The 228443-nt window shown below is 66.3% G+C and carries 209 protein-coding genes, 1 tRNA gene and 2 riboswitches (2 of these 212 only partly in view); of the genes, 98 read left to right on the plus strand and 112 right to left on the minus strand.

All coding sequences use genetic code 11. The features are described 5' to 3' along the window. The 3 genes from C3B78_RS16240 to C3B78_RS16250 all read left to right on the plus strand — a co-directional run. Positions 1-1024, plus strand: partial view of a spore photoproduct lyase family protein gene (locus C3B78_RS16240; protein ID WP_104998973.1) — the 3' portion only. It extends 41 nt beyond the left edge of the window; only the last 1024 of its 1065 coding nucleotides appear in the window; the start codon falls outside the window, past its left edge; its stop codon occupies positions 1022-1024. Between the two features lie 83 nt (positions 1025-1107). Then, positions 1108-1905, plus strand: a complete 798-nt coding sequence (locus tag C3B78_RS16245; RefSeq protein ID WP_104998974.1) for a hypothetical protein — start codon at positions 1108-1110, stop codon at positions 1903-1905. A gap of 162 nt (positions 1906-2067) precedes the next feature. Further along, positions 2068-3090: a DUF808 domain-containing protein gene (locus C3B78_RS16250; protein WP_104998975.1), complete on the plus strand. Its 1023-nt coding sequence runs from the start codon at positions 2068-2070 to the stop codon at positions 3088-3090. Here the strand turns inward: C3B78_RS16250 and C3B78_RS16255 are convergent, their stop codons facing one another. The 6 genes from C3B78_RS16255 to C3B78_RS16280 form a co-directional block, all read right to left on the minus strand. Beyond that, complete coding sequence (locus tag C3B78_RS16255) at positions 3091-3735, minus strand: DUF1961 family protein (protein ID WP_234005436.1); 645 nt, start codon at positions 3733-3735, stop codon at positions 3091-3093. It lies immediately after the preceding gene. Between the two features lie 42 nt (positions 3736-3777). Continuing rightward, complete coding sequence (locus C3B78_RS16260; protein WP_104998977.1) at positions 3778-4479, minus strand: rhamnogalacturonan acetylesterase; 702 nt, start codon at positions 4477-4479, stop codon at positions 3778-3780. A gap of 30 nt (positions 4480-4509) precedes the next feature. Next, positions 4510-5382 carry a carbohydrate ABC transporter permease gene (locus tag C3B78_RS16265; RefSeq protein WP_104998978.1) on the minus strand — a complete coding sequence of 291 codons (873 nt, stop codon included), beginning with the start codon at positions 5380-5382 and terminating at the stop codon, positions 4510-4512. Beyond that, positions 5382-6353 carry an ABC transporter permease gene (locus C3B78_RS16270; RefSeq protein WP_104998979.1) on the minus strand — a complete coding sequence of 324 codons (972 nt, stop codon included), beginning with the start codon at positions 6351-6353 and terminating at the stop codon, positions 5382-5384. The genes C3B78_RS16265 and C3B78_RS16270 overlap by 1 nt, the downstream gene beginning before the upstream one ends. After that, positions 6354-7883 (minus strand): extracellular solute-binding protein, encoded by a 1530-nt coding sequence (locus tag C3B78_RS16275; RefSeq protein WP_104998980.1) that lies wholly within the window; start codon positions 7881-7883, stop codon positions 6354-6356. A gap of 143 nt (positions 7884-8026) precedes the next feature. Continuing rightward, complete coding sequence (locus tag C3B78_RS16280; RefSeq protein ID WP_104999847.1) at positions 8027-8743, minus strand: YesL family protein; 717 nt, start codon at positions 8741-8743, stop codon at positions 8027-8029. 336 nt (positions 8744-9079) lie between these two features. Here C3B78_RS16280 and C3B78_RS16285 point away from each other — a divergent pair, with 336 nt between their 5' ends. Continuing rightward, entirely contained in the window at positions 9080-10339 is a 1260-nt protein-coding gene (locus C3B78_RS16285; protein WP_104998981.1) for a Gfo/Idh/MocA family protein, read from the plus strand. Continuing rightward, positions 10339-13770 (plus strand): family 78 glycoside hydrolase catalytic domain, encoded by a 3432-nt coding sequence (locus C3B78_RS16290; RefSeq protein WP_234005437.1) that lies wholly within the window; start codon positions 10339-10341, stop codon positions 13768-13770. Before C3B78_RS16285 ends, C3B78_RS16290 begins: the two co-directional genes overlap by 1 nt. Positions 13771-14099: 329 nt before the next feature. Here the strand turns inward: C3B78_RS16290 and C3B78_RS16300 are convergent, their stop codons facing one another. From C3B78_RS16300 to C3B78_RS16320, 5 genes are read right to left on the minus strand one after another with little or no spacing between them, the layout of a single operon-like run. Continuing rightward, the gene (locus tag C3B78_RS16300) at positions 14100-15383 is read right to left on the minus strand and encodes an MFS transporter (RefSeq protein WP_104998983.1); all 1284 of its coding nucleotides are present in this window, start codon (positions 15381-15383) and stop codon (positions 14100-14102) included. 44 nt (positions 15384-15427) lie between these two features. After that, positions 15428-16054: a Poxvirus protein I5 gene (locus C3B78_RS16305; RefSeq protein WP_104998984.1), complete on the minus strand. Its 627-nt coding sequence runs from the start codon at positions 16052-16054 to the stop codon at positions 15428-15430. 23 nt (positions 16055-16077) lie between these two features. Next, entirely contained in the window at positions 16078-16995 is a 918-nt protein-coding gene (locus C3B78_RS16310) for a carbohydrate ABC transporter permease (RefSeq protein ID WP_104998985.1), read from the minus strand. Next, positions 16992-17945 carry a carbohydrate ABC transporter permease gene (locus C3B78_RS16315; protein ID WP_104998986.1) on the minus strand — a complete coding sequence of 318 codons (954 nt, stop codon included), beginning with the start codon at positions 17943-17945 and terminating at the stop codon, positions 16992-16994. Before C3B78_RS16315 ends, C3B78_RS16310 begins: the two co-directional genes overlap by 4 nt. 48 nt (positions 17946-17993) lie before the next feature. Then, positions 17994-19283, minus strand: a complete 1290-nt coding sequence (locus C3B78_RS16320) for an ABC transporter substrate-binding protein (RefSeq protein WP_104998987.1) — start codon at positions 19281-19283, stop codon at positions 17994-17996. A gap of 197 nt (positions 19284-19480) precedes the next feature. Between C3B78_RS16320 and C3B78_RS16325 the strand changes: the two genes are divergently transcribed. Then, a complete protein-coding gene (locus C3B78_RS16325; RefSeq protein ID WP_104998988.1) occupies positions 19481-21493 on the plus strand; it encodes a beta-galactosidase in 2013 nt (670 codons plus the stop codon). Between the two features lie 289 nt (positions 21494-21782). Next, positions 21783-23501, plus strand: coding sequence for an HNH endonuclease (locus C3B78_RS16330; RefSeq protein ID WP_442778278.1), 1719 nt, complete (start codon positions 21783-21785; stop codon positions 23499-23501). Positions 23502-23624: 123 nt separating this feature from the next. On the opposite strand, the gene C3B78_RS16335 is transcribed toward C3B78_RS16330, so the two are convergent. The 3 genes from C3B78_RS16335 to C3B78_RS16345 all read right to left on the minus strand — a co-directional run bounded on the left by C3B78_RS16335 (position 23625) and on the right by C3B78_RS16345 (position 27108). Further along, on the minus strand, positions 23625-24992 hold the full coding sequence (locus C3B78_RS16335) for an ABC transporter substrate-binding protein (RefSeq protein ID WP_104998989.1): 1368 nt from the start codon (positions 24990-24992) through the stop codon (positions 23625-23627). 240 nt (positions 24993-25232) lie between these two features. Beyond that, complete coding sequence (locus tag C3B78_RS16340) at positions 25233-26174, minus strand: carbohydrate ABC transporter permease (RefSeq protein ID WP_104998990.1); 942 nt, start codon at positions 26172-26174, stop codon at positions 25233-25235. Continuing rightward, on the minus strand, positions 26164-27108 hold the full coding sequence (locus tag C3B78_RS16345; protein ID WP_104998991.1) for a carbohydrate ABC transporter permease: 945 nt from the start codon (positions 27106-27108) through the stop codon (positions 26164-26166). Before C3B78_RS16345 ends, C3B78_RS16340 begins: the two co-directional genes overlap by 11 nt. Before the next feature lie 510 nt (positions 27109-27618). Here C3B78_RS16345 and C3B78_RS16350 point away from each other — a divergent pair. From C3B78_RS16350 to C3B78_RS16360, 3 genes are read left to right on the plus strand one after another with little or no spacing between them, the layout of a single operon-like run. Next, positions 27619-28794, plus strand: coding sequence for an acetylxylan esterase (locus tag C3B78_RS16350; RefSeq protein WP_104998992.1), 1176 nt, complete (start codon positions 27619-27621; stop codon positions 28792-28794). Beyond that, positions 28791-30908 (plus strand): DUF6807 family protein, encoded by a 2118-nt coding sequence (locus tag C3B78_RS16355; protein ID WP_104998993.1) that lies wholly within the window; start codon positions 28791-28793, stop codon positions 30906-30908. Before C3B78_RS16350 ends, C3B78_RS16355 begins: the two co-directional genes overlap by 4 nt. After that, positions 30905-32059 (plus strand): M24 family metallopeptidase, encoded by a 1155-nt coding sequence (locus tag C3B78_RS16360; RefSeq protein WP_104998994.1) that lies wholly within the window; start codon positions 30905-30907, stop codon positions 32057-32059. The genes C3B78_RS16355 and C3B78_RS16360 overlap by 4 nt, the downstream gene beginning before the upstream one ends. A gap of 183 nt (positions 32060-32242) precedes the next feature. Here the strand turns inward: C3B78_RS16360 and C3B78_RS16365 are convergent, their stop codons facing one another. The 5 genes from C3B78_RS16365 to C3B78_RS16385 are packed head-to-tail and all read right to left on the minus strand — an operon-like array spanning position 32243 to position 38192. Then, complete coding sequence (locus C3B78_RS16365) at positions 32243-33694, minus strand: aldehyde dehydrogenase (NADP(+)) (protein ID WP_104998995.1); 1452 nt, start codon at positions 33692-33694, stop codon at positions 32243-32245. Positions 33695-33715: 21 nt separating this feature from the next. Further along, positions 33716-34825 (minus strand): mandelate racemase/muconate lactonizing enzyme family protein, encoded by a 1110-nt coding sequence (locus C3B78_RS16370; RefSeq protein ID WP_104998996.1) that lies wholly within the window; start codon positions 34823-34825, stop codon positions 33716-33718. Then, complete coding sequence (locus C3B78_RS16375; protein WP_104998997.1) at positions 34825-35730, minus strand: 5-dehydro-4-deoxyglucarate dehydratase; 906 nt, start codon at positions 35728-35730, stop codon at positions 34825-34827. Before C3B78_RS16375 ends, C3B78_RS16370 begins: the two co-directional genes overlap by 1 nt. Continuing rightward, a complete protein-coding gene (locus tag C3B78_RS16380; RefSeq protein WP_104998998.1) occupies positions 35727-36692 on the minus strand; it encodes an NAD-dependent epimerase/dehydratase family protein in 966 nt (321 codons plus the stop codon). The genes C3B78_RS16375 and C3B78_RS16380 overlap by 4 nt, the downstream gene beginning before the upstream one ends. A gap of 27 nt (positions 36693-36719) precedes the next feature. Next, on the minus strand, positions 36720-38192 hold the full coding sequence (locus C3B78_RS16385; RefSeq protein WP_104998999.1) for a Gfo/Idh/MocA family protein: 1473 nt from the start codon (positions 38190-38192) through the stop codon (positions 36720-36722). Positions 38193-38568: 376 nt separating this feature from the next. On the opposite strand from C3B78_RS16385, the gene C3B78_RS16390 reads away from it, so the two are divergent. After that, positions 38569-39603: a LacI family DNA-binding transcriptional regulator gene (locus C3B78_RS16390; RefSeq protein ID WP_104999000.1), complete on the plus strand. Its 1035-nt coding sequence runs from the start codon at positions 38569-38571 to the stop codon at positions 39601-39603. A 7-nt stretch (positions 39604-39610) separates the two neighbouring features. Here the strand turns inward: C3B78_RS16390 and C3B78_RS16395 are convergent, their stop codons facing one another. Next, positions 39611-40318, minus strand: a complete 708-nt coding sequence (locus C3B78_RS16395) for a FadR/GntR family transcriptional regulator (RefSeq protein ID WP_104999001.1) — start codon at positions 40316-40318, stop codon at positions 39611-39613. Positions 40319-40417: 99 nt separating this feature from the next. Between C3B78_RS16395 and C3B78_RS16400 the strand changes: the two genes are divergently transcribed. Next, the gene (locus C3B78_RS16400; RefSeq protein ID WP_104999848.1) at positions 40418-41779 is read left to right on the plus strand and encodes an alpha-hydroxy acid oxidase; all 1362 of its coding nucleotides are present in this window, start codon (positions 40418-40420) and stop codon (positions 41777-41779) included. Positions 41780-41860: 81 nt separating this feature from the next. On the opposite strand, the gene C3B78_RS16405 is transcribed toward C3B78_RS16400, so the two are convergent. Together C3B78_RS16405 and C3B78_RS20160 are read right to left on the minus strand one after the other, a co-directional pair. After that, on the minus strand, positions 41861-42436 hold the full coding sequence (locus tag C3B78_RS16405) for an ArsR/SmtB family transcription factor (RefSeq protein WP_104999002.1): 576 nt from the start codon (positions 42434-42436) through the stop codon (positions 41861-41863). Between the two features lie 35 nt (positions 42437-42471). Beyond that, complete coding sequence (locus C3B78_RS20160) at positions 42472-42792, minus strand: hypothetical protein (protein WP_234005438.1); 321 nt, start codon at positions 42790-42792, stop codon at positions 42472-42474. Between C3B78_RS20160 and C3B78_RS20165 the strand changes: the two genes are divergently transcribed. Further along, the gene (locus tag C3B78_RS20165) at positions 42791-42958 is read left to right on the plus strand and encodes a hypothetical protein (RefSeq protein ID WP_234005439.1); all 168 of its coding nucleotides are present in this window, start codon (positions 42791-42793) and stop codon (positions 42956-42958) included. The genes C3B78_RS20160 and C3B78_RS20165 overlap by 2 nt on opposite strands. A 12-nt stretch (positions 42959-42970) precedes the next feature. Here the strand turns inward: C3B78_RS20165 and C3B78_RS16415 are convergent, their stop codons facing one another. After that, on the minus strand, positions 42971-44182 hold the full coding sequence (locus tag C3B78_RS16415; protein ID WP_104999003.1) for an acetoin utilization protein AcuC: 1212 nt from the start codon (positions 44180-44182) through the stop codon (positions 42971-42973). A 104-nt stretch (positions 44183-44286) separates the two neighbouring features. On the opposite strand from C3B78_RS16415, the gene C3B78_RS16420 reads away from it, so the two are divergent. Further along, complete coding sequence (locus tag C3B78_RS16420) at positions 44287-45720, plus strand: TrkH family potassium uptake protein (RefSeq protein WP_104999004.1); 1434 nt, start codon at positions 44287-44289, stop codon at positions 45718-45720. A 40-nt stretch (positions 45721-45760) separates the two neighbouring features. Next, positions 45761-46399, plus strand: coding sequence for a potassium channel family protein (locus C3B78_RS16425; RefSeq protein WP_171059109.1), 639 nt, complete (start codon positions 45761-45763; stop codon positions 46397-46399). A 72-nt stretch (positions 46400-46471) separates the two neighbouring features. Here the strand turns inward: C3B78_RS16425 and proC are convergent, their stop codons facing one another. The 5 genes from proC to C3B78_RS16450 all read right to left on the minus strand — a co-directional run bounded on the left by proC (position 46472) and on the right by C3B78_RS16450 (position 53573). Further along, a complete protein-coding gene (gene proC / locus C3B78_RS16430) occupies positions 46472-47305 on the minus strand; it encodes a pyrroline-5-carboxylate reductase (RefSeq protein WP_104999006.1) in 834 nt (277 codons plus the stop codon). A gap of 301 nt (positions 47306-47606) precedes the next feature. After that, the gene (locus C3B78_RS16435; protein ID WP_104999007.1) at positions 47607-48596 is read right to left on the minus strand and encodes a Ppx/GppA phosphatase family protein; all 990 of its coding nucleotides are present in this window, start codon (positions 48594-48596) and stop codon (positions 47607-47609) included. 7 nt (positions 48597-48603) lie between these two features. After that, a complete protein-coding gene (locus tag C3B78_RS16440; protein WP_104999008.1) occupies positions 48604-49023 on the minus strand; it encodes an SseB family protein in 420 nt (139 codons plus the stop codon). A gap of 43 nt (positions 49024-49066) precedes the next feature. After that, positions 49067-51793, minus strand: coding sequence for a type I DNA topoisomerase (topA, locus tag C3B78_RS16445; protein ID WP_104999009.1), 2727 nt, complete (start codon positions 51791-51793; stop codon positions 49067-49069). A 124-nt stretch (positions 51794-51917) separates the two neighbouring features. Beyond that, the gene (locus C3B78_RS16450; protein WP_104999010.1) at positions 51918-53573 is read right to left on the minus strand and encodes a DUF7059 domain-containing protein; all 1656 of its coding nucleotides are present in this window, start codon (positions 53571-53573) and stop codon (positions 51918-51920) included. Positions 53574-53638: 65 nt separating this feature from the next. Here C3B78_RS16450 and C3B78_RS16455 point away from each other — a divergent pair, with 65 nt between their 5' ends. Beyond that, positions 53639-54115 carry a hypothetical protein gene (locus tag C3B78_RS16455; protein ID WP_104999011.1) on the plus strand — a complete coding sequence of 159 codons (477 nt, stop codon included), beginning with the start codon at positions 53639-53641 and terminating at the stop codon, positions 54113-54115. 101 nt (positions 54116-54216) lie between these two features. Beyond that, the gene (locus C3B78_RS16460) at positions 54217-54753 is read left to right on the plus strand and encodes a hypothetical protein (RefSeq protein ID WP_234005440.1); all 537 of its coding nucleotides are present in this window, start codon (positions 54217-54219) and stop codon (positions 54751-54753) included. A gap of 8 nt (positions 54754-54761) precedes the next feature. On the opposite strand, the gene trhO is transcribed toward C3B78_RS16460, so the two are convergent. After that, positions 54762-55655, minus strand: coding sequence for an oxygen-dependent tRNA uridine(34) hydroxylase TrhO (trhO, locus tag C3B78_RS16465; RefSeq protein ID WP_104999013.1), 894 nt, complete (start codon positions 55653-55655; stop codon positions 54762-54764). 153 nt (positions 55656-55808) lie between these two features. On the opposite strand from trhO, the gene C3B78_RS16470 reads away from it, so the two are divergent. Together C3B78_RS16470 and C3B78_RS16475 are read left to right on the plus strand one after the other, a co-directional pair. Then, positions 55809-56501, plus strand: a complete 693-nt coding sequence (locus C3B78_RS16470; RefSeq protein WP_104999014.1) for a GNAT family N-acetyltransferase — start codon at positions 55809-55811, stop codon at positions 56499-56501. Between the two features lie 81 nt (positions 56502-56582). Next, on the plus strand, positions 56583-58958 hold the full coding sequence (locus tag C3B78_RS16475; protein WP_104999015.1) for a DEAD/DEAH box helicase: 2376 nt from the start codon (positions 56583-56585) through the stop codon (positions 58956-58958). Positions 58959-59050: 92 nt separating this feature from the next. Here the strand turns inward: C3B78_RS16475 and C3B78_RS16480 are convergent, their stop codons facing one another. The 7 genes from C3B78_RS16480 to ssd form a co-directional block, all read right to left on the minus strand. After that, the gene (locus C3B78_RS16480) at positions 59051-59428 is read right to left on the minus strand and encodes an Rv3654c family TadE-like protein (RefSeq protein ID WP_267895233.1); all 378 of its coding nucleotides are present in this window, start codon (positions 59426-59428) and stop codon (positions 59051-59053) included. 53 nt (positions 59429-59481) lie between these two features. Beyond that, positions 59482-59928: a TadE family type IV pilus minor pilin gene (locus C3B78_RS16485; protein WP_104999016.1), complete on the minus strand. Its 447-nt coding sequence runs from the start codon at positions 59926-59928 to the stop codon at positions 59482-59484. Beyond that, on the minus strand, positions 59925-60269 hold the full coding sequence (locus C3B78_RS16490; protein WP_104999017.1) for a DUF4244 domain-containing protein: 345 nt from the start codon (positions 60267-60269) through the stop codon (positions 59925-59927). The genes C3B78_RS16485 and C3B78_RS16490 overlap by 4 nt, the downstream gene beginning before the upstream one ends. A gap of 163 nt (positions 60270-60432) precedes the next feature. Then, a complete protein-coding gene (locus tag C3B78_RS16495) occupies positions 60433-61041 on the minus strand; it encodes a type II secretion system F family protein (protein ID WP_104999850.1) in 609 nt (202 codons plus the stop codon). Further along, positions 61038-61829, minus strand: a complete 792-nt coding sequence (locus C3B78_RS16500; protein WP_104999018.1) for a hypothetical protein — start codon at positions 61827-61829, stop codon at positions 61038-61040. The genes C3B78_RS16495 and C3B78_RS16500 overlap by 4 nt, the downstream gene beginning before the upstream one ends. Further along, on the minus strand, positions 61826-63037 hold the full coding sequence (locus tag C3B78_RS16505) for a TadA family conjugal transfer-associated ATPase (protein WP_104999019.1): 1212 nt from the start codon (positions 63035-63037) through the stop codon (positions 61826-61828). The genes C3B78_RS16500 and C3B78_RS16505 overlap by 4 nt, the downstream gene beginning before the upstream one ends. A gap of 65 nt (positions 63038-63102) precedes the next feature. Beyond that, entirely contained in the window at positions 63103-64302 is a 1200-nt protein-coding gene (ssd, locus tag C3B78_RS16510; RefSeq protein ID WP_104999020.1) for a septum site-determining protein Ssd, read from the minus strand. Positions 64303-64435: 133 nt separating this feature from the next. Between ssd and C3B78_RS16515 the strand changes: the two genes are divergently transcribed. Together C3B78_RS16515 and C3B78_RS16520 are read left to right on the plus strand one after the other, a co-directional pair. Continuing rightward, positions 64436-66154 (plus strand): bifunctional 3'-5' exonuclease/DNA polymerase, encoded by a 1719-nt coding sequence (locus tag C3B78_RS16515; protein WP_104999021.1) that lies wholly within the window; start codon positions 64436-64438, stop codon positions 66152-66154. Between the two features lie 171 nt (positions 66155-66325). Next, a complete protein-coding gene (locus C3B78_RS16520; protein ID WP_104999022.1) occupies positions 66326-66517 on the plus strand; it encodes a YegP family protein in 192 nt (63 codons plus the stop codon). Positions 66518-66519: 2 nt separating this feature from the next. Here C3B78_RS16520 and C3B78_RS16525 read toward each other — a convergent pair whose 3' ends face one another. The 3 genes from C3B78_RS16525 to C3B78_RS16535 all read right to left on the minus strand — a co-directional run bounded on the left by C3B78_RS16525 (position 66520) and on the right by C3B78_RS16535 (position 69460). After that, positions 66520-67197, minus strand: a complete 678-nt coding sequence (locus C3B78_RS16525) for an NUDIX hydrolase (RefSeq protein WP_104999023.1) — start codon at positions 67195-67197, stop codon at positions 66520-66522. Then, the gene (gene nth, locus C3B78_RS16530) at positions 67194-67988 is read right to left on the minus strand and encodes an endonuclease III (protein WP_104999851.1); all 795 of its coding nucleotides are present in this window, start codon (positions 67986-67988) and stop codon (positions 67194-67196) included. Before nth ends, C3B78_RS16525 begins: the two co-directional genes overlap by 4 nt. 68 nt (positions 67989-68056) lie before the next feature. Next, positions 68057-69460, minus strand: coding sequence for a hypothetical protein (locus tag C3B78_RS16535; RefSeq protein WP_104999024.1), 1404 nt, complete (start codon positions 69458-69460; stop codon positions 68057-68059). Positions 69461-69871: 411 nt separating this feature from the next. On the opposite strand from C3B78_RS16535, the gene acs reads away from it, so the two are divergent. After that, positions 69872-71896, plus strand: a complete 2025-nt coding sequence (gene acs / locus C3B78_RS16540) for an acetate--CoA ligase (protein WP_104999025.1) — start codon at positions 69872-69874, stop codon at positions 71894-71896. A gap of 103 nt (positions 71897-71999) precedes the next feature. Further along, positions 72000-72788, plus strand: coding sequence for a DeoR/GlpR family DNA-binding transcription regulator (locus tag C3B78_RS16545; protein ID WP_104999026.1), 789 nt, complete (start codon positions 72000-72002; stop codon positions 72786-72788). Between the two features lie 25 nt (positions 72789-72813). On the opposite strand, the gene C3B78_RS16550 is transcribed toward C3B78_RS16545, so the two are convergent. Then, positions 72814-73836, minus strand: a complete 1023-nt coding sequence (locus C3B78_RS16550; RefSeq protein ID WP_104999852.1) for a LacI family DNA-binding transcriptional regulator — start codon at positions 73834-73836, stop codon at positions 72814-72816. A 10-nt stretch (positions 73837-73846) separates the two neighbouring features. Continuing rightward, positions 73847-75052: a Gfo/Idh/MocA family protein gene (locus C3B78_RS16555; protein ID WP_104999027.1), complete on the minus strand. Its 1206-nt coding sequence runs from the start codon at positions 75050-75052 to the stop codon at positions 73847-73849. Positions 75053-75258: 206 nt separating this feature from the next. Between C3B78_RS16555 and C3B78_RS16560 the strand changes: the two genes are divergently transcribed. The 5 genes from C3B78_RS16560 to aroQ all read left to right on the plus strand — a co-directional run bounded on the left by C3B78_RS16560 (position 75259) and on the right by aroQ (position 81444). Then, on the plus strand, positions 75259-76203 hold the full coding sequence (locus C3B78_RS16560; protein ID WP_104999028.1) for a carbohydrate ABC transporter permease: 945 nt from the start codon (positions 75259-75261) through the stop codon (positions 76201-76203). 12 nt (positions 76204-76215) lie between these two features. Further along, complete coding sequence (locus tag C3B78_RS16565; RefSeq protein ID WP_104999029.1) at positions 76216-77142, plus strand: carbohydrate ABC transporter permease; 927 nt, start codon at positions 76216-76218, stop codon at positions 77140-77142. 48 nt (positions 77143-77190) lie between these two features. Further along, positions 77191-78531, plus strand: a complete 1341-nt coding sequence (locus C3B78_RS16570) for an ABC transporter substrate-binding protein (protein ID WP_104999030.1) — start codon at positions 77191-77193, stop codon at positions 78529-78531. A 138-nt stretch (positions 78532-78669) separates the two neighbouring features. Next, entirely contained in the window at positions 78670-80865 is a 2196-nt protein-coding gene (locus C3B78_RS16575; RefSeq protein WP_104999031.1) for an alpha-galactosidase, read from the plus strand. 117 nt (positions 80866-80982) lie between these two features. Further along, positions 80983-81444, plus strand: coding sequence for a type II 3-dehydroquinate dehydratase (gene aroQ, locus C3B78_RS16580; RefSeq protein WP_104999032.1), 462 nt, complete (start codon positions 80983-80985; stop codon positions 81442-81444). 3 nt (positions 81445-81447) lie between these two features. On the opposite strand, the gene C3B78_RS16585 is transcribed toward aroQ, so the two are convergent. Beyond that, a complete protein-coding gene (locus C3B78_RS16585) occupies positions 81448-82632 on the minus strand; it encodes a MarP family serine protease (RefSeq protein ID WP_104999033.1) in 1185 nt (394 codons plus the stop codon). 253 nt (positions 82633-82885) lie between these two features. Here C3B78_RS16585 and C3B78_RS16590 point away from each other — a divergent pair, with 253 nt between their 5' ends. Continuing rightward, positions 82886-83563 carry a Crp/Fnr family transcriptional regulator gene (locus tag C3B78_RS16590; protein ID WP_050684013.1) on the plus strand — a complete coding sequence of 226 codons (678 nt, stop codon included), beginning with the start codon at positions 82886-82888 and terminating at the stop codon, positions 83561-83563. A gap of 226 nt (positions 83564-83789) precedes the next feature. Here C3B78_RS16590 and C3B78_RS16595 read toward each other — a convergent pair whose 3' ends face one another. Genes C3B78_RS16595 through C3B78_RS16605 form a run of 3 tightly spaced genes read right to left on the minus strand, consistent with a single transcriptional unit; the run spans position 83790 to position 85408 of the window. After that, positions 83790-84701 carry an NUDIX hydrolase gene (locus C3B78_RS16595; protein ID WP_104999034.1) on the minus strand — a complete coding sequence of 304 codons (912 nt, stop codon included), beginning with the start codon at positions 84699-84701 and terminating at the stop codon, positions 83790-83792. A gap of 16 nt (positions 84702-84717) precedes the next feature. After that, complete coding sequence (locus tag C3B78_RS16600) at positions 84718-85251, minus strand: RidA family protein (RefSeq protein WP_104999035.1); 534 nt, start codon at positions 85249-85251, stop codon at positions 84718-84720. 1 nt (position 85252) lies between these two features. Next, entirely contained in the window at positions 85253-85408 is a 156-nt protein-coding gene (locus C3B78_RS16605) for a DUF4177 domain-containing protein (protein ID WP_003797879.1), read from the minus strand. 37 nt (positions 85409-85445) lie between these two features. On the opposite strand from C3B78_RS16605, the gene C3B78_RS16610 reads away from it, so the two are divergent. From C3B78_RS16610 to C3B78_RS16630, 5 genes are all read left to right on the plus strand, one after another. Beyond that, on the plus strand, positions 85446-87728 hold the full coding sequence (locus C3B78_RS16610) for a transglycosylase domain-containing protein (RefSeq protein WP_104999853.1): 2283 nt from the start codon (positions 85446-85448) through the stop codon (positions 87726-87728). A 6-nt stretch (positions 87729-87734) separates the two neighbouring features. Next, the gene (locus C3B78_RS16615) at positions 87735-88682 is read left to right on the plus strand and encodes a metallophosphoesterase (RefSeq protein ID WP_104999036.1); all 948 of its coding nucleotides are present in this window, start codon (positions 87735-87737) and stop codon (positions 88680-88682) included. A gap of 141 nt (positions 88683-88823) precedes the next feature. Next, complete coding sequence (locus C3B78_RS16620; RefSeq protein WP_104999037.1) at positions 88824-90644, plus strand: ABC transporter ATP-binding protein; 1821 nt, start codon at positions 88824-88826, stop codon at positions 90642-90644. After that, positions 90641-92467, plus strand: coding sequence for an ABC transporter ATP-binding protein (locus C3B78_RS16625; RefSeq protein WP_104999038.1), 1827 nt, complete (start codon positions 90641-90643; stop codon positions 92465-92467). Before C3B78_RS16620 ends, C3B78_RS16625 begins: the two co-directional genes overlap by 4 nt. A gap of 103 nt (positions 92468-92570) precedes the next feature. Further along, positions 92571-92647, plus strand: a tRNA-Pro gene (locus tag C3B78_RS16630). A gap of 138 nt (positions 92648-92785) precedes the next feature. Here C3B78_RS16630 and C3B78_RS16635 read toward each other — a convergent pair. Continuing rightward, entirely contained in the window at positions 92786-93007 is a 222-nt protein-coding gene (locus C3B78_RS16635; protein ID WP_104999039.1) for a hypothetical protein, read from the minus strand. Positions 93008-93135: 128 nt separating this feature from the next. Here C3B78_RS16635 and C3B78_RS16640 point away from each other — a divergent pair, with 128 nt between their 5' ends. Further along, positions 93136-94401: a helix-turn-helix domain-containing protein gene (locus C3B78_RS16640; RefSeq protein WP_104999040.1), complete on the plus strand. Its 1266-nt coding sequence runs from the start codon at positions 93136-93138 to the stop codon at positions 94399-94401. Positions 94402-94437: 36 nt separating this feature from the next. Here C3B78_RS16640 and C3B78_RS16645 read toward each other — a convergent pair whose 3' ends face one another. Together C3B78_RS16645 and purD are read right to left on the minus strand one after the other, a co-directional pair. Next, positions 94438-95376: a phosphoribosylaminoimidazolesuccinocarboxamide synthase gene (locus tag C3B78_RS16645; protein ID WP_104999041.1), complete on the minus strand. Its 939-nt coding sequence runs from the start codon at positions 95374-95376 to the stop codon at positions 94438-94440. A 1-nt stretch (position 95377) separates the two neighbouring features. Next, the gene (purD, locus tag C3B78_RS16650; protein WP_104999042.1) at positions 95378-96694 is read right to left on the minus strand and encodes a phosphoribosylamine--glycine ligase; all 1317 of its coding nucleotides are present in this window, start codon (positions 96692-96694) and stop codon (positions 95378-95380) included. 113 nt (positions 96695-96807) lie between these two features. Here purD and C3B78_RS16655 point away from each other — a divergent pair, with 113 nt between their 5' ends. The 3 genes from C3B78_RS16655 to C3B78_RS16665 are packed head-to-tail and all read left to right on the plus strand — an operon-like array spanning position 96808 to position 99884. Then, positions 96808-98385, plus strand: coding sequence for a molybdopterin-dependent oxidoreductase (locus C3B78_RS16655; protein WP_104999043.1), 1578 nt, complete (start codon positions 96808-96810; stop codon positions 98383-98385). Positions 98386-98431: 46 nt separating this feature from the next. Further along, the gene (locus C3B78_RS16660) at positions 98432-99448 is read left to right on the plus strand and encodes an asparaginase (RefSeq protein ID WP_104999044.1); all 1017 of its coding nucleotides are present in this window, start codon (positions 98432-98434) and stop codon (positions 99446-99448) included. Between the two features lie 58 nt (positions 99449-99506). Continuing rightward, on the plus strand, positions 99507-99884 hold the full coding sequence (locus C3B78_RS16665) for a sterol carrier family protein (RefSeq protein ID WP_104999854.1): 378 nt from the start codon (positions 99507-99509) through the stop codon (positions 99882-99884). Positions 99885-99890: 6 nt separating this feature from the next. On the opposite strand, the gene C3B78_RS16670 is transcribed toward C3B78_RS16665, so the two are convergent. After that, positions 99891-100652 (minus strand): SDR family oxidoreductase, encoded by a 762-nt coding sequence (locus tag C3B78_RS16670; RefSeq protein ID WP_104999855.1) that lies wholly within the window; start codon positions 100650-100652, stop codon positions 99891-99893. 227 nt (positions 100653-100879) lie between these two features. On the opposite strand from C3B78_RS16670, the gene nboR reads away from it, so the two are divergent. Beyond that, positions 100880-101506 carry a nicotine blue oxidoreductase gene (gene nboR / locus C3B78_RS16675; RefSeq protein ID WP_104999045.1) on the plus strand — a complete coding sequence of 209 codons (627 nt, stop codon included), beginning with the start codon at positions 100880-100882 and terminating at the stop codon, positions 101504-101506. 39 nt (positions 101507-101545) lie between these two features. Here the strand turns inward: nboR and C3B78_RS16680 are convergent, their stop codons facing one another. The 8 genes from C3B78_RS16680 to C3B78_RS16715 form a co-directional block, all read right to left on the minus strand. Beyond that, on the minus strand, positions 101546-101992 hold the full coding sequence (locus tag C3B78_RS16680) for a hypothetical protein (protein ID WP_104999856.1): 447 nt from the start codon (positions 101990-101992) through the stop codon (positions 101546-101548). Continuing rightward, positions 101979-102959 carry an aldo/keto reductase gene (locus C3B78_RS16685; RefSeq protein WP_104999046.1) on the minus strand — a complete coding sequence of 327 codons (981 nt, stop codon included), beginning with the start codon at positions 102957-102959 and terminating at the stop codon, positions 101979-101981. Before C3B78_RS16685 ends, C3B78_RS16680 begins: the two co-directional genes overlap by 14 nt. A gap of 64 nt (positions 102960-103023) precedes the next feature. Continuing rightward, positions 103024-105855 carry a molybdopterin-dependent oxidoreductase gene (locus tag C3B78_RS16690; RefSeq protein WP_104999047.1) on the minus strand — a complete coding sequence of 944 codons (2832 nt, stop codon included), beginning with the start codon at positions 105853-105855 and terminating at the stop codon, positions 103024-103026. A gap of 2 nt (positions 105856-105857) precedes the next feature. Beyond that, complete coding sequence (locus tag C3B78_RS16695) at positions 105858-106778, minus strand: FAD binding domain-containing protein (RefSeq protein ID WP_104999048.1); 921 nt, start codon at positions 106776-106778, stop codon at positions 105858-105860. Next, entirely contained in the window at positions 106769-108001 is a 1233-nt protein-coding gene (locus C3B78_RS16700) for an XdhC family protein (protein WP_104999049.1), read from the minus strand. Before C3B78_RS16700 ends, C3B78_RS16695 begins: the two co-directional genes overlap by 10 nt. 162 nt (positions 108002-108163) lie before the next feature. Further along, the gene (locus C3B78_RS16705; RefSeq protein WP_104999050.1) at positions 108164-109684 is read right to left on the minus strand and encodes an NCS2 family permease; all 1521 of its coding nucleotides are present in this window, start codon (positions 109682-109684) and stop codon (positions 108164-108166) included. 15 nt (positions 109685-109699) lie between these two features. Continuing rightward, complete coding sequence (locus C3B78_RS16710) at positions 109700-110194, minus strand: nucleoside deaminase (protein WP_104999051.1); 495 nt, start codon at positions 110192-110194, stop codon at positions 109700-109702. 496 nt (positions 110195-110690) lie between these two features. Further along, on the minus strand, positions 110691-110876 hold the full coding sequence (locus C3B78_RS16715) for a hypothetical protein (RefSeq protein ID WP_104999052.1): 186 nt from the start codon (positions 110874-110876) through the stop codon (positions 110691-110693). 352 nt (positions 110877-111228) lie between these two features. Between C3B78_RS16715 and pucL the strand changes: the two genes are divergently transcribed. Further along, on the plus strand, positions 111229-112137 hold the full coding sequence (pucL, locus tag C3B78_RS16720; RefSeq protein ID WP_104999053.1) for a factor-independent urate hydroxylase: 909 nt from the start codon (positions 111229-111231) through the stop codon (positions 112135-112137). A gap of 181 nt (positions 112138-112318) precedes the next feature. Then, positions 112319-113830, plus strand: coding sequence for a nucleobase:cation symporter-2 family protein (locus C3B78_RS16725; RefSeq protein ID WP_234005442.1), 1512 nt, complete (start codon positions 112319-112321; stop codon positions 113828-113830). Between the two features lie 103 nt (positions 113831-113933). Here the strand turns inward: C3B78_RS16725 and C3B78_RS16730 are convergent, their stop codons facing one another. Beyond that, complete coding sequence (locus tag C3B78_RS16730) at positions 113934-114689, minus strand: IclR family transcriptional regulator (protein WP_104999054.1); 756 nt, start codon at positions 114687-114689, stop codon at positions 113934-113936. 234 nt (positions 114690-114923) lie between these two features. Here C3B78_RS16730 and C3B78_RS16735 point away from each other — a divergent pair, with 234 nt between their 5' ends. The 4 genes from C3B78_RS16735 to C3B78_RS16750 are packed head-to-tail and all read left to right on the plus strand — an operon-like array spanning position 114924 to position 120115. Further along, positions 114924-116369: an NAD-dependent malic enzyme gene (locus C3B78_RS16735; RefSeq protein WP_104999055.1), complete on the plus strand. Its 1446-nt coding sequence runs from the start codon at positions 114924-114926 to the stop codon at positions 116367-116369. Positions 116370-116406: 37 nt separating this feature from the next. Next, positions 116407-118005, plus strand: coding sequence for a malate synthase A (gene aceB / locus C3B78_RS16740; protein ID WP_104999056.1), 1599 nt, complete (start codon positions 116407-116409; stop codon positions 118003-118005). A gap of 3 nt (positions 118006-118008) precedes the next feature. Continuing rightward, positions 118009-119286, plus strand: a complete 1278-nt coding sequence (locus C3B78_RS16745; RefSeq protein WP_104999057.1) for a DUF6986 family protein — start codon at positions 118009-118011, stop codon at positions 119284-119286. A gap of 16 nt (positions 119287-119302) precedes the next feature. Beyond that, a complete protein-coding gene (locus C3B78_RS16750) occupies positions 119303-120115 on the plus strand; it encodes a bifunctional allantoicase/(S)-ureidoglycine aminohydrolase (protein ID WP_104999058.1) in 813 nt (270 codons plus the stop codon). Positions 120116-120148: 33 nt separating this feature from the next. On the opposite strand, the gene C3B78_RS16755 is transcribed toward C3B78_RS16750, so the two are convergent. Further along, a complete protein-coding gene (locus C3B78_RS16755) occupies positions 120149-121330 on the minus strand; it encodes a zinc-dependent alcohol dehydrogenase (RefSeq protein ID WP_104999059.1) in 1182 nt (393 codons plus the stop codon). A gap of 170 nt (positions 121331-121500) precedes the next feature. Here C3B78_RS16755 and C3B78_RS16760 point away from each other — a divergent pair, with 170 nt between their 5' ends. Beyond that, entirely contained in the window at positions 121501-121749 is a 249-nt protein-coding gene (locus tag C3B78_RS16760) for a hypothetical protein (RefSeq protein ID WP_104999060.1), read from the plus strand. Between the two features lie 33 nt (positions 121750-121782). Here the strand turns inward: C3B78_RS16760 and C3B78_RS16765 are convergent, their stop codons facing one another. The 3 genes from C3B78_RS16765 to C3B78_RS16775 form a co-directional block, all read right to left on the minus strand. Further along, positions 121783-122490 carry an HAD family hydrolase gene (locus C3B78_RS16765; RefSeq protein WP_104999061.1) on the minus strand — a complete coding sequence of 236 codons (708 nt, stop codon included), beginning with the start codon at positions 122488-122490 and terminating at the stop codon, positions 121783-121785. Further along, the gene (locus C3B78_RS16770) at positions 122490-122780 is read right to left on the minus strand and encodes a hypothetical protein (protein WP_104999062.1); all 291 of its coding nucleotides are present in this window, start codon (positions 122778-122780) and stop codon (positions 122490-122492) included. Before C3B78_RS16770 ends, C3B78_RS16765 begins: the two co-directional genes overlap by 1 nt. 114 nt (positions 122781-122894) lie before the next feature. Beyond that, positions 122895-124703, minus strand: a complete 1809-nt coding sequence (locus tag C3B78_RS16775) for a glycoside hydrolase family 15 protein (protein WP_104999063.1) — start codon at positions 124701-124703, stop codon at positions 122895-122897. Between the two features lie 89 nt (positions 124704-124792). On the opposite strand from C3B78_RS16775, the gene C3B78_RS16780 reads away from it, so the two are divergent. Beyond that, complete coding sequence (locus tag C3B78_RS16780; RefSeq protein WP_104999064.1) at positions 124793-125524, plus strand: DUF72 domain-containing protein; 732 nt, start codon at positions 124793-124795, stop codon at positions 125522-125524. 66 nt (positions 125525-125590) lie between these two features. Continuing rightward, positions 125591-126697 (plus strand): App1 family protein, encoded by a 1107-nt coding sequence (locus C3B78_RS16785; protein WP_104999065.1) that lies wholly within the window; start codon positions 125591-125593, stop codon positions 126695-126697. Positions 126698-126739: 42 nt separating this feature from the next. Here the strand turns inward: C3B78_RS16785 and C3B78_RS16790 are convergent, their stop codons facing one another. The 4 genes from C3B78_RS16790 to C3B78_RS16805 all read right to left on the minus strand — a co-directional run bounded on the left by C3B78_RS16790 (position 126740) and on the right by C3B78_RS16805 (position 129649). After that, positions 126740-128320: a glycoside hydrolase family 1 protein gene (locus C3B78_RS16790; protein WP_104999066.1), complete on the minus strand. Its 1581-nt coding sequence runs from the start codon at positions 128318-128320 to the stop codon at positions 126740-126742. Positions 128321-128403: 83 nt separating this feature from the next. Next, the gene (locus tag C3B78_RS16795; protein ID WP_104999067.1) at positions 128404-128781 is read right to left on the minus strand and encodes a hypothetical protein; all 378 of its coding nucleotides are present in this window, start codon (positions 128779-128781) and stop codon (positions 128404-128406) included. A gap of 58 nt (positions 128782-128839) precedes the next feature. Further along, on the minus strand, positions 128840-129163 hold the full coding sequence (locus tag C3B78_RS16800) for a J domain-containing protein (RefSeq protein ID WP_104999068.1): 324 nt from the start codon (positions 129161-129163) through the stop codon (positions 128840-128842). 60 nt (positions 129164-129223) lie between these two features. After that, positions 129224-129649, minus strand: coding sequence for an Hsp20/alpha crystallin family protein (locus C3B78_RS16805; protein ID WP_104999858.1), 426 nt, complete (start codon positions 129647-129649; stop codon positions 129224-129226). A 135-nt stretch (positions 129650-129784) separates the two neighbouring features. Here C3B78_RS16805 and C3B78_RS16810 point away from each other — a divergent pair, with 135 nt between their 5' ends. Next, entirely contained in the window at positions 129785-130108 is a 324-nt protein-coding gene (locus C3B78_RS16810; RefSeq protein WP_104999069.1) for a MerR family transcriptional regulator, read from the plus strand. 12 nt (positions 130109-130120) lie between these two features. Here the strand turns inward: C3B78_RS16810 and C3B78_RS16815 are convergent, their stop codons facing one another. Next, positions 130121-130924, minus strand: a complete 804-nt coding sequence (locus C3B78_RS16815) for a phosphatase PAP2 family protein (protein ID WP_104999070.1) — start codon at positions 130922-130924, stop codon at positions 130121-130123. Between the two features lie 171 nt (positions 130925-131095). Between C3B78_RS16815 and C3B78_RS16820 the strand changes: the two genes are divergently transcribed. Further along, on the plus strand, positions 131096-131665 hold the full coding sequence (locus tag C3B78_RS16820) for a hypothetical protein (protein ID WP_234005443.1): 570 nt from the start codon (positions 131096-131098) through the stop codon (positions 131663-131665). A gap of 91 nt (positions 131666-131756) precedes the next feature. Here the strand turns inward: C3B78_RS16820 and C3B78_RS16825 are convergent, their stop codons facing one another. The 3 genes from C3B78_RS16825 to C3B78_RS16835 all read right to left on the minus strand — a co-directional run bounded on the left by C3B78_RS16825 (position 131757) and on the right by C3B78_RS16835 (position 135267). After that, the gene (locus tag C3B78_RS16825) at positions 131757-133559 is read right to left on the minus strand and encodes a S8 family serine peptidase (protein ID WP_234005444.1); all 1803 of its coding nucleotides are present in this window, start codon (positions 133557-133559) and stop codon (positions 131757-131759) included. A 182-nt stretch (positions 133560-133741) separates the two neighbouring features. After that, positions 133742-134617, minus strand: coding sequence for an NAD-dependent epimerase/dehydratase family protein (locus tag C3B78_RS16830; RefSeq protein ID WP_104999072.1), 876 nt, complete (start codon positions 134615-134617; stop codon positions 133742-133744). Positions 134618-134673: 56 nt separating this feature from the next. After that, the gene (locus tag C3B78_RS16835; RefSeq protein ID WP_104999073.1) at positions 134674-135267 is read right to left on the minus strand and encodes an adenylate kinase; all 594 of its coding nucleotides are present in this window, start codon (positions 135265-135267) and stop codon (positions 134674-134676) included. Between the two features lie 299 nt (positions 135268-135566). On the opposite strand from C3B78_RS16835, the gene C3B78_RS16840 reads away from it, so the two are divergent. Next, positions 135567-136310 (plus strand): GAF and ANTAR domain-containing protein, encoded by a 744-nt coding sequence (locus C3B78_RS16840; RefSeq protein ID WP_104999074.1) that lies wholly within the window; start codon positions 135567-135569, stop codon positions 136308-136310. 160 nt (positions 136311-136470) lie between these two features. On the opposite strand, the gene C3B78_RS16845 is transcribed toward C3B78_RS16840, so the two are convergent. From C3B78_RS16845 to C3B78_RS16865, 5 genes are all read right to left on the minus strand, one after another. Continuing rightward, the gene (locus C3B78_RS16845) at positions 136471-137307 is read right to left on the minus strand and encodes an alpha/beta fold hydrolase (RefSeq protein ID WP_104999075.1); all 837 of its coding nucleotides are present in this window, start codon (positions 137305-137307) and stop codon (positions 136471-136473) included. A gap of 145 nt (positions 137308-137452) precedes the next feature. Next, the gene (locus C3B78_RS16850) at positions 137453-137650 is read right to left on the minus strand and encodes a hypothetical protein (RefSeq protein WP_104999076.1); all 198 of its coding nucleotides are present in this window, start codon (positions 137648-137650) and stop codon (positions 137453-137455) included. Between the two features lie 151 nt (positions 137651-137801). Continuing rightward, on the minus strand, positions 137802-138998 hold the full coding sequence (locus C3B78_RS16855; RefSeq protein ID WP_104999077.1) for a fatty acid desaturase family protein: 1197 nt from the start codon (positions 138996-138998) through the stop codon (positions 137802-137804). A gap of 13 nt (positions 138999-139011) precedes the next feature. Further along, a complete protein-coding gene (locus C3B78_RS16860; protein WP_104999078.1) occupies positions 139012-140109 on the minus strand; it encodes a ferredoxin reductase in 1098 nt (365 codons plus the stop codon). A 234-nt stretch (positions 140110-140343) separates the two neighbouring features. Then, positions 140344-141378, minus strand: coding sequence for an LLM class flavin-dependent oxidoreductase (locus C3B78_RS16865; protein WP_104999079.1), 1035 nt, complete (start codon positions 141376-141378; stop codon positions 140344-140346). Positions 141379-141452: 74 nt separating this feature from the next. Here C3B78_RS16865 and C3B78_RS16870 point away from each other — a divergent pair, with 74 nt between their 5' ends. Then, a complete protein-coding gene (locus C3B78_RS16870; RefSeq protein WP_104999080.1) occupies positions 141453-141857 on the plus strand; it encodes a YidH family protein in 405 nt (134 codons plus the stop codon). Between the two features lie 4 nt (positions 141858-141861). Next, positions 141862-142197 (plus strand): DUF202 domain-containing protein, encoded by a 336-nt coding sequence (locus C3B78_RS16875; RefSeq protein WP_104999081.1) that lies wholly within the window; start codon positions 141862-141864, stop codon positions 142195-142197. A gap of 16 nt (positions 142198-142213) precedes the next feature. Here C3B78_RS16875 and C3B78_RS16880 read toward each other — a convergent pair whose 3' ends face one another. Continuing rightward, positions 142214-142612 carry a hypothetical protein gene (locus tag C3B78_RS16880; RefSeq protein WP_104999082.1) on the minus strand — a complete coding sequence of 133 codons (399 nt, stop codon included), beginning with the start codon at positions 142610-142612 and terminating at the stop codon, positions 142214-142216. Positions 142613-142669: 57 nt separating this feature from the next. On the opposite strand from C3B78_RS16880, the gene C3B78_RS16885 reads away from it, so the two are divergent. The 3 genes from C3B78_RS16885 (at position 142670) to C3B78_RS16895 (ending at position 145454) form a co-directional block, all read left to right on the plus strand. Then, positions 142670-142906: a DUF2630 family protein gene (locus tag C3B78_RS16885; RefSeq protein ID WP_104999083.1), complete on the plus strand. Its 237-nt coding sequence runs from the start codon at positions 142670-142672 to the stop codon at positions 142904-142906. 55 nt (positions 142907-142961) lie between these two features. Beyond that, a complete protein-coding gene (locus tag C3B78_RS16890; protein WP_104999084.1) occupies positions 142962-143756 on the plus strand; it encodes a carbon-nitrogen hydrolase family protein in 795 nt (264 codons plus the stop codon). A 345-nt stretch (positions 143757-144101) separates the two neighbouring features. Further along, positions 144102-145454, plus strand: a complete 1353-nt coding sequence (locus C3B78_RS16895; RefSeq protein ID WP_234005445.1) for an ammonium transporter — start codon at positions 144102-144104, stop codon at positions 145452-145454. Here the strand turns inward: C3B78_RS16895 and C3B78_RS16900 are convergent, their stop codons facing one another. After that, positions 145455-146069 carry a PadR family transcriptional regulator gene (locus tag C3B78_RS16900; protein WP_104999859.1) on the minus strand — a complete coding sequence of 205 codons (615 nt, stop codon included), beginning with the start codon at positions 146067-146069 and terminating at the stop codon, positions 145455-145457. It abuts the gene before it with no gap. Positions 146070-146248: 179 nt separating this feature from the next. Between C3B78_RS16900 and C3B78_RS16905 the strand changes: the two genes are divergently transcribed. Further along, positions 146249-148426, plus strand: coding sequence for a transglycosylase domain-containing protein (locus C3B78_RS16905; protein WP_104999085.1), 2178 nt, complete (start codon positions 146249-146251; stop codon positions 148424-148426). Between the two features lie 30 nt (positions 148427-148456). Here the strand turns inward: C3B78_RS16905 and C3B78_RS16910 are convergent, their stop codons facing one another. From C3B78_RS16910 to C3B78_RS16920, 3 genes are all read right to left on the minus strand, one after another. Beyond that, positions 148457-149050, minus strand: a complete 594-nt coding sequence (locus C3B78_RS16910; RefSeq protein ID WP_104999860.1) for a J-domain-containing protein — start codon at positions 149048-149050, stop codon at positions 148457-148459. 166 nt (positions 149051-149216) lie between these two features. Beyond that, positions 149217-149714, minus strand: coding sequence for an SRPBCC family protein (locus C3B78_RS16915; protein ID WP_104999086.1), 498 nt, complete (start codon positions 149712-149714; stop codon positions 149217-149219). A gap of 12 nt (positions 149715-149726) precedes the next feature. Further along, complete coding sequence (locus C3B78_RS16920) at positions 149727-150059, minus strand: ArsR/SmtB family transcription factor (RefSeq protein WP_104999087.1); 333 nt, start codon at positions 150057-150059, stop codon at positions 149727-149729. Positions 150060-150160: 101 nt separating this feature from the next. Between C3B78_RS16920 and C3B78_RS16925 the strand changes: the two genes are divergently transcribed. Next, entirely contained in the window at positions 150161-150889 is a 729-nt protein-coding gene (locus C3B78_RS16925) for a hypothetical protein (protein ID WP_104999088.1), read from the plus strand. A 27-nt stretch (positions 150890-150916) separates the two neighbouring features. Here the strand turns inward: C3B78_RS16925 and C3B78_RS16930 are convergent, their stop codons facing one another. After that, positions 150917-151651, minus strand: coding sequence for an ANTAR domain-containing protein (locus tag C3B78_RS16930; RefSeq protein WP_104999089.1), 735 nt, complete (start codon positions 151649-151651; stop codon positions 150917-150919). Between the two features lie 165 nt (positions 151652-151816). Here C3B78_RS16930 and C3B78_RS16935 point away from each other — a divergent pair, with 165 nt between their 5' ends. From C3B78_RS16935 to C3B78_RS16965, 7 genes are all read left to right on the plus strand, one after another. Continuing rightward, complete coding sequence (locus tag C3B78_RS16935; protein ID WP_104999090.1) at positions 151817-152536, plus strand: GAF and ANTAR domain-containing protein; 720 nt, start codon at positions 151817-151819, stop codon at positions 152534-152536. Positions 152537-152544: 8 nt separating this feature from the next. Beyond that, complete coding sequence (locus C3B78_RS16940) at positions 152545-152892, plus strand: hypothetical protein (RefSeq protein ID WP_234005446.1); 348 nt, start codon at positions 152545-152547, stop codon at positions 152890-152892. Positions 152893-153064: 172 nt separating this feature from the next. After that, positions 153065-153790, plus strand: coding sequence for a GAF and ANTAR domain-containing protein (locus tag C3B78_RS16945; RefSeq protein ID WP_104999091.1), 726 nt, complete (start codon positions 153065-153067; stop codon positions 153788-153790). Positions 153791-153915: 125 nt separating this feature from the next. After that, positions 153916-154683: a GAF and ANTAR domain-containing protein gene (locus tag C3B78_RS16950; protein WP_104999092.1), complete on the plus strand. Its 768-nt coding sequence runs from the start codon at positions 153916-153918 to the stop codon at positions 154681-154683. 319 nt (positions 154684-155002) lie between these two features. Then, positions 155003-155200: a hypothetical protein gene (locus tag C3B78_RS16955; protein WP_104999093.1), complete on the plus strand. Its 198-nt coding sequence runs from the start codon at positions 155003-155005 to the stop codon at positions 155198-155200. A gap of 170 nt (positions 155201-155370) precedes the next feature. After that, positions 155371-156216: a CPBP family glutamic-type intramembrane protease gene (locus C3B78_RS16960; RefSeq protein WP_442778248.1), complete on the plus strand. Its 846-nt coding sequence runs from the start codon at positions 155371-155373 to the stop codon at positions 156214-156216. Between the two features lie 27 nt (positions 156217-156243). Further along, complete coding sequence (locus C3B78_RS16965) at positions 156244-157281, plus strand: nitronate monooxygenase (protein WP_104999094.1); 1038 nt, start codon at positions 156244-156246, stop codon at positions 157279-157281. 12 nt (positions 157282-157293) lie between these two features. Here the strand turns inward: C3B78_RS16965 and C3B78_RS16970 are convergent, their stop codons facing one another. The 3 genes from C3B78_RS16970 to C3B78_RS16980 all read right to left on the minus strand — a co-directional run bounded on the left by C3B78_RS16970 (position 157294) and on the right by C3B78_RS16980 (position 159958). Continuing rightward, positions 157294-157473 (minus strand): hypothetical protein, encoded by a 180-nt coding sequence (locus C3B78_RS16970; RefSeq protein ID WP_104999095.1) that lies wholly within the window; start codon positions 157471-157473, stop codon positions 157294-157296. Positions 157474-157582: 109 nt separating this feature from the next. Continuing rightward, positions 157583-158623 carry an NAD(P)-dependent alcohol dehydrogenase gene (locus tag C3B78_RS16975; protein WP_104999096.1) on the minus strand — a complete coding sequence of 347 codons (1041 nt, stop codon included), beginning with the start codon at positions 158621-158623 and terminating at the stop codon, positions 157583-157585. 120 nt (positions 158624-158743) lie between these two features. Further along, positions 158744-159958, minus strand: a complete 1215-nt coding sequence (locus C3B78_RS16980) for a multidrug effflux MFS transporter (RefSeq protein WP_104999097.1) — start codon at positions 159956-159958, stop codon at positions 158744-158746. 141 nt (positions 159959-160099) lie between these two features. On the opposite strand from C3B78_RS16980, the gene C3B78_RS16985 reads away from it, so the two are divergent. Beyond that, the gene (locus C3B78_RS16985) at positions 160100-160984 is read left to right on the plus strand and encodes a helix-turn-helix transcriptional regulator (RefSeq protein WP_104999862.1); all 885 of its coding nucleotides are present in this window, start codon (positions 160100-160102) and stop codon (positions 160982-160984) included. A 12-nt stretch (positions 160985-160996) separates the two neighbouring features. Here the strand turns inward: C3B78_RS16985 and C3B78_RS16990 are convergent, their stop codons facing one another. Continuing rightward, a complete protein-coding gene (locus tag C3B78_RS16990; RefSeq protein WP_104999098.1) occupies positions 160997-162139 on the minus strand; it encodes a PQQ-dependent sugar dehydrogenase in 1143 nt (380 codons plus the stop codon). 500 nt (positions 162140-162639) lie between these two features. Between C3B78_RS16990 and C3B78_RS16995 the strand changes: the two genes are divergently transcribed. Genes C3B78_RS16995 through C3B78_RS17015 form a run of 5 tightly spaced genes read left to right on the plus strand, consistent with a single transcriptional unit; the run spans position 162640 to position 168118 of the window. Then, positions 162640-163755, plus strand: a complete 1116-nt coding sequence (locus C3B78_RS16995) for an ABC transporter substrate-binding protein (protein WP_104999099.1) — start codon at positions 162640-162642, stop codon at positions 163753-163755. Beyond that, positions 163752-164615 (plus strand): ABC transporter permease, encoded by an 864-nt coding sequence (locus tag C3B78_RS17000; protein ID WP_104999100.1) that lies wholly within the window; start codon positions 163752-163754, stop codon positions 164613-164615. The genes C3B78_RS16995 and C3B78_RS17000 overlap by 4 nt, the downstream gene beginning before the upstream one ends. Further along, positions 164591-165346: an ABC transporter ATP-binding protein gene (locus C3B78_RS17005; protein ID WP_104999101.1), complete on the plus strand. Its 756-nt coding sequence runs from the start codon at positions 164591-164593 to the stop codon at positions 165344-165346. The genes C3B78_RS17000 and C3B78_RS17005 overlap by 25 nt, the downstream gene beginning before the upstream one ends. Positions 165347-165371: 25 nt before the next feature. Beyond that, entirely contained in the window at positions 165372-166751 is a 1380-nt protein-coding gene (locus tag C3B78_RS17010; RefSeq protein WP_104999102.1) for an LLM class flavin-dependent oxidoreductase, read from the plus strand. Continuing rightward, on the plus strand, positions 166751-168118 hold the full coding sequence (locus tag C3B78_RS17015; protein ID WP_199775276.1) for an LLM class flavin-dependent oxidoreductase: 1368 nt from the start codon (positions 166751-166753) through the stop codon (positions 168116-168118). The genes C3B78_RS17010 and C3B78_RS17015 overlap by 1 nt, the downstream gene beginning before the upstream one ends. Before the next feature lie 51 nt (positions 168119-168169). Here C3B78_RS17015 and C3B78_RS17020 read toward each other — a convergent pair whose 3' ends face one another. Further along, positions 168170-168964: an oxygenase MpaB family protein gene (locus C3B78_RS17020; protein ID WP_104999103.1), complete on the minus strand. Its 795-nt coding sequence runs from the start codon at positions 168962-168964 to the stop codon at positions 168170-168172. Between the two features lie 193 nt (positions 168965-169157). Between C3B78_RS17020 and C3B78_RS17025 the strand changes: the two genes are divergently transcribed. Then, positions 169158-169562 carry an Hpt domain-containing protein gene (locus tag C3B78_RS17025; RefSeq protein ID WP_104999104.1) on the plus strand — a complete coding sequence of 135 codons (405 nt, stop codon included), beginning with the start codon at positions 169158-169160 and terminating at the stop codon, positions 169560-169562. Positions 169563-169666: 104 nt separating this feature from the next. Here the strand turns inward: C3B78_RS17025 and C3B78_RS17030 are convergent, their stop codons facing one another. Together C3B78_RS17030 and C3B78_RS17035 are read right to left on the minus strand one after the other, a co-directional pair. Beyond that, positions 169667-170719 (minus strand): metallophosphoesterase, encoded by a 1053-nt coding sequence (locus C3B78_RS17030; protein ID WP_104999105.1) that lies wholly within the window; start codon positions 170717-170719, stop codon positions 169667-169669. Between the two features lie 29 nt (positions 170720-170748). Beyond that, positions 170749-171609: a phosphatidylinositol-specific phospholipase C/glycerophosphodiester phosphodiesterase family protein gene (locus tag C3B78_RS17035; protein ID WP_104999106.1), complete on the minus strand. Its 861-nt coding sequence runs from the start codon at positions 171607-171609 to the stop codon at positions 170749-170751. A gap of 183 nt (positions 171610-171792) precedes the next feature. Here C3B78_RS17035 and C3B78_RS17040 point away from each other — a divergent pair, with 183 nt between their 5' ends. The 5 genes from C3B78_RS17040 to C3B78_RS19770 all read left to right on the plus strand — a co-directional run bounded on the left by C3B78_RS17040 (position 171793) and on the right by C3B78_RS19770 (position 176851). Then, complete coding sequence (locus C3B78_RS17040) at positions 171793-172257, plus strand: hypothetical protein (RefSeq protein WP_104999107.1); 465 nt, start codon at positions 171793-171795, stop codon at positions 172255-172257. After that, the gene (locus C3B78_RS17045; protein WP_104999108.1) at positions 172254-174050 is read left to right on the plus strand and encodes a DUF5671 domain-containing protein; all 1797 of its coding nucleotides are present in this window, start codon (positions 172254-172256) and stop codon (positions 174048-174050) included. The genes C3B78_RS17040 and C3B78_RS17045 overlap by 4 nt, the downstream gene beginning before the upstream one ends. Positions 174051-174148: 98 nt before the next feature. Then, a complete protein-coding gene (locus tag C3B78_RS17050; RefSeq protein ID WP_104999109.1) occupies positions 174149-175759 on the plus strand; it encodes an HNH endonuclease signature motif containing protein in 1611 nt (536 codons plus the stop codon). A 305-nt stretch (positions 175760-176064) separates the two neighbouring features. Further along, complete coding sequence (locus C3B78_RS17055) at positions 176065-176487, plus strand: universal stress protein (RefSeq protein WP_104999110.1); 423 nt, start codon at positions 176065-176067, stop codon at positions 176485-176487. A 196-nt stretch (positions 176488-176683) separates the two neighbouring features. Continuing rightward, complete coding sequence (locus C3B78_RS19770; protein ID WP_158677279.1) at positions 176684-176851, plus strand: hypothetical protein; 168 nt, start codon at positions 176684-176686, stop codon at positions 176849-176851. 228 nt (positions 176852-177079) lie between these two features. Here C3B78_RS19770 and purU read toward each other — a convergent pair whose 3' ends face one another. The 11 genes from purU to C3B78_RS17110 all read right to left on the minus strand — a co-directional run bounded on the left by purU (position 177080) and on the right by C3B78_RS17110 (position 189949). Further along, positions 177080-178024 (minus strand): formyltetrahydrofolate deformylase, encoded by a 945-nt coding sequence (purU, locus tag C3B78_RS17060; protein ID WP_104999111.1) that lies wholly within the window; start codon positions 178022-178024, stop codon positions 177080-177082. Beyond that, positions 178021-179487 carry a D-serine/D-alanine/glycine transporter gene (gene cycA, locus C3B78_RS17065; protein ID WP_104999112.1) on the minus strand — a complete coding sequence of 489 codons (1467 nt, stop codon included), beginning with the start codon at positions 179485-179487 and terminating at the stop codon, positions 178021-178023. Before cycA ends, purU begins: the two co-directional genes overlap by 4 nt. Then, positions 179477-180328, minus strand: a complete 852-nt coding sequence (locus C3B78_RS17070; RefSeq protein WP_104999113.1) for a methylenetetrahydrofolate reductase — start codon at positions 180326-180328, stop codon at positions 179477-179479. The genes cycA and C3B78_RS17070 overlap by 11 nt, the downstream gene beginning before the upstream one ends. Before the next feature lie 113 nt (positions 180329-180441). Then, entirely contained in the window at positions 180442-181458 is a 1017-nt protein-coding gene (lipA, locus tag C3B78_RS17075) for a lipoyl synthase (RefSeq protein WP_104999114.1), read from the minus strand. 24 nt (positions 181459-181482) lie between these two features. Continuing rightward, on the minus strand, positions 181483-182919 hold the full coding sequence (locus C3B78_RS17080) for an L-serine ammonia-lyase (protein WP_104999115.1): 1437 nt from the start codon (positions 182917-182919) through the stop codon (positions 181483-181485). Positions 182920-182972: 53 nt separating this feature from the next. After that, the gene (gene glyA, locus C3B78_RS17085) at positions 182973-184277 is read right to left on the minus strand and encodes a serine hydroxymethyltransferase (protein WP_324778229.1); all 1305 of its coding nucleotides are present in this window, start codon (positions 184275-184277) and stop codon (positions 182973-182975) included. A gap of 20 nt (positions 184278-184297) precedes the next feature. After that, positions 184298-184681 carry a glycine cleavage system protein GcvH gene (gene gcvH / locus C3B78_RS17090; protein WP_104999117.1) on the minus strand — a complete coding sequence of 128 codons (384 nt, stop codon included), beginning with the start codon at positions 184679-184681 and terminating at the stop codon, positions 184298-184300. A 142-nt stretch (positions 184682-184823) separates the two neighbouring features. After that, positions 184824-185945, minus strand: a complete 1122-nt coding sequence (gene gcvT, locus C3B78_RS17095) for a glycine cleavage system aminomethyltransferase GcvT (RefSeq protein WP_104999118.1) — start codon at positions 185943-185945, stop codon at positions 184824-184826. Positions 185946-185955: 10 nt separating this feature from the next. Beyond that, the gene (gene gcvP / locus C3B78_RS17100) at positions 185956-188808 is read right to left on the minus strand and encodes an aminomethyl-transferring glycine dehydrogenase (protein ID WP_104999119.1); all 2853 of its coding nucleotides are present in this window, start codon (positions 188806-188808) and stop codon (positions 185956-185958) included. 51 nt (positions 188809-188859) lie between these two features. Continuing rightward, positions 188860-188967: riboswitch (glycine riboswitch) on the minus strand. Position 188968: 1 nt separating this feature from the next. Further along, a riboswitch (glycine riboswitch) is annotated at positions 188969-189066 on the minus strand. 125 nt (positions 189067-189191) lie between these two features. After that, positions 189192-189605: an SRPBCC family protein gene (locus C3B78_RS17105; RefSeq protein ID WP_104999120.1), complete on the minus strand. Its 414-nt coding sequence runs from the start codon at positions 189603-189605 to the stop codon at positions 189192-189194. Next, a complete protein-coding gene (locus C3B78_RS17110; protein ID WP_104999121.1) occupies positions 189602-189949 on the minus strand; it encodes an ArsR/SmtB family transcription factor in 348 nt (115 codons plus the stop codon). The genes C3B78_RS17105 and C3B78_RS17110 overlap by 4 nt, the downstream gene beginning before the upstream one ends. A gap of 45 nt (positions 189950-189994) precedes the next feature. On the opposite strand from C3B78_RS17110, the gene C3B78_RS17115 reads away from it, so the two are divergent. Beyond that, positions 189995-190354, plus strand: a complete 360-nt coding sequence (locus C3B78_RS17115) for a VOC family protein (RefSeq protein WP_104999122.1) — start codon at positions 189995-189997, stop codon at positions 190352-190354. Positions 190355-190386: 32 nt separating this feature from the next. Here the strand turns inward: C3B78_RS17115 and C3B78_RS17120 are convergent, their stop codons facing one another. From C3B78_RS17120 to C3B78_RS17135, 4 genes are all read right to left on the minus strand, one after another. Next, positions 190387-191055: a GntR family transcriptional regulator gene (locus tag C3B78_RS17120; RefSeq protein WP_104999123.1), complete on the minus strand. Its 669-nt coding sequence runs from the start codon at positions 191053-191055 to the stop codon at positions 190387-190389. A gap of 42 nt (positions 191056-191097) precedes the next feature. Further along, positions 191098-192084: an ornithine cyclodeaminase family protein gene (locus C3B78_RS17125; protein WP_104999124.1), complete on the minus strand. Its 987-nt coding sequence runs from the start codon at positions 192082-192084 to the stop codon at positions 191098-191100. 76 nt (positions 192085-192160) lie between these two features. Then, positions 192161-193498 carry an amidohydrolase family protein gene (locus tag C3B78_RS17130; RefSeq protein ID WP_104999125.1) on the minus strand — a complete coding sequence of 446 codons (1338 nt, stop codon included), beginning with the start codon at positions 193496-193498 and terminating at the stop codon, positions 192161-192163. A gap of 184 nt (positions 193499-193682) precedes the next feature. Then, positions 193683-195170, minus strand: coding sequence for a chlorohydrolase family protein (locus C3B78_RS17135; RefSeq protein WP_104999126.1), 1488 nt, complete (start codon positions 195168-195170; stop codon positions 193683-193685). A gap of 171 nt (positions 195171-195341) precedes the next feature. Between C3B78_RS17135 and C3B78_RS17140 the strand changes: the two genes are divergently transcribed. Next, positions 195342-196790 carry a DUF3100 domain-containing protein gene (locus tag C3B78_RS17140; RefSeq protein WP_234005447.1) on the plus strand — a complete coding sequence of 483 codons (1449 nt, stop codon included), beginning with the start codon at positions 195342-195344 and terminating at the stop codon, positions 196788-196790. 102 nt (positions 196791-196892) lie between these two features. Then, positions 196893-198125, plus strand: a complete 1233-nt coding sequence (locus C3B78_RS17145) for an amidohydrolase family protein (protein WP_104999127.1) — start codon at positions 196893-196895, stop codon at positions 198123-198125. A 101-nt stretch (positions 198126-198226) separates the two neighbouring features. Here the strand turns inward: C3B78_RS17145 and C3B78_RS17150 are convergent, their stop codons facing one another. Next, positions 198227-199564: an MFS transporter gene (locus tag C3B78_RS17150; protein ID WP_104999128.1), complete on the minus strand. Its 1338-nt coding sequence runs from the start codon at positions 199562-199564 to the stop codon at positions 198227-198229. Between the two features lie 222 nt (positions 199565-199786). On the opposite strand from C3B78_RS17150, the gene C3B78_RS17155 reads away from it, so the two are divergent. From C3B78_RS17155 to C3B78_RS17170, 4 genes are all read left to right on the plus strand, one after another. Next, a complete protein-coding gene (locus C3B78_RS17155; RefSeq protein ID WP_234005448.1) occupies positions 199787-200512 on the plus strand; it encodes a GntR family transcriptional regulator in 726 nt (241 codons plus the stop codon). Between the two features lie 163 nt (positions 200513-200675). Next, a complete protein-coding gene (locus tag C3B78_RS17160; RefSeq protein ID WP_104999129.1) occupies positions 200676-202022 on the plus strand; it encodes an enolase C-terminal domain-like protein in 1347 nt (448 codons plus the stop codon). Further along, on the plus strand, positions 202019-203500 hold the full coding sequence (locus C3B78_RS17165) for an aldehyde dehydrogenase (NADP(+)) (RefSeq protein ID WP_104999130.1): 1482 nt from the start codon (positions 202019-202021) through the stop codon (positions 203498-203500). The genes C3B78_RS17160 and C3B78_RS17165 overlap by 4 nt, the downstream gene beginning before the upstream one ends. Further along, positions 203497-204696, plus strand: coding sequence for a fumarylacetoacetate hydrolase family protein (locus C3B78_RS17170; protein ID WP_442778279.1), 1200 nt, complete (start codon positions 203497-203499; stop codon positions 204694-204696). The genes C3B78_RS17165 and C3B78_RS17170 overlap by 4 nt, the downstream gene beginning before the upstream one ends. A gap of 84 nt (positions 204697-204780) precedes the next feature. On the opposite strand, the gene arfA is transcribed toward C3B78_RS17170, so the two are convergent. From arfA to C3B78_RS17195, 5 genes are all read right to left on the minus strand, one after another. Further along, positions 204781-206319, minus strand: a complete 1539-nt coding sequence (gene arfA / locus C3B78_RS17175; RefSeq protein ID WP_104999131.1) for an arabinosylfuranosidase ArfA — start codon at positions 206317-206319, stop codon at positions 204781-204783. A gap of 70 nt (positions 206320-206389) precedes the next feature. Next, positions 206390-207286: a carbohydrate ABC transporter permease gene (locus C3B78_RS17180; RefSeq protein WP_104999132.1), complete on the minus strand. Its 897-nt coding sequence runs from the start codon at positions 207284-207286 to the stop codon at positions 206390-206392. 2 nt (positions 207287-207288) lie between these two features. Further along, positions 207289-208191, minus strand: a complete 903-nt coding sequence (locus tag C3B78_RS17185) for a carbohydrate ABC transporter permease (RefSeq protein ID WP_104999133.1) — start codon at positions 208189-208191, stop codon at positions 207289-207291. 27 nt (positions 208192-208218) lie between these two features. After that, a complete protein-coding gene (locus tag C3B78_RS17190) occupies positions 208219-209553 on the minus strand; it encodes an extracellular solute-binding protein (protein WP_104999134.1) in 1335 nt (444 codons plus the stop codon). A 185-nt stretch (positions 209554-209738) separates the two neighbouring features. Beyond that, on the minus strand, positions 209739-210740 hold the full coding sequence (locus C3B78_RS17195) for a LacI family DNA-binding transcriptional regulator (protein ID WP_104999135.1): 1002 nt from the start codon (positions 210738-210740) through the stop codon (positions 209739-209741). 217 nt (positions 210741-210957) lie between these two features. Between C3B78_RS17195 and C3B78_RS17200 the strand changes: the two genes are divergently transcribed. From C3B78_RS17200 to C3B78_RS17235, 8 genes are all read left to right on the plus strand, one after another. Continuing rightward, on the plus strand, positions 210958-212304 hold the full coding sequence (locus C3B78_RS17200; RefSeq protein ID WP_104999136.1) for an MBL fold metallo-hydrolase: 1347 nt from the start codon (positions 210958-210960) through the stop codon (positions 212302-212304). 209 nt (positions 212305-212513) lie between these two features. Further along, on the plus strand, positions 212514-214049 hold the full coding sequence (locus C3B78_RS17205; protein ID WP_104999137.1) for a sodium:solute symporter family protein: 1536 nt from the start codon (positions 212514-212516) through the stop codon (positions 214047-214049). 29 nt (positions 214050-214078) lie between these two features. Further along, the gene (locus C3B78_RS17210) at positions 214079-215359 is read left to right on the plus strand and encodes an AGE family epimerase/isomerase (protein WP_158677280.1); all 1281 of its coding nucleotides are present in this window, start codon (positions 214079-214081) and stop codon (positions 215357-215359) included. Then, positions 215346-216116 carry a 6-phosphogluconolactonase gene (locus C3B78_RS17215; RefSeq protein ID WP_104999139.1) on the plus strand — a complete coding sequence of 257 codons (771 nt, stop codon included), beginning with the start codon at positions 215346-215348 and terminating at the stop codon, positions 216114-216116. Before C3B78_RS17210 ends, C3B78_RS17215 begins: the two co-directional genes overlap by 14 nt. After that, complete coding sequence (locus C3B78_RS17220; RefSeq protein WP_104999140.1) at positions 216113-216877, plus strand: sugar isomerase domain-containing protein; 765 nt, start codon at positions 216113-216115, stop codon at positions 216875-216877. Before C3B78_RS17215 ends, C3B78_RS17220 begins: the two co-directional genes overlap by 4 nt. After that, positions 216874-218028, plus strand: coding sequence for an N-acetylglucosamine-6-phosphate deacetylase (locus C3B78_RS17225; protein ID WP_104999141.1), 1155 nt, complete (start codon positions 216874-216876; stop codon positions 218026-218028). The genes C3B78_RS17220 and C3B78_RS17225 overlap by 4 nt, the downstream gene beginning before the upstream one ends. Beyond that, positions 218025-219317: an alkaline ceramidase gene (locus C3B78_RS17230; RefSeq protein WP_104999142.1), complete on the plus strand. Its 1293-nt coding sequence runs from the start codon at positions 218025-218027 to the stop codon at positions 219315-219317. Before C3B78_RS17225 ends, C3B78_RS17230 begins: the two co-directional genes overlap by 4 nt. Continuing rightward, positions 219314-220288, plus strand: a complete 975-nt coding sequence (locus C3B78_RS17235) for a LacI family DNA-binding transcriptional regulator (protein WP_104999143.1) — start codon at positions 219314-219316, stop codon at positions 220286-220288. The genes C3B78_RS17230 and C3B78_RS17235 overlap by 4 nt, the downstream gene beginning before the upstream one ends. 40 nt (positions 220289-220328) lie before the next feature. On the opposite strand, the gene C3B78_RS17240 is transcribed toward C3B78_RS17235, so the two are convergent. Then, a complete protein-coding gene (locus C3B78_RS17240; RefSeq protein WP_104999144.1) occupies positions 220329-221081 on the minus strand; it encodes a GOLPH3/VPS74 family protein in 753 nt (250 codons plus the stop codon). Positions 221082-221269: 188 nt separating this feature from the next. Between C3B78_RS17240 and C3B78_RS17245 the strand changes: the two genes are divergently transcribed. From C3B78_RS17245 to C3B78_RS17255, 3 genes are all read left to right on the plus strand, one after another. Next, positions 221270-222505: an NYN domain-containing protein gene (locus C3B78_RS17245; protein ID WP_104999145.1), complete on the plus strand. Its 1236-nt coding sequence runs from the start codon at positions 221270-221272 to the stop codon at positions 222503-222505. Positions 222506-222606: 101 nt separating this feature from the next. After that, complete coding sequence (locus C3B78_RS17250; protein WP_104999146.1) at positions 222607-222930, plus strand: hypothetical protein; 324 nt, start codon at positions 222607-222609, stop codon at positions 222928-222930. Between the two features lie 176 nt (positions 222931-223106). Then, on the plus strand, positions 223107-224093 hold the full coding sequence (locus tag C3B78_RS17255) for an aldo/keto reductase (RefSeq protein ID WP_104999147.1): 987 nt from the start codon (positions 223107-223109) through the stop codon (positions 224091-224093). A gap of 135 nt (positions 224094-224228) precedes the next feature. Here C3B78_RS17255 and C3B78_RS17260 read toward each other — a convergent pair whose 3' ends face one another. Continuing rightward, a complete protein-coding gene (locus C3B78_RS17260; protein ID WP_104999867.1) occupies positions 224229-224702 on the minus strand; it encodes an SRPBCC family protein in 474 nt (157 codons plus the stop codon). Between the two features lie 226 nt (positions 224703-224928). Here C3B78_RS17260 and C3B78_RS17265 point away from each other — a divergent pair, with 226 nt between their 5' ends. Next, positions 224929-226566, plus strand: coding sequence for a phospholipase D family protein (locus C3B78_RS17265; RefSeq protein ID WP_104999148.1), 1638 nt, complete (start codon positions 224929-224931; stop codon positions 226564-226566). A 105-nt stretch (positions 226567-226671) separates the two neighbouring features. After that, positions 226672-227211 (plus strand): hypothetical protein, encoded by a 540-nt coding sequence (locus C3B78_RS17270; RefSeq protein WP_158677281.1) that lies wholly within the window; start codon positions 226672-226674, stop codon positions 227209-227211. Between the two features lie 122 nt (positions 227212-227333). Here C3B78_RS17270 and C3B78_RS17275 read toward each other — a convergent pair whose 3' ends face one another. Continuing rightward, entirely contained in the window at positions 227334-227846 is a 513-nt protein-coding gene (locus C3B78_RS17275) for an OsmC family protein (RefSeq protein ID WP_104999150.1), read from the minus strand. A gap of 243 nt (positions 227847-228089) precedes the next feature. On the opposite strand from C3B78_RS17275, the gene C3B78_RS17280 reads away from it, so the two are divergent. Beyond that, positions 228090-228443, plus strand: the 5' portion of a protein-coding gene (locus tag C3B78_RS17280) for a hypothetical protein (protein ID WP_234005449.1). Its footprint extends 198 nt past the window's final position; 354 of the gene's 552 nt are visible here — the first part of the coding sequence; the start codon lies at positions 228090-228092; the stop codon falls past the right edge of the window.

Genomic DNA, 228443 nt, shown 5'->3' on the forward strand with positions numbered 1-228443 from the left:
GCAGCCTGCCGCGCTGGAACTGCCTAGGGGCAGGGACATCGTGGAACGGTGGCCGGACGCCGACATCATTCCTGTCGAGAACCACTGGAACATCCCGGATGTGCACGGTGATGAGACGAACGTGCCGCGCTGGTCCCGGATCAAAACGGAGGCGTTGGTCCTCGGCGTCAAAAAGGGGTTGACCGTCAAACCGAACGGCCGGTCCGCGGACTTCATTGCGCCTTCAACCGCGAACGGCTGCGCCATGGCGTGTGCCTACTGCTACGTACCCCGGCACAAGGGGTACAGCAATCCCGTCACCGTGTTCGCGAACATTGACCAGATTGCGGGGTCGCTGGAGCGCCACGTTACGCGCCAGGGCATCAAGCTCGAGCCCAACCAGTGCGATCCGGAGCTCTGGGTCTACGACATCGGTGAGAACAGTGACTGCTCCGTGGACGCCCTTGTCAGCGACAACGTGGAGGATCTGGTCACACTCTTCCGCGACCTGCCTACCGCCAAGCTGTCCTTTGCCACCAAGTACGTCAACCCGGCGATGCTGGGCTGGAACCACGGCGGCCACACCCGGATCCGTTTCTCCCTTATGCCTGCGGCTTTGGCGAAATCGATCGACGTCCGCACCTCGCCGGTGGCTGAACGCATGGCAGCCATCAACGACTTCGTCGACGCCGGCTATGAGGTGCACGTGAACTTCTCCCCCGTCATTATCACGGACACCTGGCTCAGCGACTGGGAGGAGCTGCTGCGCCAACTCGACGCGACGCTGAGTGACGCTGCGAAGTCCCAGCTGGCTGCGGAAATCATCTTCCTGACGCACAATGAACGGCTCCATGAGGTTAACCTCGGCTGGCATCCGCAGGCTGAGAGCGTGCTGTGGCGCCCGGACCTCCAGGAGGCGAAGGTCTCATCCAACGGCTTCACCAACGTCCGCTACCGCTCCGGAACCAAGGCCGGCTACGTACGGCAACTGACCGCCCTGATTGGGAAAATCGCTCCTTACTGCCGCATCCGGTACGCCTTTTGAGGGCACGGATTCCCGGGCCGGCGTCGGGCACGAAACCGGCCTCGCGCCAGGGCCTGCCGCGCCGCGCGGCGCTAGACTGAAGCATGGCCGGCGCCCGTCTCCGTCTCTTGGCCTGGCTCCTCGTCCTGGCCGCCTTCCTCGGGGCCTGCACGCCCGCCGTCGGCATTAACGCCGCCGTAACCGGGCAAGCGGCCCCGGCTTCCCCGCCGCCGGCAACAGCGGCCCCGACCGCCCCGCCCCCGGCATCAGCCGCTCCGCCCGCCCCGCCGCCGGCACCCCAGCCGTTCGCCCTCAACCTTTACCAGGAGGGCGACTTCGTGCCGCAGTACACCTTTGACTGGTGTGTGGCAGCGAGCATCCAAATGGCCCACAACCTCGTGGACGACACGGGCGGCGGCACGTGGACAGGCTCTACCCAGCAGGGCGAACTGTGGGAGATGGCCCGGGCCAGGTCGTCCAACTCGTTCAACGGCGCCAACCCCCTCGGGTGGGCGCAGGTGCTGACGGAAGTTGGCATGGGGCCATACACGGTAGTCAGCATCGCCGACTACGGGACCGCGCTCCAGACGGCGGCACGCGCCATCGCCGCCACGGGCCGGCCAGTGGGGCTGGTCATGTGGCGCGGCCGCCACGCGTGGGTGATGAGCGGCTTCGAGTCGACCGGCGACCCCGCACGGTTCCAGGAGTTCTCCGTCACCGGCGTCCGCGTCCAGGATCCGCTCTACCCGCACGGCAGCGCGCAGTGGGGCCTGTCACCCGCGCCCAACAGCCTGCTCACTCCGGAGGAGCTGGCCACGCAATTCGTGGTCCGCGAGCCGCGGCGCTGGAGCAGCGAACTGCCGGCCGGTTACCTGATGGTGCTCCCGGTCGCCGGGGCCTGACCGGCTGCGGTAGGGGCGAAGTTCGAAGGAATACTGGCCGCCCGCTGCGGCGCAGCCCGGGCCCGGCTGCCCGCCACCGTATAATCTCAGCATGCCGATCACGCGCCTGCATCCAGGCAGCCACGCCCAGCCGACGGAACGCCAACTCTGCGGGAGCGGTCTGTGAGCGGCGGCCTCGTCGCCCTGCTGGACGACGTCGCAGCCCTGGCCCGCATCGCGGCCGCCTCTGTGGACGACGTCGCAGCCGGAGCCGCCAAGGCAGGAGCCAAGGCCGCCGGCGTGGTCATCGACGACGCCGCTGTCACCCCGCAGTACGTCTCCGGGGCGGACCCGTCCCGCGAACTGCCCATGATCAAGCGGATCTTCTGGGGCTCGCTCCGGAACAAGCTGCTCATCATCCTGCCGGCCCTGCTGCTCATCAGCGCCTTCCTCCCGTGGGCCATCCCGTTCATTCTCATGCTGGGCGGCACGTACCTGTGCTTCGAAGGTGCCGAGAAGGTCTGGCACAAGCTCCGCCGGGACCACGCGGACGAAAAAGCACCGGCCGTCCAGCGGGGTCCGGAGGCGGAGGCGAAGGTGGTCAAGGGCGCCATCACCACAGACTTCATCCTGTCCTGCGAGATCATGGTCATCTCGATGAACGAGGTGGCCGCCGAATCCATCTGGGCCCGGGCTGTCATTCTCGTGGTCGTGGCCCTCGCCATCACGGTGCTTGTGTATGGTGCGGTGGCACTGATCGTCAAGATGGATGACATTGGCCTGCACCTGGCCGCCAAGGAATCTGCGGGCTCGCAACGCTTCGGCGAGCTGCTCGTCAAGGGGATGCCTGCCGTGCTGTCCGCAATCACCCTGATCGGGACAGTCGCCATGCTGTGGGTTGGCGGCCACATCATGCTGCAGGGGGCCTACGACCTCGGCTGGCATCTGCCGTACGATCTGGTGCATGCCCTCGAGGCCCCGGTGGCCGGAATCGCGGGCATTGGCGGCCTCCTGGCCTGGCTCGTGAACACCCTGTGCTCAGCCGTCCTGGGACTCGTGTGGGGCCTCGCCGTGATGGCCGTCCTGCACCCGCTGCTGAAGGCCCTGCCGTTCGGCAAGGAGAAGGGCCAGCATGAGGAGGGTGACGTCCGCGCCGAACTCGCGGGCTACCGGCCGACGAAACACAAGGCGGATCCCGCTCCCTAGCTAGAGTTCCTCCACCACCAGGTGCCGGTAGGCCGCCCGGAGCGGCGCCATGTGCCGGAAGCCCAGGTAGCCGGCGCCAAGCACTTTGCCGGACGGATCCTGCCACTCAAGCAGCGGCAACCCGTTGATGGAAAAGGCCACGCGCGGCCCGTCCTTCACCACCTCCAGGCGGTAGAAGTCCACCGCGTCCCCGGCCGGCGGCAACGGATCGGCACCCTGTGCCACCAGCTCAAAACCCGCGCTCTTGCGCAGGTTGCAGGTCCGAAAGGCCCGCTCTGACTCGTACTTGTGCCGAAAGTAGGAGATGTGCAGGGCATCGATGTCCCCGGAATGGTATTGCGGGTAGTACCCCGTCCGCGGTGCGAGCCCGGGCGAAAACAGGTCCCGCCCGCCGTGCCCCCGGGCAGCGAAGAAGATCATGGCCAGGCCCGGCTCCTCCAGCGGAAGGAACTCCCAGCTGATCCGGATTCCATCCGGGAACTCCACCGGGCACCAGAACGTCCAGTGCGCGTGGTCGCCGAATTCCGCGTCGTCAAGCGAACCGGAAAGTTCCAGCGCACCGCCGTAGCCGGCCCTGGCAAGCGGTCCTTCCGCCACCCAGTCCGCAACATCCCCCGGCCCGGTCAGTGCGTTGCTGTAGAGCACCTTCGTCCCCGGGCCAGGCGTTCCCCAGCCAGTCGCGCCCACTTAGCTGCGCCCCGCCGTCGTACTCAATACACCGTCCGCGGCCAGCCCCAGCTCGTGGAGCTGCGCGGCAACATACTCCGCCACCAGGGCGGCTCCCCGCTGGGAAAAGTGGGTGTTGTCCGCCAGCCCGTCCGGCCAGTATGCGTGCGTGCCCGGCGCAAAGTGGCAGAAGAGGGACGCGGATTCCTCCCGGCCCAGGCGAAGGTAAAGCCCGCGCGTCCACGCGTTCAGGTCAACCACCGGAAGTCCCAGCTCCAGGCCGATTTCCCTGACCACCTCCGGGTAGTCCTCCAGGCTCGGCTCCAGGATCCTTTCCGAAGCAGTGTCCGACGGCGGCGCGTCCGGGAAGTGCCGCCGCTCCACCGGGGTGCACAGGACGGGAAGAGCCCCGCGGCTCCGCACGTCCCCGGCCATGGTGCGCAGGTTCGCCGCGTAACCTGTGCGGGCCGCAAGGTGCTGCCTCTTCTGGTCGTTGTGGCCGAACTGGATCAGCACCAGGTCCCCTTCCGCCGCTTCCGAGAGCAGCCGGCCCCACAGCCCCTCCTCCCGGAAGGACTCCGTGCTTGCCCCGCCTTTGGCGAAGTTGTGCACAGCCGCCCGCCTGTGGACGTGCGGCGCAAGCTGCGCTCCCCAGCCGCTCATGGGGTACTCATGCGTGGGGCAGTTGGCCACCGTCGAATCTCCGGCGAGCAGGATTTTCATGCTGTGCTTTCTGGTAGTCCGGCTCCCCCATCAGCCCTTGACGGAGCCGATGAGCATGCCCTTGGCGAAGTGTTTTTGCAGGAACGGGTAGAAGACCAGGATGGGCAGGGTTGCCACCACGATGACCGCGAATTTGATGCCCTGTTCCGGCGGGATGTAATTGGGGTCCACGTTGCCGGTGCCGAGCAGGTCCGAGGAAGCCGTGACCTGGCGCAGGTACATCTGCAGCGTCCATTTGGTGTTGTCGCTCAGGTAGAGCAGGGGTGACATGAAGTCGTTCCAGATGCCGACGGCGTAGAACAGGGCGAACGTGGCCAGGACGGGTTTGGACAGCGGCAGCAGGATGCGCCAGAGGATCCCGACCTCGGTAGCGCCGTCCATCTTCGCGGACTCCTCGAGTTCAGCGGGAAGTTCCTGGAAGAAGTTCTTGATAATGATGAGGCTGAACGGGTTGATGGCCGCCGGCAGGACCAGGGCCCAGTAGCTGTTCAGCAGGCCGAGGTCCTTGACCAGCAGGAAGGTGGGAATCATGCCGCCGGAGAAGACCATGGCGAAGACCACCAGGGACAGGATGAGCTTGCGGCCGCGGAGGTTCCGTTTGGCCAGCGGGTAGGCCATGGTCACTGTCAGGATCAGCTGGACCCCGGTGCCCACGGCTGTGACCAGGACGGTGGTGACCAATGCGCGGATGAACGCCGGGGTGGAGAAGATGTACTCGTAGGAGCCGAAGGAAAACTGTTCGGGCCAGACGAAGAAGGCCCGCCGGGTGATTTCGGCTTCGGTGGCGAAGGAGCCGGCGAAGACATAAATGAACGGCAGCAGGGTGATGATGCCGACCAGGGTCAGGAAGGCGTAGTTCGCGGCGTCGAAGATCCGGCCGCCGGGGGTGTTGTGAATCTTCATTAGAACAGTCCGCTCTGGTTGAACCGCTTGGCCAGGGCGTTGGTGCCGAAGATCAACACGATGCCCACCAGGGATTTGAACAGGCCCACCGCGGTGGAGTAGGAGTAGGCGCCCTGGGTGATGCCCACGAAGTAGACGTAGGTGTCGAAGACGTCAGCGACGTCGCGGTTCAGGGCGTTGGTCATCAGGTAGATCTGCTCGAAGCCGGTGTTGAGCATCTGCCCGATCGCGAGGATGAGCATCACGATGATGGTGGAGCGGATCCCGGGCAGGGTGATGTGCCAGACCCGGCGGAACCGGCCGGCGCCGTCAATGATGGCGGCCTCGTACTGGTCCTGGTCCACGGTGGCCAGGGCGGCGAGGAAGATGATGGTGCCCCAGCCGGTGTTCTTCCAGATCTCCTGGAGCACGATCAGCGGCCGGAACCAGGCCGGGTCGGAGAGGAAGTCGATGTCCGTGCCCAGCACGTTGTTGACGAACAGGAACAGCGGGCCGAAGTCCAGGGCGAACAGCAGGAAGCTCAGCGACGCCACGATGGTCCACGACAAAAAGTGCGGGATATAGACCAGGGTCTGCACGGTGCGCTTGAGGATGGAGAGGCGGACCTCATTCAGCAGCAGCGCCAGGACGATGGTCAGCGGAAAGGCGATCCCCAGGTTCAGGAACGCCAGGATCAGCGTGTTGCCCAGCAGCCTGGGGAAGTCCGGGTTGGCGAAGAAGTCCTGGAAATGCTGGAACCCCACCCACGGGCTGCCGTTCACGCCGAGGAACGGGACATAGTCCTTGAACGCAATCGACACCCCGTACATCGGGGCGTAGCGGAACACGGCGAAATAGAGCACGCCGGGCAACAGCAGGAGGTACAGCCACTTGTAGTGCGCGAAATGGACGGAAAACCTGCCCCGCGGCCGGGGAGCGGACACGGACTGCGCCCGCTCCCCGGCCTGGGTGTCAATGACAGGGGCTGCCATTTACTTGTTGTCCTGCCAGAGCTTGTTGATCTCTTCCTGGACCTTGTCGCCGCCGCTGGTCTTCCACAGCTTGATGGCATCCTTCAGGCCCTGCTCATCAATCTGGCCGGCCAGGTACTTGATCCGGGCGTCCGCCACGATGTTGTCCAGTTGCGCACCCTTGGCCACGTAGGTGGGTGAGACGAAGGCGGCTGCCGGGTTGTAGACCGCGCTCTTGAGGTCCTCTGCCATGACTTCAACCCGCTTATCGAAGACTTCCTGCTCGTAGTCCGAGGCCTGCTTGACCGGGTAGAAGTTGTTGCCCGTGACGTTCATTCCCAGCTGGGCGTAGCTCTTGATGTCGGTGTTGACCACCTTGCCTTCAGGGGTCTCAGGCTTGATGGTGGCGGCCTTGCCGTCCTCAACCGTGAAGTTCACGCCCTCGATGCCGTTGTTCAGCAGGACGGCCGTTTCTTTGGAGTTCATCTTGTTCAGGAACTCGAGGACGGTCTTCAGCTCTGCCTCGGTGCGGACGCTGGTCTTGGGGATGGCCAGGAAGCCTGAGTACCCGTCCGTGGGATGTGTGTGCAGTTCACCGTCCGGGCCTTCGAGCCCACCGACAAAGCCGACCTTGTTTTCGAAGTCGTTGGGGTTGGCCTGCTTGAACAGGTTGATCAGCACGCTGACGCGGGAGTCGACGTCGACAATGATGCCGCCCTTGCCATTGAAGAAGGGCTCGTTCCACTTGGTGCCGTCGAAGGTGGCGAAGTCCGGGTTGATGAGCTTCTCATCCACCATTTTCTTGACGAAGCGGTTGGCTTCGATGAACTCTTCAGTCTCGAAGCTCGGGATCAGTTTCCCGTCCCGTTCGGTCCAGCGGTTGCCGGCGCCGTACCAGGTTTCGATCATGTCGTAGGGGCTGTTGGACCCCAATGCGCCCCACTTCGGGATGGTGATGCCCCAGGTATCGTTCTGGCCGTTGCCGTCCGGGTCCTTTTCCGTGAAGGCCTTGGCCACCCTGTAGAGGTCCTCGGTGGTTTTGGGCGCCTGCAGCCCCAGTTTGTCCAGCCAGTCCTGGCGGAACATGACAGCCGAGCGGATCGGATTGCGGGCGCGGTAGACGCCGTAAACCTTGCCATTGATGCTGGCGTTCTGCTCCACCGCCGGGGAAGTGGATTTCAGGTTGGGGTAGTCCTTGAGCTTATCCGTGAGGTCCCAGAAGGCACCCGCTTCGGCATTCTTGACGAAGCCCGGCGATTTGCTTTGGACCACCAGGACGTGGGGAATCTCGGATGAGGCAAGGGTGATGTTCATCTTGTCCTCGTAGGAGGCGTTAGGCGTCCAGGTGATATTGACGTCCTTCCCCGTGAGTTCCTCCAGCTTCTGCTGCACGGCGCCGTCAGCAGTGGGCGGCTGCGCCTCGAGGAACGGGGCCATCACGTTGATGGTGGCCATGTCCGCGGACGGGGTTTCACCGCCTCCGCAGGCTGTGAGCGTCAGGGCCGTGGCGGTCACGACGGCGGCGGCCAGGCCGAGTTTTCTGGTAAACATGTTGTTCCTTTTCCACTTCTTCGGGGTTGGATCCGGGGCTTATCCGCCGGGGTCAGTTGGTGCAAGTCATTGAATTGGGGCTACCGGGATTCGGTCAGACTCGTTGATACGTTTCACCGCGGTCCGCGCAGACAGGGAGCGGCTCATCCAACGGGCGCCCCCTGCGGGGTGGAGCGTCCGACGGCGGTGCTGGCGCCGCCCGTGATGGCCACGGCCCCGCTGCATTCCTGGCTCGCCGCGAGGGCGGCGACGGACTCGTCGTTCGCGGCAAAGAACCTGTCGCACAACCAGCCGGTGACGTACAGCCAGGCACCGATGCTGAAGAACGGAATGAGTCCCGGCAGCGCCCGGCTTGCATAGGCAGTTGCGGCCGTGATGAAGAGCAGGATTACGGTCCCCGCAAGGTGGCGGACAGCGAACCGGGAGCAGGTCATCAGGTAGCGCCCCAGGGGCAGTTCGTAGCGGGCGTACATGGGGAAGAGGTAGCAGACCACGCCCGCAAGGAAGATAGCCGCCACGAAGGTGCCGGCCGCGACGAGCTGGGACACCAGGTCCCCTGCGCCGGATGAGTAGTTCCAGTTCATGGCCAGGGCAACACCCACCGCCATGACAGGCAGTGCCAGGGCGTTGGCCCGGATGAAGTTCGCGAAGTATTCCCTGGTAAAGGACCGGAGCAGCGGAGCCGCTTCTCCGCGGGCCCTCCGCCGGACCAGGATCTGCGCCGCGGCTGTTGCAGGACCGGCGCCCAGGACACCAAGGCCGAGCAGGGTGAAAAGGATCCACAGCAAGTTGAGGCAGGCTATCCACAGCAGCGTGTCAAAGAACGAGTAGGCCCGTGCATTGAAATTTCCGGCCAGCATGGCCAAGCTCCCTTCGGTTCTCCGTCGTTGCAGAAACGCTTCCATGAGTGGCGGGCGTCACGTGAGTAATCGGTTTCTCGAAATCTAGACCCCGGATGGCGGGCGGGTCAAGCCAATTTTTGAATCGTTACATTACTGGACGTGCCACCCCGGCGTGCCGCACACTGGACCTTGGAAAGCGCTTGCTGGACAATCTTCCGGCGAGAGCACAGGGCATTTAGCCCCGTCCCGGCCTGCCGCTGCCGGTGTGAAAGGGACGCCGCAATGACTTCTCCGGGGCCGTCCCAACGCTGCCGCGGAGCCTGGTTTGGTGCCTGCGGGCAGAAACGGAGACCAATGGGAACGCCAGCCGGCACCGACGCCGCGTCACAGCCCCGGAATGAAGAGCCTGTCCGGGCCCGGGTTCCAGGCCAGGGCCATCGACAGGGCCCCGGAACTGTGGCCCAGCCAGTCCGTCCGGCCCGCGTGGCGCTCGTCGGCGTCCACGGCTTCGGCGCCCACCACCTGGGCAACCTTGAGCGCCTTCAGGCTGCCGGCGTCGTCCACCTCGTCGCAGTGGCAGATCCGCAGCCACCGGGACCGGGGTCCGTGCCGGCAACGGCTGCTGTTTTCCCCGGCCTGGGCGAACTGCTGGCAGCGACGGAAGACCTGGAACTGATCATTGTGGCCACCCCCATCCAGACCCATGCCCCGCTGGCGCTCGCCGCCCTCGCCACCAGCGCCGACCTCTACCTGGAGAAGCCGCCGGTGGCGTCGCTTGCCGACTTCAACACGCTGTGCGACGCGGCCCGGGCATCCGGCCGGAGCGTGCAGATCGGCTTCCAGAGCCTGGGCTCACACGCGCTTCAGGCCATCGAGGAACTGCTGGCCAGCGGAGCCATCGGCACGCTGGAGGGCATCTCTGCCACCGGCCGCTGGGTGCGCGACAGGGCGTACTACAAACGTTCGCGTTGGGCGGGGAAGCGAAGCATTGGCGGCGTCGACGTGGTGGACGGTGTCGCCACCAATCCCTTGGCCCATGCGGTGGCCACGGCGCTGCGCATCGCCGGCGCCCGCACGGTCGAGGACGTTGCTTCCGTGGAAACGGACCTCTACCATGCCAACGACATCGAATCCGACGACACCTCCGTTATCCGGATCCGCACCAACACGGGACTGCCCGTCACGTGTGCGCTCACGATCTGCGCCACGGAATCCGTGGAACCGTATGTGACGTTGCAGGGCTCCCGGGGCCAGGCCGTTTTCCACTACACCGAAGACCGCCTCACCGTGCACACCGCAAAAGGGGTGACCAGGCAGGTCTTCGGCCGGGACGACCTCACGGAGAACCTGCTGGCCCACCGGCGCGAAGGCGCGGAACTAATCAGCCCCCTCCCGGACAGCGGTGCCTTCATGCTGGTGCTGGAAGCCATCCGGACAGCACCGCCGCCGGCCGCGATCGGCGCCGACTACGTCCACTGGGAAGGTGACGGCGACGCTGCACACGCGGTGGTCGTCGGGATCGAGGATGCACTGGAGCAAGCCGCAAAGGAGCATGCCACGTTCAGCGAACTGGGCCTTCCCTGGGCGCTCCCGGCACGCGGTACCGCATCATGATGGCAGTCTCCCCCAGTCCCGAAGTCACCCCCGCCCTGGTCCGACGCGGCGAGCTGCAGGCTACCGGTTTGGTGACCGATGGCCTCGCCGGCTCCCTCACGGCGTCGCTGCGCCCGGTGTTCGGATGGAGGCTGACCCGGCCGGACGAAGCGGATCCCGCCGCTGCCCAACAGACCGGCTACGAAATCGCGGTCGAGGATGCGGCCGGAGCGGAGGTCTGGTTTTCAGGCCCCGTTCCGTCAGCCCGCCAATCCGGGATCCCCTATGGCGGTCCGGAGCTGGCCGAGGACGCCGATTACAGCTGGCGGGTCCGGGTGAGCGACGCCGGCGGCCGTCACGGGGCCTGGTCCGAACCCGAGCCGTTCAGCACCGGGCTTTCGGACACCGGGTGGGGCGCCGACTGGATCCACCGTGCCCCGGGCGGCCGGGCGCCGCTGGACATCCTCGACGGCGCCCTCCGGGTTGCCGGCTCGCCGTTCCTGCCCGTCCCCTGCCCTGTTCTGCGCCACTTCACCCTGGAGGCGCGGCTTCGGCCGGTCATGGGGCGGGCCGGCGTGCTTCTCCGCAGCACCGGCGCGGGCACTGGATTGCTGCTGGAACTGGACACTGCAGGCCATGTGGTGCTGCGCCGCGCGCCGGAATGGGAAATCCCTGCCCCCGCCATGCCGGAGACCGACGTGCTGGCCAGCGCCCGGCTTGAACGCAACGCCGTCGCCGGCCAGGAACGGCTCCCCGGCAACGACCTGGCAAGCGGCGCCTGGCAGGATCTGGCTGTGTCCGACGACGGCACCACCATTACCGTCACCCTCGACGGCGTTGAACTGCTCAGGGTAAATGACCCGCTCCCCGCGGGCTTCGAGGGCCACCTCGCTTTGCACCAGGGTCCGCGCAGCCAGGCCGAGTACGCCTCGCTGCGGATCACCGGCCGGGCGCGCACAGCTGCTGCCGGCGGCACAATCCGCCGCGGCGCGGCTCCTGAAGATGCAGTGCTCCTGGAGCACCGGTTCGACGAAAGTCCGGAGGAGGCGCGGGCGTTCCTGGGGCATTGGGCGGGCACCACGTCGCACCGGCAGCCGGACGAGTGGACGCTCTTCCGCAGCACGGTCCGGCTCACCGGGACTGTTGCCCGGGCGCGGCTTTTCGTCGCGGCAAGCCACCATGCACAGGTGGCCCTGAACGGCACGGCCTGCCTCAGCACGACCTCCTTCGGTTACCCCGGCGAGGGATATTACGACGCCGCCGACGTCACCGGCCTGCTCGCGGCGCACTCACCCAGCCAGCCGGCGGGGCCGGGCCGGAGGGGGAAGTCCGCGCTGCTGGACGAGCCGGTCCAGGTCCCCTTGACCGCCCTGCTGCACTGGTACGGTCCGGGCCAGGGCAGGGCCGCCAGCGTCCCCGGCCTGCTGGTCCGGCTCAGCGTGGACTACACGGACGGGCGCCGGGAGACTTTGGGCTCGGGGCCGGACTGGACTGCCGCCGAGGCCCCGTACCGGCAGGCCGGTTACCGCAACGATGAGGGCGACCCCGTGGAGCACCTCGACGGACAGGCCGCCGCAGCGCTCCACGCGAGCCAGGATATGCCGCCCGCGTTGAGCTACGGTCCCCACCCCGTCGCCGAGTTCCCGGCCCTGCACCCACGAAGGACTGCCCTGTCCGAGACTTTTGCCGCCCCGGAATCCTTCCTGGCCGCCGCGGACGGCACGCTCGTGGCGGACTTTGGCAAGGTCGTCCCGGCCCGCCCGGAAGTGGACTTCCGCACGGGCGTGGCCGGACGGACGCTGGCGATCCGCGCCGGCTACACCCTGGACGCCGACGGTCGGGTGGATCGGGGCAAAACGGCCAGCCAGAACACGGACATGTCCTTCCCCTACACGCAGGCGGATGGCCCGCAGCAGTTCCGGGCCACCGTGCACCTGGCTTTCCGATACCTGGAGATCCCCGGGGTGGAGGCGACTGACCTCTCCCGGGTGGGTGCCGTCGTCGTCCACGGCCGCCACCCGGCCGAAGGCAGCTTCAGCAGCTCCGACCCAACCCTGGACGCGGTTTTTGGGCTGCTGCGCGACTCCGCGCTGTACGGGATCCAGGAGCAGTTCGTGGACACGCCCACCAGGGAGAAGGGGCAGTTCCTGGCCGACGCGGTCAACATCTCCTACGCCACCATGGCACTGTTCGGCGAGCACGCCTACACCGCCCAGGCGCTGCGGGAATTCGGCTGGTCAGCGGGGCGGTACTGGACCACCGGCGAGGACCGGGGCCGCTACAACGCGGTCTATCCCAACGGCGACGGCAAACGGGACATCCCCGACTTTTCGCTCATGATGCCGGAGTGGGTCCAGGAATACCACCTCCGCACGGGCGACCTCGCCCTGGTAACCGAACTGTTGCCGCACCTTCGGGACACGGCAGACTACGCGTTGCGGTACCTCGCCACGGACGGCCCGACGGCGGGACTGGTCACCGGGCTCGGCGGCGGCTCCGGGCCCTACCTGCACGGCATTGTCGACTGGCCCGCCCCCGGCCGGTTCGGTTACGACATGGAGTGTGCCGCCAAGACCACCGTCAATGCCCAGGCCTACTCCGCCCTGCTGTCAACGGCCACGCTCAGCAGCCTCGCGGGGCAGGAGGACGCGGCCGTGCGGTACGCCGCCCAAGCCCGCGCCCTGGCCGAGACCATCCGCACACGCCTGCGGGTAGACGGCGTGATGGTGGACGGGTTGCACGCCGACGGCACTCCCAGCACCCACGCGTCCCAGCACGCCACGTCCTTCCCGCTGTCCCTTGGAATCACCGATCCCGCCCACGTGGCAGCCGACGCGCAACGGATCGCGGACCAAGGCATGCGGCAGGGGCCCATGACCGTGCACCGGCTGGTGCGGGCGCTGCTTTCCCAAGGACTGGCGGACGCGGCGCTGGACCTTCTCACGAACAAGGACCAGCCCGGATGGGCACGTCTTTTGGACCGCGGCGCCACGTTCACTTGGGAGGCCTGGGAGCTGGTGGCGGGCACGGACTACAGCCAATCCCATGCCTGGTCCGCATCTGTGCTGAAGGAGATCCTTGAATTCCTGCTCGGCGTGCGGACCGTTGTTCCGGGCGGCAGCGAGTTGCTGATCGAGCCGCCCGTGTGCAGGCTCGAACACGCCTCGGGACGCGTCCCGCTGCCCAACGGGCCTGCCGCGGTCAGCTGGCAGCGGACGTCCCAGGGCATGTGGCTGGAGTGCACGGTTCCCGCCGGCGTCACCGCCACGGTCCGGCTGCCGGCCGGTGCCTACGGGGTTGAAGGGCCGACGGCGGCCGGGCCCGCCGTCGAGCGTTCCCGCCAGGACACGGCGGCTCAGCGCGACGGCGGCGGCACCGGCGTGGCGGGCGCGAAAGCCGTGCGCGACTTCCGGATCCATCCGGGATCCTGGACCTTTACGCCAGCCAACTGATCCCCGCCCTGCCCAACCAGGTAGCGGCCCAACAGGGTGGGCGCGCGGGATCAGGGGAGGGCGCTCTTAGCCTCGTCCAGGGCCTTCTTGGCGGCACCGGGACTGCGGCGCCGAGCTCGTCGGCGATGTCGTCGATGAAGGCGCGGTGGCGGCATCGGCAGGACTTAGTTTGCTGGTGATGGCCGCCCGTACTTCCGAGTTGGAGGGGGATGCCGCGGTCCGCCAGACCGATGTCGCCGGCCTTGGTGCTGTTGACGAGGAAATCGATGAACTTCTGGGCTTCATTGATCCGCACTACACATCAAGAACTTACAGAAAGAAACTTTTATTCAGAGGGATTGTGGCCGTGGCCTCTGTGACCCGTGGCTTCGGGAGTTCAGCCAGAGCAGTAGTCCGATTACGGCGGCCGACAGCATCCCTCCGGCGCCGGTGGCCACCAAGCCGAGCCGCACCCCGAGCTGCTCCGTCAACCAGCCGGCCAGGAGGCCGCCCAGGGCATGACCGCCGAGCAGGAGCGGAAGGTAGAGGGCCATTACGCGGCCGCGGATCTCCGGGCCGGCGTCAAGCTGGACCACGGTGGCGGCGCTGGTCAGGAACAAGAGGGTCATGAGGCCCACCACCACAAGCATCACAGTGAAGAGGATGAGGTTGGGCATCAGGGCAGCCACCAGCTGGGAGAGCCCGAACAGCCCGGCGGCGGCCACGATCCCCTTCCGGCCCAGGCTTCTCAGCCGGGCTGCCAGGAGCGCCCCGGCCAGGGCACCGACGGCACTGACGGTGTTGAAGAGGCCGAACCCTTCAACACCGTTGTGCCACACCCGCTCGGCGAACGCTGCCAAAACCACCGGCCCGTTCATGCCGAACATTCCCAACAGCCCGGCCAGGGCAATGACCAGCAGCATCTGGGGCCGTTCCCGGACGTAGCGGAACCCGGCCAGGAGCTGGCCCCGCCCGCGGACCACCGGAACGCTTGGATGCAGCTCGGCAGGACGGATGGCCGCAATCAGGCCGAGGACCAGCAGGCACAGCAGCGAGTTCGCCGCGAACGCCGCAGCCGATCCTGCCTGCGCAATGACAACTCCTGCCAGGGCGGGCCCCGCCATGGCGCCCAGCTGGCCAATGGCGTTGTTGAGGCCGATGGCGGGCCGGAGGTTGGTGTCACCTACTACTTCGTTGACGAACACCTGGATGGCAGGCTGGTTGATCGCGGACGTCACGCCGAGGGCAGCGCAGCTGGCATAAACGGCCCACACGGTGATGGTCCCGCTCGCCGCCCACGCCGCCAGGCCTAGGGCCAGGACAGCAATGACGGCCTGGCAGATCAGCATGATGCGCCGCTTGGGAAACATGTCCACCAGCAGCCCGCTCAGGGGACCAACAACCAGCATGGGAAGGAACTGCAAGGCAACGGCCACACCCACGGCGGCAGGGCTGCCCGTTAGCTGCAGCACCAGCCAGTCCTGGGCGAGCCGCTGCATCCACACACCAACGCTCCCCGTAAACACCATGGCCAGGAAGAGCCGGTAGTTCCGCTGCTTCAGGGGCTGGTACCACCGGGGCTGGTTCTGCGACGAATGGACGGACTGTTCGGAACGCTGGCGGTCGGAAGACACGTCGGACTCAACTCAATAGTGGCGGGCAGGACCGGGAAAAATGTTCAGCGGGCGGAACGCAGTTTGACCGCCGCGGCGGCGAGGATGAGGGTGCCGGGGACCACTACGAAGAGCGCGGCGAGCATCCAGACGAAAACCACCGCCCCGAAGAGTGCGGCAGCCAGCAGGAGCGATCCGGTCCAGTCCCTGACGGACAGCGATTGGGCATTCTCGAGGGCCGAGCGCCAGGCACTTTTTCCATCTGTTGAAGACACTGCGGCGTCGGACCACTCCGCCGCGGTGCGCAGCAGCAGGATGGCCGCGCCGGCGGCCAGGATCAGGGTGGCCGGCAGGACCACTTCGCGGCCGGGCAGCTGCCCCACCCACGCGAGCAGCAGGTTGAGGACAATCACGACGGCGGCTGCCGCCGTTGTGATTCCCAGCTTCCAGCTGCCAGGCAGGGCAGCTTTGAACGTGCCCCAGAGGCCGCGGACGGAATCGTCGCGGCCGGAGAGGTGCCGTTCCAGGTGGGCGATCCCCGCCGCATACGCGGCGGGGATCGTCACCAGCGGGATGGAGAGCACCAGGACCAGGACACCGGCCAGGAGGGTCTCGGAGAACAGCGCGAAGCGGTTCACCGGGACGGGTTCGTGATGGTTGGGTGCTGGTGTGGTGCTGTCCATGACGCTCATTTTTCTGTCTCGGGTTTCCGGCACTAGCCCTTGAGGCCCTGGGTGGAGACGCCTTCGACGATGTAGCGCTGGAAGACCAGGAAGAAGACCAGCACAGGGAGCAGGGCCAGGACGGACATGGCGATCATGGCGCCGTAGTCCGAGGACTGGGTCTGGTCCACGAAGAGGCGCAGCGCCAGGGGCAGCGGGTACTTTTCCGGGGTGTTCAAGTAGAGCAGCGGGCCCAGGAAGTCGTTCCAGCTCCAGATGAAGGAGAAGATCGAGGTGGAGATCAGGGCCGGCTTCATCAGCGGCAGCATGATGGACGTGAAGATCCGGACGTGCCCGGCGCCGTCGATCCTGGCTGCCTCGTCCAGCTCACCGGGCAGGTTGCGCATGAACTGGACCATCAGGAACACGAAGAACGCGTCGGCGGCGAGGAACTTGCCGATCAGCAGCGGCACGTAGGTGTCCACCAGGCCCAGCTGCTGGAACACGATGTACTGCGGGATGATCACCACGTGGAACGGCAGGAGCAGGGTGGCGATCATCATGCCGAAGAACACGCTGCGGCCGGGGAACTTGATCCGGGCGAACGCATACGCCGAGACCGACGCGGAGAGGACGGTTCCCACCACGGCGCCGACGGCCAGGATCAGGGAGTTGGTGAAGAACTGCAGGGTGGACACCCCGCCGATGCCGTCCATCGCGGTGACGAAGTTGTCGAAGCTGAAGTTGCTGGACCACAGCGACGTGTTCGCGCCGCCGATTTCTGCGTTCGGCTTGAACGAGGAGGCGATCATCCACAGGCCCGGGTACAGGACCACGGCCGTGAGCGCCAACGCCACGATGTGGAAAATGGTGCTCTTGGCGCGCCTGGCACCCGCTGATTCGGATTTCGGGTTGTAGTGCGGCACCTGTGCGTCCGTGGCGGACTGGGTGGGGGTTGCCATGGTTGTCATTTTGCATCACCGCTGTAATGGACCCAGGACTTGGACGTGCGGAAGATGATCAGGGTCAGGATGCCAACCACGATCAGGAGCAGCCAGGCCATGGCCGAGGCGTAGCCCATCCGGAAGTCGCTGAAGCCCCGCAGGTAGAGGTAGAGGGTGTAGAAGAGGGTGGACCCGGCCGGGCCGCCTTCACCGTTGGAGATGATGTAGGCCGAGTTGAAGATCTGGAACGCGTGGATGGTTTCCATCAGCAGGTTGAAGAAGATCACCGGGGAAAGCATGGGCCAGGTGATGTTGAAGAACTTCCGCACCGGCCCGGCACCATCCATGGACGCCGCCTCGTAGAGGTCATTAGGGATCTGCTTCAGGCCGGCCAGGAAGATCACCATCGGGGCGCCGAACTGCCAGACGGTCAGCAGGATGAACATGGGCATGGTCATGGCCGGGTTGCCCACCCAGCCGCCCAGGTTGATCCCGAAGAGAGACAGTCCTTGGTCCACCGGGCCGGAATCGCCGAACATGGCCTTCCAGACAATCGCGATGGACACGGACGCGCCGATCAGCGACGGAGCATAGAACGCTGACCGGTAGAACCCCTGGCCGCGGCGCTTGCTGTTCAGGAGCATCGCCACTGCCAGTGCGGCGGCGAGCTTGAGCGGGGTACCGAACACAACGTAGCTGACGGTCACGCCCACCGACTGCAGGAACCGCTCGTCCTGGAAGAGGGTGGTGTAGTTGTCGAAACCGATCCATTTGGGCGGATCAAACAAGTTGTAGTTGGTGAAGGACAGATACAGCGAGGAAATCATCGGCCCAATGGTGAGGACGATGAATCCCAGCAGCCAGGGCAGCAGGAAGGTGTATCCGGCGCGGGCGTCCACCCCCCGCTGCCGCGACTTGCGCGGCAGCGGGGCGGCGGACGACGTCGAACGCCTGCTCAGGGTTGGGCTTTGAGTCACGAGTTCATTCCGTCAGTTGTGGACGTCTTGGCCAGGCAGTCTGCCTGGTCAGGCGTTCTGCTTGATGAGGTCTTCGGCTTCCTTGAACCAGGAATCGGCTGCACCGTCGATGGTCAGCTTGCCGTAGTTCAGGTCCGAGCTGACCCGCTTGAAGGATGTCTCGAGGGTGCCGAAACCGACGATTGGCGGCTCGGGAGCGTCCTTGAGGTACTGCTCTATCGACTTTTCGTAATCGACGACGAGCTTGTCAGTACCTTCGAAGGTGGTGCCGTCCCGCTGGGTCTTCGACGCCGGAACGCCGCGGGAGGTCTTGAAGATGTTGCCCACCTCGGGGTCGTTGACCATGAAGTCGATGAAGCGGGCAGCAGCATCCTTGTACTTGGTCTTGGCGCTGGCCACCATGAGCATGGACGGCTTGAGGAACAGGCCCAGGTTGTCCGGGTCATCCGAGGGCACCGGCACAAGCTTGAGTTCCTTGGCGCCGCTGTCCCCGAGGTAGGCAGCCATGAAGTTGTCCCAGGTGACTTCGCTGGCGGTGACATTCGAGCCAAACGGGGACTTGGGGGCGAGCTGGGTGACGCGCTCTTCGGAGACGAGGGCAGGGGTGCCGCGAAGGGCGGCGGTCTGGTTCCACCACTTCTTCAGGTCATCCTTGGTGAAGCCGAGCTTGCCGTCCTCAGTGAACGCCTGGATGTTGTTCTGGCGCAGCCAGATGTTGAACATCCACCAGACGCCGGTGTAGTCGGTTGAGCCAAAAAGCGCACCGTTGCTCTTGGTGCCTATTTCGGCGAGGAAGGCGTTGTACTCCTTGTAGGTCCAGGTGCCATTCGGCTCGGCAATGCCCAGGGAGGCCAGCTTGGCGGGATCGTAGTAGACGGCGAAAGCGTTGGTGCTGGTGGGGATGCCGTAGGTCTTGCCCCGGATCTGGCCGGACGGCAGGAGGGACTTGTCGAAGGCGTCCGTATTGATTTTCAGGGTGCCCAGGTCCAGGAGCTGGTTGCGCTGGCCGTAATCGCGCAAGTAGGAGAGGTCCCACTGCATAACGTCGGGCAGGCCGCCGCCGGCGGCCTCGGTGGCACGCTTCTGCCAGTAGCCGGCGAAGTCGGTGAAGTTGCCGTTGACCTTGATATCCGGGTTCTTCGACTCGAACAGGGCAATGGCCTTGCGGGTGCGCTCCGCACGGTCATCGTTGCCCCACCAGGTGTAATTGATGGTCACGGGCTTCTCGGCGGTGCCGGTCTCCCCGGAAGAGCTGGAGCCCGTTCCGCACGCCGCGAGCGCCGCAGCAGATGCGGTGCCGACAGCCACGGTGGTGAGGAAATGCCTTCTGTTGATCATGGGAGCCTCCTTGCTCGATCTGTGCAATGCTGTCGCCCACTGCCACGAGTGTGGTGAGCTGGCTTACACGGCTTCTGAATCGATACAATATCGGGATTACCGGTTGTGGGCAAGCGTTTTCCAAGAATTCGGGCAAGCGTTTTCCAAGAACACGTTTTATTCAGGTATCGCAGCCACCCACTAGATGAAGGAGTCCCATGGATTCGCAGGACATCCCCCGGCCGGCAAGCGTCTGGAACCATGTCGAAGGCATCGCTTACGGCGGTGACTACAATCCCGAGCAGTGGCCGGTCAGCGTCCGCCTGGAGGACCTGGAGCTGATGCAGGAAGCGGGCGTGAACTTCCTCAGTGTGGGAATTTTCTCCTGGGCACTGCTGGAACCCGCCGAAGGGAAGTACAACTTTGGCTGGCTCGACGAGGTGCTGGACAACCTCCATGGCATCGGCGTCAAGGTGGCCCTGGCCACCGCCACCGCTGCTCCCCCGGCATGGCTGGTACGGAAGCATCCGGAAATCCTGCCGGTCACGGCTGACGGAACCGTGCTGGGACCGGGGTCACGGCGGCACTACACGCCGTCGTCGGCCGTTTACCGCCGCTACGCCAGCGGCATCACCCGTGCAGTGGCCGAGCGCTACAAGGACCACCCCGCCCTGGCGCTCTGGCACGTGGACAACGAGCTGGGCTGCCATGTCTACGAGTTCTACGGCGAGGAGGACGCCGCGGCCTTCCGGGCGTGGCTGGAGCGGCGGTACGGGAACATCGATGCACTCAACGCAGCGTGGGGCACGGCGTTCTGGTCGCAGAACTACGGCTCGTTCGAGGAGATCCTGCCGCCCGCCATTGCGCCTTCCACCCTGAACCCGGGCCAGCAGCTGGACTTCCAGCGGTTCAACTCCCGGGCCCTGATGGACTATTATCGCGAACTCGTTGCGGTCCTGCGGGAGGTCACCCCGGGCGTTCCGTGCACCACCAACCTGATGGCCTCCAGCGCCACCAAGTCCATGGACTACTTCGACTGGGCCAAGGACCTGGACGTCATCGCCAACGACCACTACCTCGTGGCCGCCGACCCCGAACGGCACATCGAACTCGCATTCAGCGCGGACCTCACCCGCGGCATCGCGGGAGGTGACCCGTGGATCCTGATGGAACATTCGACGTCGGCCGTCAACTGGCAGCCGCGCAACCAGCCCAAAATGCCCGGAGAAATGCTGCGCAACTCGCTCGCCCACGTGGCCCGCGGTGCCGACGCCGTCATGTTTTTCCAGTGGCGGCAGAGCTTCGCCGGCTCGGAGAAGTTCCACTCGGCCATGGTGCCGCACGGCGGCCGGGACACCCGGGTGTGGCGCGAGGTGGTGGAGCTGGGGGCGGACCTGAAGCGGTTGGCTCCGGTGCGCGGTTCGCGAGTGGAATCCCGGGTTGCGATCGTGTTCGACTACGAGGCCTGGTGGGCCAGTGAGATCGACTCCAAGCCGAGCATTGACGTGCGGTACCTTGACCTGCAGCGGGCGTTCCACCGCTCGCTGTTCCTCCGGGGCGTGTCCGTGGATTTCGTGCACCCTTCCGCTTCCCTTGATGGATACGGCCTCGTGCTGGTGTGCACCCTGTACACCGTCACTGACGAGGCCGCGGCCAACATTTCCGCTGCAGCCTCCGCCGGCGCCACTGTGCTGGTGAGCTACTTCAGCGGGATCGTGGACGGGAAGGACCATGTCCGGCTGGGCGGCTATCCGGGCGCGTTCCGGGAGCTGCTGGGCGTTCGGGTGGAGGAATTCCATCCGCTGCTGGCCGGGACCCAACTGAAGCTGAGCGACGGGACCGTGTCTTCCATCTGGAGCGAGCACGTCCACCTGGCCGGCGCCGAAGCCATGCAGGCGTTTACCGAGTATCCGCTGGAAGGCGTTCCGTCCCTCACGCGACGGGCCGTGGGTTCGGGCGCGGCCTGGTACCTGGCCACGTTCCCCGGCCCGGACGGCATTGATTCCGTGGTGGACCGGCTTCTGGAAGAGTCCGGCGTAGCCCCCGCTGCGGCCGGTCCCGGTGTGGAGCTGGTGCGGCGGCGCTCTGCCGACGGGCAGGGCTTCCTTTTCGCGATCAACCACACGCGTTCGGATGCCGCCGTGGAGGCATCCGGCCAGGATTTGCTGACCGGCGAAGCGTTTCCGGGGCTGGTCCCGGCGGGCGGCGTGGCGGTAGTTGCGGAGGGCTAGTCACCCGCGCCTCAGAACGTGCGACGGCGGCGCCTCCTTTGGCGTCCCCGTTCCGCTTTGCACAGGGCGCCTGGAGGCGGGGCGGCCTGGAGGCGGGGCGGCTTGGGGCGGAGCGGCACAGGGCGGAGCGGCTTTCCCGTTTTCCACATAGGGCTTTTGGGTGGCTGTCGTTGTCACACCCTGGTGGAAGACTTTGGTCATGGAAGCGGTATTGGGGACGGTTGCAGTGCTGGGGGCGGAGCCTCGGGTGCCCCTTGCTGCCAGCGTGCCGCAGCCCTCGCCTGTGATTATGGAAGCGGAAAAGCCGGACTCCTCCCCTGCCGCTCCGACCGTTGCCGATACACCCCACCCAACGCCTGTTGTTCCGGCTTCCGGAGGCGCGCCTGCGTCCTCGCCTGCCGCGCCGACCCTCGCTGATGCATTGGCCGTTCTGGCTGGTGTTCCTGTGGCCCGCGACAGTGCGGGGATGGTTGAGCAGATGCGGCAGTGGGAGGACATGAAATGCCTGGCCGGCGCGCAGCAGGCCCGGCTTGCTGTGGCCTTCGATCTATTGCAGCGGCAGGAGCAGGCTGACGCCGGCGTGCCCGTGGATGAGCAGGGCGCCGGTGTCGCGGCGCAGATCGCACTGGCACGGCGGGAATCCCCGGCCAGGGGGTCCCGGTTACTGGGCTTGGCCAAAGCCCTCACGGGCATGCCCCGCACCTTCGCCGCCTTTCGGAGCGGCCAGCTGAACGAGTGGCGCGCCACCCTGATCGTGAAGGAAACCATCTGCCTCACGGTGGAGGATCGTGCCGGCGTGGATGAGGAACTCGCCGCCGACACCGGCACGCTCGACGGCGCCGGCGACCGCGCCATCGTCACCGCAGTCCGCGCCGCGGCGTACCGTAGGGACCCCCGCTCCATCGCAAAGCGGGCCGCACGAGCGGTTACCGAACGGACCGTGAACCTTCGCCCGGCCCCTGACACCATGACCTACCTGACCGCGCTGCTCCCCGTTGCCCAAGGCGTTGCGGCCTACGCCGCCCTGGCCAGGGCCGCCGATACCGCCCGCTCTGCAGGAGACGAACGGTCCCGGGGGCAAGTTATGGCCGACACCCTCGTCGAGAGGGTTACCGGTACCCCAGCCGGCATCAGCGGGGTGGAGATTCAGCTCGTTATGACCGACCGCGCCCTGCTCCATGCCGACGCAGAGCCCGCCCGGCTTCCCGGGTACGGCACCATTCCCGCATGCTGGGCCAGAAACATCGCCCTCACCAATACATCAGCCGCGGGAATGCCGGCAACAGACCCAAGCACCGGCAGCGCTGGTTCTCCTGCCGCTGACGGAACCGCCGGTGACGGTGCCGGAGGCGAGGGTGCCGCAAGCGACCACGCCGCTGCTGTTCGCCGCGAGCTTGATGTGTGGATCCGGCGGCTTTACACCGCTCCCGGCAACGGGGACCTGCTGGCCATGGATTCCAAAGCCCGGCTCTTTCCGGCTGGGCTGAAACGCTTCCTTCAAGTCCGGGACGACACCTGCCGCACCCCGTACTGCGACGCCCCCATCAGGCATCACGACCACATCGCTTCCTGGCATAACGGCGGAGCCACCAGCGCCGGCAACGGCCAAGGCCTCTGCGAAGCCTGCAACCACCTCAAGGAAACGGGCGGCTGGGCGGCTGAACGCGTCCCAGGCCCGCGGCATACCGTGGCAACCACCACCCCAACCGGCCACACCTACTTTTCCACCGCACCACCCCTCCCCGGAACATTTTCGGTACCTCAAGAGGACCGTAGGGGGCCACACCATGTGGACCAGGGAGCGGAGCCGTTCACTCTTGCGCATCAGGCCCGTCCCACCGTGGCCCCGGCAGTCGCACAGTCACCACCCCACCAGGCCGTCCACGTCCCGGGAAGGGTGATGCCGCCGCGCGTCTATGGGCCGGGAGAACGCGTCTATTCGCAAGGAGCAGGTGTCCGACGGCCAAGGCCCAGGGAAAGCACCCTTCCCTGGCCGCCACAAGCTTAAACAGTTTTGCCCCGGCTGGAACCTGGTGGTTCCCTCCGGGGCGAAGCTGCCACCCGCCGTCGGACGTGGTGGGCGGAGATGCGTCCACCCACGGTGTCCCAAGCCGTGTTGGCGGCGTGAAGACTAGCTGCTGATTGCGGATTTCATTTCAGAGTGGGCCTTCTTGCCGGCTTCCTCAGCGGACAGCCTCTCAAAGAGAACCTCGGAAGTGTAGCGCTTGATGATTTCCTGGATTGCGCCGGCGCCCTTCGGCGGCGGCGCGGGGGCCTCGCCCAGTTCGTCCTTGATCTGGTCGATGAACTTGACCACCTTGACGTCCGCCGGCGTCAGTTTGGACTCGATGGCCGCGCGGACCTCGGAGTTCGGGTAGACACCGCGGTCCGCCAGCAGGGTCTCGCCGGCCTTGACGTCGTTGGCCAGGAAGTTGATGAACTTGGCGGTCTCCTCAGGGTGCTTGGTGCGTGAGGACGCGGACCAGAACTGGGAGGCCTTGTACCAAAGTTTCGCGTCGGCGGATGACCCGGTCTTGCTGGGGAACCGCAGGATCTTCAAGTCGCTGCCGGATGCCTTCTCCAAGGCCGGGGCCTGGTTGGACCACCAGAACGCCAGGGCGTTCTTGCCCGTGGCCAGTCCGGACTGGTCAAGCGGAGCAGCTTCAGCTTCGACGACCTCGGATGCCGTGGGAACGGCTTTGTTCTCGCTGAGCTGCTTCAGGAACGCCCACCACTTGGCGATGTCGCCCGGTTCGAAGCCCAGCTTGCCGTCGGAGGTATACAGGGACTTGCCGTTCTGGCGGAGCCAGACCCCGAGTGACGCCTCATCAGTCCCGTAAGCGGCAGCGCCATAGGTGCCCTTCGGGGACTTGGCGGTGATCTCGGAGGCGATCCGCTCGAAGTCCTCCCAGGTCCACTTTGAATCGTCAGGAAGCGGAACGCCGGCAGCCTCAAAAACCTTCGGATTCGCAAGGATGGTGGCGGCATTGATGCCAGCGGGGATGCCAGTCAGGCCGTCCTCGCCTTTGCCTGCGTTAAGTGCCGCTTCGTCGAGCTTGGAGGTGTCGATGTCGTACTTGGACAGGTCAAGAAGGGCCCCGCGGCTGGAGTACTCGGTGATGTACTTTTCGTCCATCTGGATAATGTCCGGAGCATCATTCGCCGCCACCTGGGTGGCGAGCTTGTCCCAGTAACCGCTCCAGTCACCAAACTCGGGCTTGATCTTGATGTTGGGGTTTTCAGCCTCAAACTTCTTGATGGCTTCCTGGGTCAGCTGGGCCCGCTTGTCGCCGCCCCACCAGGAGAACCGGAGTTCGACGGGGCCATCAGCGCTTTGCTGGCCGGAGCCCCCGCCGCAGGCACTGAGGCTCAAGGCCATGACGACGGCGGCAGCAACTGCTGCAACGCCAGTCTTACGAAGGGGGCGTCGTCCGCCCGTGGAGGATGTTGCTGCCGGCTGCTTGGCTTTAGCAGAGGCAGAGCGGGAAAAAAGCGGCACTGGTTCTCCGATCTTCTTTGATCTTGGTGCTGGGGATGGAGTTCGGGGATGGAATCAAACTGGGTGGAACCGAAACGGGAAACCGTTTTCTACGTCCGATGTTACAAGTAGCAAACTTGTAATACAAGACGGTGTCGGGAATGTTTTGGACTTCAGGAGCGGCCCGTCGGCGGACGGGCAGCTCCGTGCAGCGGAGGTCATGCCGTGGCCAACAGGGCGGGGCGGAATAGCGGGAACCCGCTATTTGATGCCCGTGGTGGCGATGCCCTTGATGAGGAACCGCTGGCCAAAGAGGAAGACCAGGAAGACCGGCAGGAGGGACACGATGGACATCGCGAACAGCGATCCCCAGCTCGTAGCCGACTGCGAATCCACGAAGGCCCGCAGTGCGACAGGAACCGTGAACATGTCGGGGTCCGTCAGGTAGATCAGGGCGCCGAAAAAGTCGTTCCACGTCCAGATGAACGTGAAGATTGTGGTGGTGGCCAGGGCCGGGACCATCAGCGGGAGAATGACCCGCAGGAAGATGCGGGGGTGGCCTGCGCCGTCGATCCTCGCAGCCTCATCAAGCTCCCGTGGAATGCCGCGGATGAACTGGACCATCAGGAAGACGAAGAACGCTTCGGTGGCCAGCAGCTTGGGCACAATCAGCGGCCAGAAGGTATTCACCCAGCCGATCTGCGAGAAAAGGATGTACTGGGGAACGATCACCACATGGAACGGCAGCATGATGGTCAGGAGCATAATGCCGAACAACAATTTCTTGGCGGTGAACTGCAGCCGGGCGAAGGCGTACGCGGCCATGGAGCAGGAGATCAGGTTGCCGAGGATGGAACCGATCACCACAATCGCGGAGTTGATCATGTAGTGGCCGAAGGGGTGCGTCAGGGCCGACCAGCCTGAGGTGTAGTTGCTCATTTCCAGGCTGTTGAGCCAGAGTCCGGGCTCGCGGAAGATCAGCTCGTTGGGCCGAAGCGATGAAACCACCATCCACAGCAGGGGGTAGATCATCAACGCGCCGGCAAGGATCAGGACAGCGTGCTTCATGAAGGCCTTGCCGCGCTGGGCCTTGCTGAAGGCCAGTGTTCCGCGGGACTCACGGGGCTTGCGATGGTTCGTAGGCTTACCGGCACCTCCGGACTTCTTGTCCGAGGCGGGCAGCGTCTCCAGCTTAGTCGTCATAGAAAACCCAATACTTAGAAGCGATGAAGTTGATGGCAGTGAACACGCCGATGATCACCAGCAGGATCCATGCCATGGCGGAGGCATAGCCCATGTCGAACTGGCCGAAACCCTTTTGGTAGAGGTACAGGGTGAAGAACATCGTGGAGTCCGACGGGCCGCCGTTGCCGCCCGAGACGATGAACGCCTGGGTGAACGACTGGAAGGACCCGATGATCTGCAACACGAGGTTGAAGAAGATGATCGGACTCAGCATGGGGAGGGTAATCCGCCAGAACTGCTGGAGGGTGGTGGCGCCGTCAACCTTGGCTGCCTCGTAGTACATGTTCGGTATTTGCCGCAGGCCGGCCAGGAAGATGATCATGGGGGCGCCAAAGGTCCAGACGTGCAGCAGGATGATCGACCCCAGTGCCGTGCTCGGGTCAGATATCCAGCCGGGCCCCTGGATGCCGAACATGGCGAGGACCTGGTTCACCAGGCCGGTGGTGCCGAAAATCTGCTTCCAGAGGATAGCGACGGCAACAGAGCCGCCCAGGAGGGACGGCAGGTAAAACACCGAGCGGTAGAACGGCAGGCCACGCAGGCCTTTGTCCAGGACGAGGGCAATCAGCAGCGCCACCGCGAGCTGGAGCGGGACCCCGATAAACACGTATGCGAAGGTCACGCCAAGCGAGTTGTGCAGCCGTGCGTCCGTGAGCATGCGGGTGAAGTTGTCCAGGCCCACCCATTCCGGAGGCTGGAGCAGGTTGTAGTCCGTGAAGGACAGATACAGGGACATCAGCATGGGGCCGATGGTGATTGCCACCAGGCCCACCAGCCAGGGCAGCAGGAAGATATAGGCGGCCTTGTTGTCCCGGCCGTTGGCCTTCTTTTCCGCGGCGGTGGGCTTGCCCTTCCGCCGGGTAATGGAGCTGAGTTCGCTGATGGCGCTCACTGGTGCCGCCCCGTTCCTGTCAATAGGCCCCCTGCGGCCGGCATTCCTGCCGGGCGCAGTGCCCTGGGTATGTGCTTAGCGGCCATGTGGTCTCCTTTGGTCATCGTGGCCTCCACGTTTCCGGTGTCCGCGCGAGGCGGTTGTGCGCTCCCACTGCGGCCCGGCTTCCCCGTCGAGGCACTGGCAGTCGGCGGCCTTGCGCCGCCGGGAAATGGGGGGTTGAAAAAGCGGTTCCGTACCAAAGTAAACGTTTTCTTGACTCGTGTATAGCCCTTTGTTAGTTTTTGAGAAAACGCTTTCCGCTTGACCCGCCACTACGAAGAAGCACAAGGCCTTAGGGGGCAGCACAGTGCGGTTACGCCTCAAGAAACCCTTTCAGCCCGGATGTACTGTTCGGGAAGATGCCGGCCCATGACGGCGCCAACGGGCCCCATCCCAGGGTCGACCCCAACCGGGCCTGGGCCACTATCGATCCCGCCATCAGAAAACGTCCGAACAGGAGGCATGCCCATGACTGATACGGGCCAGCCGACCCGGCCCAGCGCCATCGCCGGCTACGGAGACTGGCCTGCCTATGTTCAGCAGCACGCCCGTTACCACGCTGCCACCGCTGCAGCCCAGGAACTTGCGGACGCCCTCGGCGTGCCGGGGGCGCTTCCCTCCCCTGACGTGACCGTCCATTGGGAGGAGACGCACGACGGCGTCACCACCTCCCAGCTCGGCTGGCAGCTGGGCTTCGGCCCCCGCAGTACGGGCTGGCTGATCCGCCCGGCGGGCGCGTCCGGGCCGGTGCCCGGCATCCTGGCGCTGCACTGCCACGGCGGCAACAAGTTCGGCGGCGCGGACCGGCTGGTGGAACTCCCCGAGTCCCATCCCTCCGCAGAAAACGCCCGGGCCGGCCACTACGACGGCCGCGCCCTGGCCACGGACCTGGCCCGCGCCGGTTTCGCCGTCCTGGCCCACGACACGTTCGGCTGGGGCAGCCGCCGTTTTGACTTATCGGTTCCGCCCCGGCGGACGGCCGCCGCGCTGGAGGCGCGGCAGGCACAGTGGCGGCAGGACGGCGTCGTACCTTCCGGGGCCGACGTGTACAACGCCGCCGCCGGATTCCACGAGGAAACGCTGGCCAGGACCGCCGGCCTGCTGGGCACCAGCCTCGCCGGGATGGTGGCCCACGACGACCTCGCAGCCCTGGAGATCCTCGCCGCGCTGCCGGACGTGGACCAGGAACGGCTCGGCTGCATCGGTTTCTCCGGCGGCGGGGGCCGTTCCCTTGCCCTCGCCGTGCTGAGCCACCGCATCAAGAGCTACGTGGTGACGTGCATGATGACCACCTTCCAGGCGCTTCTGCCCGCCTTCCTCGACGCCCATTCATGGCTGCTGCAGACTCCGGGGCTCTGGAGGCTGGGTGACTGGCCGGAACTCACCGCGAGGGCCGGGGCCAGCCGCCTGCTGGTGCAGTACGCGCTTGCGGACCAGCTCTTCCCCGAAGACGGAATGCGCAACGCACACCGCATACTGGAGTCCCTGCACAGCCCCGAAAGCTACACCGGGAGCTTCTGGCCGGGGGGCCACATCTTCACCGCCGGCATGCAGCGGGAAGCGATCGATTTCCTGTCTGCCTCGCTCGGCGCCAATGATCTTAATACCCTTCCTCCCTTCAGCTACCAAGGACCCTGCTCATGATCGATCAATCCGCAACAGCGGAACCCGGCCGCATCGCCAAGGGAGGTACCGTCCCCGCAAGCGTCCAGCGCATCGCCCTGGTGGGCGTGCACGGCTTCGGCGAACAACACCTTGCCAATCTCGCCAGGCTCGAACAGGCCGGCACCGTGGAACTCGTCGCCGTCGCGGACCCCAACCCGCCCGCCCCTGGACGGCTTGCGGAATCCGTAGCTGTCTTCGACGACCTGGCCCAGCTGCTGGCAGCAGACCCCGGCATCGACGTCGTCATCCTCGCCACCCCCATCCAGACCCATGCTCCCCTGGCCCTGGCAGCCCTGTCAGCGGGCAAGGACGTCTATGTGGAAAAGCCGCCGGTGGCCTCGCTGGCCCAGTTCCGGGAAGTGCTGGCAGCAGCCAAAACTGCGGGACGACTGGTCCAGGTGGGGTTCCAGAGCCTCGGCTCCCACGCGCTTCCCGCCATCCGGGCGCACGTCGAATCAGGGGGGATCGGTGACGTCCTCGGCGTGAGCGCAAGGGGCGAATGGGTGCGCAGCAAGGCGTATTTCAAGCGCTCCCGCTGGGCCGGAAAGCGCAGCCTGGACGGCATCGACGTGGTGGACGGGGTGGCAACCAACGCCCTGGCCCACGCCGTGGCCACTGCGCTCCACATGGCCGGAGCGCACATCCTGGCGGACGTGGAATCAGTGGAGACGGACCTGTACCGGGCACACGATACCGAGAGCGATGACACCTCCGTCCTCCGCGTGCGAACGGCCACCGGAACCACCCTCATCTGCGGATTGACGCTGTGCGCGCCGGAGCAGCGGAACCCGTCCGTGACGGTGCACGGCACCCGGGGCGAGATCACCTTCTTCTACACCGAGGACGAGGTGGTCACCAGCACCGCGGACGGCGAGCGCCGGGAGACGTTCGGCCGCACGGACCTGCTGGAGAACCTGTTGGCTGCGCGCTCCACGGGTGCTCCCCTGCTGTGTTCGCTGGCGGACACCGGCGCCTTCACCACAGTGCTGGAAGCCATCCGGACAGCCCCCTTGCCACAGCCCATCCCGCCGGAACATGTCACCTGGGAGGGCGAAGGCGACGACGCCCACCCCGTGGTTCACCGCATCGCGGCCGTCATCGAACGGGCGCTCGCGGCGCAGGCCACCTTCGCCGAGCTGGGTGTTCCCTGGGCCCGGGACCTGCCGCCGGCCCGCACACTCACTGTGGACCACCAGGCCGTTGCCGGGTACCAGGACGGGAGCCGGATCCGGGCGGTGTCCTCGCCGCGCCCCTACCTGCATCCCGTCCGGACCCTGGCGGGCACGGTGGTGACGGACCACCAGCCGCTGGACCACGTGTGGCATCTCGGCGTCGGGGTGGCGCTGCAGGACGTGGACGGCATCAACTTCTGGGGCGGCCGCACCTACACCCGTGAAGCCGGCCAGTACGTCTGGCGCCCGGACCACGGCAGCATCACGGTCCGGGACACCCTCGTTGAAGAAACAGCTGCCCTCACGGGAGCCCGGGGCGGCAGGCTGCAGGAAATCCTGGCCTGGAACGGTCCCGACGGTGCGCCGGTGCTTGTCGAAGACCGCACCTGGACCTGGTCCGGCGTCAGCCCGTCCATCTGGCAGATATCCCTGGACTTCGCCCTCTCCCCTGCGGGCGGCCAGCCCGTCAGCCTCGGCAGCCCCGGCTCCAACGGCCGCCCCGAAGGCGGTTACGGCGGGTTCTTCTGGCGGCTGCCCGCCTGCGAAGGCGCCACCGTATGGACATCCGGTGGCTCCGGCGAGTCCGGGGCGCACGGTTCAGTCACGCCGTGGCTCGCCTGGGCCGGAAAGTTCGACGGCGGCACACCAGTTGGCGGAGGACCAGCCGCCGGAGGCCCGGCCGCCGGGGCGCCCGCCGGCAGCGCCACGCTCGTCTTCGTGGCCGCTGAGGGCTCCACCGACCCGTGGTTCGTCCGCGTGGACGGCTACCCGGGCGTTGGCCGGTCCCTTGCCTGGGACACCCCGGTCATCCCCGAACCGGGCCGTCCGGTCCAGCGCAGCATCACCGTTTTCGTAGCAGACGGGATCCTGGACACCACCGACATCGAAGCACTCATCAACCAGCAGGGGAACCGTTCATGAGCCAGACCACAGCCGACAGGACGCTGCATCCGGGCAGGACGGCCCCGGCCTCCGCGACTGACCGCGCCATTAAACGCCGGCGCGTGCTGGACATCCTTGAAGCCAAGGGGCAGGAGTCACTGCTTCTGACCACCAACACCGCGCTGACGTGGTACCTGGACGGCAGCCGGGTGCACATCAGCCTGGCCGGCGATCCGATCGCCGCCCTCCTGGTGGACCGCGGAGGCGACCACCTCGTCACCTTCAACAATGAGGCCGGCCGGATCGCCGCCGAGGAGCTGCCTGCCGGCGTCGCTCTGCACTCCGTGCCCTGGTACGGCAACCTGCACGAGGCCGCCGCCGCCGTCGGACGTACTGGCTCGGCTGGAACTGCCGCCCAAGGCGGCACAGCCGGGCGTGGCACAGCACCGCTGGCCGAAGCGGAGGTGGCGGCGGAGCTGCGCGCGGCCCGCCAGCAGCTGCTCCCGGCCGAGAGCGCACGTTACGCACGGCTTAGCGCCGAGGTTGCGGTGATCATGACGGACGTCCTCTCCACGGCCCGGCCGGAGACCACGGAGTTCGAGCTGGTGTCCGCCCTGGCCGGCCGGGTTGTCGCCGCCGGCGCGGAGCCCCTGGTCCTGCTGTGCAACGGCAGCAGCCGCAGCGGGTTCCGGCACCCGCTGGCCACGCACTCACCGCTGGGCCGCCGCGCAATGGCCGTCGTGTGCGCCCGTCGGGACGGCCTGGTTGCCAACATCACCCGCTGGGTAAGGTTCGACGCCGGCACGGCGGAAGAGCACGACGCCGAGGCACGCATCGCCGCAGTGGAAGCAGACATCTTCGACGCCACGGTCCCCGGCGCCCGGCTGGACCGGATTTTCACCGAGATCCAGGCCGCCTACGCCCGGCACGGCTTCGGCGCCGACCAATGGGAGCAGCACCACCAGGGCGGTCCCGCCGGCTACGCCGGCCGTGACCCGCGGGTTACCGCCGCCGCAACGGACACAGTGGTCCTGGACCAGGCTTTTACCTGGAACCCGTCCGGGCCCGGCGTCAAGATCGAGGACACGGTCCAGCTCACCGGAACGGGCTTGCAGGTCCTGACGGTCGACCCCCGCTGGCCCTCGACGGCGGTCAACGGACTAGGGCGGCCGGCCACCCTCCAGCTCTAGCCACAACGCTCTATCAGTTCCTGCAGCAAAACCCACAACGCTCGATCAGTTCCTGCAGCAAAACCCAAAACGCTCTATCAGTTGAAGCCGTAGTACCGGCAACAACTGATAGAGCGTTTTGGTTAAAGCGACATCAAGTGGAAGAGCGTGTTGGATAAGCCCACATTAAGTGAGAGAGGGTTGTCAGGGTAGTACGAGTTCGCCGTCCACCCGGCGCGGGATGCCCAGCGGGTTGCTCTCGAGCAGCGCCGGGTGCAGGACCGCTTCAGGCGCATCCTGGTAGGCAACCGGACGCTGGAACCGGCGGACCGCCGTCGCGCCCACCGAGGTGAACAGCGAGGTGGTGGCCGGGTAGGGGCCGCCGTGCTGCTGCGCCCAGTTGACGGCCACTCCGGTAGGCCAGCCGTCGAAGAGGACGCGGCCTGCGAGTCCGGACAGCTGCTCCACAAGCGCGGAGATGTCCTCATTCGGTTGGGCGTGCACCGTGGCGGTCAGGCTGCCCGGCACTTTGGCCAGGGCTGCGGACAGCTCCTCCTGGTCCGCGTATTCGATCAGCATGGTGGTGGGGCCGAAGCACTCCTCCAGCAGTTCCCCGGGACTCTCCAGGACCCTGGCAGCGGTGGTGGAAAAGACCACCGGCGCTGCCCCGTTGGCCACAGCATCCTGGTCCACGCTGCCGCTGACCACCTCAACGCCCTCCACGGACGCGAAGCCGCGCAGGCCGTCCGGATAAGCCTCGGCGATCCTGCTGGTGAGCATGCCCAGGGCCGGCTTGTCCTTGCTGGCCTCCGCCACCCTGGCTGCGAAATCCGTGCCGGCCGGTATGAACACCAGTCCGGGCTTGGTGCAGAACTGTCCGGCGCCCAGGGTGAAGGAGCCTGCAAGCCCGGCAGCGAGCTGGTCCGGGCGTTCGGCCAGCGCCCCCTCCGTGACCACTACAGGGTTGAGGCTGCCCAGTTCGCCGTAGAACGGGATGGGTTCGGGACGGGACGTGGCAAGGTCGAACAGCGCCCGGCCGCCGGGGATGGAGCCCGTGAAGCCGACGGCCTTGATGGCAGGATCCTGGACCAGGGCTGTTCCCACTTCACGGCCGCTGACCAGGGCGAACAGGCCGTCCGGGGCGCCCGCGCCGCGAAGCGCGTCCGCCACGATCTCCGCCGTCCGCTCGGACAGCCGCAGGTGGCCTGAGTGCGCCTTGACGATCACAGGGCAGCCGACCGCGAGGGCGGATGCGGTGTCGCCGCCGGCCACCGAAAAGGCGAACGGGAAGTTCGACGCCGAGAAGACCGCCACGGGGCCGATGGGCTTGAGGATCCTGCGCAGGTCCGGCCTGGGCGGGGTGGCAGCCGGATCCGCGTGGTCGATGACCGCTTCGAGGTAGGAGCCCTCGGTGACCACGCGGGCGAAGAGGCGCAACTGCCCGGTGGTGCGTGCCACTTCGCCGGTGAGGCGGGCTGCGCCCAGGCTGGTCTCGGAATCGGCGATCGCCACGAGCTCGGCGGCGTTGGCGTCCAAAGCGTCGGCCACAGCGTTGAGCCAGCCAGCGCGCTGGGCGTCGGAGGCAGCCGCCGAGATCCTGGCCGCATCCGTGGCCGCGGCTGTCAGCTCGTTAAGGGAAAGGGTTGCAGTAGTCACTGGGATCCTGTTCGTCGTGATTTAGGTCTGCGGGTTGTCAGTGAACCTGAAGCCGAGCCCCGGCTGGCCCGTAAGCGTCACCCGGCTGCTGCTGAACCGGACCGGCGACGGGCCGGCCAGGATCCCCAACTGTTCGAAGGATGCCTCCTCCACGTCCTCCACCATGGTGGGCTCCGCCAGGGTCAGGGCCAGCTGCCCGGACAGTTCGGGCAACAGATGCGGCATGACCCTGATGCTGTTGGTCCGTGCCAGCTCAACGATCCGCCGGAACGGGGTGATGCCTCCCACCCGGATGATGTTGGGCTGGATGATGTCCACCGCTTCCGCCTCAATGAAATCGCGGAACCGGTAGATGGTGTGCAGGTTTTCGCCAAGGGCAATCGGCACCGGTGAATGCTTGCGGAGCCGCCGGTAAGCCCAGAGATCGTCCGCCCGGAGGGGTTCCTCGAGCCACTCCAGCCCGAATTCGGACAGGACGTCGAGGGCGCGGAAGGTGGCGGGCAGGTCCCAGCGCTGGTTCGCGTCGATCATGAGCTTCCGGTCCGGCCCCAGCACCGAGCGGACCGCGGCAACACGTTCGGCGTCCTCGCGGAGATCAGGCTTGCCAACCTTGATCTTCACCGCCCGGTGCCCTGCCGCGACCCACCGTTCGGTCTGGGCTACGAGATCCTCAAGGGTGTAGTGCAGGTTCACCCCGGAGCCGTAAACCTCGGCAGACTCCTGCCGCTGGCCAAGGTGTCCGGTGACGGACGTTCCGGCGCGGGAGGCCTGCAGGTCCCAGAGGGCAAGGTCCACTCCGGCCATCGCGATGGTGGTCAGTCCCCCGCCGCCGGCCTCGTGCAGCCTTTTCCACAGCGCGTCCCAAACCACCTCCGGATTAGCCGGCAACCCTGCGACGAAAGGCGCGATGTCGTAGTCCAGCAGTGCCTTAACCGCCTGGGGTCCGATGGTGGGCGTCCAGGAAAAACCATGCCCCGCACCGCCGTCGTCCGTATGGATCTCCGTAACGATTACGTGGTTCTCCGGCGCCTCCACGCCCCAGCTGCGACGCAGCGGAACTGTGATGAGCCGGGTGGAGATGCCCGTGATGCGCGGTGCGGTACGCACTGCCGCGGCGGCCGGGGCGCCCATCAGCGGCCGGCCAGCTCGTAGCCCTTGGCGAGGATGGCCTTGAGCTGGACCAACTGTTCCTCGGTGGGGTCAACCAGCGGCGGGCGGACGGAACCCACCGCCAGGCCGCCCAGGCGCAGGCCTGCCTTGATCAGCGAAACGCCGAAGCCCGGAGTCTGGTCGCGGAGCCGGACCAGCGGCGCGTAGAAGCCTTCCAGCAGGGCGTTCCGGCGGTCCTCGTCGCCAGAGATGTATGCGTCGTAATAGGCCGTGGCGATCTCCGGCGCCATGGCGAAGACGGCCGAGGAGTACAGCGGGATCCCCATCCCGCGGTAGGCGCCCTGGGTCAGTTCGGCGGTCAGCAGGCCGTTGAAGAACGCAAAGTCCTGGCGTCCCGTGGCACGGACCGCGGACACGATTTCCTGGGCCAGGCCAACGTCGCCGAGCCCGTCCTTGAAGCCGATGACCTTGGGGTTGGCGGCCAGCCGAGCCATGGAAGCTGCCGTGAACCTGGCGTTGCCGCGGTGGTACACGATCACCGGCAGGCTGCTGGCGTTGGCCACGGCCTCGATATAGGCAACCAGACCGTCGGCGGGTCCGGTGACCAGGTACGGCGGCAGCACCAGGAGGGCGTCCGCGCCGGATTCTTCCGCGGCACGGGCGGCGGCAAGGGCATGGCCCAGCGGACCGCCGGCTCCTGCGACTACGGGCACCTTTCCGGCAACAACCTCGACGGCGGCTGCCACCACGGTGCGGACCTCGTCGATGCTGAGGGCGTGGAATTCGCCGGTGCCGCAGGCGGGGAAAACACCGCCCGGCCCGAACGGAAGCCGCGAGCTGATGTGTTCCTTGAGCAGTTCCACGTCAACGGCGCCAACGGCTGTGAACGGGGTGACGGGGAAGAACAGTACGCCGTCGAATTTCATGGTGTCTCCTTGGCTCCGCCGCCGGTTCTGACCAGCGCGGAGTTCTCGTCGTTGAGGGTGGAACGGGACTTGAGTTCCGTGCGCCAGCTGCGCGCGGGGTGCCAGCCCAGGAGTTCCTGCGCTTTGGCGATGGAGAAGGCCGGGCTGGTGCCGGTGAGCCCAGCGCTGAGGACTTCGCTTCCGGGCAGGAATTTTGGCATCAGTTCGGCCAGGGGCGCGGTGGCGAGGGCGTCAGCGGCTCCGACGAAGAAGGTTTCCCCGTTGGGGATGGACGGCATCTTTTCCAGCAGCAGGTCGAGGAAGTCCGCCACGTCCCGGGCGTCCACGTAGTTGAACAGGGCGGGGGCGGAGAGGGCGGGGTCGGCCAGCCGTTCTGCAAGGGTGTGGCCCTGCTGGGTGGGTGCGCCGTTCCACTCCTCCGGGGAGATCACGTAGCAGGGGCGGAACGCCGCATAGCGGATCTTTCCCCCCTGGGCTGCCGCGAAGGCCTGGACGGTTTGCTCCGCGATGAGCTTGGACAGCGCGTACGCGTTCCAAGGCTTCGGCGGCGTCCGCTCATCCAGCGGGAATGACGGCGGCAGCCAGCCCGCAGGTGAGCCGTAGCCCAGCACGGTGGGACTGCTGGCGGTGACGATCTTCGGTACGCCCACTTCCGTCGCGGCGCTGACCACGGCGAAGGCGAGGCGTGTGTTCGTAGCGAAGATGACGTCCTCGGGCGCGCTGAAAGGCACCGCGATCGCCGCAAGGTGGATGACGGCGTCGGGCGTGGCTTCCCGGAGGAGGCGCAGAGCCTCACCCGGCACAAGAAGGTCGGCGGTTTCCTGTACCACCCCGGCGGGAAGCTGGTCCGCCGGGACGGCGTCGCGGTCCACGGAGATGACGTGGTGGCCTTTCCCGGCGAGCCCGGCCACCACGCTGCGTCCCAGCCGGCCGGAGCCGCCGGTGACAAAGATCCTGCTCATGGTTGTTCCTTCAGGTTCTCAGGCCGGTCACTTGCCGCGGCGAAGGTCGACGCCGAGGTCCAGGTCCTCGATGCGCACGGGCAGGGAGGTCTCGAGGGAGCGGTTGCCGGCGATGCCGACTGACACCGACCTCAGCCCGTCCAGGTAGCCGGAGGGGCGTCCCAGCGGGTCCTCGCCCGGGCCGTTGAACAGGTCCGAGAGGAGAAGCTCGTCCCCGCCGCCGTGGCCGCCCTCGCCGTTGACGATGGGCACCTCGTAGGCTGCTTCCCAGTGGCGCTGGACCACCAGGCGTTCCCCGTTGCGGCGGATGGCGTCTTCTTCCTCCACCGGGGTGGCGCTGGGATCCACGACGGTCTTTTTGTCCGTGCTGTGAAGCACGGCGGCGCGTTCCACGACCTCAAGCTCGGCTCGGCCTTCCGTGCCGTTGACAGCGACGCGGTAGCCCTCCCACGGGCTGTGGGCGTTCAGCGAGTAGCTCAGGCGGGGGCCGCCCTGGTACTCCACCACCAGCGCGAGGTTGTCCTCGATGGTGATGCCGCCGGTGAAGACGTCCTGGTCGCGGCGGTAGCCGTCGTAGTGCTCGTTGTCCAGGAACAGTGCCTTGAGCCGCTCGTCCTCCCGCAGGTCCAGCGCGAAGGGGTCCTTTGCGCCGGTGCTTGTTCGGGCGGCGGAAGCATCGGCGTCGGGCGTTCCACGCTCCGGACGGGGGCCCAGGCCGCGCTCGGCGGCGTTCCTGTCACCGTAGAACTTCAGACCGCCGGACGCGAAGACCCGCTCCGGGACGTCGTCGATCCACCAGTTGACCAGGTCGAAGTGGTGGGACGCCTTGTGGATCAGCAGGCCGCCGGAGTTCTTCTTTTCGCGGTGCCAGCGGCGGAAGTAGTCCGCACCGTGGACCGTGTCCAGGACCCAGCTGAAGTCGATGGACGTTACCTTGCCGATCACGCCGCTCTGGATGACCTCCTTCAACGCGCTGTTGCGCGGCGAGTAGCGGTAGTTGAACGTGACCACAACGTTCCGGCCGGTCTCATGCACGGCCTGGGTGATGCGGCGGCAGCCCTCAGCGTCAATAGTGAGGGGTTTTTCGACGACGACGTCCGCCCCGGCGCGCAGGCCCTCCACGATGTAATCCGCGTGCGTGTAGTCCGGCGTGGTGACAATGACGCGGTCAATGTTGTTGGCCTGGATGAAGGCCGTGAGGTCCGCCGGGTCAAAGGACGCAACGGGTCCCGGAGCTCCCAGTTCCTGGATGAGCTTCTGGTAGAACTCCACCCTGCCCGGGTTGACGTCGGACAACGCCACGAGCTCCGCAGTGCCCGCATGCTTGCCGAAGATCGCGCGGATGTACATCTCGGAGCGGCCCCCGGTGCCGATCAGGGCGATGCGGGCCTTGCCGCCCTGGCGGGCGGGAGCGGCCGGGGCGCCGGGAACAGCGTGCAGGCCGTCCGTGGACCCGGGCCGGGCCTCTGAAGCAGAAGTCGACTCGGCTGTGTTGACCATGAGGGTCCCTTTCGAAGGCTTAGGTCCGGCCCGCTGGGCCGTTGTTGCGTGTAGATCCGGTTCATGCTGAAGGGCGTGTGAGAAAACGCTTTCCCGGTTTGCTATAAGATTTGTATCAACCGGACCGTCCATCCGTCAACCATTGACAGCACTGGCAGAAAACGCTTTCCGCCAGAGTGCAGCCCCAGCACTGGAAAACCCGGGAAAACCGGGTGGGAAATTTCGGGAAACCAAGAGAAATCGTTTTCCCCCTCCCGTTATATGCTTTCACTCACGATGTGCTTTGACCAGGACGTCGACAAGGAGTTGGCCGGGTCCCCCTGCCAGCGGACTGCGCCCGGCCCTGCCGGCTCCGGCGCGAAGGAAGGGGCCACTTATGGTCAGGAAATCGGCTTCCGGCCGGATCGGCATCGCGGATGTTGCCCTCAAGGCGGGCGTCTCGCACGCCACGGTTTCGCGCGTCATGAACGGCAATTTCACTGTTGACCCTGAGATCGCCGCCCGGGTGAGGGCCGCTGCTGCTGAACTGAAGTACCAGCCCAACCCGGTGGGACGAAGCCTGGCGCTCGGCAAGACCGACACCATCGGCATCGTGGTGCCGGACCTGGCCAACCCCACCTTCCAGGCCATCCTCCGCGGCCTGAGCCGGGCGGCCGCCCAGGACGGCTACCGCGTCCTCATCGCCGACTCCTTTGAAGTCTCCAGCGAGGAGTCCATCCTTGCGGGTGAGGCTCGCCGGCGCTGCGATGGCCTGGTCCTGTGCGCTCCACGCATGAGCGACGCCGAGCTGGAAGAGCTTGCCCCGTCGCTGCGCCCGCTGGTGCTGATAAACCGCACCACAGCAGCGGCGGATGTTCCCAGCCTGGTGGTGGACTACAGCCAGGGCGTGCAGGACATCGCCGAACATCTGGTGGAGCTCGGGCATACGCGCCTAGCTTTCCTGTCAGGGCCTCCCCGCAGTGCCTCCAACGACCTCAGGCTCCAGGGCCTGGAGGCGTTCAAGACCGCCCATCCGCACGTCGAGGTCACCATGCTTGAAGGCGGCTCCGACTTCGACACCGGCCATGGGGCAGTGGACGCAGTGCTGGAGAGCGGTGCCACCGGGATCCTGGCCTTCAACGACCTGGTGGCCATGGGCCTGATGAGCGGGCTGCACGAGCGCGGCCTTGACGTTCCCGGCGACATCTCCGTCACCGGGTTCGATGACATACCCTTCGCCAAATACACGACGCCGACACTCACCACGGCAGCGGTTCCCATCACCGAGCTGGGCGCGGAGGCATGGCACCAGCTGCGGGCCCTCATCCGGAACGAACAGAGCCAGGCTCCCGGCAGCCACTACCAGCCGAGGCTCGAAGTGCGGGCCAGTACCGGCCCGGCCAAGGCCGCCCGCACCGCGGTGCACGGCTGACATCCGTTCAGGGGGCCGGCCGGGCCCCCGCCGGATCCAGTCCCGCTTCCTTGTAGTAGCCCTCGATGTGGGCCGCAACGAGCCTTGCCGCGCGTTCGCCGTCGTCATTCCTGATGGCCGCGAGGATGCCGCGGTGCTCCGACTTCAGCCGCGACGCCGTGTCCTCCCAGTCGGGAAGGTTGGAGGTGATTTGGGCGGCATAGCTCTGGATGGATTCGCGCAACGATCCCATCATGGCGCTCACTACGGCATTGCCGGCGGCATCGGCCAGGGCCAGGTGGAACCGGACGTCCAGCGCAAGGAACTCGTCAACGGTAAGCCCTTCCGCGGCCATCTGCTCCAGTAAGGCAGCGGCCGCCTCCAGCTCCGGCGCGTCCGGCCTGGCTTTCGACGCCGCCCAGGACTCCAGGAGCACCCGGGTTTCCACGATGTCCGCCACCGGAAGGTGCTGGGTTGCAACGTGCAGCCGCAGGGCAGAGCCGAGGGCCGCCGTCGGATCCGAAATGACCACCGTGCCGGCCTCCGGACCCGAGCCCACCCCGGCCCGGACCACGCCCATCGCCTCAAGGATCCGGATGGCCTCACGCACGGACGTTCGGGACACCTTCAGCTGTTCCGCAAGCGTGCGCTCGGCCGGAAGGCGGCCGCCCACGGTCAGCCTGCCCTCCGAAAGCTCATTTTCGATCCACGACAAAACAAGCTGGTGCGTCCGCATAGGGCAATGGTACTTGATGTGGTTGGACCACATGGCCTACAGTGTGGTTAGACCACAGGAGGTCCCGGACGCGGACCTGCCGGCCCAATGGAGGACGCCATGACCCACACCATCCAGCCCAACAATCCGGAAGCAACTCCCGCACCGGACGCGACTGACATTCCGGCCTCAGCCGCGCCGGCCCCGTCCACTGCACAGGAATCGGCTGCAGCACCGGCTGCAGCTGCCGTGCCGGCCGCGCTGAAGCGCCGCATCCCGAAGTACTCGGACCTCGCTCCGCTGATGCAGTTCAAGAAGCCCGAATTCAGCAAGGAGGCCCGGCTCAAGCGGGCCAGCACAATCTGGGAGCTGCGGGACATCGCAAAGCGCCGGACCCCGCAGGCGCCCTTTGACTACACGGACGGCGCCGCCGAAGGGGAAATCACCCTTCGGCGTGCACGCCAGGCCTTCCTGGACATCGAATTCCGGCCCGGCATCCTGCGGAACGTCTCCGCAATCGACCTCAGCACCGACATCCTGGGCAAGCCGTCCCGCCTTCCGGTGGGGATCGCACCCACCGGCTTCACGCGGATGATGCAGTCCGAGGGCGAGTACGCCGGTTCGCAGGCAGCCGAGGCGGCCGGCATCCCCTACACGCTGTCCACCATGGGCACCGCGTCCATCGAGGACGTTGCCGCCGCCGCACCGAACGGCCGCAACTGGTTCCAGCTTTACCTGTGGACGGACCGCGACCGCTCCCTGGAACTGATCGAGCGCGCCGCCAAGGCGGGCAACGACACCCTGATGGTCACCGTGGACACCGCCGTCGCCGGTGCCCGCCTCCGCGACGTCCGCAACGGCATGACCATCCCGCCGGCGCTGACCATCAAGACTGTCCTGGATGCGTCCTACCGGCCCGCCTGGTGGTTCAACTTCCTCACGCATGAGCCGCTGACTTTCGCTTCCCTGTCCCGCTACACCGGCACCGTGGCGGACCTGATCAACTCCATGTTCGACCCCACCCTCACCTTCGAGGACCTGGACTGGCTGCGGGAAACCTGGAAGGGCAACCTGGTGGTCAAGGGCATCCAGACCGTGGAGGACGCCCGCCGGGTTGTTGACCATGGAGCGGACGGCATCATCCTGTCCAACCACGGCGGCCGCCAGCTGGACCGGGCTCCCATCCCGTTCCACCTGCTCCCTGAGGTCAAGGAAGCCTTCACCAAGGACCACACGGATGCGGCGATCATGCTGGACACCGGCATCATGAGCGGCGCCGACATTGTGGCGGCCCTCGCCCTTGGCGCCGACTTCACGCTGATCGGCCGCGCTTACCTGTACGGCCTGATGGCCGGTGGCCGGGCGGGCGTTGACCGCACCCTGCAGATCCTCGAAAAGGACATGGCCCGCACCATGGCCCTGCTGGGCGTCAGTAAGATCTCCGAGCTGACCCCGGACCACGTCCGGCTGCTCAGCAACTAAGCGGCCACCCAACTAGGTAGCGCCAAGTGTCGTTTTGAGGGGTCAAAACGACACTTGGCGCTACCTAGTTGGGGTGAGGAGCTATTTCTTGCGGCCGAACTTCGGCAGGTTGGGGAGGTTGGCGAGGAGGTCCGCGGCCTTGGTGGCGGCGCGGCCCACGGTCCTGCCGATCTGCTGGGGCACGCTGTCATCACTCAGCGGCGCTGTGGTTCCGCCGGGAATCACGACGGCGGGGCTCAGGTCTGCACCGTCCCTCGCCAGGACTCCGGCGGACACGGCCTCGGCCGCTACTGCGCCGGCGGTCGCGGCCTCCTTGTGTGCAGCTGCCGCCTTCCTGGCTTGCGCAGGCGCAGGTTCGGCCTGTCCGGCATCAGCGGCTGCGGCCGGTACCGCGCAACCGACGTCGAGCGTTTCCAGCCAGCTGGCAATCCCCTCCAGCGGCTTACGGTTCAGCGCGTAGTAACGCTTCTGGCCCTGCGCCCTCATGCTCACCAGCTGCGCTTCGCGAAGGACTTTGAGGTGCTTGGAAATGGTGGGCTGGCTTGCCGCCAGTTCCTCCACCAGTTCGCCCACGGCCTTGTCTCCGGAACGGAGGGAGAGCAGGATGTCCCGCCGGGTCGATTCCGCTATGACGGCAAATACGTCGTCTGTCACCATGCCTCCCACCCTAGCGACATATACGCCGAAAGGCATCAACTATTTCGGCCTGCAGACGTCACCATTGCCCAGGTTTCCCGGCAGTGCTGGAACGGTGTCACTTCTGCCCGGATTCCCGCGCGGCGGCCGCCGCGGCTTGAGGGTGGACGGTGATGGAGTTCCTTCGCCAGCAACTGTTCAATGTCATCGCGTTCGTGTTCCTGGGCCTTTTCGCGGCAGTCTGGGGCGCGGTGCTGCTGCGCGTCGGCCCTGGGATCCATCGCCGAGGTCCGTCGGGACGAGCTCCAGCGGGAGCCGGGCAGGCCCGCGGCCTTCAATCCTGCCGAGGTCACGGCCAGGCTGTCCGGGCGGATCATGGCAACAATCCTGGTCTACCTCGCCGCGGGCCTGGCTGTCCTGCTGCTCTGGCTGGCCAAGGGGACGGCTTCAACGGACGTGATCGGCGCGTTCGCTTTGTCCCTCCTGGACTGGCTCATCGGCGCCGCCGGGGTGGTGTTCCAGACGGAGAAGCCCAGCAGCTGACTGACCCGGCAGTCAGTCGAACCAAGGGTCCAGCCCGTGGAGCGGGAAGACTGCCTTCCGCGTGGCCATGACGGTCCTGTCCACGGCATCGTTGGGGTCAAAGCCCACTTCCCAGGACCGCCACCACAGTTCCACGTCGTCGCCCATCAGGAGGGGGGCGTCCCTGCCGAACTTGGCCAGGACATAGGCACGCCAGTTCTCCGGGACGGGCGTACGCAGCGGCACGGGCCGCCCGGACGCGATGGCAATCAGGTGGCTCCAGGACCGCGGGACCACGTCAGTAACGTTGTACCCGCCGCCACCGGTGGCGATCCAGCGGTTGCCGCAGTGGCGGGCGGCGAGGCTGCCGACGGCGGATGCGGCCTCCCGCTGCCCGTCAACGCTGAGGTTGAGGTGCGTCAGCGGGTCCGTGCGGTGGGAGTCGCACCCGTGCTGGCTGACGATAACCTCCGGCTGGAAAGCGGCCACCAGCTGCGGCACCACCGCGTGGAAGGCGCGAAGCCAGCCGGCATCCCCCGTCCCTGACGGCAGGGCGACATTCACCGCCGTCCCCTCGGCCTGCGGACCGCCGATCTCATTGGCGAATCCCGTCCCGGGGAAGAGCGTAAGGCCGCTCTCGTGGAGCGAAATGGTGAGCACACGGGGATCATTCCAGAAGATGCTCTCCGTCCCGTCCCCGTGGTGGGCGTCGACGTCGATATACGCCACCTTGCTGATGCCGCCGTCGAGCAGCCTCTGCACGGCGAGTGCAGCGTCGTTATAGATACAGAACCCGCTGGCCCGCTCGCGGGCGGCATGGTGCATGCCGCCGCCGAAGTTAACCGCGTGCAGCGCGGAGCCGTCCAGGATCCGCGAAGCAGACAGCAGCGAACCGCCGGCCAGCCGGGCTGCCGCCTCATGCATGCCCGCGAAGGCGGGATCGTCCTCCGTGCCCAACCCGCGGGCCTCATCGGGCTCGCCGGGATTGGCGCTGACCCTGCGGACTGCCGCAACAAAGTCTGCGGAATGCACCGACTCCAGCGCTGCGTCGTCCGCCACTTCGGGCGCTTCCACCACCACGTGGTCCAGGCCGAACAAACCCAGGCTGCCGGCCAGGCGGGCGGTCAGGTCCATCCGCTCAGGTGCCATCGGATGGCCCGGACCGAAATTGTAGGCAGTCATGTCAGAACTCCACGCCACCACCGTTGGGGGCGCGGGCTGGCTGAGACCCGGGAGGTATGTCATCAATCACAGGCTACCCGAGCCGGCGGCGCCTCCTGCCCGGCCATAACGCCGGCATTAGTGGTTTACTACTGAGGGAAGCAGTTTCTACCGAGGAAAAGCCACACATGACGCAAAGCCAGTCGAGGCCCCGGAACCCGGCCAGCTGGCATCCCGCAGCGCAGGAGCGGGAAGGCCTCTGGATTCTTACGCGGCTGCGCGACTTCATTGACGACATCGCAAACACTTCCCCGGCCCGGCTTGCCCTGACGGTGTTCGCGGCCGTATGCCTGGTCTTCACACTCATCCTCTCGCTGCCGGTCTCCTCCGCCGCCGGCACCCCCACCCCGATCCATCAGGCGCTGTTTACGGCCGTTTCAGCCGTGTGCGTCACCGGCCTGACGGTCGTCTCGACGGCGGTTCATTGGTCCTTCTTCGGGCAGCTGGTGATCCTGGTGGGCGTCTTCATTGGAGGCTTGGGTACGCTGACCCTGGCCTCGCTGCTTGCCCTGATGGTCAGCAAGCGGCTGGGCATGCGGGGGAAAATCATCGCGGCGGAATCCATGAACAATGCAGGCCGCCTGGGCGAAGTGGGCACCCTGCTGCGGATTGTCATCACAACATCAGTGGTGATCGAAGGAATCCTGGCGCTGGCCCTGGTCCCGCGGTTCCTGACCCTCGGCGAGCCGTTCTGGCAGTCCGTATGGCACGGGATCTTCTACTCCATCTCGTCCTTCAACAACGCCGGTTTTACCCCGCATTCAGATGGCATCGTGCCTTACGAAACGGACCTTTGGATCCTGGTCCCGCTGATGCTCGGCGTCTTCCTGGGCAGCCTCGGTTTTCCCGTGGTAATGGTTCTCCACCAGAACGGGCTGAACTGGAAGAAGTGGAACCTGCACACCAAGCTCACCATCCAGGTGTCCTTCATCCTCCTGTTTGCCGGCACATTCCTGTGGGCCTTGATGGAGTGGGACAACCTGCGGACCATCGGGACCATGGATTTTGACGACAAGGTGACGCATGCCCTGTTCGCCTCCGTGATGATGCGGTCCGGCGGCTTCAACCTGGTGGACCAGAACCAGATGGAGTCCACCACCATGCTGTTGACCGACGCGCTGATGTTTGCCGGCGGCGGCTCGGCCTCCACGGCCGGCGGCATCAAGGTCACCACCATCGCCGTGATGTTCCTGGCGATCGTGGCGGAGGCCAGGGGCGACGCCGATGTGCAGGTCTATGGCAGGACCATCCCGCAGGGCACCATGCGCGTTGCCATCTCCGTGATCGTTGCGGGCGCCACCCTGGTGTCCGTCTCCGCCTTCCTGCTGCTGCACATCAGCGGGGCGTCCCTGGACCGGGTGCTGTTCGAGACCATTTCGGCTTTCGCCACCGTGGGGCTCAGCACCAACCTCAGCGCAGAGGTGCCGCCGGAGGGCGTTTACGTCCTCGCGGCCCTGATGTTCGCCGGCCGCGTCGGCACCGTGACCCTTGCGGCCGCCCTTGCCCTCCGCCAGCGCAGCCAGTTGTACCACTATCCCGAAGAGAGGCCGATCATTGGCTAGTTCCCCAGACGCCCCCCGGCGCCCCGCCCACAACGCTCCAGTGCTGGTGATCGGATTGGGCCGCTTCGGTTCATCCACGGCAGAACAACTGGTCAAGCAGGGCCGGGAAGTCCTGGCCATTGAACGGGACCGGTCCCTGGTGCAGAAGTGGGCACCGCTGCTGACCCACGTGGTGGAGGCCGACGCCACCAACATCGATGCGCTCCGCCAGCTCGGCGCGCAGGAGTTCAGCTCCGCCGTCGTGGGCGTGGGCACGTCCATCGAGTCCTCCGTGCTGATCACGGTCAACCTGGTGGACCTTGGCATCGAGCACCTGTGGGTGAAGGCGATTACGCCGTCCCACGGCAAGATCCTCACCCGGATCGGCGCCAACCACGTGATCTACCCGGAGGCCGACGCCGGCGTCCGCGCGGCCCACCTGGTGTCCGGACGGATGCTGGACTTCATCGAGTTCGACGACGACTTCGCGATCGTGAAAATGTACCCGCCGCGGGAAACGGTGGGGTTCACCCTGGACGAGTCAAAGGTCCGCTCCAAGTACGGCGTGACGATCGTGGGCGTGAAGTCACCCGGCGAGGATTTCACCTATGCCCGCCCGGAGACCAAGGTGTCCTCCCGGGACATGCTGATCGTGTCCGGACATGTAGACCTGCTGGAACGGTTCGCGGCACGGCCGTAATTGCACGGGTGCCTGGGCCCACGCCCGCCGGGTTCCCTGGCCGAGCTTGCGAGGTTAGGGAGCGGGTGGGGACTAGCCGAGCTGCCTGGTGATTTCGGCTGCCCGCTCCGTTGCCGCGCGGGCACCGGCCACAATGATGGCAGGAAGGCCCCGCTGGTCGAAGGTGGCGATGGCCCGTTCAGTGGTGCCGTTCGGGCTGGTCACCGCCTTGCGCAGCGCTGTTGGATCCGCACCGGGCTCGGCCAGCATGAAGCCGGCGCCGGCAACGGTTTCCCGGGCCAGGAGAACGGACAGTTCCGGATCCAGGCCCAGTTCCCGGCCCGCTGCTGCCATTGCTTCCGCCAGGTAGAAGGCGTAGGCGGGTCCGGAGCCGCTGATGGCCGAGACCGCATCCACTTGTTCCTCGGGGACCTCCACCACCGTTCCCGCACCCTGCAGGACGTCCTTGACCTCTTGAAGCTGCTCCGGGGTGCAGTGCGTCCCCGGCGACACCGACACCACGCCGCGGCCCAGCTTTGCCGGCGTATTGGGCATGGCGCGGATTACCGGCTGTCCCGCCGGCAGTGCGGCCTCCAGTTGGGCGATGGACACCGCGGCAGCCACGCTGACCACCACGGCGGTTGGTGAGAGGGAGGGGCTGATCTCCCGGGCAAGGTCAAGGATGCCAACAGGCTTGACGCCAAGGATGACAACGCCGGAGCCCTTGGTTGCCTGTTTGTTGTTGTCCGGCTCCTCCTCACCGGCAATCGCGGTCACGCCGTGGTGCCGCTCGGCCAGTTCCGCGGCACGCCCGGCACGCCGGACCGTTGCGACGACGTCCGCCGGGTCCGTCCCCGCTTCCAGCAGGCCACTCAGAATTGCTTCGTTCATGGATCCACAGCCCAGGAAGGCGATTCGGTTGCTCATGGCTCCATCATTACAGTTAGGCCCGGCCGGCGCCGAAATTGATGACCAGGGGTGGACACCCAATCATCAGGGAACTCGCTGAAATGCACTCACAGGTTGCTCACATGTAAGCCGCAGGTGCCTCACAACTTTGGGTTCTAACGTAGTTATTACCTCATTGAGGGTGCGAGTGATGCGGCAGGGATGGGGATTCCTGCCAGGGCACCGGCAGTCGGCAACAGGTTTTCCCCCATTTTCCTGTTGCGGACGCCGGTGCTTCCGCTTTTAACCGCCGCTTTGCTCCGGGGCGGTCCCCAGGGCCTTAGGCCGGGGCTTCGACAACCTGCGGCGCCACCACATGGGGCGCAGGGTCCAGCGGCCCCGAAAACACCAGCTGGTCCAGGCGGCGCAGGATCAGGCCTTCACGCAGGGCCCAAGGGCAGATCCGGAGTTTCTTGAACCTGAAGAGCTCCAGCGCGGCCTCGGCAACGAGTGCTCCGGCCAGCAGCTGGTGTGCCCGCGCCTCGGAAACCCCCGGCAGGTGCAGGCGGTCCTCGACCTTCATCGCCGAGATGCGCTGCGCCCACACTCCAAGGTCCGTGGCATGGAGCTCCCGCTTGACGTACGGGCCGGCCGCGCTCGGCGCCGCACCGGCAATCCGTGCAAGCGAGCGGAAGGTCTTGGATGTGCCCGCCACAACGTTGGCACGGCCCAGACCGTCGAATTCCCGCACGGCCGGCTTGAGGGTGGCCTGGATGTACCGCCGCAGTTCCTTGACGCTCTTGGCCGACGGGGGGTCTTCGGAAAGCCAGTCCCTGGTGAGCCGGCTGGCTCCCAGCGGCACGGAGGTGGCAACTTCCGGAAGTTCGTCCTGGCCGAAAGCCATCTCAAAAGAGCCGCCGCCGATGTCCAGGTTGAGGATTGGCCCCGCGCCCCAGCCGTGCCAGCGCCTGACCGCGAAAAAGGTCATCGACGCCTCTTCGCTGCCGGTGAGCTCCTGCAGCGTGACGGTGGTTTCGTGTTTGACGCGCGCCAGGACTTCAGGGCCGTTGGTGGCCTCGCGGATGGCCGACGTACAGAAGGCCAGGAGGTCCTCGGCCTTGTGCCTGGCGGCAAACTCCCAGGCTTCCAGCACGAATTCGGTGAGCTCGTGCTGGCCGGCGTCGTTGATGCTGCCGTCCGGTTCCAGGTACTGGACCAGGGACAGCGGCCGCTTGTGCGAGGCGAAGGGCACAGGGCGCGCGCCGGGGTGGGCATCCACCAGGAGGAGATGGACAGTATTGGACCCGATATCGAGGACGCCTAGCCGCATGGTGACATTATTGCTCGTCGGCCCGTTTGAAGTCGCGCTTGATGTTGGCAACGCCCTCGGGGTTGATCTCGAACCCATAGGCGGCGCCCGGGTTGATGACCATGCCCAGCTCCTCGCCGATGTTCGCGATGATGGCTGCGCCCTGGGTCCCAAGCACGTTGGGCGCGGCTTCGAGGTACTGCTGGTCCACACGGCTGGGGTGCGAGAAGACGGCAAGCACGGGATCGCCGTCGGCATTGCCCAGGACCAGCGGCTCCACCTGCGAGTCCTCGCCCTCGATGCCATCCGAACTGATGATGTAGACCTCGCTGTTCAGGAAGGACAGGATGACGTCCACGGGGCTCGCGTCGGGCTGCCCGCCTTTTGCAAGCTTCTCCTCGAGGTCGTTCAAGGGCGTGGTGTCTGCAATTCCTGGCTGTTCAGTCATCCCTATACCCGATCACGATCCCGTGCCGCATGCAAACGCCTGGCTATTTCTTTGCGGTGGCCTTTTTCTTGGCCGGCGCCTTGCGGGTGGCAGTGCGCTTTACCGGGCCCTTGGCACGCTTCTCGGCCAGGAGCTCCACGGCCTGCTCGCGCGTCAGTTCCTCCAAGGACGTGGCCCGCGGCACGGTGATGTTGGTGATCCCGTCCGTGATGTAGGGGCCGAACCGGCCTTCCTTCACCACGATGTTCTTCTCCGACACGGGGTCCGGGCCGAACTCAGCAAGCGGCGGGACGGCAGCGCGGGCTCCACGCTGCTTCGGCTGGGAGTAGATCTCCAGCGCCTGGTCCAGCGTGATGGTGAAGATCTCCTCCTCCGAGCCGATGGACCGGGAGTCGGTTCCCTTCTTCAGGTACGGACCGAACCGTCCGTTCTGTACCGTAATGAGGTTGCCTTCGGCGTCCTCGCCCAGGACGCGGGGGAGGCTCATGAGCTGGAGCGCCTCGTCAAGGGTCACCGACTCAACGGTCATGGACTTGAACAGCGAGCCCGTGCGAGGCTTGGCCTTGACGGGCTTCTTGGGCGGTTTGGGCTTGCCGTTCTTGTAGTACTCCACCGGCTGTGCAGCGATTTGTTCCTCGGTCATTTCCGGGATGATCTCGGTGACATAGGCGCCGTAGCGGCCATTCTTGGCGACAACGGTGTGGCCTGTGTGAGGATCCGTGCCCAGCACGCGTTCCTCGGGGGCAGCCGTCTCCATCAGCTCAATGGCCTTCGCGGCGGTCAGCTCGTCCGGAGCCAGGTCCTCCGGCACGTTGGCGCGGGGCGACTCCACGATCTCCCCCGTCTTCGGGTCAACCGTGGCAGCGGAACTTTCCAGGTACGGGCCGAATTTGCCCACCCGCAGCGTGATCTGGTCCGTGATGGGAATGGAGTTGATTTCCCGCGCGTCGATTTCGCCGAGGTTGTTCACGATGCTCAGCAGGCCCGGATCCGAGTCCTCGCCGAAGTAGAAGTGCCGCAGCCAGGAGGCACCCACGGCCTGGCCGTTGGCGATCTTGTCCAGGTCGCCTTCCATGTCTGCGGTGAACTCGTAGTCCACGTAGTCGCTGAAGTGCTGTTCCAGCAACCTGATGACAGAGAAGGCGATCCAGCTGGGGACCAGGGCCGAACCCTGTTTCCGGACGTAGCCGCGGTCCTGGATGGTGGAGATGGTGGAGGCGTAGGTGGACGGACGGCCGATGCCCTTCTTCTCCAGCTCCGCCGTCAGCGATGCTTCCGTGTAGCGCGGCGGCGGCGAGGTCTCGTGGCCCACGGCGATGATGTCGGACGCCTTCAGGGCGTCGCCCTTGGCCACATTGGGGAGGCGGCGGGCTTCGTCGGAGTCGTCGTCGCCGCGGGTCTCGTCCTTGCCTTCCTCGTAGGCGGCAAGGAAGCCGGGGAAGGTAATCACTGTTCCGGACGCGGAGAACTCCGCGTCCCGCCCGTCAGCGGACACGGCGCCCAGGCGGATGGTGGCCGTAGAGCCCTTGGCGTCAGCCATCTGGGAGGCGACGGTTCGCTTCCAGATCAGCTCGTAAAGCCGGAATTCGTCGCCGGAGAGCTGCTTGGCCACCTGGGCCGGCGTGCGGAACGAGTCACCGGCGGGGCGGATGGCCTCGTGCGCTTCCTGGGCGTTGGCTGCCTTGCCGGTGTACACACGCGGCGACTGGGGGATGTACTCCGGGCCGTAGAGCTCCGAAGCCTGGCGGCGGGCGGCCGTGACAGCTTCATCACTCAGCGCGGAGGAGTCCGTACGCATGTAGGTGATGTAGCCGTTTTCGTACAGCCGCTGGGCTACCTGCATGGTGCTCTTGGAGGAGAAGCGGAGCTTGCGGCCCGCTTCCTGCTGCAGCGTGGAGGTGGTGAACGGCGCAGCGGGACGGCGGGTGTACGGCTTGGTGTCAACGGAGCGGACACGGAACTCCGCATCCTGCAGCCCGGCCGCCAGGGACGCAGCCAGCTCCTCATTGAGGTGGGCGACGTTCTTGGAGGTGAGGACGCCGTCGTCGTTGAAGTCCCGGCCGCTGGCCACCTTGGCGCCGTCCACGGCGGCGAGCTTCGCTTTGAAGGAGCCGGCATCTGCACCGAACTGGCCCGTGAGGTCCCAGTACGAGGCGGCCTTGAAGGCCATCCGCTCGCGTTCGCGGTCCACCACCATGCGGGTAACCACGGACTGCACGCGGCCGGCGGACAGGCCGCGTGCCACCTTGCGCCACAGCACCGGGGAAATCTCGTAACCGTACAGCCGGTCCAGGACGCGGCGGGTCTCCTGCGCATCCACCAGCGCGGTGTCCACATCGCGCAGGTTGCCCATGGCGCGCTGGATGGCTTCCTTGGTGATTTCGCCGAACGTCATCCGGTAGACCGGGACCTTGGGCTTGAGCACTTCGAGCAGGTGCCACGCGATGGCTTCGCCCTCGCGGTCCCCATCGGTTGCGAGGTAAAGTTCGTCGGCATCCTTGAGCGCGGCCTTGAGCTCAGTCACCTTTTTCTTTTTGTCCGGGGAGACCACGTAGTACGGCTTGAAGTCGTGCTCAATGTCGACCGCGAACTTGCCCACCGAGGTCTTCTTCAGTTCGGCGGGGAGTTCGGACGGCTGGGGAAGGTCGCGGATGTGACCAATGGAGGCCTCTACGATGAAGCCCTCGCCCAGGTACTTGGCGATGGTCTTGCTCTTGGCCGGAGACTCCACAATCACGAGTTTCTTGCCGGTTTTGGCCTTGCTTGGCACGGTGCTCCTACAGAAAAAGGTTGCTCGGGCAGATGCGCCCATACTGGCCTAGTTCACCATATTTTGCAGAAATGTGCGCATCCATGTGGAAAAGTAGGGGGTTCCCAGGCAGGCCTTCGGCGCCCTATTCCGCGGCGGGGATCAGGAAACCGTCGCGGACCAAATTGGCCACGTCGGTGAGCAGCCCGGTCCGGAACGAGCCGGCGTCGAACCCCTCCTCCCCCGCCATTCCGCCGCCGAGCAGCGCCTCCAGCGCCCCCGCGATCTGGCCGGCAGTCAGGTCGCCGTCGCACGCTGAAACGAAGCCGGCCAGCTCGGTGCTGAGCAGGTTGGTCCGGCGCAGCCCGGCGCCCTGGCGCAGCAGGATGACCCCCGGATGCTCGGCGCCCGGCCGCTGGTGGCGCTCCTCCGTGACGTCGTCCGCCACCAGCAGGTGCGCATCCTCCAGGCCGTGCGCGGCCAGCCAGTCGATGCGTTCGACGGCGGCCCCCAGGTGGGGTCCGATGGGCTGTTCAATGGGGTGCGTGATTTCCTCGAACCGGCTGATGGCGGCCTGCCCCGGTTCAACGGGCCGGCGCAGCCAGACCATGCCGAAACCGATGCCCTCCACCTCCCTGGATTCGAAGTCTGCGAGGTAGGCGGCGTAGGCCTCCCGGTAGTGCTGCCGGTCCCGGCCCTCGGAGGCGTCCCGGAGCCATGTTTCCGCGTATTCCTCGGGCCCCACCTGCTCGCGCTGGATGAACCAGGCATCGATGCCCGGACCGGCCCAGCTTTGCGGCCGTTCCTGCCACGACGCTCCCGCTATGACCTCCCAGTTGCCCAAAAGCTGGGCTGTTCCGGCAGGCGCGAGGACGGACGGCAGTGCCCTGACGAGCGAAGAGACGATCTCGTCGCCCGGCAGGCCGCCGTCGCGGTACGTGAACTGCCCTGCGGCGTCCTCCCCTGCGCTGCGCGGCGTGATCACGAACGGAGGATTGGACACCACCAGCCCGAACTCCTCGCCCTCCACGGGGTCCAGGAGTGAGCCCAGGCGCAGGCTGACCCGGTCCGCGAGCCGCGCGGGATCAACGGAGAGGGCCTGCGCATTGAGGAGGATGTTGAAGCGGGTAAAGGCGAGGGCGCGTTCGGAGATGTCCGTGGCGGTGACGTGCCGGCAGTGGTGGAGCAGGTGGAACGCCTGGATGCCGCAGCCCGTGCCCAGGTCCAGGGCGCGTTCGGTGGGGCGGCGGACGGTGGTCTGCACCAGCGTGGTGGAGGCATGGCCGATCCCCAGGACGTGGTTGTGCCGGAGCACCCCTTCCTGCTGGTGCGCCGCCAGGTCGCTGGCCACCCAGAGTTCCGTGCCGCCGGCTGCGCTGTCTCCTGCGGCGCCGTCCCAGCCGTAGGGCCGCAGGTCCACCTTCGCTGCCAGCAGCCGGGAGCCGGGAACGGGTTCAACCAGCCCCAGCGTGAGCAGGCCTTCCGCACGGATGCCGGGAAGGACTGCGTCGAGCGTCTCCGCCGCCTGCGGCTCGGCGAGAAGCCAGAGGCGGACGACGGCGGCGAGCGCCTTGCTTCCTTCGTCCTGCCGCATGGCGCGGTCCGCGGCCAGCAGGGCCGGGATGATCTGGTCCCGGTCCAGCGCTGCGGAGGCGGCGGGGCCCAGGAACCGGGCGACGCCGTCGGGTGTGTAGTCGAGCCGGCGCAGGTCCGCGGCGAGGGCGGCGAGCAGTTCCGGCCGGTCGCTGCGGGGCGCGTCCGGGGTGTTGCCGGCAGTGAACTCGTATGGGGATTCAGGCACCGCTCAAGTTTAGTCCGGCGGGCTGCAAGGCTTTGCAGGCGGCGTTGACGCGGTAGCGTGGAGCCATGCCTTCCAGTTTTGCCGTCCTTTTGCGCGCCCGGCTCCGGCCGGCGGGGCGTGCCCGCCGGTTGCCGTGGTCCGTAGTCTTCGCAGGCGCGGCCGTCCTTGCCCTGGCCGGCTGCTCACCCGTGGTTTCCGTCGAGAACGCGGACGTCCCCCAGTGGCAGGCCACCGCGCTGCCCCCGGCGCCGGGCGCCGTCATCGAGGACGCCGGTAAGATCCTCAACCGGAACCGCATTATTAAGGAAGCCGCAGATGTTCCCGCAGGGCGCTACATCCTGACTGCAACGTGCGATGGCGGCGGCAAGGCGTTCTTCGCCGTGTCACTCGATGGAACGATGCTGGCGGACGCAGGAGCGGCGTGCAACGGCAGCCGGGAGACAACCAAAATCACCCTGCCCGAGGCCGGCACCCTGGAGATCAGCGCTTCCAGCGTGGACGCGCCCCTCCTCTACGCGTACCGGCTGGCACCCGCCGGATAACGGTCCCTTCAGCTCTGGCCCGCCGGCGGCGGCGGGCATACAGTCTGACTATGCCCAGTGTGCGGATCGCCTCCGCGCCTTGTACCGTGCGGACGCCCCACGTGCGCACAGCGCCGGTGCCGCTGGCCCGGAAGCCGCGCGCCGCCGTCGTCATTGCTGCGCTGGCTGCCGCGATGGTGCTGGGCGGCTGCGAGTATACGTACGACGACGGCCGGAGCGTGCCGGGGCCCGTCGAGGCAGAGCCAACGCGGCTTCCCGGGCCGGTGTTCACCCGCGACCCGTTGCAGAACGACCCCGTCAGTGAGGCTGAACTTGGCGCTTGGGTAACCCGGACGCTGCCGGACACTGGGCAACCGGTGGCCCACGCCAGCGCAGGGCTCATGGCAGCCGGGGAAATACGGGCCGAGTCGACGCCCGTCCTGGGGACCGGCACCTACGCGCTGGCCTTGGCGTGCCGCAGCCAGCGCCGTGTGACCTTCACTGTCCGCAGCGAGTCCCTCACGCTGGTGGACCTGGGGCTTCGGTGCGGGATCAACCGGGAAAACGTTATTTACCTTTCCTCGGAAACAGCCCTCACCATCCGGGTGGAAGCCCGGACCGGGGCGAACTACGCGTACCGGCTGCGGCTTCTCTCATAGCCTGTTCCCTAGGCTGCGCACCCTTCGGGGCAGCGCAGGGTTTCCGGGCTGGACGCACAGTCGGCGCAGTACAGGGTGAGGGTGCGGCAGCTGGGGTTTGAGCAATTCTCGAACTTGCTGGTGGGCGCCGCGCAGCGGGTGCATTGGCCGATGGTCTTGGCGTCCTCGCTGAACTCGAGGTGCATTCGCTTGTCAAAGACGTAGAGCGAGCCTTCCCAGAGCCCCTGGTCCTTGAATGCCTCGCCGTAGCGGACAATGCCGCCGTCCAGCTGGTAGACCTCCTTGAAGCCCCGGTTCACCATGAGGCTGGACAGCACCTCGCAGCGGATCCCGCCGGTGCAGTAGGTGACCACCGGCTTGTCCTTGAGGTCGTCATACTTGCCGGACTCCAACTCCTGGATGAAGTCGTGGGTGGTGGCGACGTCGGGGACGATCGCGTCCTTGAAGCGGCCGATCCGGGCTTCGAAGGCGTTCCGGCCGTCGAAGAAGACCACGTCCTGACCGGCTTCCTTCTTGCTGTCCACCAGTTCGTGCAGTTCCTCCGGCTTCAAGTGCGTACCGCCGCCCACCACGCCGTTCTCATCCACCCTGAGTTCCCCGGGCGCGCCGAAGGAGACAATCTCGTCCCGGACCTTGACGCTGAGCCGGGGGAAGTCCTCGGCTCCGCCGTCGGACCATTTCACGTCGATGCCGCGGAAGCCCTTGTACTCGCGGGTGGTCTTCACGTACTGCTTGACTGCGCCGATCTCCCCGCCCACGGTCGCGTTGATGCCGTCCTTGGAGATCAGGATGCGCCCGGTCAGGCCGAGCTTCTCGCACAGCGCGCGCTGCCAAAGCCGTACCGCTTCGGGGTCCGCGATCGGTGTAAAGCCGTAAAAAAGCACAATTCGGTTCAAAGCCACGTATTTAAGGGTACCGGCACGTTCCGCAGCGAAGGGTGCTGGCCGGTCCGCTCCGGCTTCCGCGATGGTCCCGGGCGTTTTCGGCTCATCACGATTGCATAAGCTCTCTGCCACCCCCTGTTGCTTAAGTTCGGGCTGGAATATTCTCATCCCATGACCCCGGAAACCATGGTTGAAGACATCACTGGCCTTCTTGAGGTGTGGGTGGCGGGCTGGGCCGGTTGCCGCGGCTACAGGACATCCACAGAGGGACGCTTTCCCGCCGTGCTGCGAGCCGACACCAGCGGCGAGTGGGAATTCTTCGCGTCCGAGCCCACGGACGATGAGTTCGCGGTACTGGCCGCCAAAACGGCCGAAGTTCCGGCCAGGGTCCTCACCATCCTGACCAATGACACGGCCCGCTACTCTGCCCTGGCCGCAAGGCACGGGCTGAATGTCACATCTGACTCGCAGGCGATGATGATTGTGGACATGGAGACCCAGGACGCCGAGGATCCCTGGCTTTCCGACGACGAACTGACCTGGACCACGTCCCTGCAGAACGGCGTCCATTACGCAGAGGTCCGTTCCGGCGACGCGCTGGCCGCCAGCGGACGGGTTTACGTGGTGGGCGATACCGCGGTGTTCGACAAGATCATCACGGAGCCGGCCTTCCAGCGCCGGGGCCTGGGCAGTTTCATCATGCGGGCCCTTGCAGCCAAGGCCTTCGAGCACGACGTGCAGGAGGGGCTCCTGCTGGCCTCCGCGGACGGCCAGAAACTTTACTCCCACCTTGGCTGGACCACGGTTTCCCGGGTACTCATGCTGTCCGCTTCCCACGACGGTTTGGACCTTTCCCTGAGCTGAGTCTTACTGTTACCCCCCCACGCTGTTACCCCGACGGCGAACCGGGGCCCGCAGGCCGCTGCCGGGTGAAACAATGTTCGGGTGAACCCCCATGACTCCCTGATTTCCTTGCTGGGCCGCGGCCCGGAACCGGAGCAGCTGCGTCATGTCCGCACTATCCCGGCCCGTGAGGCCGAGCACGAGCCCTGGCCCGCGTGGGTGCATCCGGACCTGGTTGCGGCGTACGGGTCCCTGGGCATCCAGGAGCCCTACCGGCACCAGGTGGAAGCAGCCGGAATCGCCCACGCCGGCGAACACGTTGTGGTGGCCACCGGCACGGCGTCGGGAAAGTCGCTCGCCTACCAGCTGCCGGCCCTGGACGCCATCCACCGTTCCGAACTGCGGGTCATGGCCGAGCCCGGGAAAATCCATGACGACGGCGCCGTGACGCTCTACCTGTCCCCCACGAAGGCCCTCGCGGCGGACCAGCTCAATGCCATCAGGGCCCTGCAACTGCCCACCGTGCGGGCGGAAACCTACGACGGCGACACCGACCCCGCCTCGCGCCGCTGGATCAGGGACCATGCCAACTTCATCCTTGCCAACCCGGACATGCTGCACTTCGGGATTCTTCCCAACCACGCCTGGTGGGCCGGGTTCTTCCGCCGTCTGCGCTACGTGGTGATTGACGAGGCCCACAGCTACCGGGGCGTCTTCGGTTCCCACGTGGCCAACCTGATGCGCCGGCTGCGCCGGATCTGCGCGTACTACGGTGCGGGCACGGCCTATCCGGGGCCGGTATTCATCGCGGCCTCCGCCACAGCTTCGGAGCCCGAAGTCTCCTTCGCCCGGCTGATCGGGGCCCCGGTGAAGGCAGTTTCCCGGGACGGCTCGCCGCACGGCGCCACCACGGTGGCTTTCTGGGAACCCGCCCTGACCGAGGTTCGGGGCGAAAACGGCGCCAAGGAGCGGCGGACGGCTGTGGCCGAAACCGCAGACCTGCTGGCGAACCTGGTGTCGGCCCAAGTCCGCACCATAGCCTTCATCAAATCCCGGCGCGGGGCGGAGACTATTTCCTCCATCACCAAGCGCCTCCTGGACGAGGTGGACCCCAGCCTGCCGCAGCGGGTGGCTGCCTACCGTTCCGGGTACCTTCCCGAGGAACGCCGCGCAGTGGAAAAGGCGCTCCGCTCAGGGCGGCTCCTGGGTGTTTCGAGCACTTCCGCCCTGGAGCTGGGGATCGACATTTCCGGCCTGGACGCGGTCCTGGTGGCGGGCTGGCCGGGGACGCGCGCCTCCCTGTTCCAGCAGATCGGCCGGGCGGGCAGGGCCGGGCAGGACGCCATCGCGGCCTTTGTTGCCAGCGATGATCCCCTGGACACTTTCCTGGTGAACCATCCGGAAGCGATTTTCGATGTGTCAGTGGAAGCAACTGTCTTCGACCCCTCAAACCCCTACGTGCTGGGTCCACACTTGTGCGCCGCAGCAGCGGAACTTCCGCTTGGTCCTGCCGAACTCGACCTCTTCGGCAGCACGGCGGAGTCCCTCCTGGACCGGCTGGTGGCCCAGGGGTACCTCCGCCGGAGGCCCGCGGGCTGGTTCTGGACACACTCACAGAGCGCGGCGGCCATGGTGAACCTGCGGGCCGACGGAGGCGGACCGGTGAGCATCGTGGATGCCGAAACCGGGTCCCTCCTGGGCACCATGGATTCCCCCCAGACCCACTACCAGGCCCACACCGGCGCTGTTTACATCCACCAGGGTGACAGCTACGTCGTGGAGGACCTGAATGAAGATGACCACTGCGTGATGGTGCGCCGTGCCAATCCCGATTACTACACCACCGCCCGGGACGTCACCCAGATTGAGGTTCTGGAGACGCAGCGCACGGTCCAGTGGGGTGACGTTTCGGTGCACTTCGGTGATGTCAAAGTCACGACGCAAGTGGTGTCCTTTCAGCGCAAGGCCCTGATCTCCAACGAAATCCTTGGCGAGGAGCCGCTGGAACTCGGTGCCCGCGATCTCTTCACCAAGGCCGTCTGGTTCGTGGTGGACAACCGTTCCCTCACCGGGGCGGGGCTGATCGAAGCCCAGTTCCCCGGTGCGCTGCATGCCGCGGAGCATGCGGCCATTGGCCTGCTGCCCTTGGTGGCGTCAAGCGATCGGTGGGACATCGGTGGAGTGTCCACGGCCCTGCATGCGGACACCGGGGTGCCCACCATCTTCGTGTATGACGGGCATCCCGGCGGCGCCGGTTTCGCCGAACGGGGTTTCGACAAGGCGAAGGTATGGCTCACAGCTACCCGGGACGCCATCAAGGCCTGCGAGTGCGATTCCGGCTGCCCCTCCTGCGTCCAGTCACCGAAATGCGGGAACAAGAACAACCCCCTGGACAAGGCCGCCGCGGTCTCCCTCCTCGACGTCCTGCTCAAGGACGCCACCGAGGGCAGCTCCCTGAGGATGGAAGCGCGGCGCTGACGGGGCAGGCTGCTCGCCCGGGTCTTCCCGGCAGACAGGAAACCAGCACAGGAGCCGCGCCTGCCAGCCACCCCCAGGGCAGAGGCCGAGGTTCAGGGCGGCGGTCCGGCACGGGAACGCCCGGTTGCTGCCCCGAACACGGTCCGTTCCATCAGCTCCGTCCTGACCTCGACCGTTTGCCCTGCACCCTCGGTGCAGCCAAGGACCGCAGCCCCGTGCCGGGCTGCAACCTGGGACGCTATGGTGCAGGGTTCCCCGTGAGTAACGCCGCGGAGGGCGTCGGCCGCAGCAAGTGCCGCGAGGTCGGCAGCGGACGCGGCCCTGCTTGACAGGACAGCCGACTGTGCCAGCAACAGCATCAGCACCATGGCCGTCATCACCACGAGGGCCAGACCGGCCGCCAAAACCGTCCCGGACCCGCGTTCCCGGCCGCAGGCGGAAGCCTGCCCGCGCCAGCCTGAGTCCGCCAGACCCGGACAGTACGGGCGAAAACTCCTGGCCCGCCTACCTTGCCGGACGCGCATCATCCGGCCGTCTCGGCGCGGGTGGAGGCCCGGGCAGTAAGCAGCCAGGGAATGGACGATCCGAGCGGGCCGCCCACCCGACCGGTGACGGTGACGTCCAGCCACTCGCCGTCGGCCGAAACCGCTGCCGACGCGGATCCGCCTGTCAGCGTATGGACGATCCTTTCCACCGCGGCTGAATCGTCACCGCGGGCCAGGGCCCGGGCACCAGCGCGTGCTCCCTCCTCAAGCCGCAACTGGGTGACCCCGGCCGAGGCACCTGACAGCAGCATGGCCAGCAGCAGCAGGACCGCAGGCAGCGTGACGGCGAACTCGGCCGTCACGGCGCCGCATGATTCCTCCGGCCCGGGACTGGCGTAGGGCCCGCCCGCCCCTTGGAGCCGGGAGCCGGCCTGCGCGGAGGGGCACGGACGAACGGGCGGCAGCACGGCCGGCGCGACGGTCATGGCAGGGCCAGCGCGGTGCGGATCAGAGTCAGCAGGAAGCCACGGACTTCCTCGCTGCGGAGGATGAAGACCAGCAGCCCGGCAAAGCCCACGGCAGCAAGAGTGGCTATGGCATATTCGGCGGTCGCCATTCCCGCCTCGGATCCCAGGAGCCGGAAACCACGTCCGGGGCTGGATGGAGACTTCAGGCCCGGGTACAGTTCCACCACGTTGGCCGGCAGGGAACCGTTTCCGGCCCCGCCGGCGTAGTGGCTGTTGCTGCGGCGTCCCCGGGCGGAGGAACGGGCAGCGGCGAGCACCGCGGTCCCGTCGGCGTAGTGGCGGCGGTAATTCGTGGACATGTAGTTTTCCTTCCGTTGGGCCGGTGATGTTGCCGGCTGTCTCGACTCTTCCCGGCCTAGCCGGACGCGGTAAGCCCCGCGGACTCCTAAGTGGAAAAGCCGTGTGGTTCTGTGGTGTGGACCCCCTGTGGAGGAGAAGAGCGCAGAAAAGGGACATGGCGCCCTAGACCGATGGCACCAGCGCGAGCAGCACCGGGACCACGCCCAGGCAGATGAAGGCCGGCAGGGAACACACGCCGAGCGGAACCACCAGCTTGACGCCCAGTGACGCCGCACGTTTTTCTGCCGCCCGGAACCGCTCGCGGCGGAGCCGGGCAGCCTGGGCGTAAAGGATCGCGGACGACGGCGCGCCGGTCAGGGCCGCGAACGCCAGGGCGTCCCGCAGTTCCATGACCTCCGGCAGGCGGACCGCGCTGCTGCGCCAGGCGGTTTCCCAGTCCGCCCCGATGGCCAAAGCCGCCACCACCGGGCGGAGGGCATCCCTGTATCTGGCGGAAGCGGAGGCCGACACCAGGTCCAGCGCACGGCCGATGCCCGACCCGGCATCCAGCATGGCGGCGACGAGTTCCAGCATCATGGCAGTGTCCCTAAGTCGCTCCCCCGCCCCGCGCGGCAGGCGTCCTCCGGAGCCGGCGGGCGAGACACCCGTCGAGGGCCTGCCGGAAAATGCCCGGAGCCTCTTCCCCGGACTGCCCCGCCCGGCACCCACCAGCGCGGCGGCCGCAGCAAGCATGAGGAAAAGGGCAAGAGCTGAAGGGGAAGGCCAGGTCATGTCACGCCAGCCCCCGCCGCCGCGGCCACCAGCCTGGCGGACCACAGCCTTCCGGCAACTGTAAGGCCGATTCCGGCGGTGAGCGCTGCCAGCCCCCATGGCGTTCCCAGCAGGATGGCCAGCGGATCCACACCCAGCGCCATGCCCAGGCCCAAACCCAGCAGCGGCAGCCAGGTGAGGAGGCTTACTGTGGCCTTGGGTCCGGCCAGGGCGGTCTGCCGGGCGGCATCGGCGTCGTCCTCCACTTCGAGCTGCGCGGCGAACCTGGTGAGCACGTCCGCAAGCGGACAGCCGCTCGCTTCCGCAACATCAAGGCACGCGGCAAGTTCCGCCCAGATCCGGGATTCCCGGTTCCGCCGGGGAAAGGCGGAGGGCAGCGACCGGCGGATGGCGTCCGAGACCGGAGTTCCAACGGCCGCCGCAGCGCGTGCCGAACCCATCATGGCGCCGGAGCCCGCTGAAAGGCCATCGGTGCGGGAACCGGAGGAGCCGTAGACCAACCAGATTTCTTCCCAAAGCCGGGCCGGTGTCCGCCCGCCTTTGAGCAGGGCGGCCAGTTGCTGCACAACGACGGTCATGGGGGCTGCAGACTGCCTGCTTCCCTTCGCAGCCCTGCGACTGGCCAGCGGAAAGATGCCTGCACGGAGGGTGAGCAGTGCCGGCAGCGAACCGGGGTTCCCTGTACGGCCGGCGTTTCCTGTACGGCGCAGCCTCGCAGCAGCGCCACGCGGCGGCCTGGCAAGCAGCACCGCGGCCAGCCCCAGGACCATGGCAAGAAGGAGGATCATTGCAGCTCTCCGAGGCCCAGCCCCAGCCGTTCGGCAAGGGCCGGCCACGCGGGGCCTGTGCTCACCGGGCCTTCACCGCCTTCCACGGCAGGCAGAACCATCAGGCCGTCAGGTCCGTCATCCACCAGGCCCACGCACGTCACTCCCCGGGACTGTTGCGTCCGCTCGACGTGGATGACGACGTCCAGCGCGCTCGCTGCCTGGAGCCGCACGCCTTCGGGGTCCAGTCCCGCCAGTGCACCGAGAGCGGTGAGCCGGGCCGGAACAGCGGTGGCGGTATTGGCGTGGATGGTTCCGCCCCCGCCGCTGTGGCCGGTGTTCATGGCGGTCAGCAGCTCCCTCACTTCGGCGCCCCGGCATTCCCCCACCACCAGCCTGTCCGGACGCATTCGCAAGGCCTGCCGGACCAGATCCCCCAGGTCCACTGCGCCGCCGCCTTCCAGGTTTCCGTGGCGGGATTCAAGGGAGACGATGTGGGGATGCACCGGGTTCAGTTCCGATGCGTCCTCGATGAGGACCAACCGCTCCGAGGGAGAGCACAGCCCGAGCAGGGTGGAAAGCAGGGTGGTCTTTCCGGACCCGGTGGCGCCGCTGATAAGGAAGCTCAGCCTGCGCTCCACCACCCGTTCCAGGACATGCTGCAGTCCGGAACTGAACATTCCGCCCGCGCGGAGCTCATCCATGCTGAAGACCCGTTCGCGGCGGATCCTGATGCTCAGCAACGTTCCTGCAGTGGAGACGGGCGGCAACACGGCATGGACCCGGTAGCCGCCGGCCAGCCTCACATCAACACAGGGTGAGCCGTCATCCAGCCGCCGTCCGCCGGCCGCCACCAGCCGGCAGGCCAATGCCCGCAGCTGGACTTCATGGTCGAAGGCCACCGGTACGCGTTCTATCCCGCGGCCCCTGTCAACCCAGACGGAGTCCGGGGCATTCACGAAGATGTCCGTCACCGCGGGGTCGCGGGTGAGGCTTTGGAGGGGACCCAGCCCGTTCAGCTCGGCGCTGATCCGCTCCACCGCCGCCAACGATCCCGCAGTGCCCAGCAGTTTGCCGGTGGCCTGCACTGCCGCCGCCACCCGGGAGGGTGTCACAGCCGCCGTGTCCGCCATCATGGACTCGCGCACCGATTCGAGCAGCCCTACATCCACTGCGTCCCGGACAGCCGGACGGCGTTCGCGCCGCCGCCACTCACCGGAACCATGCATGCCCGGACCGCGCTCGCCTAAGCTGCGTTCCCCGACGCTGCGTTCCCCTGAGCCAGGCTGCTGCCTCACTCGAGATCCCCCGCAGGCAGTCCGTCTCCGAGCAGCTGCAGCGCGGAAGCAGCGAAATGCCTGACGCTCCGCCGTTTGCCCAGTTCAAGGAGGCGGCCCGACTCCATGGCCGCCGGGACGCCCCGCAGCTCAGGCACGCGCCCCTGGACAGGAAGGCCGATGGCTTCGGCAATCAGGGCGCCGTCCAGTGCCGCACCGTGCTTGCCCCGGACCAGGAGGGAAGCCTCCACCGGAGGGAACTCCTGAAGCAGCCGCACCGCCGCGACAGCAGCCTTCAGCTGTGCCGGAACCACCATGGTGATGCGGTCGCAGTCCCAGGCGAACGTGTGGATGGGCTCCGCTCCACGGCCGATGTCCACCACTACCAGCTCATAGCCACGCCGGGCGGCATCAAGGACGCCCGCCGTGGTGGTGGCGGCAACAGCCACAGGCTGCTCACGGCTGGCGGGCCAGGACAGGAACGAAAAGCCTCCTGCAACAGGCAGTGAATCCGCAAGCTGGACGGGATCGATGCTGCCCCTGGCCTCGGAAAGGTCGGGCCAGCGCAGCCCGGGGTGTTCCTCGGCGGCGAGGGCCAGCTCCAGCCCACCGCCCCACGGGTCACCGTCCACCAGGAGCACCCGGGCACCCAGCCCGGCGGCAGCCTGCGCAATCCAGATGGCCGCGGTAGTGGCACCCGCGCCGCCGCAGCCGCCGGTCACGCCCAGGATGAGGCCGCCGGGGCCAGGTGAACGGGACCTGCTGAGATGGTCGGCAAGCCAGGCGGCGGCGTCTGGCAGCACAGCCACCCGCTCTGCACCGAGAACGGCGGCCAGGTGCCACAGGCTGTCTCCTTCACCGTCGAGGCCCACCAGGACTGCCGGCGCCCGTCGCCGGGGAGGCAGTTCGCGGATATCGCTGCCCACCAGGACTGCCGCCGCCCCGTCCCAATGCCTGCCTGCCCCGGCGGCATCGGCTGCAGTGCGCAGCTGTGCTCCGGCTGCCGCAACGATCCGCTCCACCTCGCCCCGGAGGACAGCGGACGAGGTCACCAGCAGTACCTCATCGCCGCTGTCCGGCAGCCAGGAGTCTCCGGCTCCTCCTGCGGCGTCCACCGGCAGGGCTGCCCTTGAGGGCGGACCTGCCCCTGCCGTATGGCTGAAGTCAGCGGGAGGGCCCGGTTCAGGGTGGGACGGTATCAGCTGATGCCTGCTCATGGACCCACTTTCCACCGCCGAAAGATGGCGGGTAAGGGCACCGGGGCCGTATGTGGAAAAGCAGGGCGCGCCACGCGCGCAGGCGCCGGGCCCGAAAGTCTGCAAGCGCCGGAAACAAGGCAGAATGGGGACCATGTACCTGCTGCTCGCCGCCCACCCCCACGGCGCGGCACTGCAGGAACTCACGCAGGCGGGAGCCCCGCTGCCGTCCACCCCGGAACCAAAGCTCATAAGCACAGGCGAACTCGCCGCCGTCGTACGTGAACTGGAACACCGCCGGCCGAACGGGCAGCCGCCCCGCTGGATCTGGCAGCGCACCCAGGATTGGTACCCTGCCCTGCTGGCAGCCGGCGTCGAACTGGAGCGGTGCCATGACCTAAGCCTGTGCGCGAACATCCTGGCCTTTTCCCGGTTCACCGCCGACACAGAATATGCACGGAACGCGGACAGGATCGCCGTCGAGGACCCGCTGCTGCCTCCCAAGGCGCTGCAGCCGCCGCCTCCCCCGGCGGACCAGGGTGCCCTGTTCGAGGATCCCGGGACCGGGCCCCTCACTGGCCGCACTCCCGAAGAGCTGCGGGCCGAATACGCCGCCCAACAGGCGGCGCTGGCCTCCGTCAGCAAGGAGGAGAACCGGCGGAACCGGCTGCAGCTCCTCCTCGCAGCAGAATCCGCCGGCGCCATGATCGCCGCCGAGATGCAGCATGCCGGGGTACCGTGGCGGGAAGACCTGCACGAGCAGATCCTCGCCGGGCACCTTGGCCCCCGCCCGCCCCTGGGCCACCGCCCCGCGAAGCTTGAGGCGCTGAACCAGGAGCTCCGCGGACTCCTGAACTCGCCCACCCTGAATCCCGATTCCCCGCAGGACCTGATGCGCGCCCTGCACCGCAACGGGATCGAGGTCAAAAGCACCCGCAAGTGGGAGCTGAAGGAATCCGGCCATCCGGCCATCGAACCGCTGCTCGCGTATAAGCAGTTGTCGCGCCTGCACACGGCCAACGGATGGACCTGGCTCGACTCGTGGGTGGCCGGGGGCAGGTTCCGGCCCGAATACGTGGTGGGCGGCGTGGTTTCCGGCCGCTGGGCCTCCCGCGGCGGCGGTGCGCTCCAGATTCCCCGCCAGATCCGCGGCGCCGTCCATGCCGATCCAGGGTACAAGCTGATCGTCGCGGATGCCTCACAGCTGGAACCGCGCGTGCTGGCGGCCCTGGCCCGCGATTCGTCCATGGCCGAGGCCGCCCGCGACCAGGACCTCTACGCGGGCATCGCCGCCAAGGGATTCGGCGGGGACCGGGCAAAGGCAAAGATGGCGCTGCTGGGCGCAATGTACGGCGCAACCTCCGGCGAGGCAGGCCGCCTCATGCCGCAGCTGGCGAAGACTTATCCGCGGGCCGTGGACTTTGTGGAACAGGCCGCGCGGGCGGGCGAGGCCGGCGGCACGGTGACCACGAGGCTGGGCCGGAGCAGCCCTCCGCCGTCCGGGCGATGGTTCCAGAGCCAACGGTCGGCCACCGCCGAAGAGCAGCGCCGGGCTGAATCGATCGCCCGCTCCCGTGGACGCTTCACCCGCAACTTTGTTGTCCAGGGCTCGGCCGCGGACTGGGCAGCCTGCTGGCTGGCGGAATTACGACGGCGGCTGCGCGCCCTCCGGAAGGACCGTCACCCTAACGCTGAGCTTGTCTTCTTCCTGCATGACGAGGTGATGGTCCACGCCCCTGTGGAGGCAGTGGACGCCTGCATCGCGGCCATCGAGGACGCGGCCAGCGCCGCGAAGGAGCTGCTGTTCGGTCCCATCCCCGTTGAGTTCCCGGTCAGCGTTGCAGTGGTTGACTCCTACGACCATGCGAAATAGCACCCCGGCCGCAGCAGCTGGGGGCGTATTCCCCGCCTGCCGACCCGCAAAGTAACCTACCCGGCGGTAGCTCGACCGGCCCCCGTGACCAGCGTTACAGTTCATAGCGGCGACTGAGGCAGACCGGTCAAAAGCTGATGCAACGACGCACACCAGGGGAGGTCCCGGCTTATGGCGGGAAGGTTCGAAATTCATCGAGTAGGCGACGAGTCCTACCGACTGCGGCTCACTGATGCAGACGGCAACACCGTTGCCCTCTCACCCAAGTTCAAGTCCCTCAACTCACTGCTTGAGGGCATCAAGGCAGTCCGGGAGAACGCAGCCACCGGCATCGTGGTGGATCTCCGCCAGCAGCAGGCCTGACGCTAGACACCCATGGGGTGGAGCCGGGTCCGGTCCCACGGAACGGCCCAACCCAGCTGTTCGAACAGCCCGTTCAGGACAATTCCGGTAAATCCCCAGACCACCACGCCGTTCACTGTGAAGGCGGGGCTGTCGAAGCTGCGCCCGGCACGGTGGACGGTTGCCATCACGCGGTTGTCCGGGTCCAGCAGGTCCCGCACGGGGATGCGGAACACCTGCGCTGACTCGGCATAGTCCACCACCCTGACGGGCGATGGCGAACGCCACCAGGCCAGTACCGGGGTAACCAGGAAATTGCTGTGGGCAAGGCCCAGTTCCTGAAGGGATCCCAGGACTTCCACGCCGTCCGAGTCGAGGCCGGTTTCCTCCTCGGCTTCCCGCAATGCCGCCTGAACCGGCGTTTCCCTGGCGTCAATGGCGCCGCCAGGAAACGCCACCTGCCCGGGATGGGACCCTAAAGTATGGGCCCGCTCCAGCAGGAGGACGTCAAGATCGGCCGGCGCCAGCGGCTTGTTGGAGGCGGCGGGGATGTCATCAAGGGCCCCGAAGAGCATCAGGACGGCGGCCCTGCGCGCCCGCAACTTGTCCACCGTCAGGGCGGCCCAGAGGGGATCCGGCGCCGCATCGGCACCGGACTCCGCCCGGCGCACCAGTTTGATCAGGTCTTCGCGCGCGCTCACGGTGTCCTCTTCTGGGATTCCATCCGAATTTCGGCGGCGCGGTGGGTCTCGGCCAGGAGCTGTTCCAGCAGTGCCTCGCTACCGGGAGCGAGCTCGTACTTCAGCAGTTTCGCAGCTTTCACGGGATCCGTTTCGCCCAGCCCGAAGCTGGGGCACCACGTGGCCACGGGGCAGGCCCCGCACGCCGGCTTCCGTGCGTGGCACACCCGCCGCCCGTGGAAGATCACCCGGTGCGACAGCATGGTCCAGTCCTTCCGGTCGAACAGCTCGGCCACGTCCTGCTCGATCTGCACGGGGTCGTCGGACTGCGTCCAGCCAAAGCGCTTGGCGAGCCTGGCGAAGTGGGTGTCCACCGAAATGCCGGGGATGCCGAAGCCGTTCCCCAGCACCACGTTTGCCGTTTTTCGGCCCACGCCTGGCAGGGTGACCAGGTCCTCCAGCCGCCCCGGCACCACCCCGTTGTATTCGTCCACAAGGCGGGTGCAGAGCGCAATAACGTTCCTGGCCTTGGCCCGGAAGAATCCAGTGGGCTTCAGGATCGTTTCAAGGTCCGCAGGATCCGCCTCCGCCAGGGCCCGTGCGTCCGGGTAGCGTGCGAACAGCACCCGGGTGACCTGGTTGACAGTGACGTCAGTGGTCTGGGCGGACAGTACCGTGGCCACAAGGAGTTCGAACGGGTTGCGGAAATCAAGCTCCGCGTGGGCGTACGGGTATTTCCCGGCCAACGCCCTGTTGATCCGCCGTGCCCGCCGCTTCAGCGCCAGCACCGATTCGGAAGAGACCACCGGCATCCCGGCAGCCTGGCTGGCGAGTGCCTTGACTCCGCCGGCCTTCGACGCCCCGGGCCCGGCCACAGGCGTCAGCCGCGCTCGATGTTGCTGAGGTCCCTCAGGACACCCAGGCGCCCGTCAGTGTGCTGCACCAGGAACTCGTGGCCGCGGTCCTCAAGGGCCAGCACCCAGCCGCCCGGTTCGATAACGAACGCCGGCGCGCCGGTTTGGGGGTCATAAGCAGTGCGGTGCTGTGCCACGGCAAACCAGAAGGCTTCGTGGACGGGGTGTTCTTCCGATTCATCGGGGCGGCTGGCGGGATCAACAGTGGCGCCGATAGGCTGCTCGATCCGGACCTGCTGGTGCACTGCGGTGGCGGCCGGAGGCTCCCAGCCCGCCTGCCCGCCCTGCGCCGGGGAGGAAGCACCCTGGCCGGACGGGGCAGCCGGCTGTGCGCCGTCGTGAACCGGAGCAGCCGCAGCGGAGCTGGCCCTGCCAGCCGGGATCTCGGCGCGCTGGGTTTCCTCGGCGGGAGGGGTGGAGGAAGGACGGACGACGTCGGCGGCCTGGGTTGCGGGCCCCGCGTCGCCTGCGGGAGTCCACTCGGAGACCTCGGGGGCAGTGGAAACAGGCGACGCCCCCGTAGGGATGGCAGCGGTGGCGGGGGCATGGACGGACTCGGGTTGCGGGGCGGCACCGGGCTGCCCTGCTGAAACCGGCTGCTCCGGCGACTCGTGCTGTTCCGGTGAACCGGCCTTGCCGTTTGAGCCCGGCCGGACAGCTGATGAACCTGCACCGGCACCGCTGAACAGCCCTCCGCCCGGGAAAATCTTCGAGCCCAGCTTCGATTCTTTCGAACCGCTTGCGGACTCCTCCTTCGGCTTTTTGGGAGCGCGGGGTTTCTGGACGGGAGCAACCGCATCGCGGGCCACCACGTGCGCCGGCACCTCGGCCCGGCCCTGGAAGTCACCGGAGACGTATGGCAGGAAGCGGCCCAGCACCGTTGCGGCGAACAGGACCAGCGAGCCGATCAGGCCCACCAGGAGGCTCGGCACGTAGGCGCCGGCCACGGAGATGAAGAAGAACGCCACGGCAAAGGAGGCAACCACTGACGCGAACTGGTCAATGGACAGGGAACCAATCCGGAGCTTCGTGGCGGGAGCCAGCCTGCGCGCGGCAAAAAGTGCGCTCACGATGAGGGGCAGGACGATGCCCAGCCCCAGGAAGAAGAGGTTGTTGAGGTTCCACAGGTTGTACCGTGCGCCAAAGATCGGCAGCAGGGAGGCGATAAAAAGGATGAGCGTGCCGGCGAACACAGCCAGGTCCCGGATGGTGAACGGACCCAGCACTGCCTCGTTGGCATTCGGAGCCTTGCCTCCATTGGCGGCCGTGCCCGCGGCGGCCTGGGACCCTGGCCCGGCGGCAGTTCCGGCGCCGTGGCCGGAACCTGCCGTGTCGGGGCCGGTCTTCTGGCCGAAGCCTTGCTGGTTCATTCTGCTCTCCTTAGCGTGGCGGCACCGGGGCCTGCATGGTCCCGAAAATCGTGCCGTCTTGACAGCGGTTCCGGCGTGGCCAGGCCCTTGGGTTGTTTGGCCGAAGCGGACCGAAGTGAAGTCACAATTCCATCTCAGCCTAGTCAAGAGCCCAGCTGATCACTAGCTGGCCGCAGCCGGCGGCGGGCCGGAAAGGCCGCCCGGCAAACCATTCACCGCTTAATAAATGCCGTTCACGGGCTCTCGTGTGACACCGCACACATCACCGGCGGGCCAAGCATTAGTCTTGATTCCGGAACAGCTCTTTGCGGGATGCCCGTAACCAGCCTGTGCCCGACGTCGTGCAGGCGGAGGAGCCCGGACGGCGGCGGACATCCCGCCCAGCAAAGATCGATGAATGATGAGGTTCACATGTCCCAGGACACTTCAAGCGCCGTTGCACCCGCTGCCGCAGGCGCAGGGCCGCAGGTTCCCCACGGGAGCGATGAGCAGGGCGACGCCTTCGAAAACCTGCTGCATGAGACCCGCGCCTTTCCGCCCTCGCCGGAGTTCGCTGCCGACGCCGTCGTCTCCGCTGCGGAATATGAGGAGGCCGGCGCCGACTATCCCGCTTTTTGGGCGAGGAAGGCCCGTGAGCTGCTGACCTGGAGCAAGGACTTTGACCAGGCGCTGGACTGGTCAACCCCCCCGTTCGCCAAATGGTTTGTGGGCGGGGAGGTCAACGCCGCGTACAACGCGCTGGACCGGCACGTTGAGAACGGCCTGGGCGACCGGGTTGCCATCCACTTCGAGGGCGAGCCCGGGGACACCAGCACCTACACCTATGCCCAACTCACCGAAGAGGTGAAGAAGGCAGCGAACGCCTTCGAGTCCCTGGGCGTGGCCAAGGGCGACCGGGTGGCCGTCTACCTGCCGATGATCCCGGAGGCCGTGATCACGCTGCTGGCCTGCGCCCGTATCGGCGCCGTGCACTCCGTTGTGTTCGGCGGCTTCTCCGCGGACGCACTGCGGTCCCGGATCGACGACGCCGAAGCCAAGCTCGTGGTCACCGCGGACGGCACCTACCGCCGCGGCAAGCCCAGCGCCCTGAAACCCGCCGTCGACGAGGCTCTCGCGAGGGGTAGCCACACCGTCCAGAACGTGGTGGTGGTCAAGCGCAACGGCCAGGACGTGAACTGGACCGAGGGCCGGGACCACTGGTGGGCGGACACCGTCGGGGCCGCCTCGAACCAGCACACCGCCGTCGGGCATGACTCAGAGCACCCTTTGTTCATCCTGTACACCTCCGGCACCACCGGAAAGCCCAAGGGCATCCTGCACACCACCGGCGGGTACCTCACCCAGACCGCCTACACGCACCGGGCGGTCTTCGACCTGCACCCCGAAACGGACGTGTACTGGTGCACGGCCGACGTCGGCTGGGTCACCGGGCATTCCTACGTCGCCTACGCCCCGCTCATCAACGGCGCCACCCAGGTGATGTACGAAGGCACCCCGGACTCCCCGCACCAGGGCCGCTGGTGGGAGATCGTGGAGAAGTACAAGGTCTCCATCCTCTACACCGCCCCCACCGCGATCCGCACGTTCATGAAGTGGGGCCGGGAGATCCCGGACAAGTACGATCTCTCCTCCCTGCGCGTCCTCGGCTCCGTCGGCGAACCCATCAACCCCGAGGCCTGGATGTGGTACCGGAACGTCATCGGCGGGGACAAAACCCCCATCGTGGACACCTGGTGGCAGACCGAAACCGGCGCCCAGATGATCGCTCCCCTCCCCGGGGTCACGGCCACCAAGCCCGGCTCAGCCCAGGTCCCGCTGCCCGGCATCGCCGTGGACGTCGTGGACGAGACGGGCGAATCCGTGCCCAACGGCCACGGCGGCTTCCTGGTAATCCGCGAACCCTGGCCCGCCATGCTCCGCGGCATCTGGGGAGACCCGGAACGGTTCAAGGACACCTACTGGTCCCGGTTCGAGACCATGTACTTCGCCGGGGACGGCGCCAAGAAGGACGAGGACGGCGACATCTGGCTCCTGGGCCGGGTGGACGACGTCATGAACGTCTCCGGGCACCGGCTCTCCACCACGGAGATCGAATCCGCCCTGGTGTCCCACCCCGCCGTGGCCGAGGCCGCCGTCGTGGGCGCCGCGGACGAGACCACCGGGCAGGCCGTCGTCGCGTTCGTCATCCTCCGCGGCGACGCCGTGGATTCCGGGGATGCCATCGTCCAGGAACTCCGGAACCACGTGGGCAAGGAAATCGGCCCCATCGCCAAACCGAAGGCCATCCTGGTGGTCCCGGAACTGCCCAAAACCCGGTCCGGGAAGATCATGCGGCGCCTCCTCAAAGACGTCGCCGAAGGCCGCGATCCCGGAGACGCCACCACCCTCTCGGACCCCACCATCATGCAGCAGATCGCGGCAACCCTGAGGAAATAGGCAAAGCAGCCTCACGCACGACGGCGACGCCCGGCTCACAGCCTGGCGTCGCCGTCGTCGTATGCTGGGACCAGACTCGTCCCCTGCCGAAGGATCCGCACAGATGCTCCCCGTCGCACGCCACCAGGCTATTTTGGACGCCGTCCAGCGGGAGCGGGTTGTCCGGGTGTCAGACCTGGCCCAGCAACTGGGCGTGTCCCTGATGACGGTCCGCCGCGACATCGAGGTACTGGAGGAGGGCGGCCGGCTGGAGCGGATCCATGGCGGGGCGAAGATCCCGGGCGACACCAGCACCCACGAGCCCGGATTCGACCTCAAGTCCACGCAGCTGACGGCGGAGAAGCGTGCCATCGCGGTGGAGGCGGCAACGCTGGTCCAGGAGGGCATGGCCGTGGGGCTCAGCGCAGGAACCACCACCTGGGCCCTGGCCAAGGAACTGGTCAACGGACCGCAGATCACGGTGGTCACCAACTCGGTACGCATTGCGGACCTTTTCCATCACGCGGCCTCGGCCGGCTCCGCCCGGTACAGCTCCACCGTGATCCTGATTGGCGGCGAGCGCACGCCATCGGACGCGCTGGTGGGCCCCATCGCCACCGCTGCCCTGAAACAGCTGCACCTGGACGTGCTGTTCCTGGGTGTGCACGGGATGGATGCCGATGCCGGCTTTACCACCCCAAACCTGCTCGAGGCTGAGACGGACCGTGCCTTCATGGCGGCCGCGCGCAAAACCGTGGTGCTGGCGGACCACACCAAGTGGGGCCTGCTGGGCATCAGTTCCATTGCCGCGCTGGATGACGTGGATGAGGTCATCAGCGATTCCGGGCTAGGGCTTGAGGCGCAGCGCGTCCTGCAGGAAAAGGTGGGGCGGCTGCGCCTCGCCGCCGCCTAAGCGGACCCTCGCCGCCCGGGAGCCACTAGGGACAGCCGCAGGACTGCCGGACATGCAGCGTGGTGGGAAAGATCCGGTGCTGTGGTTTTTCCCCGCGGGTGGCTCCCACCAGCGCGGCCACTGCAGCTTCCGCCATGGCGGCCACGGGCTGCTCTACCGTGGTCAGCGGAGGCCAGGAGAATTCGGACTCGGCGGACCCGTCAAAGGACGCCACCGCCATCTCACCGGGGACGGACAGCCCCGCCTCGTGCACGGCCCGCAACAGGCCGATCGCCTGCATGTCGGAGGTAGCGAAAATGGCCGTGGGGCGGTTCACCGATGCCAGCAGCCGCTGGCCGGCAACATAACCCCCGGGGCGGGTGAAGGAACTGTACGCGATCGGGCCCTCCTGCAGGCCGGCGTCATGGAGTGCCTCCCGCCAGCCCACTTCACGGCCGTCGGTGCTGCCGGACACGTTGGTGCCCATGGCCAGGCCGATGTTGGCGTGCCCATGCCCGATCAAGTGCTCGACGGCGATTTTGGCGCCGGCGGCGAGGTCAACGCCGATGCTGTTGAAGCCCGGTGCGTCACGTTCCTGGTTGAGGAGCACCGAGGGGATGTCCGCGGTTTCCAGGACCTCCAGGTCGGGTTCGAAGAGGACACTGGCCAGCAGCACGCCATCCACCTGCCTGGCGGCAAGGTTGCGGATGTTGCGCCGCTCCTTGGCCAGGTTTCCGTCCGAGTTGCCCAGTACCAGGGCGTAGCCCAGGGCGGCAGCGGCGTCCTCAACGGCATGGGAGAACAGGGCGAAGAAGGGGTTGGAAATATCCGGGACCACAAGCCCCAGCGTCTCACTGGAGCCCAGCTTGAGGGCACGGGCCGCCGCGTTGGGGCGGTAGCCCAGGACGCGGATGGCGTCCTGGACCTTCGCTTCTGTGGCTGGTGCAACTTTCTTGGGACCGCCGTTGACCACATAGCTGACGACGGCGGTGCTCACGCCGGCATAGCGCGCAACGTCCTTGCGGGTCACGGGGCCGCCTCGTGCAACCTGCACTGCCGGAGTAGTCATGCTGTCCATGTTAAATGTCTGTACCCGGCGCATCGCCAAAGTCACGGATGGGGAGCCGTTCGCCGTTCCTGAGGGCGGACTGGTGGGCAACAATCCCGGGAAGGGTGAACCGGGCGGCCACCCAGGCGTTCACCGGAGGCAGGGTGCGGTTGTTGACGGCAGTCACGAAGTCGTCCACCAGGAAGTGGTGGCTGCCCTCATGGCCGTTGGGCGCGCCCAGGAATTCCTCCGGAAGCCGGCCGGGGTCATGGACCGGGGCCAGGCCGGAGACGAATGCGTCCCTCAGCTCTGGTGCAACATTCGCGAGGGAGGGGTCATCGAGGGGGATGCTGGGCCGGGTCTCCAGCTGCTCGGAGATATCGTGGACATTGCGCTTGTCCTGCCAGACGGACACCTTGGCGAGCTGCTCGAAGCTGGCCTCCGTCCCGAAGTACCGGAACCGGGACTCGCGGATGTGCGAGGGGTAGCCCACCCGGCGCATCTCATTGGTGCGCATGACGCCGCCGTCGTTCAGCTCGAACAGTGCGGTGGCGTTGGAGAAGTCGTTGCCGAACATGCTGACGTCCTTGTCAAAGACGCCGTCATTGCGGTCATCCCTGACGCCGACGCAGCTGACGCTGACTGCATGGGCCGGGACTGCTCCCAGCACTCCGCCTACAGCGTGGGTGGGATACAGCATGGGCGGGTAGCTGGCGGTTTCCTTCCAGCGCTCACCGCCGCTGTACTGGTAGGCCTCGTAGAAGCCCAGGTCCATATCGTGGACGTAGTCGCCTTCCGCGTAGAAGATCCGCCCGAACTTTCCCTCGGCCAGCTGCTTGCGGGCAAAGACTGTGGCCGGGTTGTAGTAGCTGGTCTCCCCCATCATGTACACCAGCCCGGTCTCCCGGACGGCCTCAATGATCCGCGCTATTTCCTCTTCTGAGATCGCCATGGGAACGGCTGAGTAGACGTGCTTGCCTGCCCGGAGCGCCTGTTCCACGAGCGGACCGTGTGTCCAGCGCTGTGTGAAGATCGCAACGGCGTCGACGTCGGAGGCAAGAAGGTCTTCGAAAGTCGCCATGGTGCCTGCCAAGTGGTAGCGCCCGGCGGCCTCGGCGGCGCGGTGCGCAACGTCGTCCACAGCGAAGACGCTACTGACGCCCGGGTGGAGATTGAACAGGTGCGCGAACTGGCTGCCGAACTGGCCGGCTCCTACCACGCCGATCGAAAACGTCATTGTCTGCCTTTCGAGGATTGCAGGGGCGCGGCAAGCGCTGTCCCGGAGACTCCCAGTGTTCCATTGCAATCTACTCGAGTCAACAGTCCGGTGAATGGACTAATGCCGCACGAAAAAAAGAAGAACGGACCACTTGCCCCCATGAATCTACTCGTGTAGATTCATGCCCAGTTGTTACCCCCATCACAGTCAGGAAAGGGTCGAAGATGACCACCCTTGCCAAGCACACGAGATCCGCCACCGGCGCCCCGGCGTCCGCCCCCAAGCCGCGGGGCAGCCTCCGCCGGTTCGGCGATCTCAAGATCGCACTGCTGTTCATCGCCCCGGCAATGATCGGCTTCGTCGTCTTCTATGTGGTGCCCACCATTCGCGGCGTCTACCTCAGCTTCACGGAGTACAACATCCTGGGAGACCCCACGTGGGTGGGGGTGGACAATTACACGGCGATCGCCAAGGATCCGCTTTTCTGGAACTCCCTGGCCGTCACAGGCCAGTACGTTTTCCTCAATATCGTCCTCCAGACCGCCCTGGCCCTGGGCCTGGCACTGTTGATGAACAGGGTCGCCAAGTCCACCCTCATCCGGGGAGCCCTGCTGCTGCCTTGGATGATGTCCAACATCATCGCGGCACTGCTGTGGTTCTGGATGCTGGACTACCAGATTGGCGTGGTCAACCAGTTCATCGAGTGGGCCGGCCTCCCCCGCGTCGCGTTCTTCGGCAGCGAGGAGTGGGCCATCCCCACCCAGGCCCTGATCAACACCTGGCGCCACATGGGCTACACCGCCCTGCTCATCTTCGCCGGCATGCAGGCCATCCCGGGCCACGTCTATGAAGTTGCCAAGCTCGACGGCGCTTCGCCGTTCCAGACGTTCACCAAGATCACCCTTCCGCTGCTGCGGCCGGTCCTGGTCCTCGTCCTCGTCGTAACGGTGATCGGCTCCTTCCAGGTCTTCGACACTGTCGCAGTGACCACCGGCGGCGGGCCGGTCAACGCCACCCGCGTCATCCAGTACTACATCTACCAGCGGGCCTTCACCGAGTCGGACTTCGGCTACGGATCAGCCATCGCCGTCATTCTCTTCCTCATCCTCGCCCTGGTGGCCTTCATCCAGATGAAGTTCCTCAAGGGCAACGAGTCGGACCTGGACTAAGGAGCCACCCGCATGACCACCACCACAAGCCGCGCAACGCTGCCGGCGCCAGCCCGCCGCCGTCGTCCGTTCAACGCCCGCCGCGCCGGCGCCTGGGCCCTCATTGTCCTCGCCATCGCCGTCTCCGTCCTCCCGTTCTTCTGGGTCCTGCGCACGGCACTGTCCACCAACAACGCGCTTGCCGCCAACGCAACCAGCCTCCTTCCCGCGGAGTTCAGCTTCGGCGCGTTCCTGCGGGTCTTCGGGCTGCAGAGCCCGGCCGACGCCGTCGCGGAAGGCGGTTCCGGTGCAGCCATCAACTTCTGGCTCTACCTGCGGAACTCGATCATCTTTTCCTCCATCACCACCGCAGGCGCCGTGTTCTTCAGCGCGATGGCCGCCTACGCCTTTGCCCGGCTGCGCTGGAAGGGCCGGAATGCCGTCTTCAGCCTCTTCCTGGGAACCATGCTGGTCCCGCCGATCTTCACCGCGCTGCCCAACTTCCTGCTGATCAAGAACCTCGACCTGCTCAACACGATGCTCGGCATGGTCCTCCCGTACATCTTCATGACGCCGTTCGCCATCTTCTTCCTCCGGCAGTTTTTCCTCAACATGTCCCGGGAGGTGGAGGAGGCGGCCATGCTCGACGGCGCCAAGCACCTGCGCATCTTCTTCCAGATTGTGCTTCCCAACGCCGCCGCCCCGATCGCCACCCTGGCGCTGCTCACCTTCATCGGCCAGTGGAACGAATACTTCTGGCCCCTGCTGGTGGGATCGCAGGACGATGTCCGCGTCCTGCAGGTGGGGCTCGGCGTCTTCAAGTCCCAGTCACCCCAGGGGGCACCGGACTGGTCCGGCCTGATGGCGGCGACCCTCATCTCGGCCCTGCCGGTGCTGGTCCTCTTCGCCGCCTTCGGCAAGAAGATCGTCAACTCCATCGGCTTCTCCGGCATCAAATAAGAACCTCATTCACTGCCTCCCTCCCATCCCCAAAAGGAAAGTAGAACCATGAAGAAATCCCTCGGCGCCGTTGCCGTTGCCGCAGCTTTGGCGCTCTCCCTCTCCGCCTGCAGCGGATCCTCCTCCTCAGCAGAATCTGCCAAGGGCGAGATCAGCTACTGGCTCTGGGACGCCAACCAGCTCCCCGCCTACCAGCAGTGCGCCGACGACTTCACCAAGGCCAACCCGGACATCAAGGTGAAGATCACCCAGCGCGGCTGGGATGACTACTGGAGCACCCTCACCAACGGCTTTGTTGGCGGCACCGCCCCGGACGTTTTCACCAACCACCTGGGACGCTACGGCGAACTGGCCGAAAACAAGCAGCTGCTGGCCATCGACGACGCCGTCCAGAAGGACAACATCGACCTGACCGCCTACAACGAAGGCCTCGCCGATCTCTGGGTGGGCCAGGACGGCAAGCGCTACGGCCTGCCCAAGGACTGGGACACCATCGGCCTCTTCTACAACAAGGCCATGCTCGCCAGCGCGGGCATCACCGAGGACCAGATGAAGGACCTCACCTGGAACCCGGAGGACGGCGGCACCTACGAAAAGGTCATCGCCCACCTCACCGTGGACAAGAGCGGGAAGCGCGGCGACGAGCCCGGTTTCGACAAGAACAACGTCGAGGTCTACGGGCTGGGCCTGAACGGCGGCGGCGACTCCTCGGGCCAGACCGAGTGGAGCTACCTCACCAACACCACCGGCTGGTCCCACACGGACAAGAACCCGTGGGGCACCCGCTACAACTACGACGACCCCAAGTTCCAGGCGAGCATGGACTGGTTCGCCGGGCTGTCCGAGAAGGGCTACATGCCCAAGCTGGAAACCACCGTCGGTGCGGCCATGGCTGACACTTTCGCAGCAGGCAAGTCCGCCATCAACGCCCACGGGTCCTGGATGATCGGCCAGTACACCGGCTACAAGGGTGTCGAGGTTGGCATCGCGCCTACCCCGGTGGGCCCCGAAGGCGAGCGCGCCTCCATGTTCAACGGCCTGGCTGATTCCATCTGGGCGGGTACGAAGAAGAAGGACGCGTCCATCAAGTGGGTGGAGTACCTTGCCTCGGCTGACTGCCAGGACGTCGTCGCGTCCAAGGCTGTTGTCTTCCCGGCCCTGAAGGCCTCGTCCGAGAAGGCGTCGGAGGCCTTCAAGGCCAAGGGCGTGGACGTGTCAGCCTTCACCGAGCACGTCAAGAACAAGACCACCTTCCTGTACCCGATCACGGACAACACTGCCAAGGTCAAGGGCATCATGGAGCCCGCCATGGACGCGGTGGTTTCCGGCAAGGCGCCGGCGAGCTCCCTCACCCAGGCCAACGAACAGGTCAACGCCCTCTTCAAGTAGGCCCCGGCTTCGGCAACGCCCCCTACCGTGGCTGCGTATGTGGTCGCAGCCACCCGGCTGGATGCCGCCGTCCCCTCCTCGCGGCGGCGGCATCCACCACCCTGCTTTGCATCACCCCACAAAACCGAAAGAGATCTTATGGACCCCCTCCACCTCCGTTCCGCCGGCACCAGCCTGGTGATCAGCTTCGACAGCGGAGAGGCCGAGGTCATCCATTGGGGTGCGGACCTGGGCGCCGCCTTGCCGGACCTCGCCATCCTCACCGCCCCGGTCCCGCACTCCGCCATCGACGCACGCGTCCCGGCGGGCCTCCTCCCCCAGGCTTCGTCGTCGTGGCGCGGCAGGGCCGCCCTGCGCGGTTCCCGAATGGCCGACGGCGTCTCCGGGTTTGATTTCTCGGCCCGCCTCCGCGCCGTTACAGCCAGCGCCAACGGCGGTGCCGCCGTCATCGTCCAGTCGGACCCGGATGCCGGCCTCACGGTGGAATCCACCCTGGCCCTGCACGACGGCGGCCTGCTGGAACTGCGGCATACCGTCACCAATGACGGCACCACCCCCTACCAGCTCGACGAACTGGCGACCGTCCTCCCCGTGGCGCCTGACGCCGTCGAACTCCTCGACCTCACCGGCCGCTGGTGCCGCGAGCGCCACCCGCAGCGCCGGGCCATCCAGCAGGGAACGTGGGTCCGGACGGGCCGGCACGGCCGCACCGGCCATGATTCCTCCCTGCTGTTCGCCGCCGGGAGCGCCGGTTTCGGCAACCGGCACGGGAAAGTCTGGGCCACGCACCTGGCCTGGAGCGGGAACCACGAGCAGTTCGCCGACACCATCGGCGATGGCCGCACCATGATCGGCGGTTCAGAGCTCCTGGGGCCCGCCGAAGTCATCCTTGAAGCCGGCGGCAGCTACACAACGCCCGCCCTGTTCGCCGCCTACTCGGACAAGGGACTGGACGGGATCACCGAAGCCTTCTACAGCTGGTTCCGGTCCCGGCCCCACCACGTGCTGCCCGCCGCTTCCACGGGCCGGCCCGCCGGCAAGCCGCGTCCGGTGGTGCTCAACACCTGGGAGGCCGTCTACTTCGACCACAACCTGGACACGCTGATTGAGCTGGCCGAGTCGGCTGCCGATCTGGGCGTGGAGCGCTTCGTGCTCGACGACGGCTGGTTCCGCGGCCGCCGCGACGACCACGCCGGCCTCGGCGACTGGTACGTGGATGAAAGCCTGTGGCCGAACGGACTGACCCCGCTCATTGAGGCCGTCACCTCGCGCGGCATGGAGTTCGGGCTCTGGGTGGAGCCGGAAATGGTCAACCTGGATTCGGACATCGCCCGGGCCCATCCTGACTGGATCGTTGGCCCGTCCGCCGTCCAGCACAAGGACGGCGGCCGCCTTCCCCTGGAATGGCGCAACCAGCACATCATTGACCTGGTGAATCCTGAAGCCTGGCAGTACATCTTCTGCCGCATCGATGCCCTCCTTCGCGAGAACAACATCGCCTACCTGAAGTGGGACCAGAACCGGGACCTCACCGAACACGGCCACGCCGGCCGCTCCTCCGTCCACGAGCAGACCCTGGCCGCCTACCGGCTGTTCGACGAGCTCCGCAAAGCGCATCCCGCCGTCGAAATTGAATCCTGCTCCTCCGGCGGGGCACGCGTGGACCTGGGCATCCTGGAGCGGACGGACCGGATCTGGGGATCCGACTGCAACGATGCACTGGAACGGCAGACCATCCAGCGCTGGACCGGCGCGGTGGTCCCGCCGGAACTGGTGGGAAGCCACATCGGGCCCACCACCTCGCACACTACCGCCCGCACGCACGATCTCTCCTTCCGGGCCATTTCCGCGCTGTTCGGCCACTTCGGCATGGAGTGGGATGTCCGGCAGGTCACCGGGGCTGAGCGTGAGGAACTCAAGCGCTTCATCGCCCTGTTCAAGGAACACCGCGCGCTGATCCACAGCGGCCGCCGCGTCCACGCGGACGTGGCCGGCGATGCCCTGCTGCTGCACGGCGTCGTCACCGAGGCCCCTGCGGCCGAAGGCACGACGGCGGGCCTGTTCGCCCTGGTGAGCACGCGCACCTCCGCCGCTGAGGTGCCGGGCCGGCTGGGCATCCCGGGGCTGGACCCCGAGCGAAGCTATCGCGCGGAGGCGATCTTCCCCACTCCGGACGACTCCGATTACGGCCACACCTACACCCAGGTGCAGCCGCCGGCCTGGCTGGCGGACGGGGCGGAGGCAACAGGACGCTTCTTCGCCGAGGTGGGCCTGCCCATGCCCAACCTCAACCCCGAGCATGCGCTGCTGATGCGGTTCACGGCGCTGCAGTAACCGTCGGTTGCTCCGTAAACGTCGTTTTCACGCTTCAAAACGGCATTTACGGAGCGACCGATGGGGGTGCCGGCGTAAGAATGAGCGGCACCCAAAGCCAGCCGATAGATTGTCACCATGACTGAAGCCTCCACCGACCCTGCCGCCCGCCGCACCATCCTGGTGATCAACGGACCCAACCTGAACCTGCTGGGAACCCGGGAGCCGGAGAAGTATGGCACCTCCACCCTGGCGGACGTGGAGCAGCTGGCGGCCGCAGCCGCCGAGGCGCACGGTTTTACGGCCGAATGCGTCCAGTCCAACCACGAAGGCGTCCTGCTCGACGTCATCCACGCCGCCCGGAGCAACGCCGCGGGCATCGTCATCAACGCGGGGGCGTTCACCCACACCTCAGTGGCTCTCCGTGATGCCCTCGCCGCCGTGCAGCTCCCCGCCGTCGAGGTCCACATCACCAATGTGCACCAGCGGGAAGAGTTCCGGCACCACTCGTTCCTGTCCCCTGTCTGCTCGGCGGTCATCGTGGGCGCCGGGGTGTTCGGCTATAGGCTGGCCATCGACTACCTCGCCGAGGTCCTCTAACCGCTACTTCTGGATGCACTGCCCGGAGGAAACGGGTGCACTCAACGACGCTGCCTTGGAGGCCACGGGATTCAGGTCATCCATGGTGATGGCGAATCCCATTTCGGTGTCCGCGGTCGCCTTGGCGAAAATCACCCCTGCCACATCCCCCTGCGTTGTCAGCAGCGGGCCGCCGGAGTTCCCGGGCTGCACATCACCGGCCAGGCGGTAGATCTCCTCTGGTGAGGCATTGTTGCCGTAGATGTCCGGCACCATCACAGTGGTGATGTCCTGGACCGTGGCCGGCTTGGACTGGAACGGGCCGCCGTGGGGGTAGCCGGCAAAAGCGGCGGGGCTGCCGTTGGGCAGATCGGGGCTTAGCTCCAGCGGATCCGCGGGGAGGTTCTCCACGGCCAGCACCGCGAGGTCGTGCTTGGTGTCGAAGTAGACGACGCGCCCGGGCATCGCGCCGCCGTCGGGCAGTTCCACCACCGGCTGCGACACGCCCGCCACGACATGCGCGTTGGTGATCACACGGTCCGCGGAGACCACAAATCCGGTGCCTGTCTGGTTCTGGCCGCACTGGTAGGCGGTCCCGGCGATCCTGAGGACGGAACCGGCGGCCCGGTTCAGGGCGGGTGTATCGGTCCTGGCGTTCGGTACCGGCACTGCCGGCCCCTGTTCCAGACCCTCCAGCAGCGTGGGGATGCCGTTGCCGATCACCGTGGAGCGAAGCTGCGCCATGGTGGCTTTGACGCTGTCCGGTGTCAGGCCGTCGATAAAGCGGATGACCTTGGAATCGGCCAGCTGCTGGGAAACAAGCGGCACGCCCAGGGAGCTGACGCTGAAGGCCAGCATGGACATCACCAGCGCGGAAACCGCAACGTTCACGGCTCCGCCCACCAAGCGGTCTGCCGCACGCAGGGGCCGGATCCGCACGGCGCCGCGGATTTGCCGGCCTGCCATCGTCCCCAGGCCGTGCCCCAGGACCACCAGGACAACGGCGGCTGCCACGATGGCGGTCAGCCTCCATCCGGAATCCTGGACAAAGCCGCTCACCAGGGGGACTGCAAAAAAGGCTGCCACTGCTCCGGCGGCGAATCCCGCAATGCCGCCGACTGTCACCAGGAAACCATTGCGCAGGCCGTAAACAAGATATGACAGCAGCGCCAGGATCAGGACCAGGTCCAGGACAGTCAAGCCGACCACTGAGGCTCCTTATTAAGCAGTTGAACCCTCATTCTAATGTTGGATGCTGACAATATTCTGGACAGCTCCCCGCCCTGCAGGCCGACGGCAGTCCCCTTACGCCACCACCTTCGCGGCCCCCCGCGACGGGTCCCGACCGGCCGTTGCGGGCCTGCATCAGCGCGTTTTGACTGCCAAGTTCGTCACAGAACCTTGAAAATTCTGAAACAATGGCACAAGCGCCACAGCCGACACTTTTTATTCAGGAGATTTCATGGACATCGAGGTACTGCGCCGAGCACCCCTTTTCGCCACGCTCGACGACGACGCATTCCGTCTGCTGACGGACGAGCTCACCGAGGTGGACCTGTCCCGCGGCGCTTCGGTGTTCCGTGAAGGCGACCAGGGCGACCAGCTGTACTTCATCGTCTCCGGCAAGGTGAAGCTCGGCCGGACCTCCCCCGATGGCCGTGAGTCGCTCCTGGCCATCCTGGGCCCGGGCGAACTCTTCGGCGAAATGGCCCTCTTCGATCCCAGCCCGCGCACCGCGACGGCCACCGCCGTCTCGGAGACCCGGCTTGCCGGCCTCCGGAACGAGAGCCTGAACACGCTGCTCCGCACCCGTCCCGAGGTCTCCGCACAGTTGCTGCAGGCCCTGGCCCGCCGCCTGCGCCGCACCAACGATTCGCTCTCCGACCTCGTGTTCTCGGACGTTCCGGGCCGCGTTGCCAAGGCGCTGCTTGACCTGGCTGACCGCTTCGGCCGGCCGGCAACGGACGGCGTCCTGGTAGCCCACGAGCTCACCCAGGAAGAGCTGGCCCAGCTCGTCGGCGCATCCCGCGAAACCGTCAACAAGGCCCTCGCCGAATTCGTCCAGCGCGGCTGGCTCCGGCTGGAAGCCCGCGCCGTTGTCATCCTGGACATGCAGCGCCTCCGCCAGCGCTCCCGCTAGCAACCCGCCGCCCCCGGCCCCGGCCCCGGGCCTGTTGTCTCCCCGCCGACGCTCTCTCACTTGATGCGCCAAAACGGCCAACGCTCTCTCACTTGATGCGCCAAAACGGCCAACGCTCTCTCACTTTCCCAAGGAAAGCGAGAGAGCGTTGGTGGAAAACCAGCATTAAGTGAGAGAGCGTTTCAAGTGGGCGGAGCGGCCAACCGGACCGAACCCGGCCGCGGACCTACCGTTCGCGCTGGGGATCGTCCGGGGTTGTCTTGGCGGCCTCGACTTCGAGCATGAGTTTGCCGTCCTCTTCAACCAGGACCGGCTGGTACACATGGGCCTTACGCTTGTAGCTCAGGTAGGCGATGCAGCCGTTGGCCATGGCCATCTTCTCAAGCATGATTTCGGAGCCGGGAACCAGGAGCTCACCCAAGGTGCGGCCCACCGTGTTCTCCTGGCCAACCTCGTCGCCCAGCGCGGTGGTATCGCGATCGGCGATCACGTCGGCAGCATTGACCCAGCGCCCCCAGACGCCCTTCCCTTCCAGCAGGGTGGGCTGCTGGTTCAGGGGCACGGTGGCGGCGAAGTAGCGGGTGTCGAACCGGCGGTGCGCGAAGTCCGGACTGCGCCAGTTGACGAGCGACTTCAGCAGGTCCGTCCGGACGGACAGTCCCCGCTTTGCCAGGATCTCCGGGAAGGTCTTCTCCTGCTCGGCCACGGCCGTACGGGCGCGCATCCACTCGGGGGTCGATGTCGCTTCCACGGTACTGGCCATGTCCGGGCCGGCCAGCAGCACGCCGGTTTCCTCGAAGAGTTCGCGGATGGCGCCCAGCACGTGGCGGCGCGCCAGCCCGACGTCGTCCGTTCCCATCTGCTCAGCCCAATGCTGGGGCGGGGGGCCGAGCCAGCCCACGGGATCGTCGTCGGCGGCGTCCAGCGATCCGCCGGGGAAGGCGAGGACGCCCAACGGCGAGGACCCCGGCCGGTAGGCCAGCCAGGTCTCCAGGCCCGTAGGGGAATCGCGCAGGAGGACCACGGACGACGCAAGGCGCGCTGCGCGGGGCGTCCGTTCGCCGTGTTCGAGCCAGCTCTGGGCGGCCCCTTCAAGGTCCTGGGGAAGAGCAAAGAGCCGTCGAGCTAGCTGAGGCAAGGGAAACCTACCGGTCCTAGCTGAATTCCGCTATGAGTTCGACCTCAACAGGAGAATCGAGCGGCAGCACGGAGACGCCGACGGCGGAACGGGCGTGCTGCCCCGCGTCACCGAGGACGCGCCCCAGCAATTCCGACGCGCCGTTGATGACGCCCGGCTGTCCTGTGAAGGACGGATCGGACGAGACGAAACCCACAACCTTGACGATGCGGGTGATCCGGTCAAGGTCACCAATGACGCTCTTGACGGCTGCCAAGGCGTTGACGGCGCAAATGGCCGCGAACCGCTGGGCGTCTTCCGGGGAAACCGTGGGCTCGTCGGCGAAGCCTTCGGTTCCGGCCGACACTTTGCCTGTGGCCGGCAGTTTGCCGTTAATGAACGGCAGCTGTCCCGAGGTGTACACGTGGCTGCCGGAGATCACGGCGGGGACGTAGGCGGCCACGGGCGGGGCGACCTCGGGAAGGGTGAGCCCAAGCTCTTTGAGCCGCTGCTCAACAGCTGAAACAGGCGCCGCTGCTGCGCCAGGCGTGGCCTCTGCGGAGGTGCCCATGCTACTGCTTCTCCCTCTTGAGGTAGGCGACCAGGCCGTTTCCGTCCGGTCCGGGGACCACCTGCACCAGCTCCCAGCCGTCGTCTCCCCACTGGTCCAGGATCTGCTTTGTGGCGTGAATAATGAGCGGAATCGTCGCGTACTCCCATTTGGTCATGAGAGAAAGACTAGTCCTTGCCGGTAAAGTGGAAAACATGGCGACTCGTACGAACCCATTATTCGACACTGCCACCACCCTTGGTAAGATCCTCGTTTTCCTTGGCGTGAGTGCTATTTGCGGTGTCCTGGTAGCAGGCCTGCTGGTTCCAGCGGCGGCCGTTTCAGGCAGCGCAGCGAGCGGTTCCATCGAGTTCTTCGACACCCTGCCGGCCGAGCTGAAGGTTGATCCGCCCAATCAGACCACCAGGATCCTGGCTGCTGACGGCAGCGAGATCGCCAGTGTCTACACCGAAAACCGCACCAAGGTCGCCTTGGACCAGATCTCGCCCTTCGTTAAAGAAGCTGTCATCGCCGTCGAGGACAGCCGTTTTTATGATCACGGGGGCGTGGATACCACAGGCATCCTGCGCGCGCTGGTCAGCACTGCCCGCGGCAACAAGCAGGGCGCGTCCACCATCACGCAGCAGTACGTGAACAACGTCCTCAACGCCAATCTCGCCGCCGAGGGCAACGAGGACCAGATCAAGCTCAATGGCGTGAACAAGGGCGTGGGCGACAAGCTCCGCGAGATGAAGCTTGCCATCGCGTTGGAAAAGGAATTCAGCAAGGAGCAGATCCTTGAGGGTTACCTGAACATCGTCTTCTTCAACCGTGACGCATACGGCATTGAAGCCGCGTCCCGCTTCTTCTTCAGCACCAGCTCCAAGGACCTTACGCTCCCGCAGGCAGCCCTGCTGGCCGGACTCGTCAACAGCCCGTCCGCATTCGACCCCATCAACAACCCGGAGAACGCCAAGCAGCGCCGCGACCTGGTACTGGGCCTGATGCTGAACCAGGGCAAGATCACCCAGGCCGACCACGATGCCGCGGTGGCCACCCCCGTGGAGACCAAGGTGACGCAGCCTAAGCAAGGCTGCGCCTACGCCTCCACCGCCCCCTACTTCTGCGACTACGTGCTGCACCTGCTGGAGAACAACCCGGCGTACGGTGCGGACCGCGAAGAACGCCTGCGCCTCATCTACGGTGGCGGCCTGACCATCACCACCACGCTGGACCCGAACGCCCAGGCGGTGGCGCAGGAGCAGGTCAACGCCTCGGCCGGCGCCAACCCGGACAAATGGGGTGCTGCCATGGTCTCGGTGCAGCCCAACTCCGGCAAGATCGTTTCGATGGCCCAGAACACTTCCTTCCTGCCCGCCGAAGGCGCCTTCGATTCCCAGGTGAACTTCAACGTGGACAAGCTGGACAAGGACGGCAACGACCTCAACGGCCTCGGCGGTGCCCAGCCCGGCTCCACCATGAAGCCGTTCACCTTCGCGCAGTGGCTCAACGAGGGCAAGTCCATGAACACCGTGGTCAACGCAGCACAGCGCCGCTATCCGCTGAACTTCCCGTGGCGTAACTCCTGCGGCCAGGTGACAGGCGCCTACAACACGGCCCAGAAGTCACTCGGCGCGGCCGACGACCTGCAGAACGCCGAACCGCAGTGGTACCGGCCGCTGTCGGTCCTCGAAGGCCTCTACAACTCCATCAACACGGTCACCTTCGCTTCAGCAGCCCAGCTGGACTTCTGCGGTATCCAAAAGATCGTGGATGCAACAGGACTCCATGGCGGGCTCCCGGCTGACGGCGAACCCAACCCGAAGATCAACATGTCCACGCTGGGCAACCTGCTGGGTTCCACCCAGACTGCCCCGCTGACCATGGCCAGCGCCTTCGCTACCTTCGCCAACGATGGCAAGTACTGCGAGCCCATCGCCATCACTGCCGTGACCGACCAGACCGGGGCCACCCTGCCGGCACAGTCCAGCAGCTGCCGGGACGCGGTCAAGCCGGAGGTTGCCCGCGGCGTGAACTACGCGCTCCAGGAGGTCCTGAACCGCGGCTCCGGCTCGCTGATCCAGCCCCGGATTTCCACGCGCACCAACTTCCCGATCGGCGCCAAGACCGGTACATCCAACAACAATGGGTCCACCTGGGTGGTAGGCCACACCACGGGCCTGGCCACGGCTGCCTGGTTCGGCGACGCGCTCGGTGCGCAGGACCGGGCCGGCCAGAACATCACGGTTAATGGCAAGTTCTACCCCGGAATCGACGGTTACATGATCGCCGGTCCCATGTTCTCGAACTTCATGTCCCGGATCGCGCCGGCCTACGGCACCAATCCGTTCCCGGCCCCGCCCAGCAACCTCCTGAACGGCGGCACCGGCACACGGACGCCCGCGACGACGGGGCCGCAGGCCACCCAGGCGCCGGCGCCGGCCCCCTCTGCTCCTGCCGGGAACTCCGGACCGGGCAACAGCGATAAGAAGAACTAGCCCACGATGATTTCATCCAGCGAGTTGGCCAGCCGCGCCTGGACCATCGGGCGCGGCTTTGCCGTCACCGCCGGGACCGGGGCTGCCGCCGGAATGGCCGCCTTCGGGTACGGCCTGTGGGAGAAAAACCAGTTTGTCCTCCGTGAAGAGACCCTGGCCATCCTGCCGCCAGGGAAGAACCCCTTCCGCATACTGCACCTGAGCGACATCCACTTCGTTCCGGGCCAGAAGAAGAAGGCTGCGTGGCTGCAGTCATTGGCCGAACTCCAGCCGGACCTGGTGGTGAACACCGGCGACAACCTCAGCCACGCCAAAGCCGTGGATCCCCTCCTGGCCGCGCTCCGTCCGCTGCTGGAATTCCCCGGTGTCTTTGTCCCTGGCTCCAATGACTACTTCGCCCCGAGCCTGAAGAATCCCGCCTCCTACCTGCTGGGGCCGTCCAAGGCCAAGCCCAAGCCGACGGCGCTTGACTGGCCGCGGCTGCGTTCAGGCTTCGGTATGAGTGGCTGGGTGGACCTGACCAACCGCCACCAGTCCTTGGTCATGAACGGCATGCGCTTTGACTTCTCAGGAGTGGACGATCCCCACCTGCAACGCGAGCGGTACGCCGGATGGCCGCGCGGGACCGTGAACCAGGACGCCGCAGACCACCTCAAAGTGGCCGTCATCCATGCGCCCTACCAGCGGGTGCTTGACCACTTCACCGAGGACGGCGCAGACCTCCTGCTCGCCGGCCACACCCATGGCGGGCAGCTATGCATCCCGGGCTACGGCGCCCTGGTGGCCAACTGCGACCTTCCCACCTGGCGCGCAAAAGGCCTGCATGACTGGAGCAGCAATGGACGCACGACGCCGGTCAACGTCTCGGGCGGCATCGGCACCTCGCGCTTCGCTCCGGTGAGGATCGCGTGCCGGCCGGAGGCCGTCCTGCTGACCCTGGCCTCCCCTGCCTGACGAGGTGAACAGGGCCTGTTGCCCACTGCAATAACTGGCCAAGCCCGTTCCGGAACTGCCGTCCCTGTGAATCGCCTCACGCCATGGCATAGGGTAGTTGCTACGGGAAACTACATTCGTTTTAGAGCTTGAGAAGCGGGCATGGCCAGGCAAACTCCATTTTTTCGATCGGTCAGTCGTCTCTACCCCCATGTCCGGCCAATCATTCCCCGGCTCGTGCTGGGACTCCTCTGCGCGCTGCTTGCCAGTGTTGTAGCCTTGGCCATCCCGCAGGCCCTGAGGGTCCTGGTCAACGAATCACTGCAGCCGGGCGGCGACACCGGGGCGATCTGGACGTCGGCCGGCATCATCCTGATCCTGGGCATCGCAGAAGCTGGCCTGGTTGCGCTCCGCCGGCAGTTCGTCATCAACCCGGCCACCACCGTGGAATCCCGGATGCGCGTCTCCCTTTATGACCATCTCCAGGAGCTGACGGTCTCCTTCCATGACCGCTGGGGCTCCGGCCAGCTCCTGTCCCGCGCCATGACGGACCTGAATTTCCTGCGCCGCTGGATGGCGTTCGGGGCCATCATGCTGGTGGTCACCACCCTCACAGTGATCATCGGCATTGCCGTCATGTTCGCCATGAGCTGGCAGCTTGCCCTGATCTTCCTGGCCGCGGCCGTGCCCATCATGGCGTACAGCTTCCGGTTCCGGACCCGCTTCAGCAAAGTGGCACGCCGGAGCCAGGACCAGGCAGGAGACCTGGCCACCACGGTGGAGGAATCCGTCCATGGCATCCGGGTGCTCAAAGCCTTTGGCCGCAGCCGGGAAGCACTCGAAACCTTCGAAGGACAAGCCGAAGAGCTCCGCCAGACGGAAATCGCCAAGGCGCGCCACCAGGCCATGTTCACCATGGTGGTCACGCTCCTGCCGGAACTCGCCCTGGGCGCAGGCCTGGTGGTGGGAATCATGCTGTGCTCCAGCGGGCAGCTGAGCATCGGCGCGTTGGTAGCCTTCTTCGCCACCGCGGCAGTCATTGCCTCACCTGTTGAATTTTCCGGCATGCTGCTGGCCATGGCACTCACCGCCAAGACCGCCGTCGACCGCCACTACGAAGTGATGGATACTCCCAACTCCATTACCAGCCCCGCGGAACCGCGCAGGCTCCTCCGGCCCGCCGGCGCACTCCGTTTCAACAACGTCACTTTTGCCTTCGAGGACGCCCCGGACAAGCCCATCTTGAAGGACATCAACCTCGAACTCCGGCCTGGTGAGACCATGGCCCTGGTGGGGATCACGGGCAGCGGCAAGAGCGCCTTGATTCAGCTGGTCCCCCGCCTGTACGACGTCACCGGCGGCTCCATCACCATCGACGGCGTGGACCTGCGGGATTTCGACGTGGAGGAACTCCGCCGCCTCGTGGGCGTCGCCTTCGAGGACACCACCCTGTTCTCCAATTCCGTCCGCGACAACGTGCTCCTCGGGGCACCGGAACACACCGAGGCCGCCCTGGACGAGGCACTGGACGTGGCCCAGGCGCACTTCGCGTATTCCCTCCCGGAAGGCGTGGACACGCTGATCGGAGAGGAGGGCCTCAGCCTGTCCGGCGGGCAGCGCCAACGGATTGCGCTGGCACGGGCCATCGCCGCCCGCCCGCGGGTGCTGGTGCTGGATGACCCGTTGTCCGCTTTGGACGTCCACACGGAGGAGCTCGTGGAGACCCGGCTCCGGACAGTCCTGAAGGACACCACCACGCTGATCGTCGCGCACCGGCCGTCCACTGTGGCCCTCGCGGACCGGGTGGCCCTGCTGGAACAAGGACGGATCACCGCCGTCGGAACGCATACCGAGCTGCTGGCGGGCAACGACCATTACCGTTACGTCATCGCCAGCCTGGACCAGGAACCCCGGGACCTGGACTCGGAGCTGTCAGACCTCGACGAAGAGTCCGATGTCCAGGAAGCGGAGGCCAACCGATGAGTGCCACGCCATTCGGCACCGCCAACGAAGACAACGCCCACCTCAGCAAGAGCGACAGCAGGGCGGTACGACGGCGGTCGCTGGCGCTGCTGCGGTCACTGATCCGGCCGGTGCGAATGCGCTTCTGGCTGACCATCGCCATGGTGGTCCTGTCCCAGGCGGCACGCGTGGCCGGCCCGGCGCTGATCGCCTTCGGCATCGACCGCGCACTGCTCGCCCTGCAGGCAGGGGACAACACGCCCCTGGTGTTCACCGGCGTCGCCTACCTGCTCGCTGCCACTGCGACGGCGGGGCTCACGGCTTTGTATGTCACGTCCACCGCCAGGCTGAGCCAGGCAATGCTGCTGGACCTGCGCCTCCGGGTTTTCCGCCACACCCAGCGGCTGAGCCTGGAGTTCCACGAAAAGTACACCTCCGGCCGGATCATCGCCCGGCAGACCTCGGACCTGGAGGCCCTTCGGGAGCTCCTGGACTCCGGTGTCAGCTCGCTGGCCTCAGGGATGCTGTTCATGGTCTTCACTGCAGCTACCGTGTTCGCACTGGACTGGCGGAGCGGGCTGCTGGTGTTGGCCGCCGGCGTTCCCATGTTCCTGCTGGCCCGCTGGTACCAGAAACACTCCCAGATCGTCTTCCGGGAATCGCGTGTGGTCTCCGCCCGGCTGATTGTGCATTTCGTGGAGACAATGACAGGCATCCGTGCAGTCAAGGCCTTCCGGAAGGAGCAGGAAAACTCCCGGCGCTACGGCCTGCTCGCAGAGGACTACCGGCGGGTCACCGTGCGCTCCATCAACCTCAACGGCATCTTCCAGCCGGGGCTGGTGCTGATCGGCAACGTGTGCGTGGCAGTGGTCCTGCTCTTCGGGGGTTTCCGCGTCCTCGGCGGGGATCTGGAAGTGGGGGTTCTCCTTGCGCTCATCCTCTCCACCAAACGGTTCTTCCAGCCTGTGGACCAGATGGCCATGTTCTACAACTCGTTCCAGAGTGCCCAGGCCGCGCTCGAAAAGGTCTCGGGGCTCCTCGAGGAGGTGCCGACTGTCCGGCCGCCAAAGAATCCCGTCGCCCTGAAGGACGCCAGGGGGGCAATCGACTTCAAAGACGTCGAATTCCGGTACGGAGACGGTCCAATCATCGTCCCCACCCTGAACCTGCACATCCCCGCGGGGCAAACCGTGGCCCTGGTCGGCCAGACGGGAGCCGGGAAATCCACCTTGGCCAAGTTGATAGCCCGCTTCTACGACGTCACATCGGGTTCGATCACACTCGACGGCATCGACCTCCGGAACCTCGGCACAACAGACCTGCGCCGCAACATCGTCATGGTCACCCAGGAGGCGTTCCTGTTCAGCGGCTCGGTGGCCGACAACATCGCCTTGGGACGCCCGGAAGCCGCCCGCTCCGAAATCGAGGAAGCAGCCAAAGCGGTGGGCGCCCACGACTTCATCATGGAACTTCCCGAGGGCTATGACACGGACGTCAACAAACGCGGCGGGCGGGTGTCGTCCGGACAGCGGCAGCTCATCAGCTTTGCCAGGGCATTCCTGGCCCGCCCGGCCGTACTGGTCCTGGACGAGGCGACCTCCTCGCTGGACATCCCCTCCGAACGGCTGGTGCAGGAGGGCCTGGCCCGCCTCCTCGCGGGCACGGAGGCGGGCCGCAGAACGGCCCTGATCATCGCCCACCGCCTGTCCACGGTGGAAACCGCGGACAGGGTGCTGGTTGTGCAGGACGGCCGCATCGTGGAGGACGGCAGTCCTGCCCAGCTCATTGGCGGCGGCGGGCGCTTTGCCGACCTGCATGGGGCATGGAAGGACTCGCTGGTCTGATCCCGGCCCCTGACCCGACCGGCGGGCATTTCCGTCCCACGTTGAGGATTTCGCATCGGGACCCGGCATCGGCTATCCTTGTAAAGTTGCTTTTGCAGCGGATCGGGATGTAGCGCAGCTTGGTAGCGCGCTTCGTTCGGGACGAAGAGGTCGCAGGTTCAAATCCTGTCATCCCGACCACAACTGAAGAGGGTCTCCATACGGGGGCCCTCTTTTGTGTTATCTGGGATCCGGAGGATCGGTAACTTTCCGGTAAAGGAAAAGCCCCGGAGCGGATGCTCCGGGGCTTTCCTCGCCTCCTTGTTTGTGAGGAAGCTATTACACGGGGTCGGGCCAGTTGCCCGTGCTGGTGGTGTAGGTGGTGTCGGCCTTCTTCTCCTTGGTCTCCTTGGAGGAGACAGGATCCGGCCAGTTTCCGGTTCGGGCTACAGCCACTCGTTCCGTGTCGGCAATGGAACCTGCAGACAAGACAGCCGGAGCCGCTGCAGAAAACGCCAAGGCCCCAGCTAGGGCGGCTGCCGCTGCAATCTTCTTCAACATATTAGTTCCTCAATACGAGTCGGATTCGTTACAAAGCCAGCACTGTCCTTGTTGACATACATTGTAAAATGTTTTCCACAGTGGCTGTCAAGCGCCAAGAGGAAACCTGTGGAGAAAGGAGGAGTCCCGTGGGCAACGGATTCGGGGAGAAGCTCCGGGCGGAGAGGCTCGAACGGGGGCTGACACAGGCGGAACTGGGCAAGGACCTGTATTCACCCAGCTACATTTCCCTGCTGGAAACAGGGCGCAGGGAGCCAACCGCGGAGGTCATTGAAGAACTGGCGCGCAGGCTGGAGCTCGCACCAAAGGCCTTGGAAGCATGGAGCCAGCCCATTTCGGTGAGCGATGCCGAGTATGTCCTGGCAGGACTGTACGCCCGCCAGGCATGGGACCTGAGGGACTACCCGCTCGCGGCGAGCCATGCGGCTGCTGCTGCTCAGATAGCACTGGACGGACGGAACACCAGCGCCTGGTGGAACATGAGCTACATGCAGGCCGAGTGCCTGCTGAAACATGGCGATTTGCTGGAGTGCAGGGAGCTTGTGGAAAGGCTGCTCGAGCACCCGATGGCCAGGGAATCCGTGGGGCTGGGCGCGCGTGCCCGGCAGATGCTCGCGGTTGTGTGCCAGCGCCAGGGCCAGCTGACGGCTGCCGTGGAGCATGCAACGGAGGCGGTGGCCTTCGCCAAGCAGTTGCCCAAGGGCTCAGTGATCACCATCGGCGCACTCCGGGCCCTGATCGGCGCGTTGGCCGAAAGCGGCCGTCTTAATGAGGCGTGGAAGTACTGCCAGGAATTGCTGGCCCAGGTGGATGAGCACGCGATGTCCCAGCTGGCCGGCGAGGTGGCCTGGGTCATCGGCAACGTGGCCTTTATGCGCCACGATTATGTGGAGGGCGTCAAACACCACGAACGCGCGGCCAAACTGCTGTCACCGGCAAACGACATTGAGCTGTGGGCCCGTTTTAATAAAGCGTCCGCCGCGGTACGGCTGTCATCCGGAATTGTGGAGCCTGAAACGCTGTCATCCATTGAGCGGGCCGAGCTTGCCTTTTCAATCGTCAGCGGCACCAAGAGCGATGAGCTGGAAGTTGCTTTCATCCGCGCCCGCTGGCTGTACCTGACCGGGGACATTGTTGCCGCCGTCGAGAAGCTCAGGGAAATCCATGCCGAGCGGGACAGCCTGGCGAAGCACACCGCCGGCGAAGTGTCGCTGCTGCTGGGGAAGTCGCTCAAGGCTGCGGGCGAATCAGAGGAAGCCCTGGTGCACCTCGAAGAAGCGCAGAAAGCCTTCAGTGCCGCTGGAGCTGCTGACCGCGTCCAGCAGGCACTGGACGCGGTCCTGGAAATAAAGCTGGCCCAGCGGCGCGCTGCAGCCGCTTCCAAAGCCAGCTAGTCAACACGCCGTTCGCCGGGAGCAGCTGGGGCTCCGTCAGGCGAAGGTTTTCCCCGTAAGTTTCTCGTAGGCCTCGACGTAGCGGCTGCGGGTGCGGTCGATGACCTCGGCCGGCAGGGCCGGCGGAGGAACGTCCGAGGACCTGTCCCAGCCCGATTCGTCCGATGTGAGCCAATCCCGGACGTACTGCTTGTCATAGGAAGGCTGTGCACGGCCCGGCTGGTATGTTGCGGCGTCCCAGAACCGTGAGGAATCCGGCGTGAGGACCTCATCGCCAAGCGTGATCGAGCCCGAAACGGCGTCGTAGCCAAACTCCACCTTGGTGTCCGCCAGGATGATGCCGCGTTCCCGCGCGATCCTTTCGGCCGTGGTGTAGATCTTCAAGGTGAGCTCGCTCAGGCGTCCTGCGATGTCGTCGCCCACCATGGCCGCCACGGCGTCGTAGGTGATGTTCTCGTCATGCTCCCCTACCGCCGCCTTGGCCGAGGGCGTGAAAATGGCGTGGTCCAAGCGCGAACCGTCCACCAGTCCCTCCGGGAGCGGAATGCTGCACACGGTCCCCGAGGCCTTGTATTCCTGCAGGCCGGAGCCTGTGAGGTAGCCGCGGGCGATGCATTCCACCGGGAACATGTCCAGCTTCTTGCAGATCATGGCCCGGCCCTCCACCGCGGCGGGGACGCCGTCCTCCACCGTGGATCCCAGCACGTGGTGTTCCACGCCCAACTGGTCAAACCACCACAGGCTCAACTGGGTGAGGATGCGCCCCTTGTCCGGAATCGCGCTGGACAGGACATGGTCAAAGGCGCTGATCCTGTCGCTGGCTACCACCAGCACACAGTCCTGGCCGACGCGCCGCAGGATGGACTCGTCCGCCGGCTCGTACAGGTCCCTGACTTTCCCCGAGTAGACATGGGTCCATCCGGGCAGGTCAGGGGCCGTGGTGCTGAAACCGCGCGATGCTGGAACGTTGCTCATGCTAGGCCTTCGTCTTGGTCCCGTGGAGGGATGCACTGGCATTGAAGGGGACCTTCACTTCCCCGCGGGCAGCTTTGCCGCCGATGTCCGTGCGGAACTGCGCGCCCTCGAGCTGAATCAGTTCCACGCCGTCGTACGCTCTTTCACGCGCCTCCACCAGGTCGCTGCCCAGCGCGACGACGGCGAGCACGCGTCCACCGGCGGACACCACCTTACCGTCCTCGTCGAAGGAGGTGCCGGCGTGGATGACGTGCACGCCCTCCAGTTCCTCCGCCTTCTTGAGCCCGCGGATGCGGTCTCCGGTGCGCGGAGTGTCCGGGTAGTTTTCGGACGCGACGACGACGGCGACGGCAGTCTCCTTCGCCCACCGCAGCTCTTCCGCCTTGTCCAGTTCGCCCTTGGCAGCTGCCAGCAGCAGGGCACCAAGGGGCGTCTTGAGCCGGGCGAGGACGGCCTGGGTTTCCGGGTCGCCGAAACGGACGTTGAATTCGATGACGCGGGTGCCCCGCGAGGTGAGTGCCAGGCCAACGAACAGTACGCCGACAAACGGGGTGCCACGGCTTGCCATTTCGTTGACGGTGGGCTGGGCGACGCGGTCCAGGACTTCCTGGACCAGGCCTTCCGGCGCCCATTCCAGCGGAGTGTAGGCGCCCATGCCGCCGGTGTTGGGGCCTTCGTCGTTGTCGAAGATCCGCTTGAAATCCTGTGCCGGGGAAAGTGCCACGGTGTTGTGTCCGTCGCAAAGGACGAAGAGGGAGACCTCGGGCCCGTCCAGGAACTCCTCGATGACAACCGAGCCGCCGGCGTCGAAGCAGGACTGCGCGTGGGCCAGGGCTTCCTCGCGGTCCTTGGTGACAACCACGCCCTTGCCTGCGGCCAGGCCGTCGTCCTTCACCACATAGGGGGCGCCGAAGGTGTCCAGGGCCGAGGCGGCTTCCTCGGCGTTGGCGGCCACCATGGCCATGGCCGTGGGCACTCCGGCTTCGGCCATGATTTCCTTGGCGAAAGCCTTGGAGGCCTCGAGCTGCGCCGCCGCCTTGCTGGGGCCGAACACGGGGATCCCGGCCTCGCGGACAGCGTCGGACACACCTGCTGCGAGCGGCGCCTCCGGACCCACCACCACCAGGTCCACAGTGAGCCTGGTGGCCAGGGCGGCCACGGCGTCGGGATCGTTGGCGTTGATGTTGTGGGTTGGGACCAGCTTGCTGATGCCGGCGTTGCCGGGAGCTGAGTGGACCTCGGACACGTTGGGGTCGGCGAGCAGGGAGCGGACAATGGCGTGTTCGCGGCCTCCGGGGCCGATGACGAGTACCTTCACAGTCTCCAAGGGTACTTTGTGCACCCTGCCCGTTCCTAAGCTGTGTCGGCGGTTCAATCCTGTACCCCGGCAGCCGCGACAATCCGTAGCCCCCGCCGCTCCGAATACCCATCATGAAGAAGCTGAGGAACTCGCCCAAGGGACCCATTGCCATGGCCGCGCTGGCAGGCGCGGTGGCAGCCGCCGTCGTCCTTGCCGTGGCCGAACTGCTCGGGGCGTTCTTCACCGCGCGCGCCACACCGCTGATCGCCCTGGGATCGACCTTCATCGACTTCACGCCGTCCTGGCTGAAGGACTTCGCCATCGCCACTTTCGGCACCAATGACAAAGCTGCGCTCTTCGCGGGCATGGGAGTGACCATTGCCGTGCTGGCATGCGTCCTGGGCGTGGTGGCCTACCGGCGCTGGGCATTGGGCGTGTTGGGGGTCCTGGCCATGGGGGCGGTCATCGTCGCGAGCGTGGTGACCCGGGCAGGCGTCGGGCCGGCAGATGCCCTCCCCTCGGTAGCGGGCACCCTTGCCGGCCTGGCATCCCTGCGGCTGCTGATGAACCGCCTGCCGCGGCAGGCTGCGTGGCCGGAAGCCCCCGCTAAGGCTGCCGCTGACGCTGCCGAACGCCCTGGGACAAGCCGCCGGCGCTTCTTCGCTGCAGCGGGGATCACCGCGGCCGCTGCAGGTTTGGCGGCCACCGGAGGCAGGCTGCTGGGTGCGGCCCGCAGCAACATCCTCCAGGCACGGGACGCCCTGAAGCTGCCCGCCCCGGCCAAGGCTGCGCCGGCCGTTCCCGCCGGCGTCCAGTCACCGGTGCCGGGAGTTGCGCCGTGGCTGACGCCCAACGGCGAGTTCTACCGCATTGACACCGCCCTCAGCGTTCCGGAAATCGACGTGGACAGCTGGGAGCTCCGGGTCCACGGCATGGTGGAGGAGGAGGTCCGCCTCACCTTCCAGGACCTGCTCGACGCCGACCTGATCGAGTCCCACGTCACCCTCACCTGCGTGTCCAATCCCGTGGGCGGAAACCTGGCCGGTAACGCCAAATGGCTGGGCCTGCCGCTGCGGGAGGTCTTGAAGCGGGCAAAGCCCAAGGACGGCGCGGACATGGTGCTGTCCACGTCCGTCGACGGCTTCAGCGCCTCCACGCCTCTGGCGGTGCTGCAGGACGACCGGGACGCGATGCTGGCCATCGGCATGAACGGCGAGCCCCTGCCGCTGGAGCACGGCTATCCCGTGCGGATGGTGGTTCCGGGCCTGTACGGCTTTGTCTCCGCCACCAAGTGGGTGGTGGACCTCGAAGTGACCAGGTTCGCGGACAGCAAGGCCTACTGGACCGAGCGCGGCTGGTCCGAACGAGGCCCCATCAAGACGATGGCCCGCGTGGACGTCCCCAAGTCCTTCGCCAAGGTTCCCGCCGGAAAAGTGGCCATCGGCGGCACCGCCTGGGCCCAGACGCGCGGCATCACCAAAGTGGAAATCCAGGTGGACGACGGCGACTGGGCGGCGGCGGATCTTTCCGCGGAGGCATCCGTGGTTACGTGGCGCCAGTGGTCCTACCAGTGGGACGCGGCCCCCGGCCAGCACTACATCAAAGTCCGTGCCACCGACGGGTCCGGCGAAGTGCAGACGGACCGGCGCGCGGACCCCGTTCCCGACGGCGCGTCCGGCTGGCAGTCCGTGATGGTCACGGTCGAGTAGGGCGGCCTTCCGCCGCATTCCATCAGGCGGCCCCTAGACTGGCACCATGCCGCACAACCCGCATGCCACCTTTACCGTGGACTCCGCAGTGGAACTGGCCGTGATCGAACGGAGCGGTTTTGTGGAGTCGCGGCACATCGGTTCTGCCGTGCTCCTGGCCGCGGACGGGTCCGTGGTTACTGAGCTGGGCGACATCAACACCCCGATTCTTGCCAGGTCCACGCTGAAGCCGTTCCAGGCCCTGGCAGCCATGCAGTCCGGCGTTCCGTTGCGGGGCGCGCAGGTGGCGGTGGCCTGTGGCAGCCACACCGGGTCCTTAGACCATATGGATGTAGTGGAAGGAATGCTCAAGGCAGCCGGGGTGCGCGAGGACCAGCTCCAGTGCCCGGAGGCCTGGCCCCAGGACGAGACGGCCCGCAACTGGCTGGTGCGGTCAGAGCGGGGAAAGTCCCGGCTTGCGTGCAACTGTTCCGGCAAGCACGCGGCATTCCTCTGGGCATGCACCGAAAACGGCTGGGATACCCACAGCTACCTGGAACCCAACCACCCGCTGCAGCAGCGGGTCCGCACCGTCATCGAGGAATACACGGGCGAGAAGATCGCCCACCTGGGCATCGATGGCTGCGGCGCTCCGGTGGCGGCAATTTCCCTCATGGGGCTGGCCAGGGGTTACTCGCTGCTGGCAAAAGCCCCGGGCGACCAGAGCTTCAGCGCCCGTGCCGCCACCATTGCAACGTCCATGCTGGACTACCCTTGGGCGGTCCAGGGCCGGGGCGAGGCCAACACACTGGTTATGGACGAGCTGGAGATCATCGCGAAGATCGGGGCGGAAGGCGTCCTGGCCATGGCCACGCCGCAGGGTGTTTCCGTAGCCGTGAAGATCCTGGACGGGAACGTCCGGGCCACCTCGCTGGTGGCATTGACCCTCCTGGCCGCGGCCGGCGCGGTTGAGATCCCCGGGGTTGCCAGCGTTTTGGAAAAGGTGGTTGCCCCTGTGCTGGGCGGCGGAAGACCTGTTGGAAAAATTCGGCTGGGTCCCGCAGTGTCGGCGCTGCTGGACTAGGCTCTTGCCGCGCGAAGTTCTCTTTGTCGCCAACCCCAACGTGAAGGAAGCCGGATCCATGGCTGGTGCCCGCCGTCGTATCGACCCCACGGAGGGCGCCGCCGCCCTCGCAGCCTGGCAGGAAGCCGCCGCCCCGCCGTCGGACCTTCCCGTTCCAAGGCCCGTCCTCGCTACTGCCGTACGGTACAGCCTGGAGGAGCTCACCGCCCGGGCACCGGGCAATTCCGTGGAGGTGCGGGTGCCGCCGTTCGGCGTCACCCAGTGTGTGGAAGGTCCGCGGCATACGCGCGGCACGCCGCCCAACGTCATAGAGTGCGACGCCGCCACCTGGCTTGCGTTGGTTACGGGCCAGTTGGGCTGGGCGGACGCGGTGGCCGCGCACAGGGTTGCTGCCTCGGGCCTCCGGGCTGACCTCTCCGCACTGCTCCCGCTGTAGCCGGGCTCAGCCGCGGCCGATGAAGGGCATGCCGGCGGCGGTGACCACCACGGACCCCACACTGGCCGACGCCGGCATGTTGGCCATCATCAGGACAGCCCGGGCTGCGTCCGCCACGGGGAAGGTGGGCTCCACGCGGCGGCTGCCATCGGCCTGGAGCGCCCCGGCACCCACGCCGATGGTGTCCATGATCTCCGTGGCCGTGTTGCCGATGTCGATCTGCCCGCACGTGATCCCGAAGCCCCGCCCGTCCAGCTCGATGCTTTTGGTGAGGCCGGTCAGGGCGTGCTTGGTGACGGCGTAGGCCACCGTCCGGGGCCGTGGCGAGTGCGCCGAAATGGAGCCGTTGTTGATGATCCGCCCACCTTGCGGGTCCTGCGCCTTCATGGCCCGGACCGCGGCGGCGGCGCACAGCATGGATCCCGTCAGGTTGACCGCGAGGGTAGCGTTCCAGTCCTCCAGCGAAATCTCGTCCACGCTGGCTGCCGGCCCGAACACTCCGGCGTTGTTGAACAGCAGGTCCACCCGGCCCCACCGCCGGCGGACCGCTTCAAAGAGCCTTTCGACGTCGTCGGGCCGGGTGACGTCGCACGGCACCACCAGCGCTTCGGGGTGATCGTCCGCCGCCTCCTTCAACTGCGCTTCCCGGCGGCCCGCCAGCGCTACCCGGTATCCGGCGGCCAGCATCTGCCGGGCCACCTCCCGCCCGATGCCGGAACCTGCTCCGGTAACGACGGCAACCCGCGCGGCGGAAGGGGTATTGTTCACGCTGTTCTCCTTGGGATGTGGTGCTAAAAGGGCGGCCGGCACGCCAGTGCTGTTCAGCGGCCAGCCTATGACGGTCTTGGGCCGCGGCGCAGCGTAGGTCCGCACCTTGGAAGTGGGCAGCCCCATACTCATCCAGGCCAGGCGGATGAACCTGACGGCTTTGTCCGGTCAGGAGCCTTCGACGCCGGCGCCGGACGGGGTTCCCGCCGGGAGGATAAAGTGCAGCTATGGGGTTCCCGGATAAGGTCAGGGCCACCGGCGTCGTTCTGGCCGCCGGCGCAGGCACCCGGCTGGGCCTGGGGCCGAAGGCGCTCCTGCCCTACCGTGGACGGCCGCTCGTGGAAGCCATCGCCGGAACGCTGTTCGATGGCGGTTGCCGGGAAGTGGTGGTGGTCCTGGGGGCAGGCGCGGCCAAGGTTGAAGCCGCTGCCCGCCTAGGGCGCTGCAGGGTTGTGGTCAATACCGGCTGGGAGTCCGGGATGGGTGGTTCGTTCCTGCTCGGGGCCCAGGCTGCGGATCCCCGGGACCACGTTCTGATCGCTTTGGTGGACCAGCCGGGCCTGGCCCGGGAAAGCGTGGAACGGCTCCTGGCCCGCCACCGCCCCGGACGCATCACCGCCGCCGCGTACCGCAGCCGTGACAGCAGCGACGCCGGCGACGCCGCACTCCGCCGCGGCCACCCCCTGCTTATCGACGCCTCCCTGCGGGAGGCGGTGTGCGCAACGGTGACGGGCGACGCCGGGGCACGCGGCTTCCTGCGGGCGCATCCGGAGCTTGTTGATGAGGTGGACTGCAGTGACCTGTCCACCGGTGAGGACGTGGACACCCCGGACCAGTTGGGGCTTCTCCGCTAGCAGCCGAGGGTGGAATTTGTGTGCGGGAAAGAGTCCTGCTCAAGCCTGCATGCCGGCCGCGAGCAATTGTTCCAGTCCCCGTTTGAATCCGGACCGGCCGCCGTGGGCGGGATGCCGGATCTTCGGGACGGCCAGGCCGCTGCGATGCAGGCTGTGGTGGGCCACATTGCCCACCGCCACGATGGAACTGATCCCGAACAAACCGGCAAGTTCCTGCCGGAAAGGGGTTCCGAGTTCCGTCTCGGAGGGCACGGGCGTGCGGTTGGTGAAGGGCACCCCGGTGATACGCATGCCCCTGAAACCCGGGGCCTCCCCGACCAGTAGTACCTTGGGCCGGCGGTCCAGCATCTCCTGCAGGTAGATCTCCAGGTTGTGCCTGCGCAGCGCATTCTCCGGCACAGCACGGTTGAAGAAATTGGTGGCGGCAGGCCCGGTCTCCACGGCGGCCAGCCGCTCCACGAAATCGTGAACGCTACCAGCGCGGATGGATGCCTTCGCGGAAGTAGTGGTCGTAAATCCAGCGCACACCGGCGTCGAACTCTTCGCTGACGCGCACGGAAGCCGCGGCAGCGTTCGCCGCTGCCTGATCCACGTTCCGCGCCCCGGGGATCACCGTAGTGACGCCATCCTGCGCGGCAATCCAGGCGATGGCAGCCTGGGCCGTAGTGGCCCCAGCAGGCACAAGCTGCTCGAACTCGGCCACGGCCTTCAGCCCCAGCTCATAGTCCACGCCGGAGAAGGTCTCGCCGACGTCAAAGGAGTCACCGCTGCGGTTGTAGTTCCTGTGATCATTCTCCGCGAAGATTGTTTCCTTGGTGTATTTGCCCGAGAGCAGCCCCGACGCCAGCGGCACCCGGGCGATGATCCCGACGTTGGCGGCTTTCGCTGCGGGCAGGACTTCGTCCAGGGGCTTGAGCCGGAAGGCGTTCAGGATGATCTGGACGGAGGCGGTTCCCTCATGGCGGATTGCCTCCAGGGCTTCGTCGGTGCGCTCCACGCTGACGCCGTAACTGCGGATGGCGCCCTCGGAGACCAGGGTATCCAATGCATCGTACACCTCGCCGTTGCTGTAGACAGGGGTTGGCGGGCAGTGCAGCTGAACCAGGTCCAGGGTATCCGTCCCCAGGTTCTTCCGGGATCGGTCCACCCATTGGCGGAAGTTGGCCAGGGTGTAGTTCTCCGGCCGTTGCTCCACGCGGCGGCCCATCTTGGTGGCCACCGTGATATCCAGTCCGGGATTGTCAGCCAGGAACTTTCCGATGGCCTGCTCGCTTTTGCCGTCACCGTAGACGTCGGCGGTGTCGAAGAAGTTCACCCCTGCTTCCGCGGAGGCTGCCAGGACGGCCTGCGCCTGTGCCGGGTCAACGTTGCCCCAGTCCGCGCCAAGCTGCCAGGTTCCCAGCCCGACGATGGAGACGTTCCGTCCGGTCTTGCCTAAAATCCGCTGTTCCATCCCTCGACTATAGGCCGAGGCTGCGCAGCCATCGGAATCCTACGGCACCCGCCACGCCGGTTCCTCAGATGGCCGAGCGCTGCAGGTTGGGCACCAGTCCCGCTTCCTTCAGGCCCAGGTAGATCTTGTCGCGCGCAATGGGCAGCGAGGTAAAGCGCACCCCGGTGGCGTTGCGGATGGCGTTGGCCAGCGCCGGTGCAACCGGGTTGAACGGGCTTTCGCTCATGGATTTTGCCCCGAGCGGCCCCAGTTTGTCGTTCGTGTCGGCAAAGTACACCTCACTGCGGGGGACGTCGGCAAAGGTGGGGATGTGGTACTGCCGCAGGATGTCCGTGGTGACCCGGCCGGCGTCGTCAACCACCACCTCCTCATACAGCGCGGCGCCCAAGGCCTGGGCAATCCCGCCTTCGATCTGGCCGCGGCACTGGCGCGGATTAACCACCACGCCGGCATCCGCTGCCTGCACGCTCTGCAGGATTTTCAGCTCTCCCGTGCCGCGGTTCACCGCAACCCGGAAGCCGTGCACGTTGAAGGCGACGGACCGCGGCGTCCCGCCCCACCGCCCCTCCGCGGCGAGTTCGACGCCGGCAGCCGCAGCCGCCTGTGCCAGTTCAGCCAGCGGGACGGGTGTTCCGTCAATGACCACCGAACCGCCGTCAAGGACGCAGGCCGAGGCCTGGGTCTGGCGGATGCCGGCTGCGAAGGCGCGGATCCGGACGGCGAGTTCCTCCGCGGCGGCGAGCGTTGCCTTGCCGGCCACCACGGTTCCTGCCGAGCCGAAGGCGCCGGTATCGTGCTCAACGAGGTCGGTATCGGACTGCCGCACCACCACCCTGGCTGCCTCCGTGGACAGCGCCGTGGCGGCCAGCTGGGCGTGGACGGTGGTGGTGCCGTTACCGAACTCGGCGGTTCCGACGTCGGCCTGGTACGTTCCGTCCGGCAGGAGCCGGAGCCGGGAGTGGGCGAAGTGTCCGCGCGGAGGCACGGTGTCGATCATGGAGAGCGCCGTGCCCTCTCCGGTCAGCCAGTCCGGGCCCAGTTCGTCCAGGCCGGCAGCGCTGTAGCGTTCCCGGCCCCGGGCCAGGGCGTCACGGACCAGGCTCAGGCACTGGTCCAGGCCGTAGCTGCCGTAATGGACGTCCTCCTCGGGCTCCGGCTGCGTGGACAGCATCCGGTCACCTTCGCGCACCATGTTCCGGCGGCGGAACTCGAACGGGTCCATGCCGATGCCGGCTGCGAGCTCATCCATGGCCGACTCGATGGCGAAGATCATCTGGCTCAGCCCGTAGCCGCGGAACGCCCCGGCCGGGACCGTGTTGGTGTACATCGCATGGGCGTCCACTTTTTTGTTGGCGCAGTTGTAGACGCTCAGGGATTCGCCGCAGCCGTGGAACATCACGCCGGGCCCGTGGTTGCCGTAGGCGCCGGTGTTGGTCAGGACGTCCAGCTCCAGGGCGGTGAGCCGGCCGTCATTGCTGGTGCCGGACTTGAGCTTGATGGTGAACGGATGACGCGTGGTGGTGGCGGTGAACTGCTCGGTCCTGGTCAGTTCCAGCTGGACCGGCCTGCCCAGTTTCAGGGCTGCGAGGGCCACGATGTCCTCGGTGAGGACTTCCTGTTTTCCGCCGAACCCGCCGCCTACGCGGCCAGCAACCACGTGCACCTGCTCCTCCGGGAGCCCGAAGACCCGGCACAGCGTCCGCCGGACCAGGAACGGGACCTGGCTGGACGTGCGGACCTGCAACCTCCCGTCGCCGTCCACTGACGCGATGGCCGCATGCGTTTCCAGGGCCACGTGCTGGACGCGCTGGGTGCGGTAGGTCTGTTCATGGATGAAATCCGCGGCTGCGAAGCCCTCGGCCACGCTCCCCAGTTCGGAGTGCAGCTCGGCCACCACATTGCGGTCAGGCCGGGAAATGCGCGCCGCAGTTCCATCCTTGTCCCCGTGCACCAGTGGAGCACCCGGCTGCAGTGCATCCCGGGGTGAGAAGACTGCAGGGAGTTCCTGGTACTCCACCTCCAGTGCGCGGACCCCGGCCTCTGCGGCGGCCACCGTTTCGGCTACCACCGCGGCAACCCGCTGGCCCCGGAAGCGCAGCACGTCATCCAGCACGCGGGTATCGTCCGGGTCATCGGTGAACAGTTCGTGCTGGGCAGTGGAGAACAGCTGTTCCGGCGCGTCCCGGTGGGTGAAGACGGCCACCACGCCCGGTACCTTCAACGCCGGTTCAGGGTTGATGGAGCGCACCCGGGCATGCGCATGCGGCGAGCGCAGGAGCTTGAGGTGGAGCAGTCCCTGCAACTGGTCCGCGGGAACGTCCAGCGTGTAGCGGGCGGTGCCGGTCACCACGGCCCGGCTGGCGGGTGCCGGGACGTCGTCACCCAGCTGTCCCGGCTCGGGCTCGGGCTGCCCCTCCCCCGCAATTCCGGAGCCCTGTCCCTTGGGATCGGGGTGGCCGGCGTGTCCGCAGACGGCGTCGGAAATTGCCCGGTACCCGGTGCAGCGGCAGAGGTTGCCCTTGAGGTTCCGTGGCAGGTTCTCCTTTTGTTCGTCGTCGAACGCGGCGGCCGTCATCACCATGCCGGCCGTGCAGAACCCGCACTGGAAACCCTGGCGCTCCATGAACTGCTGCTGGACGGGGTGGAGGCCTGCACCGTCACCGGCGGTGGACGCCAGTCCCTCGATGGTGGTGACGGCGTGGCCCTCGGCCCTCACGGCCGGGTAGATGCAGCTGTGCACCGGGGTGCCGTCCACGTGCACGGTGCAGGCACCGCAGTCTCCGCCGTCGCAGCCCTTCTTCACACCGAGGCTGCCCTGCTCCCGCAGGAAGGTGCGCAGGCATTGCCCGGGACGCGGTGCCGTCCCGGCCGGCGTTCCGTTGATCTCGATGGCCATGCTCAGGCCCCTTCCTGCTGTGCGTGGAATCCACGGCCGGAGGCTGGCCAGAAGTCACCGGAGACGCGGAGCCCGGGTGTCCCGTCCGGAGCGGCGAGTTCGGCGCGGATCTCCTCGGCCAGGCGGTAGGTCATGTCCCGGCGCCAGGCCGGCAGCCCGTGGATGTCATCGTGGTAAAGGTCGGCGGGGATCGCCTCGTCGAGTGCCCCCGCCAGGGCGTCCGTCTCCGGCAGGGAGTCGAAACGGAGCTGGACGGGCCGTTTGGTGGCGGCGGTGACGGTGAGGACAAAGGAGGCGCCGCCGTCGAGCCTCCCGATCAGCAGCACCCCCGACCTGCCGAGGTTGCTCAGGGAGAGCCGGCGGAACGCCACCCGGGCGGCAAGGGCCGACGCCGGAAGGTGGACGCTGCGCAGGAGCTCGCCGGGTGCCAGGCAGTTCCTTGCGTCGCCCGTGACGAATTCGGCCACCGGAACGGTGCGGCTGGTGCCGCCGGGGCCGAGGATGGTGGCCGTTCCGTCCAGTCCGGCGCAGAGCGAGATCATGGGGCCGGCGGGCAGGGACGTGCAGAGGTTGCCGCCCACGGTGGACATGTTCCACACCTTGAAGGAGGCCACGAAGGAATCGCAGCAGGGGCGGACCAGGTCCAGGGCGGGCCAGGTCCGGCCGATCGCTGCGGGTGCGGCCGGAAGGTCATACAGTTCAGCGATGGTGCAGGTGGCGGCGAGCTCGATGCCTCCGTCAGTGACGGTCACCGGCGCCCAGCCGGAGCTTCCCAGGTCCAGGAGGCGCGTCAGCGGCCGGGGGCCGAACGCCAGGCTGCCGTAGGAGAACAGCACGGTGCCGCCGGCCAGCCACGCGTCGCCGTCGCGCCATTCTGCGGGGTCGGTGGTGGGGACCACCGCCTCGATGGTGTTCATGTCCATGCGATCTCCTGCTGCAAAAGGTTTGTCGGGGCCGGCGCCTTGGCTGGTGCAGGTGTTGACGGCTCGGCGGTCTGGTGGATGGGGCCGGAGGTCTCCCTCAACGGCAGATGTGATGCCGCCGGGTTGCGGGCGGCGATGATTTCGGCGAGGACGGAGACCGCCACTTCTGCGGGGGTCACTGCTCCGATGTCCAGGCCGAGCGGTGAGTGGAGTTGGGCGATCCGCTCCGGGCGCACTCCCCGGTCCAGGAGGGAATGGACCCGTTGGGCGTGGCTGCGCCGGGACCCGAGAGCGCCAATGAAGGCCACCTTGAGGCCCAGTGCGGTTTCGAGCAGCGGGATATCGAACTTGGGATCGTGGGTGAGGACGCAGATCACGGTCCGGGAATCCACGCGGCCCGCGGCGGCCTCTGCTGCGAGGTACTGGTGCGGCCACGCTGTGACCACCTCATCCGCCGCGCTGAACCTTGCCTGGGAGGCAAAAGCCGGGCGGGCGTCCACCAGGGTCATGCGGCAGCCCAGGGGTTTGGCGGCGGGCAGTAATGCAGCGCTGAAGTCATTGGCGCCAAACACCAGCAGGCGTGGCGGCGCAAGCCTGGACTCCACGAGCACGGCGGCTCCCCCCGCGCACAGGCCTGCCCCGGCCAGGTCCAGCACGCCGGTGGCGCCGCTGCGCAGGAAGGATCCAAGCAGGGCGGCCGGCGCCCGGCCTGTGCCTTGGCTGCCCTCGAGCAGCGCGGCCAGGCCCGGATGTCCGGCCACGCCGGGGGAACCTGGATCAGGAAGAACGACGGCGCTGCTGCCGCCGCCAGCGCGGCCGTCCAGCCTGCGGACCAGTGCCACCGGCTCATCCGGTCCGTAGGCAGCCAACTGCCGCACCGCCTCGCCCAGGGGACACGTGCGGTCCAGGTTAGCCGGCTCGATGTGCACGTCCAGCTCTCCGCCACAGGTGAGCCCGGCGGCGAAGGCGTCGGCGGCGCTGAAGCCGAAGGTCTCAAGCCGGGCGACGCCGTCGTCCAGGACGTCCAGCGCCGCCGCCACCACGGCACCCTCTACGCAGCCTCCGGAGAGGCTGCCCAGGATTGCACCGTCCGCGGACACCAGCATGGAAGTGCCCACGGGCCGGGGGACGGAACCGCTGGCGCGCACGATGGTGGCCACTGCGAAGGGCTGTCCGGCCAGGGCCGGCGCCCAGGTTCCCAGTGACGGGATCAGGTCAAGCATGGCGGCACTCCTTCTTCCGCGCTGCGGTGGTGTCCATATTGTCGTTGCTGCGGGCTGGTTCGGAAAGCATGTGGTCCTGGAAGCGTGTGGGTCGGAAAATGCGCTGCCGTTCCGGACATCCGCTCCCCGGGTCGCGGGGGCGGATGCCCGGAACCGGTGCGCTCAGGCGCCGAGCAGCAGGTTGATGGGTCCGCGGGCGAAGTACACCAGGAATCCGGCGCTCACCACCCACATCAGCGGATGGACTTTCTTGGCTTTCCCGGACGCCGCGCCGATGATGGCCCAGCTGATGAAGCCCACGCCGATGCCATTGGCGATCGAGTAGCTCAGGGGCATGGTCACGATGGTGAGGAACGCGGGCAGCGCCACGCTGAACTTGCTGAACTTGATCTCGCGGATCTGCGCCATCATCATTGCGCCCACCACCACCAGGGCTGCCGCGGCCACTTCGAGCGGAACCACGCTGGTGAGCGGGGTCAGGAACATCGAGCCCAGGAACAGGACGCCGGTCACAACGGACGCCAGGCCCGTGCGGGCGCCCTCACCGATGCCGGCGGCGGAGTCGATGTACACCGTGTTGGACGAGCCCGAGGTTGCCCCGCCGGCCACGGCGCCGAAGCCTTCCACGATGAAGGCCGATTTCAGCCGCGGGAACGTGCCGTCCTTGTGGGCGACGCCGGCGCTTTTGGCGAGGCCGGTCATGGTGCCCATGGCGTCGAAGAAGTTGGTGAACACCAGGGTGAACACCAGCATGGTGGCGGCAAGCGCGCCGATCCGGCCGAAGGCGCCGAACAGGTCGAACTGGCCCACCAGGCCCAGGTCCGGTGCGGACACCAGCTGGCCGGAGAGCACGGGGGTGTTCAGGTGCCAGCCGCCGGGGTTGGCGGCGCTTGCCGGGCCGATCTTCATGGCCGCCTCGACGACGGCGGCCAGGAAAGTGGTGGCCACGATGCCGATCAGCAGCCCGCCCTGGACCTTGCGTGCCACCAGGATGCCCATGGCCAGCAGGCCGATGATGAACACCAAGGTGGGAACCGACGTGATGGAGCCGCCGTTGCCCAGCTGGACGGGGGGTCCGCCGGCCGACGCCTTGACAAAGCCGGAGTCCACGAAGCCGATGAAGGCGATGAACAGGCCGATGCCCACCGTGATGGCGGCTTTCAGTTCCTTGGGTACGGCCCGGAAGATGGCGGTGCGGGCACCGGTGATTCCGAACAGGACGATCAGGAAACCGTTGATCACCACCAGGCCCATGGCCTCGGCCCACGTGACTTCCTGGATCACCGAGACGGCCAGGAAGGAGTTGATGCCGAGCCCGGCTGCGAGTCCGAACGGCAGGTTGGCGACGAGTCCGAAGAGGATGGTCATGACGCCGGCTGTCAGTCCGGTGACGGCGCCCACCTGCGCGGCGGAGAGCCAGCCGCCGGCGACGTCGGTGGGCGCGTTGTCCGCGCTGAAGCCGCCCAGGATCAGGGGGTTGAGGATGACGATGTACGCCATGGTGAAGAAGGTGACCAGGCCTCCGCGGAACTCCCGCGCAAGCGTGGAGCCGCGCTGGGTGATCTGGAAGAACCGGTCGAGGAAAGAGTCCGGTACCGGCGGCCTGGGGCCGCGCGTTGCGGGCTGTGGGGTGCGGGGGCTTGGAGCCGAATGCTCCTCGTGGGAATTGTCCAGGATGGTCATGGTGAGCCGCCGGGCCTAGTAGTCGATCCTGGTTTCGAGTGCGTTCCAGGTGTTGAACGGTTCCAGCGGGGCCGGGGCCTCCGGATCGTCCAGCACCAGCTTCGAGACCGGCATCAGGGAGTTCCGGTCCTTGTTGTCGAAGTACTCGTAGAAAACGGCGTCGTCGAAGCCGACGGAGGCGGCGTCATGCCGGTCGGCGGCGAAGATGACCCGGTCCACCCGGGCCCAGAGCGCGGAGGCCAGGCACATGGGGCATGGCTCGCAGCTGGTGTAAAGGGCAGCGCCGGTCAGGTCGAAGGTGCCCAGTTCGCGGCAGGCCGTGCGGATCGCGGTGACCTCGGCGTGGGCGGTGGGATCGTTGTCCGCGGTGACGCGGTTGACGCCGTCGAACGTGCGGCCGTCCGCCGTGACGATCATGGCTCCGAAGGGGCCCCCGCTGTTCAGGACGTTGGCCGTAGCCAACCTGATGGATCTGGCCAGGAACTGTTCGGCCGTGACGGTAGTACTCATGATGCGACTTCCTTTTGCCGGGAAGCCTGATGCCGCTTGCAGGACCAGTAGAACCAGGTGCGACGGTTACCAGGCTTCAGCATGTGCTGTGAAGGTTAAGTTGCGCCTGGTAGATAGCTTCCCGGGAACCGGGTGCCCGCCTTTGGCAAGAACGAGATTAGCACCGGATTGTGGGCTGCGCCATAGTTTTCTGGAAATTTAATTTCGCCATGTGAAATCCATGTTTCGGGGCTTTCACGTTCTCCGGGTCACAATCTGCCGGCGTAGACGCACCGCCCGGCTGCCCATAGCCTGGCACTTTTCCGGCTGGACAGATCCCGGGCCTCGATGTTGCCCGCCGGCCGGTGAACGGGTAGCGCGGTTTGGACGCCCGAACTCACGCTCGACGCGGAAAAGGGCTGGCGACACCGGAGTTCCGGTGTCGCCAGCCCTTTTCCGCATCGCAAACGAACATGGCCGTCCCTGGCGGTGCTCATGCAGGTCCGGCCTGGGCCCGCTAAGCCCGCCGCCCGAACCCCGGGAGCGCATGGACCCAGCGCGAGATAGGCCCGGGGACGTGCTCGCGGTCAGCCGGCAGGTAGAAGTCCGGATCGGTGCCGCCGCCGAGGGGGAGGTAGAACTCCTGGGCCGAGGGTGCCGCCGAGGGTTCCGGTGAGGCCGGCGTGCTGTCCTGCTGGTACATCTGATCCTCCTTCGAGGGCTCGAGATAGTTTCATAAAATGGAAAATAACTTTTGCTATGTGGAATAGCTTAGGATGCCGTCGACAGCTTCGTCAATGGTCCGGAGGTAACCCGGTCACAAAATGAATTTTCGGCTTGTGATGTACACCACCGGCCCGGCGGAGGTACGCTGGGAGGCAACTCGTGGCGCACGTCACGTAACCTGGGAGCAGCAGGCAGGGTCGTAATGAGCTGGCATCAATGGATGCCGGCTCTTTTTTGTTGGGTCGGCTCCACCGGAAACGCGCTTGAAATGCGCGCTTAATTTCAGTGACGGAACCTAGGTTCCACTTACCGGAAGTTGGGAACAGACCATGAGCAGCAAGATCATCCTCGGCGACAACCAGTACGGAAAGGCCGAGGTCCGGGTGGTCAGGATCACCCGCGACACGGACCGCCACGAGATCGAAGACCTCAACGTCACCTCGCAGCTGCGGGGCGATTTCGCGGCCGCCCACCTCGAAGGCGACAACGCGCACGTGGTGGCCACTGACACCCAGAAGAACACCATCTATGCCTTTGCCCGTGAAGGCATCGGCTCCCCCGAGGCGTTCCTGCTTCGCCTCGGGGAGCACTTCACCTCCAGCTTCGACTGGGTTAGCGGCGGCCGCTGGGAAGCCGAGTCCTACAGTTGGAACCGGATCCAGGCCCACGGAGCCGAGCACAACCATTCCTTCGTGCGCAACGGCCAGGAAATCCGCACAGCAGTCCTGGTCCGTGACGGCGCCGCCACTCACCTGATCTCCGGACTGAAGGACCTGACCGTCCTGAAGTCCACCCAGTCCGGCTTCGTGGGCTACCCGAAGGACAAGTACACCACCCTGCAGGAGACCACCGACCGCATCCTGGCGACCGATGTCTCTGCCCGCTGGCGTTTCAAGACCGGCACCGATTTCAGCACGCTGGACTTCAACAAGAGCTACGACGACGTCAAGGGCCTCCTGCTCGAAGGCTTCACGGAAAAGTACTCCCACGCCCTCCAGCAGACACTCTTCGACATGGGCACCAAAGTGCTGGAAGCACACAGCGAGATCGACGAGATCAAGTTCTCCATGCCGAACAAGCACCACTTCCTGGTGGACCTCTCGCCGTTCGGCCTGGACAACCCCAACGAGGTCTTCTTCGCGGCCGACCGCCCCTACGGCCTGATCGAGGCCACGGTCCAGCGCGAGGACGCCGCCCCTGCGGACATCGCCTGGTCGGGCATCGCCGGGTTCTGCTGAACCGCAGCGCCGTCAACCCATCCGGGCCCGGGGTTTCTTTCCATTGGTCATCCCATGGCGCTTCTAAGCGCCCGTGACCTGGGCGGCAGCTCCGGGCCCACGCCCCTAGCCTTTCAGCCACACCGTTAGCCAGACAACGTTAGCCAGACGAAGACGTCTGCCATGAACCAGAAAGTCTGCCATGAACATCAAGAACCCCCTCAAAGCCGACGCCAAACAGCGCCTGAAACGCGCCACCTCCACCAGGCCCGAGGATGAACGGCTCTCAATCGGGAGCAGCTTCGCCTACGGTTTCCAGCATGTCCTGACCATGTATGGCGGCATCATTGCCGTTCCCCTGATTGTCGGCCAGGCCGCAGGCCTATCTCCTGCCGATATCGGCATCCTGATCGCAGCGGCCCTATTCATGGGCGGCCTGGCCACCCTCCTGCAGACCATCGGCATCCCTTTCTTCGGATCCCAGCTTCCCCTGGTGCAGGGCGTTTCCTTTGCGAGCGTGGCCACCATGGTCGCGATCGTCAGCGGTGGAGGCGGGCTGCCCGCCGTCTTCGGCGCGGTCATGGTCTCGGCGGCCATCGGCCTCTTGATCGCCCCCATCTTTTCCAAGATCGTCAGGTTCTTCCCGCCGGTGGTGACCGGCACCGTCATCACCACCATCGGCCTGACCCTGATGCCCGTCGCTGCAAACTGGGCCATGGGCGGCAACCGAAAGGCCGAAACCTACGGCAGCACGGCGAACATCGGCCTCGCCGCCGCCACTTTGGCCCTGGTGCTGCTCCTGAGCAAGGTCGGCAGCGCCACTATTTCACGCCTGTCGATCCTTCTGGCGATGGTCGCGGGCACGGCCATCGCCGCGGCCACCGGGATGGCGGACTTCTCCAAGGTGGGCCAGGGGCCGATTGTCGCCTTTCCGACTCCCTTCCACCTCGGCGCCCCCACGTTCGAGATTGCGGCGATCATCTCCATGCTCATTGTTGTGCTGGTGATCCTGACCGAAACCATGGCTGACATCCTTGCCGTTGGCGAAATCGTGGGAACCCGGACCGACTCCAAGCGCATCGCCGCAGGACTGCGGGCCGACATGGGCTCCAGCCTCATCGCACCGGTGTTTGGTTCCTTTACGCAGAGCGCCTTCGCCCAAAACGTGGGCCTCGTGGCAGTCACAAAGATCAAAAGCCGTTATGTCGTGGCAGCCGGAGGCGTGATCCTGGTCCTGCTCGGCCTGCTCCCGGTCATCGGCCGCGTCGTGGCCGCCGTCCCCACCGCCGTCCTGGGCGGCGCGGGAATCGTGCTCTTCGGCACGGTCGCCGCCAGCGGCATCAGGACCCTTGCGAAGGTCGAATACAAGAACAACATGAACCTGATCATCGTGGCCGCGTCCATCGGGTTCGGCATGATTCCGATCGCCGCGCCGACGTTCTATGACAAGTTCCCTTCCTGGTTCGGCACCATCTTCCACTCCGGCATCAGCTCGGCAGCGGTCATGGCGATCCTGCTGAACCTCCTCTTCAACCACCTCAAAGCCGGCAACTCGGAGAACCAGTCGGTGTTCGTGGCGGGAACGGGCCGCGTGGTGCGGGAGGAAGACCTCAGGTGCCTGGCGGAAGGCGACCGTTTCGAGGGCGGCAAGCTCATCGACTGTGAAGGCAAGGAAGTGAAGGTCGAGTCGTCCGAGAAAGCGTCGGAGCACTAGGAGCAAACGCGAAATGGCAGTTCACGGCAGTGCTCCACAGGTACATTGCTGCGAACTGCCATTTCGGCGGTTAAGCACGACGGCGGCTTGCCGCTTTGGTGCCTCAGGTGCGGTTCAGTTCCCGGGAGATGGCCTCGGCCGCTTCGCGGAGGACGGGTACCGCCTTGTCGGCGAAGTGCTCGTCCACGCGGGATACCGGGCCGGAAACAGAGATTGCCGCTGGAGTGGGAGCATTCGGTACCGCCATGGCGAAGCACCGTACACCGAGTTCCTGTTCCTCCTCGTCAATGGAGTAGCCGCGCTCCCGGATGAGCTTGAGGTCCGCGAGGAGCTCATCCACATCCCCGATGCTCTTGGGGGTGGGGGTAGGCATCCCGGCGCGGCTGACGATGCCGCGCACCACCTCGTCATCCAGTTGGGCCAGGATGGCCTTCCCGACGCCGGTGGCGTGGGTATGGGCCCGCCGGCCCACCTCGGTGAACATGCGCATGGAGTGCAGCGACGGCACCTGCGCCACATAGATCACCATGTCCGAATCCAGCACCGCCATGTTGGAGGTCTCCCCCAATTGGTCAACCAGCGTCTTGAGCTGCGGGCGGGCAACGGCGCCCAGCTGCTTGTTGGCCCCCTCGCCCAGGCGGATCAGCCGCGGGCCCAACGCATAGCGCCGGTTGGGCAGCTGGCGGATGTAGCCCAAGGACACCAGCGTCCGCAGCAGGCGGTGGATGGTGGGCAGCGGAAGGTCCGTGGATGAGGACAGTTCACTGAGCGTGACGTCGCCGCCGGCGTCCGTGATGAGTTCCAGCAGTTCGAAGACGCGCTCTACCGACTGCACGCCGCCCGACGCTTTTTCTGCCATTCCGTTGTCTCCTACGGCTCAGATTCTGACAACTCTTATCCGCATCGTGAAAAGAGTTGCTTAGAACACCCAACATACAGCACCCCCGCGGTGACCGCGATGCCTCTGCCGCAGTCGCATACGGAGGACTTGTATTTCCATTCTGCAGATAATAATATCCATAATACGAAAACATCGTTTTGAGAAGACGGGCCGGCCACGGCCCTTTAGAAGGCACAAACAGGAGGACATTCAATGGCGAACCCCAGCCCCGGAAATTCGATCACCCTGCGCGTGGAAGCGCCCGCGAGCTTCAGCGCCACCAGCGAGCTTGCCGCCGCCGTCGGAGCGGCAGGCGCCGCCATCACCGCCCTGGACGTCAGCGAATCCCACCACGAGACCCTCGTGGTGGACGTCACCTGCAACACCACGGACGACGAACACGCCGCCCGCATCAAGGACGCCCTGAACGCGCTCGACGGCGTCACGGTCCAGCACGTCTCGGACCGCACCTTCCTCATGCACCTGGGCGGCAAGCTGGAAGTCGTCCCCAAAGTCGCCCTGCGCAACCGCGACGATCTCTCGCGCGCCTACACTCCCGGCGTCGCCCGCGTTTGCCTGGCCATAGCCGAGGACCCTGCGGCGGCCCGCAACCTCACCGTCAAGCGCAACACCATCGCCGTCCTTACCGACGGCTCGGCCGTCCTGGGCCTCGGCAACATCGGCCCGGCCGCCGCCCTTCCGGTGATGGAAGGCAAGGCCGCGCTCTTCAAGCAGTTCGCCAACGTGGACGCCTGGCCCGTGTGCCTGGACACCCAGGACACCGAGGAAATCATTATGATCGCCAAGGCAATGGCCCCTGTCTACGGCGGCATCAACCTGGAGGACATCGCAGCCCCGCGCTGCTTCGAAATCGAGAACCGGCTCCGCGAGGAGCTGGACATCCCGGTATTCCACGACGACCAGCACGGCACCGCCATCGTCACCCTCGCCGCCCTGGTCAACGCACTGCGTGTTGTGGGCAAGAAGCTGGACGAGGTGAAGATCGTGGTCTCGGGTGTGGGCGCCGCGGGCTCGGCCATCATCCAGCTGCTAAAAGCCGAAGGGGCGCGGCACATCATCGCCGCCGGCCGCTCCGGAGCCATCCACTCGGGGGAGGTTTACGGCGACGGACACCGCGCCTGGATTGCTGAGAACACCAACGAAGAAGGCTTCGCCGGCACCCTGCACGAAGCCCTCGTGGGCGCGGACGTGTTCATCGGCGTCAGCGCCCCGCACGTGATCGGCGAGGAACAGGTGGCCGCCATGGCGGAGAAGGCCATCGTGTTTGCCATGGCCAACCCGACGCCGGAAATCGACCCTGTCGTTGCTTCGAAGCACGCCGCCGTCGTAGCCACCGGCCGCAGCGACTTCCCCAACCAGATCAACAACGTCCTGGCCTTCCCGGGCTTCTTCCGCGGCCTGCTCGATGCCGGAGCTTCGGACATCACCCCGGAGATGCTGGTGGCCGCCGCGGAGGCCATCGCCAAGCGGGTAGCTGACGACGAGCTCAATGCCAGCTACATTATCCCCAGCGTCTTCGATCCCCATGTGGCCGCCGATGTAGCCTCCGCGGTGGCCGCTGCCGCCCGCGCCGCCAACGTTGCAGCAGCCGCTGTTACGGTCACGGCGGAACCGGAAGCCGCCCTGGCCAGCGCCTGATGCACCGCCTGACTTCAGCACAAGGAAAGGACCAGAAATGGCCATCACCGTCACAGACCCCCGGCCCATCAACCGCGCGGAGGAGATCCTCACCCCGAAGGCCCTGGCGTTCGTCGAGGAGCTGCACAACCGTTTCGCCGGCACCCGCAACGAACTCCTGAAGGCCCGCGCCGCCAAGCGGCAGCGTGTGGCGGAAACCGGCAAGCTGGACTTCCTGCCGGAGACCAAGGAAGTGCGCGACGGCGACTGGACAGTTGCGCCCGCACCGGCAGCTTTGCAGGACCGCCGCGTGGAGATGACCGGGCCCGCCTCACCGGCAAAGATGGCCATTAATGCGCTGAACTCCGGCGCCAAGGTGTGGCTGGCGGACCTTGAGGATGCGAGCACCCCCACGTGGGGCAACGTCATCGACGCCATCCTCAACCTCCGCGACGCGGCCCAGGGCACCCTCAGCTACACCTCGGACGAGGGCAAGGAATACCGGCTCCGCACGGACGCGCCGCTCGCCGTCGTAGTGGCCCGCCCCCGCGGCTGGCACATGCCGGAGAAGCACCTGCTGATCAATGGCGAACCGGCCGTGGGCGCGCTGGTGGACTTCGGGCTGCACTTCTACCACGTGGCCAAGCAGCTGGTCCTGAACGGCCAGGGCCCGTACTACTACCTGCCCAAGATGGAGAGCCACCTCGAGGCCCGGCTCTGGAACGACGTCTTCGTCTTCGCCCAGGACTACCTGGGCCTCGGCCAGGGCACCATCCGCGCCACCGTGCTGATCGAGACCATCCCGGCCGCGTTCGAGATGGACGAGATCCTCTACGAACTGCGCGACCACGCCTCCGGCCTGAACGCCGGCCGCTGGGACTACCTGTTCAGCATCATCAAGTACTTCCGCGATGCCGGCGAGGAGTTTGTGCTTCCGGACCGCGCCTCCGTTGCCATGACCGCACCGTTCATGCGCGCCTACACCGAACTGCTGGTGAAGACCTGCCACAAGCGCGGGGCCTTCGCCATGGGCGGCATGGCGGCCGTCATCCCCAACCGCCGCCACCCGGAAGTCACCGAGGCTGCGTTTGAAAAGGTCCGGGCGGACAAGACCCGCGAGGCGAACGACGGCTTCGACGGCTCCTGGGTTGCGCACCCGGACCTGGTCCCCATCTGCCGGGAAGTCTTCGACACCGTGCTCGGTGACAGGCCCAACCAGCTGGACAGGCAGCGCCCCGAGGTCAACGTCACGGCCGGTCAGCTCCTGGACGTCGCCTCCGCGGACGGACAAGTCACCGAGGCGGGACTGCGCCTGAACCTTTACGTGGCTGTTGCCTACACGGCGGTGTGGCTGTCCGGCAACGGTGCGGTGGCCATCCACAACCTGATGGAGGACGCCGCCACCGCGGAAATCTCCCGCTCCCAGGTGTGGCAGCAGATCCGCAACAAGTCCGTCCTCGCCGATACCGGAAACACCGTCACCCGCGAACTCGTGGAGCGGATCCTGGGTGAGGAAACCGAGCGGCTGCGTATCGAATTCGGCGACGAAGCCTTCCGCCGCTACTACAAGCCGGCCAGCGACCTGATCGCGGATATCTGCCTGTCCGAGGACTACACCGACTTCCTCACCACCCCGGCCTACGAACTGGTGGGCTGAGGCATGGCAGCATCACCCATGCCGTCGCTGTCCGCCGGAGACCTGGCGGACATCGACCGGCAACTGGGAGCCACGGACCGGCTGCTGGAGCAGAACTACCCGGGCGACGACGGCTCCCGCCAGCCCGTCCACACGGTGTACGTCCCCGCGGACCGGTTTACGCCGTCGTTCGCTGCCGATTGGGGCGCCGAGTCGCTGGCCACGGCGAACGCCCACGGCGGGCTGGAAAAGCTCGGTTCACTGCTGGGCCAGGACGCCGGGCTGGCGGCGGCCGTCGCCCCGCGCGTCGAAGCGAAACTCGCCGGCGAGCCCATCGAGGACCTGCGCCTCGATTTTGAGGACGGCTTCGGGGACAGGGGCGACGACGCCGAGGACACCGCCGCGGTTGCCGCGGCTTCCGCCGTGGCCGCCGCAGTCGCGGCCGGGTCCGCTCCGCCGTTCATCGGCATCCGCTTCAAGTGCTTCGAGGCTGCCACCCGCTCCCGGGGGCTGCGGACTTTGGACCTGTTTGTCTCCGCCCTGGCCTCCGCCGGGGAACTCCCGGAAGGCCTGGTCCTGACCCTGCCCAAGGTGACCACCGTGGCCCAGGTCAAGGCTATGGACTACGCCGTCTCCCGGCTTGAGGACGTGCACTCCCTTCCGGCCGGACGGCTTCGCTTCGAGGTGCAGGTGGAAACACCGCAGCTCATCCTGGGGCCGGACGGAACGTCGCCGGTGGCGCAGCTCCCGCACGCTGTCCCCGGCCGGATCAGCGGCCTGCACTACGGCACGTACGACTACTCGGCGTCGCTGCAGATCTCCGCCGAATACCAGTCCATGGAGCACCCGGTGGCCGACTTCGCCAAGGAGGTCATGCAGCTGGCGGTGGCCGGCACCGGCATCCGGCTCTCCGACGGATCCACGAACATCATCCCGGTGGGCGACAACGTGGAAAACGCCTGGCAGCTGCACGGCAGGCTCGTCCGGCGTTCACTTGAGCGGGGCTACTACCAGGGCTGGGACCTGCACCCGGCCCAGCTCCCCAGCCGCTTCGCCGCCACCTATGCCTTCTACCGGCAGGGACTGCCCGCAGCCGCGGCCCGGCTGCGGAACTACGTGGAGCAGACCGAAGGCGGCGTGATGGATGAACCCGCCACCGCCCGCGCTCTGGCCGCGTTCGTCCTCCGCGGCGTCCAGTGCGGCGCCGTCGGTGCGGATGAAGTCCAGGCGCTTGCCGGCGTCGGAATTCCGCAGCTCACTGCCCTGGCCCACCCGCGGCTCGCCACCACGTCCAACTCCTAGGTAAGGACCCCTCTTCATGGGCAAGTACTATTCCCCCACCGGCGGACTGCCGCCGCAGACCCACCTGACCACCGAGCGGGCCATCGTCACCGAGGCCTACACGGTGATCCCCAAGGGCGTGATGACGGACATCGTCACGTCCAACCTGCCGGGCTTTTCGAACACCCGCTCCTGGATCATCGCGCGGCCCATTTCCGGCTTCGCCACCACCTTCTCGCAGCTGATCGTGGAGATCGCCCCGGGCGGCGGTGCTCCCAAGGCAGAGTTCGAGGCCGGCGTCGAAGGCGTCATTTTCGTGACCCGCGGCAGGCTCAACCTCACCCTCAACGGCGAACTGCACCGAATGGAGGAAGGCGGCTACGCCTACCTGGCGGCCGGTGCTGAATGGGGCCTGGAGAATGTCTCGGACGGCGTCGTGTCCTTCCACTGGATCCGCAAGGCCTACGAGCGCCTTGAGGGCTACGAAGCCAAGTCCTTCGTCACCAACGAAAAGGACGTGGAGCCCACGTCCATGCCGGACACCAACGACGTCTGGAAGACCACCCGCTTTACGGACTCCAACGACCTGGCACACGACATGCAGGTGAACATCGTGACGTTCCAGCCCGGCGGCGTCATCCCGTTCCCCGAAACCCACGTCATGGAGCACGGCCTGTACGTCCTGGAGGGCAAGGCCATGTACCTGTTGAACAATGACTGGGTGGAGGTGGAGGCCGGGGACTTCATGTGGCTGCGCGCGTTCTGCCCCCAGGCCTGCTACGCCGGCGGTCCGGGCGAGTTCCGCTACCTGCTCTACAAGGACATGAACCGCCAGGTGCGCCTCACCTAAGCCACCCCCTCCCAAACGCGGGGCCGGGAAGTCTCACGCCCCCGGGTTCAGGACCACCTTGATGCAGCCATCCTCTTTCTTCTGGAACTTCTCATACAGGGCCGGCGCCCCCTCCAGCCCCGAACGGTGGGTGACCAGGTCCATCACACCCAGCGGATCGGCGTCGTCCTCCACCAGCGGCAGGATGTCATCGGTCCAGCGCCGGACATTGCATTGCCCCATCCGCACTTGGATCTGCTTGTCGAACATGGACAGCAGCGGCATGGGGCTCGCCTGGCCGCCGTACACGCCGCTCAGGGACAGCGTCCCGCCGCGCCGCACGGCATCAATGGAAGTGTGCAGTGCAGCGAGGCGGTCCACCCCGGCGGTCTCCATCGCCTTCTGGGCGAGTTTGTCGGGCAGCAGACCAAGCGCCTGGTGCGCAAACCCGGCAACCGGGGAACCGTGGGCTTCCATGCCGACGGCGTCAATCACCGCGTCCGGACCCCTTCCGGCTGTTATCTCCCGCAACTGGTCCGCAACGTCCTTGCCGTAGTCGAGCGTTTCCACGCCGTGCCGCTCAGCCATGGCGCGGCGTTCGGGAACAGGGTCCACGCCGATAACGCGGAGCCCCCGCTGGACGCCGATGCGGCTCGCGAACTGGCCCACGGGCCCCAGCCCAAACACTGCCAGGGTGCCTCCCGGGGGGACGTCCGCATATTCCACCCCCTGCCAGGCAGTGGGAAGGATGTCGGAGAGGAAAAGGTACCGCTCATCCGGCAGCTCCGTTCCCACCTTCACCGGCCCGTAGTCGGCATGCGGGACGCGCAGATACTCGGCCTGGCCGCCGGGAACAGAACCGTACAGCTCCGAGAAGCCAAAGAGCGCAGCACCGGAATCCTTGCTTTTGACCTGGGTGGTTTCGCATTGCGACTGGAGGCCCTGGCTGCACATGTAGCAGTGGCCGCAGGAGATGTTGAAGGGAACCACCACCCTGTCTCCCTTGCGAAGGTTGGTGACGGCACTTCCCACCTCCTCCACGATGCCCATCGGTTCGTGGCCAATCACGTCGCCCTTGTGCATGTAGGGTCCCAGGACCTCGTACAGGTGCAGGTCCGAGCCGCAGATTGCCGTAGAGGTGATGCGGACAATGGCATCGGTGGGTTCCTGGATCACGGGATCAGGTACTTCTTCCACGCTTACCGAGCGTTTTCCTTGCCAGGTCAGTGCTTTCACGATTCGCCTTTCTGGAGGTTTTGCCTTCCGTCCGGGCCGCGGCCCGTCATTCGACGCTATCCGCTTCCGAGAGAAAAAGTAAGCAGGCTGACTAAATACTTGCCGTCTCCGCCCCGGGCTTCTAGCGTGGGAAGGGCCAGGTCCGCAGCTACGCATGAAAGAGGAACGCCATGTCGCTCTACCAGCCGGAACCCGTTGAGATCTCCACGCGCATGCGGCCAGGCGAGTGGAGCGAGGAAAGCCTGGAGGCGCTCGTCAACAGCTACCGGACCCGCATCATGGAGATGGGAGCCAACATGGCGGAAGTGGCCACGGACATTGAGCGGAACGACGACGGTTCGGTCAGGGTTGCGGTGGTGTGGAACAAGGCCGCAAATGCAGGCGATGAGGATGCCGTCGCGGGCGGGCAGTCGCTCTGACTCAGCCTGCTGCCCAGCCTGCGTACTGCGGATTCACGGCCTCGCGAGCAGCCGGCCAATGGCACTTGAGGTCAGGTTCTGCAGCAGGTCCTGCGGCCCCTCATAGACTTCAACCGCCCCGGCTTCCCGGAGCTCGGCGGCGCTGACTCCGCCACAGGTAACACCGATGGCGGGGATCCCCAATGCCCCCGCAGCCAGCATGTCCCAGACAGCGTCTCCGATGAAGACGGCGTCCGCGGCCTCCACGCCAATCGCGTCGAGTGCCGCCACCAGGATGTCCGGGGCGGGCTTACTCTCTTTGGCATCATTGGCACTGGTGGCGCCGTCAAGGAAAGCGCTGGCGTCCAGGACGGACTCCATGACCGCAAGATCCTTCTTGCGGGCGGATGAGGCCAGCGCAACGGCCAGGCCACCGGCATGGCACTGGGCCAGCAGGTCTTTTGCCCCCTCGAAGGCGCGGAGCGCAGGCCAGTGGGATGCATAGAGCGCCCCGTGGCTGGCCATGACTTCCGGGTCCGCTGAACGGTCGCGCCCCTCCGGCAAGAGGCTGTCCACCAGCCGGTCCCCGCCCATGCCCACATAGTGGTGGATGGAGGCCATGGGGATGTCATAGCCGTGCTCGCGGAAGGCGCCCCACCAGGCGATGGTGTGGATGTAGGACGAATCGATCAGCGTCCCGTCAACGTCAAAAAGAACCCCCCGGCGCGGCCCGCCAGGGGGTGTGGTGCCCTGGGACGCCATCAGCCTACCGCTGCCCGCTTGGCGGCAGGGGCCTTCTTGTGCCGGGCAGCTTCCTCCTTGGCAGAACTGACGGGGCGGACGCGTTCGCGGAGAACCGTTCCGGCGCCGTCGCGGCTCTTGTCCCGGATCAATCCGGTACCGGCAATCTCCCGCGCCATTGCCACGCCGGCAACTGCAGCCCTTTTGGTGGGAAAGGTGACCGAGATGGCCATCAGGTTCCCGGCTCCATCCAGCATCCGGACCCTGTAGCCGCCGTCAGGGGCATCCACGAGCTCAAAATATCCGGCCATGCATATCACTCCTCCATCAGTCACCGCGTTGTGCTTCGTTGGAGCACTCCATGAGGTGTTAGTAAGTATACTTATCTCTTCTGCGAAGGAGAAGACACCCCGGACCGCGCCGCCTCAGCGCGGTTCCGCGGTCTCCGGCGGAATGGGGGTGTCACTCCGGCGAACCGTATCCTGATGAAGCTCCAAAGCGCTAGTCACAAGCGCGAAGTGGCTGAAGGCCTGCGGCGTATTGCCCAGCTGCCGGCCGGCTTTCACGGCCCATTCCTCGCTCAGCAGGCCGACGTCGTTCCGCAGTTCCAGCAACCGCTCGAAAAGCTCCCGCGATTCCTCGTGCCGTCCCGCGCCCAGCAGCGCCTCCACCAGCCAGAAGGAGCATGCAAGGAAGACGCCTTCGTCCCCCGGCAGGCCGTCGTCGCTCTCTTCGGGGCGGTACCGCAGGACGAACCCGTCCTGCGTAAGGTCACGCTGGATCGCTTCGATGGTTCCAATCACCCGGGGATCATCGGGCGGCAGGAACCCTACGCGCGGAATCAGGAGGAGGCTGGCGTCCAGCTCGGGCCGGCCATAGGACTGCACGAAAGTATTGCGGGCAGCGTCGAAGCCATTGGCCATGACGTCCTGGCGGATGGTCTCCCGCAGCCTTTCCCACCGCTCGGCCGGCCCCGGCAGCCCGGATTCCCGGACGCCTTTCACCATCCGGTCCGCAGCCACCCAGGCCATCACCTTTGAGTGGGTGAAATGGCGGCGCGGGCCCCGCATTTCCCACAGGCCGTTGTCCGGCTGGTCCCAGATCGTCTCCAGGTGCTCCATCAAGGCCAACTGGACGTCCCAGGCCTCGTCCGGATGCGTCAGCAGCGAATTCCGGGTCAGCGCGAGGCAGTCCAGCACTTCGCCCCAGACGTCCAACTGCAGCTGCTCCGCCGCGCCGTTGCCGATGCGCACCGGGGACGAATTTTCGTAGCCCTTCAGCCAGGGCAGCTCCATCTCAGGCAGGCGGCGCTCGCCGTGGATGCCGTACATGATCTGCAGGTCCGCGGGGTCGCCCGCCACCGCCCGGAGGAGCCAGTCCCGCCAGGCGGCCGCTTCCGCGGTGTACCCGGCCGCCAGGAGGGCCTGGAGCGTCATGGTGGCGTCCCGCAGCCAGCAGTAGCGGTAGTCCCAGTTGCGCGGGCCGCCCAGCTGCTCCGGCAGCGACGTGGTCACGGCCGCAACGATGCCGCCCGTGGGGGCGTAGGTCAGCGCCTTCAGCGTCACAAGGGAGCGCACAACGGCCTCCTGGTATTTACCTTTGACGGTGCACTGGGAAGCCCAGCCGCGCCAGAAGGCGGACGTGGTGCCAAGGACTTCCTCCGCGTCCACCGTGTGGGGCCGGGCCACGTGGCTTGGTGCCCAGGTGAGCACGAACGGGACGCGGTCCCCTGCGTTGACCGTGAAATCGCTGACGGTGTGCATGTTCTCGCTCTGAAGCGGCGCGGGGGTCACGAAATAGACGGCGTCCGGGCCTGCGATGGCGTGGAGCCCCAGCTCGTCCCGGCGGACCCACGGGATGATGTGGCCGTAGTCAAAGCGGAGGACCAGTTCACTGTGCATCGGCACGCTGCCGCTCACCCCCTCAACGATGCGCACTATGTCCGCCACAGAGTCGCGGGGCGGCATGAAGTCGATGACCCGCACGGTACCGCCGGAAGTTTCCCACTCCGTCTCCAGCACCAGCGTGCCGTCCCGGTAGGCCCGCCGGGTGCACGGGCCGCCACTCTTGGGCGCCAGCAGCCAGCGGCCGGCCTCCGGCGTATCCAGCAGGGCGTTGAAGCAGGCCGGGGAATCGAACCGGGGAAGGCACAGCCAGTCGATGGAGCCGTCCTTGCTGATCAGGGCCCCGGTTTGAAGGTCGCCGACCACCGCGTAATCTTCAATTCGCGCCATGTCCTTACACTGCCACAGCCGTCCCGAAAAGGAAGGGCATCGGCCGTGTAGCCTGAAGGAACGCCGGCCGGACGCCCACGGGAGGAACTATGGCAATCCACATCGGGACCTCCGGCTGGAGCTACGACCACTGGGAGAACGTCCTCTACCCGCCCAAACTGCCGGTAAGGGACAGGCTTGCCCACTATGTCTCCCGCTTCAGTACCGTTGAGCTCAACGCCAGCTTCTACCGCTGGCCCCGGGATACCACCTTCGCGGGCTGGAACCGGCGGCTGCCGCACGGCTTCAGCATGTCCGTCAAGGCTCCCCGCGGCCTGACCCACGCCCGGAAGCTGTACCAGCCGGAGGTGTGGCTGGAGCGGATCGAGCGGTGCTGGCACGAGCTCGGTGACAAACGGGGAGTCCTTTTGGTCCAGCTGCCGCCCGGCATGGAACGGGACGACGCCCGGCTGGAGTACTTCCTGGCCATGGTTCCGGAGTGGATCCGGGTGTGTGTCGAATTCCGGCACGCGAGCTGGGACAGCCCCGAGGTGTACGCGCTGCTGGAACGGCACCAGGCCGCCTACTGCATCATGAGCGGGGCCAACCTTCCCTGCATCCTGCGGACCACCGCGCCGTTCACGTATGTGCGGCTTCACGGCCCCGACCACCAGCACCTCTACGCGGGCTCCTACTCTGACGCCGACCTGCACTGGTGGGCGGACCGCATCCGCGAGTGGTCCGGCAACGGCCTGGACGTATATGCCTACTTCAATAACGACGGCGGCGGCAACGCCGTGCGCAACGCCGAGACCCTGCGCTGGATCCTGGGAGAAGGGTGACGTTAAGGAGTGGCGGCAAGCGGCGGAAGTGGCCCCGCCTGGTGCAGCCTGTGGCAGAGTGGTTCCATGGACACGGCTCCCCAGACCCCGCCAGGGCATGCAGCAACACCCCCGGACCAGCGCGGGACGGACCACACCCAGCTCTATGGAAACCAGGTGTTCAGGTTTGCGCACCGGATTTCGGATGCCGTCAACACCGTGCGCATCCAGTTGGCCAAACGCTGGAAGTTCGTTCCCCAGACCATCGCCTACCAGGGCTACGGCTCAACCAGCATGGTGCGCGTGCTGGGGCGGGTCCTGCTGACCCAGAAGCCGTCGCCGGGCAGCAAGGCAGAACATGCAGCCCTGAACGGCAACCAGAACGTCCGCGGTTGGCGCGCATTCACCAGCGTTCCGCTGCAGTTCACCGACGTCGAGATCACCATAGGCGATGTTGTCACCCACGTCCGGGCCGACCGGGGCGGGCTGATTGACACCGAAGTGAACGTTCAGCTCACGCCCGGCTGGCACACTGCCGTCCTGCGGGGCGAAGGCACTGAACCTGTTGAGGCGAAGATCCGGGTCATTGCCCCGGACGTAAAGTTCGGCATCGTTTCCGACATTGATGACACCGTGATGGTCACGGCCCTGCCGCGGCCTTTCCTGGCCCTGTGGAACACGTTCGTCCTGAGCGAGCGGGCCCGCATGGCCACCCCCGGCATGGCGGTCCTGCTGGACCGGCTGACCGTCGAACACCCGGACGCGCCGGTAATCTACCTGTCCACGGGGCCATGGAATGCCGCGCCCACCCTGGCCCGCTTCCTGACCCGGAACATGTACCCGTCCGGGGCCCTGCTCCTGACCGACTGGGGCCTGACCCAGGACCGGTGGTTCCGCAGCGGACAGGACCACAAGCACCGCAACCTGGAACGGCTCGCCAAGGAATTCCCTGACATGCGCTGGCTCCTGATCGGCGACAACGGCCAGCACGACGAAGCCATCTATTCCGAATTCGCGCAGGAGAACCCGGACAAGGTAGCCGCAATCGCCATCCGCCAGCTGTCCATCAGCGAATCGGTGTTCGCCGGCGGCCATTCGGAGGACGGGGACCACACCGCATCCCGGGTGCCGTGGATCTACTCACCGGACGGGGCAGGGATCGCCAAGCAGCTCGCCACGCTGGACCTGCTCTGAATCTGGCGTGAACCGTGCCCCAGGACCTGGCGTGAACCTGCCCTAGGCGCTGGCACCCAAAGCCGTGACGTCGTCGTCGTCGGACGCGTCAGCACCAACACCCTCGGTGCCTATGACATCAACGTCAAGAACGTCGGCAGCCATGGCCTCCGCGATTGCGGTACCCGCCGCCGCGGCGAGGTCGCGCTCCTCGATAAGTTCCTGCAGCCAGAAGTAGGAGGCTTTGGGCGTCCGCTCCAGGGTTTCGAAGTCCACGTGCAGGAGCCCGAAGGGCTGGTTGTAGCCGGCGGACCATTCGAAGTTGTCCATGAGCGACCAGACGTAGTAGCCGCGCAGGTCCACCTTTTCCGCCTCTCCCCCCGGCGCTGTTGCCCTCAGGGCGGCCTCGAGGTGGTCGGAGAGGTACTTCAGCCGGCGCTCATCCGGGATAAACCTCGTATTGGTGGACTTGTCCCGGACGATGATGTCCTCGAAGCTGGCACCGCCCTCGGTGAGGATGACCGGCGGGAGGTTGGGGTACCGCTCGCCCATCTCCTTCAGGGCCACTGCCATGTACTCAGGCTTAACGGGCCAGCCGTAGGAGGTGATGTCCGCTTCCGGCCAGGTCTCCACATGGAAGGGTGTTCCGCCGTTACCGGCCGCACTGAGGTCGCTGCCCATGGCCTCGGCCATGCTCGCCGGCACTGCGCCGCCGCCCGGCCCAACAGCCACCTTGGTGGGCATGTAGTAGTTGAGCCCGTAGAAGTCCAGGGGCTGCGAGATGAGCTCCATGTCCTCCTCCGGGTGCTCGAACGAGCTGAAGAACTTGGCGGCACGGATGAGGTCCGGATACTTTCCGGTCAGCACGGGATCGGCGTACAGCCGGTTCTGGGCCAGGTCCATCAGCCCCGCGCTGATGTAGTCCAGCGGGTTGATGGTGTTCGGAACCATGGGCGAGTAGACGTTGGACATGCCGATTTCGCCGGGCACTTTGGCCGCGCGAAGGGCCTGCACCGCCAGTCCGTGCCCCAGCAGTTGGTGGTGGACTGTGGGAAAGGCGGCCAGGAGCAGTTCTTTGCCGGGCGAATGCAGGCCGAGCGAGTAGCCGTTGGTGCTGACTGTGGCGGGTTCGTTGATGGTCACCCATCTGGCCACCCTGTCGCCGAATGCCTCTGCCAGGATGCCTGCGTAGTCCCCCAGCCGGTAGGCGGTGTCGCGGTTCAGCCAGCCGCCGGCTTCGTCCAGGGCCAGCGGCGTGTCCCAGTGATAGATGGTGGCCATGGGGGAAATGCCGTTGGCCAGCAGCTCGTCCAGGAGCCGGTCGTAGAAGTCCAGGCCCGCCTGGTTGGCCGGCCCGCGCCCGGTGGGCTGGATCCGCGGCCAGGCGAAGGAGAACCGGTAGGAGTCCACGCCCAGCTGCTTCATCAGGGCAACGTCCTGGGGCATGCGGTGGTAGTGGTCGCAGGCCGTCGCAGGGCTGTGGTTTTCGACGATGGCGCCGTCTTTGGCCGCGAAGATATCCCAGCCTGCCGGCCCCCGGCCGTCCTCATCCAGGGCGCCTTCAATCTGGAAGGCTGCCGTGGCCACGCCGAGCGTAAATCCGGGCGGGATGAGTGCGGCGAGGTCTTTGGCGGTGATATGCATCGGCGGGCCTTTTGTGACGGAGCGTGTGAGTACGTCTCAGGATGGCACAGCTGAGGGCAACTGACGAGCGGAACCACCGGTAGCTACTGGGTACCGAACAGGAACTCCTTGGCATGCACCACGGCCTTGCGGAACGCGTCATTCCGGAGCGTCACCAGATGCTCCGATTCGCCGTCGGCAGGTTCCAGGTACCCGGTATAGCCGGGGCGCAATACCCAGATGTCCCCCGCGGGCGGAAGGTAGAAGACCCCAAAGGACCGCTGCTGCTTTTCGTCGGCCGTCCAGACCGGCACAACGGCCAGTGCAGCGCCGGTGGCCGGATTGATCCATTGGGCGCGGGGCAGGGGCTGCTCATGCGCCTCCGGGTCCAGGAAGGGGGCAGTGCCGGTGCCCCAGCGCTGTTCGAAGCGCTCGTGGAATGCCGGGATCAGGGGTGAGTCGTAGCGGCGCCATTCGCTCATTCAGTTCTCCGCCTCCTCGCGGTTGTGGTTGTGGTCGTGCTGCCACCGCCACCCTGCGTCAGGCCCATGGCCCACTCTCCCACCGCACCGGGGTGACCCGGATAGCGGGTCCGGAGGAACCGGCCCGGCTGCGTACCTTGCGGACGGGGATGGCCTGTGCAGCGGCTGCTGCCCGCTGCGTGTCATAGGCGGCGCGCCGCTGGGGATCCCGCAGGACATTGAATGCCTGCATGATCTCCAGCAGCTCCCCTTCAGGCGTGGTGCCGCCGTCGACATCCGGATGGTGGCTGCGCATCAGTGCCCGGTAGGCGCGGGAAATCTCCTGTTGGGTGGCGTGTGGCTGGACCCGCAGGATGGCGTAGTAGTCGGGGGTGCTTGTCATGGCTGCAGGAACGCCGGGGCACGGGCAATGCCAAGGGTTGCCCGTGCCCGCCGGCTGCGGCTAGGTTCCGATCTGGTGCATCTCGCTTTGCTGCGTCTGGATCTCGATCTTGCGGGGCTTGGCCTGTTCCGCCACCGGGATCCGCAGGGTCAGGACGCCCTGGTCGTAGCTGGCCTTGATGTTGTCAGTGTCCAAGGTGTCGCCGAGGATCAGCTGCCGGCTGAAGACACCGCGGGGACGCTCGGAGGCCACCAATTCCACATTGGGCTGCGTGGGGTCCTTGCGTTCCGCCCGGACCGTGAGGACGTTGCGTTCAACGTTCAGGTCCAGCGAATCAATCTTCACGCCCGGAAGGTCGAACGCCACCACAAACTCGCCGTCCTCCTGCCAGGCGTCCATGGGCATGGCAGCCGGGCGGGCGGCAGTGCCAAAGACCTGCTGCGTGAGCCGGTCCAGCTCACGGAACGGGTCCGTGCGCATCAACATCATTTCCCACTCCTTCAGCTCTATAGGTGTTTACCGTGTCATATCCATCTCCGTAATCTATGGTGATGAATATAGATTTTTTATAGCACTCGTGGGAAACTGAGGCAAGGCTACCGGACGGATTTTGGAGAACTTATGGCAACGCAGGAAACCGGGCGGCCGCCCGGCCCCAATGGCAGCAGCCGCGCGCTGTATGCCATCTCCGTTGCTGCAAAGTTAGCGGGAACCGGCCAGCAGAACATCCGGCTCTACGAGACCAAGGGCCTGCTGACCCCGTCGCGGACGTCCGGCGGAACACGGCAGTACAGTGATGACGACATCGCCGTCCTGCTGCGGATCGGCGAACTGCTTGAACAGGGTCTTAACCTCGCAGGCGTGGCCAAAGTACTGGAACTTGAGGCCGCCAACGTCAAGCTGCACCGGGCTCTGAAGCGGGCCCGGTCGCGGCCCACGGGCTAGGGCGGTCCCGGCTCAGTCCTTGGGCGAGTCGGCCTTGGACAGTTCCCCGGTAATCCTCTCCCCCGGGATCCGGGCAGTGCGCCAGGTGTCCAGGGCTATGACCCCGCCGAGGATGATCAGTGAAAGGGACAACGACGCGAGGGCGTCGCTGAGCCAGTGGTACCCCAGGTACAGCCTGCTTACCGCGGCAAGGAAGATACCGATCCCCGCCCCCACGAAGCCCAGGACGGCGGCACGGGGATTGCGGCGCCGGGAGAAGATGAGGAATGCCCCCACCAAGAGGAAGTCGCATGCCCCCAGGACGTGCCCTGAGGGGAACGAGAAGGTGTGGTCGATCCCGAACAGCATCTGCTCCACGGGCGGCCGCGAGCGCCGCACGATCTGGAGGATGATCTGCGAAACGATCACGCCGGTGATCATCGCGGACGCCAGAAGGATGGGGCGCCAGGCGTGCTTTGCGGCGAACCCCCACGCCAGGATCACCACCAGGACAATGATGGGCAAGGCGATCGGGCCGAAGACCACGGCCAGGAAGATCATGATGACTGTCAGCGCCTGCGACCGCAGCCCGAGCAGCCAATCCCGGACGGGCACGTCGGCTGCGGACAGGCCATCGGCCTGCAGCACGCTGACCAGGGTGGCAATGAATAGAAGGGTTCCCGCCGCCGCCAGGATGATGGCTGCCCGGTACAGCCCGCGCCGGTCGGCGGGATCCACGTAGCGTTCCTCCACCACGAACTTGTCGTGGAAGGCACGCCACCTGCCGGTATGTTGCTTTGTTCCCGAGCCTGCTGATCCCTGTTGTCCCACTGTCATACCCGTCCCTGCGCCGTGAAGATTTGCCTAGGGTGAAGATTATCCCGGCTGGGCCGCGTTGGCGCCGGTTGACCGTATTTTTCCCGCGGCGACGGTGCCCATCCCCTGCAACAGCCCCGGGGCAGCCCGTCTGCATGGGTGCCATAAACGAAACTGATTGACGCGCCTGCCGTGGAATCAGCTGCCGCCATCCTGGCGGAATCCGCTCCGCAGGTGCAGTGGGACCACACGGCAGCCGCCGCGCACGTGCTTCAGGACCTCAACCTGCGCGCCAGGACTGACCTGGTGGCCCAGGCATTGCAGGATGACATTGGAAGCGTCCCGGGCGCGGGATATCCGACGGCGGCGGGCAGCTTCCGCGCCACACTTGCCGTCCAGCGTCCCGAAGCCAACCTGCCCATCCTCGGTTCCCCCTACCGCGACCCGTCCGAGTACGTGCGGCGGTCCGTTGCCAACCACCTGAACGATCTTGCCCGGCACGCGCCTTCGGCGGTGGTGGCCACCGCCCGGGAGTGGCTCTCAGCGGCTGATGCCAACACGGGACGGGTGGTCCGCCACGGCCTCCGCACGCTCGTCAAGAAGGGACATCCTGGCGCCCTTGCGCTCCTGGCGTGGACTACCTCCTCCACTACCGCAAGGCGAACGGCAGCCAGTCGGCCAAGGTTTTCAAGGCCTCAACCCTCACCCTTGCACCCGGTGAGGGCCGGAGCCTGTCCAAACGCCATGCCTTCCGGCAGATGACCACCAGGGTGCACCATCCCGGCCTCCATGCCCTGGAACTCCAGGTCAACGGCGCAGTGCACGGGCACGCGGAGTTCGTGCTCGTGGGCGCCTAGTAGGAACCGGTGGTGAACTGCCAGGTCCGGCTGGTGAGCTGGTTGCCCGCAAGGTCCCGGACGGCCGTTCCGCCGCCGGTGACCGTCACGGTGTACTTGGTTTTGGCGGCCAGCGGCTGTGCGGGATCCAGGATCCACTGGTTGGTGGTGCCGTTCCGGAAGACGGTTGCCGGCACCTGGGCGCCGGTGGCGGTGTTCTTCACGGTGTACGTGGTTCCGTTGACGCCCTGGACGGCCTCGCTGAAAGTGACGCTGACGTTGTTGCCGCGGCGCACCAGCAAGGCGTTGCTGCCGGGCGTGTACGCCGTGATGGCGGGCGCGGGGCCGGTGAGGAAGCTCCAGCTGACGGAGGCAAGCGGGGTGCCGGCGCTGTCCCGGATGCCGGACGCACCGCCCACCAGCGTGGCCGTGAAGGTGGTGTCCGCGGCAAGGCCGGCGGCGGGGTCCAGGGTTGCCGTCCGGGTAGTCGCGTTGTAGGAGACGGCGGCAGGGATGGTGGCGCCGGCGGAGTCCTTGAGCACGAAGGTCCCGCCGGTGACGCCCTGGACTGCGGTGCTGAAGGTGGCAGTGACGTTGGTTCCTGCCGCGACGGCAGTGGCATTGGCGCCCGGCGTCACGGCTGTCACCGTGGGAGCGGGAGCTGGCGCGGGGGCTGGGGCCGGAGCGGGCGCTGGAGCGGCCGCAGCAGAGTACAGCAGGCGGTTGGGCGTGCCGCTGCTGGCCCCCGCCACAACCCCTGCCGTGGCGTTGGAGGCGAGCGCGCCGGAGACCTGGGCGGGGGTGAGCGCCGGGTTCTGCGAAAGCAGGACCGCTGCTGCCCCGGCCACGTGCGGTGCGGCCATCGAGGTGCCGGACATTGACGCGGTGGCGGTGGAGGACGTGTGGTACGCCGAGCTGATGCCCACGCCGGGGGCGTAGAGGTCCACGCAGGAACCGAAGTTGGAGAAGGACGCCTGCCTGTCGGCGGAATCGCTGGCGGCCACTGTCACCGCCGCCGGGACCCGTGCCGGTGAACTTCCGCACGCGTCCACGGCGGAGTTGCCGGCGGCAACCACGGCGGCAACGCCGTCGTTCACCACGGACTGGATGGCGGTGTCCACGGCTGAGCTGGCGGCCCCGCCCAGGCTGAGGTTCACCACGGCCGGAGCCCCTGCGGCGTGGTTCGCTGCGACCCAGTCCAGGCCTGCCACCACATCCGAGTTGTAGCCGGATCCGTTGCAGTCCAGCACCCGGACGGGAACAATGGTGGCGCTCTTGGCCACCCCGTAGGTGGTGCCGGCAACGGTTCCGGCAACGTGAGTGCCGTGGCCGTTGCAGTCGCTTGAGCCCCTTCCGTCAGCTACTGCGGTCCACCCGGAGGTGATGCGCCCGGCGAACTCGGTGTGCGAGGCCAGGACTCCGGAGTCCACCACGTATGCGGTCACGCCTGCTCCCGAGGACGTCCAGGAGTAGGAGCCGGAAAGCGGCAGCGGCCTCTGGTCCACCCGGTCCAGGCCCCAGGGCGCGGGCTGCTGGGTGTCGGAGATACCCACCGGGGCATCGGCTTCCACGGACACCACCCGGCCGGATTTCGCCAGCGCCGCTGCCTGGGCAGGATTGGCAGTGACCACGGCGCCGCGGAAGGCGTGCGTGAAGGTCCGGCCGACGGCGAGGCCCTGGGACCGCAGCCCGGCCGCCTCCGCAGCTACGTCGGTGCCGGACGCGTACTGGACGATGTAGCGTCCGGAAGCCCCGGGGTCAGCCGGCGCAACGGCAGCGGCGGGCAGTGCGGTGACGGACAGGACTGCGGAGGCCAACACTGCTGCGGCGGGCAGCGCAAGGAATGAAGTGCGAATTTTGGGGTCCTCGTTCGGCGTTTTCGGGCTGCGGGGGCGGGGATTTCCCCCGGCCCTACCAAAAGGATAGGAGCCCGCAACGCGCCGTCACGTGGTCTTTGCGGGATCCTTCGGCAACCCTTGGTGAACCTTGAGCCCGGACCGGTTCAGCCGGTTTTGGCACCGCCAGCACTGGGGGAAACGTGCGTCCGCCATGTGTGTTCCGGCTCGAATCCCAGCAGCCGCCGCGCCTTGTCAATGGACAGCATGGTCTCGTGTTCGCCCAGGTCCTTGACCACGCTGACCCGCGGGAACACTTCCGCGGCGAGGCTTGCGCTTGAGCGGCTCATGACGGTGTCCGCGTTGGCGATGATGAAGGCTTCGAATCCCGGTTTCCCGTTCTCCAGGGCCCGGGCCACCGCCTGGGCACCGTCCCTCCCATCGATGTACCCCCAAAGGTTCCACTTCCGGAGGGCGGCGTCGGAGTCGAAGGAAGGGAACCTCTCGTAGTCCGCCACGTCCATGACGTTGGAAAACCTCAGTCCCACAATGCTCAGTTCCGGATCCCAGCGCGTCAGCTCCACCGCCATCTGCTCCTCCAGGTGCTTCACCAGGGAGTACGTGCTTTCAGGCCGGGCGGGGTATTCCTCATCCACCGGGATGTATGGCGGGTCGACGTCGAACGGCAGTCCCAGCACGGTCTCGCTGGAGGCATACACCACTTTCTTGATGCCGGCCCTGCGGGCCGCCTGGAACACGTTGTAGGTGGAAAGCATGTTGTTCTCGAACGTCGCGGCGTCAGGAATTATGCCCGGTGCAGGGATGGCACCAAGGTGCACCACGGCGTCGAAACCTTCGTGCCTGTCATCCAGCCCCAACAGGACATCCAGGACCTGGCCGTAGTTGCGCAGGTCCACCACAACCAGGCCCGGGCTGCGGCTGCCCTCACGGTCCAGGTTGAGGACCTGGTGGCCGTCCTCCGTGAGCCTGCGGACCACGTGCCGCCCGAGTTTTCCGCTACCGCCGGTTACCGCAATTCTCATCAGTTTTCCTTTATGTTTGTGGCTTGCGCCGGGTTGGTCGCCAGGTCAGGCGCGGGTCAGTTGCCGCGGCGCGGCGTTCCAAGGAACTTTTCGACGGCGGCGATCGCCAGTCCGGTAATCTCACCGGGATCCCCGCTTCCGTTCACGGACACTAGGAGTCCGCGCCCGGCGTAGACCGAGACTACTTCATGCGTCTCGCGGTGGTAGAGATCAAGGCGGCGCCGGAACACCTCCACCGTGTCGTCCGTGCGCCCTTGGTCCGCCGCGCGCCGCCGCATCCGTTCTTCCAGCACGGCGTCCGGGGCGGACAGTTCGATGACCGCGTCCAGGGCGTACCCCTGCGAGGCGAGCATGTTGTCCAGTTCCGTCACTTGGAGGGCTGTCCGCGGATAGCCGTCCAGCAGGAACCCCGCCTGCAGGTCGTTGTCCAGGAGGCGGTCCTTGACCAGTGCGTTGGTGAGGTGGTCCGGGACGAAATCGCCGCCGTCGAGGTAGCTGGCAGCCTGGTTTCCCAGCTCAGTCTCTTGGCTGACGTTGCTCCGGAAGATTTCTCCGGTGGAGACCGCCGGGACGCCGAAGTGCCGTGCCAACTGTTCCGCCTGCGTACCTTTGCCGGAACCCGGCGGGCCGATGATGAGCAGCCTGGTCATGATCCTGTCCCACTTCCTGCCCCCTCGGGGCGTGCCGGCCGCCGGTTCGGGCCCTGCCGCCGGGGCACCGGCGCCTGCTTCATTCTGCCGGTATCTTCCCGGCGGGCGCCAGAGAACCCCGCCTTCCCGTGTGTCAAAGTGACGCCTCCCCCCGCCGGAGGATGTATATACTTCTGGATATCGGTTTAGCAGCAGGCCGTTGGAGAGTTCTTCGATCCAGCGACCTTCATAACCGGCCGGCATTGCGGCGGGATGCTCGAAGGCGCCGGGTTGTCCTGAGCGAATGGCACCAAAAAACCGTGGCCAGCGAGTCAACAGCAAAACCCGATACATCCATCACCGAGCACCTGCATGAACTGGTCCTCAGCAGCCCTGACGTTGAGGACTTCCTTAATGAACTGGCACAGGTGTCCGCACGCAACCTTTCCGAGCCCGGCGACGAAATCATGTGCGCCATCACCCTGCTGCGGCAGCGCAAGGCAGCCACGGTAGCCAGCAGCAGCCCGGAGGCGAAGGCCATCGCGCAGCTTGAGTACGAGTTCAGCGAGACGCCCAGCCTGGCAGCTTCCACCACGCAGGAGTCCATCAGCGTTCCGGATGCGCAGCATGACGGCCGCTGGCCTGAATATTCCTCTGCCGTCCTGGCCCAGGGCGTCCGTTCCGTCCTTGCCCTGCCCTTCCAGCTGGAGGGCGAAACGAAGGCGGCGCTGCTGCTGTACTCGCCCCGGCCGCACCGCTTTGAGTCACGCATCCTTGAATTTGCCGAAGACTTCGTGGGCCAGACGTCCCTTGCCCTGCGGCTTGCGGTCCGCTTTGCCCACTACAGCGAAACCGCGGCGAACCTCCGCGCCACCCTGGAATCCCGTACGGTCATCGACATGGCCGTGGGCATCATCATGGCGCAGAACCGGTGCAGCCAGCAGGACGCCTTCGAGATCCTGAAGACGGCGTCCAGCACCCGTAATTCAAAGCTGCATGACGTGGCCGCCGTTGTGGTCAATTCGCTGGGGCAGGGGCCTGCACGGACCCACTACGACGGATAGCTCACAGGCCCCTCACATATCCGGCAAATCCCCCTGCCAGCCTGGCTGCCTGCCTGGATATGAGGCATGGCGTCCCGCAGAGACAACAACATAAACCCGGCCGGACGCTCTCTCACTTAACGCGGCCTTCGGCCCGACGCTCTCTCACTTCCGAGGGGCGCTATTTGGCGAGGAAACGCAGCAGCGCTTCGTTGACCTCGGCGGCGTGCGTCCACAGGAGGCCGTGCGGGGCGCCCTCGATCTCCACGTACTCGGCACTGGGCAGCGCCTTGGCGAACAGCCGTCCCGTTGAATCGATGGGCAGGATGTTGTCCGCCGTGCCGTGGAGGATGAGTGCTGGGACGTCGATCTTGGGGATGTCCGCGCGGAAGTCGGTGAGCCAGGTGGGTTGGGCTGCCACGGAAGCAGTGGCCCCGGCCCCGGCGGCAAGGTTCCAGCTGGCATTGACGGCCTCCTGGCTGAGTCGGTCAGTACCGAGGAAAGCGTCACTGTTGTAGAAGTTTTTGAAGAAGTCGGTGAAGAAGGCGTACCGGTCAGCCGTGACGGATTCTTTCAGCCCGTCGAAGACTTCCTGCGGAACGCCGTCGGGGTTGTCACCGGTCTTGAGCAGGAAGGGCTGAAGGGAGCCAAGGAAGGCTGCCCGTGCCACCCGGGCGGAGCCGTAGGTGCCCAGGTAGCGGGCCACCTCTCCGGTGCCCATGGAGAAACCCACCAGGACCGCGTCGTTCAGGTCCAGGGTTGTCAGCACGGTGTCGAGGTCCGCTGCGAACGTGTCGTAGTCGTAGCCCCCGGTGGCCTTGCTCGATTTGCCAAAGCCGCGGCGGTCGTAGGTGATGACGCGATAGCCGGCGTCCAGCAGGGCGGCGGTCTGTTTCTCCCAGGAGGAGCCGTCCAGGGGGTAGCCGTGGATCAGCACAACGGGCTGGCCGGACCCGTGGTCTTCGTAGTAGAGCTCGACGTCAGTGCTGTTTTCGGTTCCTACGGTGATGAAAGCCATCGCGGCGGGTCCTTTCGAGACTGTGGGATCGATGCGGAGCGGGCCGCAGTGCAATGCCCGCGCAGTACCTACTCTAGGACGGTCCGCCGTCCAGTACAGCCCAGGCGGGAGGCCCGGCTGGTGCCAGGTCCCCGGTGCGGTCCCGCTACTGGGAAGGTTGCGGAAGCTCGCAGTTGATCTGGGGATTGGCTCCCATGTAGTTCAACGGGCCGGCGGCAATGGTGATGGCAATGGTGCCCGCCTCTGCGCAGTTTCCGGGCGCTCCCCCGAAGTAGCCGCGCTGCCAGGCAGCCACGCCGCCGATGATCAGCCAAATGACAATCAGTGCTCCGACAATCCGCATGAGTCCTCCATTGGCCACGGCGGCGGGTGTGGATCAATTATGCGCCGTTGACCTCGGAAAATGCGAGAGCACAGGGAACACAAATGCACCCCCGGTTCCAGGATGATCCGGAACCGGGGGTGCATCGCAGTGCAATTGCAGACGTGGCGGGTCAGGCCTTCGCGGCCTTGCCGGGCAGGGCCAGCCTGAAGATCTTGCCCCAGGTGGAGCCAACCTGCTTCAGCAGCGGTCCGGTGGTGTAGTTCAAGCCGTAGCGCTGGCAGATTTCACGGACCTTGGGCGCCACCTCGGCGTACCTGTTGGAGGGCAGGTCCGGGAAGAGGTGGTGTTCGATCTGGTGCGAGAGGTTACCGGTCATGATGTGCATGAATTTGGACCCGGAGATGTTGGCTGAGCCGATCATCTGGCGGATGTACCAGTCGCCGCGGGTTTCGCCTTCGGCCATTTCCTCCGTGAAGGTGTCAGTGCCTTCGGGAAAGTGGCCGCAGAAGATGACCGCGTGGGCCCAGACGTTGCGGACGGCATTGGCTGTCAGGGTTCCGTAGAGCGCCTGCTTGCCGGAGCCGGTCAGCATGGCCACCGCGGGGGTTGCGGCGTAGTCCTTCGTGAACTGGGTGACAACCTTCTTGCCAAGGGCCTTGAGGTCCTTGAGCAGCGCTTCCTTGGACTTCTTGCCTTCCTGGTACTCGGTCAGCTCGAGGTCGTAGATGGCGATGCCCCACTCGAAAAGGGGAGCAAGGATCGCGTTGTAGAGCGGGTTGCCCAGGTTGAAGGGCTTCCACGGCTGGTTCTCGTCCATCCGCAGGAGGTTGTATCCGACGTCGTTGTCCTTGCCCACCACGTTGGTCCAGCGGTGGTGAAGGTCGTTGTGGGTGTGCTGCCAGGAGCGCGACGGCGTGACGAAGTCCCATTCCCAGGTGGTGGAGTGGATGTCAGGGTCCCGCATCCAGTCCCACTGGCCGTGCAGGACGTTGTGCCCGATCTCCATGTTTTCCAGGATCTTGGCCAGGCTCAGCAGCGTGGTGCCGGTGACCCACGCTGCCTTGTTCTTGCTGACCAGCAGCGCGGCGCGGCCGGAAATCTCCAGGCCGCGCTGGACCTTGATGACGCGGCGGATGTAGGCGGCGTCGGATGCCCCGCGCTTGGCCAGGATCTCGTCGCGGATGGCGTCCAGTTCGCGCCCGAGTTCCGCCACCTGTTCATCACTCAGGTGGGCGGCGGCCGGGGGCCGCACCGTGGGGCTGCCGGATTCGGCCAGCTTCCCGGGGCGCGTCCTGCTTCCCGCGGCAGGTTTCTCCTGGTGGGAGGCATCTCCGGCGGTGGTTTTGCTGGGTGTAACTACAGACATACCGTGGTGCTCCTCAGATTTCGAGGTTGACGGGTCCGGCGGCTGCCGAGACACACGTTTGGATCAATTGGCCGGGCTCGCCATGGATTTCCCCGGTGCGGAGGTCCCGGACCTGTCCGGCCAGGAGGGGTGTGAGGCAGCTGTGGCAAATACCCATGCGGCAACCGCTGGGCATCAGCACGCCGGCGTCCTCACCGACGTCCAGGATGGGAGTGTCGCCGTCGGCTTCCACTTCCCTGTCGGACGCTTCAAAGGTGACCAGGCCGCCGTCGTGCCCTACGCCGGCGTTGAACGTGGTGTTGAACCGTTCAATCATGAGGTTCCCGGGGTCACCTGCCACAGCAACGTCCGAGCCCGGAGCCGCGGTAGTCAGCGCGGCCCGCTTCCAGAGGGCTTCGGCGTCGTCCAGGAAGCTGTCCGGACCGCAGGCATACGCCGAGCGTTCCTTCCAGTCCGGGCAGATCTCGTCCAGCTGGTCGGTGTTGGTAAGGTCCATCCGGCCCTGTTCGCCGGTGTACCAGTGGGCCAGGCGGAAGTTGGGGAACTGGTCCGCGAGCTCGGCAAGTTCCTCGCGGAACAGGCTGTCACCGGGCGTGCGGGCCGAGTGGACCAGCACGACGTCGGCATCCGGACGCCGGGGAACAAGGGTACGGATCATGGACATCACCGGAGTGATGCCGCTCCCCGCGGTGACCATCAGCAGGGGCCGGGGGTGCTCGGGGAGCACGAAGTCGCCCTGCGGCGGTGCGAGGAACAGGACATCGCCCGGCTTCGTGGTGCGCACCAGGGTGCCGGACACCGCCCCGACGTCGGTGACGGTGATGGCAGGGTCCTTGCCAGCAGGGGCGCTAAGGGAGTAGGACCGCCAGTGGCGGACGCCGTCAAGTTCGACGCCGATGCGCGCCCATTGGCCTGCCAGGTGGGAGTGCCAGCCGCGGCCCGGCCGGAAGAAGATCGTGGCGGACTGCGCCGTCTCCTGGACCACACGGGTGACCACGCCGCGAAGCTGCCGCGCAGAATAGACGGGGTTGAACAGCGCGAGGATGTCCTCCGGCGCCAAGGGCGTGGTGAGGACGGAGGCCGCCTGGGCCAGCTGACGTAGCCGGATCATGGGATAAAGCCTAAAACGGCGCGGGCCATATTTCTCTCTCTTCGTTATATGACCGTTCCGCAGTCACGCTGTAATGAGGGCGCTAAGCCCCCCAAAGCCGCACTATAAGAGTAACGGCTGCGGTGTGCAGAAGGTTCCCCAGTCTTCAGTAAGTATGCTTATTTTACCGCTTTACGCGTGGGCCGGCTGATATTAACCGGGAAGGCGGCAAGGTTACGGCATGCACTTAGCGCGTCAGGGGCGAGCCGCCTTCCAGCCAAGTGCCGGTGCGACATAGCGGGCGATGTTGCCCAAAAGCTTGGCATTGAAGTCCACACCCAGCTGGTTGGGGACGGTAAGCAGGAGGGTGTCCGCGGCCTGCACGGCAGTGTCGGCCGCCAACTGCTCCGCCAGGACATCCGGGGCGCCTGCATAGCTTTTCCCGAACCTGGCAGTCAGTCCGTCAATGGTTCCCACCTGGTCCCGGCTGTCGCGCAGGGCGCTGCCGGCGAAGTACATGTTGTCCTCTGCGTCCACGATGGGGAGGACACTGCGGCTCACCGAAACCCGCGGCTGGTGGGCATGGCCGGCTGCGGTCCAGGCCTCCCTGAACAGCCGGATCTGCTCGGCCTGCAGTTCGTGGAAGGGAACACCGGTATCTTCAGTGAGCAGGGTGGAACTCATCAGGTTCATGCCCAGCTCCGCGGCCCAGACCGCAGTTTTCCTGGTGCCGGCTCCCCACCAGATCCGCTCCGCGAGCCCGGGTGACTGGGGCTGGACGGGCAGGAGTCCCCTGGTTCCGCCTGCATACCGCGGGTCCGCCTCCGCCACCCCCGCGCCGGTGATTGCCTTCCGGAAGAGGGCAGTGTGCCGGCGGGCCATGTCGGCGTCAGTCTCCCCCTCCTCGGGAACGTGCCCGAAAGCTGCCGCACCCTGGCGGGCGGGCTCGGGGGAACCGCGGCTGATGCCGAGCTGCAGCCTGCCGCCGCTGATCAGGTCTGTGGCCGCGGCCTCCTCTGCCATGTACAGCGGGGTCTCGTACCGCATGTCAATGACGCCGGTCCCGATCTCGATCCTGTTGGTGCGAGCGGCGATCGCGGAAAGCAGCGGGAACGGCGAGGCCAGCTGCCGGGCGAAGTGGTGCACGCGGAAGAACGCCCCGTCCAGTCCGAGCCCCTCGGCGGCCACCGAAAGGTCAATGGCCTGAAGGAGGGCGTCGCCGGCGGTCCTGGTGCGGGAGCCCTGCCCGGGACCCCAGTGGCCGAAGGAAAGAAATCCGATGCGCTCCATACCTGCCCCAACTGCACCGGCGCCCCGGGCATTCCCGCCGTCCAGTCAGGCCGGCCCATGGCTAAACTGGCACCGTGACCAACAGCGAGCAGCCCGCCAGCGCTTCCGTCCCGCCGTCGCGCGGGAAAATCGCCGAGCGTTTGCTGCCGGGCGGAGAAGAACCGGACCCGCGGTTCACCCTCGCCAACGAACGCACCTTCCTTGCATGGATCCGCACGTCGCTCGCGCTGCTGGCCGGTGGGATCGCCATCGAGGCATTCACCGCCGGGCTCTTCCTGGAACCGGTCCGCAAGGGCCTGGCGGTGCTGCTGCTCCTGCTGGGAATGCTGCTGAGCGCGGGATCGGCCGTGCGGTGGCTCCGCGTGGAGCGCAGCATGCGGAACAAGGCGCCGCTGCCGCTGCCGCTCATTGTTCCGCTGCTGGCCGGGGCAGGCGCCCTGGCGGCCGCCGTCGTCCTCGTCTTCATCCTCTGGCGCTGACCTGGTGGCGGCGTCACGCACCGCCGGCGGCCACGGCGACCCCGGCCTGCAGCCGGAGCGAACCTCGCTCGCCTGGGGCCGGACCATGCTGGCCCTGGTGACGGTCAGCGCCATCTTCCTGCGCTGGCTCCCGCAGCACGGCCTTCCCATCCTGCTGCTGTTCGCCGTCTCCGCAGCCGCAGCGCTGGCCATCTACCTGACCCAACGGCGCCGGTACAGTGCCAGGTCCCGCGGACTTTCCCGGGAAAGGCTCGACGCCGACATCACCGCGGTGCTTTGGACGGCTTTCGCAGGGGTCGCCTTGGGCGGCCTGGGCATCGGCGTGGTCCTTGCCGGCTGAAGCCGTCGGCGGACACCTAGAACATCGGCAGGACAAAGCCGGCGAGCAGGGCCACAGCGCCGATGGCGGTGAGGCAGCGGCCCAGCACGGACGCAGTCCTCCCTGCTTCTTCCGGCGCCGTAGTCTGCCACTGGGTGGGGCGCTTGGGGTGATAGTAGATGGGGAGGGTATCGCCCACCGCCAGCTCCCTGATGTCATGGGGCGACATGGGCGCGTGGTGCACCTGGAATTTGCGGTCGAACCACCGGAAGCCCACCCCTGTGCTGTCGGAATACACCACGGCCTCGGCTACTGCCCAGGGATGAACGAAGCGGCGGAGGAACCCGGTATAGAAGAGCAATCCGAGCCCTGCGGGCAGGCACAACCAGGTGAGCATCTCGAGGATCGGACCTGCCATATCAAGCACAGTGGGCATGATTCCGATGGTACAGGCGTACGCTGGGGGAAAACCGTTCCGGCCTAAGGGGTAGACATGAACGATGAAGATCTCCTCACGCGCATCCGGTCCCTTGTGGAAGAGGAGCACTCCCTCCGCGAGGCCTCCGGAGACGGCCAGATGCCGGACAAGGCGCGGCTGAAGCAGGTGGAAGAAAGCCTGGACCAATGCTGGGACCTGTTGCGCCAGCGCAGGGCCAAAGCCGGTTCCGGCGAGGACCCCGATGACGCCGAAGTCCGTCCGGTCAACGAAGTCGAGGGCTACAAGCAGTAGCTGCACGGCATCGTTGCACCCGTGCCGCTCCCCGCCGTGAAGAGATTGGAGTTCCATGCGCCTTGCAGTCGCGCAGATCATCAGCAGCGCAGACCCCGCAGCCAACCTGGAGCTGATCCGGGACTACGCTGCACAGGCCAAGGCCGCCGGCGCCGAGCTGGTGGTGTTCCCCGAGGCCGCCATGCGCGCCTTTGGCCATTCCCTCCGCGATGTCGCTGAACCGCTGGACGGCCCGTGGGCCGGGGAAGTCCGGGCCATTTCCAGGGAACTGGGCATAGCGATCGTGGCCGGGATGTTCACCCCCGGCAAGGACGGCCGGGTCCGCAACACCCTCCTGGTCACCGGCCCCGGGCTGGACACTTCCTACGACAAGGTGCACCTTTTCGACGCCTTCGGTTTCGCCGAATCCAGGACAGTGGACGCGGGCCAGGCTCCGGTGACCTTTGAACTTAATGGCACGGTGTTCGGACTTGCCACCTGCTACGACGTGCGCTTTCCCGCCCTTTTCACCGCCAACGCCTGCCGGGGAGCACAGGTCAACATCGTGTGCGCGTCGTGGGGCGCCGGAGAGGGCAAGGCCGAGCAGTGGGACCTCCTGGTGCGGGCACGCGCTTTGGACAGCACCACCTTCGTGGTTGCCTGCGGCCAGGGCGATCCCGAAACCATCGGCGTCGGCCCTGCAGGCACAGCCCCCACGGGCATCGGCCACAGTGCCGTAATCACTCCCTTTGGCACCGCCGTGGCAACCTTGGGCGGAAAGCCGGAACTCGCCGTCGTCGATATCGACCCTTCCCTGGTGGACGACGTGCGCGCCAAACTTCCGGTTTTGGCCAACGCCCGTCAGTTCTAGGCCGGGCATTTCAACGCGCCGGTGCGGTGAGCTCCCGTTCACCGCGCCGTAATCTCCCCATGTCCAGCGTGCGACGGCGCTTCTCACCTTCTGTATCCCGCCCGCCCCTGTACTGCGGGGTCTACGGAGCTAAGACCGGCAACCCCGCGCCCTTGCGGATGGCAGCTGTTTACATAGCCGAAACATAACGGACACGGGGACTTCACACACCGGCCGTTTCTGTAACGCGGACGCAACTTTGAGGCGCATTTCCCGAAACACAAAACCCGAAAGATGGACAGCGGGGGAAATGCGAGGGCCTGGAAGAGCGCCCCGCTTCGAGGCGCAACGCGAAGGGACCCGCAGGTGGAGATTTCTGCCCAACATGTCTGGCTGATGATTTCAGCCGCGATGGTACTGCTGATGACGCCCGGGCTTGGCCTTTTCTATGGCGGCATGACGCGGGCCAAGGCCGCGCTGAACATGATCATGATGAGCTTCATCTCCGCCGGGATCGTAGGGGTTGTCTGGGTCCTGTGGGGCTACTCCATGACAACGGGCGACGGCGTGCTGGGCCTCTTCGGCAACCCGTTTGCCAACTTCGGCCTGCAGAACCTGATGGGCTCCCCCGACCTGATCAAGGCCGGATACAGCGCCACCTTCGCCATCATCACCGTTGCCCTGATCAGTGGAGCCATCGCGGACCGCGCCAGGTTCGGGGCCTGGGCCCTGTTCGTACCCGTCTGGATCACGGTTGTGTACTGCCCGCTCGCCTACATGGTGTGGGGCGGCGGGCTGATGAGCGCCGGCGGCGCAGTCACCGCCGTGTTCGGCCAGGTCATCGACTTCGCGGGCGGCGCCGTGGTGGAGATCAGCTCCGGAACGGCCGCCCTGGTCCTGGCCCTGATCGTGGGACAGCGCCACGGGTTCGCGAAAGACCCCAACCACCGGCCGCACAATGTCCCCTTCATCATGCTGGGCGCTGCCATCCTGTGGTTTGGCTGGTTCGGCTTCAACGGCGGGGCCGCAACATCTGCGGAACAGGCCGGCCTGATCTGGGTGAACACGCTGGTGACTCCGGCCGCCGCCATGCTCAGCTGGCTGGTGACGGAGAAGATCCGCCACGGCCACCCCACCTCCCTCGGCGCGGCGTCCGGCGTGGTGGCCGGGCTTGTGGCTATCACCCCGTCCTGCGCCAACATCAGCCCGCTGGCTGCAGTGGGCCTCGGCCTGGTGGCGGGAGCTGCCTGCGCGGTCTTCGTGGACCTCAAATACCGGTTCGGCCTGGATGACTCCCTGGACGTGGTGGGCGTCCACCTCGGCGCCGGGCTCATCGGCACCCTTGCGCTGGGCTTCATCGCCCTCCCGGCAGACGGCCTGGGCGGCGGGCTCTTCTACGGCGGCGGTGTCCAGCAGCTCATCGCGCAGACCGCGGCCGTAGTGATCACCCTGCTGCTTTCCGGCGTCGGAACCCTTGTCATTGGCCGTGCCATCAACAAGGCCATCGGCTTCCGGGTCAGCCACGAGGCGGAGGCTGCCGGTGTAGACCTGGCCGAACATGCCGAGAGTGCCTATGCGTTCGGGGAAATCGGAGCGGGCTTCAACCCGCTGCCGCATGCCGCATCCCCCTCCCCTGCCGGAGTGTCCGCCCCTGACAGGTCCGCCAACGCGGTGTCCGGGGCGACTGCACAGCCCAGCAAGGAAGACTCTTTCGCCTGATCAGTCGGCCAGGATCTTATACAGCGCCCGGCGGGCCTCATCCATCTTTTCGATGGCGGCGGCGCGCTGTTCCTCGGTGACCCCGCTGCGGAACTGGTGAATGGCGCCCATCAGTTTCCCGATGCTCTGGTGGAAGTCGCGGTCCGGGCTGTCCTGCCCAGCGTTCCAGGCGTTTTCCATCTCCTCTGCATGCTCCGCAACGTAGGCCCGGCCCGCGTCCGTAAGGGTGAACTCCGTCCCGCGGCCCTCACTGAGCGCTGAGATCAGGTCCTCGTCAACGAGTTGTTGAAGGGTTGGATAAATGGACCCGGGGCTGGGCCGCCACGTTCCTCCTGTTTTTTCGGCGATCGCCTTGATCAATCCGTAACCATTGGAGGGCGCTTCCGCCAGGAGCGAGAGGATGGCGGCACGGACGTCACCCCTGCTGGCCCTTCGTGGACCACGCCCCAGCCCCGGGCCGAAGCCAGGCCCAAAGCCCGGTCCGAACCCGGGTCCAAAGCCAGGGCCAAACCCGCCGCCCCGGTGCCCATGCGGACCCCTCAGGCCCCGGGCGCGCTCAAACCGACCCCTGCCGAATCCAGGCCCTGGAAATTTTCCTTCAGGAATGCCTTTCATGGTGGCATCTCCCTTCACTTTTGTAGTATTCGCTTCGCTTTTCAGCGATAGTTAACGATATGTCGCTAGTTATCGGCCAGTCAATGGTTTCGGCGTGACCAAATCCTGATCTTCCAGGTGTGGATCGCACCCTCCCACCGGCGTAGTCTTTTGGCACCCCTAGGCTTGAGGGCTGAAGAATGGCGAAGAAGAGGAAGCGCAGCCGCGGTTTCAGCCTTGCCTTGGGACGGTTCCTCGGATTCCTGGCAGCGAGTGCCCTGTGCGGCGTCCTGGCCGCCAGCCTGGTCGTTCCGGCCGTGGCGGCCGCCGGCTTCGGTGTCAGCAACTCCATTGGCTTCTTCGACAGCCTGCCGGAGGAACTGACCGTCCAGCCGCCGTCGCAATCCACCAAGGTCCTCACGTCCGACGGCCAGCCGATCGCCACCTTCTACGCGGAGAACCGCGTCAGGATCCCCCTGGACCAGATGTCGCCCTATATCAGGGATGCCATCGTGGCAATTGAGGACAGCAGGTTCTACGAGCACGCCGGCATTGATCCCCAGGGGATCGTGCGGGCCCTGATATCGAACCTGACCAAGGGTAGCCAGCAGGGCGCCTCCACCATCACGCAGCAATATGTGACCAACGTGATAAATGAGGCCCGCCTTTCGCAGGACAGGCCGGATGAAGTGATCCTGAGCGGGCAAAAAGACGTCGGCGACAAGCTGCGCGAGATGAAACTGGCCATTGCGCTGGAGAAGAAGTTCACCAAGGAGCAGATCCTCGAGGGATACCTGAACATCGTGTTCTTCAACAGCGACGCCTACGGCATCGAGGCAGCCTCACGCTACTTCTTCAGCACCACCGCCAAGGACCTCAACCTTCCGCAGGCAGCCCTGCTGGCCGGACTCGTCAACAGCCCGACGTTCTACAACCCGGCGCTCAACCCTGACAAGTCGGTCGTGCGCCGGAACCAGGTGCTCTCGGAAATGCTCCTCCAACACAAAATCACCCAGGCCCAACATGACGAAGCCGTAGCCACACCCATTGAACTCAGGATCAGTCCGGAGCGGCAAGGTTGCGCCAACGCCTCGATGGCGCCCTACTTCTGCGACTACGTCTCGCATCTCATCCTGAACAACCCTGCCTACGGGGCGAGCCTGATAGAGCGGCAGAGGAAGCTGTACCGCGGGGGCCTCACCATCGTCACTACCCTGGACAGCAGGCTGCAGGCGGCCGCCCAGGCGCAGGTGGACGGTACGGCCGGGCCCAACCCGGACCGGTGGGGAGCGGCGCTGGTGACGGTGCAGCCCGGGACCGGCAAGATCCTGGCCATGGCCCAGAACACCGTGTTCCTTCCCGAACCGGGGAAGTTCGACACCCAACTGAACTTCAACGTGGACGCCAAGGATCCGCAGGGGAACGACCTGAACGGAGCCGGCGGTTTCCAGCCCGGGTCCACCATGAAGCCGTTCACCTTTGCCGAGTGGCTCAACGAGGGCAAATCGCTGACAGCGGAAGTGGACGCGTCCCGGCGCGTGTATCCGCTGGGATTCCCATGGAAGTCCAGTTGCGGAAAGGTGCTGGGCGCCTACAGCACCGCCCAGAATAACCCGGAGCTGGGCGCCGCTGATGACTTGCAGAACGCCGAGGAGGGCTTCTACCGGAAGATGCCCATCAATTATGGGCTCTACAACTCGATCAACACGGCCACGTTTGCCACAGCCGCACAGCTTGATTTCTGCGGCATCCAGAAGATGGTGGACGCTGTGGGCCTCCACAGCGGGCTCGACGGGACCCCGATCAACATGCACCAGCTGGGCAACCTCTTGGGGGCGATCGGAGTTGCTCCCCTTCATCTGGCTAATGCCTTTGCCACTTTTGCCAACGACGGCCGCTACTGCACACCCATTGCGCTGGTAGACGTCAAGGATGCCACCGGCGGCACCCTGCCGGCCCAGCCGGTCGAGTGCCGGAACGCAGTGAAGCCGGATGTGGCCCGCGGGGTCAACAGTGTGCTGCAGGACGTGCTGATCAAGGGCTCAGGCGTCTGGATCAACCCCAAAACCCATAACAAATTCCCGGTGGCGGCCAAGACCGGCACCTCGAACACCAACGGTTCCACGTGGATCGTCGGCTACACCACCGGCCTCGCCACCGCATCGTTCTTCGGCGACGCACTCGAGGGACAGAAGCGGCCCGGGCAGAACGTCACCATCAACGGCACCTTCTACCCCCGCCTTGACGGTTACATGATCGCCGGACCGCAGTGGGCCAATTACATGCTTAAGGTAGTGCCGCTCTATCCCGCCGGGCCGTTCCCGCCTCCTCCACCATCGATGATCGGCCCGAGTCCCTCACCCAGCGCCCGCCCATAGGCGGAAACCACCCGTCGTGGAAGCAACCCGCTAGCCGGTCCCCTTCCACAGCCGCTGCCACCACGAGTGCCGCGGTTCCGGTTCCGGCGGCGCCTCTGCGGGACGGGCGGCACGGCGTTCGCGCCACCGCACCACCTCTTCGTCCACCAGACGGGTCTTGGTGACCACCGGCGGACCACCCTGAAGCTGGCGCCTGGCATCGATGACCCGCCGATTGAAGTCCTGCAGGATGTCCCGCACCTGCTGCTCCGCGTACTGGGCATCGAGCCTGGCATCAAGCTCCGCGTCCTCGGTACGGAGCAGGATCGCGGCGGGGCCAAGCCCGCTGAGGTTCTCCCGCTGGATGAGCCCTTTGACCCACCAGTCCGGGTCGTACCGCTCCCCCAGCCCCGGAATCGGTTTGCCAGCGTATTTGAGGTTGTCGAATTTGCCCTGCGCCATGGCATCGCGGACCAGGTATTCTGCCCGGGCTGCGTCACTTACCTTCTTGCGCTTCTCGCGTTCCTGCGCATCGAGGGCGTCGAGCGCGGCTTCCTCCTCGGCGCTGATGCCGGCTCCGCGGTAGGACCGGACCTCAGCGGCGCGCTCCAGGCGCCTCCGGATATCCTTCGCACCGCCGCCCACCGCCGCCACCGCCTCACTTAGGAATGATGCTTCCTTCCAGTATTCAGAAGCTCGCGGCCCCGTTCAACGCCTGCCCGGCGCAGCCAGCCCGCGGACAAAGGAAAGCGTACGACGGCGGGACGTCCCGTCGTCGTACGCTTTCCCTGGTGCCGTGAGGCTTAGCGGGTCAGGCGTTGGCGTGCTCGGCCAGGATCGCGTCGATCTGGCCTAAAGCCTCCTTCATGCCCTCTTCCATGCCCATCTTGACCATCTCTTCCATCTGCTCTTCGGAATCGAAGGTGGACATGATGGTCATGCGGGTGCGGCCGCCGATGTCCTCCAGGCCAACAGCGGCGTGGGCACTGCCCATGGCGTCCAAGGGCGCTCCGGTTTCGTCAGCGAAGCCGTCATCGAATTCGAGCTTGCGCGGCGGCTCGATGGTCCTGAATTTCCACCAGCCTCGGGGCTTCTCACCTTCGGGGGTGGTCATGTAATAGTCGGCCTTCCCGCCGGGCTGGAAGTCGAACCGGTCAAACGTGGCCGGATAGTTGGGCGGACCCCACCAGCGCTCCAGCTGGCGCGGGTCTTCCCAGACCTGCCAGACGCGCTCGACGCCGGCGTCGAACTCCGCTACGAGGGTGAGGCTGAGGGCCTCGAGATTCTTGGTGGAACTGATAACAGGCATTGCGCAACCTTCCTATCCTTCAGCCAGGATGTCTGCGATCCGGTCGACGCGCTGCCGCCAGATCGCCTCATACTCGTCGAGCAGCCGCCGGGCTTTTTGCAGGCCTTCATGGTTACCCCGCACAATCTGCTCCCTTCCGCGCTTTTCCTTGGTCACCAGGGATGCGCGCTCCAACACCGCAACGTGCTTCTGGACTGCGGCGAAGCTCATGGCGTACAGGCCAGCGAGGCCGGATACCGAATACTCCCCCACCGTCACCCGGCGCACAATATCGCGCCGGGTGCTGTCGGCGAGCGCCTGGAACAGGCGGTCAAGTTCGGTTTCGCTGAGCTGATATACAACCATTTGGTTGTACGATAGTCCCGCGCGGCCCCGGTGTCAATGGGCGCCGATAGCCTTTCCACCCTTCCGCCGCAAAGGCCCCGCTTCCCGGTAGCTTGAAGCCCATGAGCATCTTTCTGGCGGGCGCCGGTCCGGACCCTGCAGCCTTCCCTGAACTGTTCGACCGCTTCGTCCGCGACGTCCAGGAACACAGCGGCGGGGAACGTCCCGTCCGGATTGCCGTGGCGGTGCACCACCGCGGCGGGAACCCTGAGGAAGCCCTGCGGGAGTACGCGGAACCGCTCCTGGCCCGCGCACCGATTGCGCTGGTGCCGGTCCTGCTCACTTCGGATTGTCCGGCGGATCCGGCCGTGTTCCACGGCGTCCACGGCGTGGTGGTGGGCGGCGGGCTGACGCCGGCGTACTGGGACGGGCTCAGCACCTCTGCGGCCGCCATCTCACGGGTGATTGGTGCCGGTACGCCGTACCTCGGCTTTTCCGCAGGGGCCATGGTGGCGCCCCGGAGGGCACTGATAGGGGGTCACGTCATTCGCGGCATAGAAGTCTGTGGCGGGGAATGCTCAGAGGGCCTGGCGGACGTCGAGATCCGGGGCGGACTGGGCCTGGCCCCGTTCGCCGTGGATGTGCATGCGGCCCAGGCGGGCACGCTCAGCCGGGCTGTGGGTGCCGTGGCCGGGGGCCTGGTGGACAGGGCTGTAGCCATCGATGAGAACACAGCCCTGGTCCTGGCTGCACCGGGGGATGACGGCTTTGAGGTGCTCGGCAGCGGCAACTGCTGGGACATCCGCAGGTCCGGGACGGGCTGCAGCGTATCCGTCCTGCGTGCGGCCTGAGGATCCGGACGGCAGGGCAGCCCTTCCTTATGCGTCGAAGTGCGTCTGGACGCTGTCACCGGTCAGTTGTTCGATCAGTTCCGCTGCGACGTCCCGCAACTTCCTGTTGCGGTTGCTGGAAACCTTGGTGAGGATGTCCATCGCTTCTGCCTGGGAGCACCTGTTCTGGGCCATGATGACTCCGCATGCCAGATTGATGGCGGTCCTGCTTTGCATGGCCGCCTCCAGGTTGTCCGCGCGGCTTTGCGCAGTATCGAGGCGGACCGACAGATGGAGCGTGTTGTGCGCGGCTGCAGCGAAGCCCAGGGCCTTTTCGTAAACATTGGCGGTGAACATGCCCGGCTTCGACGCAAAGAAATTCAAGGCAACGCTGGCCTCGTTGCTGATCTCCAGCGGCACCCCCAGGGAACTGCGGACGTTTGCTTCTGCCAACTGTCGGGTCAACTCCGGCCACCGGGGATCCGTGGCAACATCGTCCACGATCACCGGGGACATCTCCCGCAGCGCTTTGATGCACGGACCGTCCCCCACGGACTGTTCAACCTGGTCCAGTTCGACTGCGCGCTGGCTGCTGCCGGCGACAGTAGTGGGCTTTCGCCGCAGTTTCAGGGTGACTGCACATTCAATGTGGTCGCCCGCAACGTCGGAAACAGATGCTGCAGCAAGCCCGGCGAGTCCGGTCAGGAACTCAACAACGTTGTCTGCGCCCACCAGAATGCTCTGAAGCTCTTCGATCTGTTCTCTATCCGGTGAACTCGACATGGGCCCATCTTACTGTCCCGCCTGCTGATGGGCTGCGGGTACGCCGCCCCCATCGCGGGAACCCCGCGCTGTGCGGACCACAGCCGACGTTTGGGCGGGCCCGGCCGCGGGAAATTCCCGATGCGGGAAGGGAAGACCTCCGGGGCTTGGCCCTATGCTGAGACTATGGCGCAGCAACTTCCCCTTGACGAGCTCAGCACTCTCGTTGCTCGGATTCAGGGGCTGCTGCTGACGGAGGAAAAGGCCACCACGGCTGTCCGGCTCCTGGCGCAGGCCGCCAAGGAGTCGGTTGCCGGCACCATTGGGGCCGGCGTCTCGCTCATGGACGCCCGCGGGCGCCGCACCAGCAGCGGGTACACCGACCGGATTGTGAGCAAGGCCGATGCCATCCAATACGAGTGCGGCGAAGGACCCTGCCTGACCGCGTGGGCGGCAGAGGAACCCATGCTGGTCAGTGACCTGGCGCGTGAGCAGCGGTGGCCTGAGTGGCGGAAGGCCGTCAGGGGCCTGCCCATAACGTCAGTGGTCAGCGCACCCCTGATTGCCGGCCGCGAATCCCTTGGCGCACTTAAGTTGTACGCCGCCGCTCCCGGCGTCTATGACGAATCCAGCGCGGCCCTGCTCCAGCTCTTCGCGGCCCCGGCGGCCACCTTGCTCGCCCACATCCAGGCCAGCGAAGCCCCGCACCGAATGACCGAGGGCCTGCAGGCATCCCTCTACACCCGGGACCTGGTGAACCGTGCCTGCGGAGCGCTGATGGAGCGGTTGGGCCTAACCCATGAAGCCGCCCTGCAGCAGCTGATGAAATTTGCCCGCAACGAGAACACAGCATTGCAGCACGTCAGCGAACGCGTCCTCGCCGGGACGCTGCCTCCCGGGGCCTAGGACCTGCAATGGGCTTTGATCCCAACGAACCGGAACAGCGGCGCCGGCTCCGGGCAGCCATGAAGGCAGCGGATATCCCGGCGTCAGAACTGTGGCTGAAATACTTCAGCCTGTCGGGAGACGCAGGGGAATATGAGGTGGAAGCCTATCTTCAAGGGCTCCTCTCCCTGCCCCCGGTCCAGCGCGACCTGCTGGCGCTGGCGGCAAACGAGCTGATTGACGATCTCCCGCGGCCGCGCGCACCCTATTCTGACGACTTCGACAGCGGCGCCGCTTCCGGCGTTCCCGATTCCGCAGGCGAGGGACAACCCGGCAGCGAAGACAGCACCAGCCGGCAGCCGGACCGGGACGAGTAGCTCCACTGGGCCGCCGCATATCAATAGCCCCTGCAGGGGCGTAATGTCGGTAGTAGGAGATTTTCGGGACAGAAACCATCCGGAGGTTGAATACTCGGGCCAGCCAGCGTAGAGAGCAGCGGCCGCCAGCCAGAGGCCAGGCTTCTGGTGCACCCAGGGAGATCGAGGCCTGATGGCCAAGGAAAGCACACTCACTACGTCGGACCAGATGCAGGACCTGCTGCTCGAAAGTCCAGGTTTCCCTGAATTCCTCCTGGGACTGGCCACCCTTTCCGCATCCATGGCGGGTGCCGACGGCCCGGTCACATGCACCATCACCGTTGAGCGCGACGGCGGATTGTCAACGGTCGCCAGCAGCAGCGAAGAGGGCCGGCGGCTGGATGAAACCCAGTATTCGTTCGGCGAGGGCCCCTGCCTCTCCGCGGCCCGGCACCAGCGCCTGGTGTGGGTTCCGGACCTCTTGGGCGACGAGCGCTGGAGTGGCTACGCAGAGGCGGCACTCCAGGAGGGCGTCCGCTCCGTCCTCGCTGTCCCCATCCCCACAGGAAGGTCATCCCGGGCGAGCTTGAACTGCTATGCAGGGACGGCCAGTGCATTCGATGAGGAAACAGTGGTCCTCCTGGAGCAGCATGCAGCGTCCATGTCCAGGGTCCTCCGGATAGCAATGCGCCTGCACGGGGTGGAGGTCCACCCCGAGCACCTCAGGGCGGCGCTCAAATCGAGGGCAATCGTCGATGCTGCCGTGTCCCTGATAATGCTTCAGCACAGGGGCGGGCGGGACGGTGCCCTGGAACTCCTCCGCATGGCTGCGAAGTCCAGCAACCGCAAGATTCACGAAATCGCCCACGACATCGTGCAGGGAGCAGATCTCCCAACGAGGCACGGCGACGGAGGGTAAGGGATGAACCCCCTTGGGGCCGGGGGACCCGAAAAACCGGACCGGGCAGCCGAAGAGCGCAGAGGGGCCGCGCAAGTGGGCTTGATTGCCACGGCGATGACGGAACTGACAGATGGTGATGCTTCATGACAACCCACGCGAACGGGGCGGGCGGTACTCCCGTCACGCCGAATTCTGCGGAAATAGACATAACGCTGCAGGAACTGGTCCTGGACAGCCAGGACATCGCCGGCTTTCTCACCGACCTTGCCGTGGTTGCCGCTGACCGGCTGTCCATGCCAGGCAGCAAGGTCCACGCCGGAGTCACTGTAATCCGCCACAAAAGACCCAAAGCGGTGGCCAGCAGTGACGCCGAAGCGCGTGCCTTGGACGAACTGCAGAACGGTTTCGGTGACGGCCCCTGCCTTACGGCCCTGCGCACAAAAAGTCCGCTGCTGGTCCAAGACCTGGCGGGCGAGCACCGCTGGGCCCCGTACGTGAAAGTGGCCCGGGCAGAGGGAGTCGGCTCCATCCTGGCCGTACCGCTGGATTTGGCCGGTGATGCCGACGCCGTCCTGAATCTCTACTCAGGCCGCAGCGACGGCTTTTCAGCTGAAGACATCTCCACGGTGGAGTCCTTTGCCCGCCAGGCAGCGGGATCGCTGAGGCTGGTCCTTCGCATCACACAACTCAGCGAGACTAAAGCCGACCTCTCCACCGCCCTGGAGTCGCGCACCATCATCGACATGGCCGTGGGAGCCATCATGGCCGAGAACAGGTGCAGCCGGGAGACCGCTTTCAAAATCCTCACCAAGGCCTCCAGCACACGCAACATCAAGCTCCGGGAGGTGGCCGCGGCGGTAATCGCCTCCATCGCCGGCGAGAAGGAAATCGAGACCTACTTCGACGAGTGACGGCCCTCCCTCCGGCGCGGGCAGCAGTTTGCACGGGCGGACGTGATGGGATTCACTCGCAACAATGTTGAGGGCGACGCTGCCCGCTGGGCACTATGGAAGATGTCGGCCGGGACTGCACACAAAGAAGTCCGCAGCCCGCTGACGGCCGGTGTGCTTGGTCACATCGGTCCGGATTCGGTTGCCAACCCTTTGGACAACCGCCACTATTGAAATACGGGAATGCGCTTTCCCACCTGCAGTCCGTCCTCATCGACGAGGACACGGCCCGGGCAATGAAGATTCCAGGCCGCCAACCGCAAGAAATGGAAGTTGAATAATGACGTTCGATGCCAATGACTCCGTGACCCTCAAAATCTGGGACCGGTCTACGCTCCACCACACTCTTGATTCCGCGGCCAGCGACCTTTCCGCGCGGCACAACACCACCACCTGCCGCGTCGCCGTCACCTGCAGCGGCCCCAACACCTTCACCCTGAGCCTGCGCGGCGAGGGCAAGGCGCTGGCCTCCGCCTAACCAACCACGCCAACAACGCAAGCGGACGACGCCGGGCCCTCCCGTCGTCGTCCGCTTGCGTTAACCGCCCGCCCGGGAGGGGTTGACGCTGGCCTTTCCCTGCTCTGGTGAGCGGCAAGTAAACTGTGTGGCATCCAGGCCGAAGCGCCGCCCGAGCATCAAAGGTAACCATGAGGCAGCAACCACAAACGCAAGCCGACGCCGCCCTGGCGGGCACTGCGCAGCCGGCCGCGGCGTCACTTTCATTGCTCCCGGCGGCCCTTGTGTCGGCGTCGGGCTTCCTGCTCTTCGCGTGGCAGGACCGCCTTTCGGGTTTCCTGCTTTTGGCCGCCGCGCTGGCGGTGGCCGGCTTCATCAGCCGCCGCCTGCTGGTTGACCTTGCCCTGATCGGAGTTGGACTGACGGCCATGAGCCTGGTCCCCATCACCACGGATATCAGCACCGAGCACATGGTGGTGATGGGAACGGCCATGGTCCTGGCCGTCGGCATTCCCTACACTGTCTCGCGGTTCGTCACCAAGGACCACGCCATCCGGTTCCCGATCAGGACCGGAACGCCGTGGACGCGCGCCGAAAAATGGTACCTGCCTGCTGTCCTGGTGATCGGCTATGCCCTGATGCCCGTGTACATGATCCGCACCGGCGTCTACAACAACTGGCCGGCAGTGAGCGACCCTGACGGCATCGTCCGTCTCTTCCTGGGGACGAACGTGCTGGGCATCTGGGACGAGCTCTTCTTCATCTGCACCGCGTTCACCCTGCTGCGCCGGCACCTCCCGGACTGGCAGGCAAACCTGCTGCAGGCCGTTCTGTTCACGTCCTTCCTGTGGGAGCTGGGCTTCCACTCCTGGGCGCCCTTCTTCATCTTCCCGTTTGCCCTGCTGCAGGCCCGGCTGTTCACTGTCACCAAGTCGCTGTCCTACATTGTGAGCGTCCACCTGCTATTCGACTTTGTCCTGTTCCTGGTGCTGATCCACGCGCACAACCGCGAGTGGATCAGCATTTTCCTGTACTGACCCCCAGCCAGAAAGCGGCCTGACATCTTGGATTCTCCCGCCACCAACAAGCCCCTATTCAATATCTCCTCCCTGCCGGCGCCCGTGGTCCAGGCGCCGATGGCCGGCGGTCCGTCAACGCCGGAACTGGCGGCTGCGGTAAGCACGGCAGGAGGACTGGGCTTCCTTGCAGCGGGCTACAAGACCGCCTCAGCCGTGAAGGCGGAGATCGAGGCCACCCGTCGGCTGACCGATAGCCCCTTCGGCGTCAACGTGTTCGTCCCGCAGCCCTCGATGATCAGCCCCCAGGCACTGGACCAGTACGCCCGTTCCCTGGCGCCGGAGGCGGAACGCCTGGGCGCCGCCCTGGGCGATCCGCGCCACGACGACGACGAATGGGACGCCAAGTTGGACGTCCTGCTGAAGGAGGCGCCCGCCGTCGCCTCCTTCACTTTCGATCTTCCGGACCCAGCCGTGGTGGCCGCCCTGCGTCAGCGGGGCGTCTACGTCATCAGCACAGTAACCTCGCGGCCTGAAGCACTCCGGGCAGTGGACGCAGGCGTTGACGCGCTCTGCGTCCAGGGACCCGAGGCCGGCGGACACCGCGGCACCTTCGACCCCGCGCGGCGGCCGGAAAATGAGTCCCTGCACGGACTGCTTGAGGAGTTGGCGGATCTCCGGGTCCCACTGATAGCAGCCGGCGGAATCACCACCGCTGCCGACACACAGGCCGCCCTCGCCCGCGGAGCTGTGGCGGTCCAGGCCGGAACAGCCTTCCTGCGTGCGGACGAGGCGGGAACGAAGGCACCGCACCGGATGGCCCTGGCCTCCGGCCGCTTCACCGCCACCTCGGTCACCCGGTCCTTCTCGGGACGGAACGCACGCGGGCTGCACAACGAATTCATGCGCCGGCATGACGGTGACGCCCCATACGGATACCCGGAGATCCACCACCTCACCGCTCCCCTGCGCGCGGCAGCATCGGCTGCCGGGGATCCGGAATACATGAGCCTGTGGGCCGGAACGGGTTTTAAGCACACGGTCGATGGCCCGGCGGCGAAAATCCTCGCAGCCCTGCGGCCCTGACCGGAGCGGGGCCTATTCCTCGCCCGTGTCCTGCGCTTCCAGGTACCTGTCCATGGCTTCGCACGCCTTCTTCCAGCGCGCGTTCAGGGCGTGCCTGCTCAACGGTTCGGACATGCCGTTGAGCACTTTATCGATGGCATCGGATGCGGCGTCCCGGGCCCGGTCCTGCGCCGCCGGGGTGTAGTAGTTCATGCCGGTTATTCGTTGCGTCCCTGGCACGGGATTGCCGGAGAAGGCGCCCGCACGCACGACGGCGGCCGGCCCCTTTCCGGGACCGGCCGCCGTCGAACGCGTTGCGTTGTTAGAGGGTGGCGGTGTCGATCACGAAGCGGTAGCGGACGTCCGAGGCGAGGACGCGCTCGTAGGCCTCATTGATCTTCTCCGCGGGGATGACCTCGATCTCCGCGCCGAGGCCGTGCTCGGCGCAGAAGTCCAGCATCTCCTGCGTTTCGCGGATGCCGCCGATCATGGAACCGGCGAAGGAGCGGCGGCCCGTGATGAGCGCGAATGCGTTGACCGGGAGCGGTTCGGCGGGGGCGCCGACGTTCACCAGCGCACCGTCGAGGGTCAGCAGCTGCAGGTAGGAGCTGATGTCGATTGAGGCGCTGACGGTGTTGATGATCAGGTCGAAGCTGCCGGCCAGGTCGGCGAAGGTGTTTTCATCGCTGGTGGCGTAGTAGTGGTCGGCGCCCAGTTTCAGGCCGTCCTCCTGCTTCTTGAGCGACTGGGACAGCACGGTCACCTCGGCGCCCATCGCGTGGGCAAGCTTGACGGCCATATGGCCGAGCCCGCCGAGCCCGACGACGGCGACCTTCTTGCCGGGTCCCGCACCCCAGTGGCGCAGCGGCGAGTAGGTGGTGATGCCGGCACAGAGGAGCGGCGCGGCGGCGTCGAGTTCGATGCCCTCGGGAATCCGGACCACGAAGTCTTCGGTCACCACAACGTGGGTGGAGTAGCCGCCCTGGGTAATGGTGCCGTCGCGGTCCACGGCCCCATAGGTGCCGACGTTGCCCTTGAGGCAGTACTGCTCCTCGCCCTTCAGGCAGTTGGCGCACTCCTTGCAGGAGTTGACCATGCAGCCAACGCCGACGCGGTCGCCCACGGCGTGCCGGGTGACGGCGGGCCCTACCTGGGTGACGACGCCCGCGATCTCATGGCCGGGAACCAGCGGGTACTGCTGCGGGCCCCAGTCGCCGCGGACCGTGTGGATGTCCGAATGGCAGATGCCAGCGAACTTGATCTCGATCAGGACGTCGTTGGGGCCGACTTCGCGGCGTTCGATGGTGGTGGGTATGAGGTCCTCAGTCGAGGACGGGGATGCGTAAGCCTTGACGGTGGTCATGGGTCTCCTGAGGTCTGTTTTGGGGGATTATTGAAATGGTACAGGCGGGCAATGCCATCACACCGGCTTCCGAGGTCCGTAGCGGTGGCCCTGTTGTAACTGGTTCTGGCAGTCCTACCCTTAGGGGTTGTGCGGGCGGGCCAGGACAAGGAGTCCCACCAGGGACAGCAGTGCGCCGCCAATCATCAGCAGCGCCATGGGAATGGCCGTGTCCTCGCCGCCCAGGCCCGCGATCGGCGCCACGATTCCGGCGGTGGTCCACTGCACGAGTCCCAGGACCGCCGAGCTGGTCCCCGGGTGCTCGGGTACCTCCGCCGAGGCGAGGGCGCCGCCGTTGGTGTTGATCAGGCCCTGGGCCACCATGAGGACAAAGAAGCAGCCCATGGCCACCAGCAGCGTAGTGTCCCACCACAGCGCCCCGGCGAGCATGGCCACCCCCGCGGCAAGGGCGAGGAGCTGGCCCGCAAAGATGACTTTCCTCGTTGATACGTGGCCTGCCAGGCGGGCAGACAGCAGGGCCGCGATGGTCATGCCGCCGGCGTTCGCGGCGAACACGATCGAATACATGACCGGAGACAGGCTGTTCATGCCCTGCAGGATGAACGCGGACGTCGCCACATACGCGAACAAGGCAATGAAGGCCGACGACGCCACCACCACGTAGCCAACAAAACGGCGGTTTGAGAGCACGGACTTGGCCGCGCGGCCGAATTCAGCCAGCCCGCCTGGGTGGCGCTTCTCCGGCGGGAGCGATTCCGGAACGACGAACAGGGCACAGAGCGTCATGAGGATGCCAAGGGCGGCGAGCGTCCAGAACGTCATCCGCCACCCGGTCAGTTGCAGGATGACCGCCCCGAGCAGCGGGCTGATGATGGGCGCAACACCGCCGATCCCCATCACGATGTTGAGTACCCGGACCAGCTGTGGACCGTGGGCCAGGTCAACAATGACGGCTCGGCCGATGACCATGGCCCAGCCGCCGCCAAAGCCCTGCACGAAGCGGGCCAGCATCAGGATTCCGACGTCCGGTGACAGGGCACACGCAACCGATGCCGCCGTCATCAGCAGGGTGCCGGCCACCAGCGGCAGCCGCCGGCCGCGCTGGTCGCTGAACGGCCCGCCCACCAGCTGTCCCAGCCCCATCCCGGCGAAGAACGTGGTCAGGGTCAGCTGCACGGCGGACGCTGTGGTGCTGAACTCCGCCGAAACGCGGGGAAAGGCCGGAACATACATGTCCGTTGCCAGCGGCGCCACGGCCGTCAGGAAGATGACCGTGGCCACCAGGGTTGCGGGAACGGTGCTCGCTGACGGCGCCCGCACAGTGGTAGGCAGCATGGGTTGATGCTCCATCCGCTTGATGGCTGAAAAGGGTTGTTCCCATCAAACCGGCCGCCGGAAGGCGGAGCGATGGTCCTGCTGAAACGGGTTTCGGCAGACCCTCCTTACGGCTTTCCGATTCGTCGTAACGTGTCCTTTATGGATAACCGAGCCGAGGTACGACAGTTCCTGTCCACCCGACGTGGGCGCATCACGCCCGAGCAGGCAGGAATTGAACCCTACGGCGGGCGCCGTCGAGTCCCCGGGCTCCGCAGGGAGGAAGTGGCCAGGCTTGCCGGCGTCAGCGTTGACTACTACACGCGCCTGGAACGCGGAAACCTCACGGGTGTCTCGGACAGTGTTCTTGACGCCATCGCCCGCGCACTGGAGCTGGACCGCGCCGAGCACGACCACCTCTACGACCTCGCCCGGACAGCCAACACGTCGGGACGCAAGCGGGCGGCGCCCCCGGTGCCGTCAGGGGTCCGGCCGGAGCTGCAGTTCCTGCTGGACACCATCACCGGCGCGCCGGCATTCATCGGAAATAACCGGATGGACATCGTGGCCGCCAACACCCTGGGCTACGCGCTGTACTCCGACATGTACCGCAGCACGGCCAGGCCCGCGAACCACTCGCGGTTCATCTTCCTGGATCCCCGGGCCCACAGCTTCTATATCGACTGGGAACGGGCAGCGAACACCAATGTTGCCATCCTGCGGCGCGAGGCGGGCCGGAATCCGCACGACAAGGGGATTGCCGAACTCATTGGGGAGCTCTCCATGCGCAGCGACGAGTTCCGGACGCGCTGGGCTGCGCACAACGTCCGCCGCCACTACGCGGGAACAAAACTCTTCCAGCACCCCGTGGTGGGGCTCCTGGAACTGAACTTCCAGGTGCTGGGGCTGGAGGAGGACCCCGGGCATTCGCTGACCGTCTACCCGGCCACACCCGGCAGCCCCTCCGATGAGGCCCTCAAACTCCTCGCTTCCTGGGCCGCCACCGAGAACATCGTGGAACTGGCCCAGGCCGGCGCGCGGACCTAACGGGGCGCCGGCTCACCATTCGAGGTCGACGGCGAGGATCCGGTCATCCCCGGCGCGGGGATCGCCGCGGCCGTCGGTGTTGTTGGTCAGGATCCACAGCCGGCCGTCAGGGGCCAGCGCCACGTCCCGGATCCTGCCGTACTCACGGCTGAAATGCTCCGTGGATGTGGCGGGGTTGGAGACGGGGACGGACCGCAGGACCTGTCCGCGCAGGTTGGCCAGGAACAGTGTTCCGCCCGCATGGGCCATGCCGCTGGGGCTTGCGGCTCCGGGCTGCCACTGCTGCACCGGGTCCACGAAGCCCGGCCTGCCGGCGATGCCCTCCACCGTTGGCCAGCCGTAGTTGGCGCCGGGGGTGATGATGTTCAGCTCGTCCCACGTGTTCTGGCCGAACTCGGTGGCGAACATGGTTCCGTCGTCCGCCCACGCCAGGCCCTGCGGGTTGCGGTGGCCGTAGCTGTAGACCAGCGATCCCGGGTAGGGGTTGTCCGCCGGGACGCCACCGTCGGGAGTCATCCGCAGGATCTTTCCGGCGAGCGACTCCCGGTCCTGGGCGCTGTCGCGCCGGCTCGCATCACCGGCCGTCACGTAGAGCATGCCGTCGGGACCGAAGGCGATCCGGCCGCCGTCGTGGATACTCGCGGACGGGATGCGTTCGAGGAGCGTGTCCGGCTGCCCCAGCGACAGTGAGCCCGGTTCGCCGTTGACCGGAAACCGCTGGACCCGGTTGCCGTCCGCCGCCGTCGAATACACGTACAGGTCGCCCTGGCTGCCAACGGCAAGGCCCAACAGCCCTGATTCTCCCCGTGCAGCTACACCCTGGACGGTCCCGATGGACCGCGCCGAGCCATCAGGGGAAAGTTCCAGGACCTGCCCGCTGTTCCGCTCGCTGACCAGCGGCGTCCCGTCGCGGAAGACCACCGACCACGGAGCCTTGAGGCCTGTGGCAACCGGCTGGGGCGTGCCGGCGATGGTGGCTGCCGCTGCGGGCGCGGGGTCAGTTGCGGGGACGGAGGACGCCGGAGCGGATGGAGGCGTGGAGGAGGTCGCCGGTGCAGGGGACGTGGTTGCCGGCGCGGGAGCCGGAGCGGCAGTGCAGCCAGCCAGCAGGATGCATGTGCCCGCGGCTGCCGCGGCGAGGACCCGGCGATCCATGTGTTTCTCCTGTCAGCAACGTCCCACAACCCTTCCAGCCACATTAACCCGCATTGCGGACCATGGCGCCGCGTTGCCCGTTGTGACCCGCGAATGGCGCAATGAGTAGCGCCGTTTCGTCCTGTTGAGCTTCCGTTTCGCACTGCTGGCCAAGGCCTGGACAGGCGTGCTTAGGTGATTCAACGGCACCGGCCAGGCCCATGAAAACAGCACCTGATACGAGAAGGAGGACCCGATGCCTGACATCTCCAGCCGCGCGGACAGCGCCGCCACGTGGGGTCCGTGCTGTTGCAGCTTCCGAATGGTTCCGACCCGCCGAATGGCAGCAGACCGGCGCTAGCTTCGGCAGCAGTTCCACAGGTTCTCCGGCACAGGGTTCCGGCGCGTCGGGCGCATTCGCCCGACGCCGGTACCCTCCTTTATCCCTCCCCGCTTTCCCGGGTCACCGGGCGATTCGCCGCGCCCGGTCACCCGCCATTCCACCCTTCGAAAGGCATGCCATGACCTTCCCTGCATTTTCCCCGCCCCAGTCGACCTCCGTCCGGCCGTTTACCCGCCGCAAGGCGCTGGGCGCACTCCTGGCCATTCCCGTCGTCGGCCTCCTGACGGCCTGCGGCGGCACCGCCACAGCCGGCAACCCGGCCAGCCAGGCGTCGTTTGCCCCGCTCGCCACCTCAGTCCCCGCGGGGACCACCATCAAGGTAGGCGACCCCAGCATCCGCGTAGCCCTGGAATTGTCCGGCCTGATCAAGGACCTGGACGGCATCAACGTGGAATTCGCCAACATCTCCGGCGGCCCGCAGACCACGGAGGCCTTCAGGGCCAACGCCCTGGACGTCGGTTCCGTGGCGGACATCCCGCCCATCCACGCAACATGGACCGGCCTGGACGTGCGGATCATCGCGAGCGCCTACCGCCAGGACGCCGTGAACCACCCGCTCTACGAACTGGGCGTCGCTCCCGGAGCCGGCATCGGCAAGCTGGAGGACCTGCGCGGCAAGAAGGTGGCGTACAGCCCCGGACAGGCACAGGGCGCCCTGGTCCTGCGGATCCTGGAGAAGGCCGGGCTCAAGCAGGAGGACGTCAAACTGGTGGAGCTCCCCAGCACCGGTGACGCCTACTCCTCGGCGCTGTCCAGCAAACAGGTGGATGCGGCGCCGCTGGGCGGGGTGCAGATCAAGCGCTACCTCGCCAAGTACAAGGCCGACGGCGCCACCACCCTCCGGCACGGCCTGCGGGATGATCCGGGACACCTGTACTCCCCCGCCAAGGTCCTGGCAGATCCCGCCAAGGCCGCCGCCCTGGCCAAGTACGTGGAGACCTGGGGAAAGGCCCAGCGGTGGATCGAGGACCACCCCAGGGAGTGGCTGGAGGGCTACTACGTCAAGGACCAGGGGCTTTCCGCCGAGGACGGGCAGTACCTGATCGACGCCGCGGGCAAGCGGGACGTTCCCACGTCCTGGACCGAGGCCATCGAACGCCACCAGCAGACCAGCGACCTGCTGGCCCGGGAACAGAAGAAGCCGCAGTTGAAGGCAGGGGACCTCTACGACAGCCGTTACGAGGCCATCGCAGGCACGGCGTTCGCTGCGGCGGGCAAGGGCGGTGCAGCGTGAGCGTCGCCCCTGTGCTGGAGCGCCCCGCCGTCGAACCGCACCTGGACCCGGCGCTCGCCGCGCGGGAGGATGTCCGGCCCACCGGCCGCCGGCTGGGACCAGGACGACGGCGGCAGCTGGCCTGGCTGCTGGGCCCCTCCGCCCTGCTGGGGCTTTGGACAGTCTCATCCGCCACGGGGCTGCTGGATCCCCGGATCCTCTCCGAGCCCTGGACGGTGGTGGCAACCGCCGGGGAACTCCTCGCCGACGGCCGGCTGCAGGAAAACCTCGCCATCTCCGCCCAGCGGGCAGGGCTGGGGCTGTTCTTCGGCATCGTCGTCGGCGCACTGCTGGCCCTGCTGTCCGGGCTGAGCCGCGTGGGTGAGGCGCTCATCGACGGGCCGGTGCAGATCAAGCGCGCCATCCCCGGCCTGGCCCTGGTTCCGCTGCTCATCCTGTGGTTCGGCATCGACGAGACCATGAAGGTCCTCACCATCACCCTGGGCGTCTTTGTCCCGATCTACCTGCAGACACATGCCGGCCTTCGCGGGATCGACCTGCGCTATGTGGAGCTTGCCCAGACCGTGGGCCTTGGCCGCGCCGCCTTCATCCGCAAGGTGGTCCTCCCCGGCGCCCTCCCCGGTTTCTTCCTCGGCCTGCGCTTCGCGGTCACGGGCGCCTGGGTGTCGCTGGTGGTGGTGGAGCAGATCAACGCCACCAGCGGCATCGGCTACATGATGGAGCTCGCCCGCACCTATGGCCAGACCAACATCATCGTCCTCGGACTCGCCGTCTACGGCCTTCTCGGGCTCCTGTCCGACGGCGCCGTCCGCTTCTTCGAACGAAAGGCCCTCTCATGGCAGCGCACCCTGGCGGGCTGACCGCCGTCGCCCCTTCCGGAACAATCAACGCAGTTTCGGTCCGCGGCCTGATCCGCAGCTTTGGCCCCAAAGGCGTCCTGAACGGCGTGGACCTGGACATTGCGCCGGGCGAGTTCGTGGCCCTGCTCGGTCCCAGCGGCTGCGGCAAGAGCACCCTGCTGCGGGCACTCGCCGGGCTGGACCACGACGTGCGCGGCAGCGGTGTGATCACGGTCCCCGAGCGCGTGTCCGTGGTGTTCCAGGACTCCCGGCTGCTGCCGTGGGACAGCGTGCTGGGCAACGTCACCCTGGGGCTGCGGGAGCACGACGCCGAGGCCCGGGCACGCAAGGCCCTCGCCGAAGTGGGGCTCGCCGGCCGCGAGAAGTCCTGGCCGCACGAGCTGTCCGGCGGCGAACAGCAGCGCGTGGCGCTGGCCCGCTCGCTGGTCCGTGAGCCGCAGCTGCTCCTGGCAGACGAACCGTTCGGCGCCCTCGATGCCCTCACCAGGATCAGGATGCACGGACTCCTCCGGGACCTCGTTGCCGCCCACCGGCCGGCTGTCCTGCTCGTGACGCACGACGTGGACGAGGCCATCGCACTCGCGGACCGGATCGTGGTCCTGGACAGCGGCCGCGTGTCCACTGTCCGCACCGTTTCTCCCGACGTCGGAACGGCAAGGGACGCAGCCGGCCACGAAGCCCTCCGCCGCGATCTCCTCACCGATCTTGGCGTCGTCGGCGCCAGCCACTAAACCTCCAGACCCGAAGGATTACCCCATGACTGCCACCACTCGTCCCTACCGCCAACTCCACCTCAACGCCTTCCTGATGAGCACCGGCCACCACGAGGCATCGTGGCGGCTGCCCGAAAGCGACCCGCATTCCAACACCAACGTGGAGCACTACAGGCAACTGGCCCGCACCGCCGAACGCGGCAAGCTGGACTCCATCTTCTTCGCCGACTCACCCGTCCTTTTCGGCGAGGTGGGCCGCCGCCCGGCCGGCAAGCTCGAGCCCACGGTGCTGCTGACCGCCATCGCCGGCGCCACGGAACGCATCGGGCTGATCGCCACGGCCTCCACCACCTACAACGATCCCTTCAACCTGGCCCGCCGCTTCGCCTCCGTGGACTGGGTGAGCGGTGGCCGCGCCGGCTGGAATGTGGTCACCACCGCCGGTCCGGACGCCGCCCGCAACTTCGGCGTGGACGACCAGCCCGCCCACGCTACCCGGTACGAACGTGCCGCAGAGTTTATCGAGGTGGCGCAGAAGCTGTGGGACAGCTGGCAGGACGACGCCGTGCCCGCGGACAAGGCGGAGGGCGTCTGGGGCGACGCCGAAAAGATCCGCGTGATCGACCACGAGGGCAAGCACTTCAAGGTCCGCGGCCCCCTCAACGTCCCCCGCCCGCCGCAGGGGCATCCGCTGATTGTGCAGGCCGGATCCTCCGAGGACGGCAAGAAACTCGCCGCCCGGTACGCGGACGCCGTCTTCACCGCGCACCAGACCCTCGCCGACGCGCAGGAGTTCTACCGCGATTTGAAGGCCCGCACCGCCGCCGCCGCCGGCCGCGACCCGGAGGCCATCAAGATCCTTCCGGGCATCGTGCCGGTCATCGGCGCCACGGAGGAAGAGTCACTGGAGCTGGAGCGGGAACTGGACCGGCTGATCAAGCCCGAGTACGCCAGGATCCAGCTGGCCAAGACGCTCCGGGTGGCACCGGAGGACCTGCCCCTGGACCGCCAGCTGCCCGAGGACCTGCCCGGCGAGGACGAGATCGAGGGGGCCAAGAGCCGCTACACCCTGATCGTCCAGCTCGCCCGCAGGGAGCAGCTCACGGTGCGGCAGCTCATCGGCCGGCTGGGCGGAGGCCGCGGCCACCGCACCTTCACCGGCACCCCAATACAGGTGGCGGACGCCATCCAGGAATGGTTCGACGGCGGCGCGGCAGACGGCTTCAACATCATGCCGCCGGTGCTCCCCTCGGGCCTGGAAGCATTCGTGGACCAGGTGGTGCCCATCCTGCAGGAGCGCGGCCTGTTCCGCACCGAATACAGCGGGGCCACCCTGCGCGAGCACTACGGCCTGGCCCGTCCGGAGAACCGCTTCGCGGGTGCGGCGGCGGCCGAACTGGCCTCGATCGGCGGTGCATTCTGATGGGCCGGCAGCTGAAACTCAACCTGTTCATCTACCCGGGCGGCCACCACGAGGCCGCCTGGCGGCACCCGAAGTCCCGGACGGACCGCCTGCTGGATATCCGTTTCTACCAGGAGCTGGCCCAGCGCGCTGAGGCGGCCAAGCTGGATGCGGTGTTCTTCGCGGACGGTCCCGCGCTGGAGAGCAACGTGCAGTACGCCACCCGGTTCCGGCTGGAGCCGTTCACCTGGCTGTCAGCGATTGCCGTCGCCACGGAACGGATCGGCCTGATCGGCACCGCCAGCACCACCTACCTGGAGCCGTACAACGCGGCACGGCTGTTCGCGTCGCTGGACCACCTCAGCAACGGCCGGGCGGGCTGGAACATCGTCACCACCGGAGCGGAAGGCGCGGCCCGGAACTTCGGGCTGGACGAGCACCCGCCGCACGCGGAGCGCTACGCCCGCGCGGACGAGTTTGTCCGTGTGGCCGGCAAACTGTGGGACAGCTGGGAGGACGGGGCGGTGGTTGCCGACACTGACACCGGGATCTTCGCTGACGCCTCCCGGATCCATCCGGTAGAGCATGAGGGCAGGTACTTCCGCGTGGAGGGTCCGCTGAACACCCCGCGTTCCCCGCAGGGCAGGCCGGTGTTCGTGCAGGCCGGGTCATCCGCTGACGGCAAGGCCTTCGCTGCCCGGCACGCCGAGGCTGTGTTTACCGCCCACCAGACCCTGCAAAGCGCGCAGGGGTTCTATGCGGACATCAAGGCGCAGGCCGCGGCGAACGGCCGGGACCCGGGGCACCTCCTGGTGCTGCCGGGCATCAGCCCCTACCTGGGCTCCACCGAGGCGGAGGCCCGCGCCCTGAAGCAGGAGTTCGACGAGCTGACGCAGCCGGAGTACGGGCTGGGCATCCTGCGCAAGCTGCTCGGCGTTGACCTGGACGGCGTGAAGCTGGATGAGCCCTTCCCTGCCGGGCTCCTGGCTGAAGCAGGGCAAGCGGGAAGCCGCAGCCAGCTGGTTCTTGACGTCATCCGGCGGGAGGGCCCCACTGTGCGCCAGCTCCTTCACCGGTTTGCCGGGGCCCGCGGGCATTATGTCTTCGCCGGAACCCCGGTACAGGTGGCGGACGAGATCCAGCGCTGGTTTGAGGACGGCGCAGCCGACGGATTCAACATCATGCCGCCGTGGCTGCCCGGCGGCTTCGAGTCCTTCGCGGAGGAAGTGGTTCCCATACTGCAGTCCCGCGGCCTCTTCCGCACCGAGTACACGGGCCGGACACTGCGTGGGCATTTCGGCCTGGACCGTCCCGCAAGCCGCTACAGCCGGGCGCAGTCCAGTCCTGCCGACCAAAACAGCCATCAAATACTAGGGGCGCCCGCATGACCGAATACCGCCAGGCCCGACGGCGCCCACGCCGACTCCAGCGGGGTGGGACTACGCAGCCATTGCCTGGCGGGAGCTGATGTCGAGCTGGTTCAGGCAGTAGTCCTTGAACCAGTGCCGGATGCCCACGGGCAGCTTCGGATAGGTCAACGCCAGGATCTTGAAAGTGCGGTTGAAGCGGCGCTCATGGCGGTGGCTCCAGGCCAGGCCGAAGTCTTGGCGCAACTGGTCCGGCAGGAGGCCTGCGGTGAGGAACCTGGCGAAGGGCATGATGGCGAGGTACCACAGCGCTGCCCGCTTCGGATACAGGAGTCCGCGGCCAAAGCGCACGGCATTCTCATCAGCCCGCAGTGCACGCATCTTCTCATCCCAGTAGTGTCCGAAAGCAGCCCTGTCCTCCGGCCACATCTGCCCGGGCAGCTGCAGGGCCGTGCCCAGCTTCGCGTAATCGCGGTACATGGCGTCGGCAGACTCGTCGTCGAGTGGACCATAGACCTTCTCGATAATGGTCAGCGCGGTGTCATAAAGCGTCGCGGTCACCCACAGCTGCAGCCCGGCGTCGTACGCGTTGTACCCCGGGGACTTGTCATCGGCAGCCCGGCGCACAGGTGCGTGGGCGCGGTTGACCCTCCGGCGGACTTCCTTCACCTGCTCGTCGGTGCCGTAAACCACGGCGTAGACGTACGTCAGGGTGCCCTTGAGCCTGTTGATGGGACGGTCCGTGAACGTGCTGTGCTCGGCGACGCCCCGCGCCACCCCCGGCTCGGCAAGCTGCAGCAGAATGGCCCGCCCTGCTCCGGCAAGCAGGATCGCCTCCGCGCCCAAATCGGCCATTCCACTCACCATTGCAACAGGCTACCGGAGGGACGCAAGGAAGGACGACGGTGGCGGGCACGAGCAGTACCCGCGAAAATTCGAGTACCCACCACTCGTGCCCTCCACCCTCCCGGCACGTACCGTCCTTCAAAAGTCCTGCGTACAAACACCGCGGGTGTTCCGGCTGTGAAGGGGCGGTCATGAATGGCACGGAGGCTCTGCCGTGACTCAGCCGGACGCCTATGCCCGGCCACTCCTGGACCCCGCCGTACTCGAACGGCTGCGTGACGATCTCAAGGACGACGAGGGCGTATGGAAAGTCTTTGTGGAGAACTTCATTGCGCAAATGCCCCAGCGGCTGCAAAAAGTGCGGCTTTCGCTCACCACCGGTGACGTGGCGGGCTCCATGGACGCGGTCCTGAGCCTGAAGACCTCCAGCCAGATGGTGGGTGCCGAGAGGCTGGCAACGTATGCCGCCGAACTCGAGCAGGCCCTGCGCCGCCAAGCCGGGAGTGCGGACCCGGCCGTGGCCCTGCCCCTGATCGCGGCGGCCCATCTCCGGCGGATCAAGCAGTGCGCCCAGCGGACCGTCTATGTCCTGCAGAACCACCTGATACAGGGGCATTGAACAGGGCACCAGGACAGGGCGGCAGGCTCCCTCTCTTGCCGCGTTCAGGAAGCAAGCGGACGACGGCGGGACCTCCCGCCGTCGTCCGCTTCAGAAGTGTGGGGCTACTGGGTGTAGGGGACCTTTTCCCATGACAGGACCGGGCCGCCCGCACTGTTCCCTGACGTCGTGAACCGGACATAGTTGGTGGCATTGGCAGAGCCGTCCACCGTGACGCGCTGAAGGTCGTCGGCGGCTTCCGCCTGGCCGTAGATGTCCAGCCACGGCGAGCCCGGCGCCAGGGGCTGGTTCTCCGCGAAGACGTGGCTGTCGCCGTTGATGAGGTAAACCGGGCCGTCGAACCGGTTGGTTTCCTCAACGATGGCGTCCACGATCTCCCGGAAGCCGGAGACTACCGCCGGATTGGCCGAGGCGGCAGCGAGCAGCGAGGGGTCGAACATGTCGGCCTGGGTCATCAGCACCACGGCCCTGTCGTTGCGCCGGGCGGCGTCGCTGAAAGTTGCACGGATCTGCGCCAGGACAGCCTCGGTGCGGTACTCCACTTCGGCCTGTTGTTCGGGCGTCACGGCGGTTTCTCCGAGGCCGCTCCAGGGCTGGAGCGAGTTGTTGCTGCCCTGGACGTTCACCACCGAAAAGGCAACCCGGTTCTCGGTGAAGCGGACATTTTCCGGAAGACCGAGGGCCTCCTGGGATTTGACCGGCATTGTGGCGCCGAGGGTCTTGCCGGGTTCGTTGAAGAACACTTCCCTCAGCTTGTCCAGCCGTTCGAGCGGGTTGTAGGCGCCGTTGTTGGCGCGGTGGCAGTCCACCCACTCGTTGTCGCCCGGCGTGAACACCAGCGGGAGCTCGAAGGTGTCGAACTGCTCGCGGATGAAGGCAAAATACCCGTCCGAGCAGACGGACGATCCGTTCTTGATGTCACCGACGTGGGCCACGAAATCAAGGCTGCGGTCCGCGTTGAGGTCCTGGATGCGGGCAGGGAATTTCGCGATTTCCTGTTCGCCGTAGGGGATGTCGCCAATAACGCCGAAGCTGAAGGCATCCTGCCCGTCGGCCTCTTTGGGGGTGTTGTCGGCGGCGTGTGCCGGCTGGGACGCAAGGAGGCCGAGCGCAAGGAGGGCTGCCGCCGTCGTTGTTGGAAGGGTCTTCAAGGCCATGGGTGGTTCCTGTCTTTGGCAGGGGGCGGTTACTGCGTGCGGGCCGTCAGGAACTGCTGCAGCCCCGCGAGGTCATCCGTGTTGATGTGGTCCACTCCGGCGTCGACAAGCTCGTTCCACAGCGCGTCCCGGGCCGGGCCGGCCTGGTCCGGGGTGGCCCAGAAGCGGACGCGGTAGCCGTTGGAGTGGGCTTCGGCAACGTAGGCGTGCAGCTTGGTGCGTTCGGCCTCCGGCATGGGTCCGACGCCCTGCCAGGTGAAGAGCTTGGTCCAGTTGTTGCTGACCAGGGGCATGAGCTCGGCCGGCATGCCGGAGGTGAGGTCGGCGGCGCGGCCGTCGTAGAACCCGAACCTCTGGTCCTGCGCCTGCATGGTGGCCAGCGGACGGTTTCCGCTGATTACGGCGGTGACGGGACCGGTCTTGGTTTTGCCCTGGCTGTAGCGGCTCATGATGTCGCGGTGCTCGGCGAGCTCCTGTTCGATGGCGGCGTAGGTGGCCTCGCCTTCGCTCTTGATGTCGATGAGGAGCTGCAGGCTGCCGTCCCACCCCGGGTATACGCTGTGGCCCTGCTGGCCGCGGACCAGGTCTTCCAGCGGGTCAAGGTAGAGGCTTTCGAGCGTGACGCCGGCCTTCACATCCTCGAGGTCGTGCGCCACCAGCAGTTCGCCGTCCACCAGCCAGACGTCGGCTTCAACACTGGTGAAGCCGTGTTCCAGAGCATCAAAAAGGGGCCGGTCATGCTCGTAGTCATTGTGGGCGTGGGCGGCGGCCAGCGGCTGTCCCAGGACCGGTGAAGGGCTGGAAGGCTGGGCAATGGCCGCGGGGGCCGCGGCGGTCCCTGTCAGGGATGCCAGGGCAACGAGGGCGGTGACGGCGCTTTTCACGAACACGAAGTTCTCCTTGATACAGCTGGGGGATTCACTGCCCGGTTGTTGGGTTGGGGCAGAGTGTGCGTGACAAGAATTGTCGGCGCGCAATAACACCTGAGGACCCCACGGTTGCGGAAAAGTGAACAGGAAGAGTCGGGCCTAAAGACACCAGCGGAAGTAGTCCAAAAACGGCATACTTGCGCCATGACTGATGCAGCGCGAAAACCGGACCGGATCATCCTCGTGCTGCTAGGCATCATCGGCGTGCTGGTGGCGGTTGCCCTTGCCGTGGTGTTTTCCCGCGGAGACCCCGCGCCGCTGGACGAGGCCAGCCCGGCAGGCGTTGTCCAGCGTTACAGCACGGCGGTGATCGACGGCGACGTGGCGACTGCAGAGACCTACCTCACCGGTTCTGCCCGGACGGCTTGCCGCGGCTCCTTCTCCGGCGAGCCCCGCCCCGCCCGTGTGGTCCTGGTGTCAACGTCGGAGCGGGACCAGTCCGCCACCGTGAAGGTCTCCATGGTGAGCTCGTACCAGGACGGCCCCTTCGGCCCCTCAGAGTATGAGATGGAAGACATCTTCACTTTGGTAAAGGAGAACGGGAACTGGAAGATCAGCCAGGCCCCCTACATGCTGATGGCCTGTTCGGGAACGCCGGTGAAGCCATGACGTCCCCCGCGGAGGTGACGGCCCCGGCGTCGGGGCACGCCCAGGCCACCCTGCGCCGGCTGATCCAGTACGCCCTGCTGTTTGCCCTGGTGGTGATCGCGGCCTCCGGCCTCAGCGGACTGCTGGAACGCCTGTTCACGTCGGGGGCCGTCCTGGCCTCCACGGACGTGGCTGGGCTCGCCCGGTCCTTGGCATTTACCCTGATCGGCGGCCCGCTTGCCCTGCTTTCGTGGTGGTTTGTCTGGCGGCGGCTCGATGATGGGGCCGAACGCACCGCTGCCGGCTGGGGCCTCTATATCACCGCCATGTACGGTGTCTCGCTCATCATCTTCACCATTTCCTTCCTGGGGCTGGCAACGTCGTTCATAGGGCAGCGGGGCAACGATTGGGCCCCCATGCTCGCCAACGGCATCGTGTGGGCAGCCATCCTGGTCTGGCACCGGTGGATGTGGAAACACCCCACGAAGCCCACGGCGCACCTGGAGGACGTGCGGGCCGTCGTCGGGTCCGTGTTCGGCCTGCTGCTCGGCGCCGGCGCCGGGATCGCAGCCCTGGGCGGGCTGTTCGACGTCGCCATTCGCGGCTTCCCGCTGACCGTCACCGTTGAACCCTGGTGGTACTCCGTGCTCCGTTCGCTGGTGTGGGCGGCCGGCGGGGCCATCGTGTGGTGGTGGCACTGGTTCAGGGAGGGCGGACGCCGGTTCCAGACGGGCCTCGTTGACGTCATCATGATCGCCGTCGGGATTTTCGCTGCCGGCATCACTGCCCTTGGCGGCGCGGGCGTGGTCCTGTTTGTGTTCCTGCGCCTGGCGTTCGACCGGAACAATCCCCTGAACGAGCTGCTCGAGCCGTTGGCCCCGGCCATTGCCGCGGCGCTCGTGGGGGCGCTGGTGTGGCGGTATCACCGCACGGCCTCGATCCGCCGTTCCCCCGGCACCATGCGGGCAAGCCTGCTGGTCACGTCGGCCGTGGCCCTCGCTGCCGCCGCGTCCGGGGTGGGCGTTGTTGTGAACGCGCTGCTGGCTGCGGCAGTGTCGCCGCTGGCGGGAGGGGCCACGCGCACCCTGCTGCTCGGCGGCATCAGTTCCCTCCTGGTGGGCGGGCCTGTCTGGTGGCTGGCGTGGAAGCCCCTGCAACAGCCGCAGGCTGCCGAGGATATTCCGCCCGGACGCCGCGTCTACCTCATCGCGTTCTTTGGGGTCAGCGCGGTGGTTGCACTCATCACGCTCCTGGTGATCGGTTACCGGCTCTTCGAATTCCTGCTCGGGGACGTCACCGGCGGCAGCCTCCTGGACCGCATCCGGGCTCCGTTCGGGCTCCTGGTGGCCGCCGGCCTCGTAGCGGGCTACCACTTCGCGCTGTGGCGGCACCACCGTGCCCTCCTCGCCGCTGCGCGGCCCGCCAGGAAACACACCATCGAGGCAGTCACGCTGGTCACTGCGCACCAGGCTGATGCGGAGGCTTTGGCAAGGGGCATCGCTGAGGCCACGGGCGGTGCCAGGGTCACCTTATGGCTCCGGGCGGACGACGGCGGCTCCGCACTTCCGGAGGCGGGTCCGGCCTCCGCCGGGACTGGTTCCGGCTGGGCTGGTACCGCGGCGGGTGGCATTGCTGCGGGTGCGCCTGCTGCGGCTACGCCTGCTGCGGCGGAAACTTCGACCCCGGCCGGCGACGTCATTCCGCGGATCGCTGCGGCGCTGGAAGGCGTCACCGCCCGGCACGTCCTGGTAATTCTGGGCCCGGCGACGCGGCTGGAAATCATCCCGCTGGCCAACCCCGGTTCCCGGCGCTAGCTGCATAGGTTCCCGGCGCTAGCTGCGTACTTGCCCTGCCTGCTTGCCCTGCTTGCTTGCCAAGGAAGAATGTCAGACCCTCCCGCGAGGATGTGGGTATGGGAAACGGCGCGGGGACTAACGCGGGAACTGCAGTGGTGATGGAGGGTATTCATGCCTCTGCTGGCGCCCTTAACGCGCTGTTCCTCGAGGAAGCCCGGCTGGATGCTGTGACTGCTGCTGGTTCCGGTCCTGCTACTGATTCTGGTCCTGCTGCTCCCGCCGGCCCGGCCCCTGTTGTGGATGTCTTGCAGCACAAGATCGATAACCGGCTGGAGCGCCTGGCGGTTGTATCGCGGCTGGAAGCACAACTGGCCGCGGCCAAGGCCCGGGACGCGGCGGAGATCCTCGAACTCCAACACGCCATGACCCCGCCGAACGCCTCCCTGCAGGACAGGTCTTTCCAGGAAATGTCCATTATCGAGGAAATCGCCGGTGTCCTGACCGTAAGCTCCGCCGCTGCCGGGGCGCTCATCAGCCAAGCCCGGCAGCTGTGTTCCCTTCCTGTGGCCCTGGCCGCCCTGTCCGCCGGGACCATCTCCTGGCAGCACGCCAAAATCCTCGCCGACGAAACCCACAGCCTTGGCCCCGCGGGCGCCGCCATGGTCGCACATTTCCTGGACGCGGACGCGCCCCACCCGGCCCGCGGAGCCGCACCCGGTGACCTGGTCCCGTCACGGTTCCGGGCAAAGGTGCGTGCCTGGCGCGAACGCCACCACCCCGAATCCCTCGAAAGGCGCCACGCCAAGGCAGCAGCGGACCGGCGGATGGAATATTCCGCTGACCGCGACGGCATGGCCTGGCTCTCGCTGTACCTCCCCGGTGACACCGCATCCGCCATCTGGAACCGCACCACCGCCCTCGCCCGCGGACTCCAAGGCCCCACTGAGTCCCGCACCCTCACCCAGCTCCGCCCCGACACCGCCGCAAGCCTGCTGCTCAGCACACCGGGCACGCGCAGCAGCAGCACCAGGGGCACAGCACACGAGGACGCTGCACATGCAAACGCGGCCCCTGCAAACGGGAACGTTGCGCGACTGGGCGAGGTCCCGGCGCCCAAGGCGGACGTCCTCGTCACAGTCCCGGTGTTCGCCCTGCTCGGCCTCACCGACGAACCCGCAAACCTGGACGGGTACGGCCCCATTCCCGCCTCCATGGCCCGCAAACTTGTCGCCGACGGCGCCATCTCGTTCCACCGCGTCCTGGTGGACCCCCGCGACGGCGCACCCCTTGAAATCGGCCGCACCAGCTACCGCCTCACCAAAGCCATGAAACAAGCACTCCGCCTCCGCGACGAAAAGTGCACCTTCCCCGGCTGCAACAACCATTCACTCGACAACGAATCCGACCACCTCACCGCCTGGCAGCACGGCGGAACCACCGGCATCAGCAACCTGGCCCAACTCTGCCCCAAACACCACCGCCTCAAACATGCGAGCGGCTGGACACCCATTCCAGCAGCCGAAAACGATCCGCCCGGCTGGATCTCACCCGCCGGCCGCCACTACAAAGCCGAACATCGCGACTGGGAACCACCCTGGTGGCCAGGGAACCCGGAACAACTGCAGACAGTGCGCGGTGGCCCACCTTGTTGTCCTCCGGATCTTGCTTACATCGGGCAGTCCCCAGCGGAAGATGCAATAGACAAGTTCTTGCATGCCCGTCCCTGACCTGCCGCCGCGCCGAGACCAACCCTGCAGCGGCATACGTCCGAAGCGGAAGCCCAAGCGGCCGCGGACGGGCCGGGGGCGTTCTTTGGCAAAGCGTTCGCCTGTGCCGGGCTCTAGCCTCCCCTGAACCAACAGGTCGCGCGTGCCCTCCGCGACGGCAAGAAAATGACCCGGCCTGCCCAAGTAGCCGGAAGCCCTGAGCGGGCTCGAAAGCGATGCCATCCGCAAATTGAGGGAGGGCGTCAGCCCGAACTTCCCTAGACTGGGCAGTGAACGCTGAAAGTACACGAGCAAAGGAGCCAGGCATGAGTGGAGTAGTGGTAGTAGGGGTGGACGGCAGCCCCTCGGCATTGAAGGCCGCTGAGAAAGCGCTGGACCTTGCAAAGGCGCTGGGAGCTTCGCTTCACGTGGTGACAGCATTCGACGTCGACCGTTCCGAGACCTTCGGCGTCGGCTCGGACGAGGTGAGGGTCTGGAACTCCGATGCCTCAGAAAACGTCGCGAAATCGCTGGCCGACACGCGGCCGGGAGTGGAGGTCACCCACTTCGCCGCCCGCGGAAAACCCGCTGACTCCCTCATCAAGGAAGCCATGCGCCTGGACGCCCGGCTGATCGTGGTGGGCAACCGGAGGATGCGCGGCATCGGCCGTCTCCTGGGCAGCGTGGCCAACAGCGTCGCGCACAACGCGCCCTGCGATGTCTACATCGCCAACACGTACGAAGACTAGGCAACACCGCGGGGACCAGCCAACGTCCCGGGGAAACAGCCAGCAAACGGGCGACGACGGGACCTCCCGCCGTCGCCCGTTTGCCTTAAGGGAGTTCCTCAAGATTTGCGAAGCTTATCCCGTCGGCAGGTAAACCCCCTTCCCATGGCATTGCCGCCTGCCTAGTGTGGCTTCACAACCACTCCGAGGGGGAACCATGAAAAGCTCAAGCGACGCTCCACGGGAGACGGCGTTCGAGGACCCCCGGCAGCCGCTGATTCCCGACCCGCCCGATGACCGCCAGCGCAGTGTGGCCGAATGGACAGGCGACCTCCTGCTCGGAATCATGCAGCCCGTACAGTTCCGCCTTGCCGACTGGCCCTAGGAACCTCCAACAAGATCCCTGGCCCCACAGCTCCAAAAGTGCGGGCCACCTGAACCACCGGTATGACTTCGAAAGCCATGCGCCCAACACGGCCAGCGCACTAATCCAGGTTGTTATCCGCCGTTTCCGGCCCGCACCGGAGTCAGTCATACCTCATCGTTGCCGGTTGCTGGCGGGGCAGTCAACAATCGGTCCACCTGCCTAAGGCGAGACGCGCGACGGCGGAACCTACCGCAGGACGACGGTGCGGTTGCCCAGCAGCAGGATCCGGCCCTCGCAGTGCCAGCGGACCGCGTTCCGCAGCGCCACGCACTCAGCATCCCGGCCCACGGCCACCAGGTCATCGGCAGTGTAGGTGTGGTCCACCTCGATGACCTGCTGCGAGATGATGGGGCCCTCGTCCAATTCCGCGTTGACGTAGTGGGCAGTGGCACCCACGGTCTTGACGCCGCGCTCGTACGCCTGGTGATAGGGCTTCGCGCCCTTGAAGCTCGGCAGGAACGAGTGGTGGATGTTGATGGTTTTCCCCGCCAGCCTGGCTGAAAGATCGTCGCTCAGGACCTGCATGTAGCGGGCCAGGACCACCAGTTCCACGTCGAACGCCTCAACGAGCTCCAGGAGCCGGGACTCGGCGTCGGCCTTGGTGTCCTTGGTGACGGGTACGTGGAAGAACGGAATGCCGTGCCACTGGACCAGGCCCTCCTGGTCGCGGTGGTTGGAGACGACAGCCACGATCTCCACCGGGATATCGCCCGTCCGCGCCCGGAACAGCAGGTCATTGAGGCAGTGCCCCATCTTGGATACCATCACCAGCACCCGGCGCTTCCGGCCGTGCGGTTCCAGCTGCCAGTTCATCTGCCAGTTCTCCGCAACGGGCGTGAAGCCGCTGCGAAGCTCTTCAGTGCCGGCGGGCTGCCCGGCGGCCGGAGACCCGGAGGAGAAGTGCACCCGCATGAAGAAGTGCCCCTGCGCCTTGTCACCGTACTGCTTGATGTCGATGATGTCGCACCCCTGCTCCAGCAGGAAGGCGGAGATCGCGTGGACAATCCCGGGTGATTCAACGCAGTCAACCGTCAGGACATGTTCGACGGCGGCGGCCGGGTCCGGCGCCGCCGCATCGTGTGCAGGGGTGGTCGCGGGAATGTTGGGGGTGATCGTGGTGGCCGTGCTCATTTCTGCACCTTCTCCAGTTCCCTGGCCTTGGACGTTTCCGCTTCCCGCGCAAGGTCGGCCTGGAACTCCGCGTAGCGGGCAAGGTGGGCCGGGCGGCGGCGGATGGCCAGCCACGCAACGCCGAGGATGACGAACCATACCGGTGTGGCCAGCAGCGCCAGGAGCGTATCCGGCTGCGTGGTCAGGGCCCACAGGACGAAGGCGAAGAACGCGAACACCGCCCACACCATGGGCACGCCGCCGGGCATCCGGTACTTCGATGACTCGTGCAGGTGCGGGCGGCGGCGGCGGAACGCCAGGTAGCTAGCCAGGATGATGGACCAGACGAACACGAAGCAGACGGCGGAGACGGTGGTCACCATGTCGAAGGCCTTGCCGATATCCTGGCCGGCGTACATCAGGATCACGCCGGAGAGCAGCAGGACGCAGGAGAGGAACAGGGCGTTCTGCGGAACCTTGCGGCGTGACAGGGCACCGAAGGCCGAGGGCGCGTCGCCCTCCTGGGCCAGCCCGTACACCATCCGGGAGGTGGAGTAGATGCCGGAGTTGGCCGAGGACATGGCGGAGCTGAGCACCACCAGGTTCACCACGGTGGCTGCGGCGCCGAGGCCGGCCAGGGAGAACATGGCGATGAACGGGCTGTGGCCGGCCTGGAACTGGGTCCACGGGGTGACGGACATCAGGACGATGAGGGCACCCACGTAGAAGAGCAGCACGCGGATGGGGATGGAGTTGATGGCCTTGGGCAGGTTCTTCTCCGGGTCCTTGGCCTCGGCGGCCGTGGTGCCCACCAGCTCAATGCCCACAAACGCGAACACCGCAATCTGGAAGCCGGCCACAAAACCCATGAACTCGTTCGGGAACATGCCGCCGTGGCTCCACAGGTTCGTGAAGGTGGCAGGGCCGGCGTCGGATTGGAAGCCCGTGAAGATCATGAACATGCCCACGATGATCAGCGCCGCGATGGCGATGATCTTGATCAGCGCGAACCAGAACTCGGTCTCGCCGAACGCCTTCACGGTGACGAGGTTGAGGAGCAGCAGGATGGCCACGGTGGCCAGGCCCGGGATCCAGAGCGGCAGGCCGGGCCAGAGTTCCTTGGAGTAGCCGGCGATCGCGATGACGTCCGCGATTCCGGTGATCACCCAGCAGAACCAGTAGGTCCAGCCGGTGAAGAACCCTGCCCAGGGGCCAAGGAGGTCCGCGGCGAAGTCGCTGAAGGATTTGTAGTTCAGGTTGCTCAGGAGCAGTTCGCCCATGGCACGCATGACGAAGAACAGCATGAAGCCGATGATCATGTAGACGAAAATGACGGACGGACCGGCCGCGGAGATGGTTTTGCCGGAGCCCATGAACAGCCCCGTGCCGATTGCGCCGCCAATGGCTATCAGCTGGATGTGCCTGTTGGTCAGTTGCCGCTCGAGATGCGGCTCCTGGTGGGAAGTAGTGGATTTAGTGCTCACGTGCTGCTCCTCGAATCAATGCTGGGTGGAGTGCTGCGGAAGGGGATGCCTGTTCCGGCGCTGGGTGGACGCCATAGTCCGGCGCCGAAGCCAGGCTGTTGAAGCTGTAAAGGTGGATGCCGGTAATGTTGCCCGGCCGTGTTGCCAGCCCGCTGATCAGGCTGTCCGGCGAGTAGCGGTCCCCGCTCAGGAGTTTGCGGGCCAGCGGGCCCTTGCGGCTGAGGAATTTCAGGGAACTTCCGACGCCGATCTGCGTGGCGAGTGCCACCAGCTTCGTCCGTGGGACGGACCCCGCCACGCCCGCCCAGAGGGGCAGGCGCACGCCTTCGCGGCGCAACAGTGCCGCGTAGTCATGGATTTTTCCCGCCACGAAGCACATCTGGGTGACCACATGCGAGGCCAGGTGCTGCTTGGCCAGCAGGCCGTCCAGCAGGTCCAGCGGGCTGGCCAGCGGATGGCCCTCCGGGTAGCCGGCAACTCCGGCCCGCATGGTCCCGCCGGTGTACTGGGCAATGTCTTCCAGCACCGGAAGGGCCGAGTCGTAGGTGCCTGCCGGTTGTTTCCGGTCGCCGCCGATGACAAACACCTCACCGATACCGGCGGCGCTGCAGCCCCGGATGATCTCGGTGAGCTCGGCGCGGCTGCGGATGCTCCGCGCGGCCAGGTGCGGAACCACGGTGTAACCGAGGTCTGCCGCCTCCACCGCGGTGCGCATGGTCCGCTCAATGCCGTGGTGCGGCAGGCACGTGACGCTGAGCGTGGTGGTCCGGGGCACCAGGGCCTGGACCTGCTCAACGATTCCTTCGGCAGGGATGATTTCGATTCTGATGGGGAACATCATTGGTCCTGTCTGGTCATCAGTTTTCTCGGACATCAATTGGGGACTGCAACGCGGGGTCACTCCCGGCCCGATGTTGGCGGATTTTTGGGTCGGATGTGACCCCGCGTTGTGGTTTAGCCGGCGGCGAGCAGGGTGCTGGCTTCCTGGCGGGTGGTGCCGGAGTCCTGGATGCCGTCGGCGATGTGGGCGAGTTCGGCGGGGATGTCGCGGCCTTTTTTGCGCATTGCGGTGGCCCAGAGCCGGCCGGCGCGGTAGGAGGAGCGGACCAGCGGGCCGGACATGACGCCCAGGAACCCGATTTCGGTGGCCTCGTCCTGGAGGTCCACGAATTCCTGCGGCTTGACCCAGCGGTCCACCGGCAGGTGCCGTTCGGACGGGCGGAGGTACTGGGTGATGGTGATCAGGTCACAGCCGGCCCCGTGCAGGTCCCGCAGGGCTTCGGAGATCTCCTCGCGGGTTTCGCCCATGCCCAGAATCAGGTTGGACTTGGTCACCATGCCCAGGTTCCGGCCCTGCGTGATCACGTCCAGGGACCGCTCGTAGCGGAACGCGGGCCGGATCCGCTTGAAAATCCGGGGCACGGTCTCCACGTTGTGGGCGAACACCTCGGGGGCGGAGTCGCAGATCGCCTTGATGTGTTCGGGTTTGCCGGAGAAGTCCGGGATCAAAAGTTCGACGCCGGTGCCGGGGTTCAGTTCATGGATCTTCCGGACCGTCTCGGCGTAGAGCCACACGCCCTCGTCGGCGAGGTCGTCGCGGGCCACCCCGGTGACGGTGGCGTACCGGAGCTGCATGGCCTGCACGGAGCGGGCCACCTTGGTGGGTTCGAACATGTCCACCGGGGACGGCTTGCCGGTATCGATCTGGCAGAAGTCACACCGCCGGGTGCACTCGGACCCGCCGATCAGGAACGTGGCTTCCTTGTCCTCCCAGCACTCAAAAATGTTGGGGCAGCCGGCCTCCTCACACACCGTGTGCAGGCCCTCTTTCTTCACCAGGTTCTTGAGCTGGACGAACTCCGGCCCCATCTGGACCTTCGCCTTGATCCACTCCGGCTTCCGCTCCACCGGGACAGCGGAGTTACGCTGCTCCACGCGCAAAAGCTTCCGGCCTTCAGGTGCCAATGTCATTAGTGTTCTTCCCTTTGCATTCGACTAGCATTCGACGACGTTGACGGCGAGGCCGCCCATGGCCGTTTCCTTGTATTTGGAGCTCATGTCCTTGCCGGTCTCCCGCATCGTGATGATGACCTCGTCCAGGGAGACCCGGTGGGAGCCGTCGCCCCAGAGCGCCATCTTCGCCGCGTTGATCGCTTTCGCCGCCGCGATCGCGTTCCGCTCGATGCACGGCACCTGCACCAGGCCCCCGATCGGATCACACGTCAGGCCCAGGTTGTGCTCCATCGCGATCTCCGCCGCGTTCTCCACCTGCGCCGGGGTCCCGCCCATCACCTCAGCCAGGCCCGCCGCGGCCATCGACGACGCCGACCCCACCTCGCCCTGGCACCCCACCTCCGCACCCGAGATCGAGGCCTGCTCCTTGTACAGCACCCCCACCGCGCCGGCGGCGAGCAGGAACTTCACCACCACATCCTCCCGGTCCTCCCGGGACGCGTTCTCCATCCCCGGCGCGAAATGCAGGGCGTAATACAGCACCGCCGGGATGATCCCGGCCGCCCCGTTCGTCGGCGCGGTCACCACCCGGCCGCCGGAAGCGTTCTCCTCATTCACGGCCAGGGCGATCAAGTTAACCCACTCCTGCCAATACTTCGGGTCATGGAACTCCGCGTCCTGGCCTTCGTCCTGGGCTCCGGCCGGCCGGGAGCTTTCCTTCCGCAGCCGGTCATACCAGTCCGGGGCGCGGCGGCGGACCTTCAACCCGCCCGGCAGCACCCCCTCACGCTTCAGCGACGCGGCCACGCACCCTTCCATCACCGAATAGATGTGCAGCAGGCCCGCCCGGATCTGATCCGGGGCGCGGCTGTCCTCCTCGTTCACCCGCATCACATCACTGATGCCCAACCCCGTGTCCCGGCAGTGCTCCAGCAGCTCCGCGGCAGTCCGGAACGGCAGCGGCAGCTCCTTCTTGGACTCCTCGAGCTCCTGCTGGGCCGCGTCCTCCTCACCCTCACGGACAATGAACCCGCCACCCACCGAGAAAAACGTCGCCGCATGCAGCACCTGCCCTTCGGCGTCAGACACCGTGAACGTCATCCCGTTCGTGTGCCGCGGAAGGACCGTCAGCGGCCGCAACACCATATCCTTCACCCCGTACGGCAGGGGTACGGAACCGGCCAGGTGCAGCAAACCCGTCTCCGCGATCGCCGCCAGCCGCTCCTCCACCTCATCGGGCAGGATCAGCTCCGGATGGAACCCCTCCAACCCCAGCAGGATCGCAGTCATCGTCCCATGCCCATGACCCGTCGCCGCCAACGAACCATACAAATCCACCCGCAACGACGCCACCCCCGCAAGCCTGCCGGAAGCCTTCAACTCCTCCGCAAACACAGCAGCAGCCCGCATCGGCCCCACAGTATGGGAACTCGAAGGACCGATCCCAATCGAAAAAAGATCAAAGACACCAACGGCCATGACGGGTTTTCCTAACTAAAACGAACGTGCCCGGATCCAAGGAGGTGACCAGGTCAGGACAGGGGTGCGACGCCCGGGTAGAGCGGGTGAGCTTTGGCGAGTACTTCGACACGGTGACGCAGCCCGGAAAGGTCCGTGCCGGCGTCGGCCATCAATGCCTCGGCGATGATGTCCGCAACCTCGCGGAAGGCGTCCTCGCCGAAGCCGCGAGTGGCCAGCGCAGGCGTGCCGATGCGGAGGCCGGACGTGACCATTGGCGGGCGCGGGTCGAACGGGACGGCGTTGCGGTTGACGGTGATGTCGATTTCCGCGAGCCGGTCCTCGGCCTGCTGGCCGTCGAGATCGCAGTTGCGCAGGTCAACGAGGACCAGGTGCACGTCCGTGCCGCCGGAGACCACGCTGATGCCCTTCGCGGTGACGTCCGGCTGGACGAGGCGCTCGGCAAGGATCCTCGCGCCGGCCAGGACGCGTTCCTGGCGCTCCTTGAACTCGGCGGACGCGGCGATCTTGAAGGCCACGGCCTTGCCCGCGATCACGTGCTCCAGCGGGCCGCCCTGCTGTCCGGGGAACACAGCCGAGTTGATCTTCTTGGCGATGTCGGCGTCGTTCGTCAGGATAATGCCGCCGCGCGGACCGGCGAGGGTCTTGTGCGTGGTGGACGTGGTGACATGCGCGTGCGGGACCGGCGACGGGTGCAGCCCGGCGGCCACGAGCCCGGCGAAGTGGGCCATATCCACCATCAGGTACGCGCCCACGGAATCGGCGATCCGGCGGAACTCGGCGAAGTCCAGCTGCCGGGCGTAGGCGGACCAGCCGGCCACGATCAGCGCAGGCTTGGTTTCCTGGGCCAGGCGCTCCACCTCGGCCATGTCCACGGTGTGGGTGTCCTCGCGGACGCCGTACGGGACCACGTTGTAGAGCTTGCCGGAAAAGTTGATCTTCATGCCGTGGGTGAGGTGGCCGCCGTGGGCCAGGTTCAGGCCCATGATGGTGTCGCCCGGCTTGATCAGCGCGTGCATCACCGATGCGTTGGCCTGGGCGCCGGAGTGCGGCTGCACGTTGGCGAACCCCGCGCCGAACAGCGCCTTGATCCGGTCGATGGCAAGCTGTTCGATGACGTCCACGTGCTCGCAGCCGCCGTAGTAGCGCTTGCCCGGGTAGCCCTCCGCGTACTTGTTCGTCAGCACCGAGCCCTGCGCCTGCATCACGGCGACGGCGGTGTGGTTCTCCGAGGCGATCATTTCCAGACCGTCGCGCTGGCGGGTGAGTTCGTCGTCGATCTTCGCGGCGATCTCCGGGTCCAGAGCGGACAGGTCCGCGTCCAGGGACGGGGAGATGACCTGCTCGAAGTCAGTCACTGCTGTGTTTGCGGCCGGGTTCACAGTTCGCCGCCGTTGGCTGCCGCGTACTCCTCAGCGGACATCAGCGGGCCTTCTTCGGTGACGGCAACTTTGAACAGCCAGCCTGCGCCGTAGGGATCGTTGTTGATCAGGGCGGGGTCGGAGACCACTTCGTCGTTGATCTCCACAACCTCGCCGGTGACCGGGGCGTAAAGGTCGGAGACGGACTTGGTGGATTCAACCTCGCCGCAGGTCTCGCCCGCGGTGACCGTGGAGCCAACCTCGGGCAGGTCCACGTACACGATGTCGCCAAGGGCTTCGGCAGCAACAGCGGAAATGCCAATGTTGGCGGGTCCGGATCCGTCCGCGGCAACCCATTCGTGCTCGGCGGAGTACTTCAGTTCAGCAACAACTTTTGCCATGTTTTTTCCTTAGGTTCGTGTTTGAGAAAGTGAGGGAGCGTTGGCCCAGATCCCGCATCAAGTGAGAGAGCGTCGGCCCAAAACCAGCATTAAGTGAGAGAGCGTCGAGGGCCGGCGGATGTCAGCCCCGCCGGGGCGGACGTTACTTCTGGCGCTTGTAGAACGGGAGTGCTACTACTACGAAGGGCTCTGGCTTGCCGCGGAGGTCGATGTCCAGGGCGGTGCCGGGTTCTGAGTGTTCGACGTCGACGTAGGCCATGGCGATCGGGTAACCAAGGGTGGGGCTCGGCTGGCCGGAGGTCACTTCGCCCACGACGTTGCCGTCCTTGAGGACCGGGTAGTGGCTGCGGCCGGCGCGGCGGCCCAGGCCCTTGAGGCCCACGAGCTTGCGGCCGGACGTGGAGCCTGCGCCGAGTGCTTTGAGTTCGGCGAGCACGGCCTTGCCCACGAAGTCCGACTCCTTGGCCAGCGAAACCACCGGGCCCAGGCCTGCGGCGTAGGGGTTCCCGTCGCGGGAGAGCTCGTTGCCGTACAGGGGCATGCCGGCTTCGAGTCGCAGCGAGTCGCGGCAGGCGAGGCCGGCCGGGATGAGCCCGTGGCCGGCGCCAACTTCCAGCAGCGCGTCCCACAGGCCTGCCGCGTCCTCGTTGGGAATGTAGATCTCGAAGCCGTCCTCGCCGGTGTACCCGGTCCGGGCCAGCAGCAGCTCCTGTCCGTTGATCTCTACCTCAACGGCCGCGTAATACTTCAGCTCCGTCACCAGGGAGTGCTGATCCGCAGGAACGAGCGTCAGCAGGATGGCCTCCGCGTTCGGTCCCTGCACCGCGATCAGGGAGGTCTCGGCGGAAACGTCGTTTACGGTGACGTCGAAGCCGGCAGCCCGCTCGGCCAGCGCTGCGGCAACCACCGCAGCGTTGCCGGCGTTGGGGACCACCAGGTACTTTTCTTCACTCCGCCGGTAGGAGATGAGATCGTCGATGATGCCGCCGTCTTCCTGGCAGATCAGCGAGTACTTGGCCTTGCCCACGGCAACCGCGGACAGCTTGCCGGCCAGGGCGTAGTCCAGGAAGGCTGCGGCGTCCGGGCCGGTAACCCACACTTCGCCCATGTGGGAGAGGTCGAACAGGCCGGCGGCGTTACGGACGGCGTGGTGTTCGGCCAGTTCGGAGTTGTACTTCAGGGGCATCTGCCAGCCGCCGAAGTCGGTGAAGGAGGCGCCGGCAATCTTGTGCTGCTCATACAGCGCGGTGTAGTTCTCAGTCATCAGGGAATCCTTAGTTTTCAAACTCGGAAAGAGGAGGGCAGGAGCAGACCAGGTTGCGGTCCCCTGCCGCGCCGTCGATGCGGCCCACGGGCGGGAAGTACTTGTCCTGCCGGAGCGATGCCACCGGGAAGGCGGCCTGCTCGCGCGGGTACGTCCGGTCCCAGTCAGAGGAGACGACGGCGGCGGCCGTGTGGGGTGCGTTGCGCAGCGGGGACTTCTCAACGGTGAAGTCGCCGGCGGCCACCTGGTCGATTTCCTTGCGGATGGTGATCATGGCTTCGATGAAGCGGTCGATCTCCGCGAGGTCTTCGGACTCGGTGGGCTCCACCATCAGGGTGCCCGCCACCGGGAAGGACAGCGTGGGGGCGTGGAAACCGAAATCGATGAGCCGCTTGGCCACGTCCTCGGCCGTGACGCCCGTGCGGGCGGTCAGTTCGCGCAGGTCCAGGATGCACTCGTGCGCCACCAGGCCGCTTTCGCCGGTGTAGAGCACCGGGAAGTGCTCGTCCAGGCGGGCGGCAACGTAGTTGGCCGCCAGAAGTGCGGACTTTGTGGCCTCGGTCAGGCCCTGGCCGCCCATCAGCTTCACGTAGGCCCAGGAAATGGGCAGCACGCCCGCGGAGCCGAAACGTGAAGCGGAAATTGCGACGCCGTGGCCGGCCTCATGGGCAGCTTTGTTGGCATCCCCCGGCATGAACGGTGCCAGGTGGGCCTTGGCGGCAACCGGTCCGACGCCGGGTCCGCCGCCGCCGTGCGGGATGCAGAAGGTCTTGTGCAGGTTCAGGTGCGAGACGTCGCCGCCGAACTTGCCCGGCTGGGCGAGCCCGACAAGTGCGTTGAGATTGGCGCCGTCAACGTACACCTGGCCGCCGGCGGCGTGGATCGCATCGCACACCTCGCGGACATCGGAGTCGTACACGCCGTGCGTGGACGGGTACGTGATCATGATGGCGGAGAGGACATCCTTGTGGACCTCGATCTTGGCCGCAAGGTCGGCATGGTCGATGGTGCCGTCTGCAGCGGTGGCAACCACCACAACCTTCATGCCGGCCAGGACGGCGGATGCGGCGTTCGTGCCGTGCGCAGAGGCGGGAATGAGGCAGACGTTGCGCTGCTGGTCCCCGCGGGAGTGGTGGTAGCCGCGGATCGCCAGCAGGCCGGCGAGTTCGCCCTGGGAGCCGGCGTTGGGCTGGATGGACACCTGGTCGTAGCCCGTGATTTCGGCAAGGTCGGCTTCCAGGCCCGCAATCAGTTCACGCCAGCCGGCAGTCTGGGAGTCCGGGGCGAACGGGTGGATGGACGCGAACTCCGGCCAGGAAATGGCCTCCATCTCGGCGGTGGCGTTGAGCTTCATGGTGCAGGAGCCCAGCGGGATCATGGTGCGGTCCAGTGCCAAGTCCCGGTCGGAGAGGCGGCGGATGTAGCGCAGCAGCTGGGTCTCGGAACGGTGCGTGTTGAACACCGGGTGCTGCAGGTAGCTGGAGATGCGCAGCACCGATTCGGGCAGCTCGAAGCCCTCACCGGACACAACCGGACCGGCGCCAAAGGCGACGGCAACCGCGGCGAGGACCTCCGGCGTCGTGGTTTCATCAACGGACACGCCAACGGTGTCCGCGTCGATGAGGCGCAGGTTGATGCCGCGGGCTTCGGCGGCGGTGATCACCTTGGCGGACTTGCCGGGAACACTGACCGTGAGGGTGTCGAAGAAGGTGTCGGACACCAGTTCGCGGCCGGCGGTCTTCAGCGTGGCGGCTAGGGCGCGGGCGTTGTTGTGGACGGTTTCGGCGATCGCCTTCAGGCCGTCGGGGCCGTGGTAGACGGCGTAGAAGGACGAGACGATGGCCAGCAGCGCCTGGGCTGTGCAGATGTTGGACGTGGCCTTCTCGCGGCGGATGTGCTGCTCGCGGGTCTGCAGAGCAAGGCGGTAGGCCGGGACGCCGGCGTTGTCCTTGGAGACGCCCACGATGCGGCCGGGGAGGGTGCGTTCCATGCCGTCGCGGACGGCCATGTAGGCGGCGTGCGGTCCGCCAAAGAACAACGGCACGCCAAAGCGCTGGGTGGAGCCGACGGCGATGTCCGCGCCCTGCTCGCCCGGCGGGGTGATGAGGGTGAGTGCCAGGAGGTCGGCAGCGACGGTGACCAGCGCGCCGCGCTCCTTGGCTTCGGCGATGACGGCGGACTGGTCCCAGACGCGGCCGGAGACGCCGGGCTGCTGGAGGACGACGCCGTTGATGTCGCCCTCGGGCAGGCCGTTCGTGAGGTCGGCGATTTCCACCTCGAAGCCGAGGGCCTCGGCGCGGCCCAGCACAATGGCGATGGTCTGCGGCAGGAGGTCGGCGTCCAGGACGGTTTTGCCGTCCTTCGCAGTCTTGGACTTGTTGGCGCGGCGCATCAGCAGCACGGCTTCGGCGACGGCGGTGGCTTCGTCGAGGAGGGAGGCGTTGGCCACCGGGAGCGCGGTGAGGTCCTGGACCATGGTCTGGAAGTTCAGCAGCGCCTCGAGCCGGCCCTGCGAAATCTCGGGCTGGTACGGGGTGTAGGCGGTGTACCAGGCGGGGGCTTCAAGGATGTTGCGGCGGATCACCGGCGGGGTCACGGCGCTGTAGTAGCCCTGGCCGATCATCTGCACGGCCATCTTGTTCTTGCCGGCCAGCTTGCGGAGCTCGGCGAGGACCTGGACTTCGCTGAGGGCGCCCTCAAGGGTGAGCGGCTTGTCCTGGCGGATGGAATCCGGAACCGCGCTGTCCACCAGGCCATCAAGGGTGTCGTAGCCGACGGCCTTGAGCATGGTGTCGATGTCGGACTGGCGGCGCGCGCCGATATGGCGGTCTGCGAAGGTGGTTGGGGACGAGTGAACCGTCATGAGAGGAACTCCATAATTCAGGTGGCAAACGGTGCCACTTCGATTCGGGTTCCTCCCCGCTCTGTATTGGACCTGAGAGTTTTGCGTTGCCCTGCCGTTCAGCGGGGCGCCACTTGCACCGTCGGTGAGCCCGGTTGCCCGGACTGCTTTCCAGAGTTGCCTTGCCGCGGCGGTACGTGGGCCTGAGAGATTCCTGGGGAGGATTTGCTCCTACGGCGCCTGCAGAACGTACCGGCAGGACTCTCCCGCCGCAGATCATAAGCACGTGCCACTGGTCGGTGACACGGCTCACACCATACAGGTTTTCGGGGCGGGATGCAAAATCCGTGCCCCTTCAAGGAGGACGCACGACGGCGGGACGCGCCCGCCGTCGTGCGCCTCCTTCAGCGTCTGGAGACGCCGGCGAGGACTCCGTCGATCTGCGCCAGCAGGCCGGGCCAGCCGCTGCCCATGCCCTCAAAGGCCTGCCTGCCCATGGGGGTGTCCAGGCGGAAACCGGCGTGTTCGTGGTGGAGGACCGTGCCGCCGTCCACCGGCTCAAGCCGCCATGTGATGGTGGTGTCCAGGACGCCCTCCGAGAAGAGGAATGTGATGGATTTGCCGGGGTTTACGGTGAGGACTTCGCACTGCTGCTGGCCCCAGGAGCCCATGTCCAAGGTGAAGCGGTGGCCGGCGACCGGCGCGATGTCGCCCGGCGCCCACCACCTGGCCAGCAGCTCGGGTGTGGTCAGGGCGGCCCACACAGAGTCCGCGGGGTGCGCGAAGCGGCGTTCGAGCCGGATGGCGTTCTCGGTCATGACGGTTTCTCCTCGTCCAGAAGTTCTGCCAGCGCGTCGAGGCGCCGGTTCCAATAGTGCTCGAAGTGCTTCACCCAGCCGCCGATCTCGGCAAGCGCCGAAGGCTGAAGGTGGTACAGCCGGTGGCGGCCGTGCCGTTCTTCCCGGACCAGCCCTGCCTCGCGGAGCACGGCCAGGTGTTCAGACGCTGCCGAGCGGCTGAGCTCAAACATCCCGGTGAGCTCCCCCGCCGTCCTGGGACCATGGCGGAGCTCGTCGAGGATGACGCGCCGTGCGGGGTTGGAGACAGCACCGAAGACATCAGGAAGCACGGCACCAGTATATGTGTCGGAAAATTCCGACATATTGACAGTCTAGTCCGGGCCCTCGGCTGCATTTAGGCTGGGCGGATGTTGAGCATCGGCAGCACCGTCCTCGGCGTCAACGACCTGGCCCGCGCCACCGCCTTCTGGCACGCCGCCCTCGGCTACGTCCCGCAGGAGCCAGGGGACGAAACGTGGGTAATCCTGGTGCCGGGATCAGGCCCCGGAGCGCAGCTTGCACTCATGCTGAGCGAAACGCCGGTCCAGGAGCACCCCCGCATTCACCTGGACCTGTATGCGGACGATCAGGACGCCGAGGTGGAACGTCTGGTTTCACTGGGCGCCCAGCACGTCGACTGGGACCTGTATCCGGAGGACCCCGATTTCGTGGTCCTCGCCGACCCCGACGGCAACAGGTTCTGCGTCATCGACAAAAGTCCGCGGTAGCCCCGCCGTCGAACCTTGAACTTCCGGCCGGGTCAGTTTTCAGGCAGTTGCCCGGCCAGCCCCTGCAGTGATGGTTCCCGGCCCAGCTCCACATGGGCGAACGCCAGCGCTGCCGCAAGTTCGGCCTTGCCGTCATAGATGGCCCGGCATAGGCTCAGGTGCTCCGCGCACTGGACCTGGGGATCACGGTGCCCAGTCAGGGTGAAGAGCCACTGCATCCTGCCGAGGAGCGGCTTCATGGAGTACTCCAGCAGCGAGTTGCCTCCCATCGAGACGATCTCCGCGTGCAGGGCCGTGTTGATGAGCGGGATCTCCGTGTGGTCGTGGCGCAGGGTTGCTTCTTCGGCCTTGTCCATCATGTGCTGCAGGCGCGCTGTGGACTCTCCCCGGGCGGCGGCCTGGGCGGCGAGCCGCGCGGCGAGGACTTCGAGGCTGAGCCGGACATCAAAGAGTTCATTGATGTCCCTCAGGGTGATCTGCTTGACGGTGGCCCCGCGCCGTGGCGAGGTGTCAATGAAACCTTCGGCTTCCAGCTGCTGGAGGGCTTCGCGGACGGGTACCCGGGAAACGTCCAGAGCCTGTGACAGCTCGCGTTCCCTGAGCCGTGAACCGGGCGCGAAGTCACCCGAGATGATCAACTCCCGGATCCGTGCACGGGTAGCATCAGCCGAAGACGCGGGTGCGTCCGCCTGGGTACTCAAAGATGCCTCCTGCTGGTTCCAGTGCCCTGCTTCCGGGCTGCCTCAGTTATTCAGCTCCACGCGGGTGCCGACCCCCTGGTTGAGTGCAGCGTCATACAGGAGCCTCCCGATGGCAAGGTCCTGCAGGCCGATACCCACCGAATTGAACAAGGTTATGTCCTCATCCCCCAGACGGCCTGCTTTTGTCCCGGCCGCCACGTCACCAAGTTCGGCTTCCACATCGTCAAAGCCCATGACGCCTTCAGCCACAGGGACGATCAATCCCCCCGACTTCGCTTGGGCCGTTGCCAGGCTGTCCACGAAGACCCGCGCCCGCGCCATACCCGCTGAGTCAATCTCCCGGTGATCAGGCCGCGGACGGGATCCGACGGCGTTGACGTGCAGTCCGGGCTGGAACCAGTCCCCCTTGACCAGCGGCTCAACTGCTGGCGTGAGGGTGCACAGCACGTCCGAGTCCTCAACAACTTCCTGCACACTGGCGGCGCGCGTGACGTGCAGCCCGTATGAGGAAATCCGGTCACAGAACGCAGCGACCGTCTCAGTGGAACGGGACCACACCACGACATTTTTTATCGGCAGGACGGCCAGCATGGCTTCCACATGTGCCACCGCCAGGGCCCCCGCCCCCACCAACCCCAAGGTGGCACTCCCGGGCCTGGCAAGCAGCTTGGTCGCCACCGCGCTGGCAGCGGCCGTACGGACCCGGGTGGGGACTTTACCGTCCAGGATGGCCAGTGTTTCACCGGTCAGCTGGCTTACGAGCATGATGGTGGACCGCTGCGAGGGCAGGCCGGCCCCGCCGTTGGACGGGATGTCCGCCAGTAGTTTCACGGATGCCAGCTCCTCCGGCCCGGACAGCGCCGCCATCGGCAGGAACCGGGCATCCGAAGACGGCAGGAGGAGCGAATCCGGTGCGGGCTGGACAGCGGTACCTCGGCTCAGGCCGGCAAAGACGCGTTCGACGGCGGCAATGGTTCCGGGCATATCGGCGAGGGTTTCGAGCTCGGAGGCTTTTAGGATCAGGGTCATGGGGGTCGCTTTCAGAGTGGAAGGGCGCGTTAGCTCGAGCGGTCAGGGTTGGTTGGGAAACCCCGGCGTGAGAGGCTCAGAGGCTGTTCCTGACAAGGACTCCCTGCGCCACCACGGCCCGTATTCCTTCCAAGGCAGAGCCGCTGGACAGGGGATCAGAGTCCACAATGACGGCGTCAGCGAAGGAACCGCGCACCAGCCGACCGGCGTTTTGACCCCAGCCCAGCAGCGCGGCGGCATTGACCGTGGCGGCCCTCAGGGCTTCCAAGGGTGAAAGCCCGGCCTCACTCAGCAGGCGGACTTCCGTGCCGATCGGAGTCACGTCGGATCCGAAGGAGTCCGTGCCCGCAACGACGGTCACACCGGCATCATGGGCGGCTTTCACGGCTGCTTTGATGATGGGTGTGTACTCCTTGCCCCGGGCAGCAAGGATTGGGTTGGACGAACCCGCCATGCTGGTGATGGCATCCATGGTCGGAGTGAAATACGTACCTTGGCTGGCCATCCGGGAGATGGTCTCTTCGGTGACGAAGACTCCGTGCTCGATGCTGCGCACCCCTGCCCGGACCGCGCCGTCTATCCCTTCGGCACTGTAGGCATGGCACAGCACACCCGCTTTGCCTGCCGCCTTGACCACGGCGGAGAGCTGATCGTAGTTGTAGACCAGCTCGCGGGGATCCTGCTCCGGCAGGCCTGCCCGGGGGTTGGCCCTTGTCTTAATCACCTGCGCGCCGCGGTTCAGGTTCACGCGCGTGAGGTAGGCGAGATCGCCCGTTTCCCTGACTCCGCCGGCCAGGGAGGCAAGGGGTGCAAGGTCAGGGTCGGCGAGGAGCGAGTCCCCCAGCTCGGGTGAGACGAACAGCCCGGCAGGGCTCATCCGGGGCGAGGCTCCGGCGGCCCAGGCAGGCAGGGCGGCCAAGGCGACGTCCTGGTAAAAGCTGCTCGAGCCGCTCCTGACGCTGGTTGCTCCGCCCTGCAGAATGGCGCGCGCATCCGACAGCGCGTTCGCATGGACATGCACGTCGATGAGTCCTGGAAGGACCCAGCGGCCGGAGGCGTCCACCACGTGTGCCCGCCCGGCAAGCGCGGCCACTGCACGTCGCGTTTCCTCCCGGGTACCGACCGCACTGACCTTTCCTCCTTCCAGCACCAGGACGCCGTCATAGACAGCGTCGCCGGTCTGGGGATCCACGATGGTGCCGCCTTCGATGATCATCGGCGGCGGCGAAGCGGGACACCCACGGCGGCCGGGGCCTGCCGTGTTGCCCTCCGCTTTCGCGGCCGGGGCATTTCCCAGCTGGGCGGCAAGGCTGGCCACCGAGATCCCGGCGAGGGCGGCTGCTCCGGCGAGGATCCCGCGGCGCGGAACGGCCGGCGAAGGGAGGGCGGCGGGGGTGTGGTCGTGCAGGCACATGGTTTCTCCAAAGGGATGAGCCCTGCGGCGGAAGCGCGGGGTCCGTGGATGGGTCAATGTCAAGCGATTGGCGGGGGCGGTCGAACTTCGCCCCTACGTACTGGTGGCCCCGACTTCGTTCACAATAGCCCCACTGGTATACCAAGGACTAGGGTGGGCGGGAATGCGAATTGCCGGAGCCAGGTTAGGAAACGCCTGCCGGAGCGACGATGTCCGCTGGCGGATACGTGGGCGGAAACAGCTCATCAGGGTCCCGGCGCCGGCTGTCCCGCTCGGAATAGGCTGCCCGCATCCGGTCGAACAGTTGCTGCCCCTCGGCCCGCAGGGACTCGAGGTCCAGGCCGGGCAGGGCGCCGTCGACGACGACGGCACGCCCGGCCACGAAGGTATCGGTCACCTGGCGGGCCGTGCCGTTCAGCACGAGTGTGCGCAGCGGGTCCTCGACGACACCATCTGCGAAGCTGGCCAGCGAGACCACCGTAATGTCCGCCTGCATACCGGGCGCAAGCCTTCCCAGGTCCGGCCGCCCAAGGGCCGCGGCCCCGCCGAGGGTGGCGGCGTCGAAATAGTCAGCCAGGGCGCCTGCGTCGGGCCTTTCCTCGACCAGCCGGGTCAGGTGCATCCCCACGTCGATGCCCCGAATCAGGTCCGGAGGGAAGGAATCGGTGCCTAGGCAGAGATTGACGCCGGCCTCGCGGAAACGGTCGAATGACACAAGCTGCTTCTGGTAGCGGAAGGACGTCAAGGGGCAGTGGACAATGCTGACGCCGTGCCTGGCCAGCAGGTCCAACGGGCCTCCGGCGGCCGCCGCAGCAGGATTCCTGGCGTCAATCACCACGCCGTGAGGAATGAGGAGGCGGGTGCCGAAAAGGCCCGTGGATTCCAGAAGTTCCAGCACGCTGCGCCCGGCAGAGCGCAGCAACAGCCCGTCTTCCAGGGGAGATTGCAGACAGTGCAGCCGCACGAGGGCGTCCCGCTCACGGGCAATCCGGGCAGTCTCCCGCATGAGGTTTTCGGACAAGGTCTCAATCCGGCACGGGAGCAGGACGCCGGTGATAAGCGGGTCCGCGAGGTCAGCTGCGAAGTCCAGGAAATCCCGTGCGTCCTGCAGCCCGGCAACCCCGCGGGCCTCATCGAAGTGGACTTCGCGGTCCCCCGCCGCAGTGGTGACGTGGACCCCCGACCGGTAGGCCGGCCCGAGGTAGCCCCGGAGTCCGATCCGACGGCTGGTCCGCGCCATGTCCACCAGTTCATCGAGCCCTTCGGCCCAGGAACTGTGGATCTCCGAGGCAATCGGCATGTAGGTGGTAATGCCGTGCAGTGCCAGCTGCGCCAGCGCGAACTCCCGCACCTTGGCGCGTTCAGCCGGACTGAACACATCCCGGCGGTTGTTGGCAAAGTAGTTCTCGGACCACAAGTGGCCGGCGGCAACTTCAGGCGAAGGCCACGAGTCGAGGATGAGGTGGTCGATGTCGGCGAGGGCATCCAGGTCAATCAGTCCGGGGATGACCAGGCTCTTGCCGTAGTCGCGTTCCTCATCCACGGGACCGTCATAGCCGCGGCCGACAAAGAGGATGACAGCACCTTCGAACACGACTTCGCCGTGCTCAATGAGGGTGTGCTGTTTTCCATCAAAACCCAGAACGTACCGGGCGGAGATTTTCGTGTACATCGTGCCTCCTTGCACCTGGGCGCCGGGCGTGGGTTCCGGGCGCCTACAAAAATGTGACTTGCCTCTCACTGGGTACGAGTATACAGTCTTTTGGTATACCAGAGCGACATTCCCGAACCCTGGGCTGTATATCGCTCGCTCCTCCCCGTTCCCCCTCGAAAGGCCTGCGTCATGCGCAATGAAGCGAAGACCACAGGCGGCACCGCATCCGTCCTAGTGGACGCGGTACCGTCGCATACTTTCCGTGCCCGCCCCGCCCTGTGGTTCGCAATGATCGCGCTCTCCACCGCCGTTTGTGCCGCGGCCATCATGATCGGAACCCACAAATTCCACCTCGGCCCCGCCGCGATCGTCCTGATGCCAATCCTGTGGACCGTGCTCATCGGCGGCTTCCTGGGAGTCCAGAGATGGAAACCAATCGGCGGGCGTGCCCGTGCGGTGTCCACCCACCTCATGGATGTCTCCATCGTGTTCTTCCTCGCGGGCCTCGGCACGCAGATCGGGCCGTCCTTGACGAAGTTCACGAACATCGGTCCCGCGATCCTGCTGCAGGAGGTGGGCCACGTGGTGGGCACAGTGATCCTGGCACTGCCGGTCGCGGTTGCGCTTGGCCTGGGCCGCACAGCCATCGGTGCCACGTGGTCGATTGACCGCGAGTCCTACCTTGCTTTCGCGATCCAGCGCTTTGGCGTCCGTTCCCCCGAGTACCGCGGCGTATTCGCGGTGTGGGTTTTGGGCAGTGTATTCGGTGCCGTGTTCATCTCGCTGTTGGCGGGCCTTCTGGGTGGACTGGACTTCTTTGACCCGCGGGCCCTCGCGCTGGGTCTTGGACTCGGGTCCGCCTCCATGATGCTCGGCGGCGTGGGTGCCCTGTCCATCCTGTATCCGGAGATGGCGGGCGAGATCATGGCCCTTGCTGCCCTGTCCAATCTGGTGACCAACATCGTCGGCTTCTACGCCGGCGTTTTCATCGCGCTGCCTATGTGCCAGAAGCTTTACACGATGTGGTCCCGCATTTTCGGGCGGGACGATCTGGGCCGCCGTGTCCGCGGCGGCGCTCTCCTTGGCTCCGCAGCCGGGAGCAAACCCGCCCACGCGCGCTCCGGCGCGGCCGCTGTGGAAGCGGACGAGCCGGCCGTCACTGACACCGTGGACGTCAACGGCATCGAAGCGGACCCCTCTGTTCTCCGTTCCCCCAAGACGTGGCTCACCGCCTTCGCCGCGACGGGAGTGGCAGGCATCCTGCTGAACACGCTGGGCACGGGTTCAATGCGACCGCAGGATGTGGTCGGCGTGACCATCCTGCTGGTCCTTACTGCCATCGCCCTGGTCCTCGCCAAACTCGTTCCGGCAGTTCCGTCCAGCATCTGGGTCCTTGCCCTTGCAACGATTGCGTCCGCGACGTTCCTGCCCATCGGCCCCTTCATCGCCTCCACCACGCAGAACATCAACGTCCTCTTCGCAGGCCTGCCAATGATCGCCCTGATCGGCATGTCACTGGGCCGTGATGTGAAGGCACTCCGCTCACTGAGCTGGAAGATCATCATCGTCGCCCTGATGACCTTCACCGCGAGCTTCGTTGCCGCCGCAGTGATCGCGCAGGTCGCCTTCCATTTCTAGTCCATACTGCGGGGAAGGCGGCGGGCTTCCGGGCCCGGTGCCTTCCCCCCGCCGTTAACACCACAGACCCTTAACAGGGACAGCACTGCAAAGGATCCAACCATGCTCATCACCAATGTCCGCCCGTGGGGCGGGGACGCCGTAGACCTGGAAATTAGCGCGGGGCGGATCGCGGCCATCCGTGCGGTGGGGACCGGCGCCGTAACTGGTGACGCTTCCGGCCGGAAGCTGGACGGGCGCGGCCGGATTGCCCTCCCTGCATTCACGGATGTGCACGTCCACCTTGACTCGACCCGGATCGGGCTGCCGTTCCGGGAGCACACCGGTTCGCCGGGGGTGTGGAACATGATGTGCAATGACCGGAAGAACTGGCGCGACACCCCCATCCCCTACCCCGATGTGGTGGCGGGGACGCTGGAACGGATGATTGCACGCGGCACCACGCGCGTCCGCTCCTATGCCCAGATCGATGTGGACTGCAAGCTTGAGCGCTTCGAGGCAGTCATGGCCGCGAAGGAGCGCTTTGCCCATGCTGCAGACGTGGAGATCATGGCGTTTCCCCAGGCCGGCCTCCTGCAGGAGGAAGGCACTGTCCCGCTGCTCGAGGAGGCACTGCGTGCGGGGGCCACGACCATCGGAGGCATCGACCCCTGCCAACTGGACCGCGATCCCGCCCGCCATCTGGACATCGTGTTCGGCCTGGCGGAGAAGTACGGGGCCGACGTCGATATTCACCTTCACGAACCCGGGCACCTTGGCGTCTTCAGCGCCGAACTTGTCTTCGAACGCACCCGGGCGCTGGGCATGCAGGGACGCGTGTCGCTTTCCCACGCTTACGATCTGGCTAACGTCCACCCGGATGTGACTGCCCGCCTCATGGAGCAGATGGCCGAACTGGACGTAGCCTGGGCAACGGTGGCACCGGCAAGCGGCGGGACCCAGTTCGACTTGGTCCAGATGACCGCGGCCGGGATCCGCGTGGGTCTTGGCGAGGATGGCCAACGGGACTACTGGAGCCCATACGGCAATTGCGACATGCTGGACCGCACCTGGCAATTGGCCTTCACCCACCGGCTGCGCAAGGACCGCCTGATTGAGCACTGCGCGGCGATCGCCACCATTGGCGGCGCCGCCATAATGGACCGGACGGTTCAACGCCTCACCAGCCCGGATGACCGGCCGGGCCTCGCTGTTGGAGATATGGCAGACATCGTTATTGTGGACGGCGAAACCGTCACCAGCACCGTCATGGACCGCGGCACGGACCGTACCGTCATCCACGCCGGCAGGCTCGTCGCCGACGGTTTGGTTGTCCTTGCGGAACCGGCCGCCTAACCCACGCGCTGTTGTCCCTGGTAGTTTCCGGACGGAGAATGCAAAGCGAACGACGGCGGGAACCTCCCGCCGTCGTCCGCTTATGTTTTGCGGTCCTCCCGCTAGACCTTTGCGGGTTCAGCCACCTTCAGGGGCTCGATCTTGCCCATCACGAACAGGTAGTTGGCGGCGCCGATCAGCGATACGGCACCGATGACGGCAAGCGGCGCCACGAAGGAGCCGGTCTGGTCCACAAGGACGCCGATCAGGATCGGGGTGAAGATGCCGGCCAGGTTGGAGGCGAAGTTCTGGAGGCCGCCGATGGAGCCCACGTGGCGTGAGCTGGGGGCGACGTCTGCCGGAAGCGACCAGATGCCGGTTGCTGCGACCGTCAGGCTGGAGTACGCCACCGACAGCAGGGCCAGCGCCATCCAGGCCTCCGGTACCAGCGCAGCGAACATGATGACCGAGCCGCCGGTCAGGCCGCCAGCGATGGCGGTCTTGCGGACCCGGGTCACCGAGACACCGCGCTGGACGGCGCGGTCTGCAACGTAACCCGCCAGCCAGCCGAACAGCACGGCGCAGATTCCGGGGATGGCGCCGAAGAAGCCCAGCTTGAGCAGGTCGAAGCCGCGCTCCTTCACCAGGTAGCTCGGGAAGAACGTGATGAAGAAGTAGATGGCGCTGTTGAGGCAGAAGAAGCCGAACATCATGCTCAGGACGGTCCGGTACTTGAACAGCGAGCGCCACGGAAGCTTCGCGGCACCCTCGTCATCGCTTGCGGCGCTGCGTGCACCGCCTTCCTGGATGTAGGCAACCTCGGCGGCGTCCGCCGTCGGGTGCTCTTCGGGGCTGCGGTACACCTTCCACCAGACGGCGGCCCAGATGATGCCGGCAAAGCCGATGATGATGAACACGGCGTGCCATGACGTGAAGGCGACAATCAGGGTCACGATCGGCAGGGCGATCACCGCGCCCACACGGGATCCGGAATCCCAGATGCTCGTGGCAAACGCACGCTCCCGGACCGGAAACCAGGTGGCCACCACCTTGGCCGCCGTGCTGGGGGCGGGGCTTTCGCCCACGCCCAGCAGGAACCGGGCGGCGAAAAGGGACCAGAAGTTCGTAGCCGCGGCGGTGACCATGGTGAAGATGGACCACCATACGGCCGCAAGGGAGAACGACCTGCGCGGGCCCACCTTGTCGACGTACCAGCCGGCAGCCAGCTGGCAGAAGTCGTAGGCCCAGAAGAAGGCCGCGAAGATCAGGCCCTGCTGGGTTGCCGAGAGCTCGAAATCCTCGCCCATGAACGGCAGCGCGACACTAAGGCTGGAGCGATCAAGGTAATTGATGCTCAGGCCAATGAAGGCGAGCCAGATGATCATCCAGCGTTTTCGGGTCATGGTGCGGGGAGCCTTGGGGGAAGTTTTGGGGGCAAGCCTACTGCCTAGAGCAGTCATGCGGTCTCCTTTGACGTAAACATGGGCTTCGGGCGACACGGCGCAAAGAGGGCCGGGCGCGGTTATTGGGGGGAACGATCATATAGGAATGTGGTTAATCATATATAGAAAGTGATCCAGGACAAGTCCCTGTCCAAAAAACTTGCCCGAGCTCCCGGAACCGGCCGGTGGCTTATGATTCCCACAGCGACTCCGGCAACACACTGCAAAGAGGTAAAACGCGTGCCACCACGTCAACCGTCCGAGACTTCCCGCATCAAAGCAGCCGTCACCGACGTCTACTCCGCGATGCGCGCGTCTATCCTCAACGGGGAAATCGAACCGGGCACCCGAATCAACATCGACGCCGTTTCCCGCACCATGGGTGTATCCCAGACACCGGTCCGGGAAGTGCTCCAGCGGCTGGAAGGCGACAACCTGGTGGTCTATACCCCGGGGCGCGGCTACAGCACCACTCCCCTGCTGGGCCTGGATGAACTGCGGTCCCTGTTTGAATTCCGGCTGTTGGTGGAGCCGTGGGCCGCCCGCGCGGCAGCAGTGGACCGGCTCGCCAACCCCGCCCGCACCCTCGAAAAGGAACTGGCCACATTCCAGGGTGTCATCCAGGCCGGCGGCGACCTGCGGCAGGACCTCGTTGCGCATGACACGCGCTTCCACGACACCATCCTTGCCGCAGCCGGAAACCCCGTGGTCCGGCATGCCTTTGCCCAGACGCACTGCCACCTGCACACCTTCCGCCTCTACCCGGCCGACGTTGACGGGGCCAGCACCATGGCAGAGCATTCGGCCGTCCGGGAGGCCATCCAGGCCTGCCGGCCGGAGGAAGCAGAAGCTGCAATGGCACAGCACATCAGGAATTCCTTCACCCGCTTCGCGCAGGCATTCGAGGGAACAGTGGAGCTCGAGCCCCTTGAGGAAGGCGGCCCGCCCCGGACCCGCATCGTGTGACTCCAGGCCAGCAATCACAGGGAAGCCCGGCAACCTGCCGGGCTTCCTTTTTTGTGCGCCAGGGCCGCCGGAAAACTTGACCTGCCTCACACTTCCTATATGATTATCAAACTTCATATAGGAATAGCCCACGAACTCCTCCCAGTGCAGAGAGAAGACCAGCATGCCTTCCATTTCTTCCATCCGTACCCAGGACGTCCGCTTCCCGACGTCCCTGGAACTCGACGGCTCCGACGCAGTCAACGTTGACCCCGACTACTCCGCCGCATACGTTGTGATCCGCACCGACGCGGGCGACGAAGGCCACGGTTTTGTGTTCAGCTGCGGCCGCGGCAACGAGGTCATCACCCACGCCATCGATTCCTACGCAGCCCTCCTGGTGGGCCGGGACATCGACGAGCTCATCTACGACCTTGGCAACGCCTCCAAGCGGCTCATCCACGATTCCCAGCTGCGCTGGCTCGGCCCGGAAAAGGGCGTCACCCAGATGGCGGCCGGCGCCCTGGTCAGTGCGCTCTGGGACATCCGGGCCCGGCGCGAAAACAAGCCGCTGTGGCTCCTGCTCAGCGAAATGCCCGCGGAGGAAATCGTCGACGTCGTCGACTTCACCCACATCCGGGATGCCCTCAACCCCCAGCAGGCCCTGGACATCCTGCGCGCCGGCGAGGACGGGAAGGCGGCACGGATCGCCGCACTCAAAGTGGACGGCTACCCTGCCTACACCACCTCCCCCGGTTGGCTGGGCTACAGCGACGAAAAGCTGGTCCGGCTCAGCAAGCAGGCGGCAGCGGACGGCTTCTCCATGATCAAGCTCAAAGTGGGCGGGGACATCAACGATGACCGCCGCCGCATGGCCCTGGCGCGGCAGGCCGTGGGTGAACTTCCCATCGCCATCGACGCCAACCAGCGCTGGGAGGTCTCCGAAGCCATCGAATGGGTTAACCAGCTGGCGGAATTCAACCCGTACTGGATTGAAGAGCCCACCAGCACCGATGACATCCTGGGCCACGCGGACATCCGCAAGGGCGTGGCCCCGGTCCGGGTTGCCACCGGTGAGGCTGTTGCCAGCCGCATCGTGTTCAAGCAGCTGCTGCAGGCAGGCTCCATCGATGTCCTCCAGCTTGACTCCACCCGCGTGGCCGGCGTCAACGAGAACATCGCCAACCTGCTGCTCGCCGCCAAGTTCGGCGTCCCGGTCTGCCCGCACGCCGGCGGCGTGGGGCTCTGCGAGCTCGTCCAGCACTTCTCCTTCTTCGACTATGCGGCCATCACCGGCAGCCAGGACGGGCGCATGATCGAGTATGTGGACCACCTGCACGAGCACTTCGCCGAGCCGGTTCGGATCGTCAACGGCCGTTACGCTGCCCCGCAGCTGCCCGGCACCGGCGCCGAAATGCTCAGCGCCTCGCGGGCCCGCTGGGAATTCCCGGGTGGCGCCGGCTGGGCCGAGGTGGGCAACCGCGCCGCCGTCACCGGGGCCCGGCTCGCCCAGGCGGGAGGCGTCCGATGACCACCAGCGTGGACGAGCTGGACGCCGTCGTCGAGGCCGCCCACGCCGCCTTCGCAAAGGCCCGGACAGCGGATCCCTTCACCCGGGCGTCATGGCTGGAGGCGGTGGCAGCAGCGCTGGATGCAGACGCTAACGCTCTGGTGGCGCTCGGGGAACAGGAAACCCACCTGGCCGAGGCGCGTCTCCGCGGCGAACTGAAGCGCAGCACCTTCCAGCTCCGGCTCTTCGCGGACGAGATCCGGCGCGGCGAGCACTTCGATGCCACCATCGACCACGAGGATCCGGAATGGGGCATGGGCCCGCGGCCCGACCTGCGCCGCTACAACGTGCCGCTGGGCGTGGTGGGCGTCTTCGGCGCCTCCAACTTCCCGTTTGCCTTCAGCGTGATGGGCGGCGACAGCGCCTCGGCGCTTGCCGCCGGCTGCGCCGTGGTGCACAAAGCCCACGACGGGCACCGGCAGCTTGCCCTGCGCACCGCGGAGGTTGCGGTGGCTGCACTGGACGCCGCCGGCGCGCCGTCGGGCCTCTTTGCCCTGGTGACCGGAAGGTCCGCCGCGGAGGCCCTCGTGGACCACCCCCTGACGAAGGCCATCGGCTTCACCGGCTCGACGGCTGGCGGCCGCGCCCTCTTCAACCGTGCCGCCGCGCGTCCCGAGCCCATCCCCTTCTTCGGCGAGCTCGGCGGCATCAACGCAGTCTTCGTGACGGAGAACGCGTGGGCGGCACGCCGCGACGGGATCGTCGCCGGCTACGCGGGCTCCTTCACCCTGGGCATGGGCCAGTTCTGCACCAAACCGGGCCTGCTGTTCATTCCCCGCGGGCACACCGACGCCGTCCGTGCGGCGCTGAAAAACGCGCTGGCAGGCTTCGCTGCCGCGCCGCTGCTCAGCGAGCGGCTGCACGAGGGGTACGCGGGCGCCGTCGGCGGTCTCCGTGGAACGCAGGGCGTGGAGGTGCTGGTGGAGGGCGACTTTGCCGAGGCGCCGTCCCCCACCGTGCTGCACACTTCTGCGTCCGCGGTGCGCAAGGATCCGTCCATCCTGCACCAGGAGATGTTCGGGCCGGCGAGCCTCATTGTGGAGTACGGGGACGAGTCCGAGCTCCCGGCACTGGCCGGACTCCTCGAGGGGCAGCTCACCACCACCCTGCAGGCGGAAGCGGACGACGACGTCTCCGACCTCGCCGCCCGGCTCACCGACATCAGTGGCAGGGTGCTGTGGAACGGCTGGCCCACGGGCGTCACCGTCAGCTACGCGCAGCACCACGGCGGGCCTTACCCGGCGACGTCGTCCAACACCACGTCGGTGGGGACGGCCGCCATCCGGCGTTTCCTCCGGCCCGTGGCCTTCCAGTCCTTCCCGGCGGACCGGCTGCCGGAACCGGTGCAGGATGCCAATCCCTGGCGGGTGCCGCAGCGTATCGACGGCGAGTGGCAGCGGCCGGAGGCTGCGCCGGCGACGGCGGGTGGCGGCCAGTGAACGTGCCCAGGCCCATTGAAACGTCGTCGGTCCTTCCGGAGGACGCGGCTTCCGCGCTCCTGATCGGCCGGATCTGGGACGTCGAAGCGTCCGGCCCGCGCGTCGTGGTGGTCCAGGGCGGGGACGTCTATGACCTCCAGCCCCTGGCCGAAACGGTCTCCGAACTCCTCGAACGTCCGGACCTGGTGGCGGATGTCCGGAACGCCATGACCGTGCCCCGGTGGTCGGCGTCGGAGATCATCGAGGCGTCCCTGGCCCGCGATACAACCCGCCCGCATCTCCTGGCCCCGGTGGACCTCCAGGTCGTCAAGGCCTGCGGCGTGACGTTCGTGGACAGCATGATTGAGCGGGTGATTGAGGAGCGCTGCGGCGGCGACGCCAGCCGCGCCAGGCAGACCCGGGAGCTGGTGGCCAGGGCGCTGGGCGGCAGCATCGCCGCGGTCCGGCCCGGTTCGCCGGAAGCTGCCGAGGCCAAGAAGGTGCTGATCGCGGAAGGGCTGTGGTCGCAGTACCTGGAAGTGGGCATCGGGCCGGACCCCGAGGTGTTCACCAAGGCCCCGGTGCTTGCGTCCGTGGGCCTCGGCGCGCAGGTGGGGATCCCGTCGTTTTCCCACTGGAACAACCCCGAGCCGGAGCTGGTGCTGATCGCCACCTCGGCGGGTTCCGTTGTGGGCGCCACGCTCGGCAACGACGTCAACCTTCGGGACGTGGAGGGCCGCAGCGCCCTGCTCCTGGGCAAGGCGAAGGACAACAACGCCTCCTGCGCGCTGGGTCCGTTCATCCGGCTGTTCGACGACGGCTTCACCCTGGACACGCTCCGCGAGGAGGAGATCCTGCTGCGGGTCGATGGCACGGACGGCTACTGCCTTGAGGGCCGCAACTCGGTGGCCCGGATCAGCCGGCCGTTCGAAGAACTGGTGGCCGCGACCCGCGGGCGCCACCACCAGTACCCGGACGGCTTCGCACTGTTCACCGGCACGCTGTTCGCCCCGACGCAGGACCGCGACCAGCCGGGGCAGGGCTTCACGCACAAGATGGGCGACACGGTCACCATCCGCAGCCGGCACCTCGGTGCGCTGGTCAACCAGGTGGGCCGCGCCGAGGAATTGCCGGAATGGTCCTTCGGGCTGCGGCAGCTGTTCGAGTACCTGCACCACCAACGGGCCCTCCAGGAGTCTGCAGCCCAGGTGCGGTAGGCGGCCGGAAGCGGACGACGGCGGGAGGCTCCCGCCGTCGTCCGCTTGCTTTTGATGCCGCTCCCCAAGGCGACGGTGGACGCGTCAGTTCTTGGCGACGTCCAGCTCAATCACGGCCCAGGACAGCGCCGGAAGCGTTGCCCGGAGCTCGGATCCGCTCGCCTTCGCGCCTTCCAGCGGCTTCAGCCCCACCTGGTCCGGGCGGTCCTGGCTGTTGGCGGTGAAGCGGTTCCCGCCGTCCGGAATTTCCAGGACCTCCGCGCGGACCACCTGGCGGGCGTCAAACCCGCGCAGTGAGACGTCGATGTCCGCCGCTTCCTCAAGGCCGCGGTTAGCCAGGAAGAGCGCAACGCGGCCCGTCTCCTCGTTCCACGTCGCGCTGACGTCTACGAGGTCGGTGCCGCCGAAGCGCGCGTTCTCGTACTTGTCCGAGTCAACGGACAGGCGCAGGATCTGTCCCTGGGCCAGCTCTGCCATCCGGGCGAACGGGTGGAAGATGGTCTGGCGCCAGGCCGGACCGTTTTCCTCGCTGAAGATCGGGGCGATGACGTTGACCAGCTGCGCCTGGTTGGCGATCTTGACGCGGTCGCCGTGGCGGAGCAGCGAGTTCAGCAGGGTTCCCACCACCACGGCGTCCGTCACGTTGTACTTGTCCTCGATGAGCCGGGGGTGCTCGCGCCAGCCGGCCTTGGCGACGTTGCGCAGCTGGTCCTCGGTGTCCCGGCCGCGCTGGTACCAGACGTTCCACTCGTCGAAGGAAAGGTTGATGTGCTTCTTGTGCTTTCCCTTCGCCCGGACGGCGTCGGCAGTCGCGATGACTGATTCGATGAAGTAGTCCGTGTCCACTGCGCTGGCCAGGAAGCTGCCGGCATCGCCGTCGTGCTCCTGGTAGTAGGCGTGGAGGGAGACGTAGTCCACCTCCTCGTAGGCGTGCGTCAGGACAGTCTGTTCCCAGGCGCCGAAGGTGGGCATGCCCGAGTTGGAGCTTCCGCAGGCCACCAGTTCGATGTCCGGGTCCACGAAGCGCATGGCCTTGGCGGCTTCCTGCGCCAGGCGGCCGTATTCCTCGGCAGTCTTGTGGCCGATCTGCCACGGCCCGTCCATCTCGTTGCCCAGGCACCAGAGCTTGATGTTGAACGGATCCTTGTGGCCGTTCTTCGCGCGGAGGTCGGACCAGTAGCTGCCGCCGGGGTGGTTGGCGTATTCCACGATCTCGCGGGCCGCGTCCACTCCCCTGGTGCCCAGGTTGATGGCTTCCATGATTTCCGTGCCGGCCTGGCGGGACCAGTCGACGAATTCGTGCAGGCCGAACGCGTTGGTCTCCACGGTGTGCCAGGCGCCGTCCAGCCTGCGGGGACGGTCCTCGCGCGGGCCGATGCCGTCCTCCCAGTTGTAGCCGGAGACGAAGTTGCCGCCGGGATACCGGATGACGGTGGCACCGAGTTCCTTGACGAGCTTGAGGACGTCGCGGCGGAAGCCCTTGTCATCGGCTTCAGGGTGGCCCGGCTCGTAGATGCCGGTGTAGACGCAGCGGCCCATGTGCTCCACGAAGGAGCCAAAAAGGCGGCGGGGAACTTCGCCGATGGTGAAGTCGCGGTCGAGGGTGATCCGTGCGCGGGACATGTACAGCACTCCTTGGTCGTTTTTCAGGTCTGTTTCGTAGCGTTGGCTTGGTGGGCGGAAAAGTGCCGGATCAGGTCCCGGCGAGGCCCGTCGTCGCAACGCCCTTGATGATCTGGCGCTGGAAGAAGAGGAAGACGAGGATCAGCGGCAGCGCAGCGAGCAGGGCGGACGCCATGTTCTGCGCGTACTGGATGCCGTAGGCGCTCTTGATGGTCTGCAGCCCCACCGGCAGGGTGAGGAGCGCGCCGTCGTTGGTGGCAATGAAGGGCCACAGGAAGTTGTTCCACGCGCCGATGAACACGAAGATGGCGACGGCGGCCAGGATGGGCCGGGACAGCGGCAGGACGATCTGGGTGAAGATCCGCATGCGGCTGGCGCCGTCCATCACCGCGGCTTCCTCAAGTTCGCGGGGAATCTGGTCGAAGAACTTCTTGAGCACGAACACCATGGCCGGGTGGATGACCTGCGGCAGGATGATGGCCCAGGAGGTGTCGATCATGTGCAGGGCGAGCATCTGGTAGAAAAGCGGGATGATCAGGACCGGCGGAGGGACGATGATGGAGGCGATGATCACCGTCATCAGCACCTTCTTGCCCTTGAAGTCGATCCGGGACAGGGCATAGGCCACCAGCGCCGAGATCACCAGGGTGATGGCCGTGATGGCCGCCGAGGTGTACAGCGAGTTCCACGTCCAGAGCGGGATGTTGCCGTCCTGGAACACCTTCACGAACGCTTCGGGAGTAAAGCCCGACGGCGGCACCCAGGTGAGCTTCGGAGCTGCGGCATCCGTCTCGGTCTTGAAGGCGGTGGCGGTTGCCCAGGCGAAGGGGACCAGCCAGAGGACTGCGATCAGTGCGGCGACCACGACGGCGGCTATCTTGCCGGCGGTCATCTTCTTGCGGGGCTGGCGGAGTTCCTGGCTGGTGCTGATGCCTGGCTCGGCGCGGTCGAGGGTCTGAATTGCCATGGTTATGCACTCCTGCGGCGGGTGATGACGAACTGCATGACCGAGACGAGCACTATCAGTCCGAAGAAGATGTAGGAGATGGCTGCGGAATAGCCCAGCCGGTAGCCGGTGAACCCGGTTTCAAAGATGTACTGCACCACCGGCCGGGTTGATCCTCCGGGACCGCCGGCGGTCATCTGGTACACCTGGTCGAAGATCTTGAGCGAGGCGAGGATCTGGAGGAGGACGATCATCACGGTGGTGGGGGTCAGCTGCGGCAGGGTGATGGAGAAGAACTGGCGCCAGGCCCCGGCACCGTCGAGGGATGCCGCCTCATAGTGCTGGTGCGGGATGTTTTGCATCGCGGCCAGGTAAAGCAGGAAGTTGAACCCCACCGTCCACCAGAGCGTGGCAATGACGATCGCCCACATGGCCACGTTGGGATCGTTGAGCCAGGCGACCTTGGGGATTCCGATCTTGGACAGGGAATCGTTGATGAGGCCAAGCTGCGGGTTGTACATCCACGTGAAGAACAGCGAGACCACGGTGGACGCCAGCAGGTAGGGAGCAAAGTAGGAGAGCCGCCACAGCCATTGGGCCGGCAGGCCGACGTTCAGCAGTGCCGCCATCACCAGGGCCACCAGCACCAGCGGGACCGTGCTGATCACCGTGAAATAGAGGGTGTTGCCGAGTGAGCGCCACATCCCGGCATCGGCCAGGGCTTCGGCGTAGTTCGCAAAGCCGATCAGGCTGTCATTGGCTCCGGTCAGGGACTTGCCGGTGAGGCTCATGTAGACGCCGTACAGAAGGGGCCACACAAGGAAAACGAGGAAGAAAACCAGGAAGGGCGCGGCGAACCCCCAGCCGCTGAGGTTGCTCCTGGTGAGGCTCCCGGGGCTCCGCCGGGCTGCTAGTGAAGAACTCATGTAGGACTCCTTTGTCGCTCGGTGGGGTTAGACCGGGTTGGGCCGGGAAAGAAGGTGGTTGGTGCGCTCTTCGAAGGCGTCCCAACCTGCGGCTGCCTTGTCGCGGCCAAGGAGGACGTTCTGTACGGTCTCCGCGAAGTAGGTCTGCCAGTCGGAGCCCGAGCCGCTGAACCAGGACTCGGGATCGTAGGCGATGACGTCGGCTGCGTTGGCGTAATGCGCCTGCGGCGTGAGGTCCTTGTAGGCCTGGGACTGGACCACCGGCTGGTACGCGGGGATGTGGCCCGCTTCTGCCCAGGACAGGGATCCCTTGAGGACATCGCTGACGAACTTGTAGACATCGCGGCGCTTCGCGTCGTCCACGTTCAGCTGTCGCGGAAGGACGAAGGAATGCGAGTCTGCGTAGGCAGCAGGGGTGCCATAGAGCGTGGGGATGGTGGCCGCGTCCACCGGCAGGCCTGCCTTCTTGAGCGTCGGCAGCTCCCAGACGCCGCTGAACAGCATGCCCGAGCCGCCGCGGGCGAACTCCGCGATGCCCGTGCTGATGTCGCCGCTCTTGGCCGCGATGGTGTCATCAAAAAGCGATGCCATGAATTCCAGCGACTCAATGGCTGCCTCCCGGTCAACCTTCATCGGCTGGCCCGGCGTCAGGATGATGTCCGCGCCGTGCTGCTTGTAGAGCGTGTAGAAAAGCCGCCACATCTGGGAACCACTGCCCAGGTAGCCAAAGGACAATCCATGGGCCTGGGTGACCTTCTGCATTTCCTTGGCCACCGCCACGAACTCCTGCGGGGAAGCCACTTCCTGCAGTTGCCCGTTGCCGGCCAGGACTCCGGCCTTGCGGGCGATGTCCGTGTTGTAGAACATGACGAACGGGTGTGAATCCAGGGCGATGGAGAACACCTTGCCGTTCTGCCGGCTCTTCTCCCAGATCCGCGGGGCGAAGTTTGCCTCCGTCACTCCGTTCTCTGCCAGCAGCGAGAGGTCCCAGGGGTCGATCAGGCCGCCGGGGGCGTAGCCCGGCACCCGGCTGGCATGCATGATCGCGAGCTCCGGCGGACGTCCGCCTGCCGAGGCCATGGCCAGTTTGGTGTAGTACGGCGGCCCCCACGCCAGCACGGTGGGATGCACCTTGAACGCCGGGTTGGCCTGGTTGGCGCCGTTGATCATCGCCTGCATCTTGATGCCGTCGCCACCGGACAGCAAATGCCAGAACCCGATGTCCCGCACGCCGGAAGCCTGGGCGTTTCCGCCGCAGCCCGTCAGTGCGCCTGCTGCCAGGACACTGCCCAAGGCGGCCGTTCCTGTCAGTAACTGCCGCCGGGACAACTGCTTCCCTGGCAAGAATTCAAACTGCTTCACCAATCACTCCTTTGGATGGGTCCGCTGAAAGGTCACTGCTTCTTATTCGAAACTCCGTTACCGGTGCGCTCCATACCCGGGCCAAACGCCTGCAGGGGGTGACGCAGGTCTCACGTTACATCGATGTAATGGAAGACCGCAAGGGAAAATTGTTAGCGCAAACAAGGTGGGCGTACGCTCTCGCTTCAGCCGCGGCTGCTGTCCCTCTCCACGATGCTGTAGTCGATGGAAACCACGCGCTGTTCCTGGCCGCGGTCCGCCATCCGCTCCGTCAGGAGGCGCAGGGCTTCGCTGGCAATAGCGCGCTTGTCGAAGGAGACAGTGGTCAGCGACGGCACGGCATAGCGGCCGTCGGCAATATCGTCGAACCCCGCCACAGCAATGTCGTCCGGTATGCGCAGGCCCCTCTTCCAGAGCACGCTCAGGGCTCCGATGGCCATGGAATCCGTAAAGCAGAACAACGCCTCCGGGAGCGGACGCGAGTCCAGGTAGGCCGTGAGCGCATCGGCGGCAGTCTGCGGCGTCCATCTTTCGCAGGGGATCAGCAGCGACTCGTCCCGGTCAATGCCCAGGATCCCCAAGGCCTCTTCATAACCTTGCGTCCTCTGGATCGCCGCGGCGGATCCCCTGCCCTCGGTGGTTCCCAGGACGGCGATCCGGCGTCGCCCGGACGCGGCCAGGGCCAGGGTCATGTCCCGCGCGGCGCCGACGCTGTCCACGTACACGCGGTCGGCGAGCTTTTGCGCGACCTCACCGAGCAGGACCACGGGCGGCAGGGCAACGCCCACCTGCACGGCACTCTCGTCCAGCACCACCGGGTTCAGGATCAGCCCGTCTATCAGGTTGGAGCGGGCGCGCACCATGAGTTCGTGTTCGCGCTGGGGATCCGAGCCGGTCTCCTCGATCTGCACGATCCAGCCCTGCTCATGCGCCACTTCAACGATATTGTGGGCAATTTCTGCCGAGTACGGCGTGCCCAGGTCAGGCAAGGCCAGGGCAATCACCCCGGACCTCCCGTTCCGCAGCCCCCGGGCGGAGAGATTGGGCACGTAATCCAGTTCGAGGATGGCCTGCTCCACCTTGGACCGGGTGGCCCCGCTCACCGGAACGATGCCGTTCATCACGTTCGAGACAGTCTTGGGCGAAACCCCGGCGCGGCGGGCGACATCCTTGACCGTTGCGCGCAATGCTCCCCTTCCCAACTTTCCGGGCCAGAGCCGGCAACCCGGTGACCGCCTCCACGGCTGGCCTGCTGACGATGTTACCTCCAGTTGGGACGGACGACGGCGGGACCTCCCGCCGTCGTCCGTCCCCCGCCGGAGGGGTGCCGGCAGGGCTACCAGCCCCGCATTGCCGGGGGTAACGTGGCGATCAGGCTGATACCCATCCAAGGAGGAACCCGGCATGGAAGTCGTCACCATCGAAACGCCCCAGCTTGGCGACCGCACCTACCTGGTCCACGACGGCGAGGTGGGCATCGTCATCGATCCCCAGCGGGACACCGACCGGGTGGAAAAGGCCGTGGCGGACGCCGGGGTGAGGATCACGCACGTTGCCGAGACGCACATCCACAACGACTACGTCACGGGCGGACTGCAGCTCGCCAAGGAACACAACGCCGCCTACCTGATCAACGCCGCGGACGACGTCCCGTACGCCCGCCAGCCGATCTCGGACGGAGACACGGTGCAGGTGGGAAGGATGGTCCTCAAGGCGGTGGCCACGCCCGGGCACACCCACCGCCACCTCTCCTACATCGTCACGGACGGCGAGCGCCAGGCCGTGTTCTCCGGAGGGAGCCTGCTCTACGGCTCCGTGGGGCGCACCGACCTGGTCAGCGACGATGACACCGTGCCGCTCGCCCACCACCAATACGCCTCGGTGCGGCGCCTGGTGGACGAGGCCGGCAGGGACGCCCGGCTCTACCCCACCCATGGCTTCGGCTCCTTCTGTTCCTCACGCCCGGCCAGCGTGGCCGAATCCTCCACCATCGGCGAGCAGCTGAAGGAAAACCATGCACTGACGGATCCGGACGAGGACCACTTCGTCCAGGAGCTCATCCACAACCTCACGGCATACCCCTCCTATTACGCCCATATGGCTCCGATCAACCTGGCAGGCCCCACGGCGCCGGCCCTGGAACTGCCGGACTCCCTGGACCAGGATGAGCTGGCGTCCCGGCTGCAGCGGGGAGAGTGGGTAGTGGACTTGAGGAACCGCATTGCCTTCGCCAGAAGCCACCTCAGCGGCAGCGTCAGCTTCGAATACGGCGATGGCACCAAGTTCACCGCATTCCTTGGCTGGGTCCTGCCCTGGGACGAACAGCTGACCCTCGTGGGTGAACGCCAGGACATTGAGAATGCCATTCGGGATCTTTCCCGCATCGGGATCGACAACCCCGACGCCGCAATCGGCAGCGGGCCCGCGGAAATCGCGCCCGCGGCACCCACGTCTTCCTACGCCAGTGCTGGCTGGCAGGAAGTGCTGCAGAAGCCCAAGGACGAGTGCATCCTTGATGTCCGCCGCACAGATGAGTTCGAACGGGCCCATATCCGGGAGGCAACGAACATCCCGGTCCATGAACTGCTGCGCCGCATGGACGAGGTGCCCCCCGGGCGGCTGTGGGTGCACTGCGGTTCCGGGTACCGCGCGGCAGTGGCGGCGAGCCTGCTGCAGCGCGCAGGCCGCGACGTGGTGCACATCGACGCAAGCTTCCGCGACGCGAAGAAGGCCGGCCTCACCCTGGCCTAATCCGGTGCCGGCAACCTCAGGCGCACGCGGTTCCTTCCCTCGGCCGCCAACTCTATCCAACGGCGTGCAATCGCTTGCATGATGCATGCAGTTCCCCTCTGCGGGTTCGCCGAGTTGGTACTAGAAAATTGCTTTGGCCACAGGCCTTGTCGTGCAAACGTTTGCATGCGAGTGTGGTCTCCATCGCTTCCATCTCTGCTAGGAGAAACATGCACGCTTTGGACTGGATCGTTTTGTCGGGATACTTCCTCGTGATGGTGGGGATCGGATGGTGGTCGAAGCGCAGGGTTCATAACGCTGCCGACTTCTTTACTGCCGGCGGCAAGATGCCGTGGTGGCTCGCGGGAATTTCGCACCACATGTCCGGCTATTCGGCGGCCGTGTTCGTCGGTTATGCCGCACTGGCCTACACAACTGGATTTGCCGTTTACGTCTGGTGGGCAATAAGCATCACTATCGCGTGCGTCGTCGGGTCGTTCCTGTTCGCACCGCGCTGGCCGCGGCTGCGCCAGCGCCTGGGCATCATCTCCCCGCTGGAGTACCTCACCACCCGCTACAACCTTCCGGCCCAGCAGGTTCTTGCATGGTCGGGAACCGCGCTGAAGATTTTTGACGTTGCCGCCAAATGGGCAGCCAGCGCCATCCTGCTCGAATCCTTCGCCGGAGTCCCGCTGTCTGTCGGCATCATCCTCGTCGGCGGCGTGACCATGGTGTACTCAACCATCGGCGGCCTTTGGGCAGATGCGCTGACCGACTTCGGGCAGTTTGTCATCCAGTTCGTTGCAGCAATCGCCCTGCTGATTGCGGCCATGGCGAAGCTTGGCGGGTTCTCCTCAATCTTCGGCATCTGGGAGCAGCTGCCGCCATCCCACTCCGCTCCCTTCGGCGGAAACCTGACCATCGCGTTCTTCCTCGCCTACATCGTCATCAGCACCGTTTCCTACAACGGCGGCACCTGGAACCTCGCCCAGCGCTTCATTGCCGCACCCACCGGATCTTCGGCCAAGAAATCGATCCTTCTCTCCGGCGGCCTGTACCTGGTGTGGCCCCTGGTTCTGTTCTTCCCGATGTGGGCAGCGCCGCTGCTTCTGCCCAACCTGGCCAAGCCGGAGCAGTCCTACGCGCTGCTGACCGAAATGCTGCTGCCCGCAGGCCTGGTGGGGCTGGTCCTTGCCGGTATGTTCTCGCACACGATGGCCATGACCTCCTCGGACGCCAATGCAATTTCGTCAGTGATCACGCGTGACATCATTCCGGCCCTGCGGCGGTCCAAGAAGCCGTTGACCTCCAAGACCGAGCTGGCGGCAGGCAGGCTGTCCGTATTCCTGTTCATCGGACTTTCGATGCTCATCGCACTGTCCGCGGATTCCTTCGGCGGAGTCCTGGGCCTCCTGATCCTGTGGTTCGGCGCCCTTGTCGGCCCGATCGCCATTCCCATGCTGCTGGGCATGCTTGCTCCGTTCAAGCGCTGCGGTCCCTCAGCAGCGCTGTTCTCCTGGGCCGCCGGCCTGATCGTGTTCGCCGTGAACAAGTACGTGCTCACAGCGCAGGTGGCAGCGCTGGGCGATCTTGCCCAGGCGGTCTCGGTCGCCGCCCCGATCCTCGCCTCCATCGCGGTCTACTGCCTCATGGGGGTCATCCGGCCCTGGCGCAACGAGGAGTCAGACGCCTTGGTCGATTCCCTGAATGTCGATGTTCCCGACGAGGTCGAAGAGAACGCCATCGCCGCGGGCGTGCGGGCATGACCGGTGTGAAGTCCGGTCATACCCCTTCCGTGCAGGACCTGACAGGATCCGGTTTCTCTCCCGGCGCCCACCTCCAGGACATAATCCTTCCGTGGTGGGACAGCAACGGCGCGGATGACCTTCATGGCGGCGTCCTGACCTGTTTTTCCAACGACGGCGTCCTGGAGTCGAGTGATAAATACACCTGGTCGCAGGGACGCTGGGCGTGGCTGTGTGCCGAAATTGCCGCCGATGCGCGCTCCGGGTTGCTGACGGTCGACGGCGACAAATGGTCCAGGCGGGCACTCCAGACGGCCGAGTTCGTCCGGACCCACTCCGTGCTGGAGGGCGGACTCACCGCCTTCCGGACAGACCAGGCCGGAGGTCCTCTGCCCTCGGGCCCGAACGGTGAACTCGCCACCAGCGTGTTTGCCGACCTGTTCGCGGTCCTCGGCCTTGCAGGGGCAGCAACGGACCCGGCATATCCGGAGCCGGCCCGGTCAGCGGCGTCGGCCACCGCTGACGAAGTCGCGGCCAGCTCCCTGGCGAGGATACGGTCACGGACTGCTTTGACTGCCCCCTATCCGGTCCGGCCGGGCTTCTGCGACCTCGCAGGTCCCATGACACTGCTTCACGCCGGGTCCGAGCTGTATAAGTCAACGGGCTCGGAAGCGGCACGGAACGCCGTGGCTTTTGCGCTCGGCCAACTGTTTGGCGGGCCGGGACAGGCGCCAATGTTGCAGGAAAAGCAGTGGTGGGAGTTCAGGCCGGACTCGGTTCAGGACGAAGAATCACTCCTGGCCAGGCACAGGACGCCCGGGCACCTCCTGGAACTTTTGTGGATGCTGATCCACAGCCAGGAGGCCATGGGGGATTCCGCGGCAGCCCTCCCCGACTGGCTGCCAGGACTTGCCCTGCGCGCGCTGGAGCTTGGCTGGGATGAAGAGCACGGAGGGCTCCTCCGCTACGTTGACAAGGACGGCGGAGTACCAGCCGGGACACTCTTTGGCGGTGACCCCTATGAGGAGCTTGTTCAGTCAACCTGGAGCACCAAGCTGTGGTGGGTGCATGCGGAAGCCATGTACGCCACCAAACTTCTTGCCCGCCACTACGGCGGCTGCGGCTTCGAAGAGTGGAATGCAAAGATCACCGACTACACGCTTGCAACCTTTCCACATCCGGGCGGACAGGAATGGACGCAGATCCGGGACAGGCAGGGAGCGCCGCTGGACATGGTGGTTGCCCTCCCTGTCAAGGATCCGTTCCACATCGCACGGACTTTGGTATTTCTCAATCGGCTCGAAAAGGATGATTTACATGCAGCACAGTGACCTCACCGTGAGCGCAGCTCAATACGGGACGCTCGCCGTCCGCGCCTACCCAGGGAAGAACGAACTCGGCAAGGCAGCCGGGGAGCATGCTGCCCGGGTCATTGCGGACGCAATCAGGGCCAACGGCACGGCCAGGGTCATGTTCGCTGCGGCGCCCAGCCAGGAAGACACCCTGAAAACGCTTATTGCCGCCACAGACGTCGACTGGTCCCGTGTGGAGTGCTTCCATATGGACGACTACGTTGGGCTCCGTCCTGATGCCCCGCAGGGCTTCGGAAACTGGCTGCAACGGCTGGTTTTCGATTCAGTCACGCCCAAGGACTTCCACCGCATCAACACGGCCGGCGATGCTTCCCAGGGGGCGGAGGATTACGCCCGCGTCATGGGGTCAGCTCCCTTCGACCTCGTGCTGTGCGGCCTCGGCGTCAACGGGCACCTGGCCTTCAATGATCCGCCCGCTGATTTCAATGACCAGAAGGCTGCCCGCGTGATTCATCTGGATGACGTCTCACGGCAGCAGCAGGTTGACGAGGGCCACTTCGAGCGGCTGGAGGACGTGCCCACCCACGCCGTGACCGTGACCATTCCGCGTCTGCTCAACGCGGCGGCGATCGTTGCCTCCGTTCCGGGCAGTGCAAAGAAACAGGCGGTTGAAGACACCCTCACCAGGGCCGTTTCAGGAACGCACCCCGGCACGATTCTTCGAACCCACCCCAATGCGTCCCTGTACCTCGACGATGAGTCCGACCCGCGATGACTGACGCGGCGGACCTGGGCGCCACTTACCTGGCACGGATCACGGCCCTCCTGGAACGGATTCACGGCGAAGAGCAGGCCTCCATCTCGAAGGCGGCTTCGCTCCTTGCCGACCAGATAGCTGCCGACCGGCTCATCCATATTTACGGGCCGGGCGGCCATTCCAACCTCGCCAGCCAGGAAGTGTTCTTCCGCGCCGGCGGCCTGATGCACGTCTCGGCGATCCTCGATGAGGGGACCATGCTATCCGGCGGGGCGCTGCGCTCCATGGCCATGGAACGGACGCCCGGCTACGGCCGCATCGTGATCGAAAACGCGGGACTGACGCCCGGGGACGTGTTGATCCTTGTGAACGCTTACGGAATCAACACCGCACTCATCGACGCTGCCCTGGCGGCGGGTGCGCTGGGCGTGCGGACCATTGGCGTCTCCTCACGGGGGCATGCCGACGGCACGGCAGCCGGCCACCCCGCACGGCACCCGTCGGGATCCAACCTGCATGACGTCGTCGACCTTCACATTGACACGAAAGTGCCGATCGGAGACGCCGTCGTCGAGCTGCCGGGCGTCACCGAGAAAATCGGGGCCGTTTCGACCTTCGCCAACGCCTACACCCTCAACTGGCTGGTGCAGTGCACCATCAAGGAACTGACGGAGCGCAACATCGAGCCGCCTGTCTGGCGGTCGGGTAACGCCCCTGGCGGCGACGAAGCCAACCGAAAGTTCCTGGACAGGTTCAAGGGCCGGGTGCATTCCCTGTGACAGTGCAGACCGCCAGGGGCCGCGACGCGGCCCGCGGGGACGTCCTCACTGTCCGGTACGACGACGGATACATCGTCTCCGTTGAACGCAGGCACGATCCCAACGCCTCGGACTTGCCCGTGCTGTCCCCCGGATTCGTCGACGCGCAGGTCAACGGTTACCTGGGACTTGACGTCAACGGGCCCGACACCGACAGCATGGTGATCGAGCGAATCACCGAGGAACTGGCGCGGATCGGCGTGACCACATGGGTGCCCACCGTCATCACCGCCAGTGAAGACGCGATCAGCCACGCACTCAGGTGTGTGGAGAAGGCCCGGAACGCGGATGCACGGGTGCGGGATGCCATTCCCAGCGTCCACGTTGAAGGGCCCTTCATTTCGGACCAGGACGGGGCGCGCGGAGTGCACGACGCCAGCCAGGTCCGGGCCATTGATCCCGAGGAGGTGCGGCGGTGGGGCGCCATCACCAGGATCGGCGTGGTGACAGTATCGCCGCATTGGGCTGACGCGCCGAGGGGAATCCGGGAGATCTGTGCCATGGGCGTCCGGATTTCCATCGGCCACACCCATGCAACCGCGGCCCAGGTCCTCGGGGCCATCGACGCCGGGGCAACACTGTCAACCCACTTGGGCAACGGTATTGCCCCGATGATTCCGCGCCATCCCAACGCCATCTGGACCCAACTGGCCGACGACCGCGTAACCTGCGGCCTGATAGCTGACGGCCACCACTTGCCGTCCGAAACACTGGAGGTCATGCTGCGCGCCAAAGGAACCCGCGGGGCATTTCTCGTTTCGGACATGACGGCGGTTGCCGGGAAGCCACCGGGGCGCTACGCGACTCCTGTGGGTGGAAGTGTTGATCTTGATGAACACGGCCGGCTCTCACATGTGGGCAGCGAGCTTCTGGCCGGCGCCGCTGCCAGCCTTCCCGACGGCCTGCGCAACGTAGTCAGGTCAACGAGCCTGGGTTTGGGGCAGGCGCTCAAACTCGTCACGGAAAACCCGGCACGGACACTGCCGGGAGCCCGTCCAGGGCTGGGAACGCTGCAGCCCGGCGCGCCTGCGGACATGGTCCTCGTCTCGGATTCCGGAACGGTGCTGGAGGTCATCAGGTCCTCGCCAAGGCGGGAGGAGATCGGCCCATGAACGACGCATCCATCACAACGGACCACAGTGGCAGCAGCTGCCTGCAGGTGGGCGCCGCCTCCGTGGAGGTTTCCGTCCCGGCCGGCACCATGATGTCCGGATTCGCCGCACGCGTGGAGCCGAGCACCGGCGTCCATGACCCCCTGACCGTGCGGGCACTTGTTATCGACGGCTTCTGCTGGGTGACGGTGGATGTGTGCGGCCTCGACGGACCCACCTGCCGGACCATAGCGGACTGCATCCCCTTCCGCGAAGGGCATGCCGTGATCAGCGCCACCCACACCCACTCGGGGCCGTGTGCCATGCGTGGCGGTTTGGGGGACTGCGACCCGGACATCATCGAGGCCATCAGCGCGGCCGCGGCAGTGGCCGTCAAGGATGCCTCCAACTCCCGGGAACCGTGCCAGGCCTATTACGGATCCTTTGCGGGCCTTGGCATTGCCAAGAACCGGCGGCACCCCGGGCGTGCAATAGACCCCGCACTGCAGGTTGTGGTCTTCAAGCGGGACGACGGGACAGCCAGGGCCTGGCTGGTGCAGTATCCGTGCCATCCCGTTGTGCTTGGCGCCGACAACCGGCTGGTTTCCGGGGACTACCCGGCCTTCGTGCGGAGCCACCTTGAGCGCGCAGCCCCAGGTTCCACCGCTGTCTTCCTGACCGGGGCCGCCGGCGATGTCAATACCGGTCATTCGGCTGAGAGTTCCTATTCCCAGGCAGCGGCTGAGCACCGGACGTTCGAGGAAGCTGAACGGATAGGAGGACTGCTCGGCGAGGCCGCGGCCCAGGCACGGACCTCGGGCAAGCCGCTCGGAGGGGTCATTCTGGCTGCAGCAGCATCCATCGACCTCTCCTTCGAGGTACTTGACGCCCGCATCCCTGCGGAATCAGCGGCCTACTGGACTAAGCTCATGGCGGACGCGGCGCCCGGGCAAAGGGCCTTGCTGCAGACCTGGATCGACTGGGCGGCACGGGACCACCTGCTGAGGGACATGAAATGGAGGGGGACGGTGACAGTTCTCCGGCTGGGCAGCCTGCTGGTGGTGGCACTGCCAGGGGAACCCTTCCTCAGGTGTGCCGAGCGCATCCAGGAAGCCTTCGCCACTCCCGTCATCGTTGCCGCCTACAGCAACGGCTGTCCAGGGTACTTTCCCACTGCCGACGAATATGACCACGCAGGATACGAAGTCACGGACGCCCATCGTTATTACGGGATGCCCGCCCCCTTCAAGCGGGGCAGCGCGGAGCAGCTGGTGGAAACGGCCATTGAACTGGGACGGCGGCTGCTGTGAGGCCCAGATCCACAATTGTCCAGGTCGCCAAGCTCATCGGGGTGGCACCTTCCACGGTGTCCCGGGCATTCACGGATCCCGGGAAGCTGAAGCCGGAGACTGTCCAACGGGTCATGGACGCAGCTGCAGAGATCGGATACGTCCCCAACCACCATGCACGCGCGTTGATCACCGGCCGCTCAGGCGCAATCGGGCTGGTGCTGCCCGATGTTGCCAACCCCTTCTTTCCCCCGCTGATCCGTTACGCGCAGCTGGCGGCGGAGGATTACGGGCTCGCCGTGTTCGTTGCAGACACAGCTGAGGACACCAAGCGGGAATTGCAGATGATTGAACGGCTGTCGCCGCAGGTGGAGGGCCTGATCATAGCTTCGTCGCGGCTCTCGGACCGGGTTCTCCAGACGGTTGCCGAGCGGCAGCCGACCGTGCTGATCAACCGGGACGTCGCCGGCGTCCCGCGCGTCCTCATCAGCACGTCCAAGGCGCTCACGGACGGGCTCCGCCACCTGGTGGATGCCGGCCACACCCGTATCGCCTATGTTGGCGGTCCGGCGAGGTCCTGGTCTGATGGGCAGCGTCATGGCGCCGTGCAGTCAACCTTGGAAAGCCTCGGGCTTGAAACCTTTTTCTTCCGCGCGAAGTCCGGAAACTACGCCGATGCCCTTGAAGTCAGCGGCGAGGTGGAAGCCGCCGGAGCTACCGCCGTCGTAGCCTTTGACGACGTTGTTGCCCACGGCCTGATGTCCGGATTCCGGGCACACGGCCTGCGCGTCCCCGAGGACATCAACGTCCTGGGGTGCGATGACACCCTGGCGATAACAACCCATCCGCCACTGTCGAGCATCTCTCTGGACCTGGCATCTGCCGCCCGGAGCGCTGTGGCAATGCTGAGGTCGGCGGGCCGGCCAGGGGCGAGCAGCGACCAGCGCTTCGAACTCGAGGGGTCCCTGGTGCTTCGCGGCACCACGACTTGATCGAGTTGGCCTAGGGTTCCCTGGTATGGCGGGCACGAACTCACAGGTTCGCGGCTTCCTCCTCCGCCAGCCTGATCATGCGGAGTTCGTCCTCCACGGCGCGGGACGGCCAGTAATCCTTGGCCAGCTCAACGGCCCGGACCCTGTCCGCTTCAGGGAAGAGCTTGCCGAGCAGCCCGGCCGCCTGCAGCAGGGCAATCAGGGCTATGGTCCTGGGTTCGGGTGCCTTGGTGCCGGTCTTGGCGGACGCGGAATCCGGCGCCTGGGCCCCGGCTGTGCCGGCACCGGCAGCCGTTGCGTCGGCAGCCCCGGAATCAGGCGGCTCGAGGTTGGACGGCGCACCGCTGAGTGCCGCTTCGATTTTCTTCAGGAGCGCGGCTTCCGGGGCATGGTCCTTTTCCGGGTAGCGTACGGCGCGGAAAAGGCCCAGGTGCCTTTCGCCGACGTGTTCCACGATGCCCAGGGAAGCCATCCCCTCGTAGACGCGCTGCACTTCGGCGCGGCCCTCGAGCACCGAGACCCACCATCGTGGAGTGTGCGGCCGTGACTTGCCGCGGATGAGCTCCAGCTCGTGCTGCAGGTGGGTGTCCGGCGCAGTGCCGGCAGCCCTGACGTGCTTGCCCTGCAGCTCGATGGCACCGAGCAGGTCCAGCTCGGCCAGCACAGCACCTGCCAGCGTGGTCCGAAGTGCGAAGACCGGAATTTCGGGTTTTCCGCTGGCATCATTTGTGGCCAGCAGCAGGAATGCCTGGGGAAGGCTCAGTTCCACCGCTTGGGGTGTTTCAGCGTCCATAGCACCATGGTGCGCCTGTCTGGCAGAGACTTCTACGGCCGAAGTACCTTGATTTCCCCGCTGGAACCCCTGTACCTGCGCCGGGGCAAAGGATGAAGGGGACGACGGCGGGACGTCCCGCCGTCGTCCCCTTGCGTGTCGCATCCGGAAGGGTCGCCGGTGGGCGGCGTTGCTGGCACACTGGCCCAATGAACGAGGCACTCTCACCCTCCCGCAGGCCTGGCATCCGGGCAGCGATGTTCGTCGATTTTGACAACGTCTTTACCGGCCTGCAGGCACTGGATCCACTGGCAGCGAAGCGGTTCGCCGAAGACCCCAAGCACTGGGCGGACGCATTGTCAGCCGGCGGTTCCGGCGAGGGGCCCCGCCGCTTCCTGATCCGCAACTGCTACCTGAACCCGATGGTGTACTCGAAGTACCGGACATATTGGACCCGGGCCGGTTTCCGCGTGATCGACTGCCCGTCGCTCACGCAGCGGGGAAAGAGCAGCACGGACATCAACCTGGTGCTCGATGCCATGGACGCGCTCTCCGGAAGCGGCGGGATCGAAGAGTTCTTCATCGCCTCGGCCGATGCCGACTTCACGTCCCTGATCCAGCGTTTCCGTGCGGCCGACCGGATGACGACGGTCATCGCTGCCGGTGCTGTGGCCTTTGCCTACCGGGAGATGGCGGACCATGTGGTGGAGTCCCACGATTTCGTGGCGATCCTCAACGGAACCGCCGGGGAGCCCATCCATGCGGTGGCGTCTGCGAAACAGCCGAATGTCCCTGCTCCAGCCAAAACGAAATCCAAGGTTAGCTCGCCGGCAATCCGTGAGGTGCTGGAGTTCGTGCGCTCCGCGCCGGGACCGGTGGTCGGCGCGATGGTGGCCCACCGGGCGCTCACGGCAGACCCTTCCCTGAAGACGGACTGGGGCGGCTTCGGGAAGTTCGGGACCTGGGTCTCGCAGATCGGCAAGGACCTCGAGTATTCCGCAGCCCAGGGCGGCTGGGTCTGGGACGGGAAACGGTTCTCGAGCGAGGATCTTCCCGTGCCGGCGGAGCAGCAGCCGGGCGTCGAAGAGCAGGTCACCCGCGTGACGGATGTGCCGGCTCTTTCAGCGTCCCAGTTCCGGCAGATTTTCCAGTCCTTGGCGGCCCGGCTTCGTGAACACCCGGTCAACCGCACCGAACTGAGCCGCCAGGTGCGGGACGACTGCGTTAGTGCCGGCCAGCCGGTCTCACGCAACGCGGTCAGTTTCGTCCTGCAGGGCCTCGCGTACGCCAACTTCCAGCTCAGCGACCAGGCGACGGCCGCGGAACTTGCAGCAGCCTGGACGGCGAATGTGGAAGAACTCTGCCGGGTGGCGCTGCTGGAGTTCGATGCCGCTGAAAAGCTGGCGGTGCGCCGGTGGGCCAGCGGCGGACTGCTGGACGCCTAAACGTGCTGGTCGAAAAGCACCGGGTTGAACTGCCGGCTGCTATCCGGCACAGCAGGACTAGACTACTAGCAGAACATCCCTTCCAAAACGGGGAGGTCCTCATGGACGCCGAAACCGCCGGCGTGACCGGTCATGATGTCACCACCATCGTTTGCGTGTGCGGCAACACCGTCAGCCAGGACGGCTTGATCCAGGCCAACTCCCAGGGCATACCTGTTCATGCCGGAGGAGACACTCCCATCCCGGATGGCCTGGCGGCGTGGCCCGAGGATGAGGACCTGTACACGCTGTGCCCCAGATGCGGCCGCGTGTACCGCGATGCCGTCATCGAAGAAACAGGAACGGCGCCCGTTGCTTTCCGGGTGGACGTCACCGCTGACCCACTTGCCGGAGCCATCCAGGCCCACTGGAACCTCAGCGTGTAGGCGCCCGGCCTTAGGAAGCCGGCGTCACGCCGGGCGCGTTGCGGGCCTGCCTCCCAAGGGGGCCCTGCCGGTACCTGTTTCAGCAGACCCTCCCTAACGCGCCCGATAAGCCGTTGACTGGAGGAAGGCCGCGCACAAGCGTGCCGGCACGGACTGCCAGTGGCAAAGGAGTCATCATGCATACACGAACACTCGGACAGGGACTGCAGGTTTCGGCGATCGGCCTCGGCTGCATGGGCATTTCGCAGGGCTACGGCCCCAACCCCGGGGACCGCCAGGCGATGATCGGGGTGATCCGTGACGCGGTCGGCCTGGGAGTCACCTTCTTTGACACCGCCGAGGTGTACGGCCCCTACGTCAACGAGGAAATCGTCGGGGAAGCACTCGCGCCGGTGCGGGACGAGGTAGTCATCGCAACGAAGTTCGGGTGGCGGATCGAGGGCGGCAAATCCGTGGGGCTGGACAGCTCACCCGAGCAGATCAAACGCGTGGCGGACGAGTCGCTGCGCCGGCTGCGCGTGGACGCGCTGGACCTCTTTTACCAGCACCGCGTGGACCCCGGGGTGCCCATCGAAGAGGTGGCCGGCGCCGTGGGCGAGCTCGTCCAGGCCGGCAAGGTCCGCCACTTCGGGCTCTCAGAGGCCTCGGCTGCGACCATCCGCGCCGCCCACACAGCGTTTCCCGTGACAGCCGTCCAGAGCGAGTACTCGCTGTGGACGCGGGATCCGGAGCCGGAAGTGCTGCCCACCCTGGCGGAACTGGGGATCGGGTTCGTGCCCTTCAGCCCGCTCGGCAAGGGCTTCCTCACCGGGACCGTGGATACGTCCACGCAGTTCGCGGAAGGTGACGTCCGCGGCACCATCCCCCGCTTCACCCCGGAGAACCGTGCCGCCAACCAGGCGCTGGTGGCGCACGTCGCCGGCCTCGCCGCCGCCAAGAACGCCTCGCCGGGGCAGATCGCACTGGCATGGCTCCTGGCACAGCACCCCTGGATCGTTCCCATCCCGGGCACACGCCGCCGGGAGCGCCTCGAAGAGAACACCGCAGCTACAGCCGTTGCGCTGTCCGCCGACGAAGTCGCCGACCTGAATGCCGTGGCGAGCCGGATAGGGGTGCAGGGCAACCGCTACAACGACACGCACATGCGCTACGTCGGACGCTGACCGCTCACGCCACCTGAACGGCCGAACTTTTAGCTGCCCAACGCCTGAAAAGAGCGGACGACGGCGGGAGGTCCCGCCGTCGTCCGTTTTCCGTTTGCGAGGCGCCGCTTCCTCAGCTGACCCCGCCCGGCACTTCTAGAGCTGCCCGGTGGGGCCGGTGTCCTCGACTTCGCCGCGCCAGCCGCCGGTTTCGGTACCGCGCGATTCGATGAAGTCCTTGAACTTGCGCATGTCAGATTTCACCTGCATCTGGTCCATCTTCAGTGCCGCACCTGCTTTTTCAGTGAGGGTTTCCGGCGCCCATTCGAAATGGACCCTGACCTTCGTGTGGTTGGCATCCAGGGGCGTAAACCTGATGATGCCGGCATGGGACTTGCCGTCGGTGCTGCGCCAGGCGATCCGGTCGTCAGGCTCCTGGTCGACTATTTCAGTATCGAATTCCCGCTGGACACCGCCCACTTTGGTAACCCAATGGTTGGTGGTGTCCGTCAGCTGGGTTACGGATTCGACGCCGGACATGAATTGCGGAAAGGATTCGAACTGGGTCCACTGGTTGTACGCGGTCCGCAGCGGCACTGCTACTTCAACGGTCTCTTCAACGTGTTCCATTGCTTCCTCCTCATGACGGACGGCTGCAACAGCGGACCGGCAGAGTTTGCCATCCTGCCAGTCAGGCAGCCGCCACTTTTGCACGATAAGTCCGGCGGGCACCGGTGTCCAGACCCTTGGAATTGCCAGAATGACGGCATCATCGGATGACATTGACCGGCACAGTCGTAGGCTACTGGTAGGCCGGACGCCTAATGACGGGCCCGGGTCCCGAAGGGAACGACGAGTGGACAGTACTGCTGGTTACTGGTTCTTGGGTGCCGCCGAGTGGGGCAATGCGGCTGCCGACGTGCACGCCGGCAAAGTAGGATCGCCCTCCTGGTCGGAGGGCAACCTGGTGCGGCCCCTGATTCACGGTGCCACCTATTTCGCCCGGCTGCATGAGGAGCTCTCGGCCCTGCAAGCGGGAGACCGTGTGTGGTTCACCGACTGGCGTGGCGACGGCGACGAAAAGCTTACGGCGGACGGGCCGGCCATCGGAGAGTTGCTGGCGCGGCTTGCCCGGGACGGAGTGGAAGTGCGCGGCCTCGTGTGGAGGTCACACGGAGAACGCGTGTCCGCCCCCATGAGCAACCTGTCCAACGAGCACCTCAGCCGCCAGATCAACGACGCCGGCGGCGAGGTGCTGCTGGACCAGCGGGTGCGGCTCTTCGGCTGCCATCACCAGAAACTGTTCGTCATCCGCAACCGTAATGACCCTTCCCGGGACATCGCATTCGTTGGCGGGATCGATCTTTCCCACAGCCGCCGGGACGACGCCGATCATATGGGAGACCCGCAGTCGGTGGAGATGGATCCCCGGTACGGGAAACAGCCTCCATGGCACGATGCTGCCCTGGAACTGCGCGGCCCGGTGGTGGCGGATGTGCTGAAGCTGTTCGCGGAAAGGTGGGACGACCCCCATCCCCTGGACCGGCGCACTCCGTACCGGATGCTGCTGCAGCGCCTGGCGGATATGCCGCGGCACCCCGAGCCCCTGCCGGAGACTGCGCCGCCACCGCCGCCGGCCGGCCCGCACGCCGTGCAGCTGCTGCGCACCTACGGCGTGAAGCATCCGCCGTTCCCGTTCGCACCCGATGGTGAACGGAGCGTTGCCCGGGCCTACACAAAAGCATTCGGCCTGGCCCGCTCCTTGATTTACATCGAGGACCAGTACCTGTGGTCTGCTGAGGTGGCGGCCGGTATCGCAGGGGCCCTCGAACAGAACCCAGGGTTGAATGTGATCGCCGTGGTACCGCGCTACCCGGACTCCGACGGTCCGCTGGGAGGGCCGCCCAAGCGGCTCGGCCAGCTGCGCGCCATCGAAAGGATGCGCCGCGTGGCTCCCGACAGATTCGGCGTGTTCAACCTGGAGAACAGGGCCGGGACACCGATCTATGTCCATGCCAAGATCTGCATCATCGACGACACCTGGTTCACGTGCGGATCGGACAACTTCAACCGGCGGTCCTGGACCACGGACAGCGAGCTTACCTGCGCGGTCATCGACACCTCCGCTGGCCAGGGGGAGGCGCCCGGCGCAGGCACTGGCCCGGGCACCAGTCCCGGCACTGGTCCCGGGGCTTCCAGTCCGCTGGCCCAGGGGCTGCGGCGGCAGCTCTGGGCCGAGCACCTGGGCCTGGACCAGGATGACCCCCGGCTGAGCGATCCGGCGGACGGCCTCGGCCTGTGGAATGCCGCTGCCGATGCCCTGGATGAATGGCACAAAACTGACCGCCTCTCGCCCCGCCCCGGGGGTCACGCGCGGCACCACACCACACACCCGGTCACACGCCTGCAGCGCCTCTGGGCGGATCCTGCGTACCGCTTTTTGGTGGACCCGGACGGCCGCCCCCGCAAACTGCGCGGGACTACACGGTTTTAGGCGAGCGGGTCGATGTTCAACATGGGGTTTCACCGCTTACCGATAGGCGCCGTGCCGCAAGGAATGGGAGCCGGGGGTCACCCAGGGTCGCGCCCAGTCGCCGTCTTGGCCACCCTCGCAGCCGTGGCCTTCGGATTGAGGGCAGTGATCGAGCTTCCCGGCGAGGTCACATACTGGGATCCGCAGACTCCGCGTGACTATGCCGCGGTGGCCTTAACCTCCCTGGCCTTGCTGTTCTTGGGCGGTACCCTCTGGGCCATGGGGAGGACTGGACAGCGCATGGACACAAGGACCCGAAAAGCCGCGAGGGTCAGCCGGGTGTCCCTGCGCACAGCGGCGGCCGCTGCACTGGTGGTCTCCTTCTCGAATTTCCTGGAAGACTTTCTGCGGCTGCGCTGGTTCGGAACAACCTTTGTCGCAGGAATCCTGGTGCTCTCCCTCGCGCTGCTGACAGCAACGGTCGCCCGTTTTGCGGCCACTCCCCGGAAGGCGCCTGCCGAAGCGCTCCTTTTGCTGGCCATCACCGCCGGCGTTGTTTTCCTGTCCTTGTCAATGTTCCTTGCGTGCTTGGCCCTGCTGGCGGTGGCTGCCTACTACGCCCGAAGCCGAATCACAACCGTCCGTCCCCCTTCTGACGCGAGTTAAGCGCGGGCCAGCAACTGAATGGAGCAATTCCGGGCAAATCTTTTCCGCTTACTGCGCTACCGTGCGCCGAAGCCGCCGCCAGTTCGGCCCTGCCTACGGCTTCCGCATGCCCCGTCCTCCACCTAACCGACCTGGAGGTCGAGCTCCACGGGGATGGGCCTGCGGACGGCATCATCGACCGGGCAATGCTTCAGGCCCCACTCGACAATCCTCCGAACAGCCGCCTCATCGGCTGCAGGCCCTACCCGAACCGCCACCCGCATGCTGACCGGGCCGGCGCTGACGTCCTCGGAGATGCCCAGGATGCCTCGGTCGTCAGACTCACTGTCCACGTCGACCTGCAGCCCGGGCAGTTCCACGCCCTGCTCGGCAGCACGCATCACCATCAGGGTTGCGGCGCACGAGGCATAGGCAGCGCGGAAGAGCCAGCCGGGCGACGGTGCCGAACCGGTTCCACCCACGCCAGCGACCATATCGGTCTCCAGGGAGGAGCCATCCGTTCCTGTGACCCGGATGCGGAGGCCTTCCATCACAACGGCCGACGCGGTCGAATCGCGGTAGCGCGCCTCGTCAGTATGGGCGCCCAGAAATTCTTTGGCCGACTTGATTGCTTCGGCAATTCGGGAGCTGCTCATCGGTCTCCTCCGACTGGGTCTTGGTACTGCCGGCGCTCTTGCGTCAACGGCCGCCTACCGGGTGTGATGTCGACGCATCGGGTATGGGAGTCAGCCAGTTTCATGGTCCCGGTGGCATGCCGGACAGTCAATAACGCATTCAGAAAAGGGGGCGCCGCTCCTGCCCGCCCCCACGACTGGCCCTGGATGTCACACAAAGCCGCGGCAGCAGGATGTGGACTAGCAACGCCCTACTCTTAACGGGTGACTTTGACTAAGATGCGCACCGCCGCCGCGAGCTCCCTCGCCGCCGCCGGTCTCCTGTTTTCCCTCGCCGCCTGTTCTGCGCCGGCCACCACCTCGCCAACCACCTCTGCACCGCCGTCCACGGCAGCGGCTGCCCCCAGCGCCTCCGGCACTTGCGACGGCGTGAAGGTCATCGTCGATTCCGGCGCACTGAAGCAGTCTGCCGCTGACAAGTCCGTGTGCGTGCCGGTGGACGGTCCCACCGCTGCGTCCAAGGTGCTCGAGGAAGCCAACGTAAAGACCGAAGGCACCAAGCAGTACCCCACGCTCGCGTGCCGGGTGAACGGGGTGCCGGCCGCGGACTTCGACATC

The organism is Arthrobacter sp. PGP41 (assembly GCF_002953935.1).
In the GTDB taxonomy this organism is placed as follows: domain Bacteria; phylum Actinomycetota; class Actinomycetes; order Actinomycetales; family Micrococcaceae; genus Arthrobacter.

Coding starts and splice junctions, on each gene's coding strand:
- C3B78_RS16245 (WP_104998974.1), top strand. CDS start 1,108: ATGGCCGGCGCCCGTCTCCGTCTCTTGGCCTGGCTCCTCGTCCTGGCC.
- C3B78_RS16260 (WP_104998977.1), bottom strand. CDS start 4,479: ATGAAAATCCTGCTCGCCGGAGATTCGACGGTGGCCAACTGCCCCACG.
- C3B78_RS16265 (WP_104998978.1), bottom strand. CDS start 5,382: ATGAAGATTCACAACACCCCCGGCGGCCGGATCTTCGACGCCGCGAAC.
- C3B78_RS16270 (WP_104998979.1), bottom strand. CDS start 6,353: ATGGCAGCCCCTGTCATTGACACCCAGGCCGGGGAGCGGGCGCAGTCC.
- C3B78_RS16275 (WP_104998980.1), bottom strand. CDS start 7,883: ATGTTTACCAGAAAACTCGGCCTGGCCGCCGCCGTCGTGACCGCCACG.
- C3B78_RS16280 (WP_104999847.1), bottom strand. CDS start 8,743: ATGCTGGCCGGAAATTTCAATGCACGGGCCTACTCGTTCTTTGACACG.
- C3B78_RS16285 (WP_104998981.1), top strand. CDS start 9,080: ATGGGAACGCCAGCCGGCACCGACGCCGCGTCACAGCCCCGGAATGAA.
- C3B78_RS16290 (WP_234005437.1), top strand. CDS start 10,339: ATGGCAGTCTCCCCCAGTCCCGAAGTCACCCCCGCCCTGGTCCGACGC.
- C3B78_RS16305 (WP_104998984.1), bottom strand. CDS start 16,054: ATGAGCGTCATGGACAGCACCACACCAGCACCCAACCATCACGAACCC.
- C3B78_RS16310 (WP_104998985.1), bottom strand. CDS start 16,995: ATGACAACCATGGCAACCCCCACCCAGTCCGCCACGGACGCACAGGTG.
- C3B78_RS16320 (WP_104998987.1), bottom strand. CDS start 19,283: ATGATCAACAGAAGGCATTTCCTCACCACCGTGGCTGTCGGCACCGCA.
- C3B78_RS16325 (WP_104998988.1), top strand. CDS start 19,481: ATGGATTCGCAGGACATCCCCCGGCCGGCAAGCGTCTGGAACCATGTC.
- C3B78_RS16330 (WP_442778278.1), top strand. CDS start 21,783: ATGGAAGCGGAAAAGCCGGACTCCTCCCCTGCCGCTCCGACCGTTGCC.
- C3B78_RS16340 (WP_104998990.1), bottom strand. CDS start 26,174: ATGACGACTAAGCTGGAGACGCTGCCCGCCTCGGACAAGAAGTCCGGA.
- C3B78_RS16350 (WP_104998992.1), top strand. CDS start 27,619: ATGACTGATACGGGCCAGCCGACCCGGCCCAGCGCCATCGCCGGCTAC.
- C3B78_RS16355 (WP_104998993.1), top strand. CDS start 28,791: ATGATCGATCAATCCGCAACAGCGGAACCCGGCCGCATCGCCAAGGGA.
- C3B78_RS16360 (WP_104998994.1), top strand. CDS start 30,905: ATGAGCCAGACCACAGCCGACAGGACGCTGCATCCGGGCAGGACGGCC.
- C3B78_RS16370 (WP_104998996.1), bottom strand. CDS start 34,825: ATGGGCGCCCCGGCCGCCGCGGCAGTGCGTACCGCACCGCGCATCACG.
- C3B78_RS16375 (WP_104998997.1), bottom strand. CDS start 35,730: ATGAAATTCGACGGCGTACTGTTCTTCCCCGTCACCCCGTTCACAGCC.
- C3B78_RS16380 (WP_104998998.1), bottom strand. CDS start 36,692: ATGAGCAGGATCTTTGTCACCGGCGGCTCCGGCCGGCTGGGACGCAGC.
- C3B78_RS16385 (WP_104998999.1), bottom strand. CDS start 38,192: ATGGTCAACACAGCCGAGTCGACTTCTGCTTCAGAGGCCCGGCCCGGG.
- C3B78_RS16390 (WP_104999000.1), top strand. CDS start 38,569: ATGGTCAGGAAATCGGCTTCCGGCCGGATCGGCATCGCGGATGTTGCC.
- C3B78_RS16395 (WP_104999001.1), bottom strand. CDS start 40,318: ATGCGGACGCACCAGCTTGTTTTGTCGTGGATCGAAAATGAGCTTTCG.
- C3B78_RS16400 (WP_104999848.1), top strand. CDS start 40,418: ATGACCCACACCATCCAGCCCAACAATCCGGAAGCAACTCCCGCACCG.
- C3B78_RS16405 (WP_104999002.1), bottom strand. CDS start 42,436: ATGGTGACAGACGACGTATTTGCCGTCATAGCGGAATCGACCCGGCGG.
- C3B78_RS20165 (WP_234005439.1), top strand. CDS start 42,791: ATGGCAACAATCCTGGTCTACCTCGCCGCGGGCCTGGCTGTCCTGCTG.
- C3B78_RS20160 (WP_234005438.1), bottom strand. CDS start 42,792: ATGATCCGCCCGGACAGCCTGGCCGTGACCTCGGCAGGATTGAAGGCC.
- C3B78_RS16415 (WP_104999003.1), bottom strand. CDS start 44,182: ATGACATACCTCCCGGGTCTCAGCCAGCCCGCGCCCCCAACGGTGGTG.
- C3B78_RS16420 (WP_104999004.1), top strand. CDS start 44,287: ATGACGCAAAGCCAGTCGAGGCCCCGGAACCCGGCCAGCTGGCATCCC.
- proC (WP_104999006.1), bottom strand. CDS start 47,305: ATGAGCAACCGAATCGCCTTCCTGGGCTGTGGATCCATGAACGAAGCA.
- C3B78_RS16435 (WP_104999007.1), bottom strand. CDS start 48,596: ATGCGGCTAGGCGTCCTCGATATCGGGTCCAATACTGTCCATCTCCTC.
- C3B78_RS16440 (WP_104999008.1), bottom strand. CDS start 49,023: ATGACTGAACAGCCAGGAATTGCAGACACCACGCCCTTGAACGACCTC.
- C3B78_RS16455 (WP_104999011.1), top strand. CDS start 53,639: ATGCCTTCCAGTTTTGCCGTCCTTTTGCGCGCCCGGCTCCGGCCGGCG.
- C3B78_RS16470 (WP_104999014.1), top strand. CDS start 55,809: ATGACCCCGGAAACCATGGTTGAAGACATCACTGGCCTTCTTGAGGTG.
- C3B78_RS16485 (WP_104999016.1), bottom strand. CDS start 59,928: ATGACCGTCGCGCCGGCCGTGCTGCCGCCCGTTCGTCCGTGCCCCTCC.
- C3B78_RS16490 (WP_104999017.1), bottom strand. CDS start 60,269: ATGTCCACGAATTACCGCCGCCACTACGCCGACGGGACCGCGGTGCTC.
- C3B78_RS16495 (WP_104999850.1), bottom strand. CDS start 61,041: ATGACCTGGCCTTCCCCTTCAGCTCTTGCCCTTTTCCTCATGCTTGCT.
- C3B78_RS16500 (WP_104999018.1), bottom strand. CDS start 61,829: ATGATCCTCCTTCTTGCCATGGTCCTGGGGCTGGCCGCGGTGCTGCTT.
- C3B78_RS16505 (WP_104999019.1), bottom strand. CDS start 63,037: ATGCATGGTTCCGGTGAGTGGCGGCGGCGCGAACGCCGTCCGGCTGTC.
- ssd (WP_104999020.1), bottom strand. CDS start 64,302: ATGAGCAGGCATCAGCTGATACCGTCCCACCCTGAACCGGGCCCTCCC.
- C3B78_RS16515 (WP_104999021.1), top strand. CDS start 64,436: ATGTACCTGCTGCTCGCCGCCCACCCCCACGGCGCGGCACTGCAGGAA.
- C3B78_RS16520 (WP_104999022.1), top strand. CDS start 66,326: ATGGCGGGAAGGTTCGAAATTCATCGAGTAGGCGACGAGTCCTACCGA.
- nth (WP_104999851.1), bottom strand. CDS start 67,988: ATGCCGGTGGTCTCTTCCGAATCGGTGCTGGCGCTGAAGCGGCGGGCA.
- C3B78_RS16535 (WP_104999024.1), bottom strand. CDS start 69,460: ATGAACCAGCAAGGCTTCGGCCAGAAGACCGGCCCCGACACGGCAGGT.
- acs (WP_104999025.1), top strand. CDS start 69,872: ATGTCCCAGGACACTTCAAGCGCCGTTGCACCCGCTGCCGCAGGCGCA.
- C3B78_RS16545 (WP_104999026.1), top strand. CDS start 72,000: ATGCTCCCCGTCGCACGCCACCAGGCTATTTTGGACGCCGTCCAGCGG.
- C3B78_RS16550 (WP_104999852.1), bottom strand. CDS start 73,836: ATGACTACTCCGGCAGTGCAGGTTGCACGAGGCGGCCCCGTGACCCGC.
- C3B78_RS16555 (WP_104999027.1), bottom strand. CDS start 75,052: ATGACGTTTTCGATCGGCGTGGTAGGAGCCGGCCAGTTCGGCAGCCAG.
- C3B78_RS16560 (WP_104999028.1), top strand. CDS start 75,259: ATGACCACCCTTGCCAAGCACACGAGATCCGCCACCGGCGCCCCGGCG.
- C3B78_RS16565 (WP_104999029.1), top strand. CDS start 76,216: ATGACCACCACCACAAGCCGCGCAACGCTGCCGGCGCCAGCCCGCCGC.
- C3B78_RS16570 (WP_104999030.1), top strand. CDS start 77,191: ATGAAGAAATCCCTCGGCGCCGTTGCCGTTGCCGCAGCTTTGGCGCTC.
- C3B78_RS16575 (WP_104999031.1), top strand. CDS start 78,670: ATGGACCCCCTCCACCTCCGTTCCGCCGGCACCAGCCTGGTGATCAGC.
- aroQ (WP_104999032.1), top strand. CDS start 80,983: ATGACTGAAGCCTCCACCGACCCTGCCGCCCGCCGCACCATCCTGGTG.
- C3B78_RS16590 (WP_050684013.1), top strand. CDS start 82,886: ATGGACATCGAGGTACTGCGCCGAGCACCCCTTTTCGCCACGCTCGAC.
- C3B78_RS16600 (WP_104999035.1), bottom strand. CDS start 85,251: ATGGGCACCTCCGCAGAGGCCACGCCTGGCGCAGCAGCGGCGCCTGTT.
- C3B78_RS16605 (WP_003797879.1), bottom strand. CDS start 85,408: ATGACCAAATGGGAGTACGCGACGATTCCGCTCATTATTCACGCCACA.
- C3B78_RS16610 (WP_104999853.1), top strand. CDS start 85,446: ATGGCGACTCGTACGAACCCATTATTCGACACTGCCACCACCCTTGGT.
- C3B78_RS16615 (WP_104999036.1), top strand. CDS start 87,735: ATGATTTCATCCAGCGAGTTGGCCAGCCGCGCCTGGACCATCGGGCGC.
- C3B78_RS16620 (WP_104999037.1), top strand. CDS start 88,824: ATGGCCAGGCAAACTCCATTTTTTCGATCGGTCAGTCGTCTCTACCCC.
- C3B78_RS16625 (WP_104999038.1), top strand. CDS start 90,641: ATGAGTGCCACGCCATTCGGCACCGCCAACGAAGACAACGCCCACCTC.
- C3B78_RS16635 (WP_104999039.1), bottom strand. CDS start 93,007: ATGTTGAAGAAGATTGCAGCGGCAGCCGCCCTAGCTGGGGCCTTGGCG.
- C3B78_RS16645 (WP_104999041.1), bottom strand. CDS start 95,376: ATGAGCAACGTTCCAGCATCGCGCGGTTTCAGCACCACGGCCCCTGAC.
- C3B78_RS16655 (WP_104999043.1), top strand. CDS start 96,808: ATGAAGAAGCTGAGGAACTCGCCCAAGGGACCCATTGCCATGGCCGCG.
- C3B78_RS16660 (WP_104999044.1), top strand. CDS start 98,432: ATGCCGCACAACCCGCATGCCACCTTTACCGTGGACTCCGCAGTGGAA.
- C3B78_RS16665 (WP_104999854.1), top strand. CDS start 99,507: ATGGCTGGTGCCCGCCGTCGTATCGACCCCACGGAGGGCGCCGCCGCC.
- nboR (WP_104999045.1), top strand. CDS start 100,880: ATGGGGTTCCCGGATAAGGTCAGGGCCACCGGCGTCGTTCTGGCCGCC.
- C3B78_RS16685 (WP_104999046.1), bottom strand. CDS start 102,959: ATGGAACAGCGGATTTTAGGCAAGACCGGACGGAACGTCTCCATCGTC.
- C3B78_RS16690 (WP_104999047.1), bottom strand. CDS start 105,855: ATGGCCATCGAGATCAACGGAACGCCGGCCGGGACGGCACCGCGTCCC.
- C3B78_RS16695 (WP_104999048.1), bottom strand. CDS start 106,778: ATGGACATGAACACCATCGAGGCGGTGGTCCCCACCACCGACCCCGCA.
- C3B78_RS16700 (WP_104999049.1), bottom strand. CDS start 108,001: ATGCTTGACCTGATCCCGTCACTGGGAACCTGGGCGCCGGCCCTGGCC.
- C3B78_RS16705 (WP_104999050.1), bottom strand. CDS start 109,684: ATGACCATCCTGGACAATTCCCACGAGGAGCATTCGGCTCCAAGCCCC.
- C3B78_RS16710 (WP_104999051.1), bottom strand. CDS start 110,194: ATGAGTACTACCGTCACGGCCGAACAGTTCCTGGCCAGATCCATCAGG.
- C3B78_RS16715 (WP_104999052.1), bottom strand. CDS start 110,876: ATGTACCAGCAGGACAGCACGCCGGCCTCACCGGAACCCTCGGCGGCA.
- pucL (WP_104999053.1), top strand. CDS start 111,229: ATGAGCAGCAAGATCATCCTCGGCGACAACCAGTACGGAAAGGCCGAG.
- C3B78_RS16725 (WP_234005442.1), top strand. CDS start 112,319: ATGAACATCAAGAACCCCCTCAAAGCCGACGCCAAACAGCGCCTGAAA.
- C3B78_RS16730 (WP_104999054.1), bottom strand. CDS start 114,689: ATGGCAGAAAAAGCGTCGGGCGGCGTGCAGTCGGTAGAGCGCGTCTTC.
- C3B78_RS16735 (WP_104999055.1), top strand. CDS start 114,924: ATGGCGAACCCCAGCCCCGGAAATTCGATCACCCTGCGCGTGGAAGCG.
- aceB (WP_104999056.1), top strand. CDS start 116,407: ATGGCCATCACCGTCACAGACCCCCGGCCCATCAACCGCGCGGAGGAG.
- C3B78_RS16745 (WP_104999057.1), top strand. CDS start 118,009: ATGGCAGCATCACCCATGCCGTCGCTGTCCGCCGGAGACCTGGCGGAC.
- C3B78_RS16750 (WP_104999058.1), top strand. CDS start 119,303: ATGGGCAAGTACTATTCCCCCACCGGCGGACTGCCGCCGCAGACCCAC.
- C3B78_RS16760 (WP_104999060.1), top strand. CDS start 121,501: ATGTCGCTCTACCAGCCGGAACCCGTTGAGATCTCCACGCGCATGCGG.
- C3B78_RS16765 (WP_104999061.1), bottom strand. CDS start 122,490: ATGGCGTCCCAGGGCACCACACCCCCTGGCGGGCCGCGCCGGGGGGTT.
- C3B78_RS16770 (WP_104999062.1), bottom strand. CDS start 122,780: ATGGCCGGATATTTTGAGCTCGTGGATGCCCCTGACGGCGGCTACAGG.
- C3B78_RS16775 (WP_104999063.1), bottom strand. CDS start 124,703: ATGGCGCGAATTGAAGATTACGCGGTGGTCGGCGACCTTCAAACCGGG.
- C3B78_RS16780 (WP_104999064.1), top strand. CDS start 124,793: ATGGCAATCCACATCGGGACCTCCGGCTGGAGCTACGACCACTGGGAG.
- C3B78_RS16785 (WP_104999065.1), top strand. CDS start 125,591: ATGGACACGGCTCCCCAGACCCCGCCAGGGCATGCAGCAACACCCCCG.
- C3B78_RS16790 (WP_104999066.1), bottom strand. CDS start 128,320: ATGCATATCACCGCCAAAGACCTCGCCGCACTCATCCCGCCCGGATTT.
- C3B78_RS16795 (WP_104999067.1), bottom strand. CDS start 128,781: ATGAGCGAATGGCGCCGCTACGACTCACCCCTGATCCCGGCATTCCAC.
- C3B78_RS16800 (WP_104999068.1), bottom strand. CDS start 129,163: ATGACAAGCACCCCCGACTACTACGCCATCCTGCGGGTCCAGCCACAC.
- C3B78_RS16805 (WP_104999858.1), bottom strand. CDS start 129,649: ATGTTGATGCGCACGGACCCGTTCCGTGAGCTGGACCGGCTCACGCAG.
- C3B78_RS16810 (WP_104999069.1), top strand. CDS start 129,785: ATGGCAACGCAGGAAACCGGGCGGCCGCCCGGCCCCAATGGCAGCAGC.
- C3B78_RS16815 (WP_104999070.1), bottom strand. CDS start 130,924: ATGACAGTGGGACAACAGGGATCAGCAGGCTCGGGAACAAAGCAACAT.
- C3B78_RS16830 (WP_104999072.1), bottom strand. CDS start 134,617: ATGAGAATTGCGGTAACCGGCGGTAGCGGAAAACTCGGGCGGCACGTG.
- C3B78_RS16835 (WP_104999073.1), bottom strand. CDS start 135,267: ATGACCAGGCTGCTCATCATCGGCCCGCCGGGTTCCGGCAAAGGTACG.
- C3B78_RS16845 (WP_104999075.1), bottom strand. CDS start 137,307: ATGGCTTTCATCACCGTAGGAACCGAAAACAGCACTGACGTCGAGCTC.
- C3B78_RS16850 (WP_104999076.1), bottom strand. CDS start 137,650: ATGCGGATTGTCGGAGCACTGATTGTCATTTGGCTGATCATCGGCGGC.
- C3B78_RS16855 (WP_104999077.1), bottom strand. CDS start 138,998: ATGTCTGTAGTTACACCCAGCAAAACCACCGCCGGAGATGCCTCCCAC.
- C3B78_RS16860 (WP_104999078.1), bottom strand. CDS start 140,109: ATGATCCGGCTACGTCAGCTGGCCCAGGCGGCCTCCGTCCTCACCACG.
- C3B78_RS16865 (WP_104999079.1), bottom strand. CDS start 141,378: ATGGAGCGCATCGGATTTCTTTCCTTCGGCCACTGGGGTCCCGGGCAG.
- C3B78_RS16880 (WP_104999082.1), bottom strand. CDS start 142,612: ATGCCCACTGTGCTTGATATGGCAGGTCCGATCCTCGAGATGCTCACC.
- C3B78_RS16885 (WP_104999083.1), top strand. CDS start 142,670: ATGAACGATGAAGATCTCCTCACGCGCATCCGGTCCCTTGTGGAAGAG.
- C3B78_RS16890 (WP_104999084.1), top strand. CDS start 142,962: ATGCGCCTTGCAGTCGCGCAGATCATCAGCAGCGCAGACCCCGCAGCC.
- C3B78_RS16900 (WP_104999859.1), bottom strand. CDS start 146,069: ATGAAAGGCATTCCTGAAGGAAAATTTCCAGGGCCTGGATTCGGCAGG.
- C3B78_RS16905 (WP_104999085.1), top strand. CDS start 146,249: ATGGCGAAGAAGAGGAAGCGCAGCCGCGGTTTCAGCCTTGCCTTGGGA.
- C3B78_RS16915 (WP_104999086.1), bottom strand. CDS start 149,714: ATGCCTGTTATCAGTTCCACCAAGAATCTCGAGGCCCTCAGCCTCACC.
- C3B78_RS16920 (WP_104999087.1), bottom strand. CDS start 150,059: ATGGTTGTATATCAGCTCAGCGAAACCGAACTTGACCGCCTGTTCCAG.
- C3B78_RS16925 (WP_104999088.1), top strand. CDS start 150,161: ATGAGCATCTTTCTGGCGGGCGCCGGTCCGGACCCTGCAGCCTTCCCT.
- C3B78_RS16930 (WP_104999089.1), bottom strand. CDS start 151,651: ATGTCGAGTTCACCGGATAGAGAACAGATCGAAGAGCTTCAGAGCATT.
- C3B78_RS16935 (WP_104999090.1), top strand. CDS start 151,817: ATGGCGCAGCAACTTCCCCTTGACGAGCTCAGCACTCTCGTTGCTCGG.
- C3B78_RS16940 (WP_234005446.1), top strand. CDS start 152,545: ATGGGCTTTGATCCCAACGAACCGGAACAGCGGCGCCGGCTCCGGGCA.
- C3B78_RS16945 (WP_104999091.1), top strand. CDS start 153,065: ATGGCCAAGGAAAGCACACTCACTACGTCGGACCAGATGCAGGACCTG.
- C3B78_RS16950 (WP_104999092.1), top strand. CDS start 153,916: ATGACAACCCACGCGAACGGGGCGGGCGGTACTCCCGTCACGCCGAAT.
- C3B78_RS16955 (WP_104999093.1), top strand. CDS start 155,003: ATGACGTTCGATGCCAATGACTCCGTGACCCTCAAAATCTGGGACCGG.
- C3B78_RS16960 (WP_442778248.1), top strand. CDS start 155,371: ATGAGGCAGCAACCACAAACGCAAGCCGACGCCGCCCTGGCGGGCACT.
- C3B78_RS16970 (WP_104999095.1), bottom strand. CDS start 157,473: ATGAACTACTACACCCCGGCGGCGCAGGACCGGGCCCGGGACGCCGCA.
- C3B78_RS16975 (WP_104999096.1), bottom strand. CDS start 158,623: ATGACCACCGTCAAGGCTTACGCATCCCCGTCCTCGACTGAGGACCTC.
- C3B78_RS16980 (WP_104999097.1), bottom strand. CDS start 159,958: ATGCTGCCTACCACTGTGCGGGCGCCGTCAGCGAGCACCGTTCCCGCA.
- C3B78_RS16985 (WP_104999862.1), top strand. CDS start 160,100: ATGGATAACCGAGCCGAGGTACGACAGTTCCTGTCCACCCGACGTGGG.
- C3B78_RS16990 (WP_104999098.1), bottom strand. CDS start 162,139: ATGGATCGCCGGGTCCTCGCCGCGGCAGCCGCGGGCACATGCATCCTG.
- C3B78_RS16995 (WP_104999099.1), top strand. CDS start 162,640: ATGACCTTCCCTGCATTTTCCCCGCCCCAGTCGACCTCCGTCCGGCCG.
- C3B78_RS17005 (WP_104999101.1), top strand. CDS start 164,591: ATGGCAGCGCACCCTGGCGGGCTGACCGCCGTCGCCCCTTCCGGAACA.
- C3B78_RS17010 (WP_104999102.1), top strand. CDS start 165,372: ATGACTGCCACCACTCGTCCCTACCGCCAACTCCACCTCAACGCCTTC.
- C3B78_RS17015 (WP_199775276.1), top strand. CDS start 166,751: ATGGGCCGGCAGCTGAAACTCAACCTGTTCATCTACCCGGGCGGCCAC.
- C3B78_RS17020 (WP_104999103.1), bottom strand. CDS start 168,964: ATGGTGAGTGGAATGGCCGATTTGGGCGCGGAGGCGATCCTGCTTGCC.
- C3B78_RS17030 (WP_104999105.1), bottom strand. CDS start 170,719: ATGGCCTTGAAGACCCTTCCAACAACGACGGCGGCAGCCCTCCTTGCG.
- C3B78_RS17040 (WP_104999107.1), top strand. CDS start 171,793: ATGACTGATGCAGCGCGAAAACCGGACCGGATCATCCTCGTGCTGCTA.
- C3B78_RS17045 (WP_104999108.1), top strand. CDS start 172,254: ATGACGTCCCCCGCGGAGGTGACGGCCCCGGCGTCGGGGCACGCCCAG.
- C3B78_RS17050 (WP_104999109.1), top strand. CDS start 174,149: ATGGGAAACGGCGCGGGGACTAACGCGGGAACTGCAGTGGTGATGGAG.
- C3B78_RS17055 (WP_104999110.1), top strand. CDS start 176,065: ATGAGTGGAGTAGTGGTAGTAGGGGTGGACGGCAGCCCCTCGGCATTG.
- C3B78_RS19770 (WP_158677279.1), top strand. CDS start 176,684: ATGAAAAGCTCAAGCGACGCTCCACGGGAGACGGCGTTCGAGGACCCC.
- purU (WP_104999111.1), bottom strand. CDS start 178,024: ATGAGCACGGCCACCACGATCACCCCCAACATTCCCGCGACCACCCCT.
- C3B78_RS17070 (WP_104999113.1), bottom strand. CDS start 180,328: ATGATGTTCCCCATCAGAATCGAAATCATCCCTGCCGAAGGAATCGTT.
- lipA (WP_104999114.1), bottom strand. CDS start 181,458: ATGACATTGGCACCTGAAGGCCGGAAGCTTTTGCGCGTGGAGCAGCGT.
- C3B78_RS17080 (WP_104999115.1), bottom strand. CDS start 182,919: ATGGCCGTTGGTGTCTTTGATCTTTTTTCGATTGGGATCGGTCCTTCG.
- gcvH (WP_104999117.1), bottom strand. CDS start 184,681: ATGGCAAAAGTTGTTGCTGAACTGAAGTACTCCGCCGAGCACGAATGG.
- gcvT (WP_104999118.1), bottom strand. CDS start 185,945: ATGACTGAGAACTACACCGCGCTGTATGAGCAGCACAAGATTGCCGGC.
- gcvP (WP_104999119.1), bottom strand. CDS start 188,808: ATGACGGTTCACTCGTCCCCAACCACCTTCGCAGACCGCCATATCGGC.
- C3B78_RS17105 (WP_104999120.1), bottom strand. CDS start 189,605: ATGACCGAGAACGCCATCCGGCTCGAACGCCGCTTCGCGCACCCCGCG.
- C3B78_RS17110 (WP_104999121.1), bottom strand. CDS start 189,949: ATGTCGGAATTTTCCGACACATATACTGGTGCCGTGCTTCCTGATGTC.
- C3B78_RS17115 (WP_104999122.1), top strand. CDS start 189,995: ATGTTGAGCATCGGCAGCACCGTCCTCGGCGTCAACGACCTGGCCCGC.
- C3B78_RS17125 (WP_104999124.1), bottom strand. CDS start 192,084: ATGACCCTGATCCTAAAAGCCTCCGAGCTCGAAACCCTCGCCGATATG.
- C3B78_RS17130 (WP_104999125.1), bottom strand. CDS start 193,498: ATGTGCCTGCACGACCACACCCCCGCCGCCCTCCCTTCGCCGGCCGTT.
- C3B78_RS17135 (WP_104999126.1), bottom strand. CDS start 195,170: ATGTACACGAAAATCTCCGCCCGGTACGTTCTGGGTTTTGATGGAAAA.
- C3B78_RS17140 (WP_234005447.1), top strand. CDS start 195,342: ATGCGCAATGAAGCGAAGACCACAGGCGGCACCGCATCCGTCCTAGTG.
- C3B78_RS17145 (WP_104999127.1), top strand. CDS start 196,893: ATGCTCATCACCAATGTCCGCCCGTGGGGCGGGGACGCCGTAGACCTG.
- C3B78_RS17150 (WP_104999128.1), bottom strand. CDS start 199,564: ATGACTGCTCTAGGCAGTAGGCTTGCCCCCAAAACTTCCCCCAAGGCT.
- C3B78_RS17160 (WP_104999129.1), top strand. CDS start 200,676: ATGCCTTCCATTTCTTCCATCCGTACCCAGGACGTCCGCTTCCCGACG.
- C3B78_RS17165 (WP_104999130.1), top strand. CDS start 202,019: ATGACCACCAGCGTGGACGAGCTGGACGCCGTCGTCGAGGCCGCCCAC.
- arfA (WP_104999131.1), bottom strand. CDS start 206,319: ATGTCCCGCGCACGGATCACCCTCGACCGCGACTTCACCATCGGCGAA.
- C3B78_RS17180 (WP_104999132.1), bottom strand. CDS start 207,286: ATGGCAATTCAGACCCTCGACCGCGCCGAGCCAGGCATCAGCACCAGC.
- C3B78_RS17185 (WP_104999133.1), bottom strand. CDS start 208,191: ATGAGTTCTTCACTAGCAGCCCGGCGGAGCCCCGGGAGCCTCACCAGG.
- C3B78_RS17200 (WP_104999136.1), top strand. CDS start 210,958: ATGGAAGTCGTCACCATCGAAACGCCCCAGCTTGGCGACCGCACCTAC.
- C3B78_RS17205 (WP_104999137.1), top strand. CDS start 212,514: ATGCACGCTTTGGACTGGATCGTTTTGTCGGGATACTTCCTCGTGATG.
- C3B78_RS17215 (WP_104999139.1), top strand. CDS start 215,346: ATGCAGCACAGTGACCTCACCGTGAGCGCAGCTCAATACGGGACGCTC.
- C3B78_RS17220 (WP_104999140.1), top strand. CDS start 216,113: ATGACTGACGCGGCGGACCTGGGCGCCACTTACCTGGCACGGATCACG.
- C3B78_RS17230 (WP_104999142.1), top strand. CDS start 218,025: ATGAACGACGCATCCATCACAACGGACCACAGTGGCAGCAGCTGCCTG.
- C3B78_RS17240 (WP_104999144.1), bottom strand. CDS start 221,081: ATGGACGCTGAAACACCCCAAGCGGTGGAACTGAGCCTTCCCCAGGCA.
- C3B78_RS17245 (WP_104999145.1), top strand. CDS start 221,270: ATGAACGAGGCACTCTCACCCTCCCGCAGGCCTGGCATCCGGGCAGCG.
- C3B78_RS17250 (WP_104999146.1), top strand. CDS start 222,607: ATGGACGCCGAAACCGCCGGCGTGACCGGTCATGATGTCACCACCATC.
- C3B78_RS17255 (WP_104999147.1), top strand. CDS start 223,107: ATGCATACACGAACACTCGGACAGGGACTGCAGGTTTCGGCGATCGGC.
- C3B78_RS17260 (WP_104999867.1), bottom strand. CDS start 224,702: ATGGAACACGTTGAAGAGACCGTTGAAGTAGCAGTGCCGCTGCGGACC.
- C3B78_RS17275 (WP_104999150.1), bottom strand. CDS start 227,846: ATGAGCAGCTCCCGAATTGCCGAAGCAATCAAGTCGGCCAAAGAATTT.